The following is a 230,686-nucleotide window of genomic DNA, read 5'->3' on the forward strand; positions in this document are numbered from 1 at the left end:
CGCGTCCCGATGGACGTAGTCCGGGAGATACGGGAGCTGCTTCGTTACGAACGTGTTGAATTCTTCAATGCGTTCCTTCACCGCAACCGCACCTCCGGAGCGCCACATCTTTTGGACACCCAGCACATCGACGAACAACACTGCGCGCTTCATGGATTGAGGAGCTTATCTCATAAGCGAGTTTAGCGCAGAATGAGCTTCAATCGATCGCATCACACGAGTATGGTTCCTGCGTGAGCGGGCGCAGCGGCAGCCCGGCGCAGGAAGGGCCTTGTAGCCACGAGCAGCGAGGAGGCCGACGTAGGAGGACCCGCAGCGCCGTGGGTGCTGGCCCTGACAAGCCGGCTACAGCGGAGCACGCGACCCGGCTGCATTTGAGCCGGGGCACGCCCCGATCATCCCAATGCTGAGCGCTTCTCGTCATCCGTTCTGATCCAACTTCCGTGATCGCAAGATCGTCGCCAGCGCCACGGTCTCGCCCGTTTCATCCACCACAACCTGTCCCGCATTGGCGGGATCCACCAGCCACTTCACGATCACCCGCGCCACAACTTGTCCCGCCACAGCGGGATCGGCTCACTTGGGTGGGTCGGCGGCCGTTGGTGTAACCATCAGTCAGGTTGCATGTTCTCCACATCGTCCAGATCGCGGTGGCGGCCGGTGGCCCTCTTGTTCGTCACCAGGTCATGGTAGCCGATGAAGTTCATGGCCAGTCCATCGAAGGTCACCTCCTTCCGGTTGGCGTAGCACGCATCGAAGGTCACGCCGTCGATGGCGGTAAGTAGATCTATACGCAAGGGGGGCTGGCCGAACTGGATGACGTTACCCTCCTTGGTGAGGTCGGCCACCGTGAGTTGGAAGGATCCGAAACCGAAATCGGTGATGGCCCGCAGTACGCGCTCCGCGTTGGGTACAGTGGGGTTGAGCCAGATGTCGAGGTCGCCGGTGTAGCGCGGGTAGCCATGCACGCCGACGGCATAGCCGCCGACGATCATGTACTCCGCCTCATGCTTTTTGAGCAACGCGACAAATTCTCTGAAGTCTCTGCTCAGCATGTGTGGGCCCCATGTACTGTTGGCGAAGGAACTCGATGGCGGCCAGACGCGCCTCAGGCGGCTGGGTGGCCCAATAGGCGCGGTCCTTGGGCTGGTCCTTCAGCGTGGTGATGCGCATGGTGCGTTCCATGCATGAAAGATACGGCGAAGGACTGTGCCCGATGAAAAGCGGTCAGTTCTGATCGAGCTTCTTCACCATCGTCAAGATCGTCGCCAGCGCCACGGTCTCGCCCGTTTCATCCACCACGTCCACCAGCCATTTCACCCCGGGTCGGGGCCCGGGGCAGGCTCTAAGCGGCATCATGCCTGGTCGAGCTTTTTCACCATGGTGAGAATGGTGGCGAGTGCAACAGTTTCTCCGGTCTCGTCTATCACGTCGACCAGCCATTTGACTATTCCTCTTGCCACATCCGCGCCTTTAGGTGAGTCGGCGGTCTTCGGCCGCTTCTCCTGATCCAGCTTCTCGCGGCAGGTGAACTTCACCTGGATGGTGGAGCCCGGGTACACCGGCTTCAGGAAGCGGCACTCCTCGATGCCGTAGTTGAGGAGCACGGGCCCTTTTGGCGGGTCCACGAAGAGGCCCGCCGCACGCGAGAGGATGAAGTAGCCGTGCGCCACGCGGCCGGTGAAGGGGGTGCCCTCGAGGCTGTTGGCGTCCATGTGCGCGTAGAAGCGGTCGCCGCTCAGCTCGGCGAAGTCCTCGATGTTCTGCAGCGTCACCAGGTGCTTCTCGGAGAGGAGTGTGTCGCCGATGTTCAGCTCCTCGAAGTGCAGGCGGAAGGGGTGCTTCTCGCTGATGCGATAGCGCGCGCCCTGCTGGTATTGCTGCGTGATGGCGGTGATCATGCTGGGGTGGCCCTGGATGGCGGTGCGCTGCAGGTAGTGCATCACGCCGCGCTTGCCGCCCATCTCTTCGCCGCCGCCCGCGCGACCGGGGCCGCCGTGTACCAGCGTGGCCAGCGGACTGCCGTGGCCGGTGTTCTCCTTGGCCATCTCGCGGTTGAGGATGAGCATGCGGCCGTGGTGGCTGGCTGCTCCCCACACGAATTGCTGCGCCACGGTTTCATCGTAGGTGGCGATGCTGGCGCAGAGGCTGCCCTTGCCGAGCTTGGTCAGGGCCACGGCATCGTCGATGTCGGTGTAGGGCATCAGCGTGCTCACCGGACCGAAGGCCTCCACGTTGTGGCTCTGCTGGTTCTTCCAGGGATCGGCGTTGAGCAGCAGGATGGGGCTCATGAAGGCGCCCTTGCTGGCGTCGGCGCCTTTCACCTCCACGCTGTCGGCGCTGCCGTAGACGATCTGCGAGCCTTTGAGCAGTTCGTCCAGCGCGCGCTTCACCTCGTTGCGTTGCGTCTGTCCGGCGAGGGCGCCCATGCGCACGCCTTCCACACGCGGGTCGCCGATCACGGTGCCGCCCAGGCGCTTGCCGATGGCGATCTGCACATCCTCCAGCACGTTCTGGGGGACCATGATGCGGCGCGCGCCGGTGCAGCGCTGGCCGCACTTCAGTGTCATCTCCTTGCCCACTTCCTTGATGAATAGGTCGAACTCCTCGGTGCCGGGCACGGCGTCGGGGCCGAGCACGATGGCGTTGAGGCTGTCGGCTTCCATGTTGAAGGGCACGCTCTCGTCCACGATGCGCGGGTGGCGCTTCAGCATGCGGCCGGTGCTGGCGCTGCCGGTGAAGGTGACCACGTCCTGGCTGATGACGTGGTCGAGCAGGCCATCGGCACTGCCGCAGATGAGTTGGATCGCGCCCTCAGGCACGATACCGCTGGCCACGATGTCCTTCACCATGGCCTCGGTGAGGTAGCTGGTGACGGTGGCGGGCTTCACCACGGCGGGCACGCCGGCCATCCAGTTCACGGCCACCTTCTCCAGCATGCCCCAGATGGGGAAGTTGAAGGCGTTGATGTGTACGGCCACGCCCTCCTTGGGCACCATGATGTGGTGACCGATGAAGGTGCCCTGCTTGCTGGTCTTCACCACGTCGCCGTCCACGTAGAAGGGCATGTTGCCCAACTGCCTACGCAAGCTGGCGTTGGCAAAAAGGTTGCCGATGCCGCCCTCGATGTCCACCCAGCTGTCGGCCTTGGTGGCGCCGGTGCGGTAGCTGATCTCGTAGTACTTGTCCTTGCGCTCCATCAGGTAGAGGGCGAGGGCCTTGAGCATGCGTCCGCGCTCGGGGAAGGTCATCTTGCGCAGGGGCGGGCCGCCGATGGTGCGGGCGTAGTTCAGCATGTGGCCGAAGTCGAGGCCGCCGCTGGACGTAGTTGCTACCAGGTCACCGGTACTTGCATCGACCAGTTCACTTTGCTTGCCGGATCCCTTGACCCATTGACCGCACGTGTAGTTCTTCAACTGCATGTGGCGAAGATCGGTAGGAAATGACAGCCGCAGTAGCGCCTGCGGCGCCAAGGGGAATACTGCCGCAGATGCCGCAGATGTCGCAGATGGGCTCACTACCGTTCGCGGAGTGCGAGCTGCCCGTGCTGCTGGTAGCCGATCAACGCATAAGAACAATGCCCGCATCTGGCATTTCATCTGCGCCATCTGCGCCATCTGCGGCTCGCATTCATTCATTCCGGTTCACCGGAAAGGCTCTGCGTGATCCCCGGTCCCTGCATTTGCAGTGCTTCGTCAGAAGCGCCTGCGGCGCCAGGGGGGAATACTGCCGCAGATGAGATCAGAAGGTCCGTATGCCCGCCTGCCGCTTCACGGGATCGTTGGTGAAGGCCGCGATCGGACCATCCCCTTCACCCGGCCGGTGCGCCACCGTCCCAACGGCGTCTTGCGGTGATCGCCAGGGTGCCACCCCAAGTTGGCCAGATGGCGAAGGTAGCCCGGAGCCGTACCTGACGACCATGCGTTCCGTCATGTACGGACGGGCCGGATCTGGGGGATATTCGATGCGTCAAAACCACCACACCATGAAAGCACACCTACTTTCTCTTGCAGCCAGCCTGTTCCTCCCGGCCGCGCTGTGCGCCCAGATCCCGAACGCCGGATTCGAGCAATGGTCACCATCCGGCATGGGATACAACGACCCCGACGGATGGCTCACCTGGAACGTCATCAGCTGGCCTGTTGGCGCCGTGCTGAGTTGCGAACAGGCTTCTCCCGGAGCTGCGGGGACGTATTATGCCAAGGTCACCACCCTCGATCTTCCCGGCGTCGGGATACTGCCCGGATTGATCTTCACCGGAGGCCAGACAGCGGCCGGCTTCCCCTACACCGCGCGACCGGATGCGCTGAACGGCAAATACCAGTACAACATCCCCGGGGGTGATGGTGGCATGATCGCGGCCTCGTTCACCAAATGGACGGGGGGGCAGCAGATATCCGTGGGCGGTGGCATGCTGTCGATCCCCCCGGGCAGCCAGTCTTCCTGGGCGTCGTTCAGCGTCGAGATCGCGTGGTTCACGACCGACTTCCCGGATACCGCGACGGTGACCGTGATGTCCAGCACCGCTGATGGCGTTGCTGGCAGCACAATATCCGTGGACGACTTGAGTTTCGGCGCGTTCACCTCGGTGAACGAGGTCCCGGCCGGCACGCCCATGCAAGTGTCCATGTTGCCCGGCACCGGTGTGCTATGGATCACCACCGGCCACCAGATGGCGGAACTGGAAGTGCTCGATACAAGCGGCCGCCTGCATGCACGGCAGACCCTCCGGGGCCTGGTGGCGGAAACCGATGTGTCCGGGCTTGCCAATGGCACATACATCGCGCGGATCCGCTTCGCGGACGGCACCTATGCCAGCCGCATGTTCGTGAAGTATTGAACACCACACCCCAAGCAGGGAATGGGCCACCACGGGTGGCCCATTCCTTTTCGCTCATGCCAGGAATGCCGCCACCTCGGCGGATCCACGCCCATCGCATGCACTTCCTGCATGGATCCGAATGTCGCCCGCGCGGCTTGCATGAACTTTGTGCCGCCATCCGCAACATGCCGCTTCACCTCCTCCTGCCCGCATTACTGCTCGCACTTCCCATCACACTCGCCGCCCAACGCGTGGAGGACGCCAACGCCCACTTCTGGTTCAGCCATTGGGGCGACCACATGGTGCACGACCGCTGGAGCCTGCACAGCGAGTTCCACATCCGGCGGGCGGAGCTGGGGGGCAGTGCGCAGCAATTGCTGATCCGCCCCGCCGTGAATTTCCACCTGCACGAGCAGGTGATGCTCACCGCCGGCTACAGCTACTACGAGAACTACCGTTATGGCGCCCATCCCATCCGCTTCGCGAACTGGGAGCACCACGGTTTCCTGCAGTTCCAGTTCAGCAATTGGATCAACAAGGTGCGCATGCAGCACCGCTACCGCTGGGAACACCGATGGATGGCACGGATGTCGGCGGACGATGCCGATGTGGACGGCATGTTCATCGGCTACGGTGGGTCGGACCGCTTCCGCTACCGGGTGTGGGTCACCATCCCGATCGGGAACAACTCCCCCTGGACGGTGAACGGCTACAACGAGATCTTCCTGAGCCTGGGCGGCACCGTACCGGGCAACCGCTTCAGTCAGAACCGGGCCAGCGGGCTGATGGGCTACCAGGTGAACAAGGAGTTGAACCTGTTGGCCGGCTACCTCTACCAGACGATCGATCGGCCGGCAGCGGCGGCGGGCGCGGATGTGCTGGAACAGAACAGCACGCTGCACGTGGTGGTGGTGTTCAACCTGGGCGTGCGCAAGCGTAACGCACAGGTGGTGCCCTTGCCGCCGCAGGAAGGGTGATCGTGCGACCAATTGTCCACCGTTGGCCAACTCCGCCCGGTGTGCCGCGTCTTGCAGGTATGAACGCCCTGCGCACCCTGCTCCTCGGTCTGGTCCTCCCGGCCATCTTTCCTGTCAAGGCTTTCGGCCAGGACCTGGTGGTGGACCTGTCCTTCAACCCGGGTGGGACCAACTTCGCGGGGGGGCTGGGTGTCTTGACCCTCGCGCTGCAGCCCGATGGGAAGATCCTGTGCGGGGGCTTCTACCAGGTCTACAACGGGGTCCCGCGCACGGGCATCTGCCGGCTGCACCCGGATGGCACGCTGGACCTGCCCTTCGATCCGGTGCTCAACTCCTCGGCCTGTCCGGCGGTTTTCGTGCAGACCAACGGCCATATCCTCATCGGTGGCGGCTTCACTGTTGTGGATGGTGAATTGCATACGGGTCTCGCCCGGCTGGACCCCTTTGGCAATGTGGACCAGTCGTTCCTGTCGCAGGCCGCCGGGAAGTTCCACACCGTGGCCGTTGCGCCGAACGGCCGGGTGTTCGGTGGCGGCACCATCTCCTCTCCGATGGCCGGATACGTGGTGCTCTATGCCGACGGTGGCCTCAACACACAGCCGCCGGTATCGTCCGCCGATCAACAGGTGTTGCAACCGGACGGCCGGATCCTGGTCGGTTCCCGCGACTGGCCCTACCTCTTCCGCATGGAGCAGGATGGTTTCCTGGATCCCACCTTCAGCTCCTCGATCACCACCGCCTTCGATGGTGTATTGGCGCTGCACCTGATGGCGGACGGACGTGCCATGATCGGTGGTGGCTTCTCCGCCGTGGATGGCCAGCCCCGGTCGCGGATCGCCCGTGTCAGCAGCACCGGTTCGCTGGACCCCTCCTTCGATCCCGGAACGGGCTTCGATCAGGACGTGACCGCCATCGAAGAACTCCCCGACGGTGACTTGCTGGTGGCCGGTTGGTTCACCAGCTACAACGGCGTGGCGCTCAATGGCAGCCTGGTCAGGCTTGCTCCGGATGGTGCACTGGTGACGAGCTATGCGGCCAGCAACATCCTGGATATCCAGCTCCAGCCGGATGGCAAGGTCCTCCTCTCCGGTGGTGTGATCTCCTTCAATGGCACACAGCGCAGTGGCATCATGCGCCTGATGCCCGACCCCGGCACCGGCATGAGCGAGGCTGCCTTGGGCGCTCTGAAGGTGTGGCCCAACCCGGTTTCGCACGTCCTGCATCTCGCCGGCATCGAGGGTCCGTATCGATACGTGGTGCTGGATGGCATGGGGCGTACAGTGCTGACCGGATCGGGTGCCGGCACTGCACTGTATGCAGGCACATTGCCTGTCGGTGCATACACCTTGGAAGTCCGGGATGCGCGCGGTGTCCGGCGTGCTCGGATCATCAAAGCTTGATCAGCGCCGCACCGCGTAGATCCACTCGTCCTCCACCCTGCCGTACTTGATGAGCGTGCCGATGAGCTTCGCTTCGAGCGTAAAGCCCGCCTTCTCCAGTGCTTTCTGCGAGGCGATGTTGCCGCCGAATGGTGTGGCGTAGATCCGCGTCACTTCCGGAAAGGTGTCAAAGCCCAATTGGACCATCTGCCGGATGGCCTCCGTCATGATGCCTTTGCCCCGGTGTTGCCTCGCCAGCCAATAGCCCAGCTCCATGTTCCGCCGCCAGAGGTCCGGTTTCGGATGCAGACCGATGGCACCCGCGCATGCGCCATCCACTTCGATACAGCGCCGGAGTGGAGGGCTCTTCATGGCCTCTGCGATGAAGGCACGGCCGTGTTCCTCGGTGTACGGATGCGGGAAGGCGTCGGTGAGCATGGCCGCCACAGTGGGGTCGTTGGCCTGCCTCACCAATGCGGGGAGGTCATCGTAGCGGAATGGACGAAGAGAAAAGATCGGCACGGGACAAGGATAAACATGTGCATCCGGACTTAGCTTTCGGGGGCCGACGCACCAGTGCCGACACACCCGCCATGGATCGGGTCTTCACCTTCGCGCTGCTTGGTCTGTTCGCCCCCAGCGTTCATGCACAGTCCCCTGAGAGCCACCAGTTGGGCAACAGCGCCTACCTGCGCCTGTCGCCCCTCGCGGGTGGCGGCCACCTGATCCTGTCGGAGCGCCGCTTCGGCATAGACAGCAGCCATGCCCAGGTGCTGCTCGTGGATGCCGGTTGGAACGTCACCCCGTTGGCGGCCCGCCGCTTCCAATATCCGCTCTGGTACATGTTCGATGCCGCACCCATCCCCACGGGCATGGTGGTCTCCGGCGCCCTGACCAGTGGCAGCATACCGCAACTGCACGCCGTGGACATGGATGGCTCGCTGGCCTGGGTCACAGGCTTCGCGGGCATGCAGCATTCGCAGCATCGCATCGCCATGCTTTTCTCCGAAGGCCCTGCCATCTACGGGTACACCAGTCAGGATGGCTTCTTCGGCAGCGGCATGTACCGTGTGGAGGCCGAGCAGACGGGCACTTCGTTCGCTTTCCGCTTGACCACGGTGAGCAACACACAGTTCAGGTTCTACTCCGGTGCCATGGCAGGAACGCCCGCGGAGCACGTGCTGGGCGGTTCGATCAGGAACACGGGCACCAATGACTACGACGCGTTGCTCGGGCACTTCGATGCCAGCGGCGCCACCTGGATGAAACGGCTCGATCTGGGCGCACCGGTCTCGGGCATTGAACAGGTGTCCGGCGTGGTGCGCATGACCAATGGCGAACATGCCTGGGCATTGATGGCCAGCGGGTCACCGGCACGCGGATACTTCCTGCGCATGGACATGGATGGCAACCCCCTGGCTGGCGCGGTGATCGAGGATCCCGCCGGCATCTACCTCGCCGCCATCATACAACTCGACGATGGCAGCCTCTTGCTGTCGGGCTCCAGAGGCAACACACCGATCCTGATCCGGTTGACCGACACGGGAAGCCTCATCTCCACCATGGAATGTTCCAACTGCACGACCGGCGGGATCGGCAGGTTCCAGCGCGACGCCGCCGGTGACCTCATCGCATCGGGCAGTTCGGTCATATTCGTTCTCAGCGCGGACGGTGAGGCCTGCGGTTATGTGCCCAACAACACGGTCACCTCCTCCCCGTACTCGCCTGCCTTCGTGGATCTGGCGCCCGTGAACAACCTGACACCTACGGTGACGACCACGGACCTGATCATGTTGGAACGCGATCCCGTGGGAAGCATCGCCCAGGTATGCGGCGCCACCGGCATCCAGGAGGCATCGGGTCGGTCCACGCTCGCCGCCTATCCGGTGCCGTGCGGGGATCGCCTCTGGTTGGGCACGCCGGGTGAAGTGGCGCGGAACGAGTGGGTCGTGGTCCATGACCTTTCCGGGGCCTTGGTGGCCGACCAGGGGTATGGCGATGGCCTTGATGTACGAAGCCTGGCTCCCGGCATGTACGTGGCCGTATTGCCACGCCTTTCGCAGCGGGCCTTGTTCATGCGGGCGGCCGATTAGGTTGTGCCCGCCGGCCGGCCATGGGCCGAAGCTCCTCAGTATTTCGGCGTGAAGCCCACGTTCTTCCAGAAGAAGCCCCACTGGTCCGCCTGCTCCTCGATGATCTTGCTGGTGGGCTTGCCAGCACCGTGGCCGGCCTGCACGTCCACACGGATCAGCACCGGGTTCGGGCCTTGGTGCGCGGCCTGCAACGCACTGATGAACTTGAAGCTGTGCGCCGGCACCACGCGGTCATCGTGGTCGGCGGTCATCACCAGGGTGGCGGGGTAGGCGGTGCCGGGCTTGATGTTGTGCAGCGGTGAGTAGGCCTTGAGGTACACGAATTCCTCGGGGCTGTTGTCCGCATTGCCGTACTCGGGCGTCCAGCCGAAGCCCGCGGTGAACTTCTGGAAGCGCAGCATGTCCAGCACGCCCACCACGGGAAAGGCCACCTGGAACAGTTCGGGGCGCTGCGTCATCACGGCGCCCACGAGCAGTCCGCCGTTGCTGCCACCCATGATGCCGAGCTTCCCCTTGCTGGTGTACTTCTCCTTCACCAGGTATTCCGCCGCGGCGATGAAGTCGTCGAACACATTCTGCTTCTTCTCCTTCATCCCGGCCTGGTGCCAGTCCTCGCCATACTCGCCGCCGCCGCGCAGGTTGGCCATGGCGTACACCCCGCCCTGTTCCAACAACAGCATGCGGCTCACACTGAAACTCGGGCTCAGGCTGATGTTGAAACCGCCATAGGCATACAACAGCGTGGGATTCCCGCCGTCCAGCTTCAGACCCTTCTTATGGGTGATGAACATGGGCACCCGCGTACCATCCTTGCTCGGGTAGAACACCTGCTTCGTCTCGAACTGGTCGGGATCGAACTTCAGTTCCGGCCTGAAGTAGATCTCGCTCTTGCCGGTGGCGATGTCGTACTTGTAGATGGTCCCGGGGTCCGTGAAATCGGTGTAGCTGTAAAAGGTGTAGGTGTAGTCGCGCCGGCCGCCGAAACCACCCGCGCTGCCCAGTCCCGGCAGTTCGATCTCGCGCTCGTTGGTGCCATCGGGGTCGTAGCGGTAGATGCGGGTGGTCACATCCTTCAGGTAGTCGGCGAAGAGCTGCCCGCCGCAAAGACCGGCGCTCTCCAGCAGTTGGTCCTTGTGCGGTAGCACGTCCACCCAGTGTTCCTTGGCGGGTTTGGCGGGGTCCACGGCCACCAAGCGGTAGTTGGGTGCGTCCACGTTGGTCCGTACCAGCAACCGGTCGCGCTTGTGGTCGTAGTCCATGATGCCGGTCTTGAAGTCGAAGCCCTGTTGCAAGGGCACCCAGGCCGTGCCCTGCTTCGGCAAACCGCCCTTGCGCAGGTCGTGGTAGTATTGCTCGTAGCCATCGGTGCCGGTGCTGATGCGCAACGTGGCGAACTCCTCCCCTTCGGTGACGCCCACGCCCACGTAACGGTCCGGGTTCCGTTCGTCCTTGTACACCAGGATGTCAGCGCTTTGGGGGGTGCCCACCTGGTGGTAGTACACCATCTGCCCCAGGCTGGCGACGCTGAGCTTGCTGCCCTTCGTCACCGCCGGGAATCGGCTGTAGAAGAAGCCGTCCTTGTACCAACTGGCACCACTGAATTTCACCCACTCCAGCTTGTCGTCCAACTTGGTCATGGTGCCCAGGTCCCAGATCTCGAACTCCTGCCAGTCGCTGCCGGCACGCTGCACATTCACCACCATGTAGCGGCGGTCCAGGCTGGCGCCACTGAGGTTGATGCTGGTGGTGCCCGCCGGATCGACCGCGTTGGGGTCGATGAAGACCTGGTCCTCGCCATCGAGGCCCTTGCGCACGTAGATGACGTACTGGTTCTGCAGGCCACTGTTGCGGTACTGGAAGTATAGGTCGCCCACGCGGACCGGCGCACTGACTTTCGCATAGTCATAGAGTTCCTCGAAGCGCTTGGCGATGCCGTCCCGAAAAGGGATGTCGTTCAGCCAGGCCTGCGTCACCTCGTTCTGCCGCCGCACCCAGTCGGCGGTCTCCTCGGTGGTGTCGTTCTCCAGCCAGCGGTAGGGATCGGGCACCCAGGTGCCGTGGAGGGTGTCACCGGCGGTGGGGTCCTGCCGGGTTTCGGGATATTGGATGGTGGTCACTTCGGCGGGCTCCGTGCCACAGGCATTGATCAACATGGCGAGCGGGGCGGCAAAGATGAAAGGTCTGCGCATGGTCTGTCCTGCCATTCGTTGCGGCAGGCGCCGAAGCTATGAAGCGCGGAGACCGGCGACGGCGGGGTCTCCACCTGCGGTGAAAGTTGTGACGAATGGGATCAGGCGCGCTTGCGGCGTTCCACGGACACCGTGGTGAGCTCGTACACCGTGCCACCACCCTCCAGCAGGGCCACGCTCGCATCCAGCTGGCCCGCCAGCGTATGGATAAGCTCGATGCCCAGGCTGTTGGGGCGTTCCCAACGCGAACGATCGGGCAGGCCCACACCGTCGTCGCCGATGCGCAAGGTGAGGCCCCGGGCCATGTCGCCGGTGAAGTGGACCAGGATGGTCCCTTCCTGCCGCCCCTTGAAGGCGTACTTCAGCGCGTTGGACAGGATCTCGGTGATGAGCAGCCCCAGGGGTATCAAGGTGTCCACGCCCAGGGTCCCCGCTTCGATGCGGATGTCGAGCTTCAACCGGATGTCGATGGTGTAGGCGTGGCAGAGGTCGCGCACCAGCTGGTCCAGGTAGCTGGTGACATCGATGTTCGAGAGGTCCTTGCTGAGGTAGGTCTGTTCATGCACCAGCGCCATGGCGCCCACGCGGTTGATGCATTCGTTGAAGAGTTCGGCCGTGTGCGCATCGCCCACCTTGTCCATCTGGAAGCGGATCAGGCTCTTGACGATCTGCAGGTTGTTCTTCACCCGGTGGTGGATCTCCTTCAGCATCACCTCCTTCTCCTCCTTGCTCAGCATGGTCTCGCGCAGTTCCTGGTTGGTGCGCACCAGGTCATGGCGGGTGGCCTCCAGTTGTGCGGCGCGTTGTGAGCTCTCCAGCAGCAGGTTGTTGCTCACCCCCACCAGCCAGGCGAATACCATGGCGAAGAGACAGGCGAGCGTGAGCATCACCTGGGCCTTGTCCCATTTGGCGGAAAGCACATTGACATGGGTCCCGAGACCTTTCTCATGCACCTGCCGGGAAGTGTGCTCCACCACCTTCTGGGCGCGTTGCACCATGAACTGGGTGATGATGCCGCCCTTGCGCTGTTCGCTCCAGGCGCTTTCGTCGGCCAGCATGTGGTGATGCAGGGAGTCGGCCTGGTGCAGCACCCGTCCGATGGCGGCCGGCATCTCGTCGATGCCCGGGGCGCCCGGGTAGCGCTGTTCGATGGCCCGCACGCGGTCCCGAACGCGCGCCAGTTCGGTTTCCCAATGGGAGCTACCGGTGCCGGCGTCAACCCGCTGCACCAGACCGAGCTGGTGCAGGGCCTCATTCAGCCGGCCCAGATCGTCCAGCAGCCGCAATTCATGTGCGATGCGCGATTGCACCTGCCGGGCGCTGGACACGAGACCCACACCGGAAGCGATGAAGACCACCGCCACCACCGAGGCCAGCAGGGGCCATTTCCACCACGAACGCCACTTGAGCTTGTTGGACACGGCCCCTTTCAACGGGGGCCTTGGCCATGGGTTTCAAGGCTCGATGCCCGCTCGGATGCGCGCCTCGAAGGTCTGTAGGAGCTGATTGATGCGCTGCATGGCCAGGACCTTCAGCTCGCCATGCACGCGCGCCGTGGTGGTGCGCCCCATGCCCTGCACCCGTTGCGCGGGCAATTCACCTGTGGTCAGCGTGCCCACATGCACCCCGCCCCGGTGCGCGGACCGATTGCCGGTATGGACCAGTTCGGTCACCATCACACGGCATTCCCCGGCCTTGGTCCGCACCACCACGCGGTAGGCCACCGTGCCCATGGTCTCCTCCCGAAGCGTGAGCATCTCCGAGCGGAAATTTATCCGGGCCTGCCCCTCGAGTATACCGGCCTCGCGGTCATTGCGGCGCATGGCGGCACCCGGTTCCCTGCCGAAGGTCCAGGTCCAGGCCTCCGCCGCGCGATCGTGCAGCTGCACGGCATTCAGCGGGAAGCTCATGTCGCGGCTGAACGACAGGGCCTGCCCGCCATATTCCGCGGGCTGCTGCCCCATGGCAGGACCCGAGAGAACCAAGGCCACCAGGACCGCTGGCATGCGCGACATGGCGCGCAAGTTAGCCGCCCGCCCACCATACGTGCCGCTACCTTTGCCCCCATCCAACCATCGGTCCATGAGCATGCAGCAATGGCCCCCCCGCGCCCTGAAAGTGGGGATCTTCTATGACGGCAGCTATTTCACCCACGTCAGCAACTATTACAACTATGTCCACCCCCACCGTCGCCGCATCCACATCGGAGGCCTTCACGACCTGGTCAAACACCTGATCGCCGAACGCGAGGGCACCAAAGCCAGCCTCTGCCACATCATCGACGCGCACTTCTTCCGCGGCCGGTTCACGGCCCGCGACGCGAACGAGAAACCCAATCAGCTCTACTACGATCGGGTGTTCGACGATGTGCTGATGTACAACGGCGTGCAGACGCATTACCTGCCCGTGAAGGACCTGCAGGGCCGCAAGCGCGAAAAGGGCATCGACGTGCTGATGGCGCTGGAGACCTTCGAGCTCTGCATGCACAAGCGCTACGACCTGGTGGCCCTGGTGGCCAGCGACGGTGACCATGTGCCACTGGTGCGCAAGCTCCACGCTTTGGGCTGCAAGACCATGCTGCTGGGCTGGGACTTCGAATTCACCGACCAGACGACCGGCGAGCTGCAGACCACCAAGACCAGCATCGACCTGTGGAACGAGGTGAGCTATCCGATGGACATGCACGACCTGATCGAGGAGGGGCTGAAGGAGGATGATGAACTGGTGCGCGAGCTTTTCGTCCAGCGCGTGGAACGTGAGCCGGAGCAGATCCCATTCGACACGATGCTGTCCGAGCCGATGGACGACACGCGCCACCGCAGCACGATCATGAGCCTGATGAACGGTTACGGCTTCATCCGCTTCCCGGACAACAACCTGTTCTTCCGCCACGAGGACCTCACGGACGTGGCTTTCGAGGACCTGCACGTGAATGACGAAGTGGAGTTCCAGGTGGCCATGAACAACAAGGGCCAGCGTGTGGCACGCAGCATCACCCTGGTGCCGGTGATGGGCTGATGCCGGTCAGGCGGACGGCAGACGCAGGATGAATTCGGTGCCGGTGCCGGGTCCGCCGCTGTGGGCTTCCAATGAGCCATGCTGCGCCTGGGCGTATTGCCGGGCGCGGGCCAGGGTGCCCCTGCCCTGCGGCTCACCATCGGTGCTGCGGCTCTTGAGCATGGCGTAGCGCACGAACAGGTCGCGCAGGTCGTCGGCGTCCAGGCCAACACCTTCATCGCGCACGCGCAGGGTGGCGGCTGCCGCATCGCCGGAGAGTGAAACATGGATGGAAGTCCCGCGCGGGGAGAACTTCGAGGCGTTCGAGAGCAGGGCTGAGATGATCGTACCCAGATGGTGTGCGTCGCCGGCCACGGTCACGTACCCGTCGATATCGAGTCGCACTTGCTGTTCTTTCCGGCTGAATCGGTGCTCCAGGTCGTCCACGCACCGGCGCAGGAGCGCGGACAGGTCCAACGGCTTCAGGTCCAATTGTCCGGGACCGCGGTCCACGCCCAGATCGTCGAGCAGTTGTTCCACCTCGCGCAGGGCCTTGAAGTATTGCCGTTCCGCGAAGACCCGCAGTTCCGGTTCCGATGCCTGCCCATCACCCAGGTGGTCCAGCACCTGCTTGAGCCCGGCGAGGCGATTGCGCAGGTCGTGCGCGAAGCGGTGCAATCGTTCGGCCGTGCCCGGGCCTGCTTTGTCCAGCGGACCGTCCATCGGTGGCCTCAGGCGGTGCTGCGCGCGAATCGCTGCAGCATGTCCTCCAAACTGTCGGAGTTGATGGGCTTGGGCAGATAGGCGCAATCCTTCAAGGCCCGGATGGCGGCGATGATCTCCGGCTTGGTGCTGGCCGTGAGGAACAGGATCGGCATCGGATCGCGCGCATGGATCTCCTGCGCCAGTTCAAGCCCGTTCTTCTCGCCCTTGAGATAGATGTCCATGATGATGAGGTCCGGCCGCTCACGCTGGAGCAACAACTCGGCCTCTTCGGAACTGCGTGCCGTGCCGATCACCTGGAACCCCATCCGCTCCAGTTGCAACCGGTAGCCGAAGGAGATGATCGTCTCGTCCTCGATGATGAGGATCTTTTTCATGGGCGCATCAAAGCTATTCTTTCCCCGCACGCGCATGGTCGCGCGTCACCCTGAGGAAATCGTCCACCGTCAAGGCCTTCTCCACGAATCCGGTCACCGAGCGGAAGGACAACGCCCGCTCCAGATCGGCCGGTCGGTTGCTGCTGGAGAACATGATCACCGAGGTGACCCCGTTGGGCAGCAGTTTCTCCCCTTCGCAGGTGGAAAGGAACTCGAATCCGTTCACGCCAGGCATGTTGATGTCCACGAACATGATGTCCGGGATATCGTGCCCGCTGCGCAGAAAATCCAACGCCGCGGTGGCGGTGGTGAAACTGGTGACACGACCCTGGTGACCGGCCTTCTTCAATACGAGACGGGTGACGAAGTCGCAATCCTCCTCGTCGTCGAGCAGCAGGATGTGGCCGATGCGTGCGGTGACGCTGATGAGGTCCTCCATGGGCAGGGCGTTGCAACGGCGACCCTGCGGGGAATGTTTCGGCGAACGAGCCAGCGGCCGAAAGGCGCTCAGAACCAGCTCACGCGCAGGGTGCGGTCCTTGTCCCGGAAGAGCGATCCACGCGTCCTCATGCGATCCTCCAGGCGGCGTTCATCGCCAAGCAGATCATCAAGAAAGGACTGTGCTTCCTGGTGCCCTGCCTTCACCGGCGCGCCCCGTGTGATGGCTTCGGTGATGTAGGCCGTGAGCAGCCCGTCGTAGGCGTCGCGGAACAGGGCGTGCGTGGCGAAGATGTCACAGCCGATCACCTGATCACCGCTCACGGCCACCACACCCACCACCTGCGGGTGGTCCTGGTAGAGCCCATCGAAGTGCCTGCGGTAGCGTGCCATGTCCTGCTGGAATTCCTTGTCCTCCTGCAGGGCGTTGAAGGTCCCCGTCGGGGCATTCACGGACTTCGCATCCAGGTAGCCCGCCACATCCTGCCACACGGCCTGTTGTTCCTTCTTGTTGGCCACCGCGCTGCGGATCTTCTGCGCGCCCACACCCGTGGTCTTGCTGAACTCCCGGCGTTCCGCGCCGGATTCCCAGCGGCCCTGTTCCACGCAATAGGCCGCCACCTCCATGCGCTGCCCCGGTGCCAGCAGCAGGTCCTGCGCCAGCACACGGTCCTGCTTGCCGCCGGCGACCACCTCGCCCTGCATCAGGTAAAGGGTTTCCTTCGAGGTGTTCTCCGCGATCAGCTTGTTCACCTGCGCACCATGTTCCTGCTCGGTGATGCGCAGCTTCTTGTCGGCGATGGCGGACTTCATGGGCGTGGTCTTCTCCACGGAGGCGTGTGCCGCCAGAAAGGTGCCGTTGGCCATCACCGGATAGAGGGCGAGACGCTCCAGCACCGGCTGGCGCGACATGGCGGCGGTGGCCGAGATGCGGAGATTCTCCGTGTTGTATTGCGCCAGGGACGGCGTGACGAGCAGCAGGGCGAGGCAATGGATGGTGGTACGCATGGCGAATGGGGTTTGTGGTCCGTACACACAGGATGCGCCGGGGTTCGATCCCGCACAAGGCGTGGACGCGTTCCCGCATCAGGAACGACGAGCGCACGCGGATCCTTTCACCGACAACCCTATTTGCGGAAGACGAGCCACACGGCCGCCACCAGCAGCACGGCGGCCAGGGCATGGATCCAGCGCAGCACTTCGTGCCGGAAGGCCAGCAACGTGAAACCGGTGAACACCACCAGCGTGATGACCTCCTGCGACACTTTCAATGGCACCAGGGTGAAGGGACCACCGTGCTGGTCGCTGCCGATGCGGTTGGCCGGCACCTGCGGCACATACTCGAAGAAGGCGATGCCCCAGCCGATGAGCATGATGCTGACCAGGCCGAGCCCCTTGCCCCAACTGAAGTCCTTGAAACGCAGGTGCCCGTAACAGGCCAGGGACATCGACGTTGGCGGGGATCGGCAGGCCGATGGTCCAGGCGGCTTTCATGGGTCGATGGTATGATGGCCATGGTTCGCCCGGCCCGCGCACCACGATCGATCGACCGCAGCGTATTGAAGAGCGTGCCAGCCGCCGACCGCTACCCGCCCTTCACCTCACCCCAGGACTTGTACTTCGCGGTGATCGGCGGCCGGCTCCGGTCCACCTCGCGGAGAGGTTCGCATTCCTTCAGGGTGGCGTGGAGCTCGGCGGGCAACTGCTGGTACAGCCTGGTGCCTTCGGTCTTCCAGGCGATCATCTCATCGCTCACGGCCTTGGCGATGCGCGCCGGATTGCCCACGATCAGCAGTCTTCGCTCCCATCGCGTATCCGCGGGCACGAAGGTCAAAGCGCCCACAATGCACTCCTCCCCCAGCACCACGTTGTCCATCACCACCGCGTTCATCCCCACCAGGCAGTTGGCGCCGATCGTGGCCCCGTGGATCACAGCCCCATGGCCGATATGCGCCCCTTCATGCAACACCACTTTCACACCGGGGAACATGTGGATGGTGCAGTTCTCCTGCACGTTGCAGCCATCCTTCACCACGATCTCGCCCCAATCGCCGCGCAAGGCCGCCCCGGGCCCGATGTACACGTCCCTGCCGATGACCACATTGCCGGTGACCACGGCCTGCGGGTGGACGAAGGCCGAAGGGTGCACCACCGGCCGGTAGCCGTTGTATTCATAGAGCATGGGGGAAAGGTAGTCGCAGCCAAGCGGTCGACACCGCATCGACCCGCACCTCCAACACCCTTCAACCTCGGGACCAATACCTTCGCCTCATGGCCATCATCCTGAACGATGCGGGGCACCACAGCCACCTGCTGCCGTTGACCTTCACACGGCCCGTGGGACATCTGCGGCCCGGCATCCTGCGCATCAGCGAAGGCTGGTACGTGCGCAGCGGTCTGGGCACGGGGTTCCGCACGGAGGGCTACTTGTCCGCGGCCTTCCCCTTGCCGCAGGATGGGATCACCTTCGAAGTGGACGGTGCCCTCTTCCCCACCGACGCCCTCGTGGCCGCCGTGATGGACCTGCGGCCCGGGGAGGTACTGGTGCAGGAAGCACGTGCACTGGCCTTCCGTCTGGAAGGAGGTGCCGCCCCGTCCGCCATGGATTGGCGCATGCCTCCGGCCTTCCTCAAGCCTGTGCCTTTCGCCGGTGAAGTGGTCCGCTTCGAGCGACCCTGGCATCTCTTCCAACATTGCGGCCGCGCCATCACGCACGACTTCGCCCTGCTCACCGAGGGCAGGCGCAGCCAGCACCTGGGCGGCTACAACACCGTGGTCGGCGATCCCGCCTTGGTCTTTCTGGAGGAAGGCGCCGTGGTGGAAGCGAGTGTGCTCAACACCAGCAAGGGCCCGATCTACATCGGCAAGGAGGCCGAAGTGATGGAGGGCTGCCTGATCCGGGGTCCCTTCGCACTGGGCGACCACGCGCAATTGAAGATGGGCGCCAAGGTCTACGGCCCCACCGCCTTCGGGCCGGAAAGCCGGGTGGGCGGCGAGGTGAACAACAGCGTCATCATGGGTTACAGCAACAAGGCCCACGACGGCTTCCTGGGCAACAGTGTGCTGGGCGAATGGTGCAACCTGGGCGCCGACACCAACAACAGCAACCTGAAGAACACCTACGGACCCGTGCAGCTGTTCAGCTACGCGGAGAACGGACAGGTGGATACCGGACTGGTCTTCTGCGGACTGATCATGGGCGACCACGCGAAGACCGGCATCAACACCATGCTCAACACCGGCACGGTGGTGGGCGTATCGGCCAATGTGTATGGCAGCGGCTTCCCGCCGAAGCACGTGCCCGGTTTCGCCTGGGGCGGTGCCGACGGATCCAGCGTGTACGAAGTGGACAAGGCGATCACCACGGCGCGGCGCGTAATGGAGCGGCGTGGTGTGGTGCTCAACCGCATCGACGAAGGCATCCTGCGCCATGTCTTCGCCGTGGAACAGGCCCGCGTGCGCTGACCATCTGGCAGGCCCCGCGACGCGGCACGCCCCTTGACCCACAGGCCGCCAGCGCTGTTGATATTCCCTTCCGGGTCAGCGCCCCCCGCATCGGTAACTTTGTCCTGACACGACCACAGCATCGCGCGCATGAGCGACCTCTTCCAAAACGAGAACCTATTCAGCTCCGAAGTGCTGGAGAATGAGACCGAACTCATCCCCTTGATCACGGCCGAGGACGAGGAGCAGATGAACGCGGAAAGCACTCCGCCCGAGCTGCCCATCCTCCCCCTGCGCAACACCGTGCTCTTCCCCGGCGTGGTCATCCCCATCACCGTGGGGCGGGATCGCAGCATCCGGCTGATACAGGACGTTTACCGCGGTACCAAGACCCTCGGTGTGGTGAGCCAGAAGGACGCCCAGATCGAGGAACCCAACGCCGACGACCTCAACCGCGTGGGCACCATCGCCACCATCATACGCATGCTGCGCATGCCCGATGGCAGCACCACCGCCATCATCCAGGGCAAGAAACGGTTCGAGGTGCTGGAGATGGTGAAGCTCGACCCCTACTTCACCGCACGCGTCAAGGAATTCGGCGAAACACGCCCGGCCAAGGACGATGCCACTTTCGGCGCCCTGGTGAGCAGCCTGAAGGACATGGCGCTGGAGATCATCAAGCAGAGTCCGCACATCCCCACCGAGGCGCAATTCGCCATCAAGAACATCGACTCGCCCTCCTTCCTGGTGAACTTCATCAGCAGCAACATGAACGCGGAGGTGGCCGAAAAGCAGAAGATGCTGGAAGTGGCCGACCTGCGTGAACGCGCCAACCTGCTGCTGGCGCACCTCACCAAGGAACTGCAGTTGCTGCAGATGAAGAACGAGATCCAGGACAAGGTGCGTTTCGAGGTGGACCGGCAGCAGCGCGAGTATTTCCTGCACCAGCAGATGAAGACCATCCAGGACGAACTGGGCGGCAACCCCATCGAGCAGGAGATCGAGGAGATGCGGCGCAAGGCGGCCAAGAAGAAGTGGACGCCCAAGGTGTCCGAGACCTTCGACCGCGAGCTGGGCAAACTCCAGCGCATGAATCCCGCCGGTGCCGAGTTCAGCGTGCAGCACAACTACGTGCAACTGCTGCTGGAACTGCCCTGGGGCGAATACAGCAAGGACGACTTCGACCTGAAGAAGGCGCAGAAGATCCTGGACCGCGACCACTTCGGCCTGGAAAAGGTGAAGGAGCGCATCATCGAACACCTGGCCGTGCTGAAGTTGAAGGGCGACATGAAGTCGCCGATCATCTGCCTCTACGGCCCGCCCGGCGTGGGCAAAACGAGCCTGGGCAAGAGCATGGCCGAGGCGCTGGGCCGCAAGTATGTGCGCATGAGCCTGGGCGGCCTGCACGACGAGGCCGAGATCCGCGGCCACCGCAAGACCTACATCGGCGCCATGCCCGGCCGCCTGATCCAGAGCATGAAGAAGGCCGGCACCAGCAATCCGCTCTTCGTGCTGGACGAGATCGACAAGGTGGGCCGCAGCCACCAGGGCGACCCCGCCAGCGCACTGCTGGAGGTACTCGATCCCGAGCAGAACAACGCCTTCCACGACAATTTCGTGGAGATCGAATACGACCTGAGCCGTGTGATGTTCGTCGCCACGGCCAACAGCCTCAGCAGCATCCATCCTGCCTTGCGGGACCGCATGGAGATCATCGAGGTGAACGGCTACACGCAGGAGGAGAAGGTGGAGATCGCCCTGCGCCACCTGCTCCCCAAGCAATTCACGGAGAACGGACTCAAACCCAAGCAGCTGAAACTCGCCCCGGGACTCCTGGAGGCCATCATCGACCAATACACCGATGAGAGCGGTGTGCGCACCCTGGAGAAACGCATCGCCAAACTCGTGCGCCACCGCGCCAAGCAGATAGCGCTCAAGCAGAAGCACGGCGTCACCATCACCGTGGACGACCTGGTGAAGATCTTCGGCCCCAGCCATGCGCGCGACAAGTACCAGGGCAACGACGTGGCCGGCGTGGTCACCGGCCTCGCCTGGACACCCACCGGCGGCGACATCCTCTTCATCGAGACCAGCATCACCAAGGGCGAGGGCAAACTCACCCTCACCGGCAATCTCGGCGATGTGATGAAGGAGAGCGCCATGATCGCCTTGGAGTATCTCAAGGCCCACAGCGATCTCATCGGCCTGGAGAACGAGGTCTTCAAACGGTGGAACGTGCACGTGCACGTGCCCGAGGGCGCCACACCGAAGGACGGTCCCAGCGCCGGCATCGCCATGCTCACCAGCATCGCCAGCGCCTTCACCCAGCAGAAGGTGCGGAAGTTCCTGGCCATGACCGGCGAGATCACCCTGCGAGGCCGCGTGCTGCCCGTGGGCGGCATCAAGGAGAAGATCCTCGCCGCCAAACGCGCCGGCATCAAGGAGATCGTCCTCAGCGTGGACAACCGCAAGGACATCGAGGACATCGATGCGCGCTACACCAAGGGCATGCGCTTCACTTACGTGGGCGAGATGATCGAGGTGGTGAAGCACGCCCTCCTGAAGGAGAAGGTGGAGAACGCGATGAAGGTGGCGTAAAGTCGGTCCAAGGGTTCCTGCTCAAGGCAATTCCGATCGCGGAGCAACTTCCTGCGGAACGCTGCGTTCGCCCGCCGTGCCTCGCAGGTGGATGTACCGGATCTTCACCGTACTGAGCTTTGCACCTACCGGATGCGTGGCTTGGTTGTACCTGTTCGCCATCGCGGCAACGGTGCGTTTGGGCCATTATCCGGTCCCTTCGCTCAATGACCCCAAGGACTTGGACCTGGACGTGATGCATGCAGGGGTGGGGGGCCTTGCCGGAGCAAGTCTGTACGGAGTGCCTGTCTGGCTGGCCGTCCTGACCGTCGCCATCCGGAAGGGGATACCCTGGAGAAGGAATGCCCTGATATACGCCATCGGTTGGTCATTGCTGCTGTTGCAGCTCATCGTTGATCCGGGGCGCACGTTCGCGTGGTACGCGGACTGAGCGGCTGGCATATGCCGGCCACGGTGCGCACGCACGGATATTGGACCGGCTTGGATACCGGTGCGACAGGTAACACGGACAGCTGGGTGATCGCCGCAAGCGCGCATTTCCCCAAGCACTTTCTTCGCGCCATGCATCCGCGAGATCTCGCCATTGCCGACTTCACCTACACGCTTCCACCAGAGCGCATCGCGCAACACCCGCTGGCCGACCGGGATGCCAGCCGCCTGCTGGTGTACCGCGATGGATCCATCGAGGACCGCCGGTTCGGCGACCTGCCGGATGTGCTGCCGCCCGGTGCCTTGCTGGTGATGAACGATACGCGGGTGGTGAACGCCCGACTGCTCTTCCAGCGGTCCACCGGCGCCCGCATCGAAGTGCTTTGCCTGGAACCAGCCGATGGTGGCACCTTGGAGCAGGCCATGGCACGGCCCTCGGAGGCGCTTTGGAGGTGCATGATCGGCAACGCGAATCGCTGGGAGCCTTCGGAGGTGTTGACCTTGGGAACACCGGATGGCCACCAGTTGCGTGCGGAGCGCTCGGGATCCGATATCGTGCGATTCACGTGGGCGCCTTCAGCATGCGGTTTCGCGGAAATGCTGGAGCGCTTCGGCCATGTGCCCTTGCCACCCTATATGAAGCGGCCCGATGAGAACGCCGACCGAGAGCGGTACAACACGGTCTTCGCCAGGCACTCGGGCTCCGTGGCGGCACCCACGGCCAGCCTGCACTTCAGCCCGGCGCTCCTGGACCGGATCGGAGAAAAAGGCGTCACCAGCGCCACCCTCACGCTGCACGTGGGTGCGGGCACCTTCGCCCCGGTGAAAAGTGCGCGCATGGAAGGTCACCATATGCACAGCGAACAGGTGCGGGTGCCGGCTGCCGCCTTGGCGTCGATCGGTTCGGCGCTTGAGGAGCAGCGCCCCATTGTGGCGGTGGGCACCACCGCACTGCGCTCGTTGGAGAGCCTGTACTGGCATGGCGTGATGATCCTGCAGGGACGCGCCGGGGAAGAGATGGACATAGGTCAGTGGGAACCGTACGGACATGATCCGGCCGGTCTGCCGGCACCGCGCGAAGCACTGGCGGCGGTGGTGGGATCGCTGGGTGGGCATGACCGCGACGAAACGCGTGGCGCCCTTACCGGACAGACCCGATCGCTCATAGCGCCCGGGTACAAGGTGCGTTTCGCCGACGCCCTGATCACCAACTTCCACCAGCCCGACAGCACCTTGCTCCTGCTGGTCGCGGCCTTCATCGGCCCGGCCTGGCGCCAGGTCTACGACCATGCGCTCGCCGGGGAATACCGCTTCCTCAGCTATGGCGACGGGTCGCTGCTCTGGCGCGATCGGCGGCGGGCCATGCAATAGTCCCCACCTATATTCGTTCCCACCACGCATGATCCGTTCCCTGCCCCTGGCCCTGCTCATCGGAATGGCCTGCACCACGCAAGCCCAGCTCGGCGGGGAGGCCGCCTTCCGCATCCTGGACATCCCCAACTCCGCACGTGCCTCCGCCTTGGGCGGCAACTACATCGCGGTGTACGACAACGACGTCAATCTGGGCTTCTTCAATCCCGCGCTGCTCAACCCCGGCATGGGACGCCAACTGGCGCTGAGCTATCTGCCCTACTTCGCCGGCATCAACCTCGGCTATCTGGGCTATGCGCACCATTTCGACAGTCTTGGCGCCACCTTCAGCGGCAGTGTCCAGTACGTGGACTATGGCACCTTCATGCGCACCGACGAGATCGGCAACGAGCTGGGCGAGTTCAAGGCCGGGGAGTACGTGTTCCAGGTCGGCGGCGGCATCCCGGTGGACAGCCTCTTCAGCGTGGGCGCCAATGTGAAGTTCATCAACAGCAACCTGGACACCTGGAACAGCACGGCCTGGGCGGTGGACCTGGGCGGGGTGTTCCACAAAGAGAGCCTGGGCATCACCGTGGCGGCCTTGGTGCGCAACCTCGGCTACCAGACCAGCACCTTCACCGGCACGCGCGAGAAACTGCCGTTCCAGGTGCAGGTGGGCACCACCTACCGCTTCCGCCACGCGCCCTTCCGCCTGGGCATGATGTTCGAACAACTCCAGCGCTGGGACCTGACCTACGACGACCCCAACGCCACCACCAGCATCGACCCCACCACGGGGCAGCCCATCGAGGACAAGGTGACACGCTTCGACAAGGCCGTGCTGCACCTGGTGCCCAGCGCGGAGATACTGCTCAGCGAGAACTTCATGCTGCGCGTGGGCTACAATTTCAGGCGCCGCAAGGAGATGGTGCTGGCGGAGAAACCCTCCGCCGTGGGCCTGACCTTCGGCATGGGCGTGCGCGTGAGCAAGTTCCATATCAGCTACGGCTATTCGCAGCTGCACCTCGCGGGCATCAGCAACACCTTCACGCTGGCCACGCGCTTCGCCGATTTCAAGAAAGGCTGATCGTTCGCCGTGTGCGCGGGGATGCCCTATCCTTGCAGCGGACATGCGGCGCATCAACATCGCCATCGACGGCTACTCCTCCTGCGGGAAGAGCACCCTGGCCAAACAACTGGCGGCGCGGCTGGGCTACACCTACATCGACAGCGGTGCCATGTACCGCGCCGTGGCGCTCTTCGCCATGGAGCAGGGGTTGGTGCGTGGTGGCAAGATCGATGAGGCGGAACTGGTGCGCGCGCTGGATGGCGTGGACATCCGTTTCGAGCATGACCCATCGACCGGCCGAAGCACCACAAGGCTCAATGGCCGCGACGTGGAGCGCGAGATCCGTGGCATGGAGGTGAGCCGACACGTGACCTTGGTGAGTCCCCTGCCCCGTGTGCGTGCGAAATTGGTGGCCATGCAGCAGGCCCTTGGGCGTGACAAGGGCGTGGTGATGGACGGGCGCGATATCGGCACGGTGGTCTTCCCCGATGCCGAAGTGAAACTCTTCATGACCGCCCGCCCCGAGGTGCGCGCCCTGCGCCGCTACCACGAACTGGCCGCGAAAGGCGTGGAGACGGACCTGCATGCCGTGGAGGAGAACATCGCCCGGCGCGATCTGGACGACACCACCCGCGCCGCCGATCCGCTTCGCAAAGCCACGGACGCGGTGGAGTTGGACAACAGCGACATCACGCAGGAAGAGCAGCTGGCAATGGCGCTGGATGTGGTCCACGCCGCGCAGGAACGAAACGGCTGAGCCCTTTGCGCCCTATGAGCGGGGGCGACCATCTTCCGACTAGGAACCCTTGCGCGATACCGGAACCGGGATGAGCACCGGCTTCGGTGGTCTGCCCAGTTCGCGCAAGCGCCGCACGTGCGAGGCCAGCGCCTCGCGCAGCGTGGGCTTCATGTTGTAGCGCAAGCCGTACTCCTGGGCCGTGCGCTCCACGATCGGGGCGATATCCCGGTAGTGCACGTGGCAGATGTGCGGGAACAGGTGGTGCTCGATCTGGTAGTTGAGCCCGCCGATGTACCAATTGAGCAACTTGTTGTTCCGGGCGAAATTGGCCGTGGTGAGCAGCTCGTGCACCACCCAGTCGTGGTGGAACACGCCGTGCTCATCCGGCAGGGGCTGCTCGGCGCCTTCCACCACGTGCGCCAGTTGGAACACGGTGCCGAGGATGAGGCCGCCCACGAAGTGCATGACCAGGAAGCCCAGCAGCACCTGCCACCAGGCCAGGTCCGTGAGCAGGATGGGCAGGCCGATGAAGACCGCCAGATAGACCGCTTTGGCTGCCGCGATCCTCACCATCATGCCCACCGGGCTCTCGCCCATCCGGCGCGTGGTTCCATCGCGGTTGAAGCGGGAGAGCATCACGAAGTCGAAGACCACCTTGGTGATGGAAAGCAGGCCGTAGAAAAAGAAGGCGTGGATGTGCTGGAAGCGATGGATGCGGCGCAGCGGGGCGTGCTCGCTGAAGCGCAGCAACGACGGCGGATCGATGTCCTGGTCCACCGCGTCCACGTTGGTGTGGGTGTGGTGGATCACGTTGTGCTGCACCTTCCAGGTGAAGACATTGCTGCCCAGCAGGAACATGCTGTTGCCCATGAGCCTGTTGATCCAGGCGTGGCTGGAAGCGGAACCATGCACGGCATCATGCATCACGCTCATGCCGATGCCCGCCATGCCCACGCCCATCACCATCCAGAACGGCATGGCCCACCAACCGGTGACCGGCAGGGTGAGCAGCAGCACGAAGGGGGCCAGGTACAGGGTGAGCATGGCGATGGTCTTGTAGACCAGGCGCCCATCGCCCTTGGTGGAAAGTCCGCGCTCCTTGAAGTACGTGTTGACGTTGCGGCGCACGGCCGCAGCGAACTGCTTCTCCCGGTCTTCGTCAGGGAGGTATCGGAGATTCTGCATGTTGCGGGCGCAAAGGACGGCGTTCAGCAGTTGTCAACAATGGTGCCCTGTGGAAGGTTGTTACGAACTATTCCACGGACCCGCGTTGGTGGCCCCGCGCAGCGCCTGACAGGAGCATGCGGGATCGTCAGGCGGGTACCGGGCAGGGAGCGATCAGGGGATCGAACGGGTCTATTCGCGATATTGTCCTTCAAACCTCAAAGCCATGGCGAGGATCTTCCGCAACATGCGCAGCGGTCTGTTGACCGAGGGGCGCTTCACCCGCTACCTGATCTATGCCATCGGCGAGATCCTCCTGGTGGTGATCGGCATCCTCATCGCCCTGGGCATCAACAACGCCAATGAGGTTCGGAAGCTGCGCGCCTTCGAGGTGAAGATGCTGCACGAGGTGCGCAACGGATTGATGCGCGACACCCTGCTCATCCAGGGCCTTCAGACGCGTTTGCATGTGGTGGACACCAGTACGCGCGTATTGCTCGACCATGCCGAAGGCCGGCCAGGCGCTCGCCCCACCATCGACCATGTGAATGGCATGCTCACCGGGGTGCTCCTGCACTTCCACACGGGGCCCTACGAGGCGATCAAGGCCGCCGGCCTCGACCGCATCTCCAACGACGAGCTCCGCACGGCGCTGATGGATGTGTACGATTTCAGCATGCCGCGCGCATTGGACATGGTGCATAAGGAAAGCATCCTCTTTGAGGACCAGCGGAAAGCCCTTGTGGGGGACATGTTGGAGATCGTCTTGGTCGACAACGGACCCACACCGCTCCAGGAGCATTACGAACCGCGCCATGAGGGCCTGATGGATGATCCCCGGCTGGCCACGCTGGCGCGCTACCGCAGGATCGAGGCTTCGCGTGCCTCCTTCCGGCTGAAGCTGGTGGATACCGGCATACAGCGGTTGCTCGAACGTCTGGACAAGGAATTGGGACGTGAAGCCGGCCCGGCCGGGCGGTGAGGCTCACCCCACCCGCTGCGCCAGGACCTTCGCCACCCGTTCCACGATCCCCGTCACCAGCGCATTGCCCATGAGGAAGGCCCTGCGCGCATCGCTGGCGCCTGCGGTGTGCCCATCGGGGAACATGTTGAGACGCTCCAGCTCCACCGGCACCAGGCGCCGCAAGCGCTTGCCGGCACGCACCACATGCTTGAAACGCGATGGCGCCGCGCCCCCTTCGCCGGTGATGATCGTGCGCGCGGGACGGTCCAGCGGATCGGGAAAGGCCATGGCGCCCTCGCTGTAGCGGTAGCTGAATCCATTGGCGCGGTCCACACGGGTCTCCTGCTTCCCACCCTTGTAATAGCGCCAGAGTTTCTCCTGTGCGGCCGGCACGAAGAATTCCTTGGGCACGTCGCGCTCCGCCACGAGCAGATCGCCCAGGGTGGTCCGCGGCCCATCGTACATCGGTTCCACGTCCAGTGTATGCACACGCCGTCCGATGAGCGCCCCGGCGTGGCCGAAAGGACTCTTGGCACCGCGCCTGCCGTGGTTGAATCGTTTGGAGACATCGGCCAGATCGCCTTCGAGTTGGAAGTTCGACATGGCGGTCTTCATCGATGCCGGAAAGGCCGTGGCGAAAAGACCATCGCGCAGCAGATGATCCTCCGCGTCCTTCAGCTTGAAAAGGGCCCTGCCCAGATCGGTACTCTTGTGGAAGCCCAGGATGAACACGCGACGGCGGCGCTGCGGCATCCCATAGTCGGCCGCATTGATCACGCGCCATTCCACGGCATAGCCCAGGTCGGCCAGCGAGGCGAGCATCACGGCGAAGTCCCGGCCACGCTGTGTGGCGGGCGATTTCAGCAGCCGGTCCACATTCTCCAACAGCAACAGGCCCGGGGTATGCGCCTTCAGGATGCGGTGGATCTCCCACCACAGCACACCCTTCTTCCCGGCGATGCCCTCGGCCTGCTTCAGCGTGCGTGCCACGGAGTAGTCCTGGCAGGGAAAACCACCCACCAGCAGATCATGCGCGGGGATCTCCCCGGCCGGCACCGCGGCGATGTCCACCTTGCTGTGGCCCCCGCCACCGAAGCGCGCCGCATAGATCTCCGAGGCCACCTGCTTCCGCTTGCCCGGCTCCCACTGGTTGCTCCACACCACCTGATAACGCGGAGAGGCCGCTTCCAACCCGATGCGGAATCCGCCCACACCGGCAAAAAGTTCAACGACACGGATGGCTGCCATGGACGCGGCGAAACTATCCGCGGCCACCCGAACGATCAAGGCCTTGGCCCGCCTCTTATCCACACCTTGTCGGACCTACCTTCACGGCATGTCCAACATCGACCTGATCATTGAGGAACGCCCCGCCGATGTGGGCAACTTCCTGGTGGGCCGCCTGCTGCCCTTTTATCGCAAGCGCATGGTGGGCCCTTTCGCCTTCATCGACCACATGGGGCCGGTGGACATGCCCAACGGGGAAGACTTTGATGTGCCACCGCACCCGCACATCGGGCTGAGTACATTGACCTATCTCTTCGAGGGCAGCATCATGCACCGCGACAGCTTGGGCACGGCCATCGAGATCAAACCCGGGCAGGTGAATTGGATGACCGCCGGCAGGGGCATCGTACACAGCGAGCGCACTCCGGACCATCTGCGTGGCCGACCCAAACGCATGCACGGCCTGCAGATCTGGGTGGCATTGCCGAAGGACCTGGAGCGGATGGAACCCTCCTTCCACCACAGCGGTGAGGGTGATCTGCCCACCTGGGCGCAGGATGGCGCGCACTTCAAGTTGATCGCCGGGGAGGTATGCGGCAGAATGTCGCCCGTTCCGGTATACAGCCCGTTGTACCTCATCGAGATCAAATGTGATGAAGCCTGTACGCTGGCGATCGGCCAGGAACTCTTCGGGGAGAGCGGCCTTTACATCCTGGAAGGGGGCATCGTCAACGACGGTCAGCGCTTCGGGCCGAAGCAACTGCTGGTATCGAAGAACCCCGAGCTCTGCGCCTTCAGCATGGAAGCGGGAAGCACCGTGTACCTATTCGGCGGCGAGCCCTTTCCGGAGGAACGCGTCATCCACTGGAACTTCGTGGCCACCACACGTGAACTGATCGAGGAGGCCCGCCAGCGCTGGATCGCGCAGGAGTTCCCCAGGATCACGGGCGAGACGGAGTTCGTACCGCTGCCGGAGCGGCGGTGAGCATCGCTCAGGGCATGGTCAACTCGCTGAAGCGGTCCCACAGCACGATCTCCGGTGGCCCGGCCAGCAGTGGCATCGCCGCTTCCTTGAAGGCGCCCAGATGTGGCGTGGCGTCGTGCGGGCCCAGGTAGTAGTCCTTGTCCGCCCAGCGCTCGTGGAAGACGATCCGGTCCGCGTCGTTCTGGTCGCGCAGAATGGTGATGCCGAGGAAGTGCGGCTCGTTGCGCACCTCGGCGAGCATCCCCTTGGCTGCCGCAAGGAAGTCATCGCCCCTGCCCGGCTGGCATTGGAAACGAATGGTGACGATCACGGCCGGGGCGGGTTCCGCAACGGCGACAGGCGGTGGTGGCGCTTCAGGTGCCGGTGCTTCAGGCGTCTGGCACGAGAGCAACAATGCCGGTGTGAAGAGCAACAGCGCTTTGTATCGCTTGTTCATGGTTCCAGGGGTATCTGGAAGGGCAATTTAGCCCGCGGAGGCCTGATACGACCATGCCTGCCCATGACCCGGATCGATCGCTTCACCCCTACACGTTGCGCTCGATGAACTTCACGATCTCCCCGGCGATGTCCTTGCCGGTGGCGCCCTCGATGCCTTCGAGGCCGGGGCTGGCGTTCACCTCGATGACCAGCGGGCCGCGGTCGCTCTGCAGCATGTCCACACCGGCCACGTGCAGGCCCAGCGTTTTCGCGGCCTTGATGGCGGTGACCTCCTCGTCATGCGTCAGTTCGATCAGTTCGGCGGTGCCGCCCCGGTGCAGGTTGCTGCGGAACTCGCCCTCCTTGCCGGTGCGTTTCATGGCGCCCACCACACGGCCGTCCACCACGAAGGCGCGCACGTCCATGCCGCGGCTCTCCTTGATGAACTCCTGCACGATCACGCGCGCCTTCAGGCTGTTGAAGGCCTCGCACACGGCGATGGCCGCCTTGCGCGTGTCGGCCAGCACCACGCCCAGGCCCTGCGTGCCCTGCAGCAGCTTGATGATGCAGGGCGCACCACCCACGCTGTCCACGATGCTGCCCACGTCCTTGCTGTAGTTGGTGAACACCGTCTTGGGGATGCCCACCCCGCTGCGTGTGAGGACCTGCAGACTGCGCAGCTTGTCGCGGCTCCGCACCAGCGCCTGGCTCTCGGTGGTGGTGAAGACCTTCATCATCTCGAACTGGCGCACCACGGCCGTGCCGTAGAAGGTGACGCTGGCACCGATGCGCGGGATCACCGCGTCCACACCGGTGAGCGGCTGCCCGCCATAGATCACCTGCGGGTTCTTCTTCTCGATGAGGATGTCGCACTTGGTGTGGTTCACCACGCGGGCGCTGTGGCCGCGCTGTTCGCAGGCTTCCACGAGGCGGCGGGTGGAGTAGAGCTTGCTGTCCCGCGACAGCACGACGATGTTCATGGGGTGTGGCCACCGGGCGAACGCCGCGGGGCGGGCAAAGCTATGGCGGCGATGCGCCACGCGGCCCACGCGAAGACGGGCGCGGCCACCACATCCACCGTCCAATGCACGTGCTGGAACAGCACCGCCAGCCCCACGACGACCGTGGCCATGGCGAACAGCCAGCGCCAACCCGGGCCTGGTACCGCGAGAAAGAGCAGGTACATGGTGGCCGTGTGGCCGGAGAAGAAGAGATCCCTGCCGAAGGGCACCTGGCCGGGATAGAACAGCGTGCTCACGGGGTCTTGCAAGGGCAGATAGCCCGGTGGCACCTCCAGCGGCCAGGCGGCCATGGTGGCCATGCGCAGCAGCAGGAGCACCACGTAGGCGCGCAACGCCCGGAGCAGTCGCTGCGGGTGGCGCACCAACAGGACCAGTCCGGACACGATGCAGCCATAGAGCACGATGAACAGCGGCACGGAAACGTCCATTGCCGGCAGTCGCGGCAGCAGCGGCTCGGGTGGGATGATGCCGGGTCGCGCACCCAACCAGGCGAAGAAGCGTGGCAGGAGGAATACGATCGGCAGCGCGGCCGACACGGTGATCGCCAGATCGCGCCAAGGGCTTCTCAACGCGGCCATCGGATGCTCCATAACCCACGGAAGTCCCCCGCTGCGTACCCAATGGCAGCATCGCCGGGATGACGTGCCAGTATGGTGGCATGGGCGGCGCTGTCCAGCGTTTCGCCCGGAACGCCGTGGCACACCAGGCACAGCGGCATGCCGATGAGGATGGGCCGGTAGAAGGCTATGCTGTCCCGCAACTCGAACACCTGGTCCGTGAGTTCGGTGGGCGGTATGCCGGATGCGATCCGGTCCAGCACCTCGCGCAGGCGTTCACCTTCATGCGGGTCCGGTGCGTTGTGCGCCGCGCGCTGGCGGTCGCTCACGCGCTTCACGCGCACGCCTCGTGCATCGGCCACGGAATCGGTGATGATCGGTGCGGCCACCATACAGAATGACGCGGCATGTGCCGCACCACCCTCGTCCATGGCCTGGGTCAATCGCTTCACCAACGCCTGTGCCGTGGCCGTCGCGATCCCGCCACCCTTCCGCAAGGCGGCCGCTTCGTCCCAGGGGGCCGGTCGCTCCGCGCAGGCTATGGCGCAGGCCAGCGATATCAGCACGGCGATCTTGCGCAGCATGCGGACAAGGTAAGTGGCCTGTAGCTTCGCGCCCATGCTGGCCGGCCTGCGCTCCTGGATGGCGGATCGCCCCCTGGCCGCCCTCACGTTCATAGCCCTGTTGCCACGTCTGGTGGCGGCCTTCTTCAGCGGTGGCTACTTCGCGCACGACGACCATTTCCTGGTGATCGAGGCCGCCTCGAGCTGGGCGCACGGATTCGATTACAACCACTGGCTGCCCTGGAACCAGGGTGATGATCCGCGGCCCAGCGGCCACAGCTTCTTCTATGTGGGGCTGCACTACCTCCTGTTCGTCGCCATGAAGACCATCGGGCTGGCCGACCCCAAGGCGCAGATGGTGGTGGTGCGCCTGCTGCACGCCCTGTGGAGCCTGGTCATCGTCCGCACCGGCTACCGCATCGCGCTGCGGATGTCGGATAGTGGCATCGCCTGGCGCACCGGACTGTTCCTGGCCCTGCTCGGCTTCATGCCCTTCCTGGCCGTGCGCAACCTGGTGGAAACGGCCTGCATCCCCTTCCTCATGCTGGGTGTAATGCGCTTGCTGCGCGCAGGTGGCGCTCCCACCTGGCAGGATGCGCTGATCGCGGGCCTGTGGATCGGCATGGCCATGAACACACGCTTCCAGACGATCTTCTTCGCGGCTGGCATCGGGCTGGCTATGCTGCTCCTGCGCCAATGGCGGGGCACCATATACTATGCCGGGGGCATGCTCATCGCCCTGCTGCTGGTCCAAGGGGGCATCGACCTCTTCCTCTGGGGGCGGCCCTTCGCGGAGCTGACCGAGTACATCGGCTACAACCTGCTCCACACCACCACCTATTTCGACCAGCCCTGGTACAACTACCTGCTGCTGCTCGCCGCCGTATTCATTCCGCCCTTCAGCATCGCGGTCTTCTTCGGCTTCTTCAGGCGTGCTGGGCCGCTCGTCGCCTGGCTGCCCGTGCTGGTCTTCCTCGCCGCGCATTCGTACTTCCCCAACAAACAGGAGCGTTTCATCCTGCCGATCGTGCCGCTCTTCTTCATCATCGGCCACGTGTCTTGGGAACAGTGGCGAACGGCGAGCCCCTGGTGGACGGATCGTGCCGGTCTTTGGCGCGGCGTCATGCGCTTCACCTGGGCGGTGAACATCCTGTTGCTGGCAGTGCTGAGTGTGAGCTACAGCAAACGCGGACGCGTGGAAGCGTTGTACCTCCTGCGCGGGCAAGCGGATGTCCACGGACTGGTGGTCGAGGACACCCACGAGGGCGAACCGCCCATGCCGCCACTGCACTACTGGGGCCAGTGGGACGCCACCATCGTGCCCTGGGCCGACCGTGACGCCGACCTCGCGGAGGAACTCGCACGTTATGAGGAACACAGGCGCCCCAACGTGGTGCTCTTCATCGGCGAGGAGGACCTGGAGGCCCGCATGCGCCACGTAGCGGAACATGCCGGAGCCTTGGTCGTGATCGGCCGCGCCGAGCCGGGCCTGCTGGACCGTGTGGTACACTGGCTGAATCCCATCAATCGCAACGAGGCGATCGTAGTGGCGCGCATCGGCGCCTGATCGCCCCCCACAACCACCATTACCCCTTTCCCATGATCGAACTCGCGCAACTTGACTTCGCGGTGCTGCTCACCCTGGGCGGGCTTATCGCACTGGTCACCCTCACGGCCCTGGAGATCGTGCTGGGCATCGACAACATCATCTTCATCTCAATCGTCAGCAACACCCTGAAGGAGCCGCATCAGCAGCGGATGGCCCGGCAACTGGGGCTGGGGTTGGCGATGATCACACGGGTGCTGCTCCTGCTCTCGCTGAGTTGGATCATGGGGCTGGACAAGCCCTTCGTTACGGTACTGGACAACGCGTTCAGCGGCCGCGACCTGGTACTGCTGGCGGGCGGGCTCTTCCTCCTCTACAAGGCCACGGTGGAGATCCGCGCCAACGTCGAGGGGCACCACGACGATCCCGAACGGCCGGTGAAACGACGCAAGCTCTTCGGGGTGATCGTGCAGATCCTGCTCATCGACCTGGTGTTCTCGCTGGATTCGGTCATCACCGCCGTGGGCATGAGCAACGAGTTGGTGATCATGGTGCTGGCCGTGATGATCGCCGTGGGCGTGATGATGCTCTCGGCCGGCCGCATCAGCACCTTCGTATCGGAGCGCCCTACGGTGAAGGTGCTGGCCCTGGCCTTCCTGGTGATGATCGGTGTGGCGCTGCTGATCGAAGGGATGGGCGGCCACATCAACAAGGGCTATATCTATTTCGCCATGGGCTTCTCCGTGGGCGTGGAGATGCTGAACCTTCGGATGATGCGCAAACGCTTGTTGCGCGTGGCCGAACCACCGGATGCGCCCTCCTCAGGGCAGTGAGCCCGGCAGTACCGCCGTGGGTACCGTGCCACCCACGTTCTGCAGGACCAGGTCGCGGTCATTGGCCCCGCCGGTGTACTTCACCTGCCCGTCGAGGTTCACATCCTCGCGGTAATAACCGCTGGCCGTGGCCGAAGGCACCGTGCCACCGATGCGTGTGAGAATGGGATCGCGGTCGTTGCCACCGCCGGTGTACTTCACCCCGTTGTCGAAGTTGGTGTCGCCACTCCACAGTGTTCGGCGCGTGCCCACCACCTTCTGTGCACCTGCGCCGCCGTACAGCGCCACCGCTCCTGTGCGCAGATCGATCGGTGCGGCCACGGCCGAGAGCGCCACCGGTGCGGCGGTCATCACACCCAGGTGGTTGCGGTGGCGCAGCGCCACGTGGTAATTGCCTGCTGCCAATGGCAGGCTCACCGCGGAGGTGCCGTCCAGGTCCACCACGTCGCCATCGCGCTGGATGAGCGCCGCGCGTGAGGCGAGCACCGTGCCCGGTTGCGCGGCACTGCGCACTTCCACCACCACCCAGTCCACGATGGCGTTCGCGCCCATCACATTGAGCACCGCAGCCGCCACGCTCTCTCCTCCCCCGCCCACATGCATGTAGCCGATGCCGGCGTATGGTTCATTCAATGGCACCAGACCCTGCGTGCGCAGATCATCACGCATCAGGTCCGGTCCTGATTCGTAAGGCCCATCGAGAAAGGCGCGCAGATGGACCTTCACCTCGGGAGACACGGCATACTGGTCGTAGCCATCGAGGACAAGGACGCTGTTGGAGGGATCGAGCCAATCCCATTTGCGCTGACCGGGCGAAGGGCCATCCCAGCCCAACTCGAACTTGGCGCAACCGGTATGCACGGTGGCGGCGTTGGTGCAGTCCTGCGCGCCTTCGGTCATGTGGCCCACGATGCGCCGGTGCTGGTCCAGCATGGTGGCCCCGCTGGAAACGGCTTCCACGATGCCCAGGTCCCAGTAGTTGCGCCACATCGGCGTGCCCCAGGCATCCACATACTCCGTTACCGGCCCGTAGTTGAAGGTGATCTTCTTCACGTCGTAGAGCGGGTGGTGGATCACCGTGCCGGATTGCGGGGTGGCGCCTGTGCGATCCCAGCCCGCGTAATAGGGCATGAAGGCCGGCGGCGGCTGGTCGAACAACTCCACGATCACGAAATCCGCGGCACCATTGTCGGAGCGCTTGACACCACCCACCAGCGTGTGGTCCGTCGAGCCGGCATTGCCGATGCAGGCGGGCGCTTCATAATTGAAGTAGAAGACCCACTGGTGGAAGTTGATGGTGCTGCAATGCTGCGCGAGGTAGACCAGGGGCCTGCCGGGCACGGCGGTATTGTTGATCAGGGTCCCGGTGCAGCCGCCCATGTCCGGCCGGAAGAACATCACCACGGCGCGCTTCTCCATTTGCCAGGATGCGGCCTCGGGGCAGGCCATGTTGATGTGGCACGGTGAACTCTGGAAGCCCGGGTTGAAGTCGCGGTCGGTGCCACCGCGGCGGAAGAGGTCCACGGTCCCATGGCCGATGCCGTTCACGCGCAGCGCACCCGGATGCGCGCCGGGTGGGACGTGGTACTCCAGCACCACCTGGTCGCCGGGGATCAATTCCGTGGCCATGGTGCCATCAGGCCCGCGGTTGGCCTGATTGAAGCCGCCGATGAAGCGGGTGCGATCGGCATCGTAGAGGTAGACCATGGCGCCCGGGGGCAGGTCCCAGCGGTCGAAGCGCACGTTCATCATGGTGGCACCGGGGCTGGCGAGTAGCAGGCGGATCGATGCACCGCCATCAGGCATCAGGTTCCACTGGCCCTGCACAGGAACATCCACCGTGAGGAAGCGCGGCTCGCCCAGTTTGAAACCCGCTTCGGGCAGTTCGCCCATGGGCTCCACGGCACCCGAAAGGAAGACCGGAAGGCCGGTTTCCACCGGCACGCCAAGCTGCCAGCCGTAGGGCTGACCGCCGCGCGACAGCTGCGCCTGGGCTGCGCCCACAAGCAGGGAAAGGAAGGCCACAGGAATTAGACATCGCTTCATGGCATGGTCGAAGATGGCATGAAGGTAAAGCCGCCTCGAGGCGGTCCCATCCACATGAACGCGACTTCTTCACCGGCCGATGATGACGAACTCCGTGCGGCGGTTGCGGGCCCTGCCCTCGGGCGTGTCGTTGGTGGCCACCGGCTTGGTGGGACCGAGGCCCTTGAAGCTGAGGCGCGACCCCGCGATGCCTTTCCCCTGGAGGTACTCCATCACGGTGAAGGCGCGGTCGTGGCTCAGGGCCATGTTGTCCTCCAAGCGGCCCACACTGTCGGTGTGGCCCTCGATACGGATCTTCACCGTGGCGTTCTCCCGCAGGAATCCGATCAACTCGTCCAGGATGAATTCGCTGCTCCTGGTGATCGCCGCCGAGCCCGTGGCGAAGCGGATGTCATTCACCCGGTAGCTGCGGCCCACGGCGATCTTCTGCACGGTCATGTCCACCGTGGCGCTCCCTGCGCGCGTGGTGTCCTCGGCACTGAAGCTGCGCGAATCGAAGACATGGCCCTCCTTCTTCACGGTCATGATCACGTCGCTGCCGGGTTTGAGGCGCACAACGGTGGCGTAGCGGCCGTCGGCACTGTCCACCTTCAGCGTTTCGGTGAGGCGCGTGTCCATGTACTTGATCTCCACCGTGGCGTTGCGCACCACTTCGCCCTGCTCGTCGCGCACCTCGCCCTTCACCACCAGGATGTCCTCCGGGCGGGCTTCCTTGGGCAGTGGCGCGGTGAAGATGTCCAGTCCGCCCATGCCCTTCAGCCGGTTGCTGGCGAAGTAGGCGGTGCGGCCGTCGGCGCTCACGATCAGGCCGTGCTCATCTTCCGCGGTGTTGAAGGGGTGGCCCAGGTTCTTCGGCTTGCCCCAGGTGCCATCATCGTTCATGCGGCTGAAAAAGATGTCATAGCCGCCCGCACCGCGAAGGCCGCGTGTGAGGTCGGGCTGTCCGCGCTCGTCCACGGGCGGCCGGGCCGCGAAGTAGAGCGTGCGGCTGTCGCTGTGCAGGAAAGGCGCCTTCTCGTCGCCATCGGTGTTGATGCCCGGTACCGGAACGGCCTTGGACCATTGGCCCTGCTTGTCGCGCGTGCTTTGGTAGATGTCCAGCCCCCGGCTGCCCGGCCGGTTGGTGGCGAAGAACATGGTGCGGCCGTCGGGTGTGATGGTGGGCTGGCTCTCCCAAGTGTCCGGGCCGTTGATGCCATCGCCCAGCGGATCGAGGCCGGTCCATTCCCACACGGAGAGGCCACGGTCGAAGTCCACGTGGTTGTCGTAGTGGCTGCGGTGGATGTCGCAATTGCGGTAGCCTCGCGCATCGGGTGGGCCGCACACGGTGACGAACATCTCCTTGTTGTTCACGCTGATGGAGACACCGCCATAGCTGTCGCCCAGGTTGAAGGGTTCCGGCAACGCGCGGCCGGCATCGAATTCCACCTGGCTGCCCTTGCGCCGCGCCTCGGTGAGCTCCTCCACTTCACGCGAGAGGATGTCGCCCTTCGCGCGCACCTTGCTCAGCCGGGTGAAGAAGAGCAGGTCGTTGTCGGGTGAGAGCATCGGCAGGTATTCGTCCGCCGGGGTGCTCACATGGGGCAGCGGTTTGGGGTCGAAGGGGACATCACTCGCGTAGAAGTCGATGAAAAAACGCAGTTCGGGCATCAGTTCCTCCACGTCCTTCACGCGCTTGTCGTGGTCGCGCGCCAGCTTCGCCTTGTCATGCGCCGGAAAGTCGAGGAAGGCCTTGAACGCTTTGGCGGCCGGGCCGAAGGCACCGTTGGCGTATCGCATCAGGCCCAGGTGGTAGGGCACATCGCTGTGGTGCTCAGGACACTCCTTCAGCACACGCTCCAGGTAGCCGATGGCCGGTTCGTAACCACGGCCGCCGTCGCGTGCGATGCGGTAGGCGCTCATGCCCGTGCGGAACAGCACCTCGGCACGATCGGGATCGGCCTCCAGCGCGGCTTTCAATTTCTGGTGTCGCGTGCCCGCATCCTTGGCCTTGGCCGCTTCGTCCAGCAGCTTCAGCACCTTTTTGTCGGTGGGCGGGTCACAGGGGCCGGGGTCGTCCTGGGCATGGGCGAAGCTGATACAGCACACCACCATCGGCACCATGATCCAATGCTGCCATTGGCATTTGGCCCCTGGCCTCCTGCCCAAGCGACACTTGGACAAGAGGCCAGTGGCCATCAGCAGGAAGCGGTGGCTATGCATCCAGGCGGACCTATTTGACCGACGCGTCCTTCTCCTCCGCCTTGCGCACCAGTTCATCGCCCTGCTTGCGCGCCGCGTCCACGATGCCATCGGCACGCTTGTCGGCTTCGGCCACGGCCTGTTGCTCCTTCCTGTCCGCCTCCTGCTTGGCCTTGTCGGCCACCAGCTTGGCGGCGGCCTTGGCCAGGGGATTGGACACCTTGGCCAGTTCGTCGTCGGCGGCCTTGTAGGCCTGCGCTTTCATGTTGGCGGCTTCGCGGCGGGCGTCGGCCTTGAGCTTGTCGGACTGTGCCTGCGCCTCCGCGATGAGCCTGTCCCGCTCGGCCTTCGCGTTCGCGATAAGCTCCTCCTTGGCCTTGTCGATCTGGATGTTGATCTGCTCCTTGATCTCCTCCTTGATCACCTCCTTCACGCTGGTGGTTCCACCTGCGAAAACGGGCTTCACCACGGGCTTGTCGATGGTGCCGGTCATCTTGATGGTCACATCCAGGTTGTCGGGCACCTTCATGCCTGTGCCCAGGAAGCGGTTCGCTTCGCCCAGCAGGCCGCCCACGGTCTGGGCCGCCGCCGCTCCGAACATGGCGGTGGGCACCTTGGCGGTCATGTCGTAGTCGATGGTGTGGTCCACGAAGGCGGTGCTGCCGCCCACCCGCGCGGCGATGCGGTCGATCTTCACGTCGAAGGGGTCGGTGATCATCTTGCCGTCGCGGAACTCGTAGGTGAAGAGCACGTCCTGCAAGGTGGTGTTCTGGATCTCCTGGATCTTCAACGCCTTGGCGATGTCCACCAGCGGCTGGAATCCGTCCACCTGAACGTTGCGGGTGCGCAGGGTGCCCTTGCCCGTGAGCGTGTGGAGGTCCGGCTCCATGTGCTCGTTCAAGGTGGCCTTCATGTTCAGGTCGGTGCTGAACCTGCCCTTGCAGGTCTTGGCGATGGGCGCCATCTTCTGCACCATGTCCACGTACTTGACGGTCTTCTCGATGTCGAGGTCCTTCACGTCGTAGCGCAGGTCGATCCGCGGCGCCTTGGGGTCTTTCGTCTCGTAGCCACCGGCCATGGCCACGCTGCCATCGAAGAGGTTGAAGAAGACGTCCTTCAGGTCCACGCGCTGATCGTGCACGCGCAACGCACCGCGCACATTGGTGAGATCGAGGTTGTCGTAGATCACTTCACCGATGCGCGTGGTGAGTGTGAAGTCGATGTTGCCGGGCACTTCGATCACGGACATTTTGCTGGTATCCGCTTCGGCGGCGGTGGTGCTCTCCGGCGACGAAGGGCCCATCAACTCATTCAGGTCGAACTTGTTGGCGGCGAGGTCGAAATTGCCGGTGAGGATGCTGTCGCGCAGCCACCATTGCAGGTAGTTGTCCAGCCGGCCCTTGGCCTGGATGGCGCTGCTGGCCACGCTGCCGTTGAAGTTGCTCATCGCGAGGAAGCGCGGGCTGAAGTCGAAGCGCAGGTCGTTGACGCCCACATCGTAGGGCAGCGAGTCGCTCTTGTACACCAGGTCCTGCAGGCGCATGAAGCCCTCGGCGGTGAACTTCTCGTAACGCTGCGCCTCCACGTCACTGATGCGTCCCTTCATGCGAACGTCGGCGTTGAAGCGCCCCTTGAGGTCCTCCTCCATGGGCACCACCTGCTTCAAGCTGGCGAGGTCCAGGGCGGCCTTCAGTTCGGCGTCCACGTTGGGGTCGCTGATGGGTGTGGTCAGATGCATCCGGGCTTCCACCGGATTGCCGGCCATGGTCATGGCGAAGCGCTTCAGGTCCACCACCAGGCCGTCCATGTCGGCACCGCCGGGGCTGTTGAGCTTCAGGTCCACGAAGATGTTCTCCACGGCGGCGGGCAGGTCAGGATACTTGAAACGCGCGTTGTCCACGTCCATCAGCAGGCCGAAGCCGGGCAGGCTGTTCTCGTTGTAGGTGCCCTTCACGTGACCGCTGAAGGCCGCCTTGCCGCTCATGCTCACACCGCTGAGATCACTGGTGAACTCGGCGGGCACCAGGGAAAGCAGCGTGGCGAAGTCGGTCTTCTTCGCGCTCCAGGTCAGGTCCATGTCGATGTCGTCCGCCGGCATGGCCAGCCAGCCATCGAAGCCGAGCACCAGCTGGTTGATGGTGGCCTCGTTGTCCTGGAAGGTGAACTTCATGTTGGCGAGGTCCATCTCCAGGTCGGCCTTGATGTCGGCCTTGGCCCGCTTCAGATAGGTGATGCCGTCGAAGACCACATTCACGGTGTCGGCCGTGGTGGTGGTGCGCAGCGTGAAGAGGTCCTGCGTGAAATCGCCGCTGCCCTGGTGCTGCAGCCCGCCGAGTTCCAGCAGGAAGGGCAGCGTGGCATCATCGTAGATCACGTGGCCGTTGGTGATGGTGTACTCCTGCAGGGCGATGTCGAAGGCGGTGGCCGAGGTGTCCACCTCGGCCGTGGCGGCTGTGTCCGGCAGGGCGATGTCGTAGTTGGCGCCGCCATCGGCCAGGACCTTCACGTGCACATACGGCCGGTCGATAGCGATGCGCTTGAGCTTGAGCTTCTCACCGAAGAGGACCCAGAAGTTCACCGTGGCGCTGAAGGTGCCGATACGGGCCAGGTCGACCCCCTCGAAAGGCGCCTTGTTGCTCACCCGGATGTCGTTCACCTCCACACTGATGTTGGGGAAGCTGCGCAACAGGCTGATGTCCCATGGGCCCCAGTCGACCTCGGCGTTGACGTTCTTGTTCACCTGCTCCTTCACCGCCGCCTCGATCTTGTCCTTGTAGATGATCGGCAGGATCACCGCCGCGGCCAGCAGCAGCACAAAGAGGATGACCAGGGTGAGCAGGATGCGTTTGATCCACTTCTTCATGGGTGGTTGAGGTGGTTGGATGTTGGACTTTGAAGGTCGTCCCTGCGGAACGCGATCGGTGTACAAAGATCGTTCCCTGTACCAAGCTCCACCCGTTCAACCTTCACCGAACAGCCGTTCACCTTCGGCATGCGCCACCACGCTGGCCACAGTGGCGTCACCGGTGACATTCACCACGGTGCGGAACATGTCCAGCGGGCGGTCCACGGTGAAGACGATGGCCACCCAGGCGGGATCGAGGCCCAGGCTGGAGAGCACCACCACCAGCAGCATGAGGCCCGCGCTGGGGATGGCCGCCGCGCCGATGCTGGCGAGGGTGGCGGTGAGCACGATGGTGAGCTGCTGCCCCAGGGTGAGGTCCACCATGTGCAACTGGGCCAGGAAGACCACGGCCACGGCCTGCAGCAGGCTGGTGCCATCCATGTTCACCGTGGCACCGATGGGCAGCACGAAGCTGGCGGTGGGCTTGCTCACCCCGATGTTCTCCTCCACGCATTTGAGGGTGGCCGGCAGGGTGGCGGCGCTGCTGCTGGTGCTGAAGGCGAGCAACTGGGCGGGGCTCATGGCTCTTAGGAAGCGGCGGAAGACGTTGCGGCGCATGAGGGCGGTCATCAAGGTGGGATAGACCACGAAGACCACCAGCGCCAGGCCGATCACCACGGTGAGCATGTAGCCCGCCAGTCCTTTGAACAGTTCCGCCACGGCACCGGGATCGTCGCCGGCCATCTTCGCCACCACGCCGGTCATGAGGCAGAACACGAAGAAGGGCGCGGCCTTCATCACCAGTTCCACCATCTTCATGAACACCTCGTTGCAGCCGTCCATGAAGGCGGCCACCGGCGCGGCCTTGTCGCGTGGCACCAGCAGCAGGGTGATGCCGAAGAAGATAGCGAAGAAGATCACCTGCAGCATGAGCATGCCGCTGATGGAGAGGATGATGTTGCTGGGCACGATGTCCACCAGGAATTGCAGCGGCCCCTGTGTCTTCGTCTTCACCGCTTCGCCTGCCTTGGCCCAGTCGTTCGGCTCCATGTTGCCACGCGCCGTGGCGATGCTGTCGCGCAAGGCGAAGTGCCTGGGGTCACAACTCAGGCACTTGCCGTCGAGGGGCTTGGGCACATCCGGCGTTTCCTGCACCCACAACTCGTAGCTGATGCGGTTGGCCACACGTTTCCCATCATCGCCCCAGGTGCCGGGCTTCAACAGGTTCACGGCCACCAGACCGATGGCCACGGCGATGACCGTGGTGGCGAGGTAGATGGCCAGCGTGCGCACGCCCAACCGGCCCAGTTTGGCCACCTCGCCCATGCCGGCCACGCCGCTGATGATGCTGAAGAGCACCAGCGGCACGGCGATCAGCTTCAGCAGGTTGATGAAGATGGTGCCGAAGGGATCGATCCACGCCAGGTTGAAGGCGCTCCAGCCCAGGAAGCTGCTGAGGATGGCATAGCCCACACCGGCGAAGAGGCCGATGAGGATGCGGGTGTGGAGGGGAAGCTTCATGGCGGCGGTGCAAGTTGCGGAAGGGAGCGGGAACCGCGAAGGAGAAATGCAGGAACCACAGATGCACAGAGAACACAGAGCCCCCGTTCACAAGCCTTTCAACATCCCGCGATGCTCACAACGAAACGCTTTGGAGCCCCGTCCGGTGCGGCATGGCCATTCCTCTCCGTGCCCGCTGTGCCTCTGTGGTGAAAAACCCAGCGGCCCCGTTCCCCCTAAACCCGCGCCACGCGCTGCCGCAGCAGGTGGTCCGCCAGCACCAGGCAGGCCATGGCCTCCACGATGGGCACGGCGCGGGGCACCACGCAGGGATCGTGGCGGCCCTTGGCTTCCAAAGTCACTTCCTCCCCTGCTGTGTTCACGGTGCGCTGGGGTCGGGCGATGGTGGCCGTGGGCTTGAAGGCGACCTCGAAGGTGATGGGCGTTCCGTCGCTGATGCCGCCCAGGGTGCCGCCGGACGACAACGTATTGTGCAGCGAGGCCCGCATCGCCGCCGCCCCGAAGCCACTGCCCAACTGGAATCCCTTGGTGGCGTTGATCGAGAGCATGGCCCTGGCCAGATCGGCGTCCAGCTTGTCGAAGACCGGTTCACCGAGGCCCGTGGGCACACCGGTGATGATGCAGGCCACCACACCGCCGACGGAATCCCCTTTGGCCCGTACCTGCTCGATGAGCTCGGCCATGCGCCGTGCTGTGGCGGGATCGGGACAGCGAACGGAATCGTTCCAAAGCGCATCGAACGACAACTTCTCCGCCGGAATATCCAACACCACCTCCCCCACCTGGCCCACATAGGCCCGCACCTGCACGCCCTGCCGCGCCAGCAGTTGCCGGGCGATGGCGCCGCCCACCACACAGGCCGCCGTGGTGCGCGCGCTGCTGCGGCCGCCACCGCGGTGGTCACGGATCCCGTACTTCTCCTGCCAGGTCCGGTCGGCATGGCCGGGGCGGTACACGCTCTTGAGGTGGTCGTAATCGCCGCTCCGCGCGTCGCCGTTGCGGATGAAGAAGCCGATGGGCGTACCGAGGGTGGTGCCCCCCAGGATGCCACTGAGGAACTCCACCACATCCCCCTCGTTCCGCGCGGTGCCCAGCGGTGTACTGCCCGGGCGGCGGCGGTCCAGTTCCTGCTGGATGGCGGCCAGATCCAACGCCAGCCCGGCGGGGCAGCCATCCACCACCCCACCGATGGCGGCCCCGTGGCTTTCACCGAAGGTGGTGAGGCGGAAAAGCTGGCCGAAGGTGTTGCCGGGCATGGTGCGTGGATGGGCGCACGAAAGTAGCCCTGGCCCATGGAGCTTCTCCCTTGAAAAATACCCGGAACCGGGTATGGTGAGGACGGCGTGGCCACCTCAGCTTTGACCCGCTGGTCGAGGTCGTACCGGACCATCACCTACAAAACGACCCTACGGGAGCAGCGGAAGGTCTACCCGAGACCGCCGTGTAGGGAGTCTACAAGGGAAAGCCCGCGTGCCGATCGGCATGCGGGCTTCGTAGTTCCAAGGCCGGTCAGACCCCGGCCGCCGCAGCCTGGGCCACCAAGTGCGGGACCGGGCAGGCCCATAGCTTCGCGGCACATGGCCGAGGCTTCCCCCATCACCCTGTCCATCGTGGTGCCCGTGTTCGACCGGCCCGATGAAGTGGACGAACTGCTGGCCAGCCTTTGCGCCCAGACCGAAGCACCGCACGAGGTGATCATCGTGGAGGACGGTTCGCAACGCCCGGCGGATGAAGTGGTGGCCCGCTACCGCGATCGCCTGCCCTTGATCTACCACAGCAAGCCCAACAGCGGCCCAGGCCCCAGCCGCAACGATGGCTTCGCGCGCAGCACCGGCAGCCATGTGCTCTTCCTCGATTCGGACTGCGTGCTGCCGCCGGGCTACATCGCCGCCATGCGCACCTCCATCGCCGCGGACCCCGCTGACGCCTTCGGCGGACCCGACCGCGCCGACGAAGCGTCCACGCCATTGCAGAAGGCCATCGACCATGCGATGACCTCCTTCCTCACCACCGGCGGCATCCGGGGCGGGCGTCGCAGCATGGAGCAGTTCCATCCGCGCAGCTTCAACATGGGTGTCAAGCGCGAGGTTTTCAGCGAACTGCGGGGCTTTTCGCCCATGCGCTTCGGCGAGGACATCGATCTGAGCATCCGCATCCTGAGGGCGGGCCTGCGCACGTCCCTCTACCCGGATGCGTACGTGTACCACCGCCGCCGAACAGATCTGCGCCGCTTCTTCAAGCAGGTGCACAACTCGGGCATCGCGCGCATCAACCTCCACAAGCGGCACCCGGGATCCCTGAAGGCCGTGCACACCTTGCCGGCCTTGTTCACCCTGGGATCCCTGGCGATGGCCACGTGGGCGATCCGTTGTTCACCGTGGTGGCTGCTGCCGAACGCGCTCTTCGCCCTGGCGCTCCTGATCGATGCCAGCCTGCGGACAAGGAACGTTCTGGTGGGTATGCTGGCGATGGTCGCCGGGCATGTGCAGCTCTTCGGCTACGGCACCGGCTTCCTGCGCGGCGTGTGGCGCAGGATCATCCTGGGCCGGCCCGAGTTCCACGCCTACGCGAAGAATTTCTACCGCTGATGGCCATGGCACCGCTTCGCCGGATAGGCCATTGGGCCACCGAGGTCCACGCCAAGGTCTTTCGTGAACGGCCCCTGGTGCTGCCCTGGCTGTTGCACAAGCTCTACCCATCGCGCGCCGACGTGCTGCCCATGAACGGCACGGTGAACGAAGGCATCACCGTGGCCCAATTCGAGGAATTCCTGCGCTGGCACCAGGCGCGCGGCATGGCCTTCATCGATGCGGACGATCTGGTGCGCGGCGACCTCGACCCGGGACGTGTACACGTGATGATCACCTTCGACGATGGCTACCGCAACAACCTGCTGGCCGTCGATGCGTTGGCGAAGTACCGCGCCAAGGCCACCTTCCACATCAGCACGGACCATGTGAAGCTTCAGCAAGCGTTCTGGTGGGACGCTGTCTATCGCGAGCTGCGCGCGAAGCATGTGTCGCACGAGCCGGCCATGCGGCGCATCCGCGCTTGGAAGGCCTTGCGGCATGAGGAACAGGAGCGTCAGATCGCGGAGGAGTTCGGCGCCGCGGCGCTCACACCCATGGGCGACCAGGACCGGCCCATGACGGTGGACGAGTTGCGCGCTTTCGCCCAGGCGCCGGAGGTGCACATCGGATCGCACACGCATCATCATCTTGCGCTGCCGATGTACAGCGATGAGGAGATCCGCGGATCGTTGCGCCAGGCTTGGGGCGACCTCACCGCGATCACCGGCCGTAAGCCTGTTTCGCTCGCCTATCCCTATGGCCATTGGGACGAACGCGTGGCCCTGCTGGCGCATGAAGTGGGGCACCGTGTGGGCCACACCTATGAGCAAGGCCGCGTGATGCCGGGCGGGTCCAATGAAGTCGCCGCCATGCGCATGCCCCGCAACAACCTCAGCGGCTACTTCGATATCGACGCGCAATGCCGGCAACTGCTGATCGGACGGTCCACGCGATGAAGCACGCCTCCTACGACATCCGGCCCTGCGGCATCGGCGATCTGGAAGCCTTCCGCCAGGTGTTCCAAGCGGCCTATGACAAGCCCGCGGATGCGGAATACTTCAGGCGGAAGTGGAACACCGGACACACCGGACAGGCCACGGTGGCCCACCTGGCGGTCACGGAAGATGGGCGGCCCGTGGCCTGGTACGGCATCTATCCGCAGTGGCTCCGAAAGGGTGACACCCGATCGCTCGCCGCGCAGGCCGGTGATGCCGCCACACTGCCGGAGACCCGCCGCTCAGGACTATTCCGCGCACTGGCCATGGCCGCTGAAGCGAAATGTGAGGCCCATGGCATCCGGACCCTGATCGGTTTCGCGCAGCAGCAGCGCGGCAGCTTCATCGGCCTGGTGGACATGGGCTGGACCCACGTGGCCGACCTGACGATCCACCGCTGGCTCACGCAGGTGCCCATGACCATGCGCCTGTGCAGGAAGCTCTCACGAAAGACTTTCGCGCGGAGCATGGCCACCCGGTGGAACGCGGTGACCGTACCGCATGACGCTCATGGTGCGGTCGCCCTGGACCAGTCGCTCGTGGCACGCACTGAGGGCTGGCACAGCGAACGGGCTCCAGAATACCTGCGGTACAAATGCACGCTTGGATCGCGGGTGGTCCGGCTCCCTTCGGGGCATGCCTGGATCGCCGTGCAGGGCAACACCGCGCGCATCGGCGACCTCTTCGGCCGGGACCATGTGGCGCTGCTGCACGAGCTGATCGCCCTGTGCAGAACGCTCGGCGTGGATGTGCTGGAGATCACCACCACGGCGGATGCGATCGCGGCTCCCCTGTTGTCCGCGATACCTGCTGACCAAAGTGTGCAGGCAGGCGGTCTCATCGTGAAACCGCTGCCCGGGTCGCCCTGCCACGTGGATGAGCCGCTCCTGTTCACAGGCGGCGACATCGACACCTTCTAAGGCCGTTGCGGCCATCGCATCCGCGTTCTACCTTCGGCTGCATCATCCCATGCGGCCGCTGATCCTCGTCCTCCTGGTCCTGCACGGCTTCCACACGCATGCGCAATGCGTGGAGTCCACCCGCACACGCGTGCTGCTGGTGGGCGATAGCTGGGCCTTTTTCATGGGCGTGGACCAGACGATCAACGAGGTGCTGAACAAGTGGGGTCATTCCAACTACCGCTACTACACCAACCTTACCCTGGCCGAGAACGGCGCCGAGACGGACGACTTCCTCCAACCCGGCAAACTCGCCGAGATCCAGGCGCGGCTGGATGCCGACCCCGACCTGCGCGTGGTGCACCTGAGCCTCGGCGGCAACGATGTGCTCGGCGACTGGCACACGAGCTTCACGCCGGCCCAGACCGATTCACTCAAAGCCGCCGTGTACGACCGTCTGCTCACCGTGATCACGCTGATCAAGGACATGCGGCCGGACATCCACATCCTGTGGAGCGGCTACATGTACCCGAACTTCCAGGAAGTGATCGAGGACCTCGGTTTCCTGCAGACGCTGCACCCCTTCTATGGGCTGTGGTCCGGCATGGGCTTCCCCACCTTCGAGCAACTCAACGTCATCCTCAATGAATTCACCGCCGAGGTGATCGCCTATTGCGCCACCGACCCGCGCGTGGACCATGTGGACGCCACCGGGCTGATGCAATACGCTTACGGACAGAACGCGCCGCTGGGCGTGCCGCCGGGTGGCAGCTATCCACCCCTCACCGCGCCGCTGCCGCATGGCTTCGTGGACTACCCCTCACCGAAGAGCAGCATGCGCAACTACGGTCTCACGCTGGACTGCTTCCACCTTTCGGCCACGGGCTACCGCCACATGATCGAGCAACACGCCCGGAAATTCTACCAGAAGTTCCTGATGAACGACCAGGTATCCGTGGCCATGCCGGGCAATGTGGGCGGAACGGTGTCGAACATGGGGACGGTGTTGCCCGATTTCAAAGTGGGTTCACAGAGCGGCGAGCACTTCGCCACGCTCCTCAGCTTCCCGGTGGGTGCGGCGCTGGGCCAGCCCCTACAGGGCGCGAGCATCTTCCTGCGGCGCGAGGCGCTCAGCGGAAGCGACCCCTTGGCGGTGACCTTGAACGTGAAGGTGCGCAGCGGCCATTTCGGTGGCTCGGCGGCGGTGGAGCCGGTGGACTATTGGGCCACGGCCGACGCCAGCGGTGCCCCCTGCCGCTTCGGCAGCAATGCGGGCAACGGCCACTGGACAAGGCTTGAGCTGCCGCAGAGCCTGCTCCCACACATCACCAACGGCACCACGGTGCAGTTCCTGATCCAAGCGCCCGGTGCGCCCAATGGCCTCATCACCTTCACCGGCGCCGACGATCCCGAGCTCGCGCCCGTACTGGACCTCACCTACGGCGATCTGAGCACGGCGATCGAGGCCGTGGAGGCGGGCAACGCGGCCGCGCCCTTCCCCAACCCCACGGCTGGTCAGCTGCATGTACCCGCCCAGGAGGAGGTCATCACCGGCATCGTGGTGCACGACCTGACCGGCCGCACCGTGTGGGAGCGCATGGGTCCGGTGAACGTGGTGGACCTCTCCCACCTGCCCGCCGGGGTGTACCTGGTGGACCTGATCAAGGGTATTGCGAAGGAGACCCATCGCGTTGTGAAATGGTAAGCGGCATGTGCATCACGAAACCTTCGCTGCTCCTGATGGCGGTCGTCGTATTGATCGCCTGCCGCTATGACAAGCCAGGTGATTGCCCCAAGGACATCATCTGCACCATGGACTTCCGCTCCGTGGGTGTGCAAGTGACCGACACCGCAGGCGCCCCCGTGGTCCTGGACAGCACGCGCACCATCCACCTCGCGCACGGCGCCGTGGTCCTGCGTTCCAGCGGCCCCGAACCCTTCCCAGCCGGCAGTTGGTACGCCGTGCTCACCGACAACCACATGTCCTTCACCGACACCAAAGGCCGCGACTTCCGCTTCGAGGGATTCCTGGGCGGCGCGCGCAAGGCCCAGGCGCTCTTCCGCATCCGTCACGACTGCTGCCACGTGGACAAAGTGAGCGGGCCGGAAGTGATCGTGGTGGAGTGAGGTAGCACGATGGTTGGCCACAAGTGCTCGGTGGGCTACATGCCCGGATCACGCCGATCCGTATTTTGTAGCTCCGCGATCGACATGGAAACCGACAACCGCAAGCGCAACGTGGTCCTGGAGGCCATCGTCCATGAAAAGGAACGCCGCATCGCCTTGCGCTTTCCTTACGATGTGGAGTTGATCACCGTGGCCAAGGAGCTGGGCGCCCGTTGGAGCAACACCAGGAAGGTCTGGCATGTTCCCAATGGCAGCGATACGCTCAAGACCGTCTTCGCCGCTTACAAGGGCCGAGCCTGGGTGGACTACAGCGCGTTGAGGAACAATTCCCATCAAGCGAAGCCCAAGCCCATACCGGCCGCCCCGCCGCCCATGGTACCGGAGGCCTTCCTGCGGAAGTTGGAGCGCATGCGCTACAGCCCCAACACCATCCGGGTCTACACCGATCACCTTCGGCAATTCATGGCTTTCCATTCCGGCAGGGACCTGGAACAGATGGGCCAGGCGGAGATCCATGCCTACATGGACCACCTGGCGGCCCGGAAGGTGAGCGTGAGCCACCAGAACCAGGCGGTGAACGCCATCAAGTTCCACTACGAGAAGGTGCTGGGGGGATCGCGGCGCAGCTATCGGATCGACCGGCCTCGCGGCGAAAAGCGGCTGCCCAATGTGATGAGTGAAGCCGAGGTGAAAAGGCTGCTGGATGTGCCCATGAACATCAAGCACAAGGCCATGCTGCTGCTCATCTATTCGGCCGGACTGCGCAGCGGCGAACTCCTTGCGCTGCGGCCGCACGACCTGGACCGGGACCGCATGCTGCTGCGCGTCCACCAAAGCAAAGGGAACAAGGACCGCTACACGCTTTTGTCGCCCAAGGCTCTGGCGGCCGTTGATGCCTACCTGGTCCAATGGCAGCCCAGGCGCATGTTGTTCGAGGGGCAGGATGGCGGGCCCTACACGGCGGAAAGTCTGCGGCAGGTATTCCGGACCGCATTGGCCAAGGCCGGCATCGCGCGCAAGCTCACCCTGCACTGCCTGCGCCACAGCTTTGCCACGCATCTTTTGGAACACGGCACCGACATCCGCTACATTGGAGCGTTGCTGGGCCACAGCAGTGTAAAGACCACCGAAGTGTACACCCACGTCACCCCCCGCACCCTGGGCCGCATCACCAGCCCATTGGACCGGCTATGAACCCAGGCCAGCAAATATCACAAGATCGGGCCGGTGGCGCATTTACATGCCCTTGGTCCACAGCCACTTCCCAAGCCCAAGCACCACACTGCGATAAGGCTGATAACACAAGATCTTGCGATAGCAACTAGTTGGGTGCCATCGCGAAAAAGCCAACGCGCAAAGCCCACGCACGAAAATACGCCAACGCTACCAAGGCCCACGCTCGACTGAAAGACAGAACCCGGCCCGGCTGAGAACCCAAAAAAGGGCGGCAGCCAATGCCGCCCGGAGAACTTCGGAGGACTGCAGAAGAAGAACCGGCTCCGCCGGAAAGGACTTGAAGAAGGCGGCTGAAGGCCGACCAATAACGACGATTACCTCTCCGTTGACACCGAACAGCCCAGCGGCTCAGACCATTGAACTGACCCATATCTTTGCACCGTGAGCAACCCACTACGACCATGAGCGAAACGACCATCCACGCAACCATCGGGAAGCGGGTCGATCCCGCTACCAACGAGGTGACCCTTTTCATTGAGGATCAGCCTTGGGGGCCTATTGTAACGGGTGCAACCTTTAAAGAGGCCAAGGCAAAGTTCTTGAAGGTGCTGCCTGCCATCATGGTGGCCAATTCTTACTGCGAGATCAAGCATAATCCTGTTGACATGGAGGCCATCAAGGAACGCATCGCTGCGGCCCGAATCGAAATGGAGCGCCTGTCCAACAAGCTCGAAGAATGCGCTGCCTGACATGCTGCGACAAGAATCACTCGACGCGGTGTTGACCCGCCATGGCTACTACCAACGTTCCTTGAAGGGGTTGCGCGAGGCGCACCCCTTCGAGTACGTGGCCTTTCAACGCATCTACATCCAGGTGGAGGCGTATGCTGAACTCGATGTCATGGTACATAAGGAAAGCATCATTGACCGGGACTTCCAGATTTGGATTAAGCCCGGGCACTATGCATATGCCATCGAAAAGAAAAAGGTCTACAACAGGACCGAGACCGAAATATTCGCACAGAAATTTTCCATTCCATTTTCCGAGTTCGAGGAAATCGCCGTATCCACTGGCACTATGTTGCCGCCTAATCCTGTGGTTGACTTGTCGGCTGCTATTCAAGGCCCGGTTTCTCAGCAACGGACCATTCCTGTTGGCTCAGTAACTGTGACCCGCACTGACGGGAAAGTACAATAAGGGTTAGTACTTGGTGCGCCAGCGTTGGCGGTTGCGCCACCACTTGCCGGACACCAGCCACCAAAGACCTTTGAGCAGGTCAAGAAGCATCCGGTGGCGTGGGTGCATGTAGCTCATATGCCCTCGTCGAAGAATGCGGTCATCGCGGTTGCGAACCAGAATAATTGCTCCTGTGTGAAGTCCTCGCGTATCCAATCGGGTAGGGCATGGCGAGGGAACCGCAATCCTGCAAGGGCAGTAGCTAACTGTTGGAGCTTGATATTGATCTGCGTCTCCATGTCAGCCTCTTCGATGCTGTCCGCAAGCGCCTTGGCCAAGGCAAGCAGTATCTCCAAGTAGACGAAGTGCGCGGCACTTGGATTATCGGGCCTTCCGATGAAAGACCAGAAGTCCATACCAACGCGCCGGTATATTCGTACGCTTCGGGTAGCGCTGTCGATTAATACTCCGGGCCGCTCAGCCCTGTTTTCTTCCTCGAACCCAGCGCTGAGCAACTTGACGAGTATCTGGTTGTCCTTGTTGTTGGTCGTCTTGTCGGTTCCATAGGTCAGACCGACAACAACATCAATCCCGTTGACGCCTGGGTAATTGTTGCGTGTTTGTGCAAGCCATTGCGGGTGGTTGTCAACGATGGCGCGGGTCATGCCTTGCACCTGTGTGTCGTTGATGGTATTGGGGCCGCTCTTGATGGTCGTCAGATAGCGCCGATCGCCGACAACGCAAGCCTTGTCTATTTCGCGCCAGACAGAATCCAGCCTTTGCTGGGCTCGTTCATCTCTCGACAATCCTGCATAGGAAGCGAACTCGGCAGTCTTCTCCGGGGCCTCAGCCCATCGGCTCTTTGAGCCAATCGGGTACTGCCCAACAAACGTTGCCTCAATCGACTTCCCGAAGGAAGTTTCCAACGCCATGTATGTCTTGCTGTTGAATAGGAACTCCGCGAACTTGGCCGGATCGCCCAGTTTCATGACACTTGCAGAGGTCAGCAACACGTATGGGTTGGTCCGATAGTCGGCCACGCCATTCCTTCTATTGAAGGCGGCTGGCATGTTCGTGACAATGTAGCTTGCCAACCCCTTCGCCAAGGCCAGCACTCGGTCCTCGTCCACCAGCTTGAAGCCCTCGACGATGCGCTTCGCATCAAACCTGTGCCTGCGCGATTTGAGCAGCGCAGAAAGCTCGTTGTTACGCTTCGCCATTACGCTACAAGCTCTTTCACCTTTCTCAAGGTCTGTGGTGGTTCATAGGTGCAGTCTCCATTCGTGTCTCCGTCTTCCCAGACCATGATCTTGCCGTCCTTGTACCACTGCCTTGTGCGCACATGGGACTGCACGTAGATGACCCGATAACCCTCTGGCTTTTTGTCTAGCGGTTTCCAATTGCGCCCAGCCAATTCATCAAGCTGTTTGGCGATAACACCACCAGCAACAAATCCCAATCGGGTTGGCACTGCGTTTCCAACTTGCTTGTACTGTTGGCTCGGGGTACCCGCGATCTTCCAATCTTCAGGAAACTCTTGGACGAGTACGTATTCCTTGATGGAGAGCGCCCTTGTTTCAACCGGGTGGCACAGAGAGGTTCCGGCGTGGTTTGGCATGGTCAAGAGCGTGGGGCATGGTAGGTCGAATGTCAGTCTTCTCCACCAACCTGAACGACCGCCCTTCGCAAACCAAGTTCGGCCCATGCTTTCCTTCTGCAACTCTTCCGGTAGGCTTCGCCAGTTCGACCCTTCCGGCACCATTGAAAGGATTTGCTTCTTGCGCGGGCTGAAGTCCATGCCAACGGGGCCTGGTTCGGCAAGGTGTCCAATCGCATCTCGAAGTGTGCGCCAGGGTAGCAGGGGGTTGGGCTCTTCATCGAACAACCCCAATGGCCTCTTCTTCTGTTCGGCTACCGGCCCATGCGTTGGGTCCGGGAAGTCAACGACCGCGTTGTACCTATTGCCGATGAACAGAGCGCGTTCCCGTATTTGCGGTGCGCCGTAGTTGACGGAGTTGACCTCGAATATGTCCATGTGATACCCAGCGGCAATGCGCTGCATGTCCTCGGCAAAGAGTCTTACGACCGAGCCGGGCATTTCGTCAATATCCAGCGGTGGACCGCCCTTGTCCGGGCGCTGTGCTATTGGTCGATGCTTCAGTGCTGCCGACAACAAACCCCTGACGTTCTCCATCAGGAACATCTTGGGCTGCATCGCCTCGACAAAGCGAAGGAACTGCCAGATCAACGTTCCTCGCGCATCTTGCACAGACTGCCGTTTTCCCGCCGTACTGAACGCTTGGCATGGAGGTCCGCCCACAAGCACGTCGAGTTCACCCGGCTTGATTCCGCAATCCTTCATCACTTGGTACGGGTCAAGGTTCGTAATGTCACCTTCATAGACCCGCAAGTGGTCAGCAAGCCGCCCCTCTGCTTGGTTCAGGCGTATGGTATCACAAAAAGCCTTCTCCAGTTCGACACATGCCAACAGGTCGTAACGCCCTGTCTGTTCCATCCCAAGGTCCAAGCCCATGGCACCGCTGAAGAGCGAGATAGCCTTGTACTTCTTAGGAGCATTGCCCTTGGTCGTCTTAGTCTTTTTCATGGCTTACGGCGTTGCAAGTTACCGACCTACCTTCGACCGTCATTCACGATCGACCTGAGTTGCCAACAAACCCCTGAGCGCAATGGTGCCCACTGCGCTTAACATGGAGTGCCAATGCGAACAGCCGGGCCGGGTTCTGAGTCCCGCTTGTCCACTGACAGCAAGCCACTACCTTGCAGCAATGGGCGGGACGAATACGGAAGACGCGACGGCACCCAACATCGGCTTGCCGCAATGCTCGTTCCTCGCACATGCGGCAAGCCTCATCCGTTGGTGGCAAGTGTAATGACAACAGATACAAATAATGATTAAGTATCAATATGCAAAAGACGAGAATGAAAAGCTGATTGACATTGACAGCTTAAACGAAGAGAACAGAGTAAATTCTAAGTTCTTCTGCATAGGTTGTGGGAATGAGTTAATTGCTAGACTTGGAAAAATTAAGGTTCACCATTTTGCACATAAAAAAGTTGTAACCTGTTCAGGAGAAACATATCTGCATTTACTTGGAAAACAACTGTTTTTTGATAATTATACCGATTGTTTGAATACAAATAGACCATTCACAATTGAGATATACCAAAAAAGAACTTGTAATCACTATGAAAAAGAACTTGGCTGAAAATGTAAACTACCAAAGGCTACGACTAAATTTGACCTAACGCAGTTCTTTGACAAGATTTCAGTAGAAACAAGAGAAGGTTCATTTATTGCAGATATAATGCTCACAAGCAAAAACGGCAAGGAGAAAGTATTTGTAGAAATTGCTGTTACACACCTATCAACTGAACAAAAATTAAACTCTAATTATAGAATTATTGAGTTAGAAATTGAAAACGAAGAAGACTTTGAACCAATAAAAAGAAAGTATTTAAGCGTAAACGACTCAAAAGTTAAATTCAAAAATTTCAAGACAAATGAAATAAATGCTTCGCTTTGCAATGGGAATTGCCAAATAGATTACAACTTTTTTACTCTTGACAAAGACGGAAGATGTTTATTAAAACAAAGAAACCTTAGGCAGATAAAAAATCAGTTAGTGACAGAGAAAGACAGGATTTTGAAGTATGAAATATCAAATGACATTGGACACAATTATCCAGATATTTTCAAAAAAGGAGTAGCAACTTTTTCACAACAGAATTTAAAGGTTAAAAACTGTTTTGTTTGTCGGTATCACGCAGAAAATAACTCTTGGCAATATTATGAAGATACGATTGGTGTTCCAATTTTTTGTAAGTTTCTCAAAATAAAATGTAATTCAAACCAAGCAGTAAGTTGTGAATATTTCAAATTAGAGAAAAATTACGTTCAGAAAATCATAACGACAATTCAAGAATATGATTCAGAAATGGAACAATATTATAAGGAAATTGATGAAGCGGGAACTGTTGACGAAAATTGGGACGAATAATAGAACACCAGCCACCAACAAGGGTTTTGCGTCAGGCGGGGTGACGTGTAAACTTGAAGTTTTGTGCTTCTATTCAAGTGCAGTGCTGGTTGACAGTTTTGTGCTCCGAAACCCGCCCGAACGCAAAGCCCGAAAACGTTGTCGCAAATTCCTATACCTGGCATTGAATGAAGAGTAAACAGGAACTTAAGCGATATCTATCATCAGAGATGGAGAGACTCGACTTCGCTAAGAAGTCAATAGAGGCCTATCAAATTTGGTTAGTAAAGCTGCAAGAACATTATCCCAGAAAGGACCTGAAGAAACTGTCATTCGAAGAGATCAAGGCCTTCATTGAACATCACATCAAAAAAGGGCGTGCATCGGCATCTGGAATTAACATAGCATGCCATGCAGTAGTACTTCTTTATAACAGACTATGGGGGCATGACTATGATTTCACCGGTATAAACCGACCACAGTGTAAACGATTGCGAATCGAATCTCTTTCACAAGATGAGATTATCAAGCTCATTGATTCGACAACAAATAGCAAACAAAAAGCTGTAATCGCCTTGACGTACTCATCCGGTCTTGACTTGGCTGAAGTAACTCATCTTAGACTAACAGACGTTGACCTTATCAGAGACAATCTAAAAATTAGAGACAAGAACGGCAAACTGAAGAGGGTTTCTATACTTTCAAATCAAGCCAAAAATATCCTTAATGTTCATATCGAAGAGAATGAGCCGAGCAGGTATTTATTTGAAGGATATAAGCAAGGCTTCAAATACTCCGATCGGTCAGTTCAACGCATGTTCAATCAAACGGCTGCACGCGCAGGTATAAAGAGAAAGCTAACATTCAAGGTTCTGAAGTACTCCTACATTGTACACCTCGAAGAGTTGGGGGTGCCACTTAGAACAACACTTCACGAATTAGGCTTGAAGAGCTCCAACACATTAGACTTTTTCAGCGAAGCCATTGCCAAAGGGAATAACAAGGTATCCTTTAGCCCTCTTGACAAGATTCTTCACGAACCCAAGCTTGAGTACCCCGTTAACTTGGCACATCTCGAAGAATCAATCCAGTTGGTGAATAGCAAAGATGAACGAGAATATCTGCAAGAATCATTGATTTGCATTAAATCAAATTCGCTACGGGCTGGAATCATATTCGCTTGGAATGCCGCAGTCGTGAACATCCGTAAAAAGTGCTTCTCACACGGCAAAGTGACATTGACTCAAGCCATTCAGAAGCACTATGAAAAGGCACCAACCATTTCTAATCTTGATGACTTGGCCAACATAAAGGATAGTACTCTTATATTGGCATTCCAGGGTCTTGGTCATGTGGATAAAGGGGAAAAGGATGCACTCGTCGAGTGTTTAAACCTCAGAAACAAGTGTGGTCATCCAAGTCAATATCGGCCGAAATCTTTCAAGGCGATGTCGTTCCTAGAAGAGTTGCTAACGATAGTATTCAATAAACAGTGACGGAACTTGCGACAACATGCGCTTGCCGCAAGCCGCCCTCGTCCCGGTGCAAACTCCCGTTGAAGGATGATAACTTCGTCCAGGAACAAGATCACGAAAGGCGGCCTGCGGCAAGCGCAGGGCCGTTGCCGGCAATGTGCAAAATGAGCAACGACAAAAGAGTTGATATTATATTTTGACAACACGAATGACTGGACAGACAAATAATCACAAGACTAAATTCTTTTTAGTTATTGGTGTCATTGGACTCTTTGCCGTATTGACAGGCTTTTCAACAACATTTCTAATTCCATTAGGCAAAGGAACATTTGAGGCACCTCTGATTATCTATATACATGGAGCTTTTGCGTTCAGTTGGATTTGCCTTTTCACGACACAGTCATTATTGGTTCGAAATAATAGCGTTAGACAACACAGACTTTTAGGCTTTTTAGGACTTGTAATTGCAACTGGAGTCACTCTAACCTTAATACCCGTTGGACTATATCAGGTTGAAAAGGAATTAGCTCAAGGCCTTGGACAGATAGCCATTTCATCAATAATTGGGACAATAATCTCTGCAATAATATTTATATCACTTGTTTTAACTGGAATTCTAAAAAGGCATAAACCTTCAACTCATAAACGACTGATGTTGCTTGCGACAATATTGTTATTGTGGCCAGCATGGTTCCGTTTTAGGCATATATTTCCATCTGTACCCAATCCTGAGATTTGGTTTGCAATAGTTTTAGCAGACAGTTTGATAATCATAAGTTTCATATGGGACAAAATTACGTACGGAAAAGTGAACCCGACTCTATTATATACTGGAGTGTTTATTATTATTGAGCATGCAGTTGAGGCGTACATGTTCGACACGACTTTATGGAGAGAATTAGCAAATAGAATTTACGGACTATTGACATGAAGCACACAGCCGGCAAGACCGTGTTTATTTAATTGCGGGGTTCGGTATTGGCTATCAAGTTTTGGTTTCTTAATTTAGTCCGCTGTAGGCGGACAGTTGCGGAGCAAGTCGGTCTTAACATTCCGCTGCGCTTCATTTTTAAGCCCTCCTACTCCCGCAACTAAATAAACACAAAACGTTAGCCGCAAGCCTCCTATCGTCGGCCTGCGGCTAACGGGGACCACGCATCAAGGGTGCGGTCCCAGCCCCATCCTCGTTCCTTCGGTCGGCCACCCTTTCTTTGTGGCCCATGCGCCGCCTGCTCATCACCAACGCCAAAGCCCTGGTGGGCACGCACCCGCCGGGCACAGGGCTGCTGAGCGGTGTGGCCATGGCACGACTGCCGCTAATAGAGAACGGCTGGCTGCTGGCCGAGGATGGCATCATCAGCGCCATGGGCCCCATGCGCGAGGCGCCCGAGGTGGAGAACAGCCACACCAAGGTGATCGATGCGCGTGGTCGCTTTGTGCTCCCCGGCTGGTGCGACCCCCATACCCACACCGTCTTCGCCGCCCCACGCGAGGAGGAGTTCGTGGACAAGATCCGCGGCCTCAGCTACCAGGAGATCGCCGACAAGGGCGGCGGCATCCTCAACAGCGCCCGCAAGCTGCGCGCGATGGATGAGGAGATGCTCTTCGCGCAGAGCAAGGCCAGGCTGGAAGAGATGATGCGCCAGGGCACCACCGCCGTGGAGATCAAGAGCGGCTATGGACTCTCCCTGGAAAGCGAACTGAAGATGCTGCGCGTGGTGCAGCGCCTGAAGGAGACACTTCCCCTGCCCATCAAGGCCACATTGCTGGCGGCCCACGCGCTGCCGCCCGAATACCGGGATGATCGCGCGGGCTATATCCAGCTGATCACCGATACGCTCATTCCGCAGGTGGCGGCCGAGGGCCTGGCCGACTTCGTGGACGTGTTCTGCGAGACGAACTACTTCACCGTGGCCGAAATGGAGGCCGTGCTGGAGGCTGGCGCCAGGCATGGCCTGCGCGGCAAGGTGCATGTGAACCAGTTCACCAGCATCGGCGGCGTCCAGGCGGCCATCCGCCACGGCGCCCGCAGTGTGGACCACCTGGAGGTGATGGAGGAGGCGGACATCGATGCGCTGGCAGGGGTCTGGGGGCGGATGGACTGGTCGGCCAAAAGGGTCGACGCTTCAATGCCCATGCTTCCCATCCCGACCTTGTTGCCGTCTTGTTCCTTCTTCCTGCGGATCCCTTATGCTCCGGCGCGCGACCTGCTGGACCGCGGGCTGCCCGTGGCACTGGCCACCGACCACAACCCCGGCAGCACGCCCAGCGGCAACATGAACCTGGTGCTCTCGCTGGCCTGCATCCAATTGCGCATGCTGCCCGAGGAGGCCATCAACGCCATGACGCTGAACGCCGCGGCCGCCATGGACCTGGCCGATCAGGTGGGGAGCATCGCCGTGGGCAAGCGCGCGAACCTGATCATCACCCGGCCGGTACCTTCGCTGGCCTATCTGCCCTACGCCTTCGGCAACGACCACATCGACACCGTGCTCATCGATGGAGAACCCTTCCGCTCCGGGGACGCCCTCGCCTGATCCCACCTCCTCGCCACTGCGCCCGCCCGGCCTCGAGTTCGCCATGGGCGTGGCGCTCTTCGCCATCACCATCATGGGCTTCATGGTGGTGCAGACGGCGGTCTTCATCCAGGGGGTGCTCCGCCTCTCGCCCGATATCGCCCCCGATGGTTTCTCCACGAGCTTGATCCAGGACGCCGCCTTCCGCGCCCGCATGGACGAACTGATCCACCATGGCGATCTGGTGGCCGAGCAAGCGATCTGGAGCGGACTGGCCGGGCTGCTCTTCATCCTCGGCACCGTGTACCTGTGGAAGCGCGCCCGCACCGCGGACTTCCTGGGCCTGCGCGCACCGCGCCTGCGCCAGATCGGCCTCTGGCTCGGCATGTTCATATTGCTGGGCCTGCTGATCGAGGGGCTCTCCTACCTCAGCCCGGCCTTCGACACGGACTTCATGGAGCGCGTCATCGCCACCAACAGCGATCGTATGCTGCTGCTTCTGGGCGTGGGCCTGCTGGCGCCGCTCTTCGAGGAATTCCTGCTGCGCGGCCTGTTGCTCGGCTCGCTGCGCCACATCACCGAGGAGCACGCCGCCGTGGCCCTCAGTGCCGGGGTCTTCACGCTGATGCACCTGCAATACAGCTGGACGGTGATGCTGCTGATCCTGCCCATGGGCGTGGTGCTCGGCTATGCACGCACCCGCAGCGGCAGCATCTGGGTGCCCGTGCTGCTGCATGTGGCCAACAACACGGTGAGCGTGTTCTGGCCATAGGGCCGGTAAGGCATCGCAGGCGTGGCCCCATGGCTCGGCGTGGGCAACATCCACAACCCGGCCTGCGACTTCCAACCGCCCCCGCCCACCTAGCTTTGCCGCCCAATTCCAAAGACATGCAACGCCGCCTGATCGAATGTGTGCCCAACATCAGCGAGGGCCGCGACCGTGCCAAGATCGACGCCATCGCCAACGTGGTCACCACCGTGGAAGGGGTCCGTCTCTTGGACATCGATCCCGGAAAGGCCACCAACCGAACGGTGATCACCTTCGTGGGCGGGCCCGAGGCGGTGTGCGAGGCGGCCTTCCTGCTGGTGAAGAAGGCGCAGGAACTCATCGACATGCGCGGCCACACCGGCGAGCACCCGCGCTTCGGCGCCACCGATGTCTGTCCCCTGGTGCCGATCAGCGGGGTGACGATGGCCGAATGCGCGGAATACGCGCGCGCACTGGGGAAGCGCGTGGGCGATGAACTGGGGATACCGGTCTACCTTTACGAGAACGCCGCGCGCGAGGAGAAGCGACGCAACCTGGCCAACAACCGCAGCGGCGAATACGAGGGCCTGAAGAAGAAGCTCGGCGATACCGCCTGGAAGCCCGACCATGGCCCGGCGGAATGGAACGAACGTGTGGCCCGCAGCGGCGCCATCGCCATCGGGGCGCGCAACTTCCTGGTGGCCTACAACATCAACCTGAACAGTACCAGCACGCGCCGCGCGAACGCCATCGCCTTCGACATCCGCGAGGCCGGACGCGTGAAACGCGAGGGCGATCCCCTCACGGGCAAGGTCGTCAACGATGCCAATGGCGAACCGGTGAAGATCCCCGGCAAGCTCAAGGCCGTGAAGGGCATCGGCTGGTACATCGAGGAGTACGGCATAGCACAGCTCTCGCTCAATCTCACCGACATCACGGTGACACCGGTGCATGTGGCCTTCGACGAGGCCTGCAAGAGCGCGGCGGAGCGTGGCATCCGGGTCACCGGCAGCGAACTGGTGGGCCTGATCCCCAAGCAGGCGCTGTTGGACGCGGCGGACTTCTTCCTCACCCGCCAGGAACGCAGCCTGGGCATCCCTGAACGGGAGAAGATCAAGATCGCCGTGAAGTCCTTGGGGCTGGACGATCTGGCGCCCTTCGATCCGGAGAAGAAGGTGATCGAATACATGCTGGCCGAACCGGGACAGGAGCGGCTGGTGCGCATGGACCTGAAGCGCTTCAGCGAGGAGGCCGCCAGCGAGAGCCCGGCCCCCGGCGGCGGCAGTGTGGCGGCTTACGTGGGCGCGTTGGGCGCGGCGCTCGGCACCATGGTGGCCAACCTCAGCGCGCACAAACGCGGCTGGGACGACCGCTGGGCGGCATACAGCGCTTGGGCCGTGCAAGGCGAGGCGCTCCGCAACGAACTGCTCTTCCTGGTGGACGAGGACACCCGGGCCTATGACCGGATCATCGCCTGCTTCGGCATGCCCAAGGGCAACGACGCCGAAAAAGCCGCGCGCAAATCCGCGATCGACGAGGCCACCAAGGGCGCGATCAACACCCCGCTGCGCACCATGGAGGTGTGCGTGGAAAGCATGGCGCTGATGAAGGCCATGGCCGGGACCGGCCTGGAAGCCAGCGTGAGCGATGCCGGTGTGGGCGCCCTGTGCGCGCGCACCGGGGCGATCGGCGGCTACCTCAACGTTCGCATCAACTGCGCCGGATTGGGCGATGAGGCCTTCAAGAAGCAGGTGCTCGCACGGGCGGAGGAACTCAAGGCACAGGCCGAGGCGCTGGAAGCCGAGGTGATGGCGATCACGCTGCGAAAGGTGTAGGCGGCATCCACCCCCGGCTGTCGATGAAGCATGACGTCCGGCACAACACGCCGCGTCATGCGGCCGTATCATTGATGCGGTCCCGTTCCGCACAGCGATGCACGCCCGACAGTCCTTCCGCCAGCGCATCCGGCGCGTGCAGTACTTCTTTCCGCTGCAGTTGCTGTTGCTGCATCTGAAGAAGAACCACCTCCTGCTGCTCTTCTGGCTACTGCTCTTCGGCTACATCACCGAGGGCATCGGCGTGAAGTACGGTATCCCCTACCTCTTCCTGTTCCCGGAATACTTCGGGCGCACGGGCTTCTTCGCCTTCGCCATCACGGGCTTCGCGCTGGGCGGCTTCATCACGGCCTTCAACCTGTATAGCTACACGATGCACGGCTACCGCTTCCCGTTCATCTCCACGCTGGCAAGGCCCTTCCTGAAGTTCAACGTGAACAACGCGGCGATCCCCGTGCTTTTCATCCTCACCTATCTATGGTGCAGCGCGGTTTTCCAGCACGAGAAGGAGTTGATGCCGCCCTGGCGGATCGCCCTGCACCTGGCGGGCTTCGTCTGCGGGGTGCTCGCCTTCCTGGGCCTGGCCCTGCTCTATTTCACGCGCACCAATACGGACATCATCAAGCTGCTGGGCGGCGAACCCGAGGAGTACCGCCCCGCCGAACCCTTGGTGGACATCATCGGTCCGGCGCATGACGCTCCGCCGCGCGACCGCCAGGAGAAACGCAAGGCCAACCGCTGGCTGCGGCTGGCGCAGCGCACGGAGAAATGGCGTGTGGAGACCTACCTCACGCCCCGGCTGCGCATCAAGCTGGCGCGCAGCAGCGCCCACTACGACCGGGAGCTGCTCCGTGGCGTGCTGTGGCAGAACCACGTGAACGGCTCCATCTTCGAGGTGGTGCTGGTGCTGAGCTTCCTGCTGCTGGGCGCCTTCAGCGACCTGCGTTTCTTCGCCATCCCCGCCGGGGCCAGCGCCTTCCTCTTCTTCACCATGCTGCTGATGATCTTCAGCGCGCTGTACAGCTGGTTGCAGGGCTGGACCGTCACGCTCTTCCTGCTCGGCGCCATCGCGCTCCACGCGTTGAGCCATCGAACGGTCTTCTTCTTCCACGACAGCCACGCCTTCGGACTCGACTACACGGTGCCGCCCGCGCGCTACGACCGCGCCAACATCGCCGCGCTTTGCTCGGATGCGGACGCGGCGCAACAGGACGCCGAGGAGATGCTGGAGACCTTGGAACGCTGGCGCGTGAAGAATGAGGCCCATGCTCCAGCAGACGGCAAGCCCTTGATGCTGCTGGTGAACACCAGCGGTGGCGGACAGCGTGCGCTCCTGTGGACCTTCCGCTGCCTGCAGGTGGCGGACAGTCTGGCGGGTGGCACCCTGATGGACCGGACCGCCCTGCTGACGGGATCATCGGGCGGATTGATCGGCGCGGCCTACTACCGCCAACTGGCCCTGGCCGATGCGGAGCAGGGCACCATGCGCCGATACAGCCCCACCCTGCTGGATGAACTCAGCGCGGACCTGCTCAACCCCGTGGCCTTCAACTTCGTCACCAACGACATGTTCGTGCGCTACCGCAAGCTGCGCGATGGCGACCTGCGCTACACCTTCGACCGCGGCCATGCCTTCGACCGCCGGCTGGACCTGATGACACACGGGCTGCTGGATGTGCGGCTGGATGACATGGCCCAGGCCGAGCGGGAGGCACGCACCCCCGCACTGGTGATCAGCCCCGCTTCCATCAACGATGGCCGCCGCCTGGTGATCGCCTCCCGGCCCATGGCCTTCCTGACGCACATGGTGCCCGAAAGTCAGCTGATGCGCAGTGGACAGCCGGAGGCGATCGAATTCCAACGCTTCTACAAGGACCAGCGCGCCGGCCGCCTCAAGCTTGTCACGGCGCTGCGCATGAACGCCACCTTCCCCTACATCACCCCGTTGGTGACCCTGCCCAGTGAGCCTCCCATGCGCGTGATGGACGCCGGCCTGCGCGACAACTACGGCTACCGCGTCACCCTGGCCTTCCTGCACACCTTCCGGGATTGGATCGCGGAGAACACCTCCGGCGTGGTGATGCTGCAATTGCGCGACACGCCGCGCGACATCGACGTGGAGGCCACGGCCAGCACGCTCTTCGGCCGGGTCGTCGATCCCCTGGGCAACGTGTACGACAACGTGGTGCGCATCCAGGACCAGGACTACGACCTGATGATGCGGCAGGCCAGCGCCTGGATGGGCTTCCCCATGGAAGTGGTGGACGTGGAATTGCGGCGCGACGAGGAGGAGCGCATCTCCCTGAGCTGGCACCTGACCGCGCTGGAACGCAAGCGGGTGTTGCGCGGCCTGGGCAGCGCGCACAACACGGCGGCCATGGCACGGCTGGGCGAACTGCTTGGCGGCTCAGCAGGGTCTATGGCGCCTGCCGGTACCAGCGCACCAGGCCTGGCAGCGGATCGGGCTCCGCGGCCATGAGCGTCATACCACGGTCCAGCAGGCATTCGGCGAGTATCTCCCGGAAGCCGTGGGCCACCGACCCCGTGGCATGCACTTCCATCCTGCGCTCCGGGCCGAAGAAGGTGGCGAGCAATTCCGCCAGCGCATGGAAGCGGCCGGTGAGCAACTCGCGCACGTAGGGCTCGTGGATGTGTGGCACCAGCAGGGCCGTGTAGCCCGCGAGCGCACGCGCCGGAAAGGGTGAGCGGTGGATATCCGCGAGTGTGGCGGCGAGGTCGGGACCATCAGGTCCGAAGAGCGCCGTGCGCACGGCCTGCGGCATGCGGCCGTAAAAGGCATCCTGCAACAGGGTCCTACCGATGTCAGCGCCGCTGCCCTCATCGCCCAAGGCCCAGCCCAGCGAAGGCATCGGTGTGAAAAGGTGCCTGCCATCGTACCAGCCGGCATTCATGCCGGTACCGAGGATGAGCACCAGGCCCGGCCGATCCCCGCACAAGCCCAGCGCCGCGCCCATCAGGTCGGTGTCCACCTGGATCGCGGCCTGTGGCCAGATGCCCTTGAGCGCGGCATGCATGGCCTCGCGGCGATCGGGCGAAGAACAACCGGCGGCGAAGACCACCACCCTTGGCGACCGAAGCAGGTCCGGCAGGTCCTCTTTGAAACGCTCCAACAGGTTGGCGGTGAAGACCTGGGCATCGCCACTCAGCGGGTTGTATCCCAGCAGTGGCCGGCCTTTGAGCGGCAGCACCCGCCCATCGCCCGTATCGGGCAGCCAGGCCCAGCGGGAGGAACTGCCGCCCACCTCGCCGATGACCAGTTCGCCGGACATGGCGGAAAGGTACCGGCCCGGCCGTGCTCAACGCACGGGGTCGAAGAGGAACTTGTTCGGACTCACCAGCCCGTTGCGCATGGCATACATCACCACGGCGGCGGTGTTGTTCACCCCCAGCTTCTGCATGATGTTGCGCCGGTGGGTGTTCACCGTATGCGCGCTGAGGTTGAGATGCTCGGCGATGCGTGTGTAGGAGCGGCCCTCGGCGATCAAGGCCAGTACTTCGCATTCGCGCTCGGTGAGGGACACGGGATCGCAGGTGAGCGGTTCGGCCAGGAACTTCGCGCTGTCCACCCCGGTGCGTTCCAGCGCAGCGAGCACCTTGCCGCAGTAGAACTTCTCCCCTTCCGCCGTGCGCAACACGGCCTCGATGATCTCCTCCACACCGCAATCCTTCCGGATGTAGCCCGTGACCCCGGCGCGTATGGCGCTGCGCAGGGTGGCGGGGGATGGATCGGGCGTAATGGCCACGAAGCGGGCGCGTTTGGCCCGGCGCATACCATCGCGGATGGCCGAGGCGCCGAAGCCCTCGGAGGTATGGTCGATCAGCACCACATCCGGGCGCAGCCGCACCAGTTGGGCCTGGAGCTCGATCGCGTCGCGTGCGGCACCCACCAGCTCCACCCGGTCCACTTTGGCCAGGATGGCGCGCAGCCCGATGAGGGCGAGTTCGCCTTGGTCGGCCAGGAGCGTGCGGATGCGCATGGGTTATTTAGGATCGTTCCAAAGAGAGCGCAAAGCTATCACAGCAGGGGCTCGGCCGGATGGGAAGTTCTTCACGCCTGTTCGTTGGCGCCAGGGGTGTACGACACGCCCTCCTGGGCGGGCAGCGTGGCCGGAAAGATGGCTCGGGCCTCAGCCAGCAGCGGCTCCACCGTCTTGTAGCGCGAACTGAAGTGGCCCAGCAGCAGCCTGCCCACGCCGGCATCGCGCGCCAGGGTGGCGGCCTGCGCGGCGGTGGTGTGGTAGGTCTCCTTGGCGCGGGCCGCCAGTTGCTCGGTGAAGGTGGCCTCGTGGTAGAGCAGGTCCACTCCTCGGAGATGGGGGATCAGCGCGGTCTCATAGGCGGTGTCGGAACAATAGGCGTAGCTGCGCACCGGCGGTGGCTCCAAGGTCAGCTCCGCATTGGGCATCGTGCTGCCATCGGCCAGGACGAGATCATCGCCGAGCTTCACCGCATCGCGGCGGAAGTGCGGCACCAGATGCAGGCGATCAAGGCGCAGTGGACGCGGCGCTGGCTTCTCGCGGAAGACGAAGCCTGTGCAGGGGATGCGGTGGCGCAGGGCGAGCAGGCGTACCTCCACGCGTTCATCCTGCCAGGCCAGGATGCCGTTCGCAGGCGTTAGCGCACGATGCTCCACCGGAAATCGCAACCAGGTCTCCGAGGCGCGCAACTGCACATCGACCACTTCGCGCAACGCGGGCGGCCCGTGCACATGCAGCGGTGTCTTGCGCCCCAGCAGATGCATGGTGCTGAGCAGGCCCATCAAGCCCAGGTAGTGGTCGCCGTGCATGTGGCTGATGAAGACATGGCCCACACGCATGAAGTTGATCCCCAGTTCGCGCAACCGTTCCTGGGTGCCTTCTCCGCAATCGATCAGATACAGCGCCTCGTGCACGTTGAGCAGCTGCGCCGAGGGGTGCCTGCCCCGGGCGGGCAAGGCCGCACCAGTGCCGAGGGGGATCACATCGAATCTGCGGAGCGCCATGCTTGCAAAGCGAAGGCCCCGGTCCTGTCGTGCGGGATCGGGGCCTTCGGGGCTTGGGTCGGAAGGGGATCAGCGTTGCAGCACCATGCGGCCGGTGAAGGCCTCCTTGCCGCTTTCCACCTTGTAGAGATAAACACCCTCCTGCAGGTCGCGGTTCTCGAAGGGGATGCGGTTGATGCCCGCCTTGCCGTGGAGCGTCTGCTTCCACAACTCTTCGCCCAGCAGGTTGAAGACCCGCACGCGCACCTCGCCGGCACGGGCCATCTGGAACTCGATCTGGGTGCGCACGCTGAAGGGGTTGGGCACGTTGCGCACATGGCCCAGGCCGGGCACCATGGCCACCTCCTGCACGCTCACGCTCTGCGAGATGAAGATCTTGTAGCCGGTGAAGCTGTACGGGATGGGGATGACGTTGCCGAACAGGTTGGTGTAGGCCAGCACGTTCAGCACCAGCGGAAAATCACCATGCTCCGTGGGGGTGCCCTGGATCACGCCGCAACCCAGCTGGCCCGTGATGTAGGAGCAGGGCGCGCCGGTCTGCGAGTTGCAGAGCACGGCCAGTCCATTGGGCAGGCCGCTGATGCCGGTAAAGGCCACCGAATCGATCATCTGGCCCTCGAAGGCGGGATTGATCACCCCGGCGTTCTGCGGCACGATCAGATTCAGGTCCTGGAAGTAGGGCTGGCCCATGGTGCCCCAGGTGAAATTGGTGGTGGTGTCGGGCCACACGCCGAAGAGGCTGTCCGCGTAAAGCGGGTTGGGCGTGCACGGCTGTGCCAGGGCACGGGTGGCGATGACCAGCAGGATCGGGAGTAGGGTTTTCCTCATGGGAAGGTGGGTCACGGTTCCTTGTTGATGTCTTTCTCGATCTCCTCCATGTAGAGCAGGTCGACGGCCTCGGCGGCCGTGGGGGTGATGGAGAGCACGCTCTCCAACTGGGATATCTGCACCAGTTTCTGCACGGGTTCCTGCAGGCCGCACACGACCAACGAGCCGTTCACGCTCTTGCACAGGCGGTTGGCCACGAGCAGGGCGCTCAGCCCGCTGGAATCGCAGTAGCGCGTGGCGGCCAGATCGATGATCACGTTCCGCACGTTGGTCTTGTTCAGGTAGACCAGTTCGCTCTTCAATTCAGGCGCGCAGGTGGTATCCAGCTTCTCCACGTTGCTGGTCACCAAGGTGTAGCGGCCTTTGTCTTCGATGGTGAAGTTCATGGTCCGGTGTTCCGGTCAAAGATAATCAGGGCCGGGATCCGAAAGGGCAAGGCGCGGCGGGCGCGGTCTCACACATGGCCGCGTGGGATCCGGGCGGCCAGCAGATAGAGCACCGCCATGCGGATGGCCACACCGTTCTCCACCTGGTCCAGGATGATGCTGTTGGCGTGGTCGGCCACCTCGCTGGTGACCTCCACCCCGCGGTTGATGGGCCCCGGATGCATGATGGTGATGTCGCGGCCCACACGCTGGTATCGGGCCAGGTCCAGCCCATAGAGCATGGCGTACTCGCGCAGGCTGGGGAAGTTGGCCAGGCCATCGCCCCCCTGCCGTTCCATCTGGATGCGCAGCATGTTGGCCACATCGCACCAGGCCAGCGCCTTGTCCAGGTCGTGCTCCACGGTCACGCCCAGGCTTTCCACGTGCCGGGGCATCAGCGTGGCCGGGCCACAGAGCATCACTTCGGCGCCGAGCTTCTTCAGGCAGAGGATGTTGCTGAGGGCCACCCGGCTGTGGAGGATGTCGCCCGCGATGAGCACCTTCACGCCCTTCACCCTTCCGAGCTTTTCGCGGATGCTGTAGGCGTCCAGCAGGGCCTGGGTGGGATGCTCGTGGGTGCCGTCACCGGCATTCACGATGCGGGCGTCCACGTGGCGGCTCAGGAAGATGGCGGCGCCGGGGTCGGGATGGCGCATCACCACCATGTCCACCTTCATCGCCAGGATGTTGTTCACCGTATCCACCAACGTCTCGCCCTTGCTCACGCTGGAGCCGCTGGCGCTGAAGTTCACCACGTCGGCGCTGAGGCGCTTCTCGGCCAGCTCGAAGCTGACGCGGGTGCGGGTGCTGCTCTCGAAGAAGAGGTTGGCGATGGTGATGTCGCGCAGCGAAGGCACCTTCTTGATGTGACGGCCCAGCACTTCCTTGAAACCGTCGGCGGTGCGGAAGATGAGCTGGATGTCTTCGGCACTGAGGTCCTGGATGCCCAGCAGATGCTCGGTGCTGAGCTGGCCGCTGGGGCTGTCCAGGGAGGTGTCGGGTGCCGGGCTCATGGGTGTGCTTGGCGCTTGGTCATTGTCCCACACCTTGGGCGATGCTGGCCGCGTCGGTGGCGTCCACGTCGGCACCGTGGAGCAGCACGCGGTCCTGGCCGTCGGTCTCGCGCCACTCCACGGTCACATGCTGCCCGGCGATGCTGTCCACCCAGCGGCCCACGTGGTCGGGTTGGATGGGCAGTTCTCGGCTGAAGCGTCTGTCGATGAGCACCAGGAGTTGCACGGTGGCGGGTCGTCCGAAGGCGAGCAGGGCGTCGAGGCCGGCGCGGATGGTGCGGCCGGTGAAGAGCACATCGTCCACCAGCACCACCTTGCGGCCGTCGAGGGAAAAATCCAGTTGTGTGGCGCTGGGCGTGGGCGGCGTGGTGCGCAGGCGGAAGTCGTCGCGGTGGAAGGTGATGTCGAGCTCGCCGTACTGGAGTTGCTCACCACCGAGGATGCGGGCCAGCACGGCGCGCAGGCGGCGGGCCAGCAGAATGCCGCGGGGCTGCAGACCGATGAGCGCTACGCCGGTGAGGTCGCCGTGGTCCTCGATCAATTGGTGGCACAGCCGCTCCACGGTCAGCTCCAAGGCTTTGCCCGAGAGGATGGTCACCGGCCGCATGGCGGCGAAGTTAACCGGCGGCGAAAAGGGACGATGCTGGCTTTGGAAAACTGTTGTCGCGGAGGAGGGGTGAGAGGGTGCGCAAGATGGATCCCACCACCCGCGCACCCTCCCACCTTTGCGCTCTGCTCTCGCTGCACTACCGCACCTTCACCGCCCGCTTCACCAGCGGCTCGCCATCCAGCAACAGCGTCACGTAGTACACGCCCGGTGCCAGCTGCGCGGTGTGCCAGTCGTAATGGTGATCGCCTGCGGAGGCCAGGCTCTCATGCAAGACCTGGAGTTGCTTGCCGTCGCCGCTGTTCACCAGCAGTTGCATGCGGCCCGTGCGTTCCAGCGTGTATCGCACGGTGGTGGCGTCGGTGAAGGGGTTGGGGTCGATGCGCAGCAGGCGCTCCAAGGTGGGGTCCTTCTTCACCTCGCCGTGGCCGTCCATCGGCCCGGGCTGGTAGGCCTTGTCCGTGTCCTGGGCGCAGCAGGCGGCCACTTGCTCTTGCATGGCGGCCATCTGTTCCTGTAGCTGGGCGATGACCTGCTGTTGCGCTTGCACGGCGCCCACCAGCACGGGGATCAGCCCATCATAGTTCATGGCCTTGAAGGTCAGTGCCGGCTCGGTCTCCGTGCCCGTGCTGTCGATCGCCGCAGGGCGTTCCACGTCCATGACCAGTTCCGGCAGGATGGCTTCCACCTCTTGCGAGAGCAGACCGATCTGCCCGCCCGTGGGCAGGGAGAGGTAAGGCATCTCGGCAGCGGCGAAGGCGTAGCGCTTGGGCTTCAGTTGCAGCACCAGGTCCAGCGCCTCCTCCAAGGCCAGCTCCTCGATGCCGGTCTTCAGGTTCGCGTCGGAATAGGTCCATGCCGAGGCGCCCAGAAAACCGCGGCCCTCGAAGTAGCCGCCCCACCAGTTGGCCATGGAAGTGTCGGGGACAATGGCCTGGCCATACACGCTTGCAACTAACCCAGTGCCCAAATTGAAGGACTTCACTGCCACGCCATGCACACCATAGACTGACCCACCCAAAGCCGCTTGCGTGGTGGTCAACTCTCCACGGCCGGATACGCCGTATGTACCGCGGCCATTGCGGGACAGGCCGCGCACACCGTAGCTGTTCAGGCCCACTGCTGCGCCGGTGGGTAGGCAGAACCCATACATCCCGAAATGATCCTGTTGGACATTCGGCACCACTGTGCCGCGGATCGCGATACGGTCCAACTCGGAGAAGACCTCATGATGCACGTCCAACTTGGCCTTGGGCAACTGCAGGCCGATGCCCACGCCCTGCGGCATCTGCGGGCAGCCGGGATTGGCCGGGTAGGCCGTGGAGATGGAACTGTTGGAACCCGGCGGGCCTTGCAGCGTCCAGGTGCAGTCGGAACCGTTGAAGTTGTCGATCGGCCGCCAATAGACCCGTCCATCGGTGGAGTCGGCCACCAGAACACGGTACAGCGAATCATTCCGGTAGAGCGTAGGATGCACGAAATCCCGCAGGCGGATGGTACGGTCCAGGATGTCGAGGCGCTCCTCAGGCTGAATGTCCACCCCTTGCACAAAGCTTTCCGCCTGGTAATCACCAATTCCCACGAGTATGCTGTGGTGGCTTTCCGGGAACAGCCGCATGCCTTCCAGTCCTTCATAGCTGCGCGCTCCGGTGTTCGTTCCTGCCAGCGGCGATGTGGTGAACCGGAAGGTGAGGATGTCTGGCCCGAACGAACCATCCAGGTCATTGCTCCACTGCACCACCATGTCCGTGCGGTCGTTGATCAGTCCGCCTCCGCTGTTGAAGTGGTACTTCTGGCCCACGTATCCATGGTCCCCATTGCCGGTGAAGGTGACACCATTGCGCTGCCAGGGCCGGAAGCCGCGCTGCTGCGCATAGACACCCGGTGAATTGGTGGTGCTATCGGCCAGATGCAACCTGGTGAATGGCCCCTGGGTATTGGTGAAGAACAGGGGCTGGTTGCTGATGCCCAAATAGCCGTTCTGCGGAATGCCAGGGTAGGTGTTCACATTGATGGTTCCGGTGGGATAAAGCCGCATCCGTTGCAGGCCATGTGTGTAGAACTCGATCGGCTGGTTCGCATCGTGCCGGATCATCAGCGGGTCGTTCGTCACCGTATTGTCCCAGCCGACGAAATCGGTCGCTGAATTGAGGCTGTTATTTCCCTCAAATGTCACCTGTGAATGCCCAACCCCAAGGGCCAGCATGCATACGGCCATCACGGATGACCGCAAGAAATTCTTCGCTTTCATGGTTCGTTGTGCTTGTTGTTACCAACAAGACCAGACCGATGCTATTCGGCCAACACGAACTTGAACGAACGTTGTCTCCCGCCTTGCTCCATGCACAACAGATAAGCACCCCGCGCCCATGCGCCCACATCCATGCGCCATGTTCCAGCTACTGCATTCCCTGTCCATAGCTGCCGCCCCAAAGAGTCGTATATCGCCACCTGTGTACACTGCGACAAACCGCTCATGCACACTACGCCGAAAGCCGGGTTCGGGAAAAGCACCACACCGTCCTGCACCGTTTCAGGAACCCCAAGCGCCATCGGGCAGCCATCCGGGTCCGGCGAAACGCACACTTTGTCGATCACCGTATACCCGCGGCCTTGGATCGTAAGGTGTTCCAAGTGCAGCGTGTCCGTATTGGCGTTGTCGAAGTGGTTGCCCAGCATCACGTACCGGTAAGCGCTGTCTGACACGAAATTTCCGCTCACCAAGGTCCATTCCGCAGTGTCCGCAAGTATGCCGGCGTGTTGGATATGAGCATGGTTCACAGGCGTCGGCAAGGGATCCCCGGCTTCGTATTGACGTGGCTCCATGGTAAAGAGCATCCCCACTCCGCTTGATGCGACCCATGCCTGATTGCTTTGCCCATCATTGCGAAAGGCAGCGTTCGCATAGAAGCTCGCATAGTAGGTTTGCCCGACCACCAGCGGGGATGTCAATTCCACCATCCAATATTCACGCACACCAAACTGCTCGTTGTACGTAATCATCCCGGCGTAGGCCTCGCCTTCGTATGGATACTGGAATGTCGCAGCGTTCAATGGCACGCCATTGAATGCACCAAAGGGCAAACAGCTTTGGAAGTGATCTGTCGATCCGCCACCTGTGAACCAATGGAGCGGCCCTGTTTCCGGGTAGTAATACGTGTTCAAGATCAAGCAGGTATCCGCTTCTTCGAAGGAGGGGTTGGGCACCAGGTTCTGGGCCATACAGGGCAAAGCGGCCATGAACAAGAGGCAACCGAGCATGCAGCCGAGGCTACTGCCCGGCCACCCACCGTTCATCGCGCAAGGAAGCATCGTCGTTCGCATTGTTCGTGATGACCGGCAGCACCTGCCTTCGGCAGGCAAGTAGGCCCGGTCTTCTTCCGCTGGGGATAATGCTCCATCCGTCGCGGGTTGCGGTGGGGCATCCGAAGGTAAGACCGCCTTCGGTGGGCGTTGCGCTGCCTATTGCGCTTCACCAGCGCGTGTCCGGTGTGTACCCCAGCCCTTCTGCCCTGCGGCTTTCGGGCCGGGGCCGTCGCAAGCGCTGTTTGGTGCGCAGCGCGGAGCGGTCATCAACAGCGGTGATCGTTACCGCACAGCGCGTGTGGAAAGACGGTGCGCCCTTGCTTAGGCGCGGAGGATGGTCGCCGCTACCTTGTGGTGTTGCAAGATCAGCGGTCCAGCGGTCCAGCGGTCCAGCGGTCCAGCGGTCCAGCGGTCCAGCGGTCCAGCGGCGCTGCGGCGCGAAGGATGCGTTGCTCAGGCCGGGCGTTCATGATGGTGAATGTAGCAGAAGGATCCATTCCGTGTATGCCATGCGCATAATTCGATGGATCACGTGTTGACTACAGGCAATTCATGCGATCCGCGCCCCAAAGACTTGAATTGGAGTTGTCGCTCCGGTGGGTCACCGTGACGCTTGCACTGACAACCACATCTTGTCAGTCATTGCACACCACGGGATCTCCCTGCCGACAGGGAACAAGGACGACCGAAGACATCTGAATGCACGAAGCCCGGCCGCTGGGGGCCGGGCTTCGCAGCTTGTTTGGCGCAGGGGTCGCCTTACTCGGCTTCGTCGCCGGCTTCCTCCTCCTTGGCTTTCTTGCCCTTGGTGGCGCGCTCCTTGGTCTCCATGGCGCTCTTCAGATCGCCCAGCACGCCCAGATCGCCCAGGGTGCTCTTCTCCACCTTGTCATTCACGCTCTTCAGGCTGGCACTGGCGGCGCCATCGCCTTCCTTGCGCGTGCGCTTGCCTTTGGCGGCAGGTGCCTCGATGGGCTCCTCGCCCTCCTCGAAGGTGCGCGTGTGGCTGAGGGTGATGCGGCGCGCCTCGCCATTGAACTCCAGCACCATGAAGGGGAGCTTCTCCTCCACTTCGGCCTTGGAGCCGTCGGCTTTCTTCAGGTGCTTGGCGGTGACGGTGCCTTCCACGCCATAGGGCAGGCTCACCACGAAGTTCTGACCGGCACGGCCGGTGATGGTGCCCTCATGCGTGCTGCCGGGCGTGAAGACGCCTGCGAACACTTCCCAGGGGTTCTCCTCCACCTGCTTGTGGCCGAGGCTGAGGCGGCGGTTGTCCTTGTCCACTTCCAGCACCACCACTTCGATCTCGTCGCCCACGTTGCAGAACTCGCTGGGGTGCTTGATGCGCTTGGTCCAGCTGAGGTCGCTGATGTGGATGAGGCCGTCCACGCCTTCCTCCAGTTCGGCGAAGATGCCGAAGTGGGTGAAGTTGCGCACCTTGGCGGTGTGCTTGCTCTTGAGCGGGTACTTGAACTCGATGTCGGCCCAGGGGTCGGCGGCGAGTTGCTTCATGCCCAGGCTCATCTTGCGCTCTTCGCGGTCGATGTTGAGGATGACGCAATCGATCTCCTGCCCTTCCTTGAGGAAGTCCTTGGGGCTGCGCAGGTGCTGGCTCCAGCTCATCTCGCTCACGTGCAGCAGGCCTTCCACGCCGGGGGCCACTTCCACGAAGGCGCCGTAGTCGGTGATCACCATCACCTTGCCCTTCACCTTGTCGCCGGCGTTCATGTCGGCGCTGAGGGCGTCCCAGGGGTGCGATTGCAGTTGCTTCAGACCAAGGGCGATGCGCTTCTTCTCGTCGTCGAAGTCGAGGATCACCACGTTGATCTTCTCGTCGAGCTTCACCACTTCCTCGGGGTGGCTCACGCGGCCATAGCTCAGGTCGGTGATGTGGATGAGGCCGTCGACACCGCCGAGGTCCACGAACACGCCGTAGCTGGTGATGTTCTTCACGGTGCCCTCGAGCACCTGGCCTTTCTCCAGGCCGCCTATGATCTGCTTCTTCTGGGCTTCCAGTTCGGCTTCGATCAGCGCCTTGTGGGAGACCACCACGTTCTTGAATTCCTGGTTGATCTTCACCACCTTGAATTCCATGTTCTTGCCCACGTACTGGTCGTAGTCGCGGATGGGCTTCACATCGATCTGGCTGCCGGGCAGGAAGGCCTCGATGCCGAACACGTCCACGATAAGGCCGCCCTTGGTGCGGCACTTCACGTAGCCGGTGATGATCTCGCTGGTCTCCATGGCGTGGTTCACCTTGCCCCACGCGTTGTGGACACGGGCGGTCTTGTGGCTGATCACCATCTGACCGGTCTTGTCCTCCTGCTTCTCGATGTAGACCTCCACCTGGTCGCCGATGGCGAGATCGGCCTTGTAGCGGAATTCGCTGATGGGGACCACGCCCTCGGACTTGTAGCCGATGTTGATCACCACCTCCTTCTTGTTCATGCCCACCACGGTGCCCATGAGCACCTGCTTCTCGGAGATGCTGCTGAGGGTGTCCTCATAGGCCTTCTCCATGGTGTCGCGGTCCACGGCACCCGGCAGGGCGTCGGCCTCCACCACGCCCCAGTCGAAATCGGCGGGGGGTTCGGCGAAGGTGATGGTGGTGCGGTTGCCCACCTTGGTGCTCACCGGCGTCCGGCGTTCGGCCTTGGCGGGCGGGGTGGCCTGTTCGGCCTGTTGTGTTTCTTCAGCCATAGGGCTGTTCAAGCTTGTATCCCGGTCCTGGGGGGCGCTGGCCGGAAGGGGTTGTTGGTTGGTCCGCTGCGTCCCTGCGCGAACATGTCCCCGAAAGGGGCCGCGAATGTAGGCAAACTTGCTGGGAATTAATGCCTCAGCGACCCTTCCGGCAGCAGATGATGGGCCGGATCCGGTCATGCCCATGAACCGGCCGGGTACCTTTGGCGTTCGGAACCCGTCCGCGATACCGATACCCCCGTGCGCACTTTCACCATTCCCACCCACTACCGCAGCGAACTCATCGGGCGCCTGAAGGCCTGGCGCAAGACGCAAGACCCCAAGAAGAAGGACCTCTCGCCCACCCTGCTGGACCTGGGGGCGGTGCGCTTCGTTTTCGCCCGCCACTTCGGCTTCTGCTACGGCGTGGAGAACGCCATCGAGATCAGCTACCAGGCCATCGAACAGAACCCCGGCAAGCGGATCTTCCTGCTGAGCCAGATGATCCACAATCCGGCGGTGAACGAGGACCTTGAAAGCCACGGCCTGCGCTTCATCCAGGACACGCACGGCAACATGCTGATGGACTGGGACGAACTGGGGCCGGACGATATCGTGATCATACCCGCCTTCGGCACCACCTTGGAGACCGAGGCGAGGTTGAGGGCCATCGGCATCGACCCGCTGAAGCACAACACCACCTGCCCCTTCGTGGAAAAGGTGTGGAAGCGCAGCGACCAGCTCGGCGACCAGCGGTACACGGTGATCATCCACGGCAAGGCGAAGCACGAGGAGACACGCGCCACCTTCAGCCACACGGTGCGGAAGGCGCCCGCCGTGGTGCTGCGCGATATGGCCGAGGCCGAGTTGCTGGGCCGCATCATCCTGGGTGAAGAGCCGCTGGAGACCTTCGAGCAGGTCTTCCGTGCGCGCGCCAGCGAAGGCTTCGATCCCGCGCGGGACTTCCAGCGCTTGGGCGTGGTGAACCAGACCACCATGCTGGCCACCGAAACGCAGGCCATCGCCGACCATTTCAAGCAGGTGATGGTGCGCAAATACGGCGATGCCTACCTCAAGGCCCACTTCGCCGACACGCGCGACACGCTCTGCTACGCCACCAACGACAACCAGGACGCCACCAACGAACTGCTGCGGGCCGAGGCCGACCTGGCCTTGGTGGTGGGCGGCTACAACAGCAGCAACACCAGCCACCTGGTGGAGTTGCTGGAGCGGAGGTTCCCCACCTTCTTCATCAAGGATGAGGGCGAGATCCTCAGTGAGGAAGCGATACGGCACTTCAACTACCCGGCGCAAAAGCTGGAGACCACGAAGCATTGGCTTCCGGCGAAACGCCCCATCACCATCATCCTCACCAGCGGTGCCAGTTGTCCGGACTCCCTGTTGGACCGCGTGATGTTGAAGGTGCTGGGCATGGTGGAGGGCGCGAAGGACCCGGTGGAGGTGGTGGAGGGGCTGGTCGCCTGAACGCCTGCCTCGATCTCCTTTGGACCGGCGGTCGTCCTTCGAGTCAGCCGATCGATCCAGCAAACCTCCGCCCCAAGGCCCAGCGCATGGCGGTGAACATCGCCAGGGCCATGAAGAGCACACAATAGACCTTGGCCGATTCCTCCAGTATCACGGAGGTGTGCGAGGGCGGCTCGGAGATGCTGTCGATCACAGTGTGCGCCACGAAGGCCGCGAAACCCAAGGCGATCAATTCCGCGAAACGCGGTGGGCGCAGCACCTCGGGCAGGAACCACAGGCCGGCCAAAAGGGCCACCACGCCGTAGAGGATCACAATGATGTCGTTCCAGCCACGGAAGATGCCGAAGACCCTCTCCCCTGAGGTCTCCACACCTGGAGTGACATCCCCGATGGCCTCGTGGAAACCGACGAGTTCGTCCACCGCCATGAAGGCCAGGCCAGCCGCAGCCAGGGACCAGAACAGCCGTGTGCGGAAGGGCTCGCGCCCCATCTGGAGCGCGGTGACCAATGCGAAGGCGCCGCCCCAGGCCATGCAGAGCGCGGAAAGCGCCGTGACCGCTCCGCGCTCATCGTAGAAATGGTAGGAGGCACCCAAGCCTTCTGGAGCGGCCACAATACAAAGGGCCAGTAGCGACAAGGTGATGACGGAGGCGATGATGACGAGGATGATGATCTTGCCTGGTGCGGATCCGTGGCGGTTCTTCAGGGCTTCCTGGATCCTTTGCTTGTAGGACATGCTTGCGATGGATACGATCGGAAAATGAGGGAGAGTGTGCAGCCAATGTTAAGGAAATGAGCTGTGATGGACGGCGTATGCCCGTCATACAGACATATCGAACCGACGCGATAATGAGCCATGTACCGCATCCCCAGAAAGCGATCCAGGGCGAGGCGAGCAAACTGTATCCGTTGCTGATCCTTGACCCCGCCAATTTGAGAACGCTCTGCTCTTGGAAGCTCAGCACGAGACCTCCCGAAGTCAACAAGTGTCAGCCATGCGGATCATCCTTCAACTTCTCAATGACCTTCTTCCTTGAACCCCACTTGACGACTTTGTGCAGCATGTAGGCGAAGGTGCTGTTCGTTCCGATGGTCACGGTAGACTTCACCGTGGAGGACTTCCCCGCCTTGATCTTGATGTCGAAACCTTGCTGCGAGGCCGCGAATTCCACACGGCCTTCGGTCGTGACCTCCGTTGCGAATCGTCCTTCCATGGCCACCCAGATGGCACTTACCAAGCGGCCATCAGATCCGCTGGCCAACGAGGACAAGGCCTTGGGCGCATGGTCATTCACCGCATCCCGCAATTGATCGCGGTAGATGATGAACTTCATCAATACCAAATTGGCCATCGCGGCCGATGAATGACTCAGGTCCGCTTTGGCTCCATCTCCTTTGATATACTTGACTGTACCGCTCAAAGCCAGATCCCCTTTGGCCACTTTGCTCCAATCAATGGCGATCGGTCCGTAAGTATGGATCTGCACGTTGTCCATCGCGGTCACTGGAAGTTTGTTGCCTACATCGAGATAGGTGCCGTTGTTCATGCTTGATCGCTTGCTGCCATAGCAACCGAGCATGATATCCTCGGCCTTGCCGCGGTAGTAACCGACCCGGTTGTATTTGAAGGCATTGCCCTTGAACTTGTAATTGGACATGGTCTGGTGGATTGGTGGTTGATGGCTGTTGTCAAGGATCGCATCGATATGATCCTTGGTCATACACGAACGTCATGCGCTTGGCCTGATGAAGTGGCGAACCATTCTGATCCCGGCCCTCGGTCAATCCGTCACTCCTGCATGTTCATCCCAGTAGCTTTCTGACCGACTCCACGGTCAGACCACCCGGAGGGTCGTCCTCCTCACGTATGGCACCTGCCACACGTTTCACCTCATCGTCCTCCAAAAGCGGCGCCATCCTCTCCGGCAGCTTGATGCCTGTAGCACCATGGAGCAGGTTCGTGGCTTCCGGCTCCTTGGTGATGTGCTCGGCCAGGGTCGGCCAGCGCAACTCGAGGATGGTCCATCGTGCAAGATCGTCAAGATCGCTGAAATTCTGCTGCAGGTCGCGCACAGCGAGATTCATGGCGAAAGCGTTCACCAGGCGTTTCATGGCACGGGGATTATGTTCCAGCAGATCGGCGAAGCGCATGAGGCGATGCTCCAATGCTTTCGCCTGGTCCGATTCGGTGGATCGCTCCACGATCTTTTCAGCGATCACCTGCCGTTTGGCAGGATCGTCGGTGCGCTTGCCCAACTCACGCAACTCCTCATTTGACGGAAGCTTGGCGATCTCTTCCAACACCTCGGACCGTGCGGTCTGAGTGTTCAATGGTGTTCTTTCATCGGGCCGCTCGCTGCTATCCAACAGTTGTCTCAAGAACCGATCGCGTGCCGCACCCGGCACTCTCGGCAACTCCGCGGAGATCTGGAACATCTTCTCCAGGAAGAGGTGTCCCAAGGGCCTACCGGGTACGCCGATGACCGGGCCGAAGGTGGTGTAGTGCTGCTCGAAGCTGGTACAGATCCACTGCTTGTCCGCTGCCACTAGGAAAGTGACGGGCGTATCCCGGAAAAGGGTCTGAACCCCTTCGAGCAGTTCCACCACATAGGGTTGGTCGCAGCGGTCCAGGTCATCGATGTAGATGATGACCGGCCGACGCATGAAGTGGATGATCCGATCGAAGAGCTTGACCACGGGACGCATCACATCGGACCGCATGTCAGCAAGATGCTGCGCCGAGCGGGCATCCAGAAAGAAGGTACGACTCCATGCCACGAAACCGAGCAGGATCGTCAACACACCGGAAATCGCCGCCCACCAATCCTTGTAGCCCTTGAACTTCCCCTCTGTAACGGACCCCATTGCGACCGAGGTGTCCTGCGCCCCCCCATTGGCTGTGCTCAAGAACAGTGCGATGGACAACGCCAGGAACACAATGGCCAGTCCCCAAGCCAGCAGGTCGGCCCGAAAACGGCGCAGGAACCAAGTGACCCCAAAGCGCTGACGTTCCGCCCAGGTAAGCTGTTTGCGGCCTTGCGAGGCGATCACATGGATCAACGACCACCAGGGTGGCTTCACCCGTTGATGCCGCCAGGCATTGAAGTCTACCACTACCCAGGCCCGACGGCGCATTGCACGCAATCGGTCTATGGCCGAGGCCCGCGAGAACATGTACCGTACTGCGCCATGCACACGCCATTTCCATCGCTGCCAACGAGACAGGTCATGGAGCACCACCCTTCGCCGTCTACGGTCCGCCTTCCACCCCCAATGGGTCAATTCGTCTTTCAAGAAGTTGAGCACGGACGATTTTCCAGAACCCCATGGGCCGTGCAGATGCACCATGAAAGCGTAGCTGTCGCCGGCGCCTTCAATATCGTCGGTACCTTGTATCAGCCCACGCGCCTGCCGGATGCGCTGGGCCAGCAGCTGGGCGAAGGCTTTCCGGCCCAGGTGGTCCACCTTGGCGGCATCGTCGTGGTGGGTGCGGGTGGTTTCGCGGAGGGTCTTCTCTTGGACACCCTCTGTTCCCATATGCGGAAATTCACGCGGATCGCTCAAGTCGATATCACCCCGATGGTCTTCGAACAACTCGAATGAGCCGACTACGGCGGCTTCATTTCCTACCATGTGCAATAACCCTGATGCGGTCAGGGGTCCAGGGTTTCGCTCCGTCCAATTCAAGCCCTTGATGACAGCCTTGACGAACGCACTCGGGCCATTGGCTTCAGAATTTCTCTCATCCGGAGGAGCTGAAACCCCAGCGATTATCGACCATGGAACCTCGCGCGGAGACAGGTACACATCGTCCTTGATATCATAAGACACACTTTGAGTTGACACAAGGTCCAGGATACATGTGACCGACAACACCGAAGCGAACAGGGATACTTGGGATACCAGGACATGGGGAGCAACACCAAGCGGTTCATCAGTCAACAAGCGCGCTACAAAACGCCCCGATTGGTTCTCGATCCCGTAACCAGAATAGAACAGGATCACATGCACACCTTGGCCGTCCTTCAAGGGTGCGCTATTCGGGAAAAGAACTTCCCTCCTGAATCGATCCATACTGAACCCATCTGCTTCATCGATCCGTGAAATGACCGTCTCGATGTTCAGTAATGCTCCGGCCAGCGCTTCACGAAACGCCATGGCACCTGCACTGGCCGTTCTCAGCACAGGATGCCCCCGGTGTCTTGTGGATCCGATCACGATCGCGATCCGCTTGGACGCGACGTCTTCGGTGGCCGACCCTTGACCACCTTCACCCCGTGTTGCTCGCGCCCCATCGAGTGCAGCAGCCTCTGATAGGCCAGCTGCATCCGCAGCCTTGGATCGCACCCGTTTCTTGGCCCTGACCTCCATTGTCCTATCAACTTCCTCAACCTTCTCCACCGTCAAATACCTCCCATCCACCCAACCATTGAGGGTGTTCTTCCCGTCATGGGCCGCGATCAAGGCCCAATCGCCGTCTTTGGACCGCTCAAGCACACTGACCACTGCACCGTTATCTAGTTTCCCAATGACCGGATGCTTGGGTCCAGGCCCTTCGCGCATGTTCAGGACACTCGCGGTAACACGATATGCTTTGTCGCGATCTGGAACGGACCTGCTAGTTTCCCCCATCTCGGGCGCGTTGGCCATGCGATCTGTGGCGCATTGTAGCGCCACCACGAATCTCCGCCGACGCAATCATATCCGCAAGGCCCCGCACACTGTGAAAAACCCCCATTGCGGATCCCCTCACGCACGGGTTGCTTTGTGGCGCGGCGGTGACGAAACGCTCACTGGTCCCTTCGTGCCCGACGCTGCATGCTCCTATCCGCTCCACTGCTGCTGACCGCGCTGACGCTGGGCCTGGCCTTGCTGGCCGCCCTGGCATGGCGGCTGCGCCACTGGCGGCGGCGCGCGGCACAGGCCGATGCCGGATCGCAGCTGTTGCGCCTGATGCTCCACACCGAGCGGGAGGACCGCCAGGCGGAGATGCGTGGCCTGTGCCATGCATTGCGCAATGACCTGGGCCAACTGCTGGCCGCCGCCCAACTGGATGTGCGGCGGACCGTGACCGCGTCAGGGGATCGCGGCCTGCTGGCCGTGGCGCGCGAGGCCCTGGCCGGCGGTGTGGAAGAGGTGCGCGCACTGGGGCGATGGGCCGAAGGCGCCGCGGAGGGCCGCGTATCCCTGGCAGCGGAACTCAGGCGCCTGGCACGTGCGATGCCCGGCGTCGCGCTGGAGCTGTTGGAGACCGGCCGTGCAGACCCCCTGGAGCGCGACACCTGCACCGTGCTGCGCGCAGCGATCGCCGAGGTGCTCATGCGGTCGGCGCGCAACGGCGACCAAACTGCCTTCGCCTGCTACATCAAGCACCGTGCGGATGGTGCGCACATCACCCTCCGTCATGGCGCGCACCACATGACGAACGACATGGACCGGGACGGACTTCCTTCCTTGCTTGCCTGTCACTGCGCGCTGGTGGGCTATGCGTTGGAGCACCACTGCGGCAGTGCCACCATGACCTGGACCCTGCGACCCCTGCGGACATGAAGCACCACGTGGCCTTGGTGGACGACCACCACCTGTTGCGCGGCGGACTGGGTTCCGTGGTGAACCGGCTGGGCGGCTATCAGGTGACCCTGGAGGCCGGGCACGGCAAGGAGTTCATCGAACTGCTGCGCGACGCGGAACCGCCTGCGATCGCCATTGTGGACCTGAACATGCCGGTGATGGACGGCTACGCCACGCTGCATTGGCTGCGCGCCAACCGGCCGGAGATCCGCCCGCTGGTGCTCACCTTCGACGCCGACGACGATGCCATGGCGCGCGCGGTACGTGCCGGCGCCCGCGGCTTCCTCCTGAAGGATGTGAGTCCCGCCATGCTGAAGGCCGCGCTGGACGGCATCATGCGCGACGGCTACCACCTGCCGGAGGAGGCGCTGCTGGCCGCCGATGGCCACGGCGGCCGTCGGCACGGGGATCTGATGGCGCGCATCAGTAAGCGCGAACTGGAGTTCCTGTTGCACATCTGTTCCGATGAGGAGCCGACCTACGAGCAGGTGGCCAAGGCCATGGGCGTGAGCCGCAGCACGGTGGACAAGTTCCGCGAGCACCTCTTCGAGAAGCTCGGCGTGAAGAGCAAGACCGGCCTGGTGATGCTGGCCATGCGCATGGGGCTGGTGCGCTGATCCGCCCCGCCCACCGCTCCTCCCCCATGGGCACCGCTCGTGTAAGCCGCCCGGGCTGCCCGCATGCACCGGGTACTTTCGCACGGTCATGATCCGACTCACGGGAATCCGCAAGAGCTATCGCATGGGCAGCAACACGCTGCAGGTGCTCAAGGGCATCGACCTGCACATCGCCCCCGGCGAACTGGTGAGCATCATGGGCAGCTCCGGCTCTGGCAAGAGCACCCTGCTGAACATCATCGGCATCCTGGACATCCCCGACAGCGGCGAATATCTGCTGGACGGCATGCCGATCAAGGACCTGAGCGAAACGCGGTCCGCGGGACTGCGCTCGAAATACATCGGCTTCGTGTTCCAGAGCTTCAACCTCATCAGCTTCAAGAACGCGCTGGAGAATGTGGCCCTACCGCTCTACTACCAGGGCGTGCGGCGGAAGAAGCGGCACGAGCAGGCGATGGCCATGCTGGAACAGGTGGGCCTTCGCGAGTGGGCGCACCACCTGCCCAACGAACTCAGCGGCGGCCAGAAGCAGCGCGTGGCCATCGCCCGCGCGCTGATCGCCGACCCCAAAGTGATCCTGGCCGACGAACCCACCGGCGCATTGGACACCACCACCAGCGAGGAAGTGATGGAACTGCTGCTGCGCGTGAACCGCGAACTGGGCATCACGGTGGTAATCGTGACCCACGAGCACGACATCGCGGCCATGACCCAGCGTGTCATCCGTCTGAAGGATGGCCTGATCGAGAACGCGCATGTGGATCCCGCTTCCCTCCTCGAGCACGCCCGCTGACCGCAGTGCATCCACCAAACCCCCGGCCTTCAACCCCCAACCCTCCCCCGGCAATGTTCGACCGCGAGAAATGGGGTGAGGTGTTCGAGAGCATCGGCAAGAACAAGCTGCGGGCGGTGCTCACGGGCTTCGCCGTGTTCTGGGGCATCTTCATGCTGATCATCCTGCTCGGGGCCGGTGCGGGGCTGCGCAACGGCTTTGAGTACAACTTCCGCAACACCGCCACCAACAGCATCCGCATCTGGGGCAACGAAACGAGCAAGCCCTGGAAGGGTCTGCCGCCGAACCGCTCCATAGACCTCACCGAGGAGGACATCGAGGCGCTGCGGCACGCCATCCCGGGCATCGAGCACATCAGCGGGCAGTACCGCGTTTGGCGCGGCAACAGCCAGCTGCGCTACGGCATGAACACGGGCAGCTACAACATCCGTGGCATACAGCCGGAATTCCGCCACCTGCAACACCACGAGATCATCGCCGGCCGCTTCATCAATGAGGTGGACCAGGTGCAGAACCGCAAGGTGATCGTGATCGCCGAGGACTGCCGCACGGAGCTCTTCAAGCAGGAGGACCCCTTGCACCAATGGGTGCAGGTGAACGGCATTCCCTTCGAGGTGGTGGGCCTCTACCGCTATGAGACCGGCGGGCCGGAACGCGGGCAGCGCAGCCCGGTGTACATCCCACTGGCCGCCGCACAGCGTGTGTTCAATGCCAAAGGCCTGGTGGACGACATCACCTTCAGCTTCGCCGATGCCAGCATCGCCGGCGCCAAGCAGGCCCAGCAGCGGGCGGTGCATACCCTGGCGCGCCGCCACGATTTCGACCCCACCGACGAGCGGGCGCTGTGGGTGAACAACAACGTGGAGAACGTGGGCACGGTGGGCATGATCTTCACCGGCATCACCACCTTCCTCTGGTTCGTGGGCATCGGCTCGCTCATCGCCGGCATCGTGGGCGTGAGCAACATCATGCTCATCGTGGTGAAGGAGCGCACACGGGAGATCGGCATCCGCAAGGCGCTGGGCGCCACGCCCGCCAACGTGGTGGGGCAGGTGCTGCTGGAGGCCGTCACCATCACGGCCATGGCCGGATGGACGGGCCTGGTGCTGGGGGTCTTCCTCATGGAGGGCATCGCCAGCGTGGTGCCCGGCAGCGAATTCTTCCGCGATCCCACGATCCAGATCAACGTGGCCCTGTGGGCCCTTGCCGCGCTGATCCTGGCAGGGGCCATGGCGGGATTCATTCCCGCTCGGCGCGCGGCGGCCATACGTCCCATTGAAGCTTTACGCGACGAATAAGACCATGTTCGACAGCGACCGCTGGGGAGAGATCTGGAACACGCTGAGCCGCAACAAGCTCCGCAGCTTCCTCACCATGTTCGGTGTGGGCTGGGGCATCTTCATGCTGGTGGTGATGCTGGGCATGGGCAACGGTCTGAAGAACGCCGTGATGGGCGGTTTCGAGGGCTTCGCCACCAACAGCGCCTTCATCTGGACGATGCCCACCACCAAACCTTTTGCGGGTTTCCAGAAGGGACGGCGCTTCTTTTTCGACAATGAGGACATCGACCTCATCCGCCGCAACGTGGAAGGCATCGAGATCTGTTCACCGCAGTTGCAGCTCGGCGGCTGGCAGGGTGGCAACAACGTGAGCCGGGGCAGCAAGGTGGGCTCCTTCTCCATCTACGGCAGCGAACCCGAGGTGCTCCAGGTGGAGGGCGTGGCCATTGCACAGGGCCGTTTCCTCAACCGCATGGACCTGGCGCAGGAACGCAAGGTGGCGGTGGTCGGCGTGGAGGTGGTGAAGCAACTCTTCGGGGCGGAGGATCCGCTGGGCGGCCACATCAAGATCAACGGTGTCTACTTCCAGGTGGTGGGCGTGAGCAAGAAGAAGAGCAGCGCGCAGATGGGCGACAACCCCGACGCGAAGATCTACGTGCCCTTCACCACCTTCCAGAAGGCCTTCAACAGCCTGAACCAGGTGCATTGGTTCACCATCGTGGCCGAACCGGGCGTGGACGTGGCACGCGTGGAAAAGGACATCCGTCTGCTGATGGCGCGGAAACACCGCGTGGACCCCACCGACGAGAGCGCCTTCGGCAGCTGGAACCTGCAGGAGTTCTATGGCAAGATGAACGGCCTCTTCATCGGCATCGGCGGCCTCAGTTGGTTCGTGGGCATCTGCACCCTGCTCGCCGGGGTGATCGGCATAGGCAACATCATGCTCGTGAGCATCCAGGAACGCACCAAGGAGATCGGCATCCGCCGCAGCATGGGCGCCACACCGCGCAACATCACCGGACAGATCGTGCAGGAGGCCCTCACCCTCACCTTCGTCGCCGGCTACTTCGGTCTGCTCGCCGGCGTGGGCGTGCTGGAAGCCGTGCGCAACCTGGCGGGCGATGCCGACTTCTTCAAGAACCCCGGCGTGGACCTCTTCGTGGCGCTGGTGGCCTTCGCCGTCCTCATCGCCAGCGGCCTGCTTGCCGGACTGTTGCCCGCGCGCCGCGCACTCGCCATCAATGCCGTGGACGCCCTGCGCGCCGAATAGAGAACATCAACAGCATCAAGACCCATCGCGATGCCGGCCCGCCCCCGGCATGACAACCAGAACAAGCATGAAACGCATCCTCAAATACCTCCTCCTCGCCCTGCTGGTCATCCTCTTCCTCTGGACCATGGTCTTCCTCTACCAGAAGAGCGCCAGCAAGCCCGATGAGTTCAACATCGAGAAGCCCAAGCGCGAGAACCTGGTGAAGAAGACGGTGGCCAACGGCAAGATCGTGCCGCGCAAGGAGATCCTCATCAAGCCCGTGGTCAGCGGCATCATCGCCGAGCTCTACGTGGAGGCCGGCGATCTGGTGAAGAAGGACCAGCCCCTGGCCAAGATCCGCATCGTGCCCGACATGCTCAGCCTGAGCAACGCCGAGAACCGCGTGCGCGCCGCCGAGATCAACGTGCAGAACGCGCAGCTGAACCACGACCGCAACAAACCGCTGGCGGACAAGGGCGTGATCAGCGCCGCGGAGATGCAGACCTTCGACATGGCCCTGCGCAACGCGAAGCAGGAACTGGAAGCCGCGCGTGAAGCCCTGCAAGTGGTACGCGATGGCATCAGCCGAAGCAGCGCCGGCAACACCATCGTGCGCAGCACCATCGACGGCATGGTGCTGGACGTGCCCGTGAAGGAGGGCAACAGCGTGATCGAGCGCAACAACTTCAACGAGGGCACCACCGTGGCGGCCATCGCCGACATGACCGACCTGATCTTCCAGGGCAAGGTGGACGAGAGTGAAGTGGGCAAGGTGAAACTGGGAATGCCCGTGGTGCTCACGGTGGGCGCCATCGACAATGCCAGCTGGGACGCCGAACTGGAGTACATCGCGCCCAAGGGCATGGAGGAGGCCGGCGCCATCCAGTTCGAGATCCGCGCCGCGGTGAAGGCCAAGGCGGACCAGCATCTGCGCAGCGGTTACAGCGCCAACGCCGACATCGTGCTGGACCAGCGCGACAGCGTGTACACCGTGCCCGAGAGCATCGTGGAATTCAACACGAAGGGCGACAGCGCCTTCGTGAACGTGAAGGACGGCCAGGGCTGGAAGCGCACGTACATCCGCACCGGTCTCAGCGATGGCATCAACATCGAGGTGGTGGACGGCATCGGCCCGGACACGGAGTTGAAGGGTGCCAAGAAGGTGGCCCAACCGAAGGAAGTGGGTGCAACGGTGGAATAGGGGGTTGGTAGTTGGAGATTGAGGGGTTGGACCCTGACGACCGTTCCCGATCTTCGGCGCATGATCACGCACCGCCTCCCCGCCCTGCTGCTGCCGCTGCTCTACGTAGCGGCCGCCGCCACCGCCCAGAAACAGCCCGACCTCCGAAAGCTCGACGCGTACATCGCCGACGCGGTGGTGAAGTTCGATCAGCCCGGTCTGGCCGTGGGCATCGTGCAGGACGGCAAGCTGGTGTGGAGCAAGGGCTACGGCAAACTCGATCTGGCCAGGCCCGAGCCGGTGACGCCCAACAGCATCTTCTACACCGCCAGCCTCAGCAAGGCCTTCACCGCCGCCGCCATTGGCCTGCTGGTGGAGGATGGCAAGCTGGGCTGGGACGATCCGGTGCGCACGCACCTGTCGGAGTTCAATACGCCCAACCCCTACGTGACGACGAACATGACGGTGACCGACCTGCTCTGCCACCGCAGCGGTTGGATCACCTTCGACGGCGACCTGCTGTGGTATGGCACCGACTACACCCAGGAGGAGATCCTGCGGCGCCACGCGGGTGAACCATTCAGCTTGGGCTTCCGCACGGACTTCGGCTACAGCAACCTCATGTACATCACCGCCGCGCAGCTGATCGAACGCGTGAGCGGCCAGGGCTGGGGCGAATTCGTGACCGAACGCATGCTGAAGCCCCTGGGCATGACGCGCACCACCACGGCCACCGCCGACCTCGCGCGCTTCACCGATGTGGCCCTGCCGCACGTGCGCAAGGGGCAGGACCACAGCGCCCCGCAGAAGAGCATGGCCTATCAGCCACTGGCAGGCGCCACGGGAGCCGTGGGCATAAACAGCTGTGTGACCGATCTGGCGAAGTGGGACGCCATGTGGGCCGCTAAGGGCCAGGTGGACGGCAAGCCCTTCCTGAAGCCCGCCACCTTCAACAAGCTCACCGCCGCGCACCTCCCCATGGGTGGCCGGCGCGATGGTGCGGCGCTGGGCTGGTTCCTGGAAACGCAGTACAACCAGCAGGTCATCACCCACAGCGGGGGCATGCCGGGATTCATCCTCAACCACGCGGTGGTGCCGGGCAAGGGCCTGGCGGTGATCGCCCTGGGCAATGGCGAGAGCTATTGCGTCTTCGCCATCACCAGCAAGATCCTGGACCTCTATCTCGGCGAAGGCAAGGCCGATCCGGTGAAGAACATCCTGCCCGCGCATGAGGACAGCCACAAGCGCGACGCTGAACGCCGCCAGGCCCGCCAGGATGCGCGCGTTCAGGGCACCTCGCCCACCATTTCCGCGCAGGACCTCACCGGCACCTGGACGGACAAGGTCTACGGCCAGGCCGAGATCACCGAGGTGGACGGCAAACTGCGGTTGTCCCTGCTACCGGCCAGGGATCTCCTCACCGGCACACTGGACCACTGGCACCACGACACGTGGCTGTGGGACCACGCCGACCCCTTCCTCGAAGCCGGGTATGTCACCTTCCACTTCAACGCGGACCACCGGCCCACCCACTTCACCATCGACCTGCACAGCCCGGATTTCCACTTCTACAAGCTGGAATTCCGCAAGCGCTGAATGCCCCGGGTTCCGGCGATCGCGGCCCCGAGTTATCATTGTCTTAACATGGTGGTGACGATCACACAACGGGGCGGCGGGACCTTTGAGCGCCATCCTTCCATGCCCTTGCGAGTGCGATCAGCCCGTCCAATTGGACATGGGAGCCATGCCGGCCCTTGCTCCAACGCTTGTCATACAACCTGGGTCTGATGGCGAAGTGGAAGCGCACAGAGCGTGACCGGCCGTACCTGAACGTACTGGAATACCTCGTCAAGGAGCGCGTGTTCCTGGCGATCATCATCGTGGGCGTGATCCTGGCCCAGGTGCTGGTGGGTTATGGCCAGGCCGCCATGTGGCTGGGCTTCATGTTCGCCGCCTACTCGGCCGTGGCCAACGACAGCATCCAGTCGCTGGGCACCTTCATCGAAAGCAACAAGGCGCGGAAATGGTGGGTGCTCTGGCTCTTCACCGGTGCCATCTTCCTGGCCACGGTCACCTTCAGCTGGGTCTATTATGATGGCGACGTGACCTACCAGCGCCTGCTGAAACCTGACGGTAGTTCGCCCTACCCGCACCCCACCCAGTTCAGCTTCTTCCAGATCATCGCCCCGCTGGTGCTGCTGATCCTCACCCGCCTGCGCATGCCGGTGAGCACCACCTTCCTGTTGCTGAGCGTGTTCAGCGCGGACACCTCGGGCATCACCTCCATGGTGGGCAAGAGCATGACGGGCTACGGCCTGGCCTTCGTGCTCTCCTTCCTCATCTGGTACTTCAGCTACAGCACCATCCGCAAATTCTTCAAGGGCCGCAAGACGCATGTGGGCTGGATGGTGGTGCAATGGGCCGTGAGCGGATCGCTCTGGGCCGTGTGGTTGATGCAGGATGGTGCCAACATCGCCGTATTCCTGCCACGCCAGCAGACGGGCCTCCAGTTCACCATATTCGCCGGCACCATCTTCCTGGGCCTGGGCATCCTCTTCTACCTGCGCGGCGACAAGATCCAGGAGATCGTGAGCGAAAAGGTGCGCATCAGCGATGTGCGCGCCGCCACCCTGGTGGACTTCAGCTATGTGCTGCTGCTGATCTACAAACTCTTCATCAGCACGGTGCCCATGAGCACCACCTGGGTCTTCCTCGGGGTCATCGGCGGAAGAGAGATCGCTGTGAACCTGGCGCGGCTGAAGCGCGGCAAGACGCACAAGATGAAAGCCACGCGCATGGTGCTACGCGACCTGAGCTACGCACTCATCGGCCTGGCGGTGTCCATGCTGTTGGCCATCGGGGCCATGCCTTCCGTGCGCGCCGCGGCGATGGAATGGTGGAACGGGCTTTTCTGAGCCGCTTTCCCAGCATTCCTGATCTTCGCGGCACCCCCTGCCGCATGGACCTCTTCCATTGCCCCCACCTGCACGAACCCGAGGTACGCCTGCCCGATGAGGAGGCCCACCACGCCGTGCATGTGTTGCGCCTGAAGCCCGGCGACCGCATCGGACTGCTCGATGGCCGGGGCACGCGCGCCACTGCGGAATTGATCGTGGCCGACAAGCACGGTGCTCGGGCCACCATCCTCGATCGCGTGTTGGAAGGCCCGGAAAGAAAAGCGCGCATCCACCTCGCCGTGGCGCCCACCAAGCAGCAGGACCGGATCGAATGGCTGGTGGAGAAGGCCGTGGAGACCGGCGTGGACCGCATCACACCCCTGCTCACCAGGCGCACCGAACGCGATCGTCTGCGCACCGACCGGCTGCTGCGCGTGGCCATCGCCGCCATGAAACAGAGCCGGCGCGCATGGCTGCCCACGATCGATGCGCCCTTGGCCTTGGATGTTCTGCTTCGCGAAGAACTGCCCGCGCAGCGCTACTTCGGCCGGTGCGAAGGGGATCGCGCGACACTGATGGAACGCTACGACCCCGCTGCGGATGCGCTGGTGCTGATCGGACCCGAGGGCGACTTCACCACTGAAGAAGCTGAGCTGATGGAACAGACGGGCTTCACCGCCATCAGCATCGGCAGTGCACGCCTGCGCACCGAAACGGCCGCCCTCGCCGCCTGCGTGTGGATGGGCCTTGCGCAGCAACGGTAGCTTTGTGCCCATGCTGTTCCGCTCCATCGCGCTCCTCCTCCTGGGCACTTGCGCACATGCGCACATGAGCACTTGTGCCCAGGGCACGTACCAGCTGGCGGTGCTCAAGTACGGTGGGGGCGGCGACTGGTACGCCAACCCCACGGCGGTGCCCAACCTGGTGCGCTTCTGCAATGAACAGCTGGGCATGGGCATCCAGGCGGAGGTGCCCGTGGTGGAAGTGGGCAGCCCCGAACTCTTCAACTACCCCTGGGTGCACATGACCGGCCACGGCAACGTGGTCTTCAACCAGCAGGAGGCCGAGAACCTGCGCACCTACCTCATCAGCGGCGGCTTCCTGCACATCAGCGACAACTACGGCATGGACCCCTTCATCCGGCCGATGTTGAAGCGCGTCTTTCCTGAACTGGACCTGCTGGAACTGCCCTTCGCGCATCCCATCTACCACCAGAAATTCGACTTCCCGCGCGGTCTGCCGAAGATCCATGAGCATGAGGGCCTGCCCGCGCGCGGCTACGGACTCATTTGGGAAGGGCGCCTGGTGCTCTTCTACGACTGGGAGAGCGACCTGGGCGACGGCTGGGAGGATCCCGATGTGCATGGCGACAGCCCGGAGACCCGCCTGAAGGCCCTGCGCATGGGCGCCAACATCGTGAGTTACGCGTTCTCGGGCGGGGAGAATTGAGGACGAGGCAGCTGTGCAGCAGGTAGGCGGAAGTTGAAGATCGCCACGGCGCGATGGACAGCCGACAATTCCCCTAGCGCTTCACCGCCACCTTCACCAGTTCTTCCATCACCTTCATGTCCACATCGCTCAGGCGTTTCACATAGAGGCAGCCCTGGCCGGTCTTGTGCTTGCCCAGTTGGTCCAACAACTGCTGGTGCCGCTTGATGTCCGATGAGAGGTAGAGGGTGAGCGCCGCCTTGCGCGGACTGAACGCCACCACGGGCCAATCGAGCTCGCGGCCACTGGCGTACTTGAGCGGGACGCTGCCAAAGCCTATGATGGACGGTCCCCACATCTTGGGCGGTGCCTTCGTGATGCGGCCCATGAGCTTGACCAAGGTGCGGCTGTCATCGCGCTGTTGCTCCAGGGGCAGCGCATCGATGAAGGCGTCCACGCTGGCGTCGGTCTGGCGGGTCTTGGGGGTGTGGGCCATGGCGGGCGGATTGTGAAGCGAAGTTATCCCGGGCCTGCGGGAAATGCCATCGCGACTACCTTTGAAACCTTACGATCCGCAAGGCCATGAGCATGAAGGAACAAGCCGACGCCGTGGAGGAAGGCATGACCCTGGAAGAGGTGCGCGAGGAGATACTCCGTGACTACCGCATCGTGAACGAAAGCCGTGAGGCCAGCCTGCTGGGCCGCAAGGAAGTGCTCACCGGCAAGGCCAAGTTCGGCATCTTCGGCGATGGCAAGGAACTGGCCCAGGTGGCCATGGCCAAGCAATTCCGCCACGGCGATTGGCGCAGCGGTTACTACCGCGACATGACCTTCATGTTCGCCATCGGCGAACTCACCGTGCGGCAATGGTTCGCGCAGCTCTATGCCCACGCCGACCTGGCGCATGAGCCCGCCAGCGCCGGCCGCCAGATGAACGGGCACTTCGGCACGCGCAGCCTGGACGAGCACGGCGCGTGGAAGGACCTGATGGCGCAGTACAATTCCAGCCCGGACATCAGCCCCACCGCAGGCCAGATGCCACGCCTTCTTGGACTGGCGCAGGCCAGCAAGGTCTTCCGCCAGAACTCCGCCCTGCACGGCCACACCCACCTGAGCGAACAAGGCCATGAAGTGGCCTTCGGCACCATCGGTGACGCCAGCACCAGCGAGGGCCACTTCTGGGAAACGATGAACGCCGCCGGTGTGCTGCAAGTGCCGCTGGCCATGAGCGTGTGGGACGACGGATGGGGCATCAGCGTGAGCAAGGACCACCAGACCACCAAGGGCAGCATCAGCACGCTGCTGCAAGGATTCCAGAAGGAGGAGGGCACCAACGGCATCCGCCTCTACCGTGTGAAGGGCTGGGACTACGCGGGGTTGAACCGCGTGTACGAGGAGGCCATCGCCTTGTGCCGCGAGGAGCACGTGCCCTGCCTGATCCACGTGGAGGAGGTGACACAGCCGCAGGGCCACAGCACCAGCGGCAGCCACGAACGATACAAGAGCAAGGAGCTGTTGGAGTGGTACAAGGAGTTCGACTGCAACGCCAAGTTCCGCGAGTGGATACTCAACTTCAAACCCGGCGGTGGACCCATCGCCACGGCGGAGGAATTGGACGCCATTGAGAAGCAGGCCAAGGCCGATGTGCGCGCAGCGCAGAAAGCGGCCTGGGCGGCTTTCCTGGAACCGCTGAAACAGGAGGTGAACGACGTGTTGGGCCTGGTCGAAGCGTTGGGCGGTGAGCGGGCCGCCGCACTCGCCAATGAATTGCGCAGCGCCATGGACCCCGGCCGCAAGGAGATCCTGGGCATCGCACGGCGAGCGCTCACGGCCACCTTGGGCGAGGACGGTCCTGCACGGCAGGCGCTGGAAGCCTGGATGCAGCACCAGCAGGCACTGAACACCGACCGCTACGGCAGCCACCTCTACAGCGAAAGCCGGTACAGCTGCCTGAAGGTGGAGGAAGTGCCTGTGCGTTACGACAGCGATGAGCAGGTCGATGGCCGCATCATCATCCGCGACAACTTCGCCGCGCTCTTCGAGAAGGAGCCACTGGTGCTGATGTTCGGCGAGGACACCGGCAAGATCGGCGATGTGAACCAGGGCATGGAGGGCATGCAGGCCCGCTTCGGGGAGGTGCGTGTGAGCGACACCGGCATCCGCGAGGCCACCATCCTGGGCCAGGGCATCGGCATGGCCTTGCGCGGACTCCGTCCCATCGCTGAGATCCAGTACCTCGATTACCTGCTCTATTGCCTGCAAGGCATGAGCGACGACCTGGCCACCGTGCAGTGGCGCACCAAGGGCGGGCAGAAAGCCCCGCTGATCGTGCGCACACGTGGACACCGCTTGGAAGGTGTCTGGCACAGCGGCAGCCCCATGGGCATGATCGTGCATGCCCTGCGTGGGGTGGTGGTCTGTGTGCCACGCAACATGCAGCAGGCCGCAGGCATGTACAATACGCTGCTGCAGAGCGACGATGCCGCATTGATCATCGAATGCCTCAACGGTTACCGCAGCAAGGAACGCCTGCCCGGCAACCTTGGCGAATACACCGTGCCCATCGGCAAGGCCGAAGTGGTGCGCGAAGGGCGTGACCTAACGCTGGTGAGCTACGGCAGCACCTTCAACATCTGTGCGCAGGCCGCCGATCGTCTGGCGGAACTGGGCATCAGTGTGGAACTGGTGGACGCCCGTACCCTCCTCCCCTTCGACCGCACGCACATTTGTGCGGAGAGCCTGAAAAAGACCAACCGCCTGCTGGTGGTGGACGAGGATGTGCCCGGCGGTGCCAGCGCCTACATCCTGCAACAGATCCTCGAAACCCAAGGCGGCTACCAGTACCTGGACGCTACGCCGAGCACCCTCACCAGCAAGGCACATCGCCCGGCATACGGCAGCGATGGCGACTATTTCAGCAAGCCCAGCGTGGAGGACGTGGTGGAGAAAGTGGTGGCGGTGATGGGCGAATAACGGTCCGGTCCAATGTTCGCATACGCCTTTCCGAAGCTGCGATCCATGACCTTCCCATGCTGCCTGATGCTCGTGTCCATCGGCTTTTCGCTCCACACACACGCCCAACAAGCTGTGCCGTCCTCCGGAGGTGATGCGGCCAGCACTGCCGGCAGCATCTCATGGAGCGTGGGCCAACCGGCCTACACGGCGCCAGAGAGCTCCGCAGGCCGTGTGTCGCAAGGCGTACAACAGGTCTACGACGTCACTACCGTGAGTACCACCGACCCGATGGACCCCGCGCTGGTGGCCACCGTGGGTCCGAACCCCACCACAGATGGCGTGGTGCTTCGCCTGCAGGGCATGCCACCACCCGGCACCGGGTACCAACTGATGGATGCCACCGGCAAGCTGCTACGGACCGAGGTCGTCACCTCGAACGAAACACCGATCACGCTCGCCCACCTGTCCAGCGGCAGCTACCTGATCAGCCTGCTGGAGGAGGGCCTGCCCATCCTCGTCGTACGCATCATCAAGCATTGAACATGATCCACAAGACCCTGCTCCTGCTTCTCATCGCGTCGGCCACAGGTCATGCCTTCGCGCAAACGCCGCAACGCATGGGTTTCCAGGCCGTGGTGCGCGATGGTGATGGGCTGCTTGTGACCGGCACCACCGTGGGCATGCGCATCAGCGTGCTGCAGGGGAGCGACACGGGCACTCCGGTGTTCGTGGAAACACATGCTCCGCAGACCAACGCGAATGGTCTGGCCACATTGGAGATCGGCGGAGGCAATGTGATCAGCGGCGTTTTCGCGGCCATCGACTGGGCGAACGGCCCGTACTTCCTGAAGACCGAGACCGATCCCAACGGTGGCACCAACTACGGCATCGTGGGCACCAGTCCCCTGCTGAGCGTGCCTTACGCGCTGCACGCCGCCAACAGCCAGCCGGGTCCACAGGGTCCGCAAGGCCCGCCGGGCACCAGTGATTGTCCCATCATCCGCACCGCCGACGGCCGGGCCGTGGTGTGGACCGCCACCACCGCGCATGGCTGGGGACTGGCCGCCACCGGCGGTACGCAATGGTTCAGCACGAACATCAATGGCCCGATCCTCGGCAGCATCGCATCGGACAGCAGCGTGGTGATCTGGACCGCGACCACCGCGTATGGCTTCTATCCGAGTTCGACCGGTGGCAGCATCTGGGGCAACACCTCGTTGAGCGGCCCGGTCATCGGGGCCGTCGCATCCAGCGGCCGCATCGCGGTATTCACGGAGACACAGGCCCACGGACTGGGCCGCGCTAGCACCAGCGGCATGCAGTGGTCCACCGTGAACCTCGCGGGCCCTGTCATTGACCATGTGGTGGCCGGCAACCGCATCGTGCTGCTCACATCCACCACTGCCGTGGGTTACGGACTGGCCTCCACCGGTGGAAGCATCTGGTCCACCACCAACCTGCCCAGTGTGCCGCTCGGCGTGGATGGTACCCGCTGAGCGGACATGATCGTTGCCCATCCCCATCAGCATGCCTATCGTCACCTTCCCACTTCGCGGGGACCACATCGAACTGAACCAGTTGCTGAAGCTGGCCGGCGCCTGCAACAGTGGTGGGGAAGGCAAGCACCTGGTGGCCGAAGGGCTGGTGCGGGTGGATGGCGCGGTCGAGCTACGAAAGACCTGCAAGATCCGGCCGGGGCAAGTGGTGCGTTATGAAGACCTGGAGATCCATGTGGAGGCGGCCTAGCATGGGCGTTCGGCCGCTGGTCGCCATCAGCGTGATCATCATGCTCGCAGGGTGTTCATGGACCCATCATGTACGGCTGTGGAACCAGTCGGAGCAGGCGGTGGCGATCGTCTACAAACTCGCCTGCCCCGAAGGCGTGCGGTGTTTCTTCACGGACAGCGCGGTGGTGAAGCCTTCTGGTGAACAGGATCCCGCGAATTGGACCGTCCATCGACTGGACCGGAGCGACAGCACCATGCGCTTCACGCTGCCACCCGGGCACACGGCCGACCTGGCCACCGGCTGGAACACCACCTACAAGTACATCCAGGAGAACCCCGGTCCAGGGCCTCCGCACGACAACCTGTTGTGGATGCAGGTCACGGGTCCAAGCGGCACCAGGCGATACTCCGCCAAGGAATTCATCGCGGCCAGTGACACCCGCCGTTCGGGCGTCACCTTGCTCAAGGTCACGAAGTGACCGGTGACCTGGTCGCCAGAAGGCAGGAGCGGTAGTCGCGATCCAGCAGCAACAAGGCGCCACCCAGCAGGGCGAAAGCGATGAAGCCCGCCACGCCCACCGGAGTGGCCACCAGGGGGTGCCCACCGCCGGCGAACAGCACGAAGCCACCGGCGCTGCCATTGATCAGGCCGTGCAGCAACACCGATGACCACACGCTGCCGCTGCGCGTCCGGCTCCAATCAAAGAACAGCGCGAAGAGCACGCACAGCACCACCATCATGCCCACACCGGACCAAGGCGCCGAGGGATAGTTGTGCCCCATGAGGATCAGCGGCGCATGCCAGAGACCCCAGGCCACACCGGTGAACAGTACGCGCCGCGATCCGGACCAATGCGCCGTGCGCTGCCACAGATAGCCGCGCCAACCGAGTTCCTCGCCCAGCATGAAGGGTACGTTGAAGGTCAACGCGCCCAAGAGCGCCACCAACTGCAATATCACCAGCACCATGGCGGCCGGGACGCTGGTGAGCAGCTTCAACTGGCCCTCGGGGACCGGCACCCCCTGCGCGGCGGCGATGTCCTGGATGGATCGCACGAGTCGTTCCGATGTCATGCTCACGCGACCGATGGCGTCCCATCCCCCCATGTTCCCCAGGAGGTGTATCACCAGCAAGACCGTGGGGACGAGCAGCATGCCCAGCAAAGCTGTCCATGCCAGCATCTTCCAGCGTGTGTCGCGAAAACGCGATCCCAAACCTTCCCAACTGTCGCGATCGATCAGCCGTTGCTGGATGATCGCCGCGATGGCCGGTCCGAACATGCAGACCGCCGCGACAACGCCATAGAACGGGTGCCCCGCATGACGTGCGCCCAGGATCCAACCGACGCCCACCAAGGCCCAGGAGATGCCAAAGGCCAGCAACAGGAAGGAAGCGATGCGGTGGCGGCGCATGCGGCCAAGTTAGCCGGGCACCATCACCGATCTACTGATCGATACGCCCGCCATGTTTCTCCTGGCACCACGCGCTCCACTGCCGGAACTGGTCCGGGCTGAGCACGGTGCGCAGCGTGGCCACATGGCGGTCGAGCACATTGGAGATGCTCGCACCGCGTTCCTTGGCGGCGACGCAATCCTGCAGGCAATCGCTCTGGATCGCGTTCACGCGCAGGATCTGGTCGCCATCGATGCCGAGGCGCGCCCAATCCGCACCGGTGGCCATCAGGCAATGTTCTCGGGGGTCCGCCGGACGCTGGTCCTGGGCCATCAGGCCCGCAGCCGCCAGGCACATCACGAAGCTCATCATGCGTGTCATGGAATACAGGTATTGGTCCGGTGGAAGGACACACACATCATACCACCGTGCCGGACGCACGACAGTGGCCCATGCCAGGGAAACCCATCGTGGAGCGCACACCAAGTAAGGGGACACAACGCCCCGATCACCGGGAGGGCCGCATGACGCGCACATGCGACAGCGACAGCTTCTCGTTACCCGGCAGGGGATCGGCGAGTTCCAGAACACCCGCACGCGTGCTGCTGGCCTCCTTCTCATCGATGCGCAGCGCGCTGTGGCAGCGGTCCACGTTGATGCGCGGCGAGCTCACACGCGTCCGGATCCTGAACGCGCCACTGAACCAGCCGATGTCGACCAGGTTGAGCTGGCCGCGCAGGTACTCGATCACCGGCGCCTCCATCTTGCCGTTCCAGTACACGTTGCTCAATGTCACACTGCTTTGCATGGGCATGTTCACATGGATGGAGGCTTTGCGCACACGGTGTTCCACATGGAAGTTCTCCAGCGTGAAGGACTTCACCACGGGGTTGTTCGCCGTACGGTCCTCTCCGCCACCCGCCGCCGAAAGGAAGAGATCGTGGTCGCAGGCCGATCCCTCCGAGATGCAGTCGCGCATGCGCACACCTCCGCTGTTCAGCACCGTGAAAGCCTGTGTGGTGGTGCTCGCGCAATACACGCGGCATTGTTCCAGCACCGTGCTGTTGCTCTGGCTGTTGGTGGCCGTGGCGCCAGGCCAATCGCCCGTGCGCAGCACGATGCCACGCTTCGCCGGGTTGGTCACCAATACGTTCTCCACCCGGCACATCAGGCAGAAGCTCAGGTCCACGGCCACTTCCGTCTGGGCCATGAAGCGGCAGTTGCGCACGATGCTCCCCAGGCTCGCTCGTAGGTCCACGCCCTTGCGGCCGCCTTCGATCGCGCCGAAGTCCTGGATCAAGTATCGGCTGGCCGTGCGCTTCATCGCTTCCTTCTGATCGCCGATGCGCACGGTGAATCCGTTGGAGTTGGGCCCAAGTACCAGCCGCGCGCCACGCCCATCGATCACCAGCAGACGCCGCGCCGGCAGAACGATGTCCGCGTCACAGCGATACTCGGCCGCTTCGCTGAAGATCACCGCCGTGGCATCTTCGGGAAGTGTGGCGAAGAAGCCCGCCACATCCTTCACAGGCACAACGTACTCCCTGGACCAAGCGGCCGCCGGAAGGGAGAACATGGTCGCCAACAAGAGCAGGGCTGGAACTGGTCGCATGGTGCGAAGGAAAGCAAGCCGGGCGCCATATTCGTGGCATGGCACGCGAACGACCCACCCTGGTCCTGCTTCATGGATTCCCGCTGGACCACACCATGTGGCAAGGACAGGTCCAGGGCCTGGCCGATGTGGCCGACGTGTTCGCGCCCGATCTGCGCGGGTTTGGCGCCTGGAAGAAGAAGATCGACCACGTGCTGACCATGGAGGACTTCGCGACCGGGTTGCGACAGGAGCTGGCCCTGCGCGCGGCCGATCGTGTGGTGTTGTGCGGCCTGAGCATGGGCGGCTATGTGGCGATGGACTTCGCCGCGCGCTGGCCCCATCGTGTACAGGGCATGGTGCTGGCCAACACGCGCGCCAACGCCGACGATGCGGAGGGTATGGCGGCACGTGAGGGCATGGCGCAGGATGCCCTCACCAAGGGCATGGCGGTGATCGCGCGGGGCATGGTGCCCAAACTCATCGGGCGGCGCAGCCTGGCCTGGAAACCCGGGTTGCAGCAGACCCTCCGGGAGATCATCGTTCGGCAGAGACCTGAAGCCGTCGCTGCGGCTGCACGGGGCATGGCGCTGCGGCCCGACCGCTTCGCCGACCTGCGCCGTTGGACCTTCCCCACCCTGGTGATCACCGGCGATGACGACGATCTGATGCCCTTGCCCACCAGCCGGGCCATGGCCGATGCCGTGCCGGGTGCGCGGCTGGTGGTGGTCCCTGGCGCCGGACACCTGAGCCCCATGGAACAGCCAGACGCCTTCAACGCGGCGGTGCGCGGTTTCCTGCTCGGCATCGCCGATGCTTGATCGCATCGCGAGCACGCGACAAGGGAACGCCCCTTCCGATCGCTCGGAAGGGGCGTCACCAACGAGCAGGCCGGGTCCCTAAGACCTTGCCGCCGCGGCCGCTTCACGGGCGGCTTTCGCGGTCTCGTTGGCACCATTGCGCAGGGCGGTCTTGGCTCGTTCGGCGCTCTCATCCGCCTCCTGCCGCATCTTGCCGAAGAGGGCCTTGCCTTCTTCCAGCAACTCGTTCAACTTCTCCCTGGCATCGCGTCCCCGCCTGGCGATCCGCTTGCGCGTCTTGCGGCCCGAGGCCGGTGCGAAGAGAATGCCCAGTGCGGCTCCCGTGGCCAAGGCGGCCACTGTCAGTCCTATCGCTCCTTTCTTGTTCATGATCCTATGGTGTTCGTGGTTCAACAATGAATGGACGTCATCGATCATGCAGCCACCGTGCCATCACCGCCTGTCATACGCCCTGGCCCATTTGGCGCGGCATCCGGTGATCCCGGGCATCCGCGGGGCCGTCATGCCGCGCGTGATCGGGTCCACACTTCGTGGCGCACATGCCACACGAAAAGATCCCGGCACTTGGCCGGGATCTTCCTGGGGATCGATGCCATGGTCGGCCCATGGCTCGAGGGGGGGCGTGTCAACCCTGTCAGGGTGTCGGCTTCATGTGCGTGCCCTCGGGCTTCTGGGCCTTGCGCTCGCACCAACCTTTCCACGTTTCATACTGCTCCGGCGTGAGCACCGTCTTGAGACGTGCTTCATGGGCGTCCACCGTCACGCTGGCATCGCGCCCCGCGTTGACGGCCGCGGTGTACTCGCGCTCACAGCTCGCCTGGATCTCCGTCACGGAGGCACGCTGCTGCTCGGTGAGGCCGAGCTTCTGCCACTTCTCCGCACCGAACATGATGCACTTGTGCTTGCCCTCATGGTCGTGGGCCACGGGTTCCGTGGCGTTCGCGCCGGCGCCGATCAACAAGGTCGCCGCCAGCATCATCATCAACTTCTTCATGGTCTTGGGTTTTGGGGATTGAAAATGCTCACTCATCGCCTGACGCGACGAGGACCGTGCCGATCCGGCGATGAATACCCGGAACACGCATGGCGCCCGGCGATGCGGCCGGTCCACGCGATCACCGGAGCAACCTCCGCCGTGGTCCTGGCACCCCGATACGTGGTGCCGCTTGCCGACGGACCGGATCCCCAGGCGGATATTTTCGCCTCGCCATGGAACAGACCCTGTGGGTGAACATGACCATTGTGCGGCCCATCATCATGGCCGCCGTGGATGCCGGTGCCACGCTTGCGGAGATCTGCGCCGCGGCGGGCATCGATCCGGCGTTGGTCAGCGACCCACAGGCGCGCGTGACGCTGGAGCAGCGCTACGCCATTCTCGCGGCCTGCGAGCGGTCGTCAGGCGAACCTCATTTGGGCCTCATCGCCGGACAAAGCGCTTCGCCCATGATATTGGGCCTGGCAGGACATCTGATGGAGACGAGCGCCACGATGCGCGACGCGCTGCATGGCATGGTCGCCTTCGCATCCACGTTCTCCCAGCAGATATCCTTCCGCATCGAGGAGGACCACGGCCGGTTCGCACTGGTCATCGAGCCCACGCCGCTGTGGGAGGAAAGCTCTCCGGGCACGGTGGCGATGCCGGTGGACCTGATCATGTCATCGGCGGTCTTTCTGTTCAAACTGTTGGGCGGAAGGCACATCCGGCCCCTGGTGGCGGAGTTCCGCAGGGAACCGCCCAAGGACCAGGACCGCTTCGAGGAGACCCTGCGCGTGCGTCCCACCTGGCGAGCTTCGCGCGACCGCATCGTGGTGAGCAGCGCGGACGCCGACCTCCCGGTGATCGGCCATAACCCGGAGTTGAACCTCCACTTCCAACGGATGCTGGAGACACAATTGGCAGGCATCGCACAGGAACGGGGGGTCCGCGATGAGGTGCGGCGGGTGATCCTCCAACACTTCAAATTCCTCCTGCCCAGCCTCACAGAAGTGGCGAAGCTGCTGCATGTGACGCCCCGTACGCTTCAGCGCAAACTGGCCGCGGAAGGCACCTCCTTCCAACGGGTGGCCGACGAGGTGCGGCACGATCTGAGCAAGGGCATGCTGGCCAACCAGCGGCTGACGGTGAGCGAGGTGGCCTACAAGCTGGGCTATGCGGAACCTGCGGCGTTCCAGCGTGCTTTCAAGCAGTGGACCGGTCTGACACCGAAGAACTACCGCGCCGCATTGTGATCCCCAATGCGAACGGGGACCCACCTCCCGGTGGATCCCCGCCACGTTCGCGGCACCCTTGGCGTGTACCTCCCTCAAAGCACCATGATGCGCACGGTGCCGCGTTCGCCACCCTGGCTTGTGGTGGTGGCGATGTAAGTGCCTCCTTCCAATCCTGTCAGATCGAGCACATGTTCGCGGCCACCGGCGAGGCCGGCCTCACGGCGCACCACGCGGCCCGCACCATCACAAAGCTCCAGGAGCAAGCCCTCTCCTTCAGGCAGTGTGACGCGCACATGGTCATGGGCCGGGTTGGGCCAGGCATGCAGGGTCATTGGCCCGCGCGATGCCTCAGGCACGCTGGTGACCGCAGGATACGCCCACTCGGTGAACTCGAACTCGATGGGCTCCTCGCCCAGCCACAAGGTGATCCGGACCAGGCGCACCAAGGGCCATGGCGTTCCCGGCACATGGTAGCAGAACAACTCGGTGATGGCCGTGAACTCCACCTCACCTTCGGTCTCCACCTCCACCTCCACCGTGTGCACGCGCAGCACATTGCCCACCGTGCCGTAGGGCATTTCCAGTGTGCCATGGCCGTCGGCCACGCCCAGGATCATGCCTGCCACTTCCCACAGCACGCCGTTCTCCAGATAGGTGCCTCCGTACTCGTCCTCCCATTCGGTGCCGAACGTGCAGGGAAAAGGCATCTCCAGCTTGTGATCATCGTAGGGCACCACAAGATCATCGTAGCCGCGGCCCACGAGCAGCAGCGCATCGTTCTGCAACCGGATGAAGCGGTTGGAGAAAAGATCGGCCTGCGCCACGGTGGCCTCCGGGAAGCTTCCGCCGTTGGGCAGATCGCCGGGGCTGAAGAGGGTCACCTCTTCTTCCTCCATGCCTTCCAGCATGCTGAAGTCCCAGGTGACGTTCGCTCCCGATGGGCCGGGTGCCTCGTACATGTGGAAAAAGCGCGTGTACGCCTGTCCCGCTTGCGGGCCGTTGCCGTTGGCGGTGAGCGTGGGTTGTGCGGCGGCCGTGCCGATGGTCTTGGCCGCGATCAGGAAGAGTAGGAAGTGCTTCATGGTGTCTTGGGTCTTGTTCGGATCTGGGACTCCCATGGGCCATGGATCGTTACATGGGCCGCCCAACTTTTCATCCAGTGATGGATGGTGGCCGCGTGGGCCCGCTTCGTGCGCGCGGCCGATCTTCGCCACATGCCAGTGCACATGGAACCGAACGAACGCCTGCTCCGTGCCTCGCTCTTCACCCACCTCGATGGCCTGGTGGTGCTGCCCACCCTGGCCGCCCTGCAACATCGGGGGCTCCACCTCCAGTTGTTGGACCGAGGCGGCGCGGATGTGGACGAGCTGGCGGCGCGCTGCGAAGGCCATGCCGGCTACCTGAACGTGGCCTTGCGCCTGCTGGCCTCGCAGGGCTGGCTGGCCATGCGGGTGGAGGGTGACCGGGTCGGTTACGACCTGCTGCCTGAAGGGGAGGCCATTTTCCGGGCCGGGCGTTTCGCCGAACCGATCGCCGCGTTGGTGCCCATGGTCATCGGCATGCACCGCGTGTTGGAAGAAGATGGCGCCAAGGAGATCGCCCGTCTTTTCCAGGAGGCCAGGGCCAGGTTGGCGCGGCGCGGTCTGCCGGCCGTACCTCATGCCCGGTTGGACCGAATGCTGGAAGGGCTGTTGGCCGGACCCTTGCTCACGCACCTTGCGATGCACGGTGCCAAGGCCAAGCGCGACCATTTGGGGCGCGGCCGCCTGGCGGGCATCGCCACACCCTTGCGAGGCGGCGCGGACATTCTGCTCGGCGCACTGGGTTGGGTGGAAACACAGGACCTGGAAGCCCCGTCCATCACGGAGGAGGCCTTCTTCTTCGCGCAGCGCGCATCGGCCTATGGGGTGACGACCAGCTACCTGCGCACCATGGACCGCCTGGATGAGCTGCTCTTCGGGCGTGGCGACGTGCTGTGGAACGTGCCAGCGGGTTCGCCGGAGATCCACGTGGACCGGACGATGAACGTGTGGGGCAGTGGTGGCGCGCATGCCGCCTACTTCAAGCGCATGGACGAACTGGTGGTGGAACTGTTCGACCGGCCCATCGAGGAACAACCGCGCGGATTCGCCGACATGGGATCGGGTAATGGCGCGCTCATCGTACACCTTTTCGACCTGATCTACCAGCATACGCGCCGTGGCCGGATGCTGCGCGAACACCCCCTCTTCATCGTGGGAGCCGACTACAACGAGGCCGCACAGCGGGCCACGCGCGAAAGCCTGTCTCGCGCGGATGTATGGGGCGAGGTGATGTTCGGCGATGTGAGCGACCCCGGCCGGTTGGCGGATGACCTGCGCGTACGGCACGGCGTGGACCTCGGCGACCTGCTCAACATCCGCACCTTCATCGACCACAACCGCATGTACCGGCCGCCCGCATCCCTGGATCCCGGGCGAACATCCCGCTCCACCGGAGCCTTCGCCTTCCGCGGCCAACGCCTGCGCAATGCCGACGTGGAACAGGACCTGTGCGACCATCTGCGACGGTGGACGCCCCATCTGGAGCGCTTCGGATTGATCGTGATCGAATTGCATACGCTACCGCCCGATCTGGCCGCGGCGCATCCGGGGCGCACGGCCATCACCGCCTACGATGGCACGCACGGTTACAGCGACCAGTACATCGTGGAGCACGATGTCTTCCTGGCCGTGGCGGCCGAAGCGGGACTGCATCCGGTGCCTGGCAGCGGCACCGTGTTCCCAGGCACGGATCTGCCCGTGATCAGTGTGAACTGGTTGAAGGCGGCCGTTGCTTAGGAACGGTCCTCGCCGGTTTCTTTTTTCGCCAGCGGGGAGAAAGCGAAGAAGCGGCGGATCTTGCGCCCCGTGATCGAATGCCGTTCGGTGCCCTTGTCACCCAGCAGGAACGCCCAGGGCTTCAGCATGGGCACGTGGTCGCAGGCCACTTTCACCATGGCCAGCACGGGCACCACCACGAACATGCCCGGCAGTCCCCACAACATGCCTCCGCCAAGCACACCGAGTATGATCATGAAAGGGTTGATGCGCAGCATGCCACCGACGATGTTCGGCGTGAGGATGTTGTTCTCCGTGAACTGGATGATCGCGAATTGCAGCAGCACGGCGAAGGCCATGTCCGGGCCCGAACCGGTGAGCAAGGCGAAAAGGAAGGGGATGGAATAGCCGATGATGGTGCCGAAGTAGGGAATGAAGTTGCAGATGGCCGCGATAACGCCCAGCAGAACGGCGTACTTCAGGCCGATGAGCAGGAAGCCCGCGGAATTGACCACCGCCAGAATAAGCACCACGGCGGACATACCGGTCATGTAGCGCGTGGTGACCTGCCCCACCTGACGCAGGATGGTGCCCGCCAGCGCCTGGTCCTTGTCGGGCACGAGCATGAGCAGGAAGCGGGAGAACTTGTCGCGGTAATAGAGGAACATGAAAACGTAGACCGGCATGAGTCCAACGGCCAGCAGGGTATTGCCGGTGGCCGTGAGGATGTTGGCCAGTGAATCGCCGGTGAAGCGCAGCAACTCCTCGATCCGATCCAACAGCATGTTCTCCGTGTCGCGCGTCACCGCGATGCCCAGGCGCGCACCGGCGCCCTCCAGGATGATGCGCAGGTTCTCCACCACCTTCTCCTTCAACTCGGGCATGTCGCCCAGCAGCCCGCTGAGCCTGCGGTAGAGGAAGAGCATGACACCGTAGACCACGCCGATGCCGAGAATGATGCTCAACAGGTTGGCGAGGATGCGCGGCAGTCCGACGCGCTCCAGCCGCCGCGCCACAGGCAGCAGCAGAAAGGCGAATAGCACCCCCAGGGCCATCGGGTAGAGGAAGTTGCGCGCGAGGATCAGCGTCCAACCGGCCAGCAACCAGAAGATGAGCACCAGTGTAAGGCGCAGCAGCAGCGGCATGGGCAGGCGGTCGCGGTCGAGGAATCGCTGGGGCATGGCCACGAAGGTATCCCCCCTCTCACCGCCCATGGCGATCTTCGTTCCATGCACTGGTGGAGGTGGGCGGTCATGGCAGGGGGCATTGTGCTCCTGGGATGGATCGGTGGCCTGATCTTCGACGAACTCGTTCGCCGGAAGTTGGAACAGGTGGCCACCAAGGCCGCGGGAGTGGACCATCGCGTAAGCATCGGCGCCCTGCGGAGCAACTTGTGGAGCGGCTCGGTGGAATTGAAGGACCTGCGCATGGAACACGACAGCCTGGCGGATGATGCCGACCTCACCACAGGGCTGATCGCCATCCATGCGGAGCGCCTCGGCCTTACGGGGGTCTCCTACCGGGCGCTGCTATTCGGTGGCCGTATCCATGTGGCGCGCGTGGAGATGCATGCACCACGTGTGGCACATGTGCACCACTCCGGGGCGCCACGCCCCGTTGTGGAACCGGATACCGCCACCAACGCGTTGGCGGGCCTGCCACCATCCATCCGGCTTGATTCGCTCATCATTCGTGACGCATCGGCACGCACGTCCGACCTGGGTGGAAAGAAGTTCAGCGCCGATGTGGGCACCCTGGACCTATGGGCCGGGGGCTTGGCCTTGCACAACCTGCCCGGCAGGGGGGCGCAATTCGTCGTCAACAGCGCGCGCATCAGCATCCGCGAGACCACCGCCGCCTTCCCACCGCTCTACGACCTGCGGATCGGGGAGATGTGGCTGGAACATCCGGCCGGCCGCGCCAACGTGAAGGACCTCTCCTTCCTGCCACGGACCGACCAGCACAACTACCACAAGTTGCTCGACCATGAAACGGACCTTTTCATGGTGGAAGTGGACAGCATAGCACTTGGCGGACTCCATGTGGGCCGATTCCTGGCGGAACACGCGCTGTGGATGCGGCGCATGGACATCCACAGGCCCGAAGTGGAGGTCTATCGTGACAAGACCATGCCCGATGCGCCATGGAAACACAAGCCACTGCCCACGGGCATCCTGCGGAACATCACCCTCCCGATGCGGATCGACACGGCCATCTTCCACCACGGGAAGGTGACCTACCACGAGCGCGTGGAGCAGGAGCATGAATATGGAAGCCTGGAATTCACGGCACTCCACGGTGACATCACGGGCATCGCGTCCGGCGCACCATCCGGCAGGCGGCTCGAACTCCGCGCGCACGCTCGCATCTACGGGCGCAGCAAGGCCTTCCTTTCCTATGGCGCCGACCTGGACAAACCCGGCGACGCCTTCTCGCTGAGCGCCCACACCACCGACCTTCCTTTCGACATCTTCAATCAAATGACGGACAGCCTGCTGCGCGTGGAGGCCACGGCGGGCACCATCCATCGCTTGGAACTGCAAATGACCGGCGACGACCACCGTGGGCACGGCACCCTCCACCTGGCCTACGATGATCTGCGGCTGGCCATCCACATCACAGGCGGAAAGGGACGCGACAAATTGTTGGGATTGCTGGCCAATACGGCGGTGCGCAGCCGAAACGTGCCAGACCTCAAGGGCTATCGCCAGGGCTCCTTTGCCATTGACCGCCGCCGGGACCGCAGCCTCTTCAACTTTCTGTGGCAGGCGGTGAAGGCCGGCAGCATCGACACCATGGCGCCGGGCATCCTTCGGAAGAAGGCCAGTGAGGCCGGCAAGGGCCCCGCCAAAGCGGACCGGCTTGGACAGGATAAGATCCGCCGGTATGGCCGGTCGGCATCGTTGGAAAGCGTTGGAGGAGCGTTGGCGATCATACTACCTTCGGCATGATCGTTGAAGTCCACACCGCCCATCCAACCCCCTAAAACCCAAAAGACATGATGAACCGTTTGATCACGGCCGCTTTGATATCGGCCACGGCCTTCACCGTGCAGGCCCAGAGCTTGACACCCGCCTCCCAGGAGCGTACCCGCCCCACCCAGGATGCCCAAGTGAAGCAGGAACGCGCCGCAGCGGCCGCCACCGCCACCGATGCGAACAACCAGCCCGTTCAAGCACAGGGCGCAGACCGCATCTCCCGCCTGGTGCAGGAGTTGGGCCTCACCCCGGAACAGGAAAAAGGGCTCCGTGCCGCACAGGAGAAGCGCGACAACCAGATGAACGATCTGCGCAGCACGCCCGGCCTGGACCGCACACAGCAAGGCACCCGTGGCGATGCCATCCTGGCCGAGCATGACGCGCATGTGCGCACCATCCTCACGCCAGAGCAATACGAGAAGTACCAGTCCTCCCTCCGCGTGCGCAGGGTGGAGGCCGCTCCCGAGCAAATGCGCGAACGCCCCGCGGCCGCGCCTGAGAACCGCTGATCGGCCGGGGAATGATACGAACATGGGACGCGCCCTTCTAGGGCGCGTCCTTGTTTCCGGCCATGTCATTCCCCCGCTAACTTGTGCGCCACCTGCCCATGTGGGAACATCTGGACATCTGGCTGCTGCCGTAGTGTTACCGGAATGGGCCTATGCGTTCCCATGCGCGGGGTACCACTTGCCTCCGGAAGTCAGATTCGTGCCTCTGTAGAGCCTGTAGAGGCTTGGGGCAGGGTCCCTTCGTGCCTCAGGAGAGCCTGCGGAGGTTTGAGAGCGCGGGGCGTGGTGCCATGGAAGACGTCTTCAGAGGTCCAGGCTGGCTCGTTATCTTGTCCCAGCGGCATGCGCTGCGCTTTTCGTCATGTCTTTTGATGGGATGACCGATGCTGAGTTGGATCGCCTACGGCGCATGCCGAAGCGGGTGGAGAACCCCCGTGCCCGTGCCCAGCGGTTGGAAGGCCGGGAGCAGTATAACTACACGTTGACCACAGAAGACGGCGAGCACCGCTTTCAGCTCTACACCAGACAGAACATCCGGCCGGGTATGGAAGACAGCTTTTCCTGTGGCCTCAATGTGGTGAAGGCCAATGGCGAAACGCTCACCCTGTGCCGATACAACGGCCCCAGCCACCCGCATCGGAACCATTTGGAGGGCGAAGCGTTCGCGTTCGTTTGCCACATCCACACCGCCACCGAGCGCTACCTGCTGGCAGGGCGGGATGCCGAGACCTTTGCCACCACCACGGAACGGTTCAGAACTTTGCAGGGCGCCCTGCACTGCCTGGTCACCGACTGTGCAGTTTCGGGCTTGGAACCCACACCCGACGAACCCACCTTGTTCCCCGTGCCATGAACACGAACCTCGACCTGTTGCAGGAGAGCCTCTGCAAGGCCATGTGCGCCGAGGTACAGGTGCGGCCCAAGGGCCGGGACTCGGCCATGGTGCTCACGCCCTTCGCCTTTGCCGATGGTGATGCCTACCAGCTCTACCTCACCGAGTTGCCGGGGGGGCTGCTGCGCCTGAGCGACATGGGGCACACCCTCATGCACCTCAGCTACCGCAACGACACGGAGAAGTTCCGCAATGGCACCCGCGCCAAGCTGCTTGAGCGGATCAAGGCGGAGACGGACGTGGCCGAGGATGACGGGGCCTTTTATGTGGACACCACGGCGCAGGAACTTGCGCCTGCCATCTGGCGCCTCTCCAAGGCCTTGGTGCAGGTGAACGACCTCACCTTCCTGAACCGTGAGCGTGCCGAAAGTACCTTCTATGAGGACCTCCACGAGCAGTTGATGCGCCTGGTGCCCGAGGATCAGGTGCAGCGCAATTACATCCATGCGGCGCTGGAGGATGCGGCCAACTACCCCATCGACTACCGCATCGAAGGCAAGCATGCGCCCCTGTTCATCTTCGGCATCGCCAACAAGGACAAGGCCCAGCTTGCCACCATCATCCTGGAGCGCCTCAAGCGCCACAAGGCCGACTACGAGTCGCTGCTCATCTTCGCCGACCAAGGCAGCCTGCCCCGGCCAGTATTGGCCCGCCTGAGCAACGTGGGCGGCGAGCAGATCGCCAGCCTCGACGCCCAGGAGGATATCGAGTGGAAGATCTTGCGGAAGAGAGCGTAAGGGGAGCGGGTGCGCAGGGTCCCTTCGTGCCTCAAGAGAGCCTACAGAGGTTCAGGGTTTTCGTGGGCGGTCCGGTCGTTCAACTTGGCATTGGCCGGTGCGATCAATGGCTGGCCGAAGGGTACTCTCGTGATTCGGGTGACCATACCGAGAGCTCTGTGTTCTGGTCCGACAGGTCCACCACTTGAACATGGCATAGGCTCACCAAGTTGTTCAGCATTCCCGGCCGCACGAAAACGGTCCGCCAACGCCGGCTGTACATCAAGCAGTGCTTCGCCTTTTCGCCGATCCTGATCGATACGGGCGCATGTTCATTGTCCTTGTAACGGAGCACTCCGAAGACCACCAGGTCATCGCGGCTGTGGCCATAACTCGCACGGAACTCTTTCATGCATAGGTACCCCTTCCGTACGTAGCGGTTTCGCACTTCATTCCATGAAGCTTCATCCAGGCCCATGGGATATTCCGGCAAGGCTCGTTCGCCCTCCAGGCTTCGTCTGTAGAAATAGTCGGCGACCGCTTCTTCGTACTCGATCTCCACCGATCGCATCACGCGCTTTTCGACAGCTTCCACATACTGCTTCTTGATCAGGATCAGGTGGTAATTCTCATCGAACAACAGGTACTCCAGACCTGCGCAGGTAGGTCTGTATCCTTTGTAAGGGTCCATAGGGTGCACGGGGTCGTGCCGTTGCATCCAGCCCCATGCGGCAAGTTGATAGAGGCTGGGCGTTAGTCTGCACCTGTCCAACAGATCCACATGTCCCTTCCAAATGAGCTTCAGCCAACGCTCATTGCGGCCCGGAGGGAGTTTGAATTCAAGGATGCGCTTGGTCATGGACTGATGGATCTTCGCGATATCCCTGGATGGAATGATCCGATCGGCGCATACACATTGGCGCCTTGCTTCGTTCGTTGGCTTGCCCTATCCCGTTCCCACCCACCATCTCTACATGTTTCTCGAATAGGAACGCCACCTGCTGCCCCCCTCCTTCTCGAAGCCCTGCTTACCGTAGCACTGGTCCATCGCGCTTCCAACGCTTGCTGGGCTTTCAACGGGTTGGCGCGCATCGTGGCTGAAGAGTGGGTCATGTTCATGTCTTCAGGTGCTCTTCATTTCATCCTGCTTGGACTCGCGCTCGCTTTTCAACGCATCCAGGAAGCGTTCCAAGGCTTCATAGGTGACGATCGCATTGAAGCAGAGGTCGCCATAGCACAGCGGCTCTCGTCCCTTGCCCCCGTCCACATCGAAGGCGGCCGAATCGAAAGTGATACTGAGCCTGACCCTTGGGTCACCGGGATCGCGCTGCAAATGGAACCTCTTCGGACGACCGAGCCGATCCATACGATCGTGGTCCCTATCCTTGGCGGCGTCACCAAGTCTCCACCAGGATTCCTCGTTATAGCCGAAGGGGTCACGCATTTCCAGCGCATTATGGAAGGCACTGGGGTAGCCGAGCACTACGCACCATTGGCCGCCTTCCCGGTCCATCCAACGAACAGGCCATTCCTCATGCAACAGGTCGCGGAACGTCTCATCGAAAGCATCATCCGCAGGTATAAAAAGATGGCCTTCTGGAAAGGTATCATCCCCCTTCATCCAAGGGGCAAAGACCTGGATGCCTCCGCAGGTCAGGCTCAGCATGTAATCGTATCCAAAGGACATAATGTCAAGGAGGGTCAGCTCCATCACATAGGTCCCTAAGTTGAGTTTGGCCATGTTGGTGTGGGCTTGGTTGGCTCGTACACTGTGTTCATCTGCGTTTCGTTCTCCCACCCCCCAACAATCCCCCCACCACCTCCTCATACTTCTCGAACAAGTACGCCACGCGTTCCTCCTCGCTCCCGAAGGCCTTGCTCCGGTAGCACTTGTCCACCGCGCGGTCCAGCGCTTGGTGGGCTTTCACCAGGTTGGCCGGCATGGTGAGCGGGTCGTACAGATCGGCCAGGCTGGCGCCGGGGTGCGCCGCACGCGCGTCCAGCACCCCTTGGGCGGCGGCCTCCACCGCGGAGCGCTGCGCGGGCGTGGGCGACATGGGCCAGGGGAAGTTGTTGTAGACGATCTTGTTCGAGTAGCGATAGCGACTCTCCAAGCGGCCGCATACGGCTCTGATCCAAGCATTGTGCATGGTGCTCTGAAGCACTCCAAAATGGTAAAGCGTACAGCGCGGCACGCACAGGCAGCTATCCGCCACGATGTCCTTCGGACTTTCCCATCCCATCGGAATGAACCTGCGTGTCTCTGATGAATGGCGTGGCACCAGGATGTAGTGTCCCTTCGGTTGCCGGATCTCCCCGAAGAGGGCCGGTGTTTCCGCCAGCTTGCGCGTACCCTCCCGGTTGCTGGCACTCCTGTGGTCGCGGACTGCGTTGACCCGCTCCAATACTTGGGGCATTCCACGCAGTTTGGCCGCCGGGGCATCCACGAGCCAAAGGCACCAACGCGCGTGTCCGTTGAGGAACTCATGTGCGCTCAGGAAGCGCTTCATGTAGGGAGCGGCTGCAGGCTCCTCCTTCAGGAAGGCCTTCTTCTCTTCGTCGGTGAATAGGAAATGGCCGCCATCATTGGGCATGTTCCCGAACACGATCTCCGGCACGTTGCAGATCGGTTTACTGCGGCTGGGGATCAGCACATCGCGCCCGCCCACCAGGTAGGGGTTGATGTTGTCCACCACTTCCACCGTGGCTTCGGCCTTGGGGTCGGCGTAGTGGTACAGCCGCTTCTTCGCTACGTCATGGTCCGCGAAGCCGATGATGACGCAATGCACGGCCGCCACGCCGCGTGCCTCGTTGTTCCAGCGGAAGGTGCGGTGCGCGAAGTGGATCTTGATGCCCTGCGCCAGCAGCGGCCCCCACAGCGCGGCCACTTGCTCGCCCTGGCTGATGCTGTTGGTGCTGACGAAGGCGCAGCGCGTGCGGCCCCTGCCGTGTTGCTGCAGGTAGCGAGCCGCCAGGCCATACCACGCGCACACGAAGTCCAGCACGCCGCTGGTGGGCGTGTGGCCCATGGCGGCGGTGAGCCCCTCGCGCATGGCGGGCGTCATCATCTTGCTGCCCACGAACGGCGGGTTGCCAAGGATGTAGTCGTACGCGCCGCCATCGGGCAGCAGCGAAGCCCAATCGGTGCGCAGCGCATCGGCGTTGCGGATGGTGGCGCTCTTGCGCAGCGGTATGCGCACCATGTACTCCCCAAAGGCCTGGCTCACCTCCTGGTTCATCTGGTGGTCGGTGAGCCACAGGGCCACCTGCGCGATCTGCGCGGGGAAGTCCTCGATCTCGATGCCGTAGAACTGGTCCACGTTCAGGCGCACCAGTTGGTCCACGTTGGTCACCTGCTGGCCGCCTTTCAGCAGCACGCGCACCACCTCCATCTCCAGGCGCCGCAGTTCGCGGTAGGTGATCACCAGGAAGTTGCCGCAACCGCAGGCGGGGTCCAGGAAGCGCAGTTCGCCCAGCTTCTGGTGGAAGCGCACCAACTGGGGCTTGCTCCGCCGGGCGCGGTTGAACTCCTCCCACAGCTCGTCCAGGAAGAGCGGCTGGATGAGCTTGAGGATGTTTGCCTCGCTGGTGTAGTGGGCGCCCAGGTCGCGGCGGGCCCTGGGGTCCATCACGCTTTGGAACAGCGCGCCGAAGATGGCCGGGCTGATGCGGCTCCAGTCCAGTGCGCAGGCCTCCAGCAGGGTGATACGCATGGCCCCGTCCCAGTCGGCCATGGGCAGGCGCTCCTCGAAGAGTTTGCCGTTCACATAGGGAAAGGCGGCGAGGCGTTCGTCCAGGTTGCGGGAGCGCTCCTCCTTTTCGGTATCGAGCACTTGAAAGAGGCGCTCGAGCCTGGGGCCCAGGTCGCTGCCGTCCTCGCTGGTGTGGCCCTCCAGCCAGTCGTAGAAGGCGCCGTTCTCGAAGATGCCCGTGTCGTCCGCGAAGAGGATGAAGAGCAGCCGCACGAGGTACACCTCCAGGGCGTGGCCGGTGTAGCCGTTGGCCTTCAGTTCATCGTGCAACCTGCCCATCAGCTCGGCCGCGCGGATGTTCACCGGGTCCTGTTCGCGCGGGGTGTGGCTCCTGTACCCGCTGATGAAGTCGAAGCGGTCGATGTGCCTGGGCAGGTCGGCCAGCTTCAGCTCGAAGGCTTCGCCGCTCTCCAGGCGGTGCAGGTGGATGCGCGCGAAATCGCTGACGATGATGTATTCGGGCAGTTCGTGGTCCTTCAGCCCGTGCAGGTAGCCGATGGCCTGGCCGTGCGCCTTGCCCAGGTCCTTGCCGCGGCTCTTGTGCTCCACCACCAATTTGCCGGGCCAGTAGAGGTCGATGAAGCCATGTTCCTGGTCCAGCTTCTTCACGATCTGCTCGAAGTAGGACACTCGCCTGCGGTTGACGCCGAACACCTGGAGGAAGCCGTCCCAGAAGCTCTTGGCATCGGCATCCTCGCTGTGGGCGTCGCGCCATTCGTGGGCGAAGGCCGTGGCACGGCGGCGGATCTCGTTCTTGGAGAGTGGCATGTGGAATTACGACAAGAGCGCTGGTATGCCGCTGAAGGCCAAGGATAGTACAAGCCTGATCCATTCCCAAAGCAGGCCAGGTGGTACTTTCCACCTGGTCCGCGGCTGAGCTCCGCGGCTTAGTGTCTTCAAAGCTGCGGGCACATCTTGCACAGCGCATCGGATCGCCACCTTCCGTTTGCCTCCGTCAGGGTAATGCTCCTTGATGAAGATGGTGCCCATGGTCTTGTTCCTATGCGTCATTGGATCGGTGGGTCCCAATACGGGGAGCCCGGGCCAAACCTGCCTTCGAGGGCCAGGGGGAAAAAAGGCAGCCATGCGGCAGAGGGGGTTGGAGTCGGGTTCAAAGGAGTGCAGTAGGGTCCGTACCACTTACGACCATTCCACAAACCGGCGGCAAGCTGCATGAATAGAAAGTAAGAAGTGGGGACAGCTGGCATTTGGCCATGCTCGGGCACCGGCCACAACCGGACCGGCCCTTGGTCGGACCAAGAGCTATACACCTGAATCACCAAGCATCAAAAACTGGGGACAGAGTGTGACCAAATTTTGTAGCACAGCTATTTCTGCACAGGTCCGAAGTGCATCGGCCCTGTATTGACCTCCACTGGGTCCCTTCGTACCTCAGGAGCCCCTGCGCAGGATTGGGCCGGCCGGATACAGGCAGGCTTGAAGGAAGCACGAAAGGCGCGTTTCGAGCATGAGGGTCGAGAAGTAGCCTGATCAAACCCCACACTGTCAGTTGTTCAATGTGCTCACATCATGGCACGCAAATGGTCTTGAGGCCTGCCATATCCAAAGTGGCATGAATGATCTAAGGGAATGGCTGAAGGCCTACACCACGTTACCCGATGATGCCTGGCAAGACCTCGCGGTCGCGCTTTGTGAGCAGCATCTTCCCAAAGGAGCCGATTTCCAGCGGGCGGGTGCCATGGCGGATCGCATCGCCTTCCTGAAGCATGGCGCCCTGTATGCCCGCTATGCCAAGGAATGCGCTCGGCACAGCGTTGCATTCTTCAACCTGCCCGAGGTGAACCGGGTGGTGTGCGACTTGAGTGCCTTTGTGGATAGGAAGCCAGCCTCCATGTGCATCAAGGCCGTCGCGGATTGTGGTCTGTTGGTATTGACCCGCGACCAGCTCTATGGCCTGTACGACAAACATCCTTCCATTGAGCGCCTGGGCCGGAGGATGGCGGAATACAGCTACACCAACGCCATGCTGCGCTTGGCTCGGATGGATATGGGCCGCGCTGAGCGGATCGCGGACCTTCAGGAGCGTCATCCGGAAGTGTTCGGCACCTTTCAAGACCAGCTCATTGCGGACTACCTTGGCATGACCAAGAGTCAGTTCAGTAAGCTGAAAGCAGCCAAGTTGAAGGCAGCATGATTTGTTGTCTTTTGACAACTGGATGTATTGGATGCCCGGGGATCTTTGCCATTACAGAAACCAAACAGCAATGCAACACCAATACCCTCGCCCTACCAAAGTGGACTACAATGGCATCGACGAGATCTCACGCAATCTGAACCGCTTGCTGGGCGACCTGACCGGTCGCACGGTAACCCAACGGACCCAGGACGGTATCTACCGCATCACCAATGGCCAATGGGACCCCTCCGGTGAGATCACGCACACCATCATGGCCGCTACATTGGCTGGCTTGGTATCCCGGAGCAACACCGGTGTACTGCTGGGCTTGGCCGGTCTCTTCTTTCTTGCGGCGGCGTGGCGGGAAGGCGCACATGAAGGCGCTGTGCGCCCGCACCCTATTGCAGGTTATACCTATTTCTGATGACCTATCACGATCTCGCCTTCCATCCCGCACACAACCGCCATTGCCGCCTTCACTTCCATGACGGCAGCAGCGTGAGTGGTGTATTCAGCTCCTACTTTGATGACGAACCGGAGCGGCTGTATTTGGTGCGTTCCAATGACCTTATCGCCTTCAAGCCGCTCATGGAGTCCGGAGATGCCAAAGCCATGCGGCCGTATTGCATCCCGGTGGATCCGGCGTTGGTGAAGGATGTGGAGTTGCTCTAGCTTGTGCCATCGTGCACAGCCGGCACAGCCCTGCCATGGACCGCATCACCTTCCTCCGTTCCCTGCTGGGCAGCACCAGCCTGCTCACGCTGCCACCTTGGGAGCTGCTCCCGCCAGAGGAACAGGACCGCATGGCCTGGACCAAGGAGGCCCACCACATCTTCATCTACGATGCCTTCGTGCGCGGCTTCAGGCACCACCAGGGGCAGCAAGTGCTGGCCCGCATCAATGACCACGACGACCTGGACCTGGTGCGGGAGTACGAAAACCCGCACGACGCCGATGCGGTGGCCATTTACTGGGAGGGCCACAAGCTGGGCTACCTGCCCATGGGGGAGAACCGCATGCTGGCCAACCTGATCGACCACGGCATGCTGCTGGCCGCCTATGTACTGTATACCGCAGCGGATGCGCCGCCTTGGGAGCAGTGCTTTGTAGGCGTGGAACTGCTGCTGCCCGGCAACCCCAGCTTCGATGACTACATCGACCACTACATGGAAAGACCGGATGCGGGCTACAAACTGCACCAACACTACGGCGGTGAGGCATGCCCAGGTCCTACGCGGATCAAAGTGATCGATCCACCTGCCAAAAGAATGGATCCTCTTGATCCAAGGGATCGATCCATCTGACAGAAGAAGGGATCCACTTGATCAAAGGGGTCGATCCATGTGACAGCAGAAGGGATCCACCTGATCAAAGGGGTCGGTCCATTTGCCGGAAGAAGGGATCCAATTGATCAAAGGGATCGATCCATCTGCCGGAATATGGGATCCACCTGATCATGTGTATCGATCCATCTGGCAAAAGAAGGGACCCACTTGATAGGTGATCGATCCATCTGGCAAGAGAAGGGATCCACTTGATCAAAGGGATCGATCCATCTGGCAAGAGAAGGGATCCACTTGATAGGTGATCGATCCATTTGCCGGATGAGCTTGGATTCAGGGCTACCCCGGCAGGCGCTTGCCGGTGGAGCATCCGCATGGCATGTCGAATTGCATCTGGCATGAACAGCACACCAACGAACCGGTCATGGCGGCTTGCTGACATGCCATTGGGGATCAAGGGGCGGGCAGCGCAAACCCTGGTGGGGCAGGCGCGTTGCAGGCCCCGCGCAACGCCCCCGGCCTGGACCGTAGCCAGCAGGGCACACGCGGCGATGCCATCCTCTCCGAACATGATGCCGGGCTGCGCCCGATCATGACGCCGGAGCAGTAGGTGAAATAAAAGTCCTTCTTGCGCATCCGCCGCGTGGAAGGAACCCCTGAACAGCTGTGCAAGGCAGCAGCCGATCGGTGAACCTTGTTCCGGACCACCAGATGCAGGTCGCGCATTTCGCGGCGCGTCCTTGTTTCCGCCCATGTCATTCCCCCGCTAACTTGTGCGCCACCTGCCCATGTGGGAACATCTGGACATCTGGCTGCTGCTCGCCGGGCTGGGCATTTTCCTCTTCGGCATACGGCTCATTGAGGATTCCATCGCCAAACTTGGCGGCCGGAGCTTCAAGCGGCTGGTGCGTGAAGGCACCAGCACGCGCGGCAGGGCCATCGCCACGGGCACTGTGGCCACCGCCCTGCTGCAGAGCAGCTCGGCCGTCACCCTCATGGTGCTCGCTTTCGTGGGGGCGGGCATCGTCACCTTGGAAAGCGGCATCGGCGTGGTGCTGGGCAGCAACATCGGCACCACGGCCACCAGCTGGATCGTGGCCACCATCGGCTTCAAGCTGGATATCGAGCAACTCGCACTGCCCTTCATCGGCGTGGGCGGCCTTGTCCTCATCTTCCTGGGCAAGTCACCACGGTACAGCCAGGTGAGCCACCTGCTGGTGGGCTTCGGGTTCCTCTTCCTGGGCCTGGATCAGATGAAGGACAGTGTATCCGCCTTCGCCGAGGACTTCGACCCCTCCCTGCTCGTGAACGCCAGGCCCTGGGTCTTCCTGCTCATGGGCCTGGTGCTCACCGCCGCGATGCAGAGCAGCTCGGCCACCGTGGCCATACTGCTCACCGCGCTTTACGCCGGGGTATTCGATTTCCGGGAGGGCGCCCTCGCGATCATCGGCAGCAACGTGGGCACCACCATCACGGTCTTCCTCGGGGCGCTGGGCGGCACCGTGGTGAAGAAACGGCTGGCGTGGTCGCACCTCTCCTTCAACACCTTCGCCGCGGTGATCGCGCTGGCAGGGCTCTCCATCTATCTGCGTGCGGTGTCCTTCGTCCTGGGCGAGGGCTTCGACCCGGTGATGGGCCTGGCCCTCTTCCACACCTTGTTCAATCTGGTGGGCGTGCTGGTCTTCCTGCCTTTCGTCACTTGGTTCTCCGGGTGGATCAAGCGCGCGATACCGGAGAAGGAGGAGCAACGCACACGGTTCATTGGCCGCACGGTGCCCGATGTGCCGGAGGCCGCCATCACCGGTGTGCGCAACGAAGTGCGCCAGCTGCTGCTGGAAACGATCGGCTTCCACCTCGATCTGGTCGGTATCGAGAAAAAGCTGGTGCTGCCGGACGGGGCGCAACTGATGGAACAGGAGGACCATGCCACCTACCAGGAACATTACACCGCGCTGAAACTGCTTCAGGCCGACATCATCACCTTCGTCACGCAGGTGGAGAAGCATGAACTCACCGAGGCGGAATCACACGAGTTGAACCGGATGGTACATGCCGCGCGCCTGGCCTTGTACGCGGCCAAGAATCTCAAGGACGTGAAGGGCAACATCGACGGTTTCGAGGACACCAGCGCCTTCCTGGACCGCTTCCATGCCATGCTGCGCAAGCGGATGATGGTCTCCCACATGCGCATCGCGAAGGTGCTGGAGGACGGCGAGCCGCATGATGACGTCACCGAGCTCGCCGCCATCATGCGTGTGCTGGAACAGGCTGATGCGAACGGCATGCGCGAAGTGAACATCGCCGCGCGCGAGGGCCATCTGCGGAGCATCGACCTCAGCACCGCGCAACTGGTGAACCGCGCCATTTCGCGCAGCACGCACGATCTGGCCCTGGCCGCGGCGGAGCTTGTGCTGCCACCCGCGGAATACCACACCTTGGAGCGGATGCAGGAAGTGGAGGAGGCCATCGGTGGTGCGGACGCCCGGCTGGATGCTTGACATTTCTTGGCATTTCGGGATCGAACCTTGCCACAGGCAGCGGGTCGTACAACCAAAACCAAAGGACCATGAAGAACTGGAACAGAATGATGGGGCACCTGCTGGTGGCGGGTTCCCTGTTGGTGGGCACCGCCGCGTTCGCGCAGGACACCTCGAAGCCCATGCACAAGGGCAAGGACTTCGAAACGCGCCTGGCCCGGATGACCGAGCAATTGTCGCTGAGCGAGGACCAGACGGCCAGGATGCGCGCGATCCACGCGGACCATGCGCGGCGCATGGCGGATGTGCGCAAGATGGAGGACGAGGCGGAACGCCAGGCCGCGATGAAGGAATTGCGCAACGCGAAACACGATGCGATGCAGGCCGTGCTAACCCCGGAGCAGAAAGCACGCAAGGAACAGTTGAAGGCCGAGCGCAGGGCCGCGCATGAAAAGGGCGACGGCCAACGCAAGGGCCACCAGCACGGCGGCCACCGGCACAAGGGCGGCAAGCCCGTTGATCGCTGACAGCGGAGGCCCCCGGCTATATTGCCGCCATGTGGGCCCTGCTCCCCTTCATGGCGATGGTGGCCTTGGTGGCCACGCAGTTGCGGCGGGACCATCGCATCGTATCACGCATCCACCGATCCGGCGTGCTTGGTCCTCCCACCAGGCGCGCCGGCCTGGTGTTCGCCCTGCTCATCGTGGTGCCGGTGGTCTTCGTGCGGTACAGCGGACTCGAAGGGATTCTCGCGGGTATCTCCTGGATGGCCATGACGGTCAACGTCGTCGTCTCCTTCCTGATCTCCTACACCTGGTACCGCTACCTCACCTGGCTCGATCCCTTCGCCCATGAGGGATGGGGCTGGGTGCTGGCCACCTTCCTTCTGGGCTGTGTGGTGGTGCCGCTGGTATTCCCGCTGCGCGAAATGGCCGAGAGCGGCCTGGGGCTTCGGCTGGATGGCACACTGTGGAACGACTGGTGGTATTGCTTCATCGCCATCGGCCTCACGGAGGAGATCGTGAAGCTCATACCCCTGGTGGCCATCCTGCTGTTCACCAAGCAGGCCGACGAACCCTTCGACCTGATCCTCTACGGCAGCATCAGCGCGCTGGCCTTCGCCTTTGTGGAGAACGTGGACTACCTGGGCGGATCCGAACTCTTCGCCGTGGGTGGACGAACGCTCTACGCCAGTGTGGCGCACATGTTCTTCACCTCCATTGTGGCCTACGCCATCGCCATCGCCCGGCACCGCGGCCGCTCCACGGTACTCGCTGGTGCCGCGGCCTTGCTGCTGGCCGCCATGGCGCATGGCTTTTACGATCTGTGGCTCATGGCGCCCGACCGCCCCTACCTCATCACCCTGCTTTTCCTGCTGGCCAGCATGCATCTGTGGGTGGCCATGAAGACCAACCTCGTGAACCTCTCGCCACACTACCAGGAACACATGGTGCCGAAGCCCACGATGTTCCGCTACCGCATCATCAATGCGCTGCTGGCGATCTTCCTGTTCACCTATGTGATGAAGTTCCTGCTCACTGATCGCCACGCCGCCCAGGCCTTGCTGCTGGTGCAGGGTGGCACCATGGGCGCCACGCTGCTCTATCTGGCGGTGAGCTTCAGTTCCTTCCGCTTCATACCCGGCTACATCGGCCCGCTGCGCCCCAAAGGCGGCCTGTGGCGCATGCTGCTGCCGGTGACCAACTGGGGCGAGGACCTCACGGGCAGGGAATTGCTGCTGCGGATCCCGGAGAAACGCTCCGATGTGCGGCACTACATGCCGTTGCACCGCATGCTGCCATTGCGCGGCCGATTGCGCCAACGCGTGGTGCTGGGCGATGACCGTGACTGGTACCTCTTCCGGCCCGAGCGGCCCATTCCCTTCGATGGGGCGTTCGGCGAGGCGCTGCTGATCCGCCCGCACGCCACCAACGACACGATCCCCGATGACCGCTACGTGGTGGTGGTGGCGATGGTATTCCGCCATACGCCCATGCTGGCGGCCGGTACCGCGCGTGTTGACGAACTGGAGTTCGCCGGATACGTCCACGGCAAACTGGGCTGATCGGAGGGCCTGAATCTATTGCGGCTGGTCGAAGCGTACATCCACCTCGCGCCACACCTTCACCGGCCTGCCATCCTGCGAGCCAGGCTTCCAGCGTGGCATGGCGCCCACCACGCGCAGGGCTTCCTCATCGCACCCGTATCCCAGTCCACGCTTCACGCGCGTCTCCAGGATCTCGCCCTTCTCCCCCACCACGAATGCCACGCGCACCGCGCCGACCATCTGCGCATCGCGGAATGCCGGCGGCACCCGGGTGTTCTTCGCCAGGTAGCGCTGGATGGCCTTGGCACCACCGGGGAACTCGGGCATGCGCTCCACGCGCAGATACACGCGCGATGTGTCCTCCACCATCTGGGGACCCGGAATGGGCAGGTGGATCTCCGGGCGCATCACTTCACGGCCCTTGCCCGAGGCCTGCTTCAGATCCTTGACGCTCTCCTGGGACAATGCACCAAGTGGTGCGAGCAAAAGAAGGAACATGCATGACCGTGACATGGACGCGAATTTATCGGTGCACAAGGCAAGTACCGGACCGCACCGGAACGCGGGGCCTCCCGGACGATGAGCGGCATCAAGCTGGCGGCGACAAGGCCCGGCTACATTTGGCCCGCGCCCCATGTGGCGCACGAGCCCATGAGCAACGTGTACTACCCCGACTACCTGCAGCTGGACAAGATCCTTGGCGCGCAGGCCCCCGAGAGCGACAAGCTCGGCGTGGAAGCCCATGATGAAATGCTGTTCATCATCGTGCACCAGGCCTATGAGCTCTGGTTCAAACAGGTGCTCCATGAGGTGGGCAGCGTGATCGGCATGTTCGCCGACGGCCATGTGGACGACAACGCCGGGGAACTCTCCATCGCGGTACACCGGTTGGAACGCGTCAAGACCATTCTGGGCCTGCTCGTGCACCAGATGGATGTGCTGGAGACCATGACCCCGCTGGATTTCCTGGACTTCCGCGATCTGCTGCGCCCGGCGAGCGGCTTCCAGAGCATGCAGTTCAAGGTGGTCGAGGCGAAGCTCGGTCTGCGCATGGAGGACCGATTCGGCAGGCAGTACTACACCAGCCAGCTGCGGCCCGAGCACAAGGCGGAGATCGAGGCGCTGGAGCAGGAACCCACCCTGGTGGACCTTGTGAACGGCTGGCTGGAACGCATGCCCTTCCTCGATGCGCGCTATTGGTCCGCCGATGAGGATCCCTTCTTCGATCGGCTGGAGCGCATCTACACCGATACGCTGGTGGCCGGCGAGGAGAAGAACGCCCAACTCTGGCGGAACATCTTCGTGGAAGGTGACACGCCACGCCGGCTCTCCCCCGCGGCCTGCCGCAGCGCGTTGTTCATCATGCTCTATCGCGACGAGCCGCTGCTGCAGATGCCCTTCCGCTTCCTGCAAGTGCTGCTGGACATCGACGCGGGCATGGCCCAATGGCGATCGCGGCACATCGACGTGGTGCACCGCATGATCGGCCTGCGCATGGGCACCGGAGGCAGCACCGGCAGCGGCTACCTCAAGGGCGCCAAGGACAGCCACTACATCTTCAAGGACATCGCCGACCTGAGCAGTTTCCTATTCGAACGCCGCAAGCTGCCGGCCCTGCCGGAAGCGGTGCGGCACGCCGTGCGCTTCCGGTCCTAGCGCCCACGTTCAGCTCAGCTGAACGCGTTGCGCACGCGATCGCCCAGCAGTGCGCCCAGGCCGGCGAGCAGCGCTCCCAGTGCGGCGGTGATCAACACCATGCCGGTTGCACCGGTGCCGAAGAACTGACCGATGCGTGTGGCCAGAATCGAAGCGTTGGCACTGTCGATATGCCAAGCCAGACCACCCCAGAGCAGCGCACCTGCCAGAAGGCCCGCCAACAGTGAACGCCAGCCGCCGGGATGGACGAGGAAACCAACGGCCGCAGCGGCGATGGACAGGCTCCAGAACGGCAGGAACAGGCCCAGCAGCCAGGCCAGGGTGATGATGGCCACGAAGGTGAGCGGCGTTCTCATGGTTGGAAGGTGGTGGTCGGCATGCCCTGTTTCGAACCCTCCTCGGCACTGGAAAGGAACCGCACCTGGCGGTATACGCCTTCATGCCATTCCCCCAACAGATCGTCGTAGCGCGGGCTGCCCGGGTTGCCGCTGACACCACCGGGCAATTGGAACCATGCCTTCGGTGGCGACGAAAGTTCCACCACGAAGCGCTGCGAGGGGCCATGGCCGCCACGCTGCGCGTTGATGGCCGTACCGCTGCCGTTCACGGGGATCAATTCCCTGCTGAACGGCGCGATCATGGCCAGGTGCGTGACGCGGGCATTGTTGTGGTCGCGCCAGAGCAAGGGTCCTTCCGCCACGCGTTTTTCAAGCATGCGGATGAAAGCCATGAAGACCACCTCGCGCGCATCCACGCCCAAGGCCTTCTCCACGCGATCGAGGAGTGTGCTGTCCGCCAGGATGCGGATGGTGTTGTAGGCCGTGGGCAGACCGATAGGATGAACGGACAGATGGGCAAGTGGCGCCCACAAGCTGTCGCGCACACCATCGAACCACAGGTTGAAAAGCGTCGGCTCCTCACGGTCGTGCCGGCTGTCGCAGTCCCACTCGCGGAGCATGTGCAGCGTGGCCATGGCCATGCTGTCCATCGGCAGAGTGTCCAGCAAAGGCACCAGGGCTTGCAGGGCTTCAGCGGCTTTGAGGTCGAAGGCGCTCTGCTGCAGGTCCATCATGTCCTGCACATTGAACTGGCGAAGACTGTTCAGCGCAGCGTTGATGCTGCGGTTGCGGTAGTACTCCAGATGGTCGTTGTGGAACCAGTAGGGATAGGCCTCGTCCACGCTGTGCTGGTTGGCACTGCTGACGAATCCGCGCGCGGGGTCCACCTGGACTGCGGTGTGTTCAAAGGGGATCCAACCCTGCCAGCGATGCGCGATATCGGCCCCATCGAGAATGAAGCGGCCCTGCTCCTTCCACTTGTTGGGGAAACGCCCCTGCACACGCATGCTGATGGTCCCGTCCACCGTGGCGAAGGCCCAGTTCTGCGCCGGGGCGTGGAACCAGCGCATCGCTTCCACGTGGTCCGCGTGGCCGCGGACCCTGTTGTTCAGATAGAGCGCCCGTTGCGTCAGGTTCGCTTCATGCCCGGTCCAACGCAAGGCCAGCGCATGCCCCGAAGCCGGGTCGCCGCCGCCGGCTTCATGCACCACCGGGCCGTGCAGGGTGAGACGTACCGTATCGATGACGTCCGCTTCACCGCGCACCTTGATCGTTTCCACGCAGTGGTCCACCGGCAGCCATTCCCCGCCATGCAGATATTTCGATCGCTTCCCATCCTGCCAGGTGATGCGGTACCAGTCCCTGGTGTCGCGCGGCGCGTTGGTCACGCCCCAGGCCGCATGCTCGTTGTGGCCGATGATGACCCCGCAGGCCCCCGGTATGGTGAAGCCGAAGACCTTGTGCTCCGGCGTCGAAAGTTGGATCGGCATCCAGATGGGCGGAAAATTCAAGCCCAGATGTGTGTCGTTCGCCAGCAGCGGATGTCCGTTGACGCTGCGGCTCCCATGAACCGCCCAGTTGTTGCTGCCATTGGCCGGATCGCTGCGGTGCGCATCGGTGGCGTAGCCGTAGAGTGGATCGTAGTCCGGCGGCGGGGCCATGGTTTCCGGGATGAAGGGCCACACGGAGTCCGTGGGCACCGTGGGCACCACCCCCGGCGGGCGTGATGGGAACAGCAACTCGAAGAGGTCCCTGCCGAGGGCGGCGAGTGCGTGGGTGTTCTCCGCGTCGCGGTCCCAGCCGCTGAGGTTGTCGATCATGTATTGCTGCACCAGCGCCGAACGCAGCGGGGACCAGGGCTCAGGCCGGTAGGACAGCAACTTGTACTCCACCGGCAGATCCCGGTAGCGCAGGGTGGCCAGATACTGGTTGTATCCATCGGCATAGGCGCGCAGCAAGGGTTCCATGCCCCCTTCGTCCAACAAGGGGTCGATGCTGGCCTGGGCGCCTGTGAGCATGCCTTTGCGTCGCTTGTCGCGATCGAACTCCAAGGCCCGCGCACCCACGATATCGCTGATGCGCCCAGCCGCGGCACGTGCCACGAAATCGAGCTGCCACAGCCGCAGCATGGCCATCACATGGCCCTGTGCGCGGTAGAGGTCCGTGTCGTTGGCGGCGAAGAGATGTGGCACGCCACTCTCGTCCCACGCCACTTCCACCGGCGCGGAAAGGCCCTGGAGTCCTATCGTCCGCGGGGGCCTCGCGTCCAAGGGATCCGCATTGCGCCAGAAACCTTCCTGCGGGGAAAGGAAGCGGCCCAGCGGCGGCAGCGGGTTCTCGCCCACCACCAAACGCACGTTCAGCAGGCAGTTGAGGCTTACCAGGACAAGCAGCAGGAAGGCCGTCAGAAGTTGTCGCATGGGGTCCGGTCGTCCAGCCGCAGGGATCGGTGCGCCGCCAATATCGGCATCGGGCGCGTTCCTTTCAAAGGAAGAAGCGTTGGGCCCGGCGCGGCACCACCGTGTCCGTGAAGCCCGCCCGCACCACTTGTTCCTGGAAGGCGCCCAGGGCCTTCTGGTGTCCGTGGACCAGGAAGAACTTCCGCACTTCTGCGGCGTTCTGGCAGGCGAGATAGCGCAGCAATTCGCCACGGTCGGCGTGGGCACTGTAAAAGTCCATGCGCAGCACCTCGGCGCGCACAGGCACCTCCTCGCCGAAGATGCGCACTGTGCGCGCACCGGCCAGCAATTCATGGCCCAGCGTACCGGGCGCGCAAAAACCAACGGCGAGCAAGGCATTGGCGGGATCGGGCAGGGCGTGCAGCAGGTGGTGGCGCACCCGGCCGGCCTCCATCATGCCACTGGCGCTGACGACGATGCAGGGTTCACGCAGCGTATTGAGTCGCTTGCTGCCTTCGGCATCGCGTACGAAGGTGACCCCGGGGAAGGAGAAGAGGTCGGGGTCGTGATGCAACTCCTCGCGCACCTCATTGCGGAAGAGTTTCTCATATCGGCGCACGATCTCCGTGGCGCCAATGGCCAGGGGGCTGTCCACGTAGACCGGGATCCTGGGCAACCGGCCGGCGTTGCTCAACGCGTTCAGGGTGTAGAGGATCTCCTGGGTCTTGCCGATGCTGAACGCCGGGATGATGAGGCGCGCACTGCGCTCTACACAGACCTCCCGCACATGGCGCAGCAGTTCCTCCTCCGCCTCGGCGATGGGCGCATGGTCGCGGTCGCCGTAGGTGCCTTCACAGATGATCGCATCGGCTTGCGGGAAGGGCACCGGTGGTGGCAGCAGTCTGTCCACATAGCGGCCCACGTCGCCGGTGAAGGCGAGCCGCACCATGCGGTCACCATCATCGAGGTGGAGATGCACGGCCGCACTGCCGAGGATGTGGCCCGTATCGGTGAAGGTGAGCGCTACGCCCGGGAGGATGTCGAGCCGCTCACCGTATTCCATGGTCTGGAAACGCGCCATGGCGGGGGGCACATCGTCCACGGTGTAGAGCGGCTCACCGCCCTCCACGCTGCGGCCCTGGCGATGCGCGCGCTTGCGCTCATAACCGGCATCATACTCCTGTATCCGGGCGCTGTCCTCCAGCATGATGGCGCAGAGGTCGCGCGTGGCGGGGGTGCTCCAGATGCTTCCGCGAAAACCCTCCTTCACCAGGCGGGGCACCAGACCACTGTGGTCGATGTGCGCATGGCTGAGGACGAGCGCATCGATCGATTCGGGGTCGAAGCCGAACCGGCGGTTGCGGTCCTTGCCGCTGCCATCGGCCAACGCTTCGCCTTGGAACATGCCACAATCCAACAACAGCCGTGCGATGCTGCCATCCTTTCGCTCGATCTCCAACAAGTGCTTGCTGCCTGTGACCGTGCCGGCCGCGCCGTGGAAGGTGATGGAGATGGGCATGGCCGGGATGGATCGGACAGGATGCGTTGAACGATGGCAAAGTTGCAACAGCAACTCCGAGGTCGATGCGACAAAGGCCCGGAAGCCCCAAGCTGGGTGCGGAACCAATTCGGCGCCTTCCCGTTCAAAGCCGCGCCATGACAGGAACCTGGAAGACTTGCGGGGCTCGGGGGTTGTTCCATTCCATTACCCGGACCATCGCTGCCCTGGCGATGACGCTCGCCTATATCGATGCCTCCGCCGTGACCTGCACCACCATCAGCAACGGAGCTTGGAACCAAGCTGCCAGATGGAGTTGTGGACGTGCCCCGGTGGCCGGCGACACCCTGATCATACAGGCCGGACACATCATCACCGTCACCGGCAACCATGTGTACAACGGCGCGCCCATCTTCCTCATCATCCATGGCACGCTCCAATTCAGCGGCACGGGTTCCAAACTCACCTTTTCCTGTGGCTCCTTCGTGCTGGTGCAGGCCGGTGGTGCCGTGCTGCCCGATCCCAACGCATCGGGCAACAGTGAGACCATCAGGATCTGCAACACCACGTACTGGAGCACCAACAATGGTGCAACGTATGGACCGGTGGCCTGGCCTTATGATGTGCTGCCCGTGGAACTGATCGCCTTTACCGGATCATCCAGCGGTGACGGGGTGGACCTGCACTGGTCCACCGCCTCGGAGAGCGGGTCGCAACGCTTCCTGGTGCAGCGCAGCACGGACCTGCTGGACCGCACAACGGTGTCGGCACAAGCGGCCATGGGCCACAGCATGACCGTGACGCACTACCAGGCGACCGACCGGCCCGCGCACGGTGGAGTTCTCTATTACCACCTGGTGGAAGAGGACGAGGACGGCACCCCGCACGATCTGCGTGTGGTGGCCGTGGACCATACATCGGATCCGACCATGCGCTGTTGGCCCAACCCCATCGCCCGGGGCCAGGAACTGACGATCCAGCATGCCGCGGTGAAAGGAGCCGCACAACTCGAATGGTGGTCCGACGAAGGCAGGATGCGCCCCTTGGACATCACGCCCGGGCCAGGCTACTCCCAGCTGGCGCCTTCACAAATGCCGATCGTGCCGGGTATCCAATGGATCGTGCTGCGGCACGGCGGCAAGCCCATCGGGCAATGCCGCCTGGTGGTCGAGGACCGCTGAGCCGGTCCCTGCGCATGATCCGAATGGCCCGCTATCTTGGCGGCCATCCAACCATTTACCCGGCCGCATCCCATGTCGCGTTGCGCTTTCCCACCACGGCTGTCGGCCTTGGTCGTGGCGGTCCTGCTGTTGAACCTGCACCTCGCGGCCCAGCAATACATGCTGCGCGGCACGGTGGTGGACGGCATCACCGGCGAGACGCTCATCGGCGCGGCCGTGGTGCTGAAGGGAACGACCACCGGCGGGGTCACCGATGTCAACGGGCGTTTCGAGATCGGGGTGAATGAACTGCCCCCGTACACCCTGGAGGTGAGCTACCTGGGCTACCTCACGCAGACCATCGAGGTGAAGAGCCTGGACCAGAACCTGCGCTTCAAGCTGAGCACCGACCAGGTGTTGCTGAAGGAGGCCGAGGTGATCGGCAGCCGCATCAGCGAGAAGCAGAAACAGGCCCCACTGACCGTGGAGAGCATGGATGTGATCGCCATCCGCGAAGCGGCCAGCGGCGATTTCTACGAAAGCCTGGGCACGCTGAAGGGCGTGGACATGGTGGCGGCCAGCTTCGGCTTCAAGGTGATCAACACGCGCGGTTTCAACAGCACCAGCCCCGTGCGCAGCCTGCAACTGATCGATGGTGTGGACAACCAGAGCCCCGGCCTGAACTTCTCGCTGGGCAATTTCCTGGGCGCCTCCGACCTGGACGTGATGAAGGTGGACGTGATCGCCGGGGCCAGCACCGCCTACTTCGGACCGGGCGCCTTCAATGGCGTGGTGAACATGACCACCAAGAGCCCCTGGGCCTTCCCCGGCCTTTCAGTCAGCGCCAAAGGCGGCCAGCGCGACATGCTGGAGGGGGCTGTGCGCTGGGCGCAGGTGCTCAAAGGCAAGGATGGCCAGGAGCGCTTCGCCTACAAACTGAACCTCTTCGCCCTGCGCGCCGAGGACTGGTACGCCGAGAACTATGACCCCACGAGCAACTCCCCCACCGGACGCCTCAACCCCGGGCGTTTCGATGCGGTGAACATCTACGGCGACGAACTGACCGAGGTGAACAGTGACTTCACGCGCAACTTCTTCGACCGCCGCAGCTATCCCGGTCTGGGTCTCTTCGTGCGACCCGGTTACCGGGAGACCGACCTGGTGGACTATGGCACCGACAATCTGAAGGCGGGCGCATCGCTGCACTACAAGCTGACCGACAGTGTGGAGGTGATCGCCGCGAGCAACTACAGCCGGGGCAGCACGGTATATCAGGGCGAGAACCGATACCGCCTGAAGGACATCCAATTCTGGCAACAGCGGCTGGAGATCCGCCGCGAGGGCAGGTGGTTCCTGCGCGGCTACCTCACCGGCGAGGACGCGGGCCGCACGTACGACATCTTCACCACCGGCGTGCGCATGCAGGAGGCCGCCGGGCCCACGCGTGAATGGAACATCCGCTACTTCACCCTGTGGGACTTCTGGGTGCGCCCCACCCTGCTGCCCCAGATCCCCGGGTGGCTAACCACCAGCCAGGCCGGGGCACAAGGGATCAACTCGGAGGAACTCTATGACGCATGGCTCACCAACTTCATCAACAACAACCAGGAGACCTTCGCGAACATCCACCAGATGGTGGCCGACTCGGTGAACAGCGTTGACAACCTGCAGCTGGACCCGGCCTACGTGGTGGGCACCCAGCGCTTCGACGACAAGCTGGAGGAGATCACCAGCAAGCGCTTCACCGAGGGCGGCTCACTCTTCTTCGACCGGTCGCAGCTGGCGCATGCCATGGGCGAATACCGTTTCAAGCCCGGCGGTGAGCAGGACACCGTGGCCCGCATGGAGGTGGCGGTGGGCGGCAACTTCCGGCAATACATGCCCAACAGCGCGGGTACCATCTTCCGCGACACCGGCGACGTGCGCATCCGCAACAGCGAGTTCGGCATCTACACCGGCGTGGAGCGCAGCTTCATGGAGAACAAGCTGCGCGGCACCGTGACGATGCGCATGGACAAGAACCAGAATTTCAAGGCACTGTTCAGCCCCGCGGCAACGCTGGTGTATGTGCCCAACGCCGATCGCACTTTCCGCGTGAGCTTCAGCAGCGCCGTGCGCAACCCCACCCTGGCGGACCAATACCTCTATTACAATGTGGGCCGCGCCATCCTGCTGGGGAACGTGGATGGCCAGTTCGAGGAGGGGCGTGACAGCCTGATCACCATCGCCAGCTTCAACGCCTACCGATCGGCCACCAACCTGGTCACCGGCAGGTCCCTGCTGGAATACTTCAACGTGGACCGCCTGCGGCCCGAGCAGGTGAAGACCATCGAGGCAGGCTACCGGGGCACGCACTTCGAGAAATTCTACGTGGACCTGGGCGCCTACAGCAGCTGGTACACCGACTTCATCGGCTACCTGATCGGCATCAGCGCCAACATCGACCCCATCACGGGATTCCCTGTGGGCGGTCTCCAGGCCTACCGCCTGGCCGCGAACGCCACGGACATGGTGCGGACCCAGGGCGCCAATGCGGGGGTGAACTACTACCGCCAGCGGATGACCTACGCGGTGAACTACAGCTACAACCAGCTGGTGAGCGGTGAGGACGACCCGATCATCCCCGCCTTCAACACCCCCCGGAACAAGTTCAATGTGAGCATCGTCGGACACGATATGAAGGTGCCCTTCAGCGGCAAGCCCAACCTGGGCTGGGGCGTGACGCACCGCTACATCGAGGGTTTCGTCTTCGAGGGCTCGCCACAGTTCACCGGGCGCATTCCCAGCTACGACATGGTGGACGCGCAGGTGAACGTGAAGTTCCCCGAGCGGCACCTGATGGTGAAGGTGGGCTGCAGCAACCTCTTCGGCCTGGTGCCCTTGTTCGACCGCCGTGTGCCGGATGGTGAGCGCTTGGAACGGGCCTGGAACAACAACGTGTTGATGGTCTATGGCGGACCCTACATCGGCCGCCTGGGTTACGTCCAGGTCATCTACGAATTAGACAAGCGAGCACGCTGATTACCTTTATCGGCACAAACCCATTTCGATCATGAAACGAACCCTACGCGCCCTTCTGGGTATCGCCCTTGTGGCCGTGGCGGCCAACGCCCCCGCCCAGCGATACCTCACCGAGGTGTTCACCAATGCCCAGATCACGGTGACACCGGACATCCCCTATGGGGTGAACATCGATTTCCTCACTTCCACGCTGACCGATCAGCAGCAGGTGCTGGCCAACGCCATTGAACTGCAGGGCCTGGTGACCCAGGGCCAGCCCATACCCCCGGCCTACTTCGACCCCACCAACCCCAGTACGGCCCTGAAGGTGACCACGGTCCGCTTCGACCTCTACCAGCCGGACCAGAGCATCGACACCGAAACGAAACGCCCATTGGTGGTCTACCTGCACACGGGCAACGCGCTGCCGCCGCCCTTCAACGGCAGCCCCAATGGCCGCCGTACGGACAGCACCGCCGTGGAGGTCTGCAAGCGCATGGCCCGCCGCGGCTACGTGGCCGCCAGCGTGAGCTACCGCCTGGGCTGGAACCCGCTGGCCCCCACCGAGGAGGAGCGCCGCGCGCAATTGCTGAACGCCATCTACCGTGCGCTGCATGACACGCGCCACTTCATCCGCACCATGAAGGAGAGCGCCGAGGCTGGTGGCGAGAACCAATACAACATCTGCGGAGACCGGATCATCGTGCTCGGGGAAGGTACCGGCGGCTATATCGCTTTGGCCCATGCCACGCTGGACAAGCCCGCCGAACTGTTCATTGAAAAGTTCCGCCCCAATCCTTTCGATCCCACGGTGAGCTATGTGGATACGAACCTCGTGGGCAACCTGTCCGGATTCGGCGGCCTGCTCAACCTGTACCGGCCCAACGGCTACGACCACAAGTCGCATTTCACCGCCAACATGGGCGGGGCACTGGCCGACACCAGCTGGCTGGAACCAGGTGACGGTCCCATGGTATGCTTCCACACCGTGTTCGATCCCTTCGCGCCATTTACTGAAGGCATCGTGATCGTGCCCACCACCGGTGGCCCCGTGGTGGATGTGCAGGGTCCGAACCTGTTCCTGCAACTGGCGAACCAGTACAACAGCAACATGAGCTTCTCGGAGTTCCCCAGCGCCGACCCATACACGATCGCGGCCCGCAGCCGCTATGGCAACACCTACGACGGCGTGACGGTGAACACCGGTGTGGAGGGACTCAACGCGTTCCTGCGACCGCGCTGGCCCGCACCTGCCGGCGATGAGGCCAGCCCCTGGCAATTCTGGGACCCCAACCATCCGCTGGCGCTCGCCGAAGTTGCGCCCGGGATCACCGCCCACATGGCCTCGATGGCGAGCAACCCGGACATGAGCCCACAGAAGGCCCGCGCCTACATCGACACCGTCATGGGCTACCTGAATCCGCGCATCTATGCCGCCCTGAGTTTCGACGCGCCCTGCCTGTGGGTGGGCCAGGAGGAGGAGACCGCGCAGGCCCATGAGGTGAGCGTGTTCCCGAACCCGGCCAATGACCGCGTGTTCATGGTAAGCAAGCATGCCGGCATCCGCGCCTATGAGGTGTTCGATGTGAACGGCCGCCTGCAGCGCACCGCCACTGTGAACAGCGACCGCGTGGTGATGGAGCGCCAGGGCTTGCAGCCCGGCGTGTACATCATCAAGCTGCATTTCGCTGATGGTGAACTCGTGCGCCGGGTGGTGCTCGAGTGACCCACGACCGTCCTGACCTTCTCGAAAGGGCCGCCGCTTGGCGGCCCTTTCCTTGTTACATCCGGTCAGGTACGGCCCTATCTTCGATGGACCACATGCGGCGCCTGGTCCTCTTCTCCGCCAACCTCTGCATGGCGATGACCGCCACGGGTCAACGCTATCTCCAGGAGGTCTTCACCGATGCGCAGATCGGCATCACCACGGATCTCGTCTTCGGGATCAATACGAACTGGCTGAACTCCCCCTGGACCTGCCCGGGCTTCGCCACCGAAATGGCCTTGTTGCAGCAGCTCACGGATGAGGCCGTGGCCTATCCGGAAGCCTGGTTCGACGAGGCCGATCCCAGCACCTGCGTCAAACTGTCGGCCTTGCACATGGACGTTTATGCCCCGCTGCCCGCGGATGACCCCTGCACGGACCGGCCTGTGGTGCTGGTGCTGCACGATGGATCCTGGCTGCCCGTGCCCAATACCTGGCAGCCTTATGGCATGCGTACGGACAGCAGCGTGGTGGAATGGTGCCGCCGGCTGGCCAGGCGCGGCTATGTGGCGGCTGCTATCGACACGCGACCGGGCTGGAACCCGCTCGCCTGGACCCTGGACGATCTCCGCTGGTCGTACTACAACGCGCTGTACCGCACCATGCAGGATACCAGGCAGGCCATGCGTTGGCTCACCAACAGCGCCGGTGAGGACGACCCGCACGGTATCGACCCCGACCGCATGGCCGTGATGGGCGTAGGCTTCGGTGGGCGCACCGCGATCGCGACCGGCTATTGGGACCGCACGGAGGAATTGCACAGCGGACAGTTGCTCATGGACCCGAATGATGCCAACAGCAGTTACATCGACACCTTGCTCGCCGGCGGACCGCAAGGCGAGGGAGGCCTCCTCAACCTCTACCGGCCGACTGGCCAGACGACCTCGGTGCGCGTGGTGGTGGGTCTTGGCGCCAACCTGCCCGACACCTTGTGGATCGAACCTGGCGATGCTCCATTGGTGGCCTTCCATGGCGTCGCGGACCCCTTCGTTCCCTTCGACCATGCCCCCATCATCGCGCCTGGCCTGGCCGCCTACATGATGCACTCCCATGGTTCCGAAGCGTTGGTGAGGCGCAGCAACGCCGTGGGCAACAACGCGGCTTTCCCAAGTATGCCCGGCGACCCCTTCACCGACCGCGCACGAGCCCTGTATAGCACCACCGTATGGGATGAGGTGATCTCTCCACCCGAGCAGGCGGAAGGTCTATTCCCCGTGGTGCGTCCTCTTGTCCCCGGCTTCAACCACGAAGCACATCCCTGGCATTGGTGGGACCCTCAGCATCCCAACGCGCAGGTGGAGATCGTACCGGGCGTGACGACCCATGACGCGGCGCTTCTGTACAACCCCGACATGGGTCCTGCCAAAGGCAGGCATTACGCCGACACCATCTTCGGCTACCTCACGCCCCGGCTTTTCCTGGCCATGGACCTTGGGGAAGCATGTGGCTTCGTGGGTGTGGACGAACCGACCGATGTGGACCTGCTGCGTGTTTTCCCCATTCCCGCCAGCGATGCCTGGCACATCGATGCGAAGGACCATCGCATCCTGCGTGTGGAGTTGCTGGACGCCACAGGCCGCATGCTGCGCGACATCAGCATCAACGCAGGCCGGGCCACCTTCCAACGTGGCACACTACCGGCCGGCACCTGCCTGTTGCGCGTGCATCTCGCGGATGCCGTGGTGGTTTGCAAATTGGTGCTCGAATAGGGGGGCGTGCCCGCTTCCTTTGTGGCCATGGAGCGCATCACCGAGCAAACCTCGCGGCACGACGATCTGGAGCGCATGTCCACCGGCGACCTGCTGCGCGCCATCAACAGCGAGGACCGCACCGTGGCCGATGCCGTGGCGCAGGCCATCCCAGCGATCGAGGCTTTCGTGGACGCCCTGCACGAGCGTATGGCGCGTGGCGGCAGGTTGTTCTACCTCGGCGCGGGCACCAGCGGCCGCCTCGGCATCGTGGACGCCAGCGAATGCCCGCCCACCTTCGGCGTGCCGCATGGCCTGGTCATCGGTCTGATCGCCGGTGGTGATGGTGCCATCCGCCGTGCGGTGGAATTCGCCGAGGACGACCCGCAACAGGGCTGGAAGGACCTGCAGGAACACCACATCGGTGGGGACGACACCGTGGTGGGCATCGCCGCCAGCGGTACCACGCCCTATGTGATCGGCGCGCTGGAGTCCAGCAGCGACAAAGGCATCCTCACCGGCGGCATCACCTGCAACCCCGGCAGCCCGGTGGCCGTCATCGCGAAGCATCCCATGGTCGTGGCCGTGGGTCCGGAGTTCGTGACCGGCAGCACACGCATGAAGAGCGGCACCGCGCAGAAACTCGTGCTGAACATGATCAGCACCAGCGTGATGATCAAACTCGGGCGTGTGAAGGGCAACCGCATGGTGGACATGCAACTGAGCAACAACAAGCTCATTGACCGCGGAACCCGGATGGTGATGGAGGGGCTTGGCGTGACCTATGAGGTGGCCAACGAACTGCTGCGCCACTACGGCAGCGTGCGCCGGGCTATCGAGGCCGGGCATCGGCTCTGATGGTGGCCTCACGCGCGATCTTCGCATCGGCACAACGGTCATGCACGACATCGAGCCCTTCTGGAACTGGCGGCACCGCTACATGGCCGAGGAGGATGAGCGCTCGCCCTTCTTCGGTCGGGAGCACAGCGAGTTGTTCTACACCCACGCGGTGTACGACCACGCCATCCACCCGCAGTGGGATGAGATCGGGAGCGAAACGCTGTACGTGAAACTGCTCTTCGCCGACTACGACGAGGGCTATGCCATCCTGGAATTCATCGGTGAATGGAACGACCTGCTGGGCAACGACATCATGTTCCTGAAACGCGACCACATCGAACCGATGATGGCGGAGGGGATCGGCAAATTCATCCTCATCGGCGAGAACGTGCTGAACTTCCACAGCAGTGACGAGGAGTACTACAGCGAGTGGTTCGACGAGGCCTCCGACCGCGACGGCTGGATCGCCCTGCTGAACTTCCGGCCACACGTGCTTGCCGATCTGCAGCAGGCCAACATCGACCAGTACTTCCTGCTGGGCGGTCAGTTGAACGCGCTTCGGTGGCGTACGCAGGAGCCGGAGGATCTCTACCGGCGTGTGGAAAGCCTCGTGGTACGCAGACTCGGCGCGTGATCAACGCCCCCGCAACATCGCCCACACCAGGCGATCGATCGGCAGGGTGACGGCTTCCTCCGCCGGGGTGCCGACGGCCATCCAGCGGAACACTTCCCGATCGCCCGGTCCGGTGATGCCGGAGAACGGCTCGGCCACCACGGCGATGGACCTGGGATCCTCCACACGGAAAGTGAAGTACACGCTCACCACCTGCATGGGCGTGCTGTGGAAGGCGCTTTGCTGGAAGAAGTCGGTGGTGTAGAAATGCAGCACCTCCAATGCCTCGACACCGATCTCTTCGCGGATCTCCCGTATCACACAATCCCTCAATCCCTCCCCATGCTCCAACCCGCCACCGGGGAATTTCGTGATGCGACGGCCCTTGATCAGTTCATCGGCGACCAGCACCTTCCCTTCATGGATCAACAGGCCGTATGCGCGGAGTGTCAGCAAAGGTGGAGGGTTGGGAAGTCGAGGTGTTGGATGCTGGCGCTCTAAGGAAAGGGTTTCGTGGCGCGGAGCATCTCGCGTTTCCCCGGCGGGCCGGGCAGCCTTTCCACGGCGAAACCCGCCGCCTGCATCGTGCGGCGCACTTCACCCTTGGCGCAATAGGTCACCAGGACGCCGGACGGGCGAAGACAGGCCCACATCCGCCGGAAGACATCGAGGGTCCACATGTGCGGCGCGCTGTTCGGCGCGAAGGCATCGAAGTAGACCACATCGAAAGCTTCCCGCGCTTCGAGATCCTGCACAGCCGTGGACGATCGTGTGAACTCCAGACCTCCTTCCGCTTCTTGTCCCACGCCCAGCGGTCCGGTCATCATGCGGATGAGATCATCGTGCAGGCCAGGCCAACCAAGGTCCTGCGCATGGGCGAGCCGGTGCAGGACGGCCTCCTCCAAAGGGTATGGCTCCAGCGCGGTGTAACGAACCACGCATTTGCCTTCCAAGCAGCGGATCCAGGTGAGCAGCAGGTTCAATCCCGTTCCCAAGCCCACTTCCAGCACGTCCACCCGGTGTTCGCCCGCGTGCTCCAGACCCGCCCGGATGAAGACGTGCGTGCTTTCCGTGACGGCCCCATGCAGGCTGTGGTAGTGTTCACCCACCTGCGCGTGGCGCAGCGTGAAGGACCCATCGGCGGTGCGGTGCGGAAGAAGATGGTCGGACGGCATGCGCTTCGTGGGCACGAAGCTATCGTGCCTCAGCGCGCCGGTGTGGCGGTGTCCTCGTGCTCCGTGGCGAAGGACACGCGGTAGATGTCGTCCTCGCCCAGGCCTCCGGCACGCACGGAACTGAACCAGCCCGTAGTGCCATCCGCGGAGAGCACAAAGAAGAGGTCGTCGTCCGGCGAGTTGATCGGCCAGCCCAGGTTCTCGGCCTTCGTCCAGCGGCCATCCACCAGGGTGCTGCGGAAAATGTCGTAGCCGCCCATACTGTCATGGCCCTTGCTGCTGAAGTAGATGGTGCCGCCGTCGGGGGTGACGAATACGCCATCCTCGTCGTACATGCTGTTCACATCGGGGCCCAGGTTCTCGGCCATGCCCCAGTCGCTGGTGGTCTCGTCCCAGCGGCTGCGGTAGATGTCCTGCCCGCCCACGTTGTCGTCCGGCCTGTCGCTCACGAAGTAGATCCACTGCCTGTCGGTGGTGATCCACGCGCTGCTCTCGTGATGCTTGGTGTTGATGTGAAGGCCCAGCGCCAGGGGCGCCTGCCAGGCATTCCCGTCCCAGAGACTCTGAAGGATGTCGCCATGGCCCTTGTCGTCGCGGTAGATGAGGAGCGTTCGGCCTTCCACGTCGATGCCCACGCTGGCGTCGTTCCCGGGACCGTTGATCGGCGGAGCCAGGGCGAACGCATCACTCCACCTGCCATCCACCAGTCTGCTGATGTGGATGTCCTCGTAATACTCACGTGTGGCCTTGTTCACTTTGGCGGTGGGGCCGGGGCGGCGCGAAGTGAAGAGGATCGTGGCACCATCAGCGTGCGGGAGCACACCGTAGTCGGCCTGCATGGAATTGATGGCCTCACCGAGATTCTCGATCATCACCTGTGCGGAACGCCCCGCGAAGCGCTGGCCGTTGCGGCATTCGGCGATGCGCTTGTTGGCCAGGCCATAAAGGGGATCGTCTCCAGGTTGCGGATTGTAGGCCAGCCGGTGTTTCTCATAGGCGGCCACCGCCTCTTCCCAACGGGCATTGAGCTGGTAGGCATAGCCGGTGAGGAAGTGGATGCGCTGCGGCTCGGCACCCAGTTCGCGGGCCTTCTCGAAATATGGGAGGGCCTGGTGGCGGTAGGGACCGTTCAACTGGCAGAGGCCCATCTTGAAATTGAGCTCGGCATGGTCGGGCGCCAGGACCAGCGCTTCGCCGTAGATCGTTTCGGCATGCACGAATTCGATCACCCCGCTCTGGGCGTACTTGTCGGCCTTGCGGATGAGATCCTGGACCCTTTTGGCGGTGGTCGCATCGGCCTGTGCCATGGCGCTGGTGGCGGCCATGGTGGCGAGCACCAGGACCGTCAGGGCCTTGAGGGAATGCTGCATGGCGATGGTCTTTTCGTTGAGGGGTATCCTGCTGAAGGTGCGGTTCATACGGCGACGGCCCCGCAGGGTTCCCTCTCCGGCCGCTTGGTAGCTTTGGCCCGCGCGGAACCAGAACGCACGCCTCTCCCATGGCCAAGAAAAGCGGCAAAACGATATTCAGCGGGGCCTCCATGGCCTTCCTGGAACGCTACCTGAACAACCCCTCGCCCACCGGCTTCGAGAGCGACGGTCAGAAGCTCTGGCTCGAATACGTGAGACCCTTCGTGGACGAGCACTTCGTGGACCCCTATGGCACCGTGGTGGGCGTGGTGAACCCCGAGGCGAAATGGAAGGTGGTGATCGAGGCGCACGCCGACGAGATCGGATGGTACGTGCATTACATCACCAAGGAAGGTTTCATCTACGTGCGCCGCAATGGCGGCAGCGACCACATCATCGCGCCCAGCAAACGTGTGAACATCCATACGGACAAAGGCGTGGTGAAGGCCGTGTTCGGCTGGCCAGCGATCCATGTGCGCAACGGCAAAACGGAGATCACCCCCACCACCGAGAACATCTTCCTGGATTGCGGCGCATCCAGCAAGGATGAAGTGGAGAAGCTCGGCATACACGTGGGCTGCCCCATCACCTACGAGGACGAGTTCATGGTGCTCAACGGCAAATGCTGGACGGGCCGCGCGTTGGACAACCGCATCGGCGGGTTCATGATCGCCGAGGTGGCACGCCTGCTGAAGGAGAACCGCGTGAAGCTGCCCTTCGGCCTGTATGTGACCAACAGCGTGCAGGAGGAGGTGGGCCTGCGTGGCGCGGAGATGATCGTGGAACGCATCAAACCCGACCTGGCCATCGTGACCGATGTGACGCACGACACGCAGACCCCGATGATGAGCAAGGTGCAGAGTGGTGACATAGCCTGCGGGCAGGGGCCCGTGGTGAGCTACGCGCCCGCGGTGCACAACAACGTGCTGCGCCACATCGTGCGCACCGCCGAAAAGGAGAAGATACCCTTCCAACGCCTGGCCGCAAGCCGCGCCACAGGCACCGACACCGATGCCTTCGCCTACGGCGCCGCCGGTGTGCCCAGTGCGCTCATCAGCCTGCCACTGCGCTACATGCACACCACTGTGGAAACGGTGCACCGCACGGATGTGGAACAGGTGGTACGGCTGATCTATGCCAGCCTGCGCGCCCTGCGCCCCGACCAGGACCTGCGCTATCTCAAATAGGCCCATGGCCATGCGCGCCGGACTGGACGACAACGCCCGTGAGGCCTTCCAGTTCCTGATGATCGGAGCGGGGCTGACGCTGCTGGGCCGCGCCGTCTATTGGGCCGCTTTCAGGTTCTGGCGCACCAGCACCGACCCGATCATCGCCGATGCCGCCGAGGCTTTCCAGGACGGCTACCTCGTGGGCGGTGAGGTGTTGGTCGCGGCCGGTTCGGGCATCGGCGGCCGGCTGGCCCTGGCCGGCGTGGCCGCCGTCGCCATCGCATCAATGACCGCCGCACTGGCCGGCGTGGTGGCGCGCCTCACAGGGGCGGCCGTGCCCTTGACACACGCGGTGCGGTGGGCGCGCATCGGCATCGTGCTCGCCGCGTTCTGGGGCCTGTATGCCGCCCTTTTCCTGCCCCCCCGCAGCAGCCATGTCCGACCTGATGGGCTGCTGGTCCGCGAGCGGCCGGCATTGCTTGGCACCCTTGCTCTGCCCTGGCCGGCGCAGGAAGAGTCCGTGGCATGGAACCACCTCGGCCAGGCGCACGCCCACGCGGTGACGGCACCGGCCGCAGGTTGTGGTAGCGAACTGCACGTCATGGTGGACCATGCGGGCGACCAGCGCACCATTGCGGCATTGTCACCGGGCGGACGCGATTGCGCCCAAGCCATGGCACAGGCCCGTTCGGACGCCGATCGGTTGATCGCCGCACTGGAAGCCTATCGCCGGACCTCCCTCCGTTGACCTTCGTACTTCCGCCCCGCTAACTTCCGCGTCTTCCCGGCCCCATGCGCATCCGCTTCATCAGAACGGCAGACACCTATCCGCTGCGGTTGAAAGTGCTGCGTCCCGGTGGAACCGAGGAGGATGTCCATTGGGCCAACGACCGGCTGGAGGGCTCCTTCCACCTGGCCGCCCAGATCGGTGAGCACCGCATCGCCGTGGCATCCTTCTATCCGGAAAAGCATCCCGCGCTCAGCGGTTGGAAACAGTTCCGGTTGCGCGGCATGGCCACCCACCCAGACTTCCAAGGGCAGGGCGCCGGCCGCAAACTGCTGCTCTTCGCCTTGGAACACCTGAAGGCCCAACATGCGGACCGCCTATGGTGCAACGCCCGTTTGGTGGCGGTTCCATTCTATGAGAAACTGGGGTTCATCATCGAAGGCGATCGCTTCGACATCCCGGGCATCGGGCCGCACTATTTGATGCATCGCGCGGTGTGAGGTGATCGCTTGGCGCTCCACGCCGAACACCGACCTTCACCGGCCATTGACCTGTGCACACATGGTTCAAAGGGACCGGACCTTTCTATGGGCCTTCGTGCTCGTAGGTCTGGGGCTGAAGCTCCTGTGGCTGGGCCGCGATGAGCTGGCCCACGACGAGCCCTTCACGGTGTACCAGGCTTTCCGCCCTTGGGCCGACTTCGTGGCCATGCTGGGTACGGAGAACAACCCGCCGCTCCACTTCCTGCTGATGCGGGCCTGGGCACCCTGGGTGCCGCTGGATGCGGGCTGGCTGCGTGTGCCATCCGCCCTGGCCAGCGCATTCACCGTTTGGCCGCTCTTCCTGCTCGCGCGGCGGCAAGCGGGCACGATCGCCGCCATCTCGGCCGCGGCCATCTTCACCCTGAACCAGCACCTCTATGGATACGCCCATGAAGTGCGCGCCTATGCCCTGTTCATGTTGCTCACCGTGGCCGCCTTCTGGCAGCTGGTGCGCATGGCGGATGGGAAGCCGGGTGCTCGGGGATGGTCCTTGGTGGTGAACGTGCTGCTCGTGTACACCCACTTCTTCGGCTGGCTGGTGGTGGGGCTGCAGGGCTTGTGCATGCTCCTCATCAAGGAACTCAGGCCACGCGCATCACCATGGGGCATCGCTTTGGCGGTGGTGGCCGCCTACCTGCCCTACGCGGGCATCACCCTGCGGCGGGCGGGCGACAGCATCGGCGGCACCTGGCTCGCCGCGCCTGCTGCCGAGGAGGTGTACAACATGGTGTGGCGGTGGAGCAACATGCCGGTGGTGGCCATCGGGCTGCTGTTGCTGATCGCCATGGCACTATGGCGCACAAAGGGCCGGGGAACCGGACTGGCGCTGGGCCTGGTGTGGGCCATGGTGCCGCTGCTGGGCATGTTCCTGCTTTCCTTCTGGCTTCCGGTGTATCTGGACCGCTACCTGGTCTTCGCCGCGCCGGGATTCGCCATCCTGGCAGGATGCGCGGTGGCCGCCATGCCCGGCCGGATGTCCCTCGTGGCCGCCACCGCCGTAGTGCTGGCCATGGCGGCGACCTTCGAACCTTGGAAGGGCCATGGCCGAAGGCCCAGCGCTGTGGTGGACATGGCCGAGGACTGGCGCGACAGCGGTCCTGTGCTGATCCAACCACCCTTTTTTGACCATACCTACGCCTGGCATCTGGACTCTACGCTGCTGCGCGATGCCCGGGACCTGCGCGCCGCACTCGGGGAGCGAGGCATCCATGCGGTGCACAACACGGACGATCTGCCGTTCGGCCCACAAGCGTGGGACACCCTGGTGCTGGTGGATGCCTGGGCCGCCTTGACCGACCCCGATGCCACGGTAAAGCGCGCCCTGCGGGCGAACTACGCGCAAGTGGACAGTGTGGAGGCCATGCACAAAGTGTGGGTGTACCGCTTCGCACGGCGGCCCTGACCCAACGGTCCGTCACAGCATTGTGCCGTTCATGGATCGTACCGTGGATCCGGGCCTGCGCGACTGACCTTTGCGGAAACCTTTCATTCCATGCCCATGAACTTCGGATCGAGCTTGGCAGGTCTGGCCATCACGGCCACAGTGATGATCTCGCTGAACAGCTGCGGTGACAGCGCCCAACCCATGGCGGAGGCCCCACCGCCACGTGTCGACATGAAGGACCTTTTCAAGAACCCTGAGAAGGCCAGCTTCCGCATCAGCCCGGATGGGAAGTACATCAGCTACCGGGCACCGTGGAAGAACCGCATGAACATCTTCGTGCAGGCCCGCGGCAGCAGTGATGCCGTGCAGGTGACGCGTGACACCATCCGCGATGTGGGCGGCTACTTCTGGAAGGGCGATCGCATCATCTACAGCCGCGACATCAATGGCGATGAGAACTTCATCGTGTTCAGCGCCGCCATCGATGGCGGCGATGTGAAGGCCCTGACCCCGCAACAGGGCGTGCGCGCCGGCACCCTGGACGTGCTGCACAACATCCCCGGCCACGAGCAGCACATCATCGTGCAGATGAACCAGCGCAACCCGCAGGTCTTCGATCCCTATCTGGTGAACGTGAACACCGGCGAGATCAAGCCGCTCTATGCCAATGTGGAGAACTACGAAGGCTGGCTCACGGACCACACCGGCACGATCCGCATCGCCTACAAGACCGATGGTACCGACCAAGTGATGTTCCACCGCGCCTCCGAGAAGGAGCCCTTCAAAGAGTTCATGCGCACCAGTTTCAAGGACAGCTTCCAGCCGCTGTTCTTCACCTTCGACAACAAGAACCTTTACGCCAGCAGCAACCTCAATGGGCGGGACAAGACGGCCATTGTGGTGTACGACATCGCCGAAGGCAGGGAGGTGGAGGAGATCTTCGCCAACAAGGACAACGACGTCTATGGCCTGAACTACAGCCGCAAGCGCAAGGTGCCCACCATGGTCACCTGGACCGGCGCCAAGGAGCAGCGGCACTTCCTGGATGCGGAGACCAAGGCCCGCTACGACAAGGTGGCCTCCAAGTTCAAGGACCTGGAGTACTGGTTCTATGGGGAGAACGACGACGAGACCATGTTCATGGTATGGGCGGGCAGCGACCGCGACCCGGGCAGCTATTACTTCTATGACACCGCCACCGGCGAACTGGAGAAGGTGGCCGACCTGCGCCCCTGGATCGACCCCGCGCAGATGGCCGAGATGAAGCCGATCCAGTACAAGAGCCGCGACGGGCTGACCATCCACGGCTACCTCACCCTGCCCAAAGGCCGCGCCGCCAAGAACCTGCCGGTGGTGATCAACCCCCATGGCGGGCCCTGGGCACGCGATGAGTGGGGCTTCAACCCCGAGGTGCAGTTGCTGGCCAACCGTGGATACGCCGTGTTGCAGATGAACTTCCGCGGCAGCACAGGCTATGGCCGCGCCTTCTGGGAAGCCAGCTTCAAGCAATGGGGCCGCACCATGCAGGACGACATCACCGACGGGGTGAAGTGGCTCATCGCCGAAGGCATCGCCGACCCGGACCGCGTGGCCATCTATGGCGGCAGCTATGGCGGCTACGCCACGCTGGCGGGCATCACCTTCACGCCGGAACTGTACGCCGCTGCCGTGGACTATGTGGGCGTAAGCAACATGTTCACCTTCATGAACACCGTGCCCCCCTACTGGGAACCCTTCAAGAAGATGATGTACGAGATGGTGGGCGACCCCGTGGCCGACAGTGTGCTGCTGCGCGAGGTGTCACCGGTCTTCCATGTGGAGAACATCCGCTGCCCGCTCTTCATCGCCCAAGGTGCCACCGACCCGCGCGTGAACAAGGACGAGAGCGATCAGGTGGTGGAGGCCTTGCGCGCCCGCGGCGTGGAGGTGCAGTACCTGGTGAAGGACAATGAGGGCCACGGCTTCCGCAATGAGGAGAACCGGTTCGAGTTCTATGAGGCCATGGACAAATTCCTGGACGAACACATCGGCAGTGGCTACAAGCCCAAGGCGAAGGCCGCCTGATGGTCCCGTGACAACTGTGAGTAGAAAGGCGGCTCCAGGGCCGCCTTTCTTCATTCCAAGAGTATGGCGGGGGCGATACCTTGCGGCATGTCCGTGAGCGAACAGCTGAAACAGGAAAGTCTGCGACGACTGGAGGAAAGCCGCCAACGCATCCACCGCTGTCTGGACCTGCTGGGCGAGGAACGTGCCTGGCACCGGCCCAACGCCAACACGCCAACGGTGGGCAACTTGGTGCTGCACCTGGCCGGCAACGTGGGGCAATGGATCACCACCACCCTGGGCAACAGGCCCGATACGCGGGACCGTGACACGGAATTCGCCGAGACCGAGCCCCTCCCTATCGCCGACCTCAAACGCACCTTCGATAGCGTGTTGGACGCCGCCATGGGAACGATATCGAGCCTGACCGATCCCGACCTGGCGGCCACCTGGCGGGTGCAGGGCTTCCAAGAAACGGGCACCGCGATACTGGTGCATGTGGTGGAGCACATGAGCTACCATACAGGCCAGATCACCCTGCACACCAAGTTGGCGCTGGACATTGATACCGGCTGGTACGCGGACCAGGACCTCTCGGCGAAGGGTTGAAACACCCGGGTTGGATCTTTTTTTGGGGGGTCCAGGCGACGTGGACAACTTGGACAACGTCACGTGAACGATCCGTTCACGATCGCTGTTAGGGAACCCAAGGAAGACCCTAAGCGTCAAGGCTTCGTGAGGGAACATTGCCTTAACTTGCACCGACCTGCCTGGAACCCCCTACGCTACCATGAGAAAGGAACTACTGCTCTCCACTGCCATCGGACTGTGTTGTGCCCTGCCCCTGCGCGCCCAGGTGGTGATCAACGAGGTCACTTCTGCCAACTGGACCCTGATCCAGGACAACTTCGGGGAATACCGTGATTGGGTGGAGTTGTTCAACACCACGGCCGCACCGGTCGACCTGGGTGGCTGGTACTTGAGCGACAGCCAGAACAACAACATGAAGTGGCAATTCCCTGCGGGGGCCACCATCGCGGCCAACGGCTATCTCATCGTCTGGTGCTCCGGGAACGATGTGTCCGTGGGCAACGTGCACCACACCAACTTCCGCATCAGCCAGACCCAAGGTGAGCGCGCTGTGCTGACCACGCCTGCTGGAGACATCGTCACGAACTTCAAGATCGAACAGCCGGTGAAGACCAACCACAGTTGGGGCCGCACCAGCGATGGCGCCAATACTTGGGACATCTTCCTCACGCCCACGCCGGGCGCCGCCAACGCGAACCCCAGTCCCTACTACGCCGAGAAGCCCGTCTTCGATCCGCCCGGGGGCTTCTATGCGGGTCCGGTGAGCGTGAGCATCTCCACCATCCAACCCAACGCCCAGATCCGTTACACGCTGGACGGCTCTACGCCCACCGCCGCCAGCGCGCTGTACGGCGGTCCCATCAACATCAACACCACCACCGTTTTGCGAGCGGGTGTCTTCTCCAACGACCCCGGCATCCCACCCAGCTTCATCGAGTTCTTCACCTACTTCATCAACGAGAGCCATACGATACCGGTCTACTCGTTGGCCGGCAACGCCGATGTGCTGGGCCTGTTCAATGGCAACGCGGGTCTGCGCCCGGTGACCACGGCCGAATATTATGGCGAGGACGGCCAACTGCGCGACAAGACAGTGGGCGACGCGAACAAGCATGGCAACGACTCCTGGGCCTATGGGCAGCGCGGTATCGACTACATCTCGCGCGATCAGTTCGGCTACAACGATGGCTTCCACTACCCCATCTTCCGCACGAAGTCCCGAGATCAATATCAGCGCGTGATGTTCAAGGCCGCGGCCAACGACAACTACCCTTTCTCCGGCGGCGCCCACATCCGCGACGCCTTCGTGATGGCCCACAGCCAGGTGAACGATTTCTACTTGGACGAACGGAGCTATGAACCCTGCATCCTGTATGTGAACGGCCAATACTGGGGGGTGTACGATGTGCGTGAAAAGGTGGACGACCCCGATTTCACCGAGTACTACTATGATCAGAAACGTAACGACCTGTACTTCCTCAAGACCTGGGGCGGCACCTGGGAAGAGTATGGCCAAGGCCAGGCCATGGCCAATTGGAACGCCCTGCGGAACTACATCGCCACCAATGATATGGGCGACCAGGCCGCGTGGGACTACGTGAAGAGCCAGTACAATTGGAAGAGCCTGATCGACTACATCATGCTCAACAGCTACATCGTGTCCAAGGACTGGCTCAACTGGAACACCGCTTGGTGGCGTGGGATGAACCCCTTGGGCGATGGCCGCCGCTGGCGCTATGCGCTGTGGGACATGGACGCCAGCTTCGGGCACTATGTGAACTACACCGGTATCCCGGACACCAGCCCCGACGCCGATCCCTGCAATGCGGAGAACCTGCCGAACCCCGGAGGCCAGGGCCATACAGTGATCGCCACCAAGCTGTTGGAAGAGCAGCCCGAGTTCAAGAACTGGTATGTGAACCGCTACATCGACTTGGGAAATACAGCGTACAGCTGCGACCAGTGGCTGCCTTTCCTGGACAGCCTTATCGCCATCATCGAACCCGAGATGCCCCGTCAAGTGGCACGCTGGGGAGGCAGCATGGCCGGCTGGCAGGCCAACGTGCAGACCTTGCGGACCTTCATCGAACAGCGCTGCACCGCCATACAAGAGGGCCTGATCGACTGCTATGACCTGGATGGGCCCTATGACATGGTCTTCAATGTGGACCCGCCGGAAAGCGGGCGCATCCGCATCAACTCCATCACCCCGGACACCTATCCCTTCACAGGCGTCTACTACGGCGGTATCGAGGCCACACTGGAGGCCTTGCCCGATGAAGGCTGGGTCTTCAGCCACTGGGAGGTCTTCGGCAGCACCACGATCCAACCATCCATGAACGATTCGCTGGTGACGGCCGAGTTCTTCGGGGTGGACAGCATCGTGGCCCATTTCATCCCGCCCACCAAGTACGAGGTGATGCTGAATGTGACCCCCGAGAAGAGCGGTTCCATCGTTTTCGATGGGGTGCTCTACGAGGAGTTGCCCGTGATCGTGGAAGTGCCCGAAGGCATGGAGGTACAGTTCCACGTGGTGCCGGCCCTGTACTACGACTTCTTGCACTGGACGGTGGAGAACCACATGTATGTGCCTGCGGACAGCACCCGCGCCCAATTGGCGGTCACCTTCTGGGAGACCGATACCATCATCGCGCACCTGAAGCCGCAAGACCATGTGTTCTACCTGCCCAATGCCTTCACTCCAAATGGTGATGGCATCAACGATGTGTGGATCCCCGTGGCCAATGTGGTGGACCTGGAGAGCTACCACCTGCGCATCTACGATCGCTGGGGCCTGCTCCTCTTCGAGACCCGCGATCCCTGGGAAGGCTGGGACGGCACCATCGGTGGCCAACTCATGCCCGACGGCGTTTACGTCTATCAAGCCGATGTGGTCGACGCGATCAAGCGCGACCGCTACAATTTCGCAGGCCACCTGACCCTCTTCAGGTAGGCGTTTCGCTCCCTACCTCCCACGAAACCCGGCCATGGCCGGGTTTCGTGCTTTTGGGATGGACCGCCATGGGCGTGCCCATCCTCCTTACATGGCCATTCGTCTGTTTTGTTCAACTTTTTGTCTAATACATTGAACATTTAGGCAGCGTCCGGGGTTCTCCACATGTCTTGCACACGAACCTGTAAACCCTGAACCGATGAGACAGAAGAGAACACTGACCTGGATGACGGCCTTCCTCACCTCCACCCTGCTGCTGGCCCAGACCGCCCGCGTGCAGGTGATCCACAACAGCGCGGACGCCGCCGCCGCCCAAGTGGATGTATATATCAATGGCGCACTGGCGATCGACGACTTCGCCTTTCGCACGGCCACACCCTTCATCGACCTGCCCGCCGGCGTGGACCTCACCGTGGGCATCGCCCCCGGCAACAGCAGCGGCGCGCAGGATGTGATCGCCAACTTCAACTACAACCTGCCCGATGGTGGCACCTTCGTCCTGGTGGCCAACGGTATCGTAAGTCCGGCCGGCCACAGCCCCGCCACGCCCTTCGACATCTATGTGGCCGAAGGACGCGAAACCGCCCAAGGCCCTGGGACCGATGTGCTGGTATTCCACGGCAGCACCGATGCACCGACCGTGGACGTTTACGAGGCCGCCGTGGTGAACGGCACCCTGATCGATGATCTCGCCTACGGCGACTTCGCAGGCTACCTGGAAGTGCCCACGGCCGATTTCACCCTGCAGGTGCGCACCGCCGACAACAGCGCCATTGTGGCCGCCTACACCGCTCCCCTGGCCGCACTCGGTCTGAACGGCGCCGCGGTCACCGTGGTGGCCTCCGGCTTTCTGGACCCTGCCAACAACAACAATGGCCCCGGCTTCGGTCTCTATGTGGCCCTCCCCTCCGGCGGTCCCTTGGTGGCACTACCGGCTGCCGCCACGCCCGCACCCGCCCGTGTGCAGGTGATTCACAACAGCGCCGATGCCGCTGCCGCGTCCGTTGATGTGTATATCAATGGTGCGCTCGCGGTGAACGACTTCGGCTTCCGCACCGCCACGCCCTTCATCGACCTGCCCAGCACGGTGGACCTCACCGTGGGTATCGCCCCCGGCAACAGCACCGGACCGCAGGATGTGATCGCCAACTTCAACTACAACCTGCCCGAGGGTGGCACCTTCGTGCTGGTGGCCAACGGCATTGTGAGCCCCGCTGGATACAACCCCACCATTCCCTTCGACATCTATGTTTCCGCAGGACGCGAGAACGCCCAAGGCCCTGGGACCGATGTCCTCGTCTTCCACGGCAGCACCGATGCGCCGACGGTGGACGTGTACGAAGCCGCCGTGGTGAACGGCACCTTGATCGACGATCTCGCCTATGGTGAGTTCGCAGGCTACCTGGAAGTGCCCACGGCCGACTTCACCCTGCAGGTGCGCACCGCCGATAACAGCGCCATAGTGGCCGCCTATGCCGCTCCCCTGGCCTCGCTGGGATTGAACGGCGCCGCCCTTACCGTGGTGGCCTCCGGCTTCCTGGACCCGGCCAATAACAATGGCGGCGCGGGCTTCGGCCTCTTTGTAGCGCTGCCTTCCGGTGGTCCGTTGGTGGCATTGCCGGCCGCCGCCACGCCAGCGCCCGCCCGTGTGCAGGTGGTCCACAACAGTGCCGATGCCGCTGCCGCCTTGGTGGATGTCTATGTCAATGGTGCCCTCGCGGTGAACGATTTCGCCTTCCGCACCGCCACGCCCTTCATCGACCTGCCCAGCACCGTGGACCTCACTGTGGGTATCGCCCCCGGCAATAGCAGCGGCCCGCAGGACGCGATCGCCAATTTCAGTTACAACCTGCCCGCAGGTGGCACCTTCGTGCTGGTGGCCAACGGCATTGTGAGCCCGGCCGGATACAACCCCGCCATTCCGTTCGACATCTATGTTTCAACCGGGCGTGAGACCGCGCAGGGTACCGGCACGGACGTGCTCGTCTTCCACGGCAGCACCGACGCGCCCACCGTGCAGGTGGCCGAGACCGCCCTGTTGGGCGGTGCATTGTTGGTGCAGGACCTGAGCTATGGTGATTTCGACGGCTATCTCGAAGTACCCACCAACGACTATGTGCTCCAAGTGCAGTTGCCTGATGGCACGCCAGTAGTAAGCTACCAGGCACCCCTGTCGACCCTCGGTCTGCAAGGTGCGGCGCTCACCGTGCTGGCTTCCGGCTTCCTGAACCCGGCCAACAACAGCAATGGTGCGGAGTTCGGCCTGTGGGTGGCCCTGCCCGCCGGTGGTCCCTTGGTGGCCCTGCCCCTCAGCACGGGCATCGATGATGCGGCCGACCTGCTGAACGGCCTGCAGGTGTGGCCCAACCCGGCCAACGACCGCCTCTTCATCGATCTTGACGCCACGGCCAGCGCCCAGGCCCGCATCGAACTCACGGACAGCCGTGGACGCATCGTGCGCACGGTGGACGGCAGCATCGCCCGCGGCGATAGCCGAGTGGAAATGGATGTGAACGGACTGGCCAACGGCACCTACATCCTGCGGGTATTGGCCAACGATACCGCCCGCGCAATGCCTGTGAACATCGTTCGCTGATCCCCCTCTTCAAGCGAACCATCCGGAAGGGCTCCGCACCAGCGGAGCCCTTCCTTCTTTCCGACCGGTGTGAACAGAAACGATCCTTTGACGTTTAGCCCGTGTTGTTCGATCATTGGAACACTGGGATCGAACGGTCTACATTCGCCGAGCCTGATGGGACTCTACCTGCACCGCTTCAACATCCGCGACCTGGAGGAATTCTCCGGCGTAAAGGCCCATACCATCCGCATGTGGGAGAAGCGTTACGGCCTGTTGCGCCCCGATCGCACGGATACCAACATCCGCACCTACGGGCTGGAGGAGTTGAAGTCCATCCTGAACGTGGCCTTCCTGAACCGGCACGGCCACAAGATCTCCAAGATCGCAGCCATGAGCCCCGGGGAACGCGACCTGCTGGTGCGCGAAATGGCGGCGGCCAGCGGACAGGACGATGGCACCGTGGAGATGCTGAAAGTGGCCATGCTGGGATTCGACGAGGTGATGTTCGACAGCGTGGCCTCGAAGTTTCGCGAGGCGAATGGCTTTCGGGCCTTGGTGGAGCGTGTCTTCGTGCCGCTGTTGGAGCGGATCGGCCTGTTGTGGCAGGCCAATGCCATCTGCCCCGCGCAGGAGCATTTCGTCAGCAACATCATCCGGCACAAGTTGATCGTGGCCACGGATGCCCTGCCCATGCAGGCTGCGGGTGCGGGTCCCACCTATGTGCTCTACCTGCCCGAGAACGAGATCCATGAGTTGGGCCTGCTCTACCTGAACTACCTGCTGCGCGCCAAAGGGTGCCGCACCATCTATCTCGGCCAGAGCGTGCCACGATCGGACCTGGGGCAGGTGGCCGCCATGTTCACGGGTCCACTGGTGCTGGTCTCGGTGCTCATGGCCGACCCGCCCGTCTCCGAAGTACCCGCCTACTTGACGGCCTTGCGCGCGGACCTGCCCGACCCCAGGATCAAGTTCTGGATCGCGGGTGCCCAATTGGCCCGGACGGAACCGATGAACGTGCCAGACGGCATGTCGCTGCATCCCTCGCTGAACGCGCTGGTGTCCACGGTTGACCAGGCCTGATCTCAGGGCAGCACCTTGCCGGGGTTCATGATCCCCTGCGGATCGAAGGCCTGCTTGATGGCCCTCATCAAAGCGAGCTGGCGCGCATCGAAGGCGATGTCCATGTAAGGCCGTTGCACCAGCCCGATGCCGTGTTCGCCACTGAGCGTGCCACCCAGCGACACGGTGAGTTGGAAGATCTCGCGGATGGCCTCGGGCAGCCGGTGCTCCCAAAAGTGGTCGTCCAGGTCGCCCTTGATGATGTTCACGTGCAGGTTTCCATCACCGGCGTGGCCGTAGCACACGCTCTGGAAGCCGTACCGAGCGCCGATCGCCTTCACCCCTTCCAGCAAACGGGGCAGCTCATGACGTGGCACCACGGTGTCCTCCTCCTTGTACACGCTGTGCGCCTTCACGCTTACCGGCACACTGCGCCGCATGCGCCAAAGGGCCTCCTGCTCCGAGCTGCTTTCCGCGAAGAGAACCTCCCCTCCACCATGGGCCTCCATGACACCTGAGATGGTGACGCACTCCTCCTCCAAGGTGGCGGGATGGTTGCCATCCACCTCCACCAGCAGGTAAGCCGCCGGATCGGTGGAGATCCAGGCAGGCAGGTCGCTGGTGTGGCGCATGGTCCAGGCGATGGCGTCGCGCTCGATGAACTCCATGGCGCTGGGCGTGATGCCCGCGCGGAACACGGCCCCCACCGCCTCGCAGGCCTTGACCGCGCTGGGGAAGGGCACCAGCAACAAACGGCGATGCGCTGGCATGGGCACAAGCTTCAAAACCGCCTGGGTGATGATGCCCAGCGTGCCCTCGCTGCCCACCATCAGGTGGGTGAGGTCGTAGCCGGTGGCGTTCTTCAAGGTGTTGGCGCCGGTGCGGATGATGGCACCATCGGGCAGTACCACTTCCAGGTTCAGGACATGGTCGCGGGTGACGCCATACTTCACCGCCCGCGGCCCGCCTGCGTTCTCGGCCAGGTTGCCACCGATGGTGCAGGAACCCCGGCTGCTGGGGTCGGGCGGGTAGTAAAGGCCTTTCTCCGCAACGGCTTCCTGGAGCACCTGGGTGATCACCCCCGGCTGCACGGTCACCTGCAGGTTGTCCGTGTCGATGGACAGGATCCGGTCCATACGGTCCAGGGCCAGGCCCACGCCGCCATGTACAGACAGGGCGCCACCACTGAGCCCGGTTCGGCCTCCGATCGGTGTTACCGGTATCTTCCATTCGGCACACAGGCGCACCACGGCCGCCACCTGCGCGGCATCGCGGGGCCGCACCACCACCTCGGGGGGGTGGTTCAGGTCTTCCGTCTCGTCATGCCCGTATTGCTCCCGGGTGCCGGCATCCGAGAATACCCCCCTTTCGCCCAGGACAGCCCGCAAGGCGCTCAGGAAAGCCGCGTCAACCCTGCCGAAGCTCATGGGGGCGAATGTAGCCTGCGGGTTCCGCCCACCGGGTGAACCAAAGCCCATGAACATTGGTTAGCAATTTGGACGGTTCCAACCGCCATCAGCGGATCGGTCCCATAGCTACCTTCGCTACTTGGAAAAGTCCCGTTCCGCCCTCCCTCAAGATCACAACATGCATCTCCCCATGCGTCTACCGATACTCCTCCTGATCTTCGCGCTGTGTGCCCCTGCGTTGCTGCGTGCGCAGAACGTGGGTGTGAATGCTGACGGTGCCGCGCCGGCACCCTCAGCCATGCTGGACGTGGACGTGACGGCACTGCCTGCCGCCAACAAACGCGGTCTGTTGGTGCCGCGCATCGCCCTCACGGCAGCCAACGTGGCAGCGCCTGTGGTGGCCCCGGCCAATTCGCTGCTGATCTTCAACACGGCCACGGCGGGCGTCGCACCCAACGCGGTGACTCCAGGCTATTATTACTGGGACGCTCCTCTGGCGCGCTGGATCCGCTTCGCCAGCGATGGTGACAACTGGCGCCTAACCGGCAACGCGGGTACCACCCCGGCCACACAGTTTCTGGGCACCACGGACAACGTGGCCTTCCGCATCCGCACCAACAACATCGAGCGGATCATGGTGGAAGCCGCCGGCCAGGTGGGTGTCAACGGCGTTCCAGTGGCACCTGCCCAGTTGGACGTGCAATCCACCAACCGCGGCGTGCGCATCCCACAGATCGGATTGACGAGCGGTGCCGCGAGCAACATCCCCATTGGCGCCGGCGTCGTCAACAGCCTGCTGGTGTTCAACACCGCCACCGCAGGCGCCGCTCCCAACGCGGTGACACCCGGCTACTATTACTGGGACACGCCCTCCGCGCGGTGGCGCCGCTTGCTGAATGATGCGGATGTGGGACCCGCTTGGCAGCTTCTGGGCAATGCGGGTACGGTGGCGGCCACCAACTTCCTGGGCACCACGGACAACATCGCCTTGCGCCTGCGCACCAACAACTTGGAACGATTCGAACTCGCGACAACAGGTGAACTGCGCTCTTTCGGCAATGGTACTGCCATAGCGCCAGCTTACAGTTGGACGACCAATACCAATATGGGCATGTTCCGGCAGAACACGAACGTGCTCGGGTTCTCGACCACCAGCGTGGAGCGCCTGCGGATCATGGCCAACGGCCAGGTGGTGGCACCAGGCGTGGCCCCGATGTTCGCAGGTGATCTTCTTTCCGGAGTTGGGTTCGGAGCACTCCCTTATGGTGTCGTCGGCACCAGCGGCCCTGTTGCCGGTACATCAGGTGTTTGGGGTGAAGCATTCCCCAGCGCGGCCATTGGTGCCCATGGCGTTTTTGGCTTGGCGTATATGGGAAGTGCGGCTGGTGGGCTGTTGAATGGCATTCCGGTCTATGCTCTACATGCAGGCGCCACAGGCACAGGTGTTTTCAGCATTGGCAACAACGTCGCAGCCCTCACGTATCTGCCTGCCGGTAGCGGAGGTACCTTCAATGGCTTCGGTGTCGGTTCATTCGGGGTAGCTCAAGGTGCAGCTGGTTTCGGGGTCTATGGTGTCGGAAATAGCGCAGCGAACGGAACCGGTGTTCTTGGTATCGGCAATGCCACTGTCGCAACAGTATTGCCCACTGGTGGTGGTGGCCAATTCTTCGGCACCGCAGTGGGCGCGTATGCACGTGCTACCACGCTCGCGAGCGGTACCGGCGTGACCGGCATGGGCAACAACTTGGCGGTGGCCGCACCCGCTACCGGCGCCGGCGGTTTCTTCGCTGGCAACGCGATCGGTGCTTACGGTCGTGCCCAAACCGTGGCGACAGGGATCGGTGTGATCGGCACAGGCAACAACAATGCGCTCTTCACGCTTGGTACCGGCGCTGGTGGTGCTTTCAGCGGCACCTCTGTCGGTGCCTTCGGCGCGGCCACCACTGGAGCCACCCCCACAGGTGTCGTGGGTGTGGGCAACAATCTTGGGGTATTCACCCTGTGGGGCGGCGGCAGCGGCGGCGCCTTCAATGGAACTGCCGTTGGCGCCTACGGCCTCGGAACTGCAGCCCTCAACGGTACTGGCGTGGTGGGTGCGGGCAACAACATCGCCCCTGCAGCGACCGTAACGATGGTGGATGGCAGTGGTGGTGCCTTCACTGGCACCTTGGTGGGCGCTTTGGGCGTAGCGACCAATGCCTTGGGAACCGGTTTGGACGGCCGGGCACTGGGTGTGGACGGAATAGGTGTAGTCGGCGAGGCATTGCCCGTGAATGGCTGGGGTGTGCTGGGATTGGGTGAGTGGTTGGGTTCTTTTAGCATAGCCACGTCTGTAGCCGATGGCGTAGGTGCAGTGGGAGCGGGCAATGGAGTGCCAACAGCTTTCATTCCAGTGCAAGGAAGTGGCGTGGCGGGAACGGGCACCCGCATGGGTGTATATGGCTTCGCGACCAACACGAATACTGGTGTAGCAGGAACTGTTGAACGCACTGGTGGCTACTTTGCCAGCGGCCCAGACGCCGCACCTGATGTATTCGCATACGTGGCCGCGGTGGACAACGTGCCCCGCAAGATCGAGGGCGTCGGCACCGTGAACACCATCATCGAAGATGTGCAGGGCAGGAAGGTCCTGATGTCCGCGCCCGAAGCGCCTGAGAATCTCTTCCAGGACTATGGCACCGGACAGTTGGTGAATGGCCGCGCCGTGATCGCGCTCGACCCCTCCTACTCCAAGAACATATTGGTGAACGACCAGCACCCCTTGCGTGTGTTCGTTCAATTGCGTGGCGACTGCAATGGGGTTTACGTGACGAACGAAACAGCCGACGGTTTCGAGGTGGTGGAACTCATGGGCGGCTCTTCCAATGCCAAGTTCTACTGGACCGTGACGGCCAACCGCGCCAATGTGATCTCGCCCTCGGGTGCCCCATGGAACTATGCGGAGGAGCGTTTCTCCCCCGCCATGTCACCCGCTGCTATGACGACGCAGGAACTGCAGACCCGTGGACCGAGCGCTTCCGAGCGTGTGAAAGAGCGCATGAAGTCACTGACCACGGGGATAGCGGGTGATACAACCGTGGAGATACAAGTGCTGCCCGAACAACCCGCTCCGGAGCCGATCGAGGGTATCCAGGAGATCATCAATACTGAGACAGTACCAACGGACCAGATCGATCCCAGGAAGCAAAGGGAAAGCATGGGCAAGGGCGATGAGTCGGCCCCGCGGGACTGATCACCGACGCTGACTCCGGCAGCAAAGCCCCGCTTGGAAGACCAAGCGGGGCTTTCTCTTCCAGCCTGCCGCCGAGCGGTATCCCAATTGCGCAACTTCTCTGCGGGCGCTATGGCCTTTCATCGCCGGGAATCCTAACTTTCGATGGTGACGTCCATTGCTACCAACACGCCCCCAGCCCGCCATACCCCATGCGCCTCACAAGTCTCGCCCTGCTATTGGCCGTGCCGGTATCGCTGGCCGCCCAGAACGTAGGCATCAACGCCAATGGGGCGGCCCCGGCCGCTTCGGCCATGCTGGACATTGATGTGACCGCCCTGCCGGCCAATGCCAAGCAGGGTATGCTCGTGCCCCGCATCGCCCTTACCGCCACCAACGTGGCCGCCCCTGTGGTGGCGCCAGCGCAATCGTTGCTGGTGTTCAACACCAACACGGCCGGTGCGGGCCTCACCGGTGTTAGCCCCGGTTACTACTACTGGGATGGCGCGCAATGGGTGCGCTTCGCCCAGGATGGTGTCGCCTGGCAGTTGCTGGGCAATGCGGGCACGGCGCCAGCCACCAATTTCATCGGCACCACGGACAACGTCGACTTCGTGACGCGCACCAACAATCTGGAACGTGTGCGGGTTATCGGCAACACGGGCAGGGTGGGCATCGGCGTGACCGTGCCGTTGGCCATGCTGGAGGTCAGTTCCGGCCCCATCGCCGACGGCATCTTCGGGCACAGCAACAACGTGGGCGGCTATCTGGGACGCGAGACCAACATCGTCTTCGGAACTCCCGCACAGACCCTTCAAGGCGCCGGGGTATATGCGAACAACCCCACGGCCGGTTACACGAGCACGTTCAGCCAAAGCACCGGGGCCGCCACGGTGGCCGCCAACATCAGCTTCTCCGATGTCTGGATAGCCAACTACAATTACGTGCAGAACAACACGGCCACCTTCAATCCGCCGGGCATCTATGCCCAACTGAACGTGACAAGTGCAGTGCTCGGGGGGTATCAGATCGCCAGCCGGGGATACAGCAACCGCGCCGCCACAGCGGGAAATCCGGGCTATACCGTCGGTGTGGACGGCGTGGCGAACGCACAGAACCAGGATGCCTTCGGCGTGACAGGATTCGCTTTCACCAATACCACCACCAGGGCAGGTGGCTACTTCGAAAGCTTCACTTATGCTGGCTTGTCGCAGGCCTTCGCCTATGTGGGCACCTCGGTGGGCGGCATCAACAGGAAGATCACCGGGACCAATGCCGTGAGTGAGATCATTCCCACACCCGATCATGGCCGGATCATGCTCACCGCACCGGAAGCACCAGAATATTGGTACCAGGACTATGGCACCGTTCGCCTGGAAGATGGAAAGGCCCATGTTGACCTCGACCCCATCCTGGCCAGCATCATCATGGTCACGGAGGAATATCCCGTACGGGTCTTCTGCACGCCGGTGGACATGCTCGAGTTCAATGGTGTGGCGATCACGAACCGGACCGCCACAGGTTTCGACCTCGTGGAGTTGAATGGCGGGCAGCACAGTGGCACGATCGACTACCAACTGGTGGTGAAGCCCAGAACAGGATTCGGAGAAGGTCGATTCCCGCAAGCTCCCGGGCCGGCTTGGCTCAAACCGGAGCATGAACCCGCTGCCGCCCAAGCCAGGAACCGCCCCGACCCCCGTGCGATCCACTACTGGCCAACGGATTGGGACACCTATGGCTACGATGTGGCGAAAGCCACCCCTGTGGGCATGCGCGTTCCGGCCGGGCCCATGGCCGGCCAATGGAAAGTGGCCGAAGGCGTCTTCAGCGACGGTATTCCTGCGGAACGGCCCTGAACTTCTATTCCGGTTGGCCGGGCATCCTGAAGGGGGCTTGCAACGTCTTCACAGCGTGGCGTCCATAGCGCCGCCATCACTCCATGCTCCGCCCTGTTGCTCTGCTCCTGCTCCCCTTGTTGCCCCTGTATGCGCTGGCCCAGAACGTGGGCATCAACGCCAATGGGGCCGCCCCTGCCGCATCAGCCATGCTGGACATCGATGTGACCGCCCTGCCGGCCAACGCCAAGCAGGGCCTGCTCGTGCCCCGCATCGCCCTCACCGCCACCAACGTGGCCGCCCCTGTGGTGGGGCCAGCGGCCTCGCTGCTGGTGTACAACACCAACACGGCCGGCGCCGGGCTCACGGCCGTAAGCCCCGGCTACTACTATTGGGGTGGCGCACAATGGGTGCGCTTCGCCCAAGACGGCGTCGCCTGGCAGTTGCTTGGCAACGCGGGCACGGTGGCGGCGACGAATTTCCTGGGCACCACGGACAACGTGGCATTGCGCCTGCGCACCAACAACTTGGAACGCTTCGAGATCAGCACCGGCACAGGCGGTGCGGCGGGCACCGGTGGCCGCCTGTGGGCCTTCCAGGATGGCACGGCCGCCTTGCCCATCTACTCTTGGAGCGCCAACAACAACACGGGCATTTTCCGCCCCCTGGCCAGCACGCTGGGCTTCTCCACCAACGCCGTGGAGCGCTTCCGCATCCCCAACGCCAACCAGGTGCACGCCATGGCCGATGGCACGGCGGCCCTGCCCTTCTATAGCTGGGGCGCGAACACGAACTTGGGGATGTACCGCATCGGTGCCAACATCTTGGGCCTTTCCACCACAGGCTTGGAGCGCATGCGCATCCAGGCGAATGGCCAGGTGAGCGTGAACAACGCAGCGCCACCGGCTGGCTATCAGTTCCATGTCGCCGCTTCCGCCGGCTTGCCAACGGCGATCTATGGGGTCGCCGCTGGAGATTGGGATGGCGTTCATGGCCAGGCGGGCGGTCCGAACGGATTCGGCCTTTGGGGCCGCAACCTCAATGTGAATGGGACAGCGGTGGTGGGCGCCGGCAACAACTTGGTATCCTTCTATATGCCAGCGGGCAGTGGTGGTGCCTTCACGGGCTTCACCACCTCCACCTACCACTTCTACACCACCGGCGGTGTGGGCCAGGCCGCCTTGATGCAGGATGCATTCGGGGCGCAATGGAATGTGGGTCTATGGAACCCCGGCTACTGGAAGATCCTCGGCACCGGCCTGGTGGGCACGGTGGTGAAGGACCTCGAAGACCGGTCCGTAGCCTTGATATGCCCGGAAGCGCCGGACGCCCTGTTCCAGGACCACGGCATGGGCCAACTGGTGAACGGCCGCGCCAGGATCTCCTTCGACCCGATCTACAGCAAGAACATCCTGGTTGACAGCGAGCATCCCATCAAGGTGTTCGTGCAACTCGAGGGTGAATGCAACGGGGTGTATGTGACGAACAAGAGCGCGCAGGGCTTCGAAGTGGTGGAGTTGATGAACGGCGCCTCCAATGCGCCCTTCGCGTGGAGCGTGGTGGCCCAGCGCGCCAACGAAACGCTCAGCGGACCGAATGGAACGCGTGAAGTGGATTACCGCGGACGTTGGCAACCCGCGCCGAAGTACGAGACGCCAGTGAACGTGGAGGCGACACGGGGTGCGTTGGGCGGCCAACGCGAGTGATCCTGGTCCCGGGCGGACCCTTCGTTGACTTGGCACCGCAACTGGTGTAGGTTCAACATTCCAAAGCATGAAGCCCATGCGCCCTACCGTCCTCCTCATATGCCTGATATTGGTTGGCGGAGCACATGCCCAGAATGTGGGCATCAATGCCACCGGAGCGGCACCTGCGGCTTCGGCCATGCTGGATGTGAGCAGCACCACTTCAGGCCTGCTCACCCCCCGGATGACGGCCGCCCAGCGCACCGCCATCGCGGCGCCCGCCACGGGTCTGTTGGTCTACCAGACCGATGGTCTGGATGGGTTCTGGTTCTTCAACGGCACCGTTTGGCTGAGGCTCTGCACCACCCCGGCCACCTACCAACGCTACACCAACAGTGGCATCACCGTCACGGTGAACAACACGTTCATCAACGTGCCCGACCTGACACAGGTCGTTACCGTGGATGTGCCCAGCCGGGTCCATATCACCTTGGGTGGCGGCATGCAGACCCTGAGCGCGGCCACCACGGGCTATACCAGCGCCGATGTGGTCATCCTGCAGAATGGGGCCCTGCTCCCTGGCGGTGGTGGATACAAGCGCGTGCTGGCGGTGAACAATGGCGGCATCGTCACCACGATCGAGAACTTCAGCATGACGGCCATCGTGGATGTGCCTCCAGGCTCGTGGACCTACTCGGTGGTCACCGCCAAGAACCTGGGGACCAATGGCGTGGTCTTCGGCGATGGCAACAGCGTGCTTCAGGGATCCCTCTCCATCATCGTGCTTCCCCAATGACAGCGATGCGATGCACCTTCCACAACGTGGCCTTGTCGATCCTGCTGGCCATGCCGGTAATGTCCTCCGCACAATCCATGGACGATCGCAGCAGGGTGCCACGCGACGGGACCCCGGTCCTAAGCACCATGCCGGCGGACAGCATCATCGCACCTGCACTGCCAGCGGCTTCCACTGGCCTGCCCATGCTCGCTGGACATGTCACGAGCATAGCGGCTCGTGATCCGCTGCCATGGGAACTGGTCCATGGCGAAGCCGATGCCGGCCCGCTGCCGGCAGGCGTGGTGCGCATGAGCGCGGTACGTGGTACGCCAAGCGTGCCGGAGCGTTGAGCGGGATCCCATCGACGTTGGCCGGAACTACCTTAGGACCATGTCCTTGGAACGTGAACGCCTCCGTCAGCGACTGCGTGTGATCATCTTCGGCACGCACACCTGGGGCGGGCGCCTGTTCGACATCTGCCTGCTGGTGGCCATCCTGATCAGTGTGGCGCTCGTGCTGCTCGAAAGCGTGCGCGAGATCCGCGAGGTGTACGGCACCTGGCTGCGTACAGCGGAATGGACCATCACCATCCTGTTCACCATCGAGTACTTCACACGGATCTGGATAAGCGAGAACGCCAGACGCTACGTCACCGGATTCTATGGCGTGGTGGACCTGGCCGCCACGCTGCCCACCTGGCTGAGTCTGGTATTCCCCGGTGCCCAGGCACTGGCGGTGGTGCGCGCCCTGCGCCTCACACGCGTGTTCCGCATCCTCAACCTCTTCCAATACGTGGACGAGGCGCGGCTGCTGCTGGTGGCGCTCGTGGCCAGCCGGCACCGCCTGCTGGTCTTCATGCTCGCCGTGCTGGCCATGGTCACGGTCTTCGGCACCCTGGTGTATCTGGTGGAAGGCCCCGAGGCGGGCTTCACCAGCGTACCGCGCAGCATCTACTGGGCCATCGTCACCCTCACCACCGTGGGCTACGGCGACATCGCCCCGCAGACGGCGCTCGGCCAGGCGATGGCCTCGGCGATCATGATCCTCGGTTACGCGATCATCGCCATCCCCACGGGCATCGTCAGTGTGGAGATCGCACGCGGCGGACGCGGCAAGGACAAGAAACGCGTCTGCCGCCGTTGCGCGCAGACAGAGCACCATTCGGAAGCGCGCTTCTGCCATCGCTGCGGGGAAAGCCTCGACGAGGAGGACCCGATCGACGGTCCGATCATGCGCTGAGCGGTCAGCGCACCACGGTCACGTGGCCGATGTGGTCACGCGCGTCACCATCGCGTTCCAGGACCACCTTCCACACGTACACACCGATCTGCACATCGCGGCCGCGCGCGCGGCCATCCCAGCCCTTGGTGCGGTCGGTGGTGTCGAAGATCACCTCGCCCCAACGGTCGAAGATCAGCAGGCGGTAGTTCCACAGGTCGTATCCGTTGAGGATCGGCAGGAAGTCGTCATTGGCTCCGTCCGCGTTCGGCGTGAAAGCATTGGGCACCCATATCCCGGGATCGGCGTTCACCGGCACCCACTGGCAAATGGTGTCGGTGCATCCGAAGGTGTTGGCCACCGCCAGGCATACGGTCCAGCCACCACCGTCCGCGTCGAAAAGGTGCACGGGATGCGTGTCCGTGCTGCCAAGTCCGTCGCCGAAGTCCCACTGGTTGGTGGTGGCGCCCTGGCTCAGGTTGTTGAAGCGCACCGCATTGCGTGGGCTCGCCACCGTGTCCGTGCTGAAGTCCGCGACGGGTGTGGGATGCACCAGTACCGCACCGGGTATCGTGAGCGTGTCCGTGCAACCGCCGCCACCCGTGGCCACCAGCGTCACATCATAGAGTCCTGGGGCATCATACACATGCATCGGCGACGCGGCCTGCGATCCGGACCCATCGCCCAGCCACCATTGGAAGCCGCTGGCGTTCTGCGAAGTGTTGCTGAATATCACCGGATAGCCTGCGCAGGCCGGTTGCGGCAGCACCGTGAATCCAGCCAGGGGCGTGGCGTACACGGTCACCGTCTGGCTGCTGCTGTGCACGCATCCGAACTGGTTCACCGAGGTGAGGGTGATGTTGTAGACGCCCGGCGCGGTGTAGGTCACTTGCGGGTTGTTCAGCAGTGAGGTCTCACCATTGCCCAGGTCCCAATTGAAGCCCACGGCGCCCATGGAGGCGTTGTTCGCCTGCACGGTGAAGGGGCTTGTGCAGCTTTCGGTACCTGACAAGGTGAAGGCGCTCACAGGCAGCGGATGCACCACCACCTGTGCCGTGTGCGTGTCCTGGCAGCCATTGGCCAGGGCGGCCGTCAGCGTCACGGTATAGGTGCCGGGCGCGGTGTAGGTATGGAATGGTGCGGCCTGCGCGGATGTATTGCCATCACCGAAGTCCCAAGTGAAGAAGGTGGCGTTCTGCGACCCGTTCTGGAAGGCCACCTGGTGCGGTACGCAGCCATCACCGGGTACGGGCGTGAAGGCCGCGACCGGTGTCACCAGCACGCTCACGTTCTGTGTGATGCTTGCGGTGCAGCCGTTGTTCGCGGCCGTTACCGTCAGGGTAACGGGCCAGTTGCCGCTGCTCGCATAGGTGTGCTGCACAGTGCTCAAGGTGGAGGTGGTGCCATCGCCGAAGTTCCACAGCACGCCGGTCACGCCGGGTGTGGTGTTGGTGAAGGTGAAGGGCTCGCCCACGCAGACCGCAGCGGGCATGGAGGTGAAGGAAGGCGCAGGTGAAGGCAGCACCGTGATGGTCTGCGTGTATTGGTCGAAGCCGCAACCGTAGGCGGAAAGCGTGATGGTGTAGCTGCCGGGCTGGTTGTAGGTATGGTCCAGCGAAGAGGCCAGGCTGGTGTTGCCGTCACCGAGGTCCCACACCATGGCCGTGTCACCGGTGTTGAAGGAGGTGAGCGTCACGTTCAGCGGCGCACAGCCTTGGAAGGGATCGGTGTTGAAGAAGGCCGTGACCTCGTTGGGCAGGATGGTGATGGTGTATTGTGCGGTATCGCTGCCACAGGCGTTGTAAGCCACCAGCGTGATGGTGAACTCCTCGGCATCGCCCTCCACCGGGTAGCCGTGGGTCACGATCGGCGTGGCGGCGGTGGACGTGTTGCCGTCACCGAAGTCCCAGATGAAGCCATCAGGCAGGCCGTAGCTGGCATTGCCGAAGGGCACGTCAGCATAGGCGCAATAGATGTTGAGGTCCGGTGCGAAGACCGCCGTGGGCGTGGGCAGCACGGTGATCGGGTGCGTGTCCTGCTGGCTCCCGCACACGTTGCTCGCGGTGAGCGTGACGTTGTATGTGGCCACCTGCAACGGATCGGCGGGGAAGGTGAATGGTGGCGGCGCCGGATCGGTGCTCTGGCCCAGTCCACCTAAGTTCCAATTGAACTGCATGCCCTCACCGGAGCTGTTGTTGGTGAAACCAACTTCAAGCGGACCGCAGCCGGTCGTGGGGCTCAGGATGGCTTCGGCCTGTGGCACGGCCCAGACCGTGACGGTGCTCGTGCTCACATCCGTGCAGCCCGCGCCGGTGCCCGCGGTCAGGGTCACGGTGTAGGTGCCGGTGGCGGTGTAGGTGTGCGCGGGGTCCAGCGCGTTGCTGGTACCACCATCACCGAAGGTCCATTGTGCGGCATTGGCGCCGGTGCTGTTGTTGGTGAAGCTGAATGACGCGCCCACACAGGCGACCGGCCCGTGACTGAAGTCCGCCACCGGCAGCGCATGCACCGTCACCAAGGCATTGTCGCTGTTCACGCATCCGGTGATGGGATCCGTCCACGTGTAGGTCACCGGATTGCCGCCGGGCAGCGCTTGCAGGGGATCGAACACGCCGGTCACGGGATCGACCCCCACACCGCTCCAGGTCCCACCGGCCGGTGATGCGGTCAACGTCTGCGGACCACCGTCGAGGCAGACGCCGATATCATTCCCTGCGTCCACGATCGGCAGCGCGTGTACCGTCAAGGTCACCTGGTCCTGCGTGAGGCATGTGCCGCCGCCGACACTGTAAGTGAGGGTGTACAAGCCCGGGACCGAGGTATTGAAAGAGCCACCCGGTGTGACCTGCGGACCGCTCCATGTACCGCCCGAAGGAAGGCCGGTCAATTGAACGTTGCCACTGCCCACGCAGAAGGCTTCATCATCACCCGCCAGGGCCGGTTCGTCAATGGGCACCACATCCACGGTGATGTTGTCCGAAGCCATGCATCCCGCCGCCGTGGTGAAGGTGTAGGTGAGCATATCGGTGCCCACGCCACCCGGCGTCAACGTGCCGCCGGGTGTAACGTCCATCCAGGTGGCGCTCCATGTGCCGCCCACCGGTGATCCACCCAGCACAAAGGGCACGGGCTGGTCGCAAAGTGTGAGGTCCACACCGGCATTGACCACGGGCAAGGGGTTCACCGTGGCGACCACTTGGCCGTTCGCCGCACAACCGCTGCCATCGCTGTAGCTGTAGGTGAGCGTGTGGTTCCCAGGTGCCACTGCCCCTGGATCGAACTGGAAGGGAGCACCGGTGACCCCATTGCCGGACCATGTCCCTCCGGCGGGCGTGGCTGGCAGGTCCACCGGGGCCGCATCAGCACACAGGGCGAAGGCCGGTGGCAGCGTCAGGTTAGGCGCGGCGAGCACCTCCACCGTCATCTGGTCGGTGGTGAGGCAGGTGCCCGTGCCGTAGTTGTAGGTGACGGTGTGGAAACCGACCGCATTCGGCATGAAGACCCCACCTGGGCTGGCACCGGTCCAGACTCCGCCGGGCGGCGTGGCCTGCAAGGTCAACGGTCCACTGCCCACGCATACGGCCGTATCGGGCTGCGTCTGCGCGATCAAGGTGAGCTCCTGCACGGTCACCGTGGTGGTGGCGCTGTTGGTGCAGCCGTTGGCGTTGGTGTGCGTGTAGGTGAGCGTGAAGCTGCCCCATTCACCGGGCACGGGCGTGAAGACACCACCGGCCGTCACGTTCTGGCCGCTCCAGGTACCGGGTGCGGGCGATCCATTGAGTTGCACCGGGATCGGCTGGTCGCAGAAGGTCTGTGCGGGTCCGGCGTTCACCACGGGCAGGGGGTTCACGGTGATCGCCGCGGTGGCGCTGCCAGGACATCCCCCTTGGTCGCCCGTCACGGTCACCGTCATGGTGGCGCCGGGCGAAAAAGTGAGCGTGGGACCCGTGCCCAACAGGTTGCCCCCCTGGAACCATTGGTAGTTGCCGGCGCCGCTGACGTTGAGTGTCACGCTACCACCGATGCAGACCGCGGCGCTCGGTGGCGAGATCACGAGCACGGGCGCGGGGATCACCGTCACGGTCACCGACGCGGGCGGCCCTGCGCAGCCACTGCTCACCGGTGTCACCGTGTATACGCCCGCGTTGGCCGTCGTGGCGTTGGGGATCGTCACCGAGGGCTGGTTCGAGGTGAAGCCGTTGGGGCCGGTCCAGTTGTAGGTCACCCCCGGTACGGTGGCCACGCTGAGCGAGATCGTCTGCCCCGCACATACCGGGCTGTTGCTGCTCACCACGGGCTGTGGCGGCAGAGTGCCGATGGCGATATTGGAATTGGACGTGGCCGATCCACACGCATTGGTCACCGTCAGTGATACCGTGGGATCGCCGGGGTTGCTGAAGCAGACCTGGCCGGGCACGAGCGTGTTGGCGCTGGCGGGCGTGCCACCCGGGAAGGTCCAGGCGTAACTGGTGATCGGTGTGCCGCAGGCCTGCACCGTGGCGCTGGGGTTGACGCATTGCCCGGCGCAGATGCCCGGCAACGAAGAAGTGTTCACTTGCGGCGGTGCGTTCACCGTCACCACCTGGCTGGTGCTGAAGGTGCCACAGCTGTTCTGCATCTGCAGTTGCAGGGTGTAACTGCCGGGCTGTGTCAGGTTGAATTGCGGCTGTAGCGAGTTCGCGTTCGTTCCGCCGCCGAAGCTCCACTGCGGGGTAGCCCCACAGCTGTTTCCCGTGGTGGTCACATTCCACTGGAAGGTGGTGTTGCAACTGTTGGGGCTGCTGCTGTTGTTCACCGGCACCACGGTCATCGGCGCGCAGCCCACGATGGGGTCCACCACGAAGGCCGGCACCGGCGGCGGCTCGATGCAGACGGTCTGCGAGATGGTGTCGCTGCCGCACATGTTCGCGGCGATGAGCGTGATGGTGTAGGTCCCGGGCGTGTTGAAATTCACGCCGAGGTTGGTGCTGCCTACGGTCCAGGAGGTGGGGTCGTAGTCTGGTCCGATGTAGCCGTTGTGGTTGCCCAACTGTCCGCCCGTGGTCCAGCCCGTGGCCGGTGAGATGCTCCAGAGCAACGCGGGGTTGTTCGCGCACACGTTGCCCATCACCATGCTGCCCGTGCTGGTGCTGCCAAAGGTGACCGTGGAGTTCAGGCAGGCCGGGTTCGATGGCGAGATGGTGAAGCCGGCCATGCCCGGTATGCTCACCACGATGGGCAGAACCGTGCTGCCACTGGTGCCACAGGGGTTCTCCACGAGCATGTTCGCCGAGAAGCTGTTCTGGTAGGTGTTCACCCCGTCGCTGCTGGTGGTGCCGCACGAACCCGTGGTGAACAGGTGCGTGATGGAGGCCGGCGGCGGGTGATCGTACACGATCGGCGGGGTGCCATCGTTGAAGGTGATCGTGTAGATCGTGCCGGGCGTGTTGCTCGCCCAGCCCACGATGGGAAAGGTCAATTGCAACGGGCCACAACCCGTGGTGCTGCCCGGATTCACCAAGGCCCCGGCCGGGTTCGTCCCCAGGAACACGCTGTAGGTCTGGGAGGCGTTGCAGCCATTGGGCTGGGTGATGGTGTAGGTGACCGTGTAGATCCCCTGGCTATAGACATGGCCCTGCGTGGGCCAGGTGGTCCCGGTAGCGGTGAAGACCGGCGAGCCATCGCCCCAGTTGATGGTGTGCGTGCTGCCCGGCATCGCAGTGCCGCCAAAATCGAAGCTGTAGTTCGACGTGGCGTTGGACATGCACTTGAAGAAGGTGGGCACCCCATTGAACACCGTGTAAGAGGCGTTGCTGCTGGTGAGGATGGCCGATGCGGTGGGGTTCACCGTCACCGTCACCTGCGCGGTCGCCTGGCAGTTGTTGCTGTCGGTGATGGTGAGCGTGTAAGTGGTGTTGGTGGCCGGTACGGTCAGCACCGGGTTGGCCACCGTGGTGCTGCTCAGGCCAGTGGCGGGCGACCAACTGTAAGTGAATGGCCCGCTGCCCGTAGCCGATCCATTAAGGTTCACTGTAGCGCCCTGGCAGGCGGTGAAATTGTTGCCGGCGTTGGCGGTGCACTGCGCACGCGCTTCACTGGCGCGTGTGAGGCTCAAAAGGGCCAGCAGGCCGCAGGCTATGGATCGTATGGGGAGCATACCCGGCTTCGGGGTGAGCAAAGTAGCTGTGGATGCCGCGTGCCGTGTGGGCGGAAGCGCCGGGGATATCCACCGTGGACGATGCAAAGGACGGGGATCCAAGCCGATGCGTTGCCCGACGAAGGCATAATTTCCAGGGACGAATAGGCCATTGCCACGAACCAATGGCCCGCTACGATGCCATCTCCGCCTCCCCTTCCACGATGCCGCGCAGCACACGCCCCAGGATGGCGTCCACTTCTCCGGCCCGGGTAAGCACCATGGGGTGGGTGCCACCCCGCACCACGTGGTCAGCCGGGGCGCGCATGGGCAGCAGTCGGTCGGCATCGCCGTGGATGCGGGTCACCGGTCCCTGCCAGCGCGGTCCCTGCCAGTGCAGAATGGCCCTGGCCCCGCGGCGTATCTGAAGCCCACCCTGGTCCATGGCCATGCGGTGCAACAGGGAAGCCAGCTCCGCGTCCCGTGTGCCGAAGAACCGGCGGAAGGGCCGCGTGAGGCGGATGGTGCCGTCGGTGATGCCGTGATACAGGGCAAGCCCCCTACCCAAGTGCAGCAGGAGCGGAAACTCCTGCGGGCCGGTGACCGATGAGATGAGCACCACGTGCCTGGGCTTGGTGAGCGCGGCCAGTTCCTGGGCCACCATGCCACCCATGCTCACCCCGGCCAGCACATGCGGACGGTCAGCATCCACCAAGGGCGCCATCCGCGCGGCGATATCCGGCAATCCCTCCCCTTTCCGATACGTCGGCCATTCCAGGACCCGCACCTCGAAGCCCTTCAGCCGCAGACCCGAGAAAAGCCGTTTGTCGGTGGCCAGTCCGGGCAGGAGGTAAACGTGCATCGGAGGGTCACAGGAAATCAACTCCTTCCACCGGGCAACGGGCAACTCCGCACGAAACGCAAGGCGGCTTCCTGCAGATCACGCATCACGGTATCGGCCTCCACGAAGGGCACCTCCTTGCGGAAGGCGGCCACGAAGGCTTCCAAGGCGCGGGATGTCTTCGCGGGGCGGCGGAACTCCAGCGCCTGTGCGGCGGACATCAACTCGATGGCGAGGATGCGCTCCACGTCGTGCACCACGTCCCAGGTCTTCAGCGCGGCGGCGGCGCCCATGCTCACATGGTCCTCCTGGCCGTTGCTGCTGTCTATGGTGTCCACGCTGTTGGGCATGCACCGCTGCTTGTTGGCGCTCACCAGTGAGGCGGCGGTGTACTGCGGGATCATGAAGCCGCTGTGCAGGCCGGGCTTCGCCACCAGGAAGGCGGGCAATCCGCGTTGACCACCAATGAGCTTGAAGGTCCGCCGCTCGCTGATGCTGCCCAACTCGGCCGCGGCGATCGCCAGGAAGTCCAGCGCCAATGCCAGCGGCTGGCCGTGGAAGTTGCCCGCGCTCAGGATCAGGTCCTCGTCGTCGAAGACCGTGGGGTTGTCGGTGACACTCTCCAGTTCACGCTCCACCACGCGCTCCACGTAGGCGATGGCATCGCGGCTGGCGCCGTGCACCTGAGGGATGCAACGGAAGGAGTACGGATCCTGCACATGCTCCTTGGCGCGCGCCGCGATCCTGCTGCCCGCGAGCAGACCGCGGATATGTCCCGCCACCACCGCCTGTCCGGGATGTGGGCGCACCGCATGCACGGCCGGGTGGAAAGGCTCCAAGCGGCCATCGTAGGCATCCAGCGAGAGGGCCGCCACGGTATCCGCCAGATCGGCGATACGGATGGCGCGGCGTGTGAGCAGCGCCGCATAGGCCGCCATGAACTGCGTACCGTTGAGCAGGGCCAGACCTTCCTTGGGGCCGAGTTCCAGCGCTTTCCAGCCGAGCTTCTTCAACGCGGCCGCGCTGCCCATGCGCTTGCCCTTCAGGTCCACCTCACCCAGGCCGATCAAGGGCAGCGCAAGATGCGCCAAGGGGGCCAGGTCGCCGCTCGCGCCCAGCGAACCCCGCTCGTACACCACGGGCAGCATGTCCGCATTGTACATGTCCACCAGGCGCTTCACGGTGGCGGGCGCCACGGCGCTGTGCCCGAAGGCCATGTTCTGCACTTTCAACACCAGCATGGCACGCACCACCTCGGCCGGTACGGGATCGCCGCTGCCGCAGGCGTGGCTCATCACCAGGTTGCGCTGCAACTGCGCCAGCTGGTCCTTGGGGATGCGCTTGTCATGCAAGGCCCCGAAGCCCGTGTTGATCCCATAGACCGCCTCATCGCTGTCCTTCAAGCGTCGCAGCAGATGCTCATGGCTCTGCTTCACGGACTCGCGCGCTGCGGGGCTCAGGGTGATGCTGGTGCCGCGCTCGAGCAGAGCGCCCATTTCTTCCAGCGAAATGCCGATGGTGCCGATGGGATGGTGGCTCATTCGGTGGAAGTTGAGCGGTTGGAGATGGGAGATCGGGGGAGCTCGGAAAAGTCGTGAAAGTTCGTGGCCTCAAACGATCCCGTCCTTGAGGGCGGTCAAAAGTTGGTTCTGCGGGATGGTGCGTTGCTCGCCGGTCTTCAAGTGTTTCAGCGCCACGGTGCCTTCCTTCAGTTCGCTTTCACCGATGATGGCCACATAGGCGATGCCCTTGTCGTCGGCGTACTTGAACTGCCTGGCCATCTTCACCGCATCGGGATAGAGTTCGGCCGCGATGCCCGCCGCGCGCACCTCGCGCAGCAAGCGCAAGGCCTGGTTCGCCTCCTGCTCGCCGAAGTTGGCGAAGAGCAGCCGCGATGCGGAAGTGAGCCCCTCCGGGAATTTGCCCGCCTCGCCCAGCACGTCGTAGATGCGGTCCGCACCAAAGCTGATGCCCACGCCGCTCATACCCTTCAGACCGAAGATGCCCGTGAGGTCGTCGTAGCGGCCACCGCCACAGATGCTGCTGCGCAGGGAGCCTTCGGCGGCCTTCACCTCGAAGATGGCGCCGGTATAATAGTCCAGGCCACGGGCCAGGGTGGGATCGAATTCGAGTGTGGCGTGCGTAAGCGGCCCCACGGTGTCGAAGATGAATGCGATATCCTTCAAGCCTTGCTGGGCGATGGCCTGGTCCTTAAGCCATGCTTCCAGCTTGGAACGCTGCTCCGGCCAGGTGCCCTTCAGATCGAACAAGGGCGCGATCGCCGCGATGGCCGCATCGGTGACACCCTTCGCACGCAGTTCCTCCTCCACCGCATCACGGCCGACCTTTTCCAGCTTGTCGATGGCCGTCACCAGGTCCACCACCTTGTCCGGCTGGCCGCTGACGCCCGCGATGCCCGTGAGCAGCTTGCGGTCGTTGAGCTTTACCACCACCTGCAGGTCCAGCGCGCGGAACACGTCATCGAAGAGTTGCACCAGTTCCACTTCGTTCAGCAGGCTGGTGCTGCCGATCACATCGGCATCGCACTGGTAGAACTCGCGGTACCTCCCCTTCTGCGGCCGGTCGGCACGCCACACGGGTTGTATCTGGTAGCGCTTGAAGGGGAAGGTGATGCTGTTCTGGTGCTGCACCACGTAGCGCGCGAAGGGCACGGTGAGATCATAGCGCAGGGCCTTCTCGCACAGTTCACTGGCCAGGCGGCCGGGTGGCACGCCGCGTCCCTCCCGCAAATGCTGCTGCACGTTGGGATCGATCCTGGCCCAGGCATCGCCGCTGTTGAGCACCTTGAAGATGAGCCGGTCGCCCTCCTCGCCGTACTTGCCGGTGAGGGTGTCCAAGTGTTCCATGGCGGGCGTTTCCAGCGGCTGGTAGCCGTAGCGCTGGAACACCGTGCGGATGGTGTCGAAGATGTACTGGCGGCGCAGCATCTCCTCGGGGGAGAAGTCGCGCGTGCCCTTGGGAATGGAAGGCTTGTTGGCCATGACGCTGAGGCGGCGCGAAGGTAGCGCCCTGCCTCCGCGTTCAGCCCTTCACGAAGCGCAGCGGCGCCAGGCCTTGCGAATCCAGCACACGCACGGTGTAGAGGCCCGTGGGCAGTCCGCCCAGGTCCAACCACACCCGGTCGCTGTCCACGCGCTGGGAGCGGATCAGCTGGCCTGTGTCGCCGAAGAGCAGCAACTCGCCCTGGGTGTCGGCGGGCAGCAGGATGGCCACCGCATCGCCATGGTGTTCCAGGCCGAGAGCGGGTGTGGAGGCCGTGGGAATGGAGGTGCTGAGACCGTTGCTGCGGAAGCTGAAGGCTTCGACGAAGACGCCACTGTCGAAGATGCCATCACCGGCGTCACCCACGGCCGCTTTGAATCGGTAGGTCTGACCCGGCTCCACGGCTGCGAAGGCCACCAAGTTCACCGTGAAGCCATCGTAGGCCGTATGCTCACCCGTGGCATTGTCCACATAGTAAATGCTGTTGTCCTCGAAGTTGGGATCGGCCATGACACACGGTGAATTCGGACCGCCCAGCCCAGGGTCTCCTCCATTCACCGTATTGATGGCGATGGGCACGCTGGTTCCCGGCACCGTGGCGATGTTCATCGCATTGTCCGTGAATGGGCCACTGAGGCCTGGTCCGCTGAGGAAGAGCCCGAAGACATCATTGAAATAGGTGCAGACGAATTCGGGATACTCCTCGGAGCCGAAGGAAAAGTTCAGCAGCAGCGTGTCACCCACCGGGATGCAATCGAAAGTGAGCACGCAGGCATCGTAGATGGGCACTCCCGCCAATACCGCCAAGTCGGGATCACCGCCCGAATTGGTAAACGAAGTGGCGAAGAAGGATGCCGGGTTGGCGACCTGGGATGCATCACCCGTGGTGAGCAACACGCCCTCATATATCTGCAACTCGGAGTCGCCTTGGAACTGGCCATAGGCCTGGCCGGCGCATTGGATGTCCACGTTCAGGATGGTCATGCCGAAGCCTTCGAGCAATTCGGTCATTTCGGCCGTGGAAAGGTTGGGCGTGATCGCCAACTGGGCCTTTGTGGTTACTGGCACAGCAGCGATGAGCGCGAGCGTAAGGAGTTGTTTCATGACGGAGGAAGATCAAGTGCGACGCAATGAAGGTACCACGCTAGGGCGCCATGGTCCAACACAGCACGCATCAATCTTGGGATCCCCCTGCGTTCAGCCCTTCACGAAGCGCAGCGGCGCCAGGCCTTGCGCATCCAGTACACGCACGGTGTAAAGGCCCGTGGGCAGTCCGCCCAGGTCCAACCACACGCGGTCGCTGTCCACGCGCTGGGAGCGGATCAGCTGGCCCGTGTCGCCGAAGAGCAGCAACTCGCCCTGGGTGCCGGTGGGCAGCAGGATGGCCACCGCATCGCCGTGGTGTTCCAGGCCGAGGGCGGGCGGCGTTTCCGGAATGCCCGTGGAGATCATGCCCGAGCTGCGGAAGCTGGAGGAACCCAGGAAAACGCCGCTGTCGAAGGCCGTGTCCAAGGCGTCACCGATGCCGATCTTGAAGTGGTAGGTGGAACCGGGCTGCACCACGGCGAAGGCGGTCAACCCCACGGTGAGGCCATCGAAGACCACGTGCTGCCCCAACTCGTTGTCCAGGAAGTAGTCCGGGTTCTGCGCAGCACATCCTGGGGAATTCGGGTCGTTGAGCAAGCCGTTGTTCACGGTGTTGATACCTACCGGCGTATTGGATCCAGGCACCAACGCGATGTTCACCGCTCCATTGGAATAGGGTCCCAAAAGACCCGGTCCACTCAGGAAGAACCCAAAGACATCGTTAAAAGCACAGACCCATTCCGGGTACTCCTCGGACCCGAAGACATAATCGATCAAAAGCGTATCACCCACGGGTGTGCAGTCGAACTCCAGCACCGACTTGTCGTTGATGGTTACACCAGCTATAGTGGTCAGATCGGGATCGGATGCCAGATTGATACCGAGCCAGTCGCTCATGAATCCAGATGCGGGACCAGGTGTGTTCGTGACATATCCGGATGCTAGCACGATACCGGAGTTCAAGTCGAGCTCGGTGTTCTCCGCAGCGAAGGATCCAATGGCGGGGTTGTCACCAAGCGGGTTCAAGACGTCATTGTAGGTGACATTGAAGACGGTGACCCCCTCCCCGAGGAGGACATCCTCCACCAGTTGTTGCGGGGTGAGCGAGGTGGACACCTGCAATTGGGCGCTGCCCGGGATGGTCCAGGACAGCAACAGGAAGAAGGCGGCGATCTGTTTCATGGCGATCGGGGTTTGGATGAATGGCCGGGTACCGCTATGACGAAGTTCGGCATTGGAACGCCGCCCCCGAAAACAGCGAACCGCCCTGGCTGTGCCTTTGGGCGGTCCGCCGACCAGAACGTGGCCCCCGCGTTCCGCATCAGCGTGGCACGGGAGCCCTTCGCTGGGGCAATGGTACGGGCCGGTGGTGCGCCATGTGACGGAAAGCGCCGCCATTCCACGCCGCGGATATACAGGTCTGAGCGATGCCTGCCGATGGCGATCTTCGCGGCCATGCGTCAAGCGGCCCTCCTCGCGGTGATCCTCCTGACGGTGGCCGGATGCACGCGCAATGCGGTGGTGCGAACGCCGCAACGCGATCCCGCCGGAGCGAGGCGCATGCACCTCCAGGCCTTGCGCCTCGCGGCCTCGTGGTACCCCGCGGATACCGATCGCGCCTTGGTCCTGCTCGATTCCGCCGTGGTGCTGGACCCCGCGCTCTTCGACGCACACTACATGCGTTTCCTGCTGAACGACCAACTGGGGCGCGACGAGAAGGCCGTGCAGGCCCTCACCGAAGCACGGGCCTTGCGACCCTACGACGCCACGCTGGCCATGACGGCCGGCATCCACCACGAGATCCGCGGGGACACGCTGCTGGCTTTCCCGGAATATGCCCTGGCGGAACGGCTCTTCGCGGCGCGCGAAGCGGAAAGCGATGATGAGGGTCTGCCCTGGCGCGCACAGGTGGACCGTGCTCTGAACCTGATGCTGCTGGAGCGCGAGGACGAAGGCCGCTCCCTGCTGCAGTTCGCCCGCTTCACCGCCCGCTACGCCGAGCAGCGCGCCACCATCGACCATCTGCTGGCACTGCCGCGCGGCCAATTGCTCCATGCCGCCTTACCGGACAAGCAGGAAGTGCTGGACGAGATGCTGCGTCGCGCGGACTGAAACGCCCCGCCTACCTTCGGCCGCCATGAGCGAATTCGTGAAAGTGGTGCTGGTGACCGGCGGAACGAGCGGGCTGGGCCGTGCCATGTGCGAAAGACTCAGCGCCATGGGCCACCGGGTGTACGGCACGGGCCGCCGAGCGGACCAGCTGCCCGAGCCCAACAGCTATGGACTGCTGCGCATGGACGTGACCGACGAGGCCAGCGTGGCCGCCGCCGTGGAGGAGGTCATCCGCCGCGAAGGCCGCATCGACGTGCTGGTGAACAACGCCGGGCTGGGCATCCAGGGACCCATCGAGGACACGCCCGTGGAGCTGGCGCAGCGGCTGCTGGACACCAACCTCTTCGGCGCACACCGCGTCGCGCGGGCCGTGCTTCCCCACATGCGCCAGGCGAAGCGCGGGCTCATCATCAACATCAGCAGCGTGGCGGCCAACTTCGGCCTGCCCTACCGCGGCTTCTACAGCGCCAGCAAGGCCGCGCTGGACCGCTGGGCCGAAGCCTTGTCCACAGAGGTGGCACGTTTCGGCATCGAGGTGGTGAACGTGCAACCCGGTGAATTCAACACCGACATCAAGGACAGCCGCCTGCGCCCCGACACGATCGGTGATGCGCACCGCGCCGGCTACGAGCGCGCCATGGAAATTTTGGGCGGCAGCATGCACTACAGCCGCGATCCCGACGAGTTGGCCCGTGTGGTGGCACGCATCATCGCCACGCCGAAGCCCAGGCCCAGCTACGTGGTGGCCACGGGCATCCAGAAGCTGAGCGTGCGGTTGAGGACGATCCTGCCGGGCCGGCTGTTCCAGCGCCTGGTGCGCCGCCATTACGAATAAGGACATGATCGCCTACGACGCACGCGATTGGTTCAAGGCGCTGGAACTCCACCGCAGCGACACCTTCCGCAAGCTGCTGCCCTTCCTGGTCCTTGTGGGTTTGTTCACCCTGGTGGTGGGCTACCTGGAAGTGAAGTACATGCGGCTCAGTTCGCGCGAGTTCGTGAGCAATCTGCCCATCATGCACAGCATCCTGGGCTTCGCCATCAGCATGCTGCTGGTGTTCCGCACCAACACCGCCTACGACCGCTGGTGGGAAGGCCGCAGGCAATGGGGCGACCTGGTGAACACCAGCCGCAACCTGGCGCTGAAGATCGCCGCGCACATCGCGCCGGAGGACCGCAGCACACGCTCGCTATTCGGTCGCAGCATCGCCCTTTTCGCCCACGAGATGCGGCTGCACCTGCAACTGGAGAAGACCCGCCTGGCGCTGGACGGCAAGCCCCACCCGGAGATCCCCGACTTCGACCGAAGCAAGCATGTGCCCGCCCAGGTGGCCGCGGTGATGCAGCAACGGCTGATGCTGCTGCACCGCGAAGGCCGCATCACCGGCGAACAGCTGCTGGCGCTCGATCGCGAGGTGGTGCGATTCATGGAGATCTGCGGTTCCTGCGAGCGCATCAAGAACACGCCCATCCCATATTCCTACAGCAGCTTCATCAAGAAGTTCATCGTGGTCTACGTGTTCACCCTGCCTTTCGGCTTCGTGTTCTCGCTGGGCTACATCGCCATCCCCGTGGTCATGTTCATCTTCTACGTCATGGCCAGCCTGGAACTCATCGCCGAGGAGATCGAGGACCCCTTCGGCACCGATCCTAACGACCTGCCGATGGAGCGCATCGCGGGGATGATCAAGGGGAATGTGGAGGAGATATTGGGGGAAGGTTGAGGGTTGAATATTGGAGCCTGTCTTCCGGCAGGCAGTGTTGAGCAAGGGATCTTGACGTGAGCAACGTGGGCACCGATCGCACCATCACCCCTTTCCGAACCGGCCTGCTGATCACCGTGGCGGCACTGGGCTATTTCGTGGACATCTACGACCTGGTGCTCTTCAATGTGGTGAAGCGCGAGAGCCTGGAATTCATCCTGGGCGCGGGCCATCCGCAGCTGGTGGAGACGGGCATCAACCTCTTCAACTGGCAGATGCTGGGCATGCTCACGGGTGGCGTGCTCTGGGGCGTTTGGGGAGACAAGAAGGGGCGCATCACCGTGCTCTTCGGCAGCATCCTGCTCTACTCCATCGCCAACATCGCCAACGCCTTCACCTTCGATGTGACGAGCTACGCCCTGGTGCGCTTCGTGGCCGGTGTGGGCCTGGCGGGCGAACTGGGCGCGGGCATCACCCTGATCACCGAGACCATGCCGCGCGAGAAACGCGGCTACGGCACCATGATCGTCGTGGTCTTCGGTGCGTTGGGCGCCGTGTTCGCCGCCGAGATCCACGCGCAGGGGCAGCAATTGCGCGGCGTGCTGCTGGCCATCACCGGGCGGGAGTTCATGGACTGGCAGATCGCCTACATCGTGGGCGGCGCCATGGGGCTGGTGCTGCTGGCGCTGCGCCTGGGCACTTTCGAAAGCGGGCTCTTCACCAGGATGAAGGAGAAGATCGTGCGGCAGGGCGACATACGCCTGCTGTTCAACGATCGGGAACGCTTCCTGCGCTACCTCGGCTGCATCCTCATCGGCGTGCCCATCTGGTTCGTCATCGGCACGCTCGTGAACCTTTCGCAGGATGTGTTCGTGCCCGCGCTGGGCATCGACACCAGCGCGCTCGACGCCGACGGTCTGCGCCGCATCAACGGCACCGCCATCAAATACGCCTACATCGGCCTCAGCATCGGCGACCTGCTCAGCGCCTTGCTCAGCCAGCTCTGGCGCAGCCGCCGCAAGGTGATCCTGCTCTACCTCCTCCTCAACCTGGGGCTTACACTCTTCTTCCTCTTCGGCCTGAACGGCGCCTCCATCGCGCTCTACAACTGGACCTGCCTCGCATTGGGCATCGCCACCGGATACTGGGTGCTCTTCGTCACCGTGAGCAGCGAGCAGTTCGGCACGAACATCCGCGCCACCGCCGCCACCACCACGCCCAACTTCGTGCGCGGCAGCGTGCTGCCGGTGACCCTCGCCTTCAAGTGGCTGGCCGTGCCCGTGGGCAGCATCACCAGCGCCCTGCTCGTGGGCCTGCTCTGCATCGGCGCCGCCCTGTGGGCCACGTTGCGCGCGCGGGAGACCTTCAGCCGCGACATGGACTTCGTGGAACATTGAACCGCCGCCGCGCTATTTTCGCCTCATGCTTCGCTTCACCTACGCCCTGGCCATCGCCGCCACCTTCCTTGCCTGCAAGAAGGAGGAGGACACCGTGACGGTGGGCTACTGGGCCAGATGCGCCGGTTGCGAGATCACCTGGGCCCTCGCGGGCAGCACGCTCGGCACCGACAGCATCGGGGGCACGTTGGTGCGCAAGGAACATCCCGGCAAGGTGGGCGACCTGGCCACGCTGACCGCCCGCCCAACGGTGGTCACCGGCAATGGTGCAGGCACGGGCCTGGGCATCGCCATCCTGGTGAACGGCAGGCAGCAGGCCTTCGCCCACATGTGGCCCAACTTCCAAGGCGCCTTGGACAGCACCATCAGCGTGCAGGTGACCATTCCCAAGCTGGACCGCTACGGCGATCCGGAATAATGGGACGGGGGTAGCGGACGGCCCCCGATATTCGCACCATGCTTCACATGCGATACATCTCCATGGTGGCGGGCCTGGCCCTGCTGATCCCCGCCACTTTCCTCCACGCACAGAAGACCCTCACCAACAGGGACATCTGGGCCGGTCCGTTGTTCTCCGCCGAATACGTGGGCGGCCTGGTCAGCATGAACGACGGGCTGCACTACACCTCCCTGGAGGCCGATGGCGGGGAGGCGGTGGTCGCACGCTACGCGTACCGCACGGGCAGGAAAGTGGACGACATCCTGCGCGGAGGCGAACTTCTTCCACCAGGCGCCTCCGCGCCGATCGACATCGACGGCTACAGCTTCAGCGGCGATGAGAAGAAGGTGATGGTGGAAACGGGCTCCGAGCGCTTGTACCGTTACAGCTACTTCGCCCACCACTATGTGTTCGATCGCGCCACGCGGAAATTGACACCGCTCTCCGATCCAAACGGCCCCAAGCAACGGCTGGCCACCTTCAGCCCCGACGGCAAGCGTGCCGCCTTCGTGCGCGAGAACGACCTCTACATCGTGGACCTGGCGACCATGAAGGAAACCCGCGTGACCACCGACGGCATGTGGAACAAAGTGCTGAACGGCGCCACCGACTGGGTCTACGAGGAGGAATTCACGCTGGTGCAGGGCTACGCCTGGAGCCCCAAAGGCACCAAGCTGATCTTCCTGCGCAGCGACGAAAGCGAAGTCCGCGAGTTCAACATGGCCATGTACCAGGGCCAGCTCTATCCGCGTGACGTGCGCTTCAAGTACCCGAAGGCCGGTGAGGACAACAGCCGGGTGAGCCTGCATGTGTACGAGATCGGCAGCGGCATCACCTTCACCATCCCGCACGATGCGGAATACATCCCGCGCCTCGGGTTCACCGCGAACGACGACATGCCCTGGTTCATGCGCATGGACCGCCTGCAACGTGTGAAGGAGATCCTTACCGCCGACCTGTCCAAACGCATGCTGCCGCCGCCCACCACGGTGGTGTACCGCGAAACGAGCGCCACCTACGTGGAAGTGACCGACGACCTGCATTTCACCGCGGACGGCAAGGGTTTCGTGCTCTCCAGCGAGCGCGATGGCTGGAACCACGTGTACCATGTGCCCTTCGGTGGTCAGCCCCGGGCGCTCACCTCCGGCGCGTGGGACGTGGCCGAAGTGAAGGGCATCGACGAGAAGGGGCGGCGCGTGATCTTCACCTCCAGCCAGGGCGGACCGGCGCAACAGGAGGTCCAGGCCGTGACGCTCGATGGGAAGAGGATCACTCGGCTCTCGCCCATGGGCGGTGTGAACGACGCGGAATTCAGCACGGGCTTCCGTTTTTTCATCAACACGCGCAGCACGGCGAACGATCCGCCGGTGATCACCCTGCACGATGGCAACGGCCGCTTGGTGAGCACATTGAAGGACAATGAACGGCTGCGGCGCAACGTGGCCGAATATGGCCTGATGCCCAAGGAGTTCTTCTCCTTCACCACCGAAGCGGGCGTTACGCTGAACGGCTGGATGATCAAGCCCAGGGGATTCCAGAGCCGCGAACGCTACCCGGTGTTCATGACGCAGTACAGCGGACCCAACAGCAACCAGGTGCAGGACGTGTTCGGCGGCCGCAACCACTTGTGGTATTCCCTGCTGGCGCACAAGGGCTACCTCGTGGTGTGTGTGGACGGGCGCGGCACCGGCCGGCGCGGGCGCGAATTCCGGCACATGACCTATGGGCAGCTCGGCAAGTACGAGACCGAGGACCAGATCGCCGCGGCGCGCTGGCTGACGCAACAACCCTGGGTGGACGCGGAACGCATCGGGATCCAGGGCTGGAGCTACGGCGGCTACATGAGCAGCCTGTGCATCACCAAGGGCGCCGACCTCTTCAAGGCCGCCATCGCCGTGGCCCCCGTGAGCAACTGGCGCTACTACGACACCATCTACACCGAGCGCTACATGGGCCTGCCCAATGACAATGCCTCCGGTTACGACGACAACAGCCCCATCAACCACGTGGACAAACTGCGCGGCAAATACCTGCTCATCCACGGCATGGCCGACGACAACGTGCACTTCCAGAACGCCGCCGAAATGGTCAACGCGCTGGTGAAGGCCAACAAGCAGTTCGACCAGTTCGCCTACCCGGACCGCAACCACGGCATCTACGGCGGCACCACGCGCCTGCACCTGTATGAGCTGATGACCGAATGGCTGGAACGCAACCTCTGATCGCGCGCGAAACATCCGAACGAAACGCCGCCTCTATATTTCGCCCCCGCCGAAGCCCGCCAAGAAGATGAGCCAACGACCGATCAGTGATTTCATCGAGAAGTACTACCTGCACTTCAACGCCGCCGCGCTGGTGGATGCCGCGAAGGGCTACAAGGAACATCTGGGCCAGGGCCGCAAGATGATGATCACCCTGGCCGGCGCCATGAGCACCGGCGAACTCGGAAAGATCCTGGCCGAGATGATCCGCCAGGGCAAGGTGGACATCATCAGCTGCACCGGTGCGAACCTGGAGGAGGACGTGATGAACCTGGTGGCACACGACCACTATGAGCGCATCCCCAACTACCGCGACCTCACCCCCGAGCAGGAGCGTGCGTTACTGGACCGCGGTATGAACCGCGTGACCGACACCTGCATCCCCGAGCATGAGGCCTTCCGACGCCTGGAGAAGCACGTGACCGACCTGTGGACCGCCGACGACAAGAGCGGCAACAGACGTTTTCCGCATGAGTACTTCTACGCCATGATCAACAGTGGCGTGTTGCAGCAGTATTACCAGATCGATCCCAAGGACAGTTGGATGGTGGCCGCCGCCGAACGGAACCTGCCGATCATCTGCCCCGGTTGGGAGGACAGCACCTTGGGCAACATCTTCGCTGGGCATTGCATCAGCGGCGACTGCAAGCCGGGCATGATGAAGAGCGGCATCGAATACATGATGTTCCTGGCGGAATGGTACACCAACAACTGCGGCGAGGACGGCATCGGCTTCTTCCAGATCGGGGGTGGCATCGCCGGCGATTTCCCCATCTGCGTGGTGCCCATGCTGCACCAGGACCTGCAGCGGGACGGCATCCCCTTCTGGAGCTACTTCTGCCAGATCAGCGACAGCACCACCAGCTACGGCAGTTACAGCGGCGCCGTGCCCAACGAGAAGATCACCTGGGGCAAGCTCGACATCGGCACGCCGAAATTCATCATCGAAAGTGACGCCACCATCGTCGCGCCCCTCATATTTGCGTACGTCCTCGACATGTGAACCGCACCGCATGCAGCGCCTGATCCGATCCTTCAACACCTTGACCGACGAGCTCAAGGAGACCCTGCAGGAACAATATCCTGACGGGATCGACGCCACGCACATCAAGACCATCCCCACCGCCAAGGGCGAGATCCTGCGGGTGATCGAGTTGCGCACGCCCGAAGCCCTCTATCTGATCAAGATCAACGCCGAGAGCCGTGCGGAGATCGATGAGTTCCTGGACCAGGAGGAAAGCGGTGGCGACAGCGAAGCCGACCTGGACGAAAGCACGGCCGACATCGAGACCGATGATGTGGATACCGCTGATGACGACACGGATGACGTGGATGACGATGGCGGTGATGACGAGGATGACGCGGACGAGGACGACGCCGGTGACACGGACGCGGATGAGGACGATGACGACCGGGATTGATCCCGGAAGGCCGTCAACCGGCACTTGCTGATATCCACAAGCCCGGCCCGCGATCCCATGATCGCGGGCCGAGCTACTTTGGTGGCACATCCAACAAACCATGGACGGCCGCTTCCACCTCGCCATCGCCACCACCGACCTGAAACGCATGAAGGCCTTTTATGGCAGCTTCCTCGGCCTGAAGGAGGGACGAAGCGCCGCCACCTGGGTGGACTACGACTTCTTCGGGCACCAACTCACCATCCAGGAGGTGCCCCTTACCTACCGCACGGCGCGGGTGTACAATCCGCAGAGCAGCGTGCCCAGCAACCATTGGGGCGTGGTGCTCAACATCGCCGATTGGCGGCGCTTGCGCGACAAGGTGAAGAAGCTGGGCATCGCCTTCCTGATCGAGCCCAACACGGTGATGAAGGGTGAAGTGGGCGAACAGCGCAGCCTCTTCATCGAGGATCCCGATGGCAACGCCATCGAGTTCAAGGCGATGCTGGAGGAGGGGAATCTGTTCAAGAAAGGCTAGACCAGAACGACGAAGGCACCTGCCTGCCGGTAGGCGGGCCCTCACCGGGCGCCTTCCACTTCGTCGTATCCTGGAACTCAGGGATAGTCCCTCCGGGCCACCACATCACCAAGGTCGTTGTACTGCTCGCCCTTGGTGAGGATGCCGTTGTCATAACTCAACATGCCCAGGGGCTTGTCGGCCGCCGTGCGGAACTCCCACACCCCCTGGCGCTTGCCGTTGCGGAAGTTGGCGCGGGTGAGCAGGGCACCGGTATCCGTGTACTGCTTCCATAGACCATCGAGCCTGCCGTTGCGGTAGCTGCCCATCTCCTTCATCCTCCCGTTCTCGTGGTAGGTGATGAAGTGGATGCGGTCACCGGCCCGGTAGGCGGTACTCTTCAAAGTGCCGTCCGGCCAGTGCTCCTGGCCCAGCAACATTTGGGCCTGCGTGGCAGCGGCCAGCAATAGCGCGAGGGTGAGAAGGAGGATACGCATGGTGAACGGGGCTTCTTTGGAACGTTGAACGCCCAAAGATAAGACAAGGTTCACCGGTGGTTAACATTGGCATAACATTGAAAAGATGAACGGGTGAAGGTTCATTTCTTCAGTAGAGGCTAGGAGTTTCGAGTAGCGAGTGATGAGTGGCGAGTGGGGCGCCCCAGAATGACCGTAGGCGCACCACTCGCCACTCGGCGGGCGTGCCCTGTGTACAGCCACTCGCTACTCGCTACTAAAACGCCAGCCTCCCCTGCTGCTCCATGTCTACTCCTTGATCCAGCGCCCCGCGTCGACAGGGACGCCAGTTGGATCCAGCACACGGTAGAGGTACATTCCCGAAGACAGATGCCGGGCATCCACTTGGGCCACGCTTTGGTTGATGGGATATTCGGCCACTTCCCGACCTTGGGCATCATAAAGCAGCAAGCGTCCGCGACGAAGCACCGGTCCATTCAACAGCAGCGTGAATCCGTCCGAGCCAGGATTCGGATACAACTGCGACTCCCCGTACACGGGATGTTCCCCAAGGCCCGTGTAGCACTGGTCGGGACCCAGTTTCATGATCCAGCCCCGGGGCTGCTCCATGGTGTTCAGATCGCGGCGTGAACCCATGAGCAAGGCACCACCATCGCTGGCTGCTTTGATGCGCATGAGGTAATAGTAGGCATTGTCCTCGAAGCCGTCCAGCAGGAACTCGCATTCCACATTGAGCAAGGTGTCCAAGCGATAGACCCTTACACGGGAAGGGGCCACACCAACTTCATAGTTGGGTGGACCGGTAAAGAAATTCTCGATCCTCGCAAATAGCAGCTTGCCATCGGGCGTCAGATCATGACCTTGTATACCCGCAGGCCCTTCTTGAAAGAACGCTCCGCTGGGCAAGAACATGCCCGCATATGCACCATCTGGAGCCAATCGTATCAATGCGGCTCGCATACCCGATGAAATAGGGTTATACCTGCCAGACGAAATGATCGTGTCCCCCTCCAAGAGGGTCATGTACATGCAATCCTTCAATACGCTGTCAGGTGGCACCAAATTCCCTGTTCCACTCAAGGAGGTCATCGCGAAGCCACCCACAACATTGAAGTTGTCATCGAACCGGAGATACTTCGCGAACCCACTTGGACCGATGTCTGGGCCCCCTCCTTCAATCGAGGCCAATACGGTACCATCCACAGAGAGTGCATGGTGGCCGATCCTGATACCCGGCCCGCTGCCTTGAACGCTCGCTTGGAATTCGGGTCCATCCGAGTCTATTCTCACCAACAATAATCGATTGGGGACGGTACTTCCTTCCACCACCAATCCCCCTGCGACATACAATTCACCGCCATCCAACAAAGAGACGTTCCTGATCCATATCCTTTCGCTGTCATCATCCAAGACAAAACTTGTTGCACCGAGCAAAGCGCCATCCAGGCCCAGGGTGTACCGGGTGATGTCATAGGCGGAAAGAGTTGGATGGTACCAGGTCATTGCCAAAGCCGTCAACTTGTCATCCGCGTGCTGAACGAGTTGCGGCACCCAAACGGACCTGTCCATACCGCTCGTCAACTCTGACAGACCTTCTTGACCGCCTGTCTCAGAAACGCCAACTACCCATGTACGGGTGATCGGTGCGCCTAAGAACATGTTGGAAGTATGGGATACCAAAGAGAGCACGAACCTTCCACTCGGCAATTCCAAAGCGTCATAGACCGCCACCTTCGACGGTACTGGATCGAAAATCAGCGACCATTCCCCTTGGGCGTGGAGCCACAACGGGTGGAGGCCCAACAACATGCAAACTGGCCACCTCATGATCAGCTACCGCCACCGGTTTGCTTGATGCCGTAGGTGAATGAGCAGATATGCCAATTGTCACCACCACCAGACTCCCAGCCTACCGTGGCAGCATAGGGCGTCTTGCTCGGACAATGCTCCGCTTTGATCCACATCAACGCATCGTAAGTGCCTTGGGTGTGGTAACTCATGTCGTCCGTGAGCAGGCAGGTGCTGCAACTGCTACCACCGCATATGTAGGTCCAATAGTCCTGATTGGATTTGCCGGAGGTATTGTTGGGGTTGTAGAACTCAGACCAGTGATAGTTCTTGGTCGTTATGTCTGTAGCGTACTGGGTAATAAACCATGTCTCCACGTTGGTCCAATAGTCTTCCGGCCCCATGGACACCGCCACCGCTGAATTGACGCGGTACTGGATGTGAGCATGCGCGCACATATCACTGTAAACCTGGTTGGGGCCGCAATTGCATCCACCCGATCCACCCCACAGCCAGGCATCGTTCTCTCCGAAAGTGGTGTTCAAGGTCTTGCCATAGCCTGAACCGACCAGGTACCGGACCTCAAGGCGCAACTCGTTCTCTGATGACTTGGCCAGCACATCCACGATGGCCACGTGTTGGGCATCGTCCACATTCACCTCGGCCAATGATACGCTCAACGCGTTGAAGGCCTCATACACCTCTGCGACCGCGATACCTGCCGGTCCTCTTGGGACCGTGACCACAGTGCTGTCCATGAGCAGATCAACACATGGTAACCAAGCTTTGGCCACGCTGTAATTCAATGCTGCTTCCACATACCATTCGGCGCTGTCCGCCGTCATGGCCGCCGCCATCTTGTTGGGATCGCTGCCACGAGCCTGAGCGATGAAGGCCTGTACACGTGTTGTCACGTTGCTTGAAGCCATCGCAGCATCAGCAGAAATAGGGCTTGGAATGGTATCCTTCCGGCAAGCCACAAGCACAACAGCGGCCAACAAGGCCACCATGCACGAACCAAGCACCAAAGGGTGTTGGGTGTTGGGTGTTGGGTGTTGGGTGTTCATGATCGAAAGAATTGGAATTTACAATGTATAACACTACACGGCCTATGCCCAAGGATCGTGGAAAACTTCACATGCCGTATACCCCTCACCACAGATCAATGTCGCTCAACGCCATCACATACCCCGACCATCCACGCCGCGCATCGGTTCATCGGGAATGGTCTGAATGCGGAATTCGCTCAGAACGCCAGCCTCCCCTGCTGCTCCATGGCCAGGCGCAGCTGGCCCACTTCCTTGCGCAGCTCCACCACGCTGCGGGCCAGTTCGTCGCGGCTCATGTTGGGCTCGGGCAGTTCGGCGCTGATGAAGTGCACGAACTTCCAGATCTCCAGGATGCTGCCCACGGCCACCTCATAGGGCGCGTAGAGCGGATTGGTGCTGCACAGCAGCAGGTTGCCCTTCTCCTTGAGCTGGTTGTAGAGCACCTTGAAGACGATGCCCTCGTCCTTGGTGACCACGATGTAGGGCTGGCCGTCGCGGATGGTCTGCCAGTTCTGCACGTACTCGCCCGTGACCCAGGAGCCATCGCTCACGGGCGGCATGCTGTCGCCGCTGATCTGGAAGGTGCGGTACTTCCGGTCGCGGCTGAGGAAGGGCATCTGGAAGGTGGGCAGGATGCTGATGTACTCCGGATCGGCATAGCCGGCGGCGTATCCGGCCTTGGCCTTCTCGGGCACCAGTTCCACGTTCTCGCGGTCCTCACTGTTGACGGTGGTGGCCAGCACGCGCAGGCGGCGGCCGCTGAGGTCCACATCGCCGCCACGCTCCAGAATGCCGAGCTGGCTTTCGCCCAGGGCTGTCAGGTCGTCCTTCAGCAGGCGATCGATGTTGACCTTGTAGTACTCGCTGATGCGGATGAGCAGGTCGAAGGGCGGTTCGGCGCTGCCGTTCTCGTAGCCGCTGTAGCTGGAGCGCTTGATGTCCAGGCCTGCGGCGACCTCCTCTTGCGAACGCCCACGGCGCTGGCGGAGAAGCTTGATGTTGGGACCGAAGAGGGGGTTGGCCATGGGAAGAGTGTCTTATGAAGGTTGACGGCTGACAGTTGCTTGGATGCGGGTGCGGGTCATGGGTCGTTGCGCTTGTAGCCGAGGGGGCGGCGCGGTGGTGCGGGCCGCTCGGTGAGCTCACGAAGGGCGCGCAGGATGGCGGCGATGTCCACATCGTGGCCATCGGCACGGGTCTCCAGCTGCTCCAGCTTGCGAAGAAGTTCCTGTTGGGTGAGCAGCACTTCGCGCATCCGCGTGAAGACGCGCATGATGTGGATGTTGACCAAGATGGCCTGCTCACTGTTCAGCACGCTGGAGAGCATGGCCACACCTTGCTCGGTGAAGGCCATGGGTGCATAACGCAACCCCATCCAGTCACCGGAATTGGAGGTGACAAATTGGCCCCTCCAATCATCGAACTCCTCCCTGGTCAGCTCGAACATGAAGTCCTCCGGGAAGCGGGTGCTGTTGCGCCGCACCTGGCGCTTGAGGTGTTTGGTCTCCACACCGTAGAGCTCGGCGAGGTCGCGGTCCAGCATCACCTTCTGGCCACGGATCACATGGATGCGGCCGGTGATGGCGGCATCGGGCGGGGCCACGGCGGTGTAGCGGGCGGGCGGCTCCTGGAGCAGAGTATCCGGGGCGGCGTTCATGCTTCGTCGGGTTTGAAGCCGATGCGCTTGCGCGGCTCGGAGGGTGGGGCCAGTAGTTGCTTGAGGTAGTCGAAGAGCACCTGGATGCCGGCGCCGTGCTCCCCCACCCTGCGCTCCAGTTGCTCCAGGCGCAGGAGGATGTCCTTGTGGGCGAGCATCACCTCGCGCATGCGCACGAAGAGGTCGATGATGCGGATGCTGACGGCGATGGCCCGCTCGCTGCGGAGCACGTTGGCCAGCATGAGGATGCCATGCTCGGTGAAGGCGAAGGGCGGGTACTTGCCGTGCTCGCCCTGCTTTAAGGTCACAATTTGTGATCTTAAAGCGTGGTCCTCCTCCAAGGTGAGCTCGAACATGAAGGTCTCGGGGAAGCGGTCCATGTTGCGGCGCACGGCCTGCTTGAGCACACGCACTTCCACACCATAGAGTTCGGCGAGGTCGCGGTCCAGCATGACGCGCTGGCCGCGGATGACATGGAGCTGGCCGAGGAGTTGCTCATCGGTGGGCACCGGGATGCCGTAATCGGCTGGTGGTTCCGCCACTACCAGATGCTCCAAGGGCAGGAGGTCCGTGTGGGGGGACTTGCGGAGGATGTTGACTGCCAGGGTTCCCATCATATCGCTGATCAGTTATCCGACGGACAAATGTAATGACTAAATTGTCGGATGCAATATGACGAGTAAACTGTCAATACAGGAGCGCGGATGAAGGGCGGATCAGAAGATCAGATGATCAGACGATCAGATAATGGGAATGCCTCCCGCCGAGGGCATGCTCTACCTCTGACAGATGCACCTGTAGCGCCGGGCGAACGTATGGGTGATGAACGAGGCTGCGCGCCCGGGATAGCAGCGGCGGCGCCCGGCCCGCTGGGCCTTGCGGAGGCGTGCTGCGAGGAGGCCCCGAGGAACGAGGGGACCCCGGAGCGCCGCCACCGCAGGCCTGGCAGGACGGGACCAAAGCGGATAGCCCGTGAGGCGCCCCCTTCACCGCCTTCACCGCCCTCCCCCCCTTCACCGCATTCCTGATGGAACGCACCATCCTACATCTGGACCTCAACACCTTCTTCGTTTCGGTGGAGCGCCTGCGCGAGCCGAAGCTGAACGGCCGACCGGTGTTGATCGGTGCCGATAGCGACCGCGGGGTGGTGGCCAGCTGCAGCTACGAGGCGCGGGCCTTCGGGGTGCGCAGCGCGATGCCGATGAAGATGGCCAAGCAGCTATGCCCGGAGGCGATCATCCTGCGGGGCGATAGTGGCGCGTACCTGAAGAAGAGCGATGAGGTGACGGAGATCATCCGCGCGAACGTGCCGCTGTTCGAGAAGAGCAGCGTGGACGAGTTCTACGTGGACCTGAGCGGTACCGATAAGTTCCACGGCAGTCGCAAGCTGGCGGTGGAGCTGCGGCAGAAGATCATCAAGGACAGCGGGCTGCCGAATTCGTTCGGGCTTAGCATCAATAAGACGGTGAGCAAGGTGGCCACCGGTGAGGCGAAACAAGGCGCGGGTGAATGGTATGTGGAGCGCGGCACGGAGAAACCCTTCCTGGCGCCGATGCCCATTGAGCGGATCCCCGGCGTGGGCGAGAAGACGGCGCACCTGTTGCGCAGCATGGGCGTGGCGAAGATCCATACGTTGCAGGAGCTGCAGGTGGACCTGATGCAGCGGTTGTTGGGCGAGCACGGCCCTGTGCTGTGGCGCAAGGCGAACGGTATTGATGATAGTCCGGTGATCGCGTGGCACGAGCGCAAGAGCATAAGCACCGAACGCACTTTTGAGCGCGACACGATCGATGTGGTGAAACTGAAAGGGCTGCTCACCGCCATGGCCGAGAGCCTCGCCTTCCAACTGCGCAAGGGCGACAAGCTCACCAGTTGCATCGCGGTGAAGATCCGTTATGCCGATTTCAATACGCACACCAAACAGATCCGCATCGGTTACACGGCCTGCGACCACATCATACTACCCGCGGTACACGACCTGTTCCGCGCGCTGTACGACCGGCGCCAACGGATCCGCTTGATCGGCGTGCGCTTCAGTCACCTGGTGGGCGGTGGGCACCAGATGGATGCCTTCACCGATACACAGGAGGCCATGAACCTGTACCAAGCGATGGACAAGATCCGCAAGCGTTTCGGCGACCGCACCGTGATGCGCGCGGCGGGTATGGATGCGAAGAGCATCGGGCGGATGGACAATCCGTTCGATGGGCAGGCGCCGGTGTTGTTGGCGAACAGGAGGAGCTAGGCCAAGGGTAAGGCACAAATGCAATGGACAAGAATGGACACAAATGGACCTGGGCGGATGGTAGGCGGAGGCGGGTCCATTCCCGTCCATTAGAGTCCATTTTAAACAAACGAAACTACTTTTAGAACCATGGGAAAGCCTACTCCAGAAAGCCCCAGCATCCTTCAACCCAGCGGCGGCTACGAGAAATTGGTGAGCTACCAAGTGGCCAAACTGCTCTACGCGGTGACCGTGCGTTTTGTGGACCGCTACATCCCGGCGGGCAGCCGCACGGCGGACCAGATGGAACAGGCTGCGCGCAGCGGTGAGCGCAACATTGGCGAAGGAAGTAAGATCAGCGCCACCACCAAGAAATTGGAACTGAACCTGACCAGTGTGGCACGTGCCAGCATCGACGAATTACGAAAGGATTACGAGGCGTATTTGGAGCACCGCAAACTGCCGCTGTGGGTGCCCATGGACCCGCGCCGAAAAGAGTTGAGCAACGCGCGCTGCAAAGATGCCGACGAGGTGGCCCGATGGATACAGATGGTGTGGCTGCGCGAAAAAGACGAACGCCTACAAGCGGTTGAAGGACCACGGACCGCACGCACGCCACGCACCGTGAAGGACCGTGCATACGCCGAACTGAGCGCGAACGTGGGACAGACACTGTGTAAGATCGCCATACACCTCCTGGACAAGCAAGTGAACAGCCAGGCCAGGGCCTTTGAGAAAGAGGGTGGATTCAGCGAACGGTTGCACAAGGTGCGCAGCGAGGCGAAGAGGCAGCAGCAGGCGAAAAGCGGGGCATAAATGAGGGCGTGCCCCCCTTCCCTCCCAACGTCCAGCGCGCGGGGTCGGGTGCTGCGCTGTAGCTGCTTCGGCCCGGCCTGCATCCACGGCGCTACGGTGGCTTCCTTCGGTCGCCTCCTCGCTGCACGTGGCTGCACAGCCGCTCCTTCAGCAGGCTGCCGCTGCGCCCCCTCACGCGGGACCCACGTACAACGAAAAGAGCCGTCCCTTGCAAGGAACGGCTCTTCACGCTTATCAGGCCACCAGGCTTACTCCTCAAGCCCGAAGTAGTCCCGCACTTCGTCGTAGTTCGTAACGTCCACGCCGCTATCTGTGATCATCCCTGAACTGGCGATCGCGACGACTTTCCAAACGGTCACTTGCGATGGCGCAGCAGCAGAATTCACCTCGATCTGAACCTGACCGGTACCATAGCCATAAAGCCATGTGACACCACTGATCGTCAACGGAATGGCCACCCACTGACTTCCAGATTGAAGATAAACAAGCACGGCACCAGTACTTGCGATGCCCGACGTAACAATCGGCACATTCCTGTTAATTGCATATCCACCACTGATCGAACTCCAATCTCCTGGGCTCGCACTAAATGTAAGCGACTGCACATTCGCATTTCCCTGCGGACCTTGAGGGCCAGCCGGCCCTTCCGGTCCTTCCTTGGTGCATGACGAGAGAAGTACTGCGCCACAGAAAAGCGCGATGGTCGATAGGGTTTTCATGGTGTTGGTCGGGGTATGTAATTCGCAACAGGTGCTGCGTTGCCGTCAAACATCGAAACCACATCACGTTGAACGACCCATATGCACACGATAGAATATCCGGCATCGCTGATAACTTAGCAGCCCTACATCCATCAAGACCATGCCGACCACCCCTTGGGCCAAGAAGCTGCGCCAACTCCGGGCCGTACACAACTACACCCAGGACTATGTGGCCAAGGAGCTCGGAATCCGCCAGAACAGCTACAGTCTTTATGAGACCGGCACGACCGAGCCCACTGAAGAACGGCTCGCACAGATCGCAGCCATCTACAGCATGTCACTGGACGAGCTGAAGGAGTGGCAACCGGGAGCTGTCAACCAGTCACACAACAATGTGGCGAACGCATATACGACCATTGAGCATCAGCACGCATTCGATAAGGTTGTCCTGCAAGAATTGCTGGTACGATTGGACAGGCGTTCTGAGGAATCCGAACGGCTGAATGCTGAGCTAATCCAAATGAACCAACGCTTGATGGGAATTCTTGAGCGCTTGGGCTTGGACCGATAGGGCGCTACACCGCCATCGTCAACACCGCTGGCCGGGCAGGGCGCCAAGAAGGGCATCTTCATCACCACCTCTTCCTTCACCAAGGAGGCGCGTGAGTACCAGCCCCGCAACGAGACCAAGATCGTCCTGCTCGACGGTGAAGAACTCACCCAACTGATGATCGACCACGACCTCGGTGTCACCACCCAGCGCACCTATGCAGTAAAGCGCATCGACAGCGACTTCTTCGGGGATGAGTGATACGCACCCTTTATATCACCGTATCTTTCGGCTACAGAAGCCCACCATGGACTACTATAAACTCATCACCATCGATCCCGAGCGGCGCAGCGGCAAGCCGTGCATCCGCGACACGCGCATGACCGTGGGTGACGTGCTGGGCTACCTGGCCAGCGGTATGACACCCGAGGCGATCGTGGCCGAGTTCCCCAATATCACCGATGAGGACATCCGGGCCTGCCTGGCTTTCGCGGCCGACCGCGAGAAGCGCATCGTGGTCGTCACGCCGGCCGCATGAAATTCCTGGTCGATCAGAACCTACCTCCACGCCTCGCGCAGGTGCTCAACGGTCGCTTTCCAGGATCCAGCCATGTGATCCCGCTTCGCATGGACCGTGCGCGCGATCTTCAGATATGGCGCAATGCGAAAGAGCAAGGGTATGCTCTGCTCACCCGTGATGACGACTTCCACCAATTGAGCATGCTGCATGGTGCTCCACCAAAGGTGGTTTTCCTGGCCAATGCAGAAGGCGATGCAGCGGACCTTGCGCGCTTCGTGGCTGAGCAACTGGATACCATCGCGCGGTTCATGGAAGATCCGGAGAGCAGCCTCTTGCTCATCAGAAGACCTTGACGGTCACGGAATGATCAATGTCCAACTGGCACTGCGCATCAATTGGCCATTGACCATTGGAGATCGATCATTGGGAATTCCCACAAGGCACTACTCCACCACCACCCTTACCGCATCCCCCCTCGCCGTACGCAGGAGATAAAGTCCCGCCGAAAGCGCGGCCACATCGATGCTATTACGTCCGGGGGCCAAGGTGATGATCCGCACCCGCTGACCTGCACTGTTAAGCAATTCGGCAGTCACCACCGTTGTTCCATCCAGTTCCGCGTAGAGCATATTGGCAGCCGGGTTCGGCCATACCTGCATCGCTCCCTGTGCAAGCGTATCCCCCAAACCCATGGATAGCACACTGATGCGCCCGAAGACCGCAGCCTGCACACTGTCGCTGTTCACGGTGAACGGCCCGAACGTGAGCTCGCCGGAGACATGTGAAACGAAGTGGACAGCATCTGCTTCGGCACTGGCCGTGATGGACTGCCCGGTAACGAACCAGGTGCTGGGACCACTGCTGGCCGCCCACTGCGGGCTACCATCCGGATCGAAGGCCACCACCGTGAGGCGGCGATCGGTGATCACCGGCCCGCCACTGACCACGCCGGTGGTCCACTCCACCGAGCCTCGTGTTACACCGGTGAAGTAGACGTTGTGGCCCGCATCCACCGCGATGCAGGGACCCTGTGCGCGTTCGATATCCCCGGTGATGCCCCCTCCGGATGAGTGTGTTTCCCGGCCCCAATGGAACTGGCCCGTGCTATCGAGCATGGCGATGAACACATCCGATCCCCAGTCCATGCCTTCGAATTGCAGGCCGGGCCACACTTCGCCGTCCAGGTGGAGTTGACCCGCCAGGTATGCGTGTCCATCGCTCGTGGCGACAACAGTGGGATCGGTGAAGGTGACATCCGTCCCGAATTCAGCGAAACCGGCCGTGCCATCCGGCCGGTAGCGCAACACGAACATGTTGTAGCCCTCGGCGCTTGCCACCGGAAAGTCCTGGCCGCCGAACGTGAGCGTACCATTCTCGCAGGAACCACTCACGTATAGTCCACCCCAGGGGTCGAAGCTGATGGTGCCGAAGCGCCGGATGCCATCTATCGTGCGCACCTCAACATCCTCGCCGAAGAAATCAACCCGCACAATGTGGCCCTGGCTGAATTCCATGGCGCTGTACCACAGGTTGCCTTCGGGGTCCACGGCCAGGGCGGCCGGTTCCAGGATGTCCGGGAAGTCCAGGTCCAGGTTGCGGCTCCAAAGCGGCTGGCCGGTATTGAGGTTCCAGGCCATCACGAAGTGGTTCACCGTGAAGGCGCCACCGAGACCGGCCAACTGGGATCCATCGCAGAACGCCAGTGCATCGCCCATGAAGCTTCCGGAGAAATAAGCGATACCGACAGGGCTCACCACTGCTGCACCCACGGAAACGGAGTCGGACAGGATGCACGACTGCCACGTATCGCCCGTGGCCGGATCAAGCTGCTCCAGCGCGACCGTACCGAAGACGGTACTGCCGTATATGATCGAAACGGTCTCCGTATGCATGCTCACCAGATGCTCAGGTGCCGAGGCGAGAGGCCATCTCAAAAATAGTTGAGGTGTCCTGAGCCATGAACAACGGGCGTTTGACAACCGAAGAAGGGAGGGTCTTGATCCTTTCACCGTGCATGTCCTCTTTCGATGTCCAAAACGATGGACTGCACGGACGCCCAGTGGGAAGCGGTCAAGGACCTGCTCTCACCTATTCAAGAGAGGACCGAGACGCGTGGCAGGAAGCCACTGGATGCTCGGGAGGTGTTCAATGGGGTATTATGGATCTGCCGGACAGGAGCCAGATGGCAGGATCTTCCACCGCGCTACCCTCCTTACCAGTCGTGCCATCGGTACTTCCAGCGCTGGTGTCAGCAGGGCGTATGGGACAAGGTGCTGTGGGCCTTGGCGCAGGACCTCAAACGAAGAGGGAAGATCGACATCACAGAATGCTTCATCGATGGCACCTTCTCCAGTGCCAAAAAAGGGGGCTCCATATCGGCCCGACTAAGCGAGGTAAAGGCACCAAGATCATGGTCGTCACAGACGCTGCTGGTCTTCCTATCGCCGTACGGACCTTCGGAGCCAGCACCCACGAAGTGAAGCTCGTGACCCAAACGCTGGCCGCGCGTTTCATGGAAGAATTGCCCCAAGTGCTCATCGGCGACAAGGCCTACGATAGCGATCAGCTCGATCGCAAGCTCAAGCGCAGGAAGGTCCGCATGATCGCACCGAACCGCGCAGGGCGTTCAAAATCCCAAGATGGAAGGGAGCTTCGCAGATACAAGCGGAGATGGAAGGTGGAGCGATGCTTCGCCTGGCTCAACAACTTCAGGCGTACTGTGGTCCGCTACGAGTATCACAGCATCAACTTCCTGGGCTTCGTCCAGCTCGCTTGTGCCATGATCCTCATGCGCAAACTATTTTGAGATGGCTTCGATCGTGTGGCGCGGCATGCCAGGGTTCAGGTCGAATGCGACCGGATCGCTGCGAAGCCAGTCGACCTGCTGGGCGTGTATGGTACCGATGAAAAGGCAGGCAGCAAGGAGTGGGATGTGGCGCATGGACGATGTGTTCGAGGGGTAGACGCATCAAACCCAGGAAACGTCCCCTGCGCATAAAACCGATCTGCGAACGGTACATCACGCGCATCAACACCATTCAGCACAACAACAAGCCGATACGAGCGGACAATGGCCTGCCAAAAGCACCGCGTGATCGTACTGGATCGCCTGCCTATCTTCCCCTCATGTTCCCAGCGACCCTCCTTCTGATCTACTTCCTTTCAGGTGCGCCAGCAGACTGCCCGGTAGCCGCACCTTCCCTTGTACACCAGCCAGATAGTATCCGCTTCACGGACCTGTTCACGATGGAGATCGCTGAATATGAAGGGAAGCCTTACCTGAACACCGGGATCGATAGCATGCTTGGCCATGCCGATCTGGAAGCCCGGTTCTCGGCACTTTGGGCTTATCACGCCTACCTCTATGACAACTATGCCGAAGCATTTCGCCGCGAGCGGGAGCTGCTGAAGCTCCACCCGGATACCTATGCCGTCCGGGCAGGTTATGATGACCTTCTGATGGCCGACACCGCCTTCCAACGCTTGATGGCACCGAGTCTCCGTGGGGTCCGCGTCGCACCGCTGCACATCGACAGTGCCATACGGATCACCGCGCACTTCTACTATGTACACCGCGAAGGGCCGAAGGTGGTGACCCACGTGTGTACCGGGATCAACCGTGTCCTGGACCTGGGCACTTCATTCGATGCAGCACACCACGCCGCGTTCGGCTACATGGTGGTCCGCAACATGGACGATCCGTACGCGCCCTACACGCCGGTGATCGAGCCCTTCCGTCAAGAGCTGCGCGCGGACCCATCCGATGAGCGGGTGAAGGAATTGGAACAGCTGGTCTATGAGCGCATGGCCCAGAGTGCTGAACTACGCGCCGCGATCATTGCGGAGTACGAGCGCAATACGGAGTACCTGCCTTTCGAGCTGCTACTGTAACCAATCGAAAGGATCGCCGTCCCATCTGAAGATCTGGGCGGTGTCGCAGTAACCCCACGGGCGGTGTCGCAATTACCCCCCCGGGCGGGGCGCCCGGGGGGACAACACCGCCCATCGCCCCGTCGGCACCGCTCATGTAAACCACCTTCTTCCTATCCGTTCGATCCCCATCTTGCACCCTGCAACTCAACCCGCATTCCATGGAACTCACCATCACCGGCCTTAGCAAAACCTACGGCAACGGCGTGAAAGCGCTGGACAACGTCAGCCTGCACATCCCCACCGGCATGTTCGGCCTGCTGGGCCCCAACGGCGCCGGCAAGAGCACGCTGATGCGCATCCTGGCCACCTTGCAGGAGGCAGACAGCGGCACGGCCATGCTCGGCACGATCGATGTGCTCAACGACAAGGAAGCCGTACGCAAAGTGCTGGGCTACCTGCCACAGGAATTCGGGGTATACCCGCGGGTGAGCGCCTACGAGATGCTGGACCACATCGCGCTGCTGAAAGGCGTTGTGGACAAGGGCCCGCGCAAGGAACTGGTGGAGGCTCTGCTGCAACGCGTGAACCTATGGGAACATCGCAAACGACGGATCAGCGGTTTCAGTGGTGGTATGAAGCAGCGCTTCGGCATCGCGCAATCGCTCATCGGTGATCCCAAACTGATCATCGTGGACGAGCCCACGGCCGGCCTCGACCCCGGCGAGCGCAACCGCTTCTACAACCTGCTCACCGAGATCGGCGAGAACGTGGTGGTGATCCTCAGCACCCACATCGTGCAGGACGTGCAGGAACTCTGCAACAACATGGCGATCATCAACCTGGGCAAGCTGCTGTATGCCGGTCCGCCGAACGATGCGCTGAAGGCCATGAAGGGCAAAGTGTGGGAGAAGGCCATTGGCAAACATGAACTTGAGCAGTACGCCACCACGCACACATTGATCAGCAACAAGTTGGTGGCCGGACGGCCGATCATCCACGTGATGAGCGAAGGTGTGCCGGGGGACGGATTTGTGAGCGCCGAGCCCAGCCTGGAGGATGTGTTCTTCGGAGCCATCCACCGCAGCAACCGCGAAACCGCAGCAGCATGATCCTCCGCTTCTTCCTCTTCGAGGTGCGCTACTGGCTCCGCCAGCCCATGGCGTACATCTTCATCGCGCTGATCGCCTTCCTCACAGGTGCGGCCGTGGTGAGCGACAACGTGCAGATCGGCATGGCCGTGGGCAACGTGTTGAAGAACGCGCCCTACCTCGTGTACCTCTGGTACGCCACCTGGAGCACACTGGGCCTGCTGCTGGTCACCGCCTTCGTGAACGCCACGGCCATCCGGGACTTCACCAGCAACACGGCTCAGATCGTCTTCAGCACGCCGGTATCGAAGGCCAGCTACCTCATCGGCAAATTCCTGGGCAGCACCTTCGTGGCATTGCTCCCCATGCTGGGCGTGAGCCTGGGCATCGTGGTGGGCAGTTGGTGGCCGGGCATCGACGAGGTACGCGTGGGGCCCAACCTGATGGTGCATCACCTGCAGGCCATCCTGCTCTTCGCCATCCCCAATGTGCTCTTCTGCGCCTGCATCATTTTCGCCGTGGCGGTGCTTCTGCGCAGCACCATGGCCGCCTTCATCACCGCGATCGCGTTGTTGGTGGGCTTCAGCATCGCGGGGGCGTTCACCAGCGACCTGGAGAACGAGTACATCGGTGCCATGGTCGATCCCTTTGGCGGATCAGCCTTTGAAATGGCCACCAAATACTGGACGGTGGAGGACAAGAACACGCAGGTTCTGCCCGCTGCCGGTGTGATGCTCTGGAACCGCCTGCTCTGGATCGCGGTGAGCGTGGGTGTCTTCCTTTTCGGCTTCTGGCGCTTCTCCTTCACGGACCGCGTGCAGAAAGCCAAGACCGCCGAGGTTGATGGCAACGGACAGTCCTCCTACGCGCATGTGCCCCTGCCCAAGGTGGCGCAACGCTTCGACGCCAGGGCGCGTCGCAGGTGGTTCACCTCCCTCTACTGGGGCGATGTGAAAGGCATCCTGAAAAGCACGCCCTTCATCCTCATCATGTCGCTGGGGCTGGTGCAGCTCTTCGTGTCCCTGGCCTTCGTTACCGAACTCTATGGCAACACCACCTACCCGGTCACCTACAACGTGGCCGATGCCATCCAGGGCGGGCTCTTCATCTACCTGATCATCATCGTCACCTTCTATGCCGGGCAATTGATATGGAAGGAGCGCGATCCACGCATCGACGGCATCACCAACGCGCTGCCCATGGCAACTGGCACAGGCCTGCTGGCCAAGTTCGCGGCACTCGTCACCGTCATTGTCGTGGTGATGTGCTTCGCCACGTTGGCGGGCATGGTCACCCAACTGCTGAACGGATATACGCGGCTGCAGCCCATGGTGTACCTCACCTACCTGATCATACCTACCACGCTCGGTTTCGCATTCTTCGCGGCCATGGCGATGTTCGTGCATGTCGTGGTGAACAACAAGTACCTGGGATACTTCGTGTTCATCCTGCTGGTGGTGCTGAACATCTTCGGGTGGAGCGCATTGGATGTGGAGTCGAACCTGGTACGGCTGAGTGGTTCCTCCGGGCTCACGTACTCGGACATGAACGGCTTCGGGCCCTACCTGCCGGGCTGGCTGTTCTTCCGCAGCTATTGGATGGTCTTCGCAGCGATCCTGTTGTTCGCGGCCTGGCTCTTCCTGGTGCGCGGCAACGATACCGCCATGCACTGGCGCTGGCACAATGCGAAACAGCGCTTCGCAATAGCCAAACTGCCCGGCATCGCGATGGTCCTGCTCTTCGGCGCAATGGCCGCCTTGGGCTACTACAACACCAAGGTGCTCAATGAATACACCACCAGCGACGAGCAGGAGCAACAGCAGGTGGACTACGAGAAGCAGTACAAACGCTTCCAAGGGATGGAGCAGCCGCACTACACGGCGGTGGAGTTCACCATCGACCTGGAGCCGGAGAACCGGGCCATGCGCTACACCGCCGCGATAACCCTGCGCAACAAGAGCGAGCGGCCCATTGACACCCTCTACCTGAGCCTGCCCGAGCGCATGCACCGGAACCCATCCGGCCTGCAGGTGGAGATACCCGGTGCGACCGTGGTCCTCGACGATGACTTCATGAAGCAGCGCATGTATCGCCTCTCACCGCCCCTCGCACCCGGCGCCGACCTGCGCCTCACGGTAAAGGGCGGCTATGCCGCCAAGGGCTTCGAGAACCGTGTGTCCTTCACCGGCATCGTGCAGAACGGCAGCTTCTTCAACAACATGGACCTCCTGCCGGTGATAGGCTACCAGGCCGACTTCGAGTTGAAGGACAAGAACGATCGCAAGAAGTACGAACTGCCACCCAACCGCCGCACCCCGCTGCTCACCGAGGATCCGGATCAACGCCGGCACAACTACCTCGTGCGCCACAGCGACTGGGTGGAGGTGAGCACCACCATCAGCACCGCGCCGGACCAGATCGCCATCGCGCCCGGCAGCCTGGTGAAGGAATGGACGGACAATGGCCGCCGCTTCTTCCGCTACGAAGTGGACCACCCCTCGCTGAACTTCTACAGCTTCATGAGCGCCCGTTATGAGGTGGCCCGCGAGAAACTCGGCGATGTGGACATCGAGGTGTACTACCACAAGGACCACGGGGTGAACGTGCCGCGCATGCTCAACAGCATGAAGCGGACGATCGCCTATGCCGGTGAGCGGTTCGGACCGTACAGGCACAAGCAGGCGCGCATCATCGAGTTCCCGCGCTACGCCAGCTTCGCGCAGGCCTTCCCCGGCACCATGCCCTACAGCGAGGCCATCGGCTTCATCACCGATCTGCGCAAGCCAGAGGACATCGACCCGGTGTTCTATGTGGTGGCGCACGAAGTGGGGCACCAGTGGTGGGCGCACCAGGTGATCGGTGCCGTGATGCAGGGTGCCACGCTGCTGAGCGAGAGCATGGCCCAGTACACCGCGCTCATGGTGATGGAGCAGGAGTACGGCCGGCCACACATGCGGAAGTTCATGAAGTACGAGGCCGACAAGTACCAGAACGCGCGCGGCAGCGAGGCCATCGGAGAATCGCCTTTGCTTACCGTGGAGAACCAGGGCTACATCCATTACAACAAGGGCAGCGTGATGCTCTATGGCCTGCGCGAGTTCCTCGGTGAGGAGGTGCTGAACCAAGCCTTCGCGCACATGGTGGACAGTTTCGGCTATGCCGAGCCACCCTACCCCACCTCGCTGGACATGTACCGCGCCATGCGGTCCATCACACCGGACAGCCTGCTGTACCTGCTGGACGACAACATCAAGCACATCACGTTGTACAACAACGCCGTGCAGGAGGCCAGGGCAAGCATGAACACCGACAGCAGCTGGACCGTGGAGGTGCTCATCACCGCCGCCAAGATGCACAGCGATTCCCTGGGCATGGAGACCGAAGCACCCATGAATGATTGGATGGACGTGGCCGTGATGCCCAAGATGCGTTTCGGCAAGGACAAGGAAATGAATGACATCCCCTTGGCGCGTCAACGGTTGAAACTGCGCACGGGAGAGAATCGGATCACCTTCCAAGTGAAGGAAAGACCCGGCTCCGTGGTGATCGATCCCGACCACCTGTTCTTCGACCGGCTGCCGGCGGACAACAGGAAGAAGGTGGAGGTGGCTGATGCAGGAACTTGAAGATGACGCGGATGGTCAACGGCCATTGACCTCTTCCTTGCGCAGCTGCCGCTTGCCTGGATACTTCGCCACGAACTCCACGCGTGCGGGTCCGGCCCCATCGAAGGCCGGGTACCAGAAGCTGCCCTGCACCGGCGCGACCTTCGGTGTGTAGCCCCTGCCACGCACGGTGCGGAACCAGCCCGTGATGGCCATGCCACCGACGTGCACACCTTCGAAGAGCAGGCGATACGGAGGCTCCATGTCCTTCGCGCGATCCGGTGAAAGAAAGACCACCTGGCCATGGTAGCCGGAGCGCTTCAGGTAGTGCTCCTGCCCTGCTGCGTTGAGACCCTCCGGCATCACCACCCACAAGGTGGCCTTGCCATCCTCCGGCGATCCCGAGAAGACCTGACCGAAAGGCCCATGGTCCGTAATGACCATGGCGATGGCGAGGAACATCTGCAACTCGAGCTCCTCCTGGGCCGAAGCACCGGTGCTGAGCACAAGTGATGTGAGCAGGGGCAGGATGGCGACCGAGCGCGGCATGGGTCAAATGTCGGGATGGATGCGTGGACCCATGCGCGTGAAGAGCAGACCCAGAGCCGCCACCGCAGCACCGAAGTACGCCGGCAGCAGGTGGATGAAGTCGGTGTAGCCTATCACGAAGTGGACGCCGATGGCCGATCCGAAGCCGATCGCCAGGGTGATGGCCAGCGCTTCCCACAGCGCGCGGTCCACATCGCGATGCCAGAGGATCATCGTCATGAGCAGGCCGATCGTGGCCAGCCCACCGCCAAAGGCCGCACGGTCGTGGGCGATGAGTGGAACAAGCCGCGGACTGATGCTTTCCAGATCACCGCAGCCTTGCACCATCATGTAGCGCAGATCCTGAGGCACGAACACCGTGGTCATGCCCACGCCCATGATCACCATGCCGCCGAGGAACAGACCGAGCGCCACGAAAAGCAGCATCGCCCGGCCCCTGGATGACCGCGAACGGATCCACGCGCCGATGCCGGGCCCAGCGGTCACCGTGTCATCCACCACCGACCGGCTCTTCACCAGACCCAGGATGAAGAAGGGCACGAGCATGAGCGTGGCCACGCCGTGCCAGGTGTCCAAATAGCCATAGCCGAGGTAGGTGAGGAAGCTGCCGAAGCCCACCGCGCCCGACCACACGAAGGACCACCAGGCCCATCGTTCGCCCTTGCGCAATGGGAACAAGGCGAGCCAGAGATAGAGGATAGCCACGGCCATGACGGACCCGCCGAAGGCCACACGGTCGTGGAACATGAACAGGGTGACGCGCCCGCCAAAGAAGGCGGAAAGCTCCTCCGCATCCATGCCGAGATGGACCACGTCGTGCGGCAGGAAATGCCCCACCGCGGATTGGGCGATGACGAATACCCCGCTGAGGAAGAGCACGATCGCGGTGAAGACGAGCAATGGCCGGCCATCACCGGCCAGCGCATCGAGGAACCCGGTCGATCGGCCCTTGGACATGGTTCACCCCCGCACCAGCTTCCTGTACTTGATCCTGTGCGGAACAATGTCGCCGCCCAGTCGCTTCTTGCGGTTCTCCTCGTAGTCCGTGAAGCCGCCCTCGAACCAGTACACCTGGCTGTCGCCCTCGAAGGCGAGGATGTGGGTGCATACACGATCGAGGAACCAGCGGTCGTGGCTGATGATGACCGCGCATCCGCTGTAGTCCTGGATGGCTTCCTCCAGCGCACGCAGTGTGTTCACGTCCAGGTCGTTCGTGGGTTCGTCCAGCAACAGCACGTTGCTGCTCTGCTTCACGGTCATGGCCAGGTGCAACCGATTGCGTTCGCCACCGGACAGCACGCCCACCTTCTTGCTCTGGTCCTGTCCGGTGAAGTTGAAGCGGCCCAGGTAGGCGCGGGTGTTCATCACCACATTGCCGAAGGTGAGGTTCTCCAGCCCGCCGCTGATCACGTCGTACACGGTCCGGTCCGGCTTCAGGTCGTCGTGGCTCTGGTCCACATAGGCGATCTGTACGGTCTCACCGATGGTGATGCTGCCGCTGTCGGGCTTCTCCTGCCCCATGATCATGCGGAAGAGCGTGGTCTTGCCCGCGCCGTTGGGACCGATGATGCCCACGATGCCCGCCGGGGGCAACGCGAAGGTGAGCTTGTCGATCAGCAGCCGGTCGTCGTAGCCCTTGCTCACGTCCTTGAACTCGATGACCTTGTCGCCGAGACGCGGCCCGTTGGGGATGAAGATCTCCAGCTTGGCCTCCTTCTCCTTCACGCTCTCGCTCTGCAGTTTCTCGTAATTCTGCAGACGGGCCTTGCTCTTGGTGCGGCGCGCGCTGGCGTTGCTGCGCACCCACTCCAGTTCCTGCTTCAGCACGCGCTGGCGTTTGCTCTCCTGTTTCTCCTCCTGGGCCATGCGCGCGGTCTTCTGCTCCAGCCAGTTGGTGTAATTGCCCTGGTAAGGGATCCCTTCGCCACGGTCCAGTTCCAGGATCCAGCCCGCCACGTTGTCCAGGAAATAGCGGTCGTGCGTAATGGCGATGACGGTGCCCTTGTACTGCTGCAGGTGCAGTTCCAACCAGGCCACGCTCTCGGCATCCAGGTGGTTGGTGGGCTCATCCAGCAGCAGGATGTCGGGGTTCTGCAACAGCAGGCGGCAGAGGGCCACCCGGCGGCGCTCACCACCGCTGAGCACCTTGATCGGCGTATCGCTGTCCGGGCAGCGCAGCGCGTCCATGGCCACCTCCAGCTTCTGGTCGATGTTCCACGCATCGCTCACCTCGATCCTGTCCTGTAGCGCCGCCTGCCGCGCGATGAGCTTGTCCATCTTGTCGGGATCGTTCAGGATGTCCTCATCGGCGAACTTGTTGTTCACCTCCTCGTACTCCTTCAGCAGGTCCATGATGGGCTGCACACCCTCTCGCACCACTTCGATCACGGTCTTGCTTTCGTCCACCTCCGGCTCCTGCTCCAGGTGGCCGATGGTGTAGCCGGGGCTGAGGTGTATCTCACCGTCGAAATTCTTCTCCTTGCCCGCGATGATGCGCATGAGCGTGGATTTCCCCGATCCATTGAGACCGAGGATCCCGATCTTGGCCCCGTAGTAGAAGCCCAGGTAGATGTCATTGAGGATCTTCTTCCCGGTGGGCAGGGTCTTCCCCACTTTCACCATGTTGAAGATGATCTGGCGTCCTTCTTCAGCCATCGTTGTCTATTGAAGTGATGATGCGGCGCCTTGCCGCTTCCGGTTCATTCCGCCCCGGTCTCCGGCGCACCGGGCACCGGGTTTTCCGCTTGGCGGGCCGCGAAGATCTCCAATCGCGGCCAATCCTTCACCATTTCGGCCTGTGACCATACCAAGGTGTCCACCTTGTGGTGCGCCAGCACCCGCTTCCAATGCTGCCGGTCCGCAGGGCTGGCGGCCACGAATCGGATGCCGGCCGCTTCAGGTGGTTGGTGGAAAACGGAACGCGGAATGCCCATGGCCTTGGCGTGGAACTCGATCGGGGCCTCCCAAGGGAACATGGTGTAGACCCGGTCGCCAGGCTCCAGGGCTTCGCGCAGGTAGGCGGCGGCCAGGCGCGCTTCGGGGTAGCGTTCGATGCGGTCCGGAAGCACGCCCAGGGCCGGCCATGCCCCGAGCACCAGCAGCACCACGCTGGCCCCTGCGGCACGGACCCGTTTGCCCATGGAGGTGAGCAGTTTCTCCTGCGTCCATTTCAGCAGGTAGAACAGGCCTATGGCCACGCCCAGATGGAGGAAGAAGAGGATGTAGAGCCAGGCGCGCGGCGGCGCCACCACGCCCTGTGCCAGCACCAGGGGGATGGCCCCCAGAGCGAGCGCGGCCAGCAGCATGCGATAGCGTGCGGAGAAGTAGCCGGCCGCCAGAATGGCCACGCTCCCCGCTATCGCCAGCCACTTCCACGACGTTTCCATGATGTAGGCGTAGAGGGCGTAGGCATGCTCGGCGGGCATTTGGCGGAACGCCTCCCGCGTATCCTCGGGCGTGACGCCGGGACGCAGCACATGGCCCGCACCATAGGTGAGCAAGCCGGGCAGATAGGCCAGCACGGTGAGCCCCGCACAGAGCAGCATGGACAATACCAGGGCACGCAGGCGTCCGTCCAGCGTTGTGCGGTATCGCATGGCCAGTTGCAGCCCGATCCAGACATAGACGAAGGCCGCCTGATAGACCATGACGGGGGTGGTCCAGAGGCCCAGCGCGAGCACCAGGGCCAGCAGCAACGCACTGGCCGGGTTGTTCTCCTTCACGAAGTGCCGGCCCAGCAGCAGCGCCGCCATCAAGGCCAGCCAGGTGAGCGTGTAGCCGCGGGCCAGCGCACCATACTCGATCAAGGGACCGGAAGCGGCCACCATGGCCAGGGCCATGAGCGCGATGTAGCGGTTGAAGGTGGCGCGCACGAAGAGGTAGAAGAGCGGCATCACCGCCACGCCGGCCAGGAAGGCGGGCAGACGCAGGGAAATGGTGCCAACACCCAGCACCGTGGTGAAGAGCTTCACCAACAGGGTGTGCAGGATGTGGTTGTTCGGATAGGACAGGTCGCTGAGGATGACATGCAGCGGACGGCTGGCGTAGTAGGTCCAGGTGAAGGCCTCATCGTAGGTGATGGCCGCGGGCATCAGCCAGGCGCGCAAGGCCGCTCCGGCCAGGATCAGCAGCAGCACGGATCGCTTGTGGGCGAAGGAGGTGCGCTTGGCGTAGCGTTCACGCACTTCGCGCAGGTCGGCACGGAAGCGGCCCCAAGCACCCGATGCCGCTGGTGTCATGGCCTCGCCGATCCGCTTCCGCATCGCGGCAAGGAGAACCGCCATGACGATGAAGGCACCGGCCATGAAGCGGAAATTCCCCTGGATACGCGCGTGGAAGGCTGCGGTATAGCGCTCCACGTCACCGTCCGGCGCGATGGCGTTCAGATGGCCAAGCACGGTGGCTTGCTCCCAACGCGAGACCCACCAGGCGAGCGCCGCCAGGGCCGACAACAGGACGACAACGGGCAGCACCCAGGTCATTGGTCCGCGCTTCGGTCCGATCGCATCGCCGCTTTCCGCCACGGTGGCACGTTCAACGTTTGATGGCTTCCATGGACACGATACTGTCCACCACGAAGCGCTTGTGGCCGCGCCATGGCAGGGCGCCGAGGTACTCGCGGTAGTGCAGGTTGAACTGCTTGCCGCTGTTCACCATCAACTCCTCGGCCACCCGGGGGTCCTCCACGGAGAAGACGAACTCGAAGCTCTCGAAGGTGCCATGCTGGCTGCGGATGCCCGTCTGCACCATCTTGCCCTCGTAGGTCTTGAAGAGCACACCCTTGTGGACCACGTAGTTCAACTCGCCGGCCTTCACGCCCGTGCCGAAGACCCAAAAGAACTTGAAGTACCCGGCGATCACCAGGATCACGAGCAGGGTGAGGACGATCTTCCAGAGGTGTTTGCGCATGGTGGTGCGATCGGTGGGTCCAAGGTAGGCGGCGGCGCCCGCTGAGCACCACCGAACCATTCGTCCGATCGACCAACCACTTGTCACAAACAGGTACTTTGTCTTGCATAGTACCAATTGAAGCATGCATCTTTGCCATGTCGTAGAACCAACCCGCAGGGCGATGAACGTGGAGAACACCAAGGCACAGATGCGCAAGGGCGTACTGGAGTACTGCATACTCGGCGTGCTCGCCCAGGGCGAATGCTATCCCTCGGACATCATCGCCAAGCTGAAGGAGGCCAAGCTGATCGTGGTGGAGGGCACGCTCTACCCGCTGCTCACCCGCCTGAAGGACGCCGGCCTGCTGGACTACCGCTGGGAGGAATCGCGCAGCGGCCCGCCACGGAAGTACTACCGCATCACCCTGTTGGGGAACAAGTTCCTGGACGAGTTGGACGAATCCTGGCAGGAGCTCGCCCAGGCCGTGAAGAAGACCACCAAGCGAAACTAGACCACCACCCGAACCTCCGGCCGCAGGCCACACCCTCAAACCACGCGATCGCGTCCGTCATCATGAAAAAGACCCTCACTGTCAACGTCAGCGGCACGGTGTTCCACATCGAGGAGGACGCCTACGAGGCCCTTCACCGCTACCTGGCCAACATCCGCGGCCGCTTCGAAGGCAGCGCCGGCCGCGATGAGATCATGGCCGACATCGAGTCGCGCATCGCGGAGCTTTTCACCGAAAGGCTCGATGGCCGCGGCGAGGTGGTGACCCTGGCCGATGTGGAACATGTGATCGCCGTGATGGGCCAGCCGGAGGACTATGCCGGTGGAGAAGGCAGCGGCAGCGGCGAAGCCCGGGGTCGACGCTACAAGCGCTTGTTCCGCGACCCGGACGACGAATGGATCGGCGGGGTGCTGGGCGGTATCGCGGCCTACATCGGCATGGATCCGCTGTGGTTGCGCATCGCCTTCATCGTGCTGATCCTGCTGGGCGTGGGCAGCCCCATCCTGCTCTACATCCTGCTCTGGATCCTCATACCCAAGGCCAGCACCGCGGCCGATCGCCTGATGATGGACGGCGAACCGGTGACCGTGGACAACCTGAAACGCACCTTCGAGGAGGGTGCCCAGCGTGTGGCCAGCGATGTGGAGGACCTGGGCAGGAAGTGGAGCGGCGAAGAAGGCAAACGCCGCACCGCCGGTCTGCGCCGTCGCGCAAGGGACGCCGGTGATGGCATCGCCGTGGTCATCCGCCGCGTCATCGGACTGGTGCTGCTGGCCGTGGGCGTGGGACTGGCCGTGACGCTGCTCAGCGCCGCCGTGGGTGGCGGCATCGCGGGCATGGGTTCCGGCATCGGCCTGTACGAATTGGGCGGTCTCGTCTTCCCCACAAGCAGCCTGGCGCTCTGGTTCGCCATCAGCGTCTTCCTGCTCGCGCTCATCCCCATCATCGGCGTCCTCAGTGCCGGTCTGCAATTGCTGCTTGATGTGAGCGCGCCGCGCTGGTTCGGCTGGACACTCGTTCCCATCTGGATCGTCGCGCTTGTCGTCACCATCGTCATCGGGGTGCGCTTGGGCAGCGACTTCCAGCGCACGGAGATGCTCCGCACGGAGATCGCGATCGAGCAGCCCGCGGGCGATGTGCTCTTCCTCGAAGCCAGTGACGAACCCGGCGCGTTCCGCGGTCCTTGGAACAAGCGGCACAAGCGCATCCACATCGACACCGACTGGCAGGGCCTCGACCTGGAAGGCGACAGCATCCGCGGTGCCTGGGGCCGGCTGGATGTGCGCCGCAGCCCGGACGAGCACTACCACCTGCTGGTTGAACGCCGCACGCAGGGGCGCAATGCCAAGGCTTCCCTGCGGCGCTCGGAGAACATCACCTGCCAGGTGGAGCGGTCCGGCGATGTGCTCACGCTTTCGCCCTGGCTCACCTGGCCCAAACAGGACAAGATCCGCGGGCAGCGCATCCGCTTCGTGTTGCAGGTGCCCGAGGGGAAGTCGGTGCATTTCCACACTGACATCGCCTTCATGCTGGACAATGTGAGGAACACCTCCAACACCCTGGATCGCGACATGGTGGACCGCACCTGGACCATGACCGCGAAGGGACTCAGCAGCGAAGGGATCGCACCCAAGGCCGAAGAACCTGTTTCCGAGCCGGGGCCCGCGGAGAAAGAGGTCGTCAGCTTGTCCGCAAGGCCTGTGCTGCGCCCGGTGTGGAACATGCCCGACCTCTTCGCCTTGATGCGCCCCGGCCAGGTGCTCCGAAGCGCGATCTAGGCCACCGAACGGCCACGGCCGATGGCCGACGGCAACACCGCCTTTCCGATCGGTGCACACAGCCCCATGCTGCGGGGCTTTTCACCGAAGGGTGCTTGGGAAAGAAGCGCATCCATGGGCCCCATGGGCGACATCATCGCCACGGGTTCGTCCATTCTGCCCAGGTCCACCGAGGCATCGCGCGCATTCAGCGTGATGCGCTTCAGCCCATCGTGCCGTGTGACATAGCCGGTGATGCACAGGTCCGACGGGTCGATGCCATCGGGCAGCTTCACGTCGTAGGTCACCTTGTAGGTGATGCCGGGCACGGGCTTCTCGGGGATCACCTCGCCATCTCCATCCGGGCCGGCCAGCATGGCGCGCACCACGCCATGGTGCCAGGGGCTGCCTTGTCCGGGGGCATACACATTGTCCAGCATCACCAGGGCGTTCACGGAGAAATCGCCCTGCATGGCCGTGGTGAATTCGGCCGCCACCGTAACGTGCAGCGTGCGCGTTAGCGTGTCCAGCACGGGTACCACCTGGCACAGCACGGGCGATACACCAAGGGCCTTGCCTTTCAGATGCCGCTGCCATTGGGAGTGGTTCGGATTGGGCGCATAAACGCCCGCTTCGCCCTGATCGAGCACACCGGCGGGGGTAAAGTCCGTGCCATAGCTGTTGAAGTACTGGTCGGCGGCCGCCACGGCGAGATCGTCGCGGTGGTGGAATTTGGCCACCAGGACCTGCGGGTCACGCATCAGGGCATCCACGTTGGGCCGCGCCATCTGGCAGTTGTGGCAATTCAGCGAGGTGCGCACCTCCATCAGCAGCTTCTTGCTCACCCAGCGGTCCAGCACGGTCACATCAAAGGTCAAGGTGTCGTTCCTGCGCTGGCCATCGTTCTGGCCGTCCACCCACACCTTCAATTTGCCACGGCCGGCCATGGTGGGCTCAAAGCGCACCGGATGGGTGAACATCGCCATGTTCTCCGTGCCGATGCCCGCGCCCAGGTTGAGGAAGTTGCCGCGTTGCACCGGGCCGTTGTTCCAGCGCCAGCCGGTGGTGAAGCCGGTGAGTGGCGTCGACGATGTGTTGCGCACGTAGCCGAAGATCTCATAGGAAGCGCCCATGGCCACGAAAGGTGGAACATCCACATGGATGGGGTAGGCGTCCTGGGCCAGCAAAGCGGAGGCGGGCGCGAAGGCGATCAACAGCGCGCCGAACGATCGGGTGGAGGGGAACATGGTCATGCTTGTTCGTGTGGCGCACGAAAGTAGCCATGCCCCTGTATGCTCCGGACTAACTTGGCCGCCCCACGCCAGCCCCATGAGCAAAGCCGCCAAGATCAGGTCCTTCGACCCCAACAGCCCCGCCAGCGCCAACGCCGGCCTCTACGGCCTGCCTTTCACGGCGGCGGAAAGTGACATCGTGATCGTGCCCGTGCCCTGGGAAGTGACCACCAGTTACGGTGGCGGCACTTCGCGCGGCCCTGCGGCCATCCGCGATGCGAGCCTGCAGGTGGACCTGTTCCACCCGGAATTCCCCGATCTGTGGAAGCGCGGCATCTGGCTCGATGAGATCCCCGACGCCCTGCGCAAGCAAAGCGACGGGTTGAAGAAGGAGGCCCAGCGTGTGATCGATGTGCTGGTCGGGGGTGGCGATGCGAAGAAGAAGGCCCATGCGAAAAAAGCCCTCGCCTTGGTGAACGCCGAATGCGCGGTGATGAATGACTGGGTGGAACAGCGCTGCGGCTACTGGATGGACCAGGGCAAGCTGGTGGGACTGCTGGGTGGCGACCACAGTACGCCACTGGGCATGATGCGCGCCTTGGCCGAACGCCACAGGTCCTTCGGCATCCTGCACATCGACGCGCACCTGGACCTGCGCATCGCCTACGAGGGCTTCACGTACAGCCACGCCAGCATCCTCTACAACGCACTGCCCATCCGGGCGATCACCGGCATCACCAGCGTGGGCATACGCGACTTCTGCCAGCAGGAGAATGAGGTATTGCAGCAGCAGAAGGGCCGCGTGAAGGTGGTGCGCAGTGCCGACATCCGGCGCCAGCAATATGGCGGCGTCAATTGGCGCGAACAGTGCGACGCCATCATCGACACGCTGCCGGACAAGGTCCACATCACCTTCGACATCGACGGACTCGATCCGGTGCTCTGCCCCAACACCGGCACACCAGTGCCCGGCGGTTTCCAGTTCGAGGAGGCCACCTACCTGCTCTCACGCCTGGCCGCCAGGCGCAAGGTCATCGGTTTCGACCTGGTGGAGGTAAGCCCCGGCAAGGATGAATGGGACGCCAATGTGGGCGCGCGCATGCTGTGGCACCTCTGCGGGGTGTTGGCCAGTCGGTGAATGCGGCACGGCCTGCTCAGGCGAAAGGCCGGCGCCCATTATCTTCCCCCCGCTCCAATGCGACCGAAAACCATGACCCTTATGCTACGCCTGCTGCTTCCCGTCGCCGCGCTCTTTGTTCCCCACCTCGCCTTCTCGCAATGCGTACCGGTGAACTGCCTCGCCGATCTGCCGCCCTACGGCGGGGTGTGCGATACCGCCATCGTGGACGGCCGCGTGGGTGAAGCCTACTACGACCAGCTTTCCTTCCACGCCACCAATGCCTGCGTGGATGCGGGCCTCATCTTCCCCGATCTGGCGGGCACCTCCCTGCGCCTCACCCAGATGCACTCCTTCAACTTCTATGGCATGCCCGCGGGCATGGTGGCGCAGACCACCGCATCCTCATACGCACCCCCGGCCAACGGTTGCGGCTGGCTGGATGGCACGCCCACCGAAGCGGGCGTCTTCGTCGTGTGGCTCGATCTGATGATCAACGTGAACTATTGGGCCTTTTCCGGGTCATGCGGCGGTTTCATTCCACCGGTGCCCGTGAACGACAACGAGGCCAGCGTTTCGCTCGATCTGGTGATCCTGCCCGACCCTTCCTTCACCGGCCTGCCCACTACCATGTGCATCAGTGATGCACCGGTGACCCTGGTACCCACCGGCACACAGGGCGGCGGCTTCAGCGGACCCGGCGTGAGCGGCAACGTCTTCGATCCCCAGGAGGCGGGACCCGGCACCCACGGGATCACCTACTACGTGGCCGCCATGGAAGGCGCGGCGGTGGCCCCCGCGGAGGACAGCATGACCCTGGAGGTGATCGTGCTGGTGGAGCAGCTCTTTTTCGCTGACGCCGATGGCGATGGCTTCGGCGATCCCGAAGTGTTCGTCTTCGCCTGTGAACAGCCCGAAGGCCACGTGGACAACAACGGCGACTGCGACGATGCCGACGACACCATTTACCCCGGTGCACCACCCACCGGCCTTGGCGTGGACAACAATTGCGACGGCGAGATCGACGAGGACGAGCAGGGCATCGGCACTGGCATCGCGCAGACGATTGGCCTCAACGGCCTGAGCGTTCACCCCAACCCCACGCGTGACCTGTTCCGCATCGAGTCGCGTGGCACGGCCAGCGGCATGGCCGGGCTGGTGGTGACCGATGTGGCCGGCCAGGTGGTGCTCACGCGTTCACTGGCGATCCAGGATGGCCGCATGGTCGTCGACGCCGACGCGAGTGGCTGGGCGCCCGGTGTCTACCTGGTATCCGTCGAGTTCGGCGGGGGCCGCATCACGCGCCGGCTGGTGAAGGGGCTCTGATCGTTCAGCGTGCCTGCCACGCCTGCCCCAGCGCATTCAGGAAGACCTCGCTCGTCTGCGCACCGCTCACGGTGTACCGCTCGTCGATCAGGAAGAAGGGCACACCGCGCACGCCGATCCGTCGCGCCTCCTGTTCATCAGCACGCACCGCGTCCGCGAAGGCCGACCCATTCAACACCTGCTCCACCTCGGTCCCATCCAGTCCGGCCTCGGAGGCCAGCCGCACCAGCGTCGCTATGTCCGCCAGGTGGACACCTTCCATGAAGTAGCCCCGGAACAACCGCTCCTTCATGGCATCGCCGCGACCCTTGGTCTTGGCGAATTGCAGCACCCGGTGCGCGTGGAAACTGCTGCCGATGATGGCCTTGTCCATCTCATACGCCAGACCGACCGTTCGCGCGCGCTGCACCACGCCGTCCACCCGGGCCTTCGCATCGGCACGTGTGCCGCCGTACTTCTCCACCAGCATGCCGTACATGTCGTGCGGGCTGCGGGCCGGCGCACCGGGATCGAGCTCGAAACTGCGCCAGATCACGCGCACCTGGTCCCGTTCCGGGAAACGTGCCAGGGCGCTCTCGAATTCGCGCTTGCCGATGTAACAAAAGGGGCAGACCACATCGCTCAAGATCTCAACGGTGATCATCTTGGCAGACTCGGTAGGTGGTGTTGGTGTCGGGGAATCAGTGGCGGGGGCCGGGGCCGGAGGCTGGGCACAGGCGGGCAGCAGGGCGGACATCGCCAACGCGGGGATCGATCGGAACGCCCATGCCATGGATATCATGTGACAAAGGAACGCTGGCAGGTGGAAGGTGTTCGCCCGGCATGGCCAACACCAGCGCGTGGAAGACTTCCTGCGGAGCACGGCCCGTTGCTTGTTCGAGGCAGGTTTTTTTACGTGGTCGCGTGAGGAGGTTCCTGCAACATATCACCGCCGCTCTGGCCGTGTCGATCTCAGCCCCCACTTACGGACAGGGCGCATGGCCGGTGGACAGTCTGCTCGCCACCTGGCCCATCCAGCAGCGTTTCCAAACGTCGCGCGTCAAGCCCAAGCCGGGGCAGACGCTGGATGCGGACCGCCTCTATGAAGACCTGAAACGCGCCACCCCTGCCCTGCCGGTCTTCGTGGACAGCCTGGTGGATCGCCATGTGGAAGTGTTCACCCAGGAGCAGCGCGATCATTTCCGCGTGGTGCTCGGCGCGGCGGAGGCCTACCTGCCGATGATCGAACGCGAACTGGCCGCGCACGGGCTGCCCGATGATTTGAAGTATCTCCCCTTCGCGCTGAGCGCCTTCAACCCGCAGGCCGCCAGCAACACGGGCGAGGCCGGGCTGTGGATGCTCACCTGGCCTGTGGCGTTGAAACATGGCCTGATCGTATCGGCCTCCATGGACGAAAGACGTGATGCGGAGAAGTGCACCGCGGCCGCCATGCGTCACCTGCAAGCGCTGCATGCCCGGTACAACGACTGGCCCACCGCCGTGATGGCCTTCGCCTGCGGACCCGCGAACCTGACCCGCGCGCGGCAGCGGGCCGGGCGCGATGCCGATGCACGACTGCTCTACCCGCATTTCTCGCCCGGCCACCGGGGTGTGCTGCCAAGGTTGATGGCCTTCACCTTCCTGGCAAGGCAAGCCGAAGCGATCGACCTTGAGCCATTGGTCTACCGCATCACCGAACCGAACGACACGGTGCGCTTCGACAGCCTGCTGCACATCGGCGCGCTCACACGTGTGCTGGGCACCCGGCCATCGCGTTTCAGCGCGCTCAATCCCACGCTCACTGGTGGCACGGTACCCGCGGGCATGGCCTTCCTTCTGCCCCGCAGCGAGGCCGCCCGGTTCACGGATCTGGCCTTCGTGGTGCTGGAGGCCCAACGCACGAAGCCGCGGACACCCGCCGCCGAACGCCTGTCGGAAGAGGCTGTGGACCGGCTCGCGGACGGACGCGAGGCCATTCTGCATCGTATCGAAGAGGGTGAGGACCTCCATGCGATCGCCGCCCGTTTCACGACATCGACGGCGGAGCTGATGGCGTGGAACGACCTCAAGAGCGAAGTGGTCGAGGTGGGCAACACCTTGATCGTGTATGTACCCCACGAGCAACGCTTGAGATACGAAGGTGTCACGAATGGCATCCGCCCGGATACCTCGGCCGCACCCGTGCGGACGGACACCACGCGCGTTCAGGTCAGACCCCCGGCGCCGAAGGCCATGCCGGATGACCATTCCTGGTATACCGTGCGCAGTGGCGATTCGCTCTATGGCATCGCCAAGCGGCATCCGGGCGTATCGGCGGAGGACATCATGCGGGCGAACGGCATCGGCGCGAACATCCGGCCCGGACAACGGATCAAGATCCCCAAGCCATGAGACCGCTGCGCATCTGGCTGTTCCTGCTGGTGGTCCTGCTGCTGCTCGGGATCATCGGCGCGATCATACCGGCGGAAGGATTCCGGCTGGGCGGTTTCACCACCGTGCGCTTCCCCTCCCCGCGGCAAGTGCTCTTCCCCGACCGGCGCGGCAAGGTGGACATCAGCGACATCCTGGCGATCACCACCGACGCCGATGAGGAGATCGAATTGCGAATCACGGTGGATGACGCGCTCACCACGCTGGACACGCTGGGCATGGACACCCTGCCGGACAGGCCGCCGGAGCGCTTCCTCTTCGACCCCGACCGCATCCCGCCCCTGGAGGAACGCATCATGCTGCACTACCCGGAGGCCGGCAAGGCGGCGCTACACCCCTTCTTTGAGGCGCTCACCAGGGCGCATCAGGCGAAGAAGCCCATGCGCATCATGCATTATGGCGATTCACAGTTGGAAGGCGACCGCATCACAAGCTACGCGCGTAACAAGCTCCAGACGCAGTTCGGCGGACAAGGACCGGGGCTGGTGAGCGTGTCCGACATCGTTCCGCACTTCTCGGTGGACCGGATCATCAGTGCCAATTGGCAGCGCTTCAGTGTGATGGGCAAGCGCGACAGCAGCCTGTACCATGATCGCTTCGGCGCTCTGGGCAGTTTCTCCCGATTCACGCCCATCCTGCCCGACAGTGTCCCGCCGGATACCACTGTGCACACCGCCACCATCACGCTCAAGCCGCATAAACGCTCTTACGCCCGTGCCCGCGACTGGACGGTTTGCCGGATGCACTTTGGCTGGCACCGCGCGCCGCTCACCATCAGCGTCACACGCAACGGCGAACTTGTTCGCACCGAGACCATTCCGCCGGGCGACCGCCTGCATATCGGTGAATGGCGCTTCCCGGGTCCTTCGGAAGATGTGACGATCACCCTGTCCGGTGCGGACAGCCCGGATGTGTTCGGTGTTTCGCTGGACGGGCCGGGCGGTGTGGCCATGGACAACATCGCCGCGCGCGGTGGGGCGGGTTACGAGTTCCGCAAGACGGACCAGGCGCTGCTGCAGGCCATGTACGACGACCTCGGTGTGAAGCTGTTGATACTCCAATACGGCGGCAACGTGCTGCCCAACATCAGCACGGAGGAACAGGCGCAGCGATATGGCGCCTTCTTCGGGGCGCAGATCGCGCGATTCCGCCGCATGATACCGGGTGTATGCGTCATCGTCATCGGCCCCAGCGACATGAGCATCAAGGAGGGCGAACATTACGTGACAAGGCCCTTCCTGGAGGAGGTGCGCGACGCCATGAAGGAGCACACGCTGCAACAGGGTGCGGTGTTCTGGGACATGTACACCGCCATGGGCGGACGTGGCAGCATGGTGAGCTGGGTGACGGCCGATCCGCCGCTGGCCACCACCGACTACACGCACTTCAGTCCGGCCGGCTCGAAGAAGGTCGGCGAACTCTTCTACACCGCATTGATCAACGACTACGCCGAGTGGCGAAGCACCACACAGGCCAAGCCTGCCCCGCCCGAGAAGAAGGAAGCGCCGCCTAAAGCGGAGAAGACCACATCCACCAAGGAAAGACCCTGACTTCAGTCCATGCGCTCGATCACCGCCCAAGCCGCGATCATCCTCACCCTGCCCGCGCTCGCCCAGCCGGACCCATTGCGGGTGACCGTGCCCGACTTCGTTGACCTGGCGGCCAACCAGATCATCCTGCAGGGCGACAGCAGTGGCTTCGCGGCCTGGCACAACAAGCTGGACCGGCTCATCCTCGATGGCCAAGGACAGCTGAACATCGTCCACATAGGAGGATCGCACATCCAGGCGGACATGTGGAGCATGCATACGCGGCATCGCCTCCAACAGGTAGTACCGGGTGTCCGTGCGGGCAGGGGCTTCATATTCCCCTACACCATGGCGAAGACCAACAACCCGTACTCCTACGAGGTGAAGCACAGCGGCAACTGGTCCGCCGTGCGCAACGTGACCAAGGCGGACACCAGCACCCTCGGCCTCAGCGGCATCTCCGTCACCACGCGGGATACGCTGACCGAACTGATGGTGGCTTTCCGGGGTGAGCAATATCCCGGCTACCAGTTCAGCCGCGTGAAGGTGCTGCACAACCGGGACAGCAGCATCGCCGTGGAGGCCTGGTCGCGCGACAGCACCGTGCGCATCGAAAGACGGACCGATCCGCGTGAGGGTGTGACCACCATACGCTATGACCGCTACATGGACACGCTGCGGCTGCGCTTCCGTCGGACGGATACGCTGCAGACACGCTTCACCCTGCACGGCATCATCCTGGAAAGCGACGACCCCGGCATCTTCTACCATGCCATCGGTGTGAACGGCGCGGCCACCAGAAGCTACCTGCGCTGCCAGCGCTTCGCCGACCACCTCGCCCTGTTGAAGCCAGACCTCGTGGTGTTCTCCGTGGGCATCAACGACGCGCACGACGCCGACTTCGACCCGGCGCGCTTCAAGGCCAACTACGCGGAATTGATAAGGCGTGTGCGAAGCGTGGCCCCGGATGCGGCCATCCTGCTCACCACCAACAGCGACAGCTATTTCAAGCGCAAGGTGGCCAACCGCAATGCCCACAAGGTGCGGCAGGTGATGTTGGAGCTGGGCGCTGAACAGGGCGTGGGCGTGTGGGACCTTTTCACCGTGATGGGTGGCCTGGGCTCCATCGCCCAATGGGAGTCCGCCGGGCTGGCCCAAAAGGACCGCATCCACTTCAACCGCCAGGGCTATATGCTGCTGGGCGACCTGCAGACAGCGGCGTTGATGCAGGCTTACGGCGAACATGTGAAGCTGAGCGTGAGACCCTGAAGCATGGAAGCGGCCGAGACGATCCTTCGATCCATCGCCTACCTCATCCTGGGGGTCATCGGCTATGAGTCGGAGGAGCCGCTCATATTCACGCGCTTCTTCTTCTGGGGCTTCTTCGCCGTGGTGCTGGCGATCTACAGCATCGTGTACAAGCGGCGGGCACTGCGCAACGCCTTCCTATTCTTCGCCAGTCTCTTCTTCTACTGGAAGACCAGCGGCTTTTTCGTCACCATCCTGCTCTTCAGCACCATCACCGATTTCTTCATCGGCCAGGGCATCCACGACAGCCGCTCGGAAGTGAAACGCAGGTGGCTGCTGGCGCTGAGCATCTTCCTGAACCTCGGCGTGCTGGGCTATTTCAAGTACGCCCACTTCGTGGTGGACAACATCAACGAACTCTTCGGCACCAGCTTCCAGGTGGTGAACCACTTCGCCCACTGGACCAATCTGGTGTGGGACAGCTCCTTCGTCGCGGACCGGATCCTGCTGCCGGTGGGCATCAGCTTCTTCACCTTCCAGACCATCAGTTACGCGGTGGACGTGTATCGTGGGCATGTGAAGCCCGTACGCAACCTGCTCGACTTCGGCTTCTACGTGAGCTTCTTCCCGCAGCTGGTGGCCGGTCCCATCGTGCGCGCCGCCGAGTTCGTGCCCCAGCTCTACACCGACTTCAAGCTCACCCGCGCGCAGTTCGGACTGGCCGTATTCTGGATCCTCAACGGCCTGCTGAAGAAGATGGTCATCGGCGACTACATCGCGGTGAACTTCATCGACCGTGTCTTCGCCGACCCGTTGCGCTTCACCGGCATCGAGAACATCCTGGCCATCTATGGCTATTCGCTTCAGGTCTACGCCGACTTCAGTGGCTATACGGACATCGCCATCGGCGTGGCCCTGCTGATGGGCTTCACCCTGCCGGTGAACTTCAACAGCCCCTACAAGGCGCGCAGCACCGCCGAGTTCTGGAAACGCTGGCACATGAGCCTGAGCACCTGGCTGCGCGACTACCTCTACATCCCCATGGGCGGCAACCGCGGAGGTTCGCTCTTCTCGTGGATCATGACCGGCGTGGTGCTGGTGATGTTCACGCTGCTCACAGGGGAATGGATGCTGCCATTCATCGCGCTGGCCGCCACGGCGCTCATCGTGGTCATCGCGCATCAATGGGCACCCTTCCGCAACATGGTCACCACCAACATCAACCTGATGCTCACCATGCTCATCGGCGGGCTCTGGCACGGGGCCAGTTGGATGTTCGTGATCTGGGGCGGCCTCAACGGCATCGGCCTGCTGGTTTACAAAGGCTGGTCACGCATCAGTCCTTGGGGAAACAGCACACACTGGTTCGCACGCTTCCAAGCCATCGCGATCACTTTCACCTTCATCACCTTCACCCGTTTCTGGTTCCGTGGTGAAAGCCTGGAGGACGTGAACGACATGTTCCACCAGATCACCGGTGATCTCGGCTGGGCACTGGCGGGCGATGTGCTGTACGGCTTCCGCCATGTGATGCTGGTGATGCTCGCGGGCTTCGTCATACACTGGCTGCCCGAGCGCACCAAGCAGTGGTATCGCGAACGCTTCATCGCCCTGCCACTGTGGGCCATGGCGCTGGTGTGCGCCGCCGTGGTGCTGGTGGTGTACCAGACGGTGACGGCCGAAATGGTGCCGTTCATCTACTTCCAGTTCTGATCGGCAACACCCGCGCCGGATACGCCTCGCCAGCCCGGAAACCGGCGCCTCCCGTGTGCGCTCCAATACCTTTGCCCCGCGTGGACACCGCCCCCTAGACCGTGCTGCCACCCGCCGGTCACGCCCTCGAAATGGAACGGATCGTGCTCTTCGATGGGGTCTGCGACCTGTGCAACGGGTTCGTCCAGTTCATCATCGAGCGCGACCCCAAGGCACGCTTCCACTTCGGCACCCTGCAGTCTGCTGAAGCGAAGTCCTTCCTGGAGGGCGGCACGATCGACCCCCGCGATCCGGACACGGTGATCTACCGGCGCAAGGGGCGGCTGCTGACCCGCAGCAGCGCGGCCCTGAACGTGTTACGGGACCTCTCCGGCGCCTGGCCACTGATGTACGCGTTCATCATCGTACCCCCCTTCCTGCGCGACGCGGTCTACCGCTGGGTGGCGAAGAACCGATACAAGTGGTTCGGGAAACGTGACTCGTGCATGATCCCCACGCCGGACATGCGGTCCCGGTTCCTGGACGGACCGCGGGGTTGACCGCCATGCTTGGTGGCGGCACACCAGGGTAGCGGCTGGGAACACAAGCATCCAACCGGTCGTAGTAACAATGGAATGGGCCTCCGTCGTTATCTTCACAGCGCCTTGATCGCCTGCCGGACCGGAAGACCGGCGCAAGGGCCACAAGGCGGACCTGCATTCGGAACATGTTGACCACGCTTTTCCATTTCGCTGCGCTCATCGGTTGGCTGCTGCCCGCAGCGCCCGTGGACCACTTGGAGCCGTCCGCACCATTGGATCGGTTCGAGGCGATGTATGAGGACCTTGGTCTGGAAGGGATGATGCCCGCCGAAGTATTCCGTGCGGCCATGCTTCGCGTGGAAGCGTTCGAGGGAGAAGCGCGTGTGCTGGCCATCGCCGACATGACCCGCCCCAGCCACGAAGAGCGCCTGTATGTCATCGACCTGGTCGGTTGCCAATTGGCGAAGCGTACCTGGGTGGCCCATGGCCAGGGCACCGGCGAACTGATGGCCGAGCGGTTCAGCAACCGCCATGGCTCGCACCAGACAAGCTTGGGCCTGTACCGCGTGGGCGCCGAGATCCTCAGCCCCAAGCACGGCCCCGCCTTGTTGTTGTACGGCCTCGACCCCGATGTGAACGACCAGGCCCTGGCCCGTGAGGTGATCATGCACGGCGCGGATTACGTGAGTGGGGATTTCATTGCGCAACATGGCCGGTTGGGCCGCAGCTGGGGCTGCCCGGCGGTTTCGCGTGCCGATATGCCCGAGCTGATCGACATGCTCGCGGACAGGGCGCTCCTCTACATCCACGGCCACTGATCCGGACCCGATCGGCGCGGCCCTTGTTCCTTTGTGGCCATGATGCGATCGCCATTCCCATGGGCCACCTTGTTCCTGGTGGCCCAAGCCTGCACCACGCCGCCAGACCTTCAGGACCTGTCCCTCGCCGAGCAGAACCTCGCCATCGCCGAGGTCTTCGAAACGCCCGCTCCGTACAGCGTGCGCACGCTGGACAGCACCGAACTCGCCGCATTCTTCGACACGCATCCGGAATACCGCGTGGACTCGGCGGAGATCATGGCGTTCTACACGCGCCGCGAGATGCAGTTCGCCTGGATCGTCAGCGATTCGCTCTCCGCCTCGGCCGATGCGTTCATCGCCCTGGTGAACACGGCCGACACCACCCTGCCCAAGGCCACCGACCTGAACCACAAGCTGATGGACCTCTACTACCAGGGCTTCTCCGAAGGGCGGCGCATCGCGCTCTGCGACAGCTGCGCCACGGATCTGGAGTTGCGGCTCACCGCCCAGTTCTTCCGCTTCGCGGACAAGAAGTACGGAGGCTACCTGAAGCGTGACCTGCGCGAGTTGGACTGGTTCATCCCTCGGCGCCGTAAGGACGCGTCGCGTATGCTGGATTCGCTGGCCAAGGGTGTCATCGACCTGTCGGCCTATGAGCCGGTGCATGCGCAATACCGCCTTTTGAAGGAAAGGCTTCAGCGCTACCACGCCCTGGCCGAAGTACCCTGGCCGGAACTGCCGTTGCCACAGGCCCTTCGCAAACTGGAGCCCGGGGACAGCGCCCTGGTGATCGCCGCCATCCGGGAACGACTGGCGCTGATCGGCGACCTGGACAGCGCGGGTACGGGGACCAGGTATGACAGCACGCTCGTACCCGCCGTGCAACGCTTCCAGATCCGCCATGGTCTGCACCCCGACGGCGTGATCGGCGCCGGCTTCATGAAGGCGATCAATGTGCCCATGGCGGAGCGCCTGCGCACCATCCTCATCAACATGGAGCGGCTGCGCTGGGTGGACGAACACCAACCCGCCGACCTCATCCTGGTGAACATCCCGGAATTTCGGCTCCATGTGTACGAGGCCGATACGCTGGTGAAGAGCATGGACGTGGTGGTGGGCAAGACGGCCACGCGCACGGTGATCTTCAGCGACGTGATGGACCGCCTGGTGTTCAGCCCCACTTGGACGGTGCCACCCGGCATCATGCGCGCGGACATCCTGCCCAACCTGAAGAAGAACCCCGGCTATCTCGCTTCACGCAACATGGAGTTGCTCAGTGGCGGCCAGGTCGTGTCGGCACAGGGCATCGACTGGAACCGTTTCAGCACAGGCATACCGTATACCGTGCGGCAGAAACCCGGACCGTCCAATGCCTTGGGCCTGGTGAAGTTCCTTTTTCCCAACGAGTACCACATCTACCTGCACGATACGCCCACCAAGGGGCTCTTCGCCAAGGAGCAGCGCGCCTTCAGTTTCGGTTGCATCCGGGTGAGTGAACCGGTCTGGTTGTCGGAATATCTGCTGAAGGACGACCCGGAATGGGACCCGGCACGCATCCGGCAGGCCATGAACAGCGGCAGGGAGCGCCTGGTGATGCTCAAGCACAAGCGGCCGGTGACCATCGGCTACTTCACCGCGTGGGTCGATCGGGAGGACCGCCTGAACTTCCGCGAGGACGTGTACCGCCACGATGAGCGGTTGTACCGCGAGCTCTTCGCCGTGGGCATGCCGCTGCAAGCCGCACGTTGATCGGCGCTACTCCCCCGCCACCACGATCCGCAGGTCCCGATCGCCCAGCCAGGCGGCGAGTCCGCGGTTCATCCAGTGCCCCGGGTCTGGGCCGGCGTCCAAGGGTGCCAGGCTGAGCGGCACATCGTACAGCGCTGGCACCACCACTTGCTCTGCGCCTCTGGCCATCCCCTCCCTGATCAAGGCATAGCGCTCCCGCATCCGCATGTCGTAGCGCACAGCCCTCCCGGAGAAGAGATCGTCCGTCACGCGCCTGTCGTTGCCGGCATAGCTCAACAGCGCGATGGCCAGCATCAGCAGGACCCTCCTGCCCCATGCCCTTGACAGGGGAAGCCGCCAGCCACGGCATTGGACCACCTGCGCATCGAGTGCGCCCACGGTGAGCAGCCAGAGCGGGACAAAGAAGAAGAGCGCCACGTTCACGGTGCGGTGCTGGCCCAGCAGGCCGGTGGTCCAATACGGCAGCGCCATCACCAGGAAGAGCATTCCGAAGGTGATGAGCGACCAATGCCGGACGGGGATGGCGAGCAGCGACGCGAGATCCCGTGAACGCGAGGCGAGATCGCGGATGGCGGGCATGACAAGCAGCGTGGCCACGAGCATGATCGGTGAAAAGACCCACGCCGACCCGAACCGTCCGGTCTGTAGCGTGGACCACACGCCCGTGAGGAAGGGATCGTGGCGCGCGGGAAAGTGCGCTTCGCGAACCGCATTGCCCGGTGCTGCGGCCATCATCGCGCCAGCCAGCACCGCGATGGAAAGCAGCGCCACGGAAAGCGCATGCGCACGTGCGCCCGATCGCCAGCCCATCAGGATCAGCAGGGTATGGAAGGCCACGACCAGCATCATGGACACCTCGTTGGCACCGGCGATGAACAGGAGGGTGGCGATACCCAGCGCCGTCCACAACGAACGTCGCCGCGTGGCGCGGCGCATCCGTATGACCGCCGCCACATGGACCAGCATCAGGGCACTGGCCGCTTGGTACGTGACCGCGCCGGTGTACCAGTGGATGCCCTGGCCCAGATGCGGCATCAGGTTCAAGTAGATGGAAGTGAAACCCAATGCGCCCAGCCACATGCGTGTGCTGTCCGTCGCATCCTTCAGCATGGTGCGCAGCAGGAAGAAGGCCGAGCAGATGGTGAGGAGGATGAAGAACACGGGCATGGCCCGGTACCACCCCAGCGATGGTGCCGGTGCCCAGGTGAGCGGACCACGGAGCACGGCGGGATTGGTGGACCAGCGGCCGTTCCAGGTGCGGTACTCCACCACGAGTCTTTCCGCGAGCGGACCCTCCATGCCCACGGCGGCGTAGTTCAGATCGTCCGCATAAGGATGGATGAAGCTGGCGAGCCAGGCCTGGCGTGCCAGTAACACGAGCAATACCAGCAGCAGGAGGCGGTCGGTGCGGCGGGTGTCCATGCTTGGCGCGATGGCGCGGGCGGCCTCAACAGCCGAGTCGTTCGCGCACCCGGTAGCGGTTGCGGTCGGCACTGTTGCGCCCCACGAGTTCGGCCACGAAGCCGGCGGTGAACAACTGCACGCCGATGATCATGGCGGTGAGGGCCACGAAGAACAGCGCCTGGTCGGCCACGAGGGGCGCGGGGCGCTCCAGCACGAAGAGGTGCCAGAGCTTGCTGCCCACCAGCCAGGCCGCCGCGGTGAGGCCGAAGACGAACATCACCGTGCCCCAAGCGCCGAAGAAGTGCATGGGCCGCTTGCCGAAGCGCGCGATGAAGCTGATGGTGAGCAGGTCCAGGAAGCCGTTGATGAAGCGGTCGAAGCCGAACTTGCTCTTGCCGAAACGCCGGGGATGATGGCGTACCACCTTCTCCCCTATCCGGCGATAGCCCTCCTTGTGCACGATGAAGGGGATGTAACGATGCATTTCGCCGAAGACCTCGATGCTTTTCACCACCTCGCCGCGATAGGCCTTCAGCCCGCAGTTGAAGTCGTGCAGCTTCAGACCGCTGGCCCGCCGGATGGTCCAGTTGAAGAGTTTGGTGGGAATGGTCTTGGTGATGGGATCGAAGCGCTTCTTCTTCCACCCGCTCACCAGGTCGTAGCCCTCATCGGCGATCATGGCATAGAGGGCGGGCAGCTCCTCGGGGTCGTCCTGGAGGTCGGCGTCCATGGTGATCACCACTTGGCCCTGCGTGGCGCGGAAGCCCTCGTTCAGGGCGGGGCTCTTGCCGTAGTTGCGGCCGAAGCGGATGCCCTTCACGCGCCCATCGGCCCTGGCCAGACGTTGGATCTCCTCCCACGAACCGTCGGTGCTGCCATCGTCAACCAGGATGACCTCGTAGGTGCGGCCCATGGCACCGATCACCGCATGCAGGCGCTCCACCAAAGGGGCCAGCGACTCCCGCTCGTTGAGCAGGGGGATGACGACGGAGAGGTCCATGATGCAAGGATACGGGGCAGGTCCCGCACATGGCACCGGAGCCCGGCAGCGCATTCTCCCTACCTTTGGCCCGGGGCAAGTCCCGTACGACCAGCTCCCGCTGAATCCCCCAGGTCCGGAAGGAAGCAAGGGCAGGCGGTCGAGCGGTGCGATGCGGGTCGCTTGCCCCACTTTTTTTGCCCCTGCGCCTGGTCTTTCGCCCAACCTTTCCAGCTTAGATTACTGTCCGCCGATCGCCGTGATATCCGTCGATCCGATCGGCCGGACGGATGCTCCTCAACACCCACAGCTGGTTCAGCCTGAACCACGGCGTGCTCTCGCCCGAGCAGGTGCTGCAGGAGGCGCACGCGCTGGGGGTGCAACAGGTGGCGCTCACGGACATCAACTGCACGGCGGGGTGGAGCGACTTCTTCCGGCTGGCGGACAAGCACAAGGTGCGGCCGCTGGCGGGGATCGAGTTCAAGGCCGGGCCGCGCACGCTGTACATCGGCATCGCGCGGAACAATAAGGGCGTGCACCAACTGGCGGGACTGCTCACGGACCATCTACTGGACGGCGCGGACCTGCCGGAGCGCGCACCCGAACTGGACGAGGCCTTCATCATCTATCCCTTCGGTGCGGCGCATGTGCCGGAGAAGCTGCGGCCGAACGAGTACATCGGTGTGCGGCCGGGCGATGTGAACCGCCTGCGCTTCTCGCCTTGGATGAAGCGGAAGGAGAAACTGCTCGCCCTCGTCACGGCCACCTTCCGCAGCGATGAGCAGCTCGCCAAGCGCGACTTCAACGTGCACCGCCTGAAGCGCGCCGTGGACACCAACACGCTGTTGAGCACCACCCCGCCGGAGCATGTCTCCCCCGCCACGCACCGCTTCCTGAACGAGGAGCAGCTGTGCGCCGCCTTCGCCGATGTGCCCGAACTGGTGTGGAACACGCGCCGCCTGATGGACCAATGCGATGTGCACTTCGCCCACGGCAAGAGCAAGAACCGAAGGACGTGGAGCGATGACGCCTCAGCTGATCTTGATCTGCTTCGAACCGAAACTCAGGCCGGCCTGCTTCGCCGCTATCCATCGCCCCCTCAAAAGGTGATCGACCGCGTGGAGCGTGAGCTGACGGTGATCGCGCAGAAGGATTTCGTGAGCTACTTCCTGATCAACTGGGACCTGGTGCAGTTCGCCAAGCGGAAGGGCTTCTTCCACGTGGGGCGCGGCAGCGGGGCCAACAGCCTGGTGGCCTACTGCCTGGGCATCACCGATGTGGACCCGATCGAGCTGGACCTCTACTTCGAGCGCTTCATCAACCCCAGCCGCAGCAGCCCGCCGGACTTCGACCTGGACTTCAGTTGGAAGGACCGCGACCAGGTGACGCAGTACCTCTTCGACACCTATGGTGCGCAACGCAGGGTGGCGCTGCTGGCCACCTACAGCACCTACCAGTACCGCGCGGTGATCCGCGAGCTGGGCAAGGTGTTCGGACTGCCACCGCACGAGATCGACGCGCTGGCCGAGGGCGACACGGGCCGATCGGTGTGGATCGGGCGCCATGCGAACGCGGGGCCGCAGAAGCAACTGGCCACGCTGTCACAGAACGACCACATCGCACAGAGCATCCTGCGGTACAGCACCTACTTCCACGAGCATCCGCACCACCTGAGCATCCACGTGGGCGGCGTGCTGATCAGCGAGAAGCCCCTCACCCACTACACCGCGCTGCACCTGCCGCCGAAGGGCTTCGCCACCACGCAGTTCAGCATGCTGGAGGCCGAGGACCTGGGGCTGTACAAGTTCGACATCCTGAGCCAGCGCGGGCTGGGGCATATACGGGATGCGGTGGAGCTGGTGGGAGGAGTTGTCGGTTGTCAGTTGTCAATTGCCGGGGAGCGTGCCTGCGCACAAAGCCCGCGCACAATAGTGTCGGCGAACAAGCCAGCGCCAGAGAGTGCCCAACCGCGCGAAGGGCCGTGCGACCGGACAACCGACAACGGACAACTGACAACCGCGATCGACATCCACGCCATTGAACGCTTCAAGCACGATCCGCGCATCAACGAACTGCTGCGCACCGGCGACACGATCGGCTGCTTCTACGTGGAGAGCCCGGCCATGCGCATGCTGCTGAAGAAGCTGGGCGTGCAGGACTACCCCACGTTGGTGGCGGCGAGCAGCATCATCCGTCCGGGCGTGGCGCAGAGCGGCATGATGCGCGAGTACATCCTGCGGCACCGCGATCCCGAGCGGCGCAAGCAGGCGCACCCCGCGATGCTGCAGATCATGCCCGACACCTACGGCGTGATGGTGTACCAGGAGGACGTGATCAAGGTGGCGCACCTGTATGCGGGGCTCACGCTGGCCGAGGCCGACATCCTGCGGCGGGGCATGAGCGGCAAGTACCGCAGCCGCGAGGAGTTCCAGCGCGTGAAGGACCGCTTCTTCGGCAACTGCAGGGCGAAGGGTTACCCCGATGCGGAGGTGGCCGAGATCTGGCGGCAGATCGAGAGCTTCGCGGGGTACAGCTTCGCCAAAGGCCACAGCGCCAGCTACGCCGTGGAGAGCTACCAGAGCCTGTACCTGAAGGCCTACCACCCGCTGGAATTCATGGTGGCCGTGGCGAACAATTTCGGTGGCTTCTACCATACCGAGTTCTACCTGCACGAGGCGAAACGGGCAGGGGCGGTGGTGGAGGCGCCGTGCGTGAACCGGAGCGGGGAGTTGTGTGCGTTGCAGGGAGTGGCGAGTGATGAGTGGCGAGTGGCGAGTGGAACGCACCCACGCCACTCGCCACTCGATACTCGCTACTCGCCACTCATCTTCCTCGGTCTCCACAACATCAAGTCCCTCGACACCGCCACCGCCGACCGCATCCTGCATGAACGCCGCCGCCACGGCCCCTACACCGGCCTGCCCGACCTGCTGCACCGTGTGCCCATCGGCGTGGAACAGGCGCGTACGCTGATCCGCGTGGGAGCCCTGCGCTTCACGGGGAAGAGCAAACCGCAACTGCTGTGGGACCTCACGCTGCTGCACCCGGGATCGAAGATCACCGAGCGGGGTGCGGACCTCTTCATCACCAAGCCGCCGGAGACCAGATTGCCCACCCTGGAGCACTTCGACCTGAGCGATGCCTACGATGAGTTGGAGCTGCTGGGCTTCCCGTTGTGCGATCCGTTCCTGCTGGTGGAGGGGGGCTCCGTTGTCAGTTGTCCGTTGTCGGTCGTCGGGAGTGATGGCACATCCTCTACGGCAAGCCCACCTTCCGTCATCAGCGATCGGTCCGGTGGACGGACAACCGACAACCAACGACCAACGACCATCCTTGCCCGGGACATGC

At 62.9% G+C, this 230,686-nt stretch carries 196 protein-coding genes, 1 other RNA gene and 1 pseudogene (2 of these 198 only partly in view); 116 read left to right on the forward strand and 82 right to left on the reverse strand.

The window, feature by feature from the left end; translation table 11 throughout:
• The 4 genes from KIT10_04910 to paaZ form a co-directional block, all read right to left on the reverse strand.
• Window positions 1-153: the 5' end (the start) of an OST-HTH/LOTUS domain-containing protein gene (locus KIT10_04910; protein MCW5898590.1), read on the reverse strand. 1,038 nt of this gene lie to the left of the window's left edge; only the first 153 of its 1,191 coding nucleotides appear in the window; the start codon lies at window positions 151-153; the stop codon falls past the left edge of the window.
• 458 nt (window positions 154-611) lie between these two features.
• Complete coding sequence (locus KIT10_04915) at window positions 612-1,022, reverse strand: hypothetical protein (GenBank protein ID MCW5898591.1); 411 nt, start codon at window positions 1,020-1,022, stop codon at window positions 612-614.
• On the reverse strand, window positions 1,006-1,185 hold the full coding sequence (locus KIT10_04920) for a hypothetical protein (GenBank protein ID MCW5898592.1): 180 nt from the start codon (window positions 1,183-1,185) through the stop codon (window positions 1,006-1,008). The genes KIT10_04915 and KIT10_04920 overlap by 17 nt, the downstream gene beginning before the upstream one ends.
• 170 nt (window positions 1,186-1,355) lie before the next feature.
• A complete protein-coding gene (paaZ, locus tag KIT10_04925; protein ID MCW5898593.1) occupies window positions 1,356-3,422 on the reverse strand; it encodes a phenylacetic acid degradation bifunctional protein PaaZ in 2,067 nt (688 codons plus the stop codon).
• Window positions 3,423-3,985: 563 nt separating this feature from the next.
• On the opposite strand from paaZ, the gene KIT10_04930 reads away from it, so the two are divergent.
• The 3 genes from KIT10_04930 to KIT10_04940 all read left to right on the forward strand — a co-directional run bounded on the left by KIT10_04930 (window position 3,986) and on the right by KIT10_04940 (window position 7,199).
• Window positions 3,986-4,840: a T9SS type A sorting domain-containing protein gene (locus KIT10_04930; GenBank protein MCW5898594.1), complete on the forward strand. Its 855-nt coding sequence runs from the start codon at window positions 3,986-3,988 to the stop codon at window positions 4,838-4,840.
• 167 nt (window positions 4,841-5,007) lie between these two features.
• Window positions 5,008-5,799: a DUF2490 domain-containing protein gene (locus KIT10_04935; protein MCW5898595.1), complete on the forward strand. Its 792-nt coding sequence runs from the start codon at window positions 5,008-5,010 to the stop codon at window positions 5,797-5,799.
• 59 nt (window positions 5,800-5,858) lie between these two features.
• Window positions 5,859-7,199, forward strand: a complete 1,341-nt coding sequence (locus KIT10_04940; GenBank protein ID MCW5898596.1) for a hypothetical protein — start codon at window positions 5,859-5,861, stop codon at window positions 7,197-7,199.
• On the opposite strand, the gene KIT10_04945 is transcribed toward KIT10_04940, so the two are convergent.
• The gene (locus KIT10_04945; protein MCW5898597.1) at window positions 7,200-7,700 is read right to left on the reverse strand and encodes a GNAT family N-acetyltransferase; all 501 of its coding nucleotides are present in this window, start codon (window positions 7,698-7,700) and stop codon (window positions 7,200-7,202) included.
• A gap of 71 nt (window positions 7,701-7,771) precedes the next feature.
• On the opposite strand from KIT10_04945, the gene KIT10_04950 reads away from it, so the two are divergent.
• The gene (locus KIT10_04950) at window positions 7,772-9,271 is read left to right on the forward strand and encodes a hypothetical protein (GenBank protein ID MCW5898598.1); all 1,500 of its coding nucleotides are present in this window, start codon (window positions 7,772-7,774) and stop codon (window positions 9,269-9,271) included.
• Window positions 9,272-9,306: 35 nt separating this feature from the next.
• Here KIT10_04950 and KIT10_04955 read toward each other — a convergent pair whose 3' ends face one another.
• The 3 genes from KIT10_04955 to KIT10_04965 form a co-directional block, all read right to left on the reverse strand.
• The gene (locus tag KIT10_04955; GenBank protein ID MCW5898599.1) at window positions 9,307-11,460 is read right to left on the reverse strand and encodes a S9 family peptidase; all 2,154 of its coding nucleotides are present in this window, start codon (window positions 11,458-11,460) and stop codon (window positions 9,307-9,309) included.
• Between the two features lie 101 nt (window positions 11,461-11,561).
• On the reverse strand, window positions 11,562-12,881 hold the full coding sequence (locus KIT10_04960) for a sensor histidine kinase (GenBank protein MCW5898600.1): 1,320 nt from the start codon (window positions 12,879-12,881) through the stop codon (window positions 11,562-11,564).
• Window positions 12,882-12,914: 33 nt separating this feature from the next.
• The gene (locus KIT10_04965) at window positions 12,915-13,475 is read right to left on the reverse strand and encodes a hypothetical protein (protein ID MCW5898601.1); all 561 of its coding nucleotides are present in this window, start codon (window positions 13,473-13,475) and stop codon (window positions 12,915-12,917) included.
• 67 nt (window positions 13,476-13,542) lie between these two features.
• Here KIT10_04965 and KIT10_04970 point away from each other — a divergent pair, with 67 nt between their 5' ends.
• Window positions 13,543-14,478, forward strand: a complete 936-nt coding sequence (locus tag KIT10_04970) for an NYN domain-containing protein (protein MCW5898602.1) — start codon at window positions 13,543-13,545, stop codon at window positions 14,476-14,478.
• A gap of 6 nt (window positions 14,479-14,484) precedes the next feature.
• Here KIT10_04970 and KIT10_04975 read toward each other — a convergent pair whose 3' ends face one another.
• The 6 genes and pseudogenes from KIT10_04975 to KIT10_05000 all read right to left on the reverse strand — a co-directional run bounded on the left by KIT10_04975 (window position 14,485) and on the right by KIT10_05000 (window position 18,177).
• A complete protein-coding gene (locus KIT10_04975) occupies window positions 14,485-15,180 on the reverse strand; it encodes a HAMP domain-containing histidine kinase (protein MCW5898603.1) in 696 nt (231 codons plus the stop codon).
• Window positions 15,181-15,188: 8 nt separating this feature from the next.
• Window positions 15,189-15,557, reverse strand: a complete 369-nt coding sequence (locus KIT10_04980; protein ID MCW5898604.1) for a response regulator — start codon at window positions 15,555-15,557, stop codon at window positions 15,189-15,191.
• A 13-nt stretch (window positions 15,558-15,570) separates the two neighbouring features.
• Window positions 15,571-15,996, reverse strand: a complete 426-nt coding sequence (locus KIT10_04985; GenBank protein ID MCW5898605.1) for a response regulator — start codon at window positions 15,994-15,996, stop codon at window positions 15,571-15,573.
• A 68-nt stretch (window positions 15,997-16,064) separates the two neighbouring features.
• Window positions 16,065-17,003 (reverse strand): hypothetical protein, encoded by a 939-nt coding sequence (locus KIT10_04990; protein ID MCW5898606.1) that lies wholly within the window; start codon window positions 17,001-17,003, stop codon window positions 16,065-16,067.
• A gap of 119 nt (window positions 17,004-17,122) precedes the next feature.
• Window positions 17,123-17,489: pseudogene (locus KIT10_04995) on the reverse strand (DMT family protein).
• A gap of 91 nt (window positions 17,490-17,580) precedes the next feature.
• Entirely contained in the window at window positions 17,581-18,177 is a 597-nt protein-coding gene (locus KIT10_05000; GenBank protein ID MCW5898607.1) for a transferase hexapeptide repeat family protein, read from the reverse strand.
• An 89-nt stretch (window positions 18,178-18,266) separates the two neighbouring features.
• Here KIT10_05000 and KIT10_05005 point away from each other — a divergent pair, with 89 nt between their 5' ends.
• The 6 genes from KIT10_05005 (at window position 18,267) to cmk (ending at window position 25,642) form a co-directional block, all read left to right on the forward strand.
• Window positions 18,267-19,460: a glucose-1-phosphate thymidylyltransferase gene (locus KIT10_05005; protein MCW5898608.1), complete on the forward strand. Its 1,194-nt coding sequence runs from the start codon at window positions 18,267-18,269 to the stop codon at window positions 19,458-19,460.
• Between the two features lie 129 nt (window positions 19,461-19,589).
• A complete protein-coding gene (lon, locus tag KIT10_05010; GenBank protein MCW5898609.1) occupies window positions 19,590-22,037 on the forward strand; it encodes an endopeptidase La in 2,448 nt (815 codons plus the stop codon).
• A 136-nt stretch (window positions 22,038-22,173) separates the two neighbouring features.
• Entirely contained in the window at window positions 22,174-22,467 is a 294-nt protein-coding gene (locus tag KIT10_05015) for a hypothetical protein (GenBank protein ID MCW5898610.1), read from the forward strand.
• Window positions 22,452-23,837 carry an S-adenosylmethionine:tRNA ribosyltransferase-isomerase gene (locus KIT10_05020; GenBank protein ID MCW5898611.1) on the forward strand — a complete coding sequence of 462 codons (1,386 nt, stop codon included), beginning with the start codon at window positions 22,452-22,454 and terminating at the stop codon, window positions 23,835-23,837. Before KIT10_05015 ends, KIT10_05020 begins: the two co-directional genes overlap by 16 nt.
• Window positions 23,838-23,865: 28 nt before the next feature.
• Window positions 23,866-24,903, forward strand: a complete 1,038-nt coding sequence (gene porQ / locus KIT10_05025; protein ID MCW5898612.1) for a type IX secretion system protein PorQ — start codon at window positions 23,866-23,868, stop codon at window positions 24,901-24,903.
• A gap of 43 nt (window positions 24,904-24,946) precedes the next feature.
• Window positions 24,947-25,642 (forward strand): (d)CMP kinase, encoded by a 696-nt coding sequence (gene cmk, locus KIT10_05030; protein MCW5898613.1) that lies wholly within the window; start codon window positions 24,947-24,949, stop codon window positions 25,640-25,642.
• 39 nt (window positions 25,643-25,681) lie between these two features.
• On the opposite strand, the gene KIT10_05035 is transcribed toward cmk, so the two are convergent.
• Window positions 25,682-26,809 (reverse strand): acyl-CoA desaturase, encoded by a 1,128-nt coding sequence (locus KIT10_05035; protein ID MCW5898614.1) that lies wholly within the window; start codon window positions 26,807-26,809, stop codon window positions 25,682-25,684.
• A 205-nt stretch (window positions 26,810-27,014) separates the two neighbouring features.
• Between KIT10_05035 and KIT10_05040 the strand changes: the two genes are divergently transcribed.
• On the forward strand, window positions 27,015-27,770 hold the full coding sequence (locus KIT10_05040; protein ID MCW5898615.1) for a hypothetical protein: 756 nt from the start codon (window positions 27,015-27,017) through the stop codon (window positions 27,768-27,770).
• Between the two features lie 3 nt (window positions 27,771-27,773).
• Here the strand turns inward: KIT10_05040 and dcm are convergent, their stop codons facing one another.
• A complete protein-coding gene (gene dcm, locus KIT10_05045) occupies window positions 27,774-29,000 on the reverse strand; it encodes a DNA (cytosine-5-)-methyltransferase (protein ID MCW5898616.1) in 1,227 nt (408 codons plus the stop codon).
• Between the two features lie 88 nt (window positions 29,001-29,088).
• On the opposite strand from dcm, the gene KIT10_05050 reads away from it, so the two are divergent.
• A complete protein-coding gene (locus KIT10_05050) occupies window positions 29,089-29,964 on the forward strand; it encodes a pirin family protein (GenBank protein MCW5898617.1) in 876 nt (291 codons plus the stop codon).
• Window positions 29,965-29,971: 7 nt separating this feature from the next.
• Here the strand turns inward: KIT10_05050 and KIT10_05055 are convergent, their stop codons facing one another.
• The 4 genes from KIT10_05055 to KIT10_05070 form a co-directional block, all read right to left on the reverse strand.
• The gene (locus KIT10_05055; protein ID MCW5898618.1) at window positions 29,972-30,400 is read right to left on the reverse strand and encodes an antibiotic biosynthesis monooxygenase; all 429 of its coding nucleotides are present in this window, start codon (window positions 30,398-30,400) and stop codon (window positions 29,972-29,974) included.
• Between the two features lie 88 nt (window positions 30,401-30,488).
• Window positions 30,489-31,361, reverse strand: coding sequence for a 30S ribosomal protein S6--L-glutamate ligase (gene rimK, locus KIT10_05060; GenBank protein MCW5898619.1), 873 nt, complete (start codon window positions 31,359-31,361; stop codon window positions 30,489-30,491).
• A complete protein-coding gene (locus KIT10_05065; protein ID MCW5898620.1) occupies window positions 31,358-31,972 on the reverse strand; it encodes a hypothetical protein in 615 nt (204 codons plus the stop codon). The genes rimK and KIT10_05065 overlap by 4 nt, the downstream gene beginning before the upstream one ends.
• Window positions 31,969-32,544, reverse strand: a complete 576-nt coding sequence (locus KIT10_05070) for a DUF3365 domain-containing protein (GenBank protein MCW5898621.1) — start codon at window positions 32,542-32,544, stop codon at window positions 31,969-31,971. Before KIT10_05070 ends, KIT10_05065 begins: the two co-directional genes overlap by 4 nt.
• A 34-nt stretch (window positions 32,545-32,578) precedes the next feature.
• Between KIT10_05070 and KIT10_05075 the strand changes: the two genes are divergently transcribed.
• Together KIT10_05075 and KIT10_05080 are read left to right on the forward strand one after the other, a co-directional pair.
• A complete protein-coding gene (locus KIT10_05075; GenBank protein ID MCW5898622.1) occupies window positions 32,579-34,090 on the forward strand; it encodes a glycosyltransferase family 39 protein in 1,512 nt (503 codons plus the stop codon).
• Between the two features lie 32 nt (window positions 34,091-34,122).
• Window positions 34,123-34,902, forward strand: a complete 780-nt coding sequence (locus tag KIT10_05080) for a TerC family protein (GenBank protein MCW5898623.1) — start codon at window positions 34,123-34,125, stop codon at window positions 34,900-34,902.
• Here KIT10_05080 and KIT10_05085 read toward each other — a convergent pair.
• The 5 genes from KIT10_05085 to aroC all read right to left on the reverse strand — a co-directional run bounded on the left by KIT10_05085 (window position 34,891) and on the right by aroC (window position 44,751).
• Window positions 34,891-36,948: a hypothetical protein gene (locus KIT10_05085; GenBank protein MCW5898624.1), complete on the reverse strand. Its 2,058-nt coding sequence runs from the start codon at window positions 36,946-36,948 to the stop codon at window positions 34,891-34,893. The two genes, KIT10_05080 and KIT10_05085, sit on opposite strands and share 12 nt — an antisense overlap.
• Window positions 36,949-37,017: 69 nt before the next feature.
• Complete coding sequence (locus tag KIT10_05090) at window positions 37,018-39,051, reverse strand: PD40 domain-containing protein (GenBank protein ID MCW5898625.1); 2,034 nt, start codon at window positions 39,049-39,051, stop codon at window positions 37,018-37,020.
• A gap of 109 nt (window positions 39,052-39,160) precedes the next feature.
• The gene (locus tag KIT10_05095) at window positions 39,161-41,992 is read right to left on the reverse strand and encodes an AsmA family protein (protein MCW5898626.1); all 2,832 of its coding nucleotides are present in this window, start codon (window positions 41,990-41,992) and stop codon (window positions 39,161-39,163) included.
• Between the two features lie 96 nt (window positions 41,993-42,088).
• Window positions 42,089-43,495, reverse strand: a complete 1,407-nt coding sequence (locus KIT10_05100; GenBank protein ID MCW5898627.1) for a dicarboxylate/amino acid:cation symporter — start codon at window positions 43,493-43,495, stop codon at window positions 42,089-42,091.
• Window positions 43,496-43,710: 215 nt separating this feature from the next.
• On the reverse strand, window positions 43,711-44,751 hold the full coding sequence (gene aroC / locus KIT10_05105) for a chorismate synthase (protein MCW5898628.1): 1,041 nt from the start codon (window positions 44,749-44,751) through the stop codon (window positions 43,711-43,713).
• A gap of 321 nt (window positions 44,752-45,072) precedes the next feature.
• Here aroC and KIT10_05110 point away from each other — a divergent pair, with 321 nt between their 5' ends.
• From KIT10_05110 to KIT10_05145, 8 genes are all read left to right on the forward strand, one after another.
• The gene (locus KIT10_05110) at window positions 45,073-46,083 is read left to right on the forward strand and encodes a glycosyltransferase (protein ID MCW5898629.1); all 1,011 of its coding nucleotides are present in this window, start codon (window positions 45,073-45,075) and stop codon (window positions 46,081-46,083) included.
• Window positions 46,084-46,088: 5 nt separating this feature from the next.
• A complete protein-coding gene (locus KIT10_05115) occupies window positions 46,089-47,021 on the forward strand; it encodes a polysaccharide deacetylase family protein (protein MCW5898630.1) in 933 nt (310 codons plus the stop codon).
• On the forward strand, window positions 47,018-47,980 hold the full coding sequence (locus KIT10_05120) for a GNAT family N-acetyltransferase (GenBank protein ID MCW5898631.1): 963 nt from the start codon (window positions 47,018-47,020) through the stop codon (window positions 47,978-47,980). The genes KIT10_05115 and KIT10_05120 overlap by 4 nt, the downstream gene beginning before the upstream one ends.
• Before the next feature lie 49 nt (window positions 47,981-48,029).
• Window positions 48,030-49,664 (forward strand): T9SS type A sorting domain-containing protein, encoded by a 1,635-nt coding sequence (locus KIT10_05125; protein MCW5898632.1) that lies wholly within the window; start codon window positions 48,030-48,032, stop codon window positions 49,662-49,664.
• A 35-nt stretch (window positions 49,665-49,699) separates the two neighbouring features.
• Window positions 49,700-50,086 carry a hypothetical protein gene (locus KIT10_05130; GenBank protein ID MCW5898633.1) on the forward strand — a complete coding sequence of 129 codons (387 nt, stop codon included), beginning with the start codon at window positions 49,700-49,702 and terminating at the stop codon, window positions 50,084-50,086.
• Window positions 50,087-50,170: 84 nt separating this feature from the next.
• Complete coding sequence (locus KIT10_05135; GenBank protein ID MCW5898634.1) at window positions 50,171-51,280, forward strand: tyrosine-type recombinase/integrase; 1,110 nt, start codon at window positions 50,171-50,173, stop codon at window positions 51,278-51,280.
• A 443-nt stretch (window positions 51,281-51,723) separates the two neighbouring features.
• Window positions 51,724-52,011 (forward strand): hypothetical protein, encoded by a 288-nt coding sequence (locus KIT10_05140; protein MCW5898635.1) that lies wholly within the window; start codon window positions 51,724-51,726, stop codon window positions 52,009-52,011.
• A 1-nt stretch (window position 52,012) separates the two neighbouring features.
• Window positions 52,013-52,459, forward strand: coding sequence for a hypothetical protein (locus KIT10_05145; protein ID MCW5898636.1), 447 nt, complete (start codon window positions 52,013-52,015; stop codon window positions 52,457-52,459).
• A gap of 113 nt (window positions 52,460-52,572) precedes the next feature.
• Here the strand turns inward: KIT10_05145 and KIT10_05150 are convergent, their stop codons facing one another.
• Together KIT10_05150 and KIT10_05155 are read right to left on the reverse strand one after the other, a co-directional pair.
• On the reverse strand, window positions 52,573-53,658 hold the full coding sequence (locus KIT10_05150) for a hypothetical protein (GenBank protein MCW5898637.1): 1,086 nt from the start codon (window positions 53,656-53,658) through the stop codon (window positions 52,573-52,575).
• Window positions 53,658-55,043, reverse strand: a complete 1,386-nt coding sequence (locus tag KIT10_05155; GenBank protein MCW5898638.1) for a DNA cytosine methyltransferase — start codon at window positions 55,041-55,043, stop codon at window positions 53,658-53,660. Before KIT10_05155 ends, KIT10_05150 begins: the two co-directional genes overlap by 1 nt.
• Before the next feature lie 304 nt (window positions 55,044-55,347).
• Here KIT10_05155 and KIT10_05160 point away from each other — a divergent pair, with 304 nt between their 5' ends.
• The 8 genes from KIT10_05160 (at window position 55,348) to KIT10_05195 (ending at window position 65,489) form a co-directional block, all read left to right on the forward strand.
• Window positions 55,348-55,665, forward strand: a complete 318-nt coding sequence (locus KIT10_05160; protein ID MCW5898639.1) for a hypothetical protein — start codon at window positions 55,348-55,350, stop codon at window positions 55,663-55,665.
• A 99-nt stretch (window positions 55,666-55,764) separates the two neighbouring features.
• A complete protein-coding gene (locus KIT10_05165; protein MCW5898640.1) occupies window positions 55,765-56,457 on the forward strand; it encodes a hypothetical protein in 693 nt (230 codons plus the stop codon).
• Between the two features lie 209 nt (window positions 56,458-56,666).
• Entirely contained in the window at window positions 56,667-57,932 is a 1,266-nt protein-coding gene (locus KIT10_05170; protein MCW5898641.1) for a tyrosine-type recombinase/integrase, read from the forward strand.
• A gap of 187 nt (window positions 57,933-58,119) precedes the next feature.
• On the forward strand, window positions 58,120-58,842 hold the full coding sequence (locus tag KIT10_05175) for a hypothetical protein (GenBank protein MCW5898642.1): 723 nt from the start codon (window positions 58,120-58,122) through the stop codon (window positions 58,840-58,842).
• A 289-nt stretch (window positions 58,843-59,131) separates the two neighbouring features.
• Complete coding sequence (gene hutI, locus KIT10_05180; protein MCW5898643.1) at window positions 59,132-60,448, forward strand: imidazolonepropionase; 1,317 nt, start codon at window positions 59,132-59,134, stop codon at window positions 60,446-60,448.
• Window positions 60,411-61,199, forward strand: coding sequence for a CPBP family intramembrane metalloprotease (locus tag KIT10_05185; protein MCW5898644.1), 789 nt, complete (start codon window positions 60,411-60,413; stop codon window positions 61,197-61,199). The genes hutI and KIT10_05185 overlap by 38 nt, the downstream gene beginning before the upstream one ends.
• A gap of 116 nt (window positions 61,200-61,315) precedes the next feature.
• Entirely contained in the window at window positions 61,316-63,010 is a 1,695-nt protein-coding gene (gene ftcD / locus KIT10_05190; protein MCW5898645.1) for a glutamate formimidoyltransferase, read from the forward strand.
• Window positions 63,011-63,107: 97 nt separating this feature from the next.
• Window positions 63,108-65,489 carry a hypothetical protein gene (locus tag KIT10_05195; GenBank protein ID MCW5898646.1) on the forward strand — a complete coding sequence of 794 codons (2,382 nt, stop codon included), beginning with the start codon at window positions 63,108-63,110 and terminating at the stop codon, window positions 65,487-65,489.
• Here KIT10_05195 and KIT10_05200 read toward each other — a convergent pair.
• The 10 genes from KIT10_05200 to rpsA form a co-directional block, all read right to left on the reverse strand.
• Window positions 65,428-66,300 (reverse strand): hypothetical protein, encoded by an 873-nt coding sequence (locus KIT10_05200; protein ID MCW5898647.1) that lies wholly within the window; start codon window positions 66,298-66,300, stop codon window positions 65,428-65,430. The genes KIT10_05195 and KIT10_05200 overlap by 62 nt on opposite strands.
• A 27-nt stretch (window positions 66,301-66,327) precedes the next feature.
• Window positions 66,328-67,008 carry a response regulator transcription factor gene (locus KIT10_05205; protein MCW5898648.1) on the reverse strand — a complete coding sequence of 227 codons (681 nt, stop codon included), beginning with the start codon at window positions 67,006-67,008 and terminating at the stop codon, window positions 66,328-66,330.
• A gap of 71 nt (window positions 67,009-67,079) precedes the next feature.
• On the reverse strand, window positions 67,080-68,012 hold the full coding sequence (locus tag KIT10_05210) for a ribonuclease Z (GenBank protein ID MCW5898649.1): 933 nt from the start codon (window positions 68,010-68,012) through the stop codon (window positions 67,080-67,082).
• A gap of 69 nt (window positions 68,013-68,081) precedes the next feature.
• Window positions 68,082-68,840 carry a T9SS type A sorting domain-containing protein gene (locus KIT10_05215; GenBank protein MCW5898650.1) on the reverse strand — a complete coding sequence of 253 codons (759 nt, stop codon included), beginning with the start codon at window positions 68,838-68,840 and terminating at the stop codon, window positions 68,082-68,084.
• 11 nt (window positions 68,841-68,851) lie between these two features.
• Window positions 68,852-69,226 (reverse strand): STAS domain-containing protein, encoded by a 375-nt coding sequence (locus KIT10_05220; GenBank protein ID MCW5898651.1) that lies wholly within the window; start codon window positions 69,224-69,226, stop codon window positions 68,852-68,854.
• A 68-nt stretch (window positions 69,227-69,294) separates the two neighbouring features.
• Complete coding sequence (locus KIT10_05225; protein MCW5898652.1) at window positions 69,295-70,278, reverse strand: aspartate carbamoyltransferase catalytic subunit; 984 nt, start codon at window positions 70,276-70,278, stop codon at window positions 69,295-69,297.
• Between the two features lie 19 nt (window positions 70,279-70,297).
• On the reverse strand, window positions 70,298-70,885 hold the full coding sequence (gene pyrR / locus KIT10_05230; GenBank protein ID MCW5898653.1) for a bifunctional pyr operon transcriptional regulator/uracil phosphoribosyltransferase PyrR: 588 nt from the start codon (window positions 70,883-70,885) through the stop codon (window positions 70,298-70,300).
• 139 nt (window positions 70,886-71,024) lie between these two features.
• The gene (locus KIT10_05235) at window positions 71,025-73,136 is read right to left on the reverse strand and encodes a tail fiber domain-containing protein (protein ID MCW5898654.1); all 2,112 of its coding nucleotides are present in this window, start codon (window positions 73,134-73,136) and stop codon (window positions 71,025-71,027) included.
• A 41-nt stretch (window positions 73,137-73,177) separates the two neighbouring features.
• Window positions 73,178-74,146, reverse strand: coding sequence for a T9SS type A sorting domain-containing protein (locus KIT10_05240; GenBank protein MCW5898655.1), 969 nt, complete (start codon window positions 74,144-74,146; stop codon window positions 73,178-73,180).
• Window positions 74,147-74,950: 804 nt separating this feature from the next.
• Window positions 74,951-76,891, reverse strand: coding sequence for a 30S ribosomal protein S1 (gene rpsA, locus KIT10_05245; protein ID MCW5898656.1), 1,941 nt, complete (start codon window positions 76,889-76,891; stop codon window positions 74,951-74,953).
• 240 nt (window positions 76,892-77,131) lie between these two features.
• On the opposite strand from rpsA, the gene KIT10_05250 reads away from it, so the two are divergent.
• A complete protein-coding gene (locus KIT10_05250; protein ID MCW5898657.1) occupies window positions 77,132-78,355 on the forward strand; it encodes a 4-hydroxy-3-methylbut-2-enyl diphosphate reductase in 1,224 nt (407 codons plus the stop codon).
• A gap of 43 nt (window positions 78,356-78,398) precedes the next feature.
• Here the strand turns inward: KIT10_05250 and KIT10_05255 are convergent, their stop codons facing one another.
• The 3 genes from KIT10_05255 to KIT10_05265 all read right to left on the reverse strand — a co-directional run bounded on the left by KIT10_05255 (window position 78,399) and on the right by KIT10_05265 (window position 83,005).
• The gene (locus tag KIT10_05255) at window positions 78,399-79,091 is read right to left on the reverse strand and encodes a hypothetical protein (GenBank protein ID MCW5898658.1); all 693 of its coding nucleotides are present in this window, start codon (window positions 79,089-79,091) and stop codon (window positions 78,399-78,401) included.
• 253 nt (window positions 79,092-79,344) lie between these two features.
• Window positions 79,345-80,013 (reverse strand): hypothetical protein, encoded by a 669-nt coding sequence (locus KIT10_05260; protein ID MCW5898659.1) that lies wholly within the window; start codon window positions 80,011-80,013, stop codon window positions 79,345-79,347.
• Between the two features lie 145 nt (window positions 80,014-80,158).
• Window positions 80,159-83,005 (reverse strand): SH3 domain-containing protein, encoded by a 2,847-nt coding sequence (locus KIT10_05265; GenBank protein MCW5898660.1) that lies wholly within the window; start codon window positions 83,003-83,005, stop codon window positions 80,159-80,161.
• A gap of 168 nt (window positions 83,006-83,173) precedes the next feature.
• On the opposite strand from KIT10_05265, the gene KIT10_05270 reads away from it, so the two are divergent.
• The 10 genes from KIT10_05270 (at window position 83,174) to KIT10_05315 (ending at window position 93,394) form a co-directional block, all read left to right on the forward strand.
• The gene (locus KIT10_05270) at window positions 83,174-83,905 is read left to right on the forward strand and encodes a hypothetical protein (GenBank protein ID MCW5898661.1); all 732 of its coding nucleotides are present in this window, start codon (window positions 83,174-83,176) and stop codon (window positions 83,903-83,905) included.
• Entirely contained in the window at window positions 83,902-84,543 is a 642-nt protein-coding gene (locus KIT10_05275) for a response regulator transcription factor (protein ID MCW5898662.1), read from the forward strand. Before KIT10_05270 ends, KIT10_05275 begins: the two co-directional genes overlap by 4 nt.
• 88 nt (window positions 84,544-84,631) lie before the next feature.
• Window positions 84,632-85,336: an ABC transporter ATP-binding protein gene (locus KIT10_05280; protein MCW5898663.1), complete on the forward strand. Its 705-nt coding sequence runs from the start codon at window positions 84,632-84,634 to the stop codon at window positions 85,334-85,336.
• A 53-nt stretch (window positions 85,337-85,389) separates the two neighbouring features.
• Window positions 85,390-86,634, forward strand: coding sequence for an ABC transporter permease (locus KIT10_05285; protein ID MCW5898664.1), 1,245 nt, complete (start codon window positions 85,390-85,392; stop codon window positions 86,632-86,634).
• Window positions 86,635-86,638: 4 nt separating this feature from the next.
• Window positions 86,639-87,886 (forward strand): ABC transporter permease, encoded by a 1,248-nt coding sequence (locus tag KIT10_05290; GenBank protein ID MCW5898665.1) that lies wholly within the window; start codon window positions 86,639-86,641, stop codon window positions 87,884-87,886.
• A 67-nt stretch (window positions 87,887-87,953) separates the two neighbouring features.
• Window positions 87,954-89,069: an efflux RND transporter periplasmic adaptor subunit gene (locus KIT10_05295; protein MCW5898666.1), complete on the forward strand. Its 1,116-nt coding sequence runs from the start codon at window positions 87,954-87,956 to the stop codon at window positions 89,067-89,069.
• A gap of 60 nt (window positions 89,070-89,129) precedes the next feature.
• On the forward strand, window positions 89,130-90,644 hold the full coding sequence (locus KIT10_05300; GenBank protein ID MCW5898667.1) for a serine hydrolase: 1,515 nt from the start codon (window positions 89,130-89,132) through the stop codon (window positions 90,642-90,644).
• 188 nt (window positions 90,645-90,832) lie between these two features.
• Entirely contained in the window at window positions 90,833-91,963 is a 1,131-nt protein-coding gene (locus KIT10_05305; GenBank protein ID MCW5898668.1) for a hypothetical protein, read from the forward strand.
• A gap of 44 nt (window positions 91,964-92,007) precedes the next feature.
• Window positions 92,008-92,709: a 16S rRNA (uracil(1498)-N(3))-methyltransferase gene (locus KIT10_05310; protein MCW5898669.1), complete on the forward strand. Its 702-nt coding sequence runs from the start codon at window positions 92,008-92,010 to the stop codon at window positions 92,707-92,709.
• Between the two features lie 10 nt (window positions 92,710-92,719).
• Window positions 92,720-93,394, forward strand: coding sequence for a DUF4159 domain-containing protein (locus KIT10_05315; protein ID MCW5898670.1), 675 nt, complete (start codon window positions 92,720-92,722; stop codon window positions 93,392-93,394).
• Window positions 93,395-93,467: 73 nt separating this feature from the next.
• Here the strand turns inward: KIT10_05315 and KIT10_05320 are convergent, their stop codons facing one another.
• Window positions 93,468-93,869 carry a DUF1801 domain-containing protein gene (locus tag KIT10_05320; GenBank protein MCW5898671.1) on the reverse strand — a complete coding sequence of 134 codons (402 nt, stop codon included), beginning with the start codon at window positions 93,867-93,869 and terminating at the stop codon, window positions 93,468-93,470.
• Between the two features lie 92 nt (window positions 93,870-93,961).
• Here KIT10_05320 and KIT10_05325 point away from each other — a divergent pair, with 92 nt between their 5' ends.
• The 5 genes from KIT10_05325 (at window position 93,962) to KIT10_05345 (ending at window position 98,534) form a co-directional block, all read left to right on the forward strand.
• Window positions 93,962-96,346: a transketolase gene (locus KIT10_05325; protein ID MCW5898672.1), complete on the forward strand. Its 2,385-nt coding sequence runs from the start codon at window positions 93,962-93,964 to the stop codon at window positions 96,344-96,346.
• A 66-nt stretch (window positions 96,347-96,412) separates the two neighbouring features.
• On the forward strand, window positions 96,413-96,868 hold the full coding sequence (locus KIT10_05330) for a T9SS type A sorting domain-containing protein (GenBank protein ID MCW5898673.1): 456 nt from the start codon (window positions 96,413-96,415) through the stop codon (window positions 96,866-96,868).
• A gap of 2 nt (window positions 96,869-96,870) precedes the next feature.
• Window positions 96,871-97,824 (forward strand): hypothetical protein, encoded by a 954-nt coding sequence (locus tag KIT10_05335; GenBank protein ID MCW5898674.1) that lies wholly within the window; start codon window positions 96,871-96,873, stop codon window positions 97,822-97,824.
• Window positions 97,825-97,861: 37 nt separating this feature from the next.
• Window positions 97,862-98,074, forward strand: coding sequence for an RNA-binding S4 domain-containing protein (locus KIT10_05340; GenBank protein MCW5898675.1), 213 nt, complete (start codon window positions 97,862-97,864; stop codon window positions 98,072-98,074).
• On the forward strand, window positions 98,058-98,534 hold the full coding sequence (locus KIT10_05345; protein ID MCW5898676.1) for a hypothetical protein: 477 nt from the start codon (window positions 98,058-98,060) through the stop codon (window positions 98,532-98,534). Before KIT10_05340 ends, KIT10_05345 begins: the two co-directional genes overlap by 17 nt.
• Here the strand turns inward: KIT10_05345 and KIT10_05350 are convergent.
• The 3 genes from KIT10_05350 to KIT10_05360 form a co-directional block, all read right to left on the reverse strand.
• On the reverse strand, window positions 98,524-99,468 hold the full coding sequence (locus KIT10_05350) for a CPBP family intramembrane metalloprotease (protein ID MCW5898677.1): 945 nt from the start codon (window positions 99,466-99,468) through the stop codon (window positions 98,524-98,526). The genes KIT10_05345 and KIT10_05350 overlap by 11 nt on opposite strands.
• Before the next feature lie 31 nt (window positions 99,469-99,499).
• Complete coding sequence (locus KIT10_05355; protein ID MCW5898678.1) at window positions 99,500-99,829, reverse strand: hypothetical protein; 330 nt, start codon at window positions 99,827-99,829, stop codon at window positions 99,500-99,502.
• Window positions 99,830-99,956: 127 nt separating this feature from the next.
• The gene (locus tag KIT10_05360) at window positions 99,957-101,060 is read right to left on the reverse strand and encodes a hypothetical protein (protein MCW5898679.1); all 1,104 of its coding nucleotides are present in this window, start codon (window positions 101,058-101,060) and stop codon (window positions 99,957-99,959) included.
• A gap of 38 nt (window positions 101,061-101,098) precedes the next feature.
• On the opposite strand from KIT10_05360, the gene KIT10_05365 reads away from it, so the two are divergent.
• Window positions 101,099-101,860 (forward strand): alpha/beta fold hydrolase, encoded by a 762-nt coding sequence (locus tag KIT10_05365; protein ID MCW5898680.1) that lies wholly within the window; start codon window positions 101,099-101,101, stop codon window positions 101,858-101,860.
• Between the two features lie 78 nt (window positions 101,861-101,938).
• Here KIT10_05365 and KIT10_05370 read toward each other — a convergent pair whose 3' ends face one another.
• Together KIT10_05370 and KIT10_05375 are read right to left on the reverse strand one after the other, a co-directional pair.
• Entirely contained in the window at window positions 101,939-102,229 is a 291-nt protein-coding gene (locus KIT10_05370) for a YtxH domain-containing protein (GenBank protein ID MCW5898681.1), read from the reverse strand.
• Between the two features lie 265 nt (window positions 102,230-102,494).
• A complete protein-coding gene (locus tag KIT10_05375) occupies window positions 102,495-102,854 on the reverse strand; it encodes a hypothetical protein (GenBank protein ID MCW5898682.1) in 360 nt (119 codons plus the stop codon).
• A 215-nt stretch (window positions 102,855-103,069) separates the two neighbouring features.
• Between KIT10_05375 and KIT10_05380 the strand changes: the two genes are divergently transcribed.
• On the forward strand, window positions 103,070-104,089 hold the full coding sequence (locus tag KIT10_05380; protein ID MCW5898683.1) for an AraC family transcriptional regulator: 1,020 nt from the start codon (window positions 103,070-103,072) through the stop codon (window positions 104,087-104,089).
• A 74-nt stretch (window positions 104,090-104,163) separates the two neighbouring features.
• Here KIT10_05380 and KIT10_05385 read toward each other — a convergent pair whose 3' ends face one another.
• Window positions 104,164-105,153: a hypothetical protein gene (locus KIT10_05385; GenBank protein ID MCW5898684.1), complete on the reverse strand. Its 990-nt coding sequence runs from the start codon at window positions 105,151-105,153 to the stop codon at window positions 104,164-104,166.
• A gap of 132 nt (window positions 105,154-105,285) precedes the next feature.
• On the opposite strand from KIT10_05385, the gene KIT10_05390 reads away from it, so the two are divergent.
• A complete protein-coding gene (locus tag KIT10_05390; GenBank protein MCW5898685.1) occupies window positions 105,286-106,890 on the forward strand; it encodes a class I SAM-dependent methyltransferase in 1,605 nt (534 codons plus the stop codon).
• Here KIT10_05390 and KIT10_05395 read toward each other — a convergent pair.
• Window positions 106,887-108,050, reverse strand: coding sequence for an AI-2E family transporter (locus KIT10_05395; GenBank protein ID MCW5898686.1), 1,164 nt, complete (start codon window positions 108,048-108,050; stop codon window positions 106,887-106,889). The genes KIT10_05390 and KIT10_05395 overlap by 4 nt on opposite strands.
• 48 nt (window positions 108,051-108,098) lie before the next feature.
• Here KIT10_05395 and KIT10_05400 point away from each other — a divergent pair, with 48 nt between their 5' ends.
• From KIT10_05400 to KIT10_05415, 4 genes are all read left to right on the forward strand, one after another.
• Window positions 108,099-109,820 carry a hypothetical protein gene (locus KIT10_05400; protein MCW5898687.1) on the forward strand — a complete coding sequence of 574 codons (1,722 nt, stop codon included), beginning with the start codon at window positions 108,099-108,101 and terminating at the stop codon, window positions 109,818-109,820.
• A gap of 47 nt (window positions 109,821-109,867) precedes the next feature.
• Window positions 109,868-110,356 (forward strand): hypothetical protein, encoded by a 489-nt coding sequence (locus tag KIT10_05405; GenBank protein MCW5898688.1) that lies wholly within the window; start codon window positions 109,868-109,870, stop codon window positions 110,354-110,356.
• Window positions 110,357-110,765: 409 nt separating this feature from the next.
• Window positions 110,766-111,209, forward strand: a complete 444-nt coding sequence (locus KIT10_05410; GenBank protein ID MCW5898689.1) for a hypothetical protein — start codon at window positions 110,766-110,768, stop codon at window positions 111,207-111,209.
• Window positions 111,206-111,985: a DUF1828 domain-containing protein gene (locus KIT10_05415; protein ID MCW5898690.1), complete on the forward strand. Its 780-nt coding sequence runs from the start codon at window positions 111,206-111,208 to the stop codon at window positions 111,983-111,985. The genes KIT10_05410 and KIT10_05415 overlap by 4 nt, the downstream gene beginning before the upstream one ends.
• Window positions 111,986-112,088: 103 nt before the next feature.
• Here the strand turns inward: KIT10_05415 and KIT10_05420 are convergent, their stop codons facing one another.
• The 3 genes from KIT10_05420 to KIT10_05430 all read right to left on the reverse strand — a co-directional run bounded on the left by KIT10_05420 (window position 112,089) and on the right by KIT10_05430 (window position 116,484).
• On the reverse strand, window positions 112,089-112,823 hold the full coding sequence (locus KIT10_05420) for a hypothetical protein (protein MCW5898691.1): 735 nt from the start codon (window positions 112,821-112,823) through the stop codon (window positions 112,089-112,091).
• A 264-nt stretch (window positions 112,824-113,087) separates the two neighbouring features.
• Window positions 113,088-113,705 carry a hypothetical protein gene (locus KIT10_05425; GenBank protein ID MCW5898692.1) on the reverse strand — a complete coding sequence of 206 codons (618 nt, stop codon included), beginning with the start codon at window positions 113,703-113,705 and terminating at the stop codon, window positions 113,088-113,090.
• Window positions 113,706-113,739: 34 nt separating this feature from the next.
• Window positions 113,740-116,484, reverse strand: coding sequence for a class I SAM-dependent DNA methyltransferase (locus KIT10_05430; GenBank protein ID MCW5898693.1), 2,745 nt, complete (start codon window positions 116,482-116,484; stop codon window positions 113,740-113,742).
• A gap of 805 nt (window positions 116,485-117,289) precedes the next feature.
• Here KIT10_05430 and KIT10_05435 point away from each other — a divergent pair.
• The 7 genes from KIT10_05435 to KIT10_05465 all read left to right on the forward strand — a co-directional run bounded on the left by KIT10_05435 (window position 117,290) and on the right by KIT10_05465 (window position 123,678).
• The gene (locus tag KIT10_05435; GenBank protein ID MCW5898694.1) at window positions 117,290-117,871 is read left to right on the forward strand and encodes a Crp/Fnr family transcriptional regulator; all 582 of its coding nucleotides are present in this window, start codon (window positions 117,290-117,292) and stop codon (window positions 117,869-117,871) included.
• 70 nt (window positions 117,872-117,941) lie between these two features.
• Entirely contained in the window at window positions 117,942-118,277 is a 336-nt protein-coding gene (locus KIT10_05440) for a hypothetical protein (GenBank protein MCW5898695.1), read from the forward strand.
• Window positions 118,277-118,525, forward strand: a complete 249-nt coding sequence (locus KIT10_05445; protein MCW5898696.1) for a hypothetical protein — start codon at window positions 118,277-118,279, stop codon at window positions 118,523-118,525. Before KIT10_05440 ends, KIT10_05445 begins: the two co-directional genes overlap by 1 nt.
• 11 nt (window positions 118,526-118,536) lie before the next feature.
• On the forward strand, window positions 118,537-119,157 hold the full coding sequence (locus tag KIT10_05450; protein ID MCW5898697.1) for an HIRAN domain-containing protein: 621 nt from the start codon (window positions 118,537-118,539) through the stop codon (window positions 119,155-119,157).
• 767 nt (window positions 119,158-119,924) lie between these two features.
• Window positions 119,925-121,634, forward strand: coding sequence for a Na/Pi cotransporter family protein (locus KIT10_05455; protein ID MCW5898698.1), 1,710 nt, complete (start codon window positions 119,925-119,927; stop codon window positions 121,632-121,634).
• Between the two features lie 68 nt (window positions 121,635-121,702).
• Window positions 121,703-122,140, forward strand: a complete 438-nt coding sequence (locus KIT10_05460) for a hypothetical protein (protein MCW5898699.1) — start codon at window positions 121,703-121,705, stop codon at window positions 122,138-122,140.
• Between the two features lie 29 nt (window positions 122,141-122,169).
• A complete protein-coding gene (locus KIT10_05465) occupies window positions 122,170-123,678 on the forward strand; it encodes a PrsW family intramembrane metalloprotease (GenBank protein ID MCW5898700.1) in 1,509 nt (502 codons plus the stop codon).
• A 15-nt stretch (window positions 123,679-123,693) separates the two neighbouring features.
• On the opposite strand, the gene KIT10_05470 is transcribed toward KIT10_05465, so the two are convergent.
• Window positions 123,694-124,158, reverse strand: coding sequence for an energy transducer TonB (locus KIT10_05470; GenBank protein MCW5898701.1), 465 nt, complete (start codon window positions 124,156-124,158; stop codon window positions 123,694-123,696).
• Between the two features lie 81 nt (window positions 124,159-124,239).
• Between KIT10_05470 and KIT10_05475 the strand changes: the two genes are divergently transcribed.
• Window positions 124,240-125,316, forward strand: a complete 1,077-nt coding sequence (locus KIT10_05475) for a hypothetical protein (protein ID MCW5898702.1) — start codon at window positions 124,240-124,242, stop codon at window positions 125,314-125,316.
• A 14-nt stretch (window positions 125,317-125,330) separates the two neighbouring features.
• Here KIT10_05475 and KIT10_05480 read toward each other — a convergent pair whose 3' ends face one another.
• The 3 genes from KIT10_05480 to KIT10_05490 form a co-directional block, all read right to left on the reverse strand.
• Entirely contained in the window at window positions 125,331-125,672 is a 342-nt protein-coding gene (locus KIT10_05480) for a hypothetical protein (protein ID MCW5898703.1), read from the reverse strand.
• Entirely contained in the window at window positions 125,669-128,074 is a 2,406-nt protein-coding gene (locus tag KIT10_05485; GenBank protein MCW5898704.1) for a penicillin acylase family protein, read from the reverse strand. Before KIT10_05485 ends, KIT10_05480 begins: the two co-directional genes overlap by 4 nt.
• 64 nt (window positions 128,075-128,138) lie before the next feature.
• Complete coding sequence (locus KIT10_05490; GenBank protein MCW5898705.1) at window positions 128,139-129,572, reverse strand: MBL fold metallo-hydrolase; 1,434 nt, start codon at window positions 129,570-129,572, stop codon at window positions 128,139-128,141.
• 212 nt (window positions 129,573-129,784) lie between these two features.
• Here KIT10_05490 and KIT10_05495 point away from each other — a divergent pair, with 212 nt between their 5' ends.
• The 6 genes from KIT10_05495 (at window position 129,785) to KIT10_05520 (ending at window position 138,638) form a co-directional block, all read left to right on the forward strand.
• Window positions 129,785-130,732, forward strand: a complete 948-nt coding sequence (locus KIT10_05495; protein MCW5898706.1) for a hypothetical protein — start codon at window positions 129,785-129,787, stop codon at window positions 130,730-130,732.
• A gap of 126 nt (window positions 130,733-130,858) precedes the next feature.
• On the forward strand, window positions 130,859-133,732 hold the full coding sequence (locus KIT10_05500; GenBank protein ID MCW5898707.1) for a TonB-dependent receptor: 2,874 nt from the start codon (window positions 130,859-130,861) through the stop codon (window positions 133,730-133,732).
• 31 nt (window positions 133,733-133,763) lie between these two features.
• A complete protein-coding gene (locus tag KIT10_05505; GenBank protein MCW5898708.1) occupies window positions 133,764-135,437 on the forward strand; it encodes a T9SS type A sorting domain-containing protein in 1,674 nt (557 codons plus the stop codon).
• A 95-nt stretch (window positions 135,438-135,532) separates the two neighbouring features.
• Window positions 135,533-137,185 (forward strand): hypothetical protein, encoded by a 1,653-nt coding sequence (locus KIT10_05510; GenBank protein MCW5898709.1) that lies wholly within the window; start codon window positions 135,533-135,535, stop codon window positions 137,183-137,185.
• Between the two features lie 27 nt (window positions 137,186-137,212).
• Window positions 137,213-138,022: an N-acetylmuramic acid 6-phosphate etherase gene (gene murQ / locus KIT10_05515; protein ID MCW5898710.1), complete on the forward strand. Its 810-nt coding sequence runs from the start codon at window positions 137,213-137,215 to the stop codon at window positions 138,020-138,022.
• Window positions 138,023-138,062: 40 nt separating this feature from the next.
• Window positions 138,063-138,638 carry a hypothetical protein gene (locus KIT10_05520; GenBank protein MCW5898711.1) on the forward strand — a complete coding sequence of 192 codons (576 nt, stop codon included), beginning with the start codon at window positions 138,063-138,065 and terminating at the stop codon, window positions 138,636-138,638.
• Here KIT10_05520 and KIT10_05525 read toward each other — a convergent pair whose 3' ends face one another.
• Genes KIT10_05525 through KIT10_05535 form a run of 3 tightly spaced genes read right to left on the reverse strand, consistent with a single transcriptional unit; the run spans window position 138,639 to window position 141,162 of the window.
• Entirely contained in the window at window positions 138,639-139,073 is a 435-nt protein-coding gene (locus KIT10_05525) for an NUDIX domain-containing protein (GenBank protein ID MCW5898712.1), read from the reverse strand.
• Window positions 139,074-139,114: 41 nt separating this feature from the next.
• Window positions 139,115-139,792, reverse strand: a complete 678-nt coding sequence (gene mnmD / locus KIT10_05530; GenBank protein ID MCW5898713.1) for a tRNA (5-methylaminomethyl-2-thiouridine)(34)-methyltransferase MnmD — start codon at window positions 139,790-139,792, stop codon at window positions 139,115-139,117.
• Between the two features lie 29 nt (window positions 139,793-139,821).
• Window positions 139,822-141,162: a tetratricopeptide repeat protein gene (locus tag KIT10_05535; protein ID MCW5898714.1), complete on the reverse strand. Its 1,341-nt coding sequence runs from the start codon at window positions 141,160-141,162 to the stop codon at window positions 139,822-139,824.
• 128 nt (window positions 141,163-141,290) lie between these two features.
• On the opposite strand from KIT10_05535, the gene KIT10_05540 reads away from it, so the two are divergent.
• The 9 genes from KIT10_05540 (at window position 141,291) to KIT10_05580 (ending at window position 154,268) form a co-directional block, all read left to right on the forward strand.
• A complete protein-coding gene (locus KIT10_05540) occupies window positions 141,291-142,388 on the forward strand; it encodes a M42 family metallopeptidase (GenBank protein ID MCW5898715.1) in 1,098 nt (365 codons plus the stop codon).
• Between the two features lie 4 nt (window positions 142,389-142,392).
• A complete protein-coding gene (locus KIT10_05545; protein ID MCW5898716.1) occupies window positions 142,393-143,118 on the forward strand; it encodes a hypothetical protein in 726 nt (241 codons plus the stop codon).
• Between the two features lie 44 nt (window positions 143,119-143,162).
• The gene (locus KIT10_05550) at window positions 143,163-143,597 is read left to right on the forward strand and encodes a GNAT family N-acetyltransferase (protein MCW5898717.1); all 435 of its coding nucleotides are present in this window, start codon (window positions 143,163-143,165) and stop codon (window positions 143,595-143,597) included.
• A 61-nt stretch (window positions 143,598-143,658) separates the two neighbouring features.
• Window positions 143,659-145,041, forward strand: coding sequence for a glycosyltransferase family 39 protein (locus KIT10_05555; protein ID MCW5898718.1), 1,383 nt, complete (start codon window positions 143,659-143,661; stop codon window positions 145,039-145,041).
• 144 nt (window positions 145,042-145,185) lie between these two features.
• Window positions 145,186-147,087, forward strand: a complete 1,902-nt coding sequence (locus tag KIT10_05560; protein MCW5898719.1) for a S9 family peptidase — start codon at window positions 145,186-145,188, stop codon at window positions 147,085-147,087.
• 87 nt (window positions 147,088-147,174) lie between these two features.
• A complete protein-coding gene (locus tag KIT10_05565; GenBank protein MCW5898720.1) occupies window positions 147,175-147,675 on the forward strand; it encodes a DUF1572 family protein in 501 nt (166 codons plus the stop codon).
• A 181-nt stretch (window positions 147,676-147,856) separates the two neighbouring features.
• Window positions 147,857-150,610 carry a CotH kinase family protein gene (locus KIT10_05570; protein ID MCW5898721.1) on the forward strand — a complete coding sequence of 918 codons (2,754 nt, stop codon included), beginning with the start codon at window positions 147,857-147,859 and terminating at the stop codon, window positions 150,608-150,610.
• 199 nt (window positions 150,611-150,809) lie between these two features.
• Window positions 150,810-153,206: a DUF4397 domain-containing protein gene (locus KIT10_05575; protein MCW5898722.1), complete on the forward strand. Its 2,397-nt coding sequence runs from the start codon at window positions 150,810-150,812 to the stop codon at window positions 153,204-153,206.
• 156 nt (window positions 153,207-153,362) lie between these two features.
• Window positions 153,363-154,268, forward strand: a complete 906-nt coding sequence (locus tag KIT10_05580) for a MerR family transcriptional regulator (GenBank protein MCW5898723.1) — start codon at window positions 153,363-153,365, stop codon at window positions 154,266-154,268.
• Between the two features lie 2 nt (window positions 154,269-154,270).
• On the opposite strand, the gene KIT10_05585 is transcribed toward KIT10_05580, so the two are convergent.
• Window positions 154,271-155,674, reverse strand: coding sequence for an FAD-binding protein (locus KIT10_05585; protein ID MCW5898724.1), 1,404 nt, complete (start codon window positions 155,672-155,674; stop codon window positions 154,271-154,273).
• 172 nt (window positions 155,675-155,846) lie between these two features.
• On the opposite strand from KIT10_05585, the gene KIT10_05590 reads away from it, so the two are divergent.
• From KIT10_05590 to KIT10_05615, 6 genes are all read left to right on the forward strand, one after another.
• Window positions 155,847-158,888, forward strand: coding sequence for a hypothetical protein (locus KIT10_05590; protein MCW5898725.1), 3,042 nt, complete (start codon window positions 155,847-155,849; stop codon window positions 158,886-158,888).
• A 191-nt stretch (window positions 158,889-159,079) separates the two neighbouring features.
• The gene (locus tag KIT10_05595) at window positions 159,080-160,723 is read left to right on the forward strand and encodes a hypothetical protein (GenBank protein ID MCW5898726.1); all 1,644 of its coding nucleotides are present in this window, start codon (window positions 159,080-159,082) and stop codon (window positions 160,721-160,723) included.
• 83 nt (window positions 160,724-160,806) lie between these two features.
• Window positions 160,807-162,408, forward strand: coding sequence for a hypothetical protein (locus tag KIT10_05600; protein ID MCW5898727.1), 1,602 nt, complete (start codon window positions 160,807-160,809; stop codon window positions 162,406-162,408).
• A 76-nt stretch (window positions 162,409-162,484) separates the two neighbouring features.
• Window positions 162,485-163,183 (forward strand): hypothetical protein, encoded by a 699-nt coding sequence (locus tag KIT10_05605; protein MCW5898728.1) that lies wholly within the window; start codon window positions 162,485-162,487, stop codon window positions 163,181-163,183.
• Entirely contained in the window at window positions 163,180-163,515 is a 336-nt protein-coding gene (locus KIT10_05610; protein ID MCW5898729.1) for a hypothetical protein, read from the forward strand. The genes KIT10_05605 and KIT10_05610 overlap by 4 nt, the downstream gene beginning before the upstream one ends.
• Window positions 163,516-163,555: 40 nt before the next feature.
• Window positions 163,556-164,404, forward strand: coding sequence for an ion transporter (locus KIT10_05615; protein MCW5898730.1), 849 nt, complete (start codon window positions 163,556-163,558; stop codon window positions 164,402-164,404).
• 4 nt (window positions 164,405-164,408) lie between these two features.
• Here KIT10_05615 and KIT10_05620 read toward each other — a convergent pair whose 3' ends face one another.
• From KIT10_05620 to KIT10_05645, 6 genes are all read right to left on the reverse strand, one after another.
• The gene (locus KIT10_05620; protein MCW5898731.1) at window positions 164,409-170,519 is read right to left on the reverse strand and encodes a PKD domain-containing protein; all 6,111 of its coding nucleotides are present in this window, start codon (window positions 170,517-170,519) and stop codon (window positions 164,409-164,411) included.
• Window positions 170,520-170,691: 172 nt separating this feature from the next.
• The gene (locus tag KIT10_05625) at window positions 170,692-171,360 is read right to left on the reverse strand and encodes an alpha/beta fold hydrolase (GenBank protein ID MCW5898732.1); all 669 of its coding nucleotides are present in this window, start codon (window positions 171,358-171,360) and stop codon (window positions 170,692-170,694) included.
• Between the two features lie 17 nt (window positions 171,361-171,377).
• Window positions 171,378-172,880, reverse strand: a complete 1,503-nt coding sequence (gene hutH, locus KIT10_05630) for a histidine ammonia-lyase (GenBank protein MCW5898733.1) — start codon at window positions 172,878-172,880, stop codon at window positions 171,378-171,380.
• Between the two features lie 69 nt (window positions 172,881-172,949).
• A complete protein-coding gene (gene hisS, locus KIT10_05635) occupies window positions 172,950-174,341 on the reverse strand; it encodes a histidine--tRNA ligase (protein ID MCW5898734.1) in 1,392 nt (463 codons plus the stop codon).
• Between the two features lie 40 nt (window positions 174,342-174,381).
• Window positions 174,382-175,446, reverse strand: coding sequence for a choice-of-anchor L domain-containing protein (locus KIT10_05640; protein MCW5898735.1), 1,065 nt, complete (start codon window positions 175,444-175,446; stop codon window positions 174,382-174,384).
• Window positions 175,447-175,539: 93 nt separating this feature from the next.
• Window positions 175,540-176,610 (reverse strand): choice-of-anchor L domain-containing protein, encoded by a 1,071-nt coding sequence (locus KIT10_05645; protein ID MCW5898736.1) that lies wholly within the window; start codon window positions 176,608-176,610, stop codon window positions 175,540-175,542.
• A 273-nt stretch (window positions 176,611-176,883) separates the two neighbouring features.
• On the opposite strand from KIT10_05645, the gene KIT10_05650 reads away from it, so the two are divergent.
• The 9 genes from KIT10_05650 to KIT10_05690 all read left to right on the forward strand — a co-directional run bounded on the left by KIT10_05650 (window position 176,884) and on the right by KIT10_05690 (window position 185,278).
• Window positions 176,884-177,540: a hypothetical protein gene (locus KIT10_05650; GenBank protein MCW5898737.1), complete on the forward strand. Its 657-nt coding sequence runs from the start codon at window positions 176,884-176,886 to the stop codon at window positions 177,538-177,540.
• A 25-nt stretch (window positions 177,541-177,565) separates the two neighbouring features.
• A complete protein-coding gene (locus KIT10_05655) occupies window positions 177,566-178,375 on the forward strand; it encodes an SDR family oxidoreductase (protein MCW5898738.1) in 810 nt (269 codons plus the stop codon).
• 4 nt (window positions 178,376-178,379) lie between these two features.
• Window positions 178,380-179,264, forward strand: a complete 885-nt coding sequence (locus tag KIT10_05660) for a hypothetical protein (protein MCW5898739.1) — start codon at window positions 178,380-178,382, stop codon at window positions 179,262-179,264.
• Window positions 179,265-179,329: 65 nt separating this feature from the next.
• A complete protein-coding gene (locus tag KIT10_05665) occupies window positions 179,330-180,640 on the forward strand; it encodes an MFS transporter (GenBank protein ID MCW5898740.1) in 1,311 nt (436 codons plus the stop codon).
• 25 nt (window positions 180,641-180,665) lie between these two features.
• Window positions 180,666-181,058, forward strand: coding sequence for a hypothetical protein (locus tag KIT10_05670; protein MCW5898741.1), 393 nt, complete (start codon window positions 180,666-180,668; stop codon window positions 181,056-181,058).
• A 38-nt stretch (window positions 181,059-181,096) separates the two neighbouring features.
• Entirely contained in the window at window positions 181,097-183,301 is a 2,205-nt protein-coding gene (locus KIT10_05675) for a S9 family peptidase (protein ID MCW5898742.1), read from the forward strand.
• 67 nt (window positions 183,302-183,368) lie between these two features.
• Window positions 183,369-184,343, forward strand: coding sequence for a deoxyhypusine synthase family protein (locus KIT10_05680; GenBank protein ID MCW5898743.1), 975 nt, complete (start codon window positions 183,369-183,371; stop codon window positions 184,341-184,343).
• A gap of 10 nt (window positions 184,344-184,353) precedes the next feature.
• Entirely contained in the window at window positions 184,354-184,761 is a 408-nt protein-coding gene (locus tag KIT10_05685) for a hypothetical protein (protein ID MCW5898744.1), read from the forward strand.
• A gap of 100 nt (window positions 184,762-184,861) precedes the next feature.
• The gene (locus KIT10_05690) at window positions 184,862-185,278 is read left to right on the forward strand and encodes a VOC family protein (protein MCW5898745.1); all 417 of its coding nucleotides are present in this window, start codon (window positions 184,862-184,864) and stop codon (window positions 185,276-185,278) included.
• 77 nt (window positions 185,279-185,355) lie between these two features.
• Here the strand turns inward: KIT10_05690 and KIT10_05695 are convergent, their stop codons facing one another.
• The 6 genes from KIT10_05695 to KIT10_05720 form a co-directional block, all read right to left on the reverse strand.
• Window positions 185,356-185,754, reverse strand: a complete 399-nt coding sequence (locus tag KIT10_05695; GenBank protein MCW5898746.1) for a hypothetical protein — start codon at window positions 185,752-185,754, stop codon at window positions 185,356-185,358.
• 267 nt (window positions 185,755-186,021) lie between these two features.
• Complete coding sequence (locus KIT10_05700) at window positions 186,022-187,542, reverse strand: T9SS type A sorting domain-containing protein (protein MCW5898747.1); 1,521 nt, start codon at window positions 187,540-187,542, stop codon at window positions 186,022-186,024.
• 20 nt (window positions 187,543-187,562) lie between these two features.
• The gene (locus KIT10_05705) at window positions 187,563-188,588 is read right to left on the reverse strand and encodes a hypothetical protein (GenBank protein MCW5898748.1); all 1,026 of its coding nucleotides are present in this window, start codon (window positions 188,586-188,588) and stop codon (window positions 187,563-187,565) included.
• 179 nt (window positions 188,589-188,767) lie between these two features.
• The gene (locus tag KIT10_05710; protein ID MCW5898749.1) at window positions 188,768-189,595 is read right to left on the reverse strand and encodes a LexA family transcriptional regulator; all 828 of its coding nucleotides are present in this window, start codon (window positions 189,593-189,595) and stop codon (window positions 188,768-188,770) included.
• A 56-nt stretch (window positions 189,596-189,651) separates the two neighbouring features.
• The gene (locus KIT10_05715; protein MCW5898750.1) at window positions 189,652-190,227 is read right to left on the reverse strand and encodes an ORF6N domain-containing protein; all 576 of its coding nucleotides are present in this window, start codon (window positions 190,225-190,227) and stop codon (window positions 189,652-189,654) included.
• The gene (locus KIT10_05720) at window positions 190,224-190,841 is read right to left on the reverse strand and encodes an ORF6N domain-containing protein (GenBank protein ID MCW5898751.1); all 618 of its coding nucleotides are present in this window, start codon (window positions 190,839-190,841) and stop codon (window positions 190,224-190,226) included. The genes KIT10_05715 and KIT10_05720 overlap by 4 nt, the downstream gene beginning before the upstream one ends.
• A gap of 413 nt (window positions 190,842-191,254) precedes the next feature.
• On the opposite strand from KIT10_05720, the gene dinB reads away from it, so the two are divergent.
• Both dinB and KIT10_05730 read left to right on the forward strand, forming a co-directional pair.
• A complete protein-coding gene (gene dinB, locus KIT10_05725) occupies window positions 191,255-192,472 on the forward strand; it encodes a DNA polymerase IV (protein MCW5898752.1) in 1,218 nt (405 codons plus the stop codon).
• 129 nt (window positions 192,473-192,601) lie between these two features.
• On the forward strand, window positions 192,602-193,267 hold the full coding sequence (locus KIT10_05730; protein ID MCW5898753.1) for a four helix bundle suffix domain-containing protein: 666 nt from the start codon (window positions 192,602-192,604) through the stop codon (window positions 193,265-193,267).
• Between the two features lie 248 nt (window positions 193,268-193,515).
• Here KIT10_05730 and KIT10_05735 read toward each other — a convergent pair whose 3' ends face one another.
• Complete coding sequence (locus KIT10_05735) at window positions 193,516-193,986, reverse strand: hypothetical protein (protein ID MCW5898754.1); 471 nt, start codon at window positions 193,984-193,986, stop codon at window positions 193,516-193,518.
• Window positions 193,987-194,128: 142 nt separating this feature from the next.
• Between KIT10_05735 and KIT10_05740 the strand changes: the two genes are divergently transcribed.
• The 4 genes from KIT10_05740 to KIT10_05755 are packed head-to-tail and all read left to right on the forward strand — an operon-like array spanning window position 194,129 to window position 195,391.
• Complete coding sequence (locus tag KIT10_05740) at window positions 194,129-194,539, forward strand: helix-turn-helix transcriptional regulator (protein MCW5898755.1); 411 nt, start codon at window positions 194,129-194,131, stop codon at window positions 194,537-194,539.
• 27 nt (window positions 194,540-194,566) lie between these two features.
• A complete protein-coding gene (locus KIT10_05745) occupies window positions 194,567-194,779 on the forward strand; it encodes a restriction endonuclease (protein MCW5898756.1) in 213 nt (70 codons plus the stop codon).
• Window positions 194,780-194,825: 46 nt separating this feature from the next.
• Window positions 194,826-195,056, forward strand: coding sequence for a DUF433 domain-containing protein (locus KIT10_05750; protein MCW5898757.1), 231 nt, complete (start codon window positions 194,826-194,828; stop codon window positions 195,054-195,056).
• Window positions 195,053-195,391, forward strand: coding sequence for a DUF5615 family PIN-like protein (locus KIT10_05755; GenBank protein ID MCW5898758.1), 339 nt, complete (start codon window positions 195,053-195,055; stop codon window positions 195,389-195,391). The genes KIT10_05750 and KIT10_05755 overlap by 4 nt, the downstream gene beginning before the upstream one ends.
• A 90-nt stretch (window positions 195,392-195,481) precedes the next feature.
• Here KIT10_05755 and KIT10_05760 read toward each other — a convergent pair whose 3' ends face one another.
• A complete protein-coding gene (locus KIT10_05760) occupies window positions 195,482-196,972 on the reverse strand; it encodes a T9SS type A sorting domain-containing protein (protein MCW5898759.1) in 1,491 nt (496 codons plus the stop codon).
• 105 nt (window positions 196,973-197,077) lie between these two features.
• On the opposite strand from KIT10_05760, the gene KIT10_05765 reads away from it, so the two are divergent.
• From KIT10_05765 to KIT10_05785, 5 genes are all read left to right on the forward strand, one after another.
• Window positions 197,078-197,518, forward strand: coding sequence for a transposase (locus KIT10_05765; protein ID MCW5898760.1), 441 nt, complete (start codon window positions 197,078-197,080; stop codon window positions 197,516-197,518).
• Entirely contained in the window at window positions 197,449-197,844 is a 396-nt protein-coding gene (locus tag KIT10_05770) for an IS5 family transposase (protein MCW5898761.1), read from the forward strand. Before KIT10_05765 ends, KIT10_05770 begins: the two co-directional genes overlap by 70 nt.
• Window positions 197,845-198,164: 320 nt before the next feature.
• Window positions 198,165-198,929, forward strand: a complete 765-nt coding sequence (locus KIT10_05775; protein MCW5898762.1) for a hypothetical protein — start codon at window positions 198,165-198,167, stop codon at window positions 198,927-198,929.
• A gap of 200 nt (window positions 198,930-199,129) precedes the next feature.
• Window positions 199,130-200,020 (forward strand): ABC transporter ATP-binding protein, encoded by an 891-nt coding sequence (locus KIT10_05780; protein ID MCW5898763.1) that lies wholly within the window; start codon window positions 199,130-199,132, stop codon window positions 200,018-200,020.
• Entirely contained in the window at window positions 200,017-203,625 is a 3,609-nt protein-coding gene (locus tag KIT10_05785) for an ABC transporter permease (protein MCW5898764.1), read from the forward strand. The genes KIT10_05780 and KIT10_05785 overlap by 4 nt, the downstream gene beginning before the upstream one ends.
• A 15-nt stretch (window positions 203,626-203,640) precedes the next feature.
• On the opposite strand, the gene KIT10_05790 is transcribed toward KIT10_05785, so the two are convergent.
• The 5 genes from KIT10_05790 to KIT10_05810 are packed head-to-tail and all read right to left on the reverse strand — an operon-like array spanning window position 203,641 to window position 209,061.
• On the reverse strand, window positions 203,641-204,153 hold the full coding sequence (locus KIT10_05790) for a hypothetical protein (GenBank protein MCW5898765.1): 513 nt from the start codon (window positions 204,151-204,153) through the stop codon (window positions 203,641-203,643).
• A 3-nt stretch (window positions 204,154-204,156) separates the two neighbouring features.
• The gene (locus KIT10_05795) at window positions 204,157-205,110 is read right to left on the reverse strand and encodes a hypothetical protein (GenBank protein ID MCW5898766.1); all 954 of its coding nucleotides are present in this window, start codon (window positions 205,108-205,110) and stop codon (window positions 204,157-204,159) included.
• Window positions 205,111-205,113: 3 nt separating this feature from the next.
• Window positions 205,114-206,808, reverse strand: a complete 1,695-nt coding sequence (gene ettA, locus KIT10_05800; protein MCW5898767.1) for an energy-dependent translational throttle protein EttA — start codon at window positions 206,806-206,808, stop codon at window positions 205,114-205,116.
• A 44-nt stretch (window positions 206,809-206,852) separates the two neighbouring features.
• Window positions 206,853-208,634, reverse strand: a complete 1,782-nt coding sequence (locus KIT10_05805) for a glycosyltransferase family 39 protein (GenBank protein ID MCW5898768.1) — start codon at window positions 208,632-208,634, stop codon at window positions 206,853-206,855.
• Window positions 208,635-208,686: 52 nt separating this feature from the next.
• Window positions 208,687-209,061 carry a hypothetical protein gene (locus KIT10_05810; GenBank protein ID MCW5898769.1) on the reverse strand — a complete coding sequence of 125 codons (375 nt, stop codon included), beginning with the start codon at window positions 209,059-209,061 and terminating at the stop codon, window positions 208,687-208,689.
• Between the two features lie 163 nt (window positions 209,062-209,224).
• On the opposite strand from KIT10_05810, the gene KIT10_05815 reads away from it, so the two are divergent.
• Both KIT10_05815 and KIT10_05820 read left to right on the forward strand, forming a co-directional pair.
• Window positions 209,225-209,554 carry a PadR family transcriptional regulator gene (locus tag KIT10_05815; GenBank protein MCW5898770.1) on the forward strand — a complete coding sequence of 110 codons (330 nt, stop codon included), beginning with the start codon at window positions 209,225-209,227 and terminating at the stop codon, window positions 209,552-209,554.
• A gap of 62 nt (window positions 209,555-209,616) precedes the next feature.
• Window positions 209,617-211,332 carry a PspC domain-containing protein gene (locus KIT10_05820; GenBank protein MCW5898771.1) on the forward strand — a complete coding sequence of 572 codons (1,716 nt, stop codon included), beginning with the start codon at window positions 209,617-209,619 and terminating at the stop codon, window positions 211,330-211,332.
• On the opposite strand, the gene KIT10_05825 is transcribed toward KIT10_05820, so the two are convergent.
• Window positions 211,329-212,558 carry a hypothetical protein gene (locus tag KIT10_05825; protein ID MCW5898772.1) on the reverse strand — a complete coding sequence of 410 codons (1,230 nt, stop codon included), beginning with the start codon at window positions 212,556-212,558 and terminating at the stop codon, window positions 211,329-211,331. The genes KIT10_05820 and KIT10_05825 overlap by 4 nt on opposite strands.
• Before the next feature lie 82 nt (window positions 212,559-212,640).
• Between KIT10_05825 and KIT10_05830 the strand changes: the two genes are divergently transcribed.
• Together KIT10_05830 and KIT10_05835 are read left to right on the forward strand one after the other, a co-directional pair.
• Window positions 212,641-213,681: an agmatinase family protein gene (locus KIT10_05830; GenBank protein ID MCW5898773.1), complete on the forward strand. Its 1,041-nt coding sequence runs from the start codon at window positions 212,641-212,643 to the stop codon at window positions 213,679-213,681.
• A gap of 81 nt (window positions 213,682-213,762) precedes the next feature.
• A complete protein-coding gene (locus tag KIT10_05835) occupies window positions 213,763-214,986 on the forward strand; it encodes a T9SS type A sorting domain-containing protein (protein MCW5898774.1) in 1,224 nt (407 codons plus the stop codon).
• 4 nt (window positions 214,987-214,990) lie between these two features.
• Here the strand turns inward: KIT10_05835 and KIT10_05840 are convergent, their stop codons facing one another.
• Window positions 214,991-215,629: a DsbA family oxidoreductase gene (locus KIT10_05840; GenBank protein MCW5898775.1), complete on the reverse strand. Its 639-nt coding sequence runs from the start codon at window positions 215,627-215,629 to the stop codon at window positions 214,991-214,993.
• Window positions 215,630-215,889: 260 nt separating this feature from the next.
• Here KIT10_05840 and KIT10_05845 point away from each other — a divergent pair, with 260 nt between their 5' ends.
• From KIT10_05845 to KIT10_05875, 7 genes are all read left to right on the forward strand, one after another.
• Window positions 215,890-217,356: a LysM peptidoglycan-binding domain-containing protein gene (locus KIT10_05845; protein MCW5898776.1), complete on the forward strand. Its 1,467-nt coding sequence runs from the start codon at window positions 215,890-215,892 to the stop codon at window positions 217,354-217,356.
• Window positions 217,353-218,945 (forward strand): hypothetical protein, encoded by a 1,593-nt coding sequence (locus KIT10_05850; GenBank protein MCW5898777.1) that lies wholly within the window; start codon window positions 217,353-217,355, stop codon window positions 218,943-218,945. The genes KIT10_05845 and KIT10_05850 overlap by 4 nt, the downstream gene beginning before the upstream one ends.
• 9 nt (window positions 218,946-218,954) lie before the next feature.
• Window positions 218,955-220,193: a hypothetical protein gene (locus KIT10_05855; protein MCW5898778.1), complete on the forward strand. Its 1,239-nt coding sequence runs from the start codon at window positions 218,955-218,957 to the stop codon at window positions 220,191-220,193.
• A gap of 3 nt (window positions 220,194-220,196) precedes the next feature.
• Window positions 220,197-221,885 (forward strand): MBOAT family protein, encoded by a 1,689-nt coding sequence (locus KIT10_05860; GenBank protein MCW5898779.1) that lies wholly within the window; start codon window positions 220,197-220,199, stop codon window positions 221,883-221,885.
• A 131-nt stretch (window positions 221,886-222,016) separates the two neighbouring features.
• A complete protein-coding gene (locus tag KIT10_05865; protein MCW5898780.1) occupies window positions 222,017-222,424 on the forward strand; it encodes a thiol-disulfide oxidoreductase DCC family protein in 408 nt (135 codons plus the stop codon).
• Window positions 222,425-222,591: 167 nt separating this feature from the next.
• Window positions 222,592-223,224: a murein L,D-transpeptidase catalytic domain family protein gene (locus tag KIT10_05870; protein MCW5898781.1), complete on the forward strand. Its 633-nt coding sequence runs from the start codon at window positions 222,592-222,594 to the stop codon at window positions 223,222-223,224.
• Window positions 223,225-223,263: 39 nt separating this feature from the next.
• Complete coding sequence (locus KIT10_05875; protein ID MCW5898782.1) at window positions 223,264-224,955, forward strand: L,D-transpeptidase family protein; 1,692 nt, start codon at window positions 223,264-223,266, stop codon at window positions 224,953-224,955.
• Between the two features lie 6 nt (window positions 224,956-224,961).
• On the opposite strand, the gene KIT10_05880 is transcribed toward KIT10_05875, so the two are convergent.
• Together KIT10_05880 and KIT10_05885 are read right to left on the reverse strand one after the other, a co-directional pair.
• A complete protein-coding gene (locus KIT10_05880; protein MCW5898783.1) occupies window positions 224,962-226,377 on the reverse strand; it encodes a hypothetical protein in 1,416 nt (471 codons plus the stop codon).
• 25 nt (window positions 226,378-226,402) lie between these two features.
• Complete coding sequence (locus KIT10_05885) at window positions 226,403-227,359, reverse strand: glycosyltransferase family 2 protein (protein ID MCW5898784.1); 957 nt, start codon at window positions 227,357-227,359, stop codon at window positions 226,403-226,405.
• A 73-nt stretch (window positions 227,360-227,432) separates the two neighbouring features.
• Here KIT10_05885 and ffs point away from each other — a divergent pair.
• Window positions 227,433-227,530, forward strand: an RNA gene (gene ffs / locus KIT10_05890) — signal recognition particle sRNA small type.
• Between the two features lie 98 nt (window positions 227,531-227,628).
• Window positions 227,629-230,686, forward strand: partial view of a DNA polymerase III subunit alpha gene (locus tag KIT10_05895; protein ID MCW5898785.1) — the 5' portion only. The gene runs 287 nt beyond the window's last position; 3,058 of the gene's 3,345 nt are visible here — the first part of the coding sequence; it begins with the start codon at window positions 227,629-227,631; its stop codon lies beyond the right edge, outside the window.

This window comes from Flavobacteriales bacterium (assembly GCA_026129465.1).
Classification (GTDB): Bacteria; Bacteroidota; Bacteroidia; order Flavobacteriales_F; family PHOS-HE28; genus PHOS-HE28.

What these genes read in the sequence shown, in the direction of transcription:
- KIT10_05750 (MCW5898757.1), top strand. Translation starts at nt 194,826, where the DNA reads ATGGACTACTATAAACTCATCACCATCGATCCCGAGCGGCGCAGCGGC.
- KIT10_05125 (MCW5898632.1), top strand. Translation starts at nt 48,030, where the DNA reads ATGCGGCCGCTGATCCTCGTCCTCCTGGTCCTGCACGGCTTCCACACG.
- rimK (MCW5898619.1), bottom strand. Translation starts at nt 31,361, where the DNA reads ATGAACATCGTCGTGCTGTCGCGGGACAGCAAGCTCTACTCCACCCGC.
- KIT10_05585 (MCW5898724.1), bottom strand. Translation starts at nt 155,674, where the DNA reads ATGAGCTTCGGCAGGGTTGACGCGGCTTTCCTGAGCGCCTTGCGGGCT.
- KIT10_05485 (MCW5898704.1), bottom strand. Translation starts at nt 128,074, where the DNA reads ATGCGACAACTTCTGACGGCCTTCCTGCTGCTTGTCCTGGTAAGCCTC.
- KIT10_05365 (MCW5898680.1), top strand. Translation starts at nt 101,099, where the DNA reads ATGGCACGCGAACGACCCACCCTGGTCCTGCTTCATGGATTCCCGCTG.
- KIT10_05235 (MCW5898654.1), bottom strand. Translation starts at nt 73,136, where the DNA reads ATGAAAGCGAAGAATTTCTTGCGGTCATCCGTGATGGCCGTATGCATG.
- KIT10_05050 (MCW5898617.1), top strand. Translation starts at nt 29,089, where the DNA reads ATGTCCAACATCGACCTGATCATTGAGGAACGCCCCGCCGATGTGGGC.
- KIT10_05385 (MCW5898684.1), bottom strand. Translation starts at nt 105,153, where the DNA reads ATGAAGCACTTCCTACTCTTCCTGATCGCGGCCAAGACCATCGGCACG.
- KIT10_05280 (MCW5898663.1), top strand. Translation starts at nt 84,632, where the DNA reads ATGATCCGACTCACGGGAATCCGCAAGAGCTATCGCATGGGCAGCAAC.
- KIT10_05465 (MCW5898700.1), top strand. Translation starts at nt 122,170, where the DNA reads ATGTGGGCCCTGCTCCCCTTCATGGCGATGGTGGCCTTGGTGGCCACG.
- KIT10_05660 (MCW5898739.1), top strand. Translation starts at nt 178,380, where the DNA reads ATGATCGCCTACGACGCACGCGATTGGTTCAAGGCGCTGGAACTCCAC.
- KIT10_05335 (MCW5898674.1), top strand. Translation starts at nt 96,871, where the DNA reads ATGATCCACAAGACCCTGCTCCTGCTTCTCATCGCGTCGGCCACAGGT.
- KIT10_04930 (MCW5898594.1), top strand. Translation starts at nt 3,986, where the DNA reads ATGAAAGCACACCTACTTTCTCTTGCAGCCAGCCTGTTCCTCCCGGCC.
- KIT10_05595 (MCW5898726.1), top strand. Translation starts at nt 159,080, where the DNA reads ATGCGCCTCACAAGTCTCGCCCTGCTATTGGCCGTGCCGGTATCGCTG.
- KIT10_05480 (MCW5898703.1), bottom strand. Translation starts at nt 125,672, where the DNA reads ATGAGAACGCCGCTCACCTTCGTGGCCATCATCACCCTGGCCTGGCTG.
- KIT10_05255 (MCW5898658.1), bottom strand. Translation starts at nt 79,091, where the DNA reads ATGTCCTACAAGCAAAGGATCCAGGAAGCCCTGAAGAACCGCCACGGA.
- KIT10_05005 (MCW5898608.1), top strand. Translation starts at nt 18,267, where the DNA reads ATGGCCATCATCCTGAACGATGCGGGGCACCACAGCCACCTGCTGCCG.
- murQ (MCW5898710.1), top strand. Translation starts at nt 137,213, where the DNA reads ATGGAGCGCATCACCGAGCAAACCTCGCGGCACGACGATCTGGAGCGC.
- KIT10_05350 (MCW5898677.1), bottom strand. Translation starts at nt 99,468, where the DNA reads ATGCGCCGCCACCGCATCGCTTCCTTCCTGTTGCTGGCCTTTGGCATC.
- KIT10_04965 (MCW5898601.1), bottom strand. Translation starts at nt 13,475, where the DNA reads ATGTCGCGCATGCCAGCGGTCCTGGTGGCCTTGGTTCTCTCGGGTCCT.
- KIT10_05690 (MCW5898745.1), top strand. Translation starts at nt 184,862, where the DNA reads ATGGACGGCCGCTTCCACCTCGCCATCGCCACCACCGACCTGAAACGC.
- KIT10_05805 (MCW5898768.1), bottom strand. Translation starts at nt 208,634, where the DNA reads ATGACCTGGGTGCTGCCCGTTGTCGTCCTGTTGTCGGCCCTGGCGGCG.
- KIT10_04935 (MCW5898595.1), top strand. Translation starts at nt 5,008, where the DNA reads ATGCCGCTTCACCTCCTCCTGCCCGCATTACTGCTCGCACTTCCCATC.
- KIT10_05360 (MCW5898679.1), bottom strand. Translation starts at nt 101,060, where the DNA reads ATGCGACCAGTTCCAGCCCTGCTCTTGTTGGCGACCATGTTCTCCCTT.
- KIT10_05575 (MCW5898722.1), top strand. Translation starts at nt 150,810, where the DNA reads ATGAGACAGAAGAGAACACTGACCTGGATGACGGCCTTCCTCACCTCC.
- KIT10_05120 (MCW5898631.1), top strand. Translation starts at nt 47,018, where the DNA reads ATGAAGCACGCCTCCTACGACATCCGGCCCTGCGGCATCGGCGATCTG.
- KIT10_05720 (MCW5898751.1), bottom strand. Translation starts at nt 190,841, where the DNA reads ATGGGAACCCTGGCAGTCAACATCCTCCGCAAGTCCCCCCACACGGAC.
- KIT10_05695 (MCW5898746.1), bottom strand. Translation starts at nt 185,754, where the DNA reads ATGCGTATCCTCCTTCTCACCCTCGCGCTATTGCTGGCCGCTGCCACG.
- KIT10_05620 (MCW5898731.1), bottom strand. Translation starts at nt 170,519, where the DNA reads ATGCTCCCCATACGATCCATAGCCTGCGGCCTGCTGGCCCTTTTGAGC.
- KIT10_05435 (MCW5898694.1), top strand. Translation starts at nt 117,290, where the DNA reads ATGAATGATCTAAGGGAATGGCTGAAGGCCTACACCACGTTACCCGAT.
- KIT10_05580 (MCW5898723.1), top strand. Translation starts at nt 153,363, where the DNA reads ATGGGACTCTACCTGCACCGCTTCAACATCCGCGACCTGGAGGAATTC.
- KIT10_05740 (MCW5898755.1), top strand. Translation starts at nt 194,129, where the DNA reads ATGCCGACCACCCCTTGGGCCAAGAAGCTGCGCCAACTCCGGGCCGTA.
- KIT10_05325 (MCW5898672.1), top strand. Translation starts at nt 93,962, where the DNA reads ATGAAGGAACAAGCCGACGCCGTGGAGGAAGGCATGACCCTGGAAGAG.
- KIT10_05055 (MCW5898618.1), bottom strand. Translation starts at nt 30,400, where the DNA reads ATGAACAAGCGATACAAAGCGCTGTTGCTCTTCACACCGGCATTGTTG.
- KIT10_05705 (MCW5898748.1), bottom strand. Translation starts at nt 188,588, where the DNA reads ATGAACACCCAACACCCAACACCCAACACCCAACACCCTTTGGTGCTT.
- KIT10_05875 (MCW5898782.1), top strand. Translation starts at nt 223,264, where the DNA reads ATGATGCGATCGCCATTCCCATGGGCCACCTTGTTCCTGGTGGCCCAA.
- KIT10_05310 (MCW5898669.1), top strand. Translation starts at nt 92,008, where the DNA reads ATGGACCTCTTCCATTGCCCCCACCTGCACGAACCCGAGGTACGCCTG.
- KIT10_04940 (MCW5898596.1), top strand. Translation starts at nt 5,859, where the DNA reads ATGAACGCCCTGCGCACCCTGCTCCTCGGTCTGGTCCTCCCGGCCATC.
- KIT10_05755 (MCW5898758.1), top strand. Translation starts at nt 195,053, where the DNA reads ATGAAATTCCTGGTCGATCAGAACCTACCTCCACGCCTCGCGCAGGTG.
- KIT10_05315 (MCW5898670.1), top strand. Translation starts at nt 92,720, where the DNA reads ATGCTGTTCCGCTCCATCGCGCTCCTCCTCCTGGGCACTTGCGCACAT.
- KIT10_05840 (MCW5898775.1), bottom strand. Translation starts at nt 215,629, where the DNA reads ATGATCACCGTTGAGATCTTGAGCGATGTGGTCTGCCCCTTTTGTTAC.
- KIT10_05295 (MCW5898666.1), top strand. Translation starts at nt 87,954, where the DNA reads ATGAAACGCATCCTCAAATACCTCCTCCTCGCCCTGCTGGTCATCCTC.
- KIT10_05290 (MCW5898665.1), top strand. Translation starts at nt 86,639, where the DNA reads ATGTTCGACAGCGACCGCTGGGGAGAGATCTGGAACACGCTGAGCCGC.
- hisS (MCW5898734.1), bottom strand. Translation starts at nt 174,341, where the DNA reads ATGGCCAACAAGCCTTCCATTCCCAAGGGCACGCGCGACTTCTCCCCC.
- KIT10_05150 (MCW5898637.1), bottom strand. Translation starts at nt 53,658, where the DNA reads ATGGCGAAGCGTAACAACGAGCTTTCTGCGCTGCTCAAATCGCGCAGG.
- KIT10_05390 (MCW5898685.1), top strand. Translation starts at nt 105,286, where the DNA reads ATGCCAGTGCACATGGAACCGAACGAACGCCTGCTCCGTGCCTCGCTC.
- ftcD (MCW5898645.1), top strand. Translation starts at nt 61,316, where the DNA reads ATGCAACGCCGCCTGATCGAATGTGTGCCCAACATCAGCGAGGGCCGC.
- KIT10_05785 (MCW5898764.1), top strand. Translation starts at nt 200,017, where the DNA reads ATGATCCTCCGCTTCTTCCTCTTCGAGGTGCGCTACTGGCTCCGCCAG.
- KIT10_05425 (MCW5898692.1), bottom strand. Translation starts at nt 113,705, where the DNA reads ATGGCCAAACTCAACTTAGGGACCTATGTGATGGAGCTGACCCTCCTT.
- KIT10_05510 (MCW5898709.1), top strand. Translation starts at nt 135,533, where the DNA reads ATGCGGCGCCTGGTCCTCTTCTCCGCCAACCTCTGCATGGCGATGACC.
- KIT10_05300 (MCW5898667.1), top strand. Translation starts at nt 89,130, where the DNA reads ATGATCACGCACCGCCTCCCCGCCCTGCTGCTGCCGCTGCTCTACGTA.
- KIT10_05590 (MCW5898725.1), top strand. Translation starts at nt 155,847, where the DNA reads ATGCGTCTACCGATACTCCTCCTGATCTTCGCGCTGTGTGCCCCTGCG.
- KIT10_05815 (MCW5898770.1), top strand. Translation starts at nt 209,225, where the DNA reads ATGAACGTGGAGAACACCAAGGCACAGATGCGCAAGGGCGTACTGGAG.
- KIT10_05820 (MCW5898771.1), top strand. Translation starts at nt 209,617, where the DNA reads ATGAAAAAGACCCTCACTGTCAACGTCAGCGGCACGGTGTTCCACATC.
- KIT10_05395 (MCW5898686.1), bottom strand. Translation starts at nt 108,050, where the DNA reads ATGCCCCAGCGATTCCTCGACCGCGACCGCCTGCCCATGCCGCTGCTG.
- KIT10_04975 (MCW5898603.1), bottom strand. Translation starts at nt 15,180, where the DNA reads ATGGACGGTCCGCTGGACAAAGCAGGCCCGGGCACGGCCGAACGATTG.
- KIT10_05405 (MCW5898688.1), top strand. Translation starts at nt 109,868, where the DNA reads ATGATGAACCGTTTGATCACGGCCGCTTTGATATCGGCCACGGCCTTC.
- KIT10_05685 (MCW5898744.1), top strand. Translation starts at nt 184,354, where the DNA reads ATGCAGCGCCTGATCCGATCCTTCAACACCTTGACCGACGAGCTCAAG.
- KIT10_05000 (MCW5898607.1), bottom strand. Translation starts at nt 18,177, where the DNA reads ATGCTCTATGAATACAACGGCTACCGGCCGGTGGTGCACCCTTCGGCC.
- KIT10_05345 (MCW5898676.1), top strand. Translation starts at nt 98,058, where the DNA reads ATGTGGAGGCGGCCTAGCATGGGCGTTCGGCCGCTGGTCGCCATCAGC.
- KIT10_05215 (MCW5898650.1), bottom strand. Translation starts at nt 68,840, where the DNA reads ATGAGGAAAACCCTACTCCCGATCCTGCTGGTCATCGCCACCCGTGCC.
- KIT10_05560 (MCW5898719.1), top strand. Translation starts at nt 145,186, where the DNA reads ATGATCTCGCTGAACAGCTGCGGTGACAGCGCCCAACCCATGGCGGAG.
- KIT10_05100 (MCW5898627.1), bottom strand. Translation starts at nt 43,495, where the DNA reads ATGAAGCTTCCCCTCCACACCCGCATCCTCATCGGCCTCTTCGCCGGT.
- KIT10_05470 (MCW5898701.1), bottom strand. Translation starts at nt 124,158, where the DNA reads ATGTTCCTTCTTTTGCTCGCACCACTTGGTGCATTGTCCCAGGAGAGC.
- KIT10_05880 (MCW5898783.1), bottom strand. Translation starts at nt 226,377, where the DNA reads ATGGACACCCGCCGCACCGACCGCCTCCTGCTGCTGGTATTGCTCGTG.
- KIT10_05085 (MCW5898624.1), bottom strand. Translation starts at nt 36,948, where the DNA reads ATGAAGCGATGTCTAATTCCTGTGGCCTTCCTTTCCCTGCTTGTGGGC.
- KIT10_04970 (MCW5898602.1), top strand. Translation starts at nt 13,543, where the DNA reads ATGAGCATGCAGCAATGGCCCCCCCGCGCCCTGAAAGTGGGGATCTTC.
- mnmD (MCW5898713.1), bottom strand. Translation starts at nt 139,792, where the DNA reads ATGCCGTCCGACCATCTTCTTCCGCACCGCACCGCCGATGGGTCCTTC.
- KIT10_05555 (MCW5898718.1), top strand. Translation starts at nt 143,659, where the DNA reads ATGGTTCAAAGGGACCGGACCTTTCTATGGGCCTTCGTGCTCGTAGGT.
- KIT10_05285 (MCW5898664.1), top strand. Translation starts at nt 85,390, where the DNA reads ATGTTCGACCGCGAGAAATGGGGTGAGGTGTTCGAGAGCATCGGCAAG.
- KIT10_05145 (MCW5898636.1), top strand. Translation starts at nt 52,013, where the DNA reads ATGCTGCGACAAGAATCACTCGACGCGGTGTTGACCCGCCATGGCTAC.
- KIT10_05640 (MCW5898735.1), bottom strand. Translation starts at nt 175,446, where the DNA reads ATGAAACAACTCCTTACGCTCGCGCTCATCGCTGCTGTGCCAGTAACC.
- KIT10_04985 (MCW5898605.1), bottom strand. Translation starts at nt 15,996, where the DNA reads ATGGAGGACCTCATCAGCGTCACCGCACGCATCGGCCACATCCTGCTG.
- KIT10_05825 (MCW5898772.1), bottom strand. Translation starts at nt 212,558, where the DNA reads ATGTTCCCCTCCACCCGATCGTTCGGCGCGCTGTTGATCGCCTTCGCG.
- KIT10_05865 (MCW5898780.1), top strand. Translation starts at nt 222,017, where the DNA reads ATGGAACGGATCGTGCTCTTCGATGGGGTCTGCGACCTGTGCAACGGG.
- KIT10_05780 (MCW5898763.1), top strand. Translation starts at nt 199,130, where the DNA reads ATGGAACTCACCATCACCGGCCTTAGCAAAACCTACGGCAACGGCGTG.
- KIT10_05260 (MCW5898659.1), bottom strand. Translation starts at nt 80,013, where the DNA reads ATGTCCAATTACAAGTTCAAGGGCAATGCCTTCAAATACAACCGGGTC.
- KIT10_05225 (MCW5898652.1), bottom strand. Translation starts at nt 70,278, where the DNA reads ATGAGCCCGGCACCCGACACCTCCCTGGACAGCCCCAGCGGCCAGCTC.
- KIT10_05680 (MCW5898743.1), top strand. Translation starts at nt 183,369, where the DNA reads ATGAGCCAACGACCGATCAGTGATTTCATCGAGAAGTACTACCTGCAC.
- KIT10_05655 (MCW5898738.1), top strand. Translation starts at nt 177,566, where the DNA reads ATGAGCGAATTCGTGAAAGTGGTGCTGGTGACCGGCGGAACGAGCGGG.
- KIT10_05520 (MCW5898711.1), top strand. Translation starts at nt 138,063, where the DNA reads ATGCACGACATCGAGCCCTTCTGGAACTGGCGGCACCGCTACATGGCC.
- KIT10_05775 (MCW5898762.1), top strand. Translation starts at nt 198,165, where the DNA reads ATGTTCCCAGCGACCCTCCTTCTGATCTACTTCCTTTCAGGTGCGCCA.
- KIT10_05170 (MCW5898641.1), top strand. Translation starts at nt 56,667, where the DNA reads ATGGAGAGACTCGACTTCGCTAAGAAGTCAATAGAGGCCTATCAAATT.
- cmk (MCW5898613.1), top strand. Translation starts at nt 24,947, where the DNA reads ATGCGGCGCATCAACATCGCCATCGACGGCTACTCCTCCTGCGGGAAG.
- KIT10_05650 (MCW5898737.1), top strand. Translation starts at nt 176,884, where the DNA reads ATGCGTCAAGCGGCCCTCCTCGCGGTGATCCTCCTGACGGTGGCCGGA.
- porQ (MCW5898612.1), top strand. Translation starts at nt 23,866, where the DNA reads ATGATCCGTTCCCTGCCCCTGGCCCTGCTCATCGGAATGGCCTGCACC.
- KIT10_05505 (MCW5898708.1), top strand. Translation starts at nt 133,764, where the DNA reads ATGAAACGAACCCTACGCGCCCTTCTGGGTATCGCCCTTGTGGCCGTG.
- KIT10_05710 (MCW5898749.1), bottom strand. Translation starts at nt 189,595, where the DNA reads ATGGCCAACCCCCTCTTCGGTCCCAACATCAAGCTTCTCCGCCAGCGC.
- KIT10_05490 (MCW5898705.1), bottom strand. Translation starts at nt 129,572, where the DNA reads ATGCCCATCTCCATCACCTTCCACGGCGCGGCCGGCACGGTCACAGGC.
- KIT10_05625 (MCW5898732.1), bottom strand. Translation starts at nt 171,360, where the DNA reads ATGCACGTTTACCTCCTGCCCGGACTGGCCACCGACAAACGGCTTTTC.
- KIT10_05135 (MCW5898634.1), top strand. Translation starts at nt 50,171, where the DNA reads ATGGAAACCGACAACCGCAAGCGCAACGTGGTCCTGGAGGCCATCGTC.
- KIT10_05415 (MCW5898690.1), top strand. Translation starts at nt 111,206, where the DNA reads ATGAACACGAACCTCGACCTGTTGCAGGAGAGCCTCTGCAAGGCCATG.
- KIT10_05430 (MCW5898693.1), bottom strand. Translation starts at nt 116,484, where the DNA reads ATGCCACTCTCCAAGAACGAGATCCGCCGCCGTGCCACGGCCTTCGCC.
- KIT10_05210 (MCW5898649.1), bottom strand. Translation starts at nt 68,012, where the DNA reads ATGGCGCTCCGCAGATTCGATGTGATCCCCCTCGGCACTGGTGCGGCC.
- KIT10_05265 (MCW5898660.1), bottom strand. Translation starts at nt 83,005, where the DNA reads ATGGCCAACGCGCCCGAGATGGGGGAAACTAGCAGGTCCGTTCCAGAT.
- KIT10_05600 (MCW5898727.1), top strand. Translation starts at nt 160,807, where the DNA reads ATGCTCCGCCCTGTTGCTCTGCTCCTGCTCCCCTTGTTGCCCCTGTAT.
- KIT10_05440 (MCW5898695.1), top strand. Translation starts at nt 117,942, where the DNA reads ATGCAACACCAATACCCTCGCCCTACCAAAGTGGACTACAATGGCATC.
- hutI (MCW5898643.1), top strand. Translation starts at nt 59,132, where the DNA reads ATGCGCCGCCTGCTCATCACCAACGCCAAAGCCCTGGTGGGCACGCAC.
- KIT10_05185 (MCW5898644.1), top strand. Translation starts at nt 60,411, where the DNA reads ATGGAGAACCCTTCCGCTCCGGGGACGCCCTCGCCTGATCCCACCTCC.
- KIT10_04950 (MCW5898598.1), top strand. Translation starts at nt 7,772, where the DNA reads ATGGATCGGGTCTTCACCTTCGCGCTGCTTGGTCTGTTCGCCCCCAGC.
- KIT10_04980 (MCW5898604.1), bottom strand. Translation starts at nt 15,557, where the DNA reads ATGAAAAAGATCCTCATCATCGAGGACGAGACGATCATCTCCTTCGGC.
- aroC (MCW5898628.1), bottom strand. Translation starts at nt 44,751, where the DNA reads ATGCCCGGCAACACCTTCGGCCAGCTTTTCCGCCTCACCACCTTCGGT.
- KIT10_05830 (MCW5898773.1), top strand. Translation starts at nt 212,641, where the DNA reads ATGAGCAAAGCCGCCAAGATCAGGTCCTTCGACCCCAACAGCCCCGCC.
- KIT10_05400 (MCW5898687.1), top strand. Translation starts at nt 108,099, where the DNA reads ATGCACTGGTGGAGGTGGGCGGTCATGGCAGGGGGCATTGTGCTCCTG.
- KIT10_05420 (MCW5898691.1), bottom strand. Translation starts at nt 112,823, where the DNA reads ATGACCAAGCGCATCCTTGAATTCAAACTCCCTCCGGGCCGCAATGAG.
- KIT10_05115 (MCW5898630.1), top strand. Translation starts at nt 46,089, where the DNA reads ATGGCACCGCTTCGCCGGATAGGCCATTGGGCCACCGAGGTCCACGCC.
- KIT10_05270 (MCW5898661.1), top strand. Translation starts at nt 83,174, where the DNA reads ATGCTCCTATCCGCTCCACTGCTGCTGACCGCGCTGACGCTGGGCCTG.
- KIT10_05645 (MCW5898736.1), bottom strand. Translation starts at nt 176,610, where the DNA reads ATGAAACAGATCGCCGCCTTCTTCCTGTTGCTGTCCTGGACCATCCCG.
- KIT10_05795 (MCW5898766.1), bottom strand. Translation starts at nt 205,110, where the DNA reads ATGTCCAAGGGCCGATCGACCGGGTTCCTCGATGCGCTGGCCGGTGAT.
- KIT10_05730 (MCW5898753.1), top strand. Translation starts at nt 192,602, where the DNA reads ATGGGAAAGCCTACTCCAGAAAGCCCCAGCATCCTTCAACCCAGCGGC.
- KIT10_05770 (MCW5898761.1), top strand. Translation starts at nt 197,449, where the DNA reads ATGGTCGTCACAGACGCTGCTGGTCTTCCTATCGCCGTACGGACCTTC.
- lon (MCW5898609.1), top strand. Translation starts at nt 19,590, where the DNA reads ATGAGCGACCTCTTCCAAAACGAGAACCTATTCAGCTCCGAAGTGCTG.
- KIT10_05410 (MCW5898689.1), top strand. Translation starts at nt 110,766, where the DNA reads ATGCCGAAGCGGGTGGAGAACCCCCGTGCCCGTGCCCAGCGGTTGGAA.
- KIT10_04990 (MCW5898606.1), bottom strand. Translation starts at nt 17,003, where the DNA reads ATGCGTACCACCATCCATTGCCTCGCCCTGCTGCTCGTCACGCCGTCC.
- KIT10_05565 (MCW5898720.1), top strand. Translation starts at nt 147,175, where the DNA reads ATGTCCGTGAGCGAACAGCTGAAACAGGAAAGTCTGCGACGACTGGAG.
- KIT10_05095 (MCW5898626.1), bottom strand. Translation starts at nt 41,992, where the DNA reads ATGAAGAAGTGGATCAAACGCATCCTGCTCACCCTGGTCATCCTCTTT.
- KIT10_05495 (MCW5898706.1), top strand. Translation starts at nt 129,785, where the DNA reads ATGACGCTCGCCTATATCGATGCCTCCGCCGTGACCTGCACCACCATC.
- dinB (MCW5898752.1), top strand. Translation starts at nt 191,255, where the DNA reads ATGGAACGCACCATCCTACATCTGGACCTCAACACCTTCTTCGTTTCG.
- KIT10_05205 (MCW5898648.1), bottom strand. Translation starts at nt 67,008, where the DNA reads ATGCGCATCCGCACGCTCCTGGCCGACCAAGGCGAACTCGCCCTCATC.
- KIT10_04955 (MCW5898599.1), bottom strand. Translation starts at nt 11,460, where the DNA reads ATGCGCAGACCTTTCATCTTTGCCGCCCCGCTCGCCATGTTGATCAAT.
- KIT10_05715 (MCW5898750.1), bottom strand. Translation starts at nt 190,227, where the DNA reads ATGAACGCCGCCCCGGATACTCTGCTCCAGGAGCCGCCCGCCCGCTAC.
- KIT10_05075 (MCW5898622.1), top strand. Translation starts at nt 32,579, where the DNA reads ATGCTGGCCGGCCTGCGCTCCTGGATGGCGGATCGCCCCCTGGCCGCC.
- KIT10_05220 (MCW5898651.1), bottom strand. Translation starts at nt 69,226, where the DNA reads ATGAACTTCACCATCGAAGACAAAGGCCGCTACACCTTGGTGACCAGC.
- KIT10_05455 (MCW5898698.1), top strand. Translation starts at nt 119,925, where the DNA reads ATGTGGGAACATCTGGACATCTGGCTGCTGCTCGCCGGGCTGGGCATT.
- KIT10_05540 (MCW5898715.1), top strand. Translation starts at nt 141,291, where the DNA reads ATGGCCAAGAAAAGCGGCAAAACGATATTCAGCGGGGCCTCCATGGCC.
- KIT10_05240 (MCW5898655.1), bottom strand. Translation starts at nt 74,146, where the DNA reads ATGCTCGGTTGCCTCTTGTTCATGGCCGCTTTGCCCTGTATGGCCCAG.
- KIT10_05040 (MCW5898615.1), top strand. Translation starts at nt 27,015, where the DNA reads ATGGCGAGGATCTTCCGCAACATGCGCAGCGGTCTGTTGACCGAGGGG.
- KIT10_05275 (MCW5898662.1), top strand. Translation starts at nt 83,902, where the DNA reads ATGAAGCACCACGTGGCCTTGGTGGACGACCACCACCTGTTGCGCGGC.
- KIT10_05610 (MCW5898729.1), top strand. Translation starts at nt 163,180, where the DNA reads ATGACAGCGATGCGATGCACCTTCCACAACGTGGCCTTGTCGATCCTG.
- KIT10_05035 (MCW5898614.1), bottom strand. Translation starts at nt 26,809, where the DNA reads ATGCAGAATCTCCGATACCTCCCTGACGAAGACCGGGAGAAGCAGTTC.
- KIT10_05195 (MCW5898646.1), top strand. Translation starts at nt 63,108, where the DNA reads ATGCACGCCCGACAGTCCTTCCGCCAGCGCATCCGGCGCGTGCAGTAC.
- KIT10_05735 (MCW5898754.1), bottom strand. Translation starts at nt 193,986, where the DNA reads ATGAAAACCCTATCGACCATCGCGCTTTTCTGTGGCGCAGTACTTCTC.
- KIT10_05765 (MCW5898760.1), top strand. Translation starts at nt 197,078, where the DNA reads ATGGACTGCACGGACGCCCAGTGGGAAGCGGTCAAGGACCTGCTCTCA.
- KIT10_05885 (MCW5898784.1), bottom strand. Translation starts at nt 227,359, where the DNA reads ATGGACCTCTCCGTCGTCATCCCCCTGCTCAACGAGCGGGAGTCGCTG.
- KIT10_05535 (MCW5898714.1), bottom strand. Translation starts at nt 141,162, where the DNA reads ATGCAGCATTCCCTCAAGGCCCTGACGGTCCTGGTGCTCGCCACCATG.
- dcm (MCW5898616.1), bottom strand. Translation starts at nt 29,000, where the DNA reads ATGGCAGCCATCCGTGTCGTTGAACTTTTTGCCGGTGTGGGCGGATTC.
- KIT10_05355 (MCW5898678.1), bottom strand. Translation starts at nt 99,829, where the DNA reads ATGACACGCATGATGAGCTTCGTGATGTGCCTGGCGGCTGCGGGCCTG.
- KIT10_05475 (MCW5898702.1), top strand. Translation starts at nt 124,240, where the DNA reads ATGAGCGGCATCAAGCTGGCGGCGACAAGGCCCGGCTACATTTGGCCC.
- KIT10_05615 (MCW5898730.1), top strand. Translation starts at nt 163,556, where the DNA reads ATGTCCTTGGAACGTGAACGCCTCCGTCAGCGACTGCGTGTGATCATC.
- KIT10_05375 (MCW5898682.1), bottom strand. Translation starts at nt 102,854, where the DNA reads ATGAAGAAGTTGATGATGATGCTGGCGGCGACCTTGTTGATCGGCGCC.
- rpsA (MCW5898656.1), bottom strand. Translation starts at nt 76,891, where the DNA reads ATGGCTGAAGAAACACAACAGGCCGAACAGGCCACCCCGCCCGCCAAG.
- KIT10_05370 (MCW5898681.1), bottom strand. Translation starts at nt 102,229, where the DNA reads ATGAACAAGAAAGGAGCGATAGGACTGACAGTGGCCGCCTTGGCCACG.
- hutH (MCW5898733.1), bottom strand. Translation starts at nt 172,880, where the DNA reads ATGAGCCACCATCCCATCGGCACCATCGGCATTTCGCTGGAAGAAATG.
- KIT10_05160 (MCW5898639.1), top strand. Translation starts at nt 55,348, where the DNA reads ATGATTAAGTATCAATATGCAAAAGACGAGAATGAAAAGCTGATTGAC.
- KIT10_05675 (MCW5898742.1), top strand. Translation starts at nt 181,097, where the DNA reads ATGCTTCACATGCGATACATCTCCATGGTGGCGGGCCTGGCCCTGCTG.
- KIT10_05320 (MCW5898671.1), bottom strand. Translation starts at nt 93,869, where the DNA reads ATGGCCCACACCCCCAAGACCCGCCAGACCGACGCCAGCGTGGACGCC.
- KIT10_05790 (MCW5898765.1), bottom strand. Translation starts at nt 204,153, where the DNA reads ATGCCGCGCTCGGTCGCCATCCTGCCCCTGCTCACATCACTTGTGCTC.
- KIT10_05870 (MCW5898781.1), top strand. Translation starts at nt 222,592, where the DNA reads ATGTTGACCACGCTTTTCCATTTCGCTGCGCTCATCGGTTGGCTGCTG.
- KIT10_05550 (MCW5898717.1), top strand. Translation starts at nt 143,163, where the DNA reads ATGCGCATCCGCTTCATCAGAACGGCAGACACCTATCCGCTGCGGTTG.
- KIT10_05380 (MCW5898683.1), top strand. Translation starts at nt 103,070, where the DNA reads ATGGAACAGACCCTGTGGGTGAACATGACCATTGTGCGGCCCATCATC.
- KIT10_05155 (MCW5898638.1), bottom strand. Translation starts at nt 55,043, where the DNA reads ATGAAAAAGACTAAGACGACCAAGGGCAATGCTCCTAAGAAGTACAAG.
- KIT10_05670 (MCW5898741.1), top strand. Translation starts at nt 180,666, where the DNA reads ATGCTTCGCTTCACCTACGCCCTGGCCATCGCCGCCACCTTCCTTGCC.
- KIT10_05070 (MCW5898621.1), bottom strand. Translation starts at nt 32,544, where the DNA reads ATGCTGCGCAAGATCGCCGTGCTGATATCGCTGGCCTGCGCCATAGCC.
- KIT10_05175 (MCW5898642.1), top strand. Translation starts at nt 58,120, where the DNA reads ATGACTGGACAGACAAATAATCACAAGACTAAATTCTTTTTAGTTATT.
- KIT10_05200 (MCW5898647.1), bottom strand. Translation starts at nt 66,300, where the DNA reads ATGTCCGGCGAACTGGTCATCGGCGAGGTGGGCGGCAGTTCCTCCCGC.
- KIT10_05810 (MCW5898769.1), bottom strand. Translation starts at nt 209,061, where the DNA reads ATGCGCAAACACCTCTGGAAGATCGTCCTCACCCTGCTCGTGATCCTG.
- pyrR (MCW5898653.1), bottom strand. Translation starts at nt 70,885, where the DNA reads ATGCGGCCGGTGACCATCCTCTCGGGCAAAGCCTTGGAGCTGACCGTG.
- KIT10_05860 (MCW5898779.1), top strand. Translation starts at nt 220,197, where the DNA reads ATGGAAGCGGCCGAGACGATCCTTCGATCCATCGCCTACCTCATCCTG.
- KIT10_05165 (MCW5898640.1), top strand. Translation starts at nt 55,765, where the DNA reads ATGCTCACAAGCAAAAACGGCAAGGAGAAAGTATTTGTAGAAATTGCT.
- paaZ (MCW5898593.1), bottom strand. Translation starts at nt 3,422, where the DNA reads ATGCAGTTGAAGAACTACACGTGCGGTCAATGGGTCAAGGGATCCGGC.
- KIT10_05080 (MCW5898623.1), top strand. Translation starts at nt 34,123, where the DNA reads ATGATCGAACTCGCGCAACTTGACTTCGCGGTGCTGCTCACCCTGGGC.
- KIT10_05445 (MCW5898696.1), top strand. Translation starts at nt 118,277, where the DNA reads ATGACCTATCACGATCTCGCCTTCCATCCCGCACACAACCGCCATTGC.
- KIT10_05855 (MCW5898778.1), top strand. Translation starts at nt 218,955, where the DNA reads ATGCGCTCGATCACCGCCCAAGCCGCGATCATCCTCACCCTGCCCGCG.
- KIT10_04920 (MCW5898592.1), bottom strand. Translation starts at nt 1,185, where the DNA reads ATGGAACGCACCATGCGCATCACCACGCTGAAGGACCAGCCCAAGGAC.
- KIT10_05330 (MCW5898673.1), top strand. Translation starts at nt 96,413, where the DNA reads ATGCTCGTGTCCATCGGCTTTTCGCTCCACACACACGCCCAACAAGCT.
- KIT10_05835 (MCW5898774.1), top strand. Translation starts at nt 213,763, where the DNA reads ATGCTACGCCTGCTGCTTCCCGTCGCCGCGCTCTTTGTTCCCCACCTC.
- KIT10_05605 (MCW5898728.1), top strand. Translation starts at nt 162,485, where the DNA reads ATGCGCCCTACCGTCCTCCTCATATGCCTGATATTGGTTGGCGGAGCA.
- KIT10_05545 (MCW5898716.1), top strand. Translation starts at nt 142,393, where the DNA reads ATGGCCATGCGCGCCGGACTGGACGACAACGCCCGTGAGGCCTTCCAG.
- KIT10_05140 (MCW5898635.1), top strand. Translation starts at nt 51,724, where the DNA reads ATGAGCGAAACGACCATCCACGCAACCATCGGGAAGCGGGTCGATCCC.
- KIT10_05700 (MCW5898747.1), bottom strand. Translation starts at nt 187,542, where the DNA reads ATGTTGTTGGGCCTCCACCCGTTGTGGCTCCACGCCCAAGGGGAATGG.
- KIT10_05110 (MCW5898629.1), top strand. Translation starts at nt 45,073, where the DNA reads ATGGCCGAGGCTTCCCCCATCACCCTGTCCATCGTGGTGCCCGTGTTC.
- ettA (MCW5898767.1), bottom strand. Translation starts at nt 206,808, where the DNA reads ATGGCTGAAGAAGGACGCCAGATCATCTTCAACATGGTGAAAGTGGGG.
- KIT10_05460 (MCW5898699.1), top strand. Translation starts at nt 121,703, where the DNA reads ATGAAGAACTGGAACAGAATGATGGGGCACCTGCTGGTGGCGGGTTCC.
- KIT10_05090 (MCW5898625.1), bottom strand. Translation starts at nt 39,051, where the DNA reads ATGGTGCCGATGGTGGTGTGCTGTATCAGCTTCGCCCATGCCCAGGAC.
- KIT10_05130 (MCW5898633.1), top strand. Translation starts at nt 49,700, where the DNA reads ATGGCGGTCGTCGTATTGATCGCCTGCCGCTATGACAAGCCAGGTGAT.
- KIT10_05570 (MCW5898721.1), top strand. Translation starts at nt 147,857, where the DNA reads ATGAGAAAGGAACTACTGCTCTCCACTGCCATCGGACTGTGTTGTGCC.
- KIT10_05850 (MCW5898777.1), top strand. Translation starts at nt 217,353, where the DNA reads ATGAGACCGCTGCGCATCTGGCTGTTCCTGCTGGTGGTCCTGCTGCTG.